This is a genomic window from Stutzerimonas chloritidismutans (assembly GCF_038562055.1).
GTDB classification, from domain to species: Bacteria; Pseudomonadota; Gammaproteobacteria; order Pseudomonadales; family Pseudomonadaceae; genus Stutzerimonas; species Stutzerimonas chloritidismutans_A.
Map to the genome: position 1 here is coordinate 1 of NZ_JBCFXD010000004.1, position 228,726 is coordinate 228,726.

The following is a 228,726-nucleotide window of genomic DNA, read 5'->3' on the forward strand; positions in this document are numbered from 1 at the left end:
CCCCCCCCCCCCCCCCCCCCGCGAGGCTTAAGCGGAGAGCTTCTGGCTGAAATTATCGGCAGGCTTGCCGATATCGAGCCGATCCACGTTCATCACCTTGTCCCAGGCTTTGACGAAGTCCTGGACGAACTTCTCGTTGCCGTCAGCCATGCCGTAGACCTCGGCCTGTGCACGCAGCTCCGATTGTGCACCGAAGATCAGGTCCACACGGGTAGCGGTCCAGGTGGGCTGGCGGGTCTTGCGGTCGAGCCCCTGGTAGCGGTTTTTGTGCTCGGTCGCGACCCACTCGCTCTGCATGCTCAACAGGTTGACGAAGAAGTCGTTCGACAAGGTGCCCACGCGCTTGGTGAAGACGCCGTCCGAGCCGCCGTCCGCGTTGGTGCCCAGCACGCGCATACCACCAACCAGCACGGTCATTTCCGGCGCGCTGAGGCGAAGCAGGTGCGCCTTGTCGACCAGCGCTTCCTCGGGCGCCATGAAGTGCGACTCGTGGTAGTAGTTGCGGAAACCATCGGCGACCGGCCGCAGCGCCTCGAAGGATTGCGCATCAGTCCATTCTTCCTCGGCATCCATCCGGCCCGGCGTGAAGGGAACGGTAACATTCACCCCGCCGTCCTGCGCCGCCTTCTCGACCGCAGCGCAACCGGCGAGAACGATCAGGTCGGCCATGGAGATCTTTTTGCCGCCGGTGGCCGAAGCGTTGAACTCGCTCTGAATCTCGGTCAGCTTTTCCAGCACGCGAGCCAGCAGCGCCGGATTGTTGGTTTCCCAATCCTTCTGCGGGGCGAAGCGGATACGTGCACCGTTGGCACCGCCACGCTTGTCCGAACCGCGATAGGTCGATGCCGAAGCCCAGGCTACCGATACCAGCTCGGAGACGGAAAAGCCTAGTCCCAAGATCTTCTGCTTCAGCGCGGCGATGTCGGCTTCATCGACCAACGGATGGTCGCACTCCGGGATCGGGTCCTGCCAGATTTGCGTCTCCTTCGGCACCAGCGGGCCGAGATAACGGCCAATAGGCCCCATGTCGCGGTGGGTCAGCTTGAACCAGGCCTTGGCAAACGCCTCGGCGAACTCGTCCGGGTTCTCCAGGAAGTGCCGGGAGATCGGTTCGTAGATCGGGTCGAATCGCAGCGCCAGATCGGAGGTAAGCATGGTCGGCTTGCGCTTCTTGTTCGGATCGAACGGATCCGGCATGACCTCTGGCGCATCCTTCGCGACCCACTGGTGCGCACCGGCCGGGCTCTTGGTCAATTCCCACTCGAAATTGAACAGGTTTTCGAAGAAGTAGTTGGACCACTGGGTCGGTGTCTGGCTCCAGATGACTTCGAGGCCGGAGGTAATGGCGTCTGCGCCCACTCCGGTCTGGAACCGGCTGCGCCAGCCCAGGCCCTGATCTTCGATCACGGCGCCTTCCGGGTCCGGACCCAGCAGCGAGGGATCGCCTGCACCGTGGGTCTTGCCGAAGGTATGGCCACCGGCGATCAGCGCCACGGTTTCGTAGTCATCCATCGCCATGCGGGCAAAGGTTTCACGAATGTCGATGGCGGAGGCTTTCGCGTCCGGGTTGCCGTTCGGGCCTTCCGGATTCACGTAGATCAGGCCCATCTGCACGGCGCCAAGGCCGGGGTGCAGCTGGCGTTCACCGCTGTAGCGCTCATCGCCCAGCCAGGTGCCTTCAGGGCCCCAGAACAGTTCTTCGGGCTCCCAGGTATCGGCGCGACCACCAGCGAAGCCGAAGGTCTTCAGGCCCATGGACTCCAGCGCCACGTTACCGGTGAGCACGTAGAGGTCGGCCCAGGAGAGATTGCGCCCGTATTTCTGCTTGATCGGCCACAGCAGGCGACGGGCCTTGTCCAGCGAGGCGTTGTCCGGCCAGCTGTTGAGCGGGGCAAAGCGCTGCTGGCCACCACCTGCGCCGCCGCGGCCATCGGTGATGCGGTAGGTCCCGGCGCTGTGCCAGGCGAGCCGGATGAACAGGCCGCCGTAGTGGCCGAAGTCGGCCGGCCACCAATCCTGAGAATCAGTCATCAGGGCATGCAGGTCGGCGATAACCGCGTCAAGATCAAGGGATTCAAACGCAGCCGCGTAGTCGAAATCACCGCCGTAGGGATTGGAACGCGGCGAGTGCTGGTTGAGTGAAGTGAGGCTCAGTGCCTCAGGCCACCAGTCTTTATTACTCGGGCGCTTGCGCGGCGCACCAGCGCCGTGGCCGAACGGGCATCCACCACCAGTGTTTTCTCCAGATTCAGCGTTCATATTCTGCTCCTTAGGGTTGTCATTGACGCGTTCACGCGCCGCTGAAAAGAACTTAGCACTCCGCTAACGACTGCCTGATCGACACATCTAGCGGTACTTTGCAGCCAAAATCCTCTAAAAACTGATAAGCCGCCGCCATCAAGCGCTTTTTTGCTCTCTAAAGTTATGCAAAGCGCTGAACAGCAAATTTGCCTATCGGCACGATAGGCTCGCCCTCTCCTACCGCGTGTAAGCGGGAAGTCTTCTTCTGCGTCACTCACGTTTAACGCCCGCTACAATGCAGCGATTGACCCACTTGGAGCCCTGCCCATGTTCACCCTCGCCCACCTGGATACCCCACCGCCGGAATCGATGGAGAGCCAGCTGCTGCAGATGGTGGTGGACTATCTCAGCGACGTCAGCTCTGTATCACTCGCGCCCAGCAACCCGCTGTATCAGCTGTATCAGTATGTCGTCGGTTTCGAAGTGCATCGCTACCTGAGCAGCATGAACGGCGCGCAGGCCGGAAAGCCGGAGCTGATCATGGCGCTGGACGCCGAAGACCCGGCTCGTATGCTCGGTTTTGCTCTATATCTGCCTTACGTGGACGATCCCGATGCCTGTGCGCTGCTCTATCTGGCGGTGCAGGCCAGCCATCGCCAGCAGGGCATCGGGCGCGCCATGGTGGAGGCGATGCTGGCGCGCTATCCGCATGGGGAAGTGGCATGCGTGGCCAGCAAGGTGCCGTATTTTCAATCGCTGGGCTTTCAGCCATTGGCGGCCCGCGGCCCCCAGGTCGGCATGAACACCCGGAGCCAGGCGTCCAATGGCCTGTTGGCGGTGCAGGACCTGGATCCGATCTTCAAATCAGAGGAAGTGCGCCAGATTCATAGCTATCTGGTCAAACAGCACGGCGCCGAAGCCATGCGCGACGCTGAGAAAAACCGCGATCAGCTACTCGATGAGCTGGCACAGCAGGCGATTCATCTAACGCAGACGTCCTCAACGGCCAACCGGTTGCATTGATTGAATCGTGCCTGAAGCCCCACGCGCGATACGACCGGCTCCTCATTACTCCAATCCGCCTGATAGACACGTCTGCCTGCGAACGAGGAGTCATTCGGCCATAGTCACTGCGCCCCATTGCCGAAGGATTGGCCGCCTATCCGGGCCCCGTGACAAAACGTGATCCACAGCACTGAATCGGTTTGAAAGCCTTGCCCGTATAAACGGCGAGGCTAAGGTGCGCGTGCTGGCAATCTAATAGCAAACCAGTTTCAGCCTTACACTCAGGAACGAGTATCTATGTTTAAGCACCTCATGATGAGCGCCGCCGCGCTGAGCTTCGCCGTATTGACCGGCTGCGCCTCGGTACCGATGGAATCCCCCGAAAAGGACCAGGCGTTCAAATCCTTCCCGGCGCCACCGACAGATCAGGCCGGTCTGTACATATTCCGCGACTCAATGCTCGGGGCTGCGCTCAAGAAGTCGGTGAAGATAGACGGGGAAGTTATCGGCGAAACAGCGGCTAACACATACTTTTACCGCCTCGTCACGCCTGGCCCACATACGCTTGCCACCGAATCGGAATTCAGTGACAACCTTCTCGAGCTGAATGCACTGGCCGGCAAAAATCACTACGTTCGCCAGTCAATCAAGATGGGCGTGTTCGTCGGTGGCGCCAAGCTGACCGAGGTATCCGAAAGCGAAGGTCAGAAAGCCGTAGCGAACACGGAACTCGCCCGCTGATAGCGGCAGGAGCGGCATGGGGGGGTCGGATTTCGACCTAACAATCGACGTCATCCCCGCAGCTGCAAAAAAGCCCCGCCATTGCGGGGCTTTTTATTGTTGCTGTTTATGTGAACCCTGTACGTCTCCAAATGGAGAAATACGGTTTTACGCTTGTACCCCAGTGCATGCGAGGCCGTTGATCTCACCCCCTAATCCGTCAGGTCCTCACACACGCAAAGATCGCATTCCCGGACGTCCCGTTCCAGGGCAGGATCTTTTCGTAATCGTGTTCAAGGATGTGGACCTCGAAGTACGGCCGCAACAGCTCGCTCAATTCGGCGAAACTAACCGCTACCATGGGATGCTCGTCGTGCCATCGCTGACTGTCCCCTCCAGTCTTTTTTTCGATCCGCAGCCTCAACAGCTGCCGCTCACCCGTGCCCGGGTAGTACCAGCCAGAGCTGAAATTGAATAAGCCATCGGGGTGGCTCGCGTCGTGCGATACGAATGAATCATTGTCGATGGCATGCTTGTCGACGGCGTTGAAGCAGAACAGCCCACCGGTCGCCAATGCGCCGCACACGTGGGCGATGCAGGCCTTTAACCGTTCGATGTCGGCGCTGTAGTGGATGGAATACAAGAAGCAGGTGATCAGATCAACCCGCTGGCCTACGGTGAAACCACACATGTCCTGCCGCGTGAAGCGGGCTTCAGGACAGCGAATAGCCGCCCTGTCGAGCATGGGTTGATTGATGTCGAGCCCACCGCTTTCAAAGCCCGCGTCGATGAAATGCCGCACGTGGGGGCCGGTGCCACAGGCCAGATCCAAGTGCCGGTTGCCGCCATTGCCGAACAGTTTCTGCAGACGATACACACAGTGGCTTTGCGCGCTGTAGTCGATGTCGGCGCACATGAGATCGTAGTAACCCGACAGGTCGGTATAGATGGCTGTGCCGGGCATAAGGGCCTGATGTTCTGGACGTGTGACGTTGGCGGGCGCGCATCATATCGCCAGTTGAAACCGGCGTCGCGCGAGACCTGAAGCTGACGATGACGGCAGCGACCACCACGCCGCGTAAGCCCAGCGACCGTCGACAGCAGGCATGCCACCCTGCGGCCCCTATAGGCATCCGAAACACAGTCGAGGCAACCGATGGGCCGGGCCTCGACTCGGGATATGCCGCCCTACGACAGATAACCCCCGCGCTGAAATAGAGATTACCGGCGGGTAGATCGAACAGTTTTTTGAGGAACTCCCCTGTCGGTCGTACGCCCAACCATGTAAGCGAGCTGAAGAGATTCAAGCGAAATGCAGTTCGTTTCCCCGAAAACGCAAACGGAGGAGACATACATGAACTTCAAGCAATCGACTTCCCTATCGGCAGCAGTATTGGCCGCATCCCTTGCCATGGGGATGCCCACCGCGGCCGTCGCCCAGCAGGCGAGCCAGACAACACAAGCAGGTCAAAAGGCCGCTCCGGGGATGCAAACCATCTCCGTTGGTCACAACGTGGTAGATGCGGTAGACGATGTCCGCGAGACCGCGGTTGATTTCGTCGGCGCGCTGCTCTCGGCCGAAGAAGGCCTAGGCCTGGGCAACTGGGAGCAGCAGGAAAAGCGCCTGTCGGAAATCGAAGAACAGCTGCAGCAGATGGAAACCGTGCTGGACGAAAAAGCGGAAGCCACGGACCAGGAATGGCTGGACTGGATGGGGGGGCCCGAGTACAGCGTGACGGTCACCCAGCAAGTCAAAAGCCTTGGCGCTCACCTCGAAGAAGTCTCCGGCATTCTGGCCGAGAACTGGCAAACCAAGGGTATTCAGGTATTGGTCGGCAGCAACGTGCTGGAGCAGCTGCGCGACCTGCGTGAAACCACCAGTGATCTGCTCAATTCCATGGAGCGAGCAGGTAATGACTATGGCTGGACGTCCGATCCAAAGCAGTTCAAGCAGGCTCGCGAGCGCCTGGACAAACTATCCAAGAACATTGATCAACCACTGATGATGTCCGATGCCGATTGGCGCAGCTATCTCGAATCCGACCGCTTTCATGTGGTCATCCACGATAACGTGTCGACCTTGGCTGACATCCTGCAGAACCTGACCACGCCAACCAAGAGCTAATCAGCCTCTCGCTCATCGGGGCCGCGGCAGTATCTTCAGGTACTGCTGCGGCTCTGATTCGACTCAAGCGTGCGTAGGCACAGCTGCTCCATGCACTCAGCCCAGGCGGTCATTCGATCCGCTTCGAGCTGCACCAGCATCGCGTAGCGACGTCCGCCCCATACCGAAAGATGAAGCGCTTCCAGGGTCGCAGCCGAGGGGCGCAGCGGCATGTCGGTCGCGGCGTCGATGACTCGATGCCAAGCGCCCAACAAGTCCTCATAAACCCGGCGCTGATGCTTGGGCTCGGCCACCAGCGTTTCCAGTTCGAGCATGTCCGGATGAAACCAGGGCAGCTGTGACTCGACCCCGGCCAGCGTACGTACCAGCCGTCGAATTCGCTCGGACCAGGCAAGCGCCATGGGCGCTACCGCTTGCACGTCGATTGTCTCGAGCAGCTGCTCGACGCAATAACGCACATAGCCCGAGTGCAGCGCGTGCTTGCTGGGGAAATAGTCGTACAGGGTGCCAATGGCCACGCCGGCCTCCAGAGCGACCGCTCGGGTCGTCAATCGAGACCAGCCATCGCGCTGCCATATCCGAACATAGCTGTCGAAAATCGCCTGAACGGTGACCTTGGCCCGCTCCTGAGTAGGCCGTTTGAGCGGCTTGGCGCTCGGCAATCGTGTGTTCATGGAATCCGAACCCGGCGGTTAAACGAAAGGGCTACAGTCAATGCCGTCTATTTACAAACCCAAGGTGCCATCGATGAGCGTCATTCGCCAGTTGCAGAACAACAAGAAAGACATGGGGCAGAGCCGCCTTCAGACCCAGCCGATGCCGGAACTGAAACCCGGCGAAGCCCTGCTGCGGATCAGCCGACTGGCGCTGACCACCAACAACGTCACCTATGCAGCCTTTGGCGAAACCCCTCACCTGCGTTACTGGGACTTCTACCCTACTGGCGATGCCGAGTGGTTCCACATGCCGGCGTGGGGCTTCGCCGAAGTTGTAGAGAGCACCGTCGATGGCCTGGCAAAGGGCGAGCGCTTCTATGGCTTCTGGCCGATCGCCAGCCATGTCGTAATGCAACCGGTGCGAGTCTCCGAGCGCGGCTTCTATGACGGCGCCGAACACCGCCTTGAACTCACATCCGCCTACAACCAGTACCAGCGCATCAGCAGCGATGACGCCTATCGCGCCGAGAGCGAGAACTACCAGATGCTGCTGCGGCCGCTGTTCATCACTTCGTTCATGCTGGCCGACTTCCTCGACGACAACGCCTTCTTCGGTGCGCGACAGATTCTGATGTCTAGCGCCTCGAGCAAGACTGCGTACGGCACCGCGTTCTGCCTGCAGGACAATCCGGCGGTGCAACTGATCGGGCTGACTTCCGCCGGCAACACGAACTTCGTGCAAGGCCTGGGTTGCTACCAGCAGGCGTTGGGTTACGATCAGCTCGCTTCGCTGGACCCTAGCGTGCCCACGCTCTACGTCGACTTCTCCGGCAGCGCCGATCTACGCCGGCAGATCCACAGCCATTTCAAGGATGCCCTGGTGTACGACTGCTTCGCCGGGTCAGCCCAGAACCACGAATACAGAAAGACGGACGCAACGCTGGCGGGACCGCAGCCTCAGCCCTACTTCGCGCCTTATCAGATCAAGAAACGCAACGCCGACTGGGGCCCCGCCGAGGTGACCCGTCGCTTCAACGAGGCACAACTGGCGTTTATCGCCCGGGTAAGCGATGCGCAGCAGCCCTGGATGCAAGTCAACGAACACACCGGTCTCGAAGCCGCACAAGCGCTGGCCGAGTCCTTGATCAAGGGCGAGATCAATCCACTGGAAGGCCACGCCGTGGTTCTCGATTGACCTTCTAACATTGCGGTTTTGTGGCATGCCAGCCGAACGTATTGAGCGTGCGGCTGGCGTCTATTGAGCAAATTGCAAGCCTGTCTATCAGAAACCGCTGTTGGCGACCAACTCTGATCGAGTGGGCCAGTCTAGCGAATCCCGGCGCACCTGATCGTCAAACGCACCGGGAGCAGGATTCAAAGCCGGTTATCGTGCAGCCCGGCGTAGAGGCGGGTCATTTCGTTGAGCTGACGGAACATCGACTCGGAATTCACTGCGACGATCGTCGGTACGAATTGCTTGGAGGTAAAGGCCTTGCTCGCGAACTTCCAACGGGCGTCGGTCTTGCGCAGGGCTTCGGCGATTTCCGGGTTGGGCGCATCGGCTGTCTGCAGCTCGGCCATGATGACGCCGAACTCTGCAACCGAAGCTGCGAACTCCTTTTCAAGATCCGGATCCTGCACGCCCCAGGCACGAGCCATGTAGAACATGGCGGTGCGCTGCGTCAGTACGCGGTTCCAGCCACTGCGGTTGATCGAATGCGATGCGGCATCACCATTGTGTTGCTCGAACAGATCGGTGACTTGCTGGGTCTGGCGAACCAGCTCTTCGGCCTTCGCCAGTACGAGCGGAGCCTGAACCTTGTCCGGCGTACTGGCCGCCAGAGCGCGGTAGTCGGCCCAGGTGCGCTCCACGTCATTCAACGCAACGCGAATGGCGTCACTCGGCGCAGCCGCCTTGAGCTGGGCATGGTGATCTTCGAACAAGGCCAGGCTGGCGGCACGTTGTTTGATGGCTTCGTCCACTTTCACGCCGGCGCCGATCATCAGGTAATCCTTGGCGACGATCTGCCCCAGACTGCGCTGCAGACCGGCCATGTTCATGATTTCCAAAGGCGCCATATCCGCCCAGCACGCCGCACTCAGCAGACTGCAACCCAATAGCAGCGCGCGCAGAGATTTCTTGATCAACACGGTAAATCCTTTCTGGCTTGAAGATACGCAGGTCGCTTCTGCGGCCAGCGTCTGAGTCCCGCCGCGAATAATCGCGTTGATGCGCCACCCAGCCCGCCATTGGATTCGGTCTACCTTTCTCTAACCTTGCAGCGAACGAAAGCGAAGGCGTTAAGTGATGGAAGTGTGAAGTCACACACCATACTGAGAGGTTATGCGAGAGCGCCTGGATAAGGCGGAGCCAGCTTTCGCCCTATCGTTCCGCAAACGCCAGCAAGGCGGCGTAAAGCTGTCCGCCGCTCAGGTCTCGGCTTCACTCACCCCGTCTGCGCGAGGTGCGCCTTGGTTGCAGTTGGTCCAGCGCGCCTGAGTTCTGCCTTGCCCAGTCGTAGATCATCTCGATGGGCTGGACCATCAGCTTGCCCAGTGGAGAGAGTGCATAACTCACCGCTGGCGGTACGGTATCGAGCGTATGCCGTTCGATCAGCCCGCTGCCCTCCAGCTCACGCAGCGTCTGGATTAGCATCTTCTTGGATATACCCGGCAGGCTTCGATGCAATGCGCCGCTGCGAGCGGTGCCGCCGTGGCGCGCATGCAGGGTGTGCAGAATCATGCTGGTCCACTTGGTCGAGAAGATCTCGAGCACGCGTCTTGGGGCGCAGTCTTCGCGCCATTGTTCTTCGTCAGAGCCGGGTTGCATGAGGGATGGTTACCATTTGGTGCCGACTTGGATCGGCATTTTCGAGTGGGTAAGGTGCAGGCCTGTTTCGTTTTGTGGGGTCTGAAGATGACAAATCAAGCACTGGTGGTCGGCGCGAGTGGAATCGTGGGTAGCGCGGTGTCTCGCCTGCTGGCCAAAGAAGGCTGGGCGGTCGCCGGGCTGGCGCGTCGGCCGAATACCGAAGCCGGTATCACACCGATCAGTGCCGACCTGCTGGACCCCGATGCGCTAGCCTCGGCGCTGGACGGTGTTTCGCCCACGCATATCTTCCTTACCACCTGGGCGCGCCAGGCCACCGAGGCGGAAAATATCCGCGTCAATGCACTGATGATTCGCAATGTGCTCGAAGCCGTTCGAGCTTCAGGCTCGGTCCGCCATGTGGCGCTGGTTACCGGCCTTAAACACTATCTCGGCCCATTCGAAGCCTACGGCAAAGGCACGCTGCCACAGACGCCGTTTCGTGAGGAACAAGGGCGGCTCGACGTCGAGAACTTCTACTACGCCCAGGAAGATGAGGTGTTTGCCGCCGCGGTGCGTGACGGCTTCAGCTGGAGCGTCCACCGGCCTCACACCATCACCGGTGTCGCGGTCGGCAATGCGATGAACATGGCCACCACGCTGGCCGTATACGCCTCGATCTGTCGTCAGACCGGTCGCCCATTCCGGTTCCCTGGATCGGAAGTCCAGTGGAACAGCCTGACCGACATGACGGATTCTGCGCAGCTTGCCAAGCAAATGCGCTGGGCCTCGACCACGCCGGCGGCCGCCAATCAGGCGTTCAACATCGTTAACGGTGATGTGTTTCGCTGGAAATGGATGTGGTCGCGCATTGCCGAGTGGTTTGGCATCGAAGCGGCACCTTTCGAAGGTCCGGCGCCGCTGGAGCAGCAGATGTCAGGCGATGCGCCGGTTTGGGCTGAGATGGCCAAACAATTCGAACTGGCCGAAGCTGACATCAACCAACTGATTTCGCCGTGGCACACTGACGCCGATCTGGGCCGCCCAATCGAGGTGGTGACTGACATGTCGAAAAGCCGGAAGCTTGGTTTTCTGGAATACCAATCCAGTGACGATGCGTTCTACGAGGTTTTTGCCAAGCTGCGTGCGAGCAAGCTGATTCCCTGAACGCGACAAGGCAACCGGCTGGCGACGAGACTGTCCCGTATACTCGCGCGTTTTCCGCGCGAGTCTTTTCCAGTGAGCAACAAACGTTACGCCTGCATCGGCCTGAGCAATCCGAAATCACCATCAAACGTTGGGGCGATCATGCGGGCGGCGGGCTGCTATGGCGCGGCGTCGGTGTTCTACACCGGCACTCGCTACGACCGAGCCAAAGACTTCATCACCGACACCAAGAAAGTCCATCAGGACATTCCGCTGATCAACATCGATGATCTGCGCAAGATCCTGCCGCTCGGCTGCGTGCCGGTCGCCGTGGAGTTGGTCGAAGGTGCGCGAGCCCTTCCTGAGTACACCCATCCGGATCGCGCGCTGTACATCTTCGGCGCGGAAGATGGCTCGCTGAGCAAAGAGATCCGTGACTGGTGCGAGGACGTGGTCTACATCCCCACCAACGGCTGCATGAATTTGGCGGCGACGGTCAACGTGGTGCTCTACGACCGCCTGGCCAAGGGCAACAACACCCGTTCCGGCCCTGGGTTTGGACGACAGGTTCAACAACCCAACTAGTCGAATGGCAGGGGCCCGGTTGAGCAACCCCTAGACGCAGCTAACAGTGGGTGACCGGCAGGCCTGTGGGATAAGCCGAGCCAGGTCACGCCGACTTCATCATCACCAGAACGAAGCCGACGACGATACCGGCCACGGCGATTACCCAGCCGATCCGATGGGCGCGGTTCTTTTCTGCTTGGCGAACAGGGTCTACTGGCTTCTTCTTTCTCACGATCTACCTGCCTTTGGGAAAACACACGACTGCCCGCTAGCACCTTTGCGCTACCGGGCACGACGCGCGTCCTTTTAAGCTGGGCGGATTGAATTGTCCAGCATCGCGCCTGGCGAAAAGCCTCTGCTGGCTTGGGAACAGGCACTGCCCATTAGCCAAGCGGGCTTTCTCCGGCGTTCGGTTCGTCCTTCGGCTCGATCTGTTCTTCTTGTTCGTTTTCACCTGACTCAGGCACGTCGCCGTATTCGTCGTAGTCCGGTGGGGTCAGGCCATCCTTGAGCGGGTCTTTAGGGTCGGTCATGTCGTTGGCTCCTTTTCTGTTGCCTGCAAGATTGAACGGCTCCCTTGTTCGAACGCACCGCCCCATCAAATGTTCGCTGGCGACCGAGGCCGATGGGAAAACAAACGTTTGCCATCGTTGACCCATAGAGGTATCGGCCCAGCAGGCCTTATTGCGCGCCGAAGAATGCGGCCCAATGGATTCCGGCATCGCTCTGCGGGTCCACTGCATACGCAGCGCCCAGCTCGCTGAACTGCGGGTTCATCAGATTGGCGCAATGCCCTGGATTCGCCAGCCAGCCTTCGACAATCTGTCGCGGTCGATCCAGCGCGGCGGCGATGTTCTGACCGACCGGCGCACCGGGATAACCGGCCAGCTCCGCCCTGTCGCCCGGCGTTCGCCCATCACGATCCAGATGGCTGAAGAAGTTACCGTTGGCCATTGCCCGGCTGTGGGCCTCGGCAAGGCTGGCAAGCGTTGCGTTCCAGGTCAGTGGAGCGGCTGCGTCGAAGGGTTTGCCTGCACATTGGCGCGCGCTCGCTCGTACCCGGTTGATCTCATCAAGCAGCGACTTCCCCTCAGTCTGGGAGTCTTTCAGGTGGCCACCGAGGATCGGCCGTGCCAGCACGATGCGCCAGTCGCGCCCTTCGCGACTTACGCCGATCTCGGCGTACTGCGGGTCGAGCACCACACCACAAAAACTTTCACGCAGCGCCTGCATCGCGGCTTGCGCATCACGCGGGCCGGACAAGCTGATGGCCTGCACATTGGCCATCGGATAACCGTTGCGGCCCAGCGAGCCCTGCAGATCCCCAGCGCCGGTTGCGGGCAACACCAGGCGCGAGTCCGGTAACAGCGCCGTCAACTCCTCGCTCGCCCGTTCTTCGCAGCGCTGCACTTCGCTGCGATAGGCGTTGATCGTCTCGATCAACTGCCCCTCCTCTCCTGTGCTGGCCGCAATCGCCATAGCGTTGCAGGTAAGCGTTACCAACAGCAGTGAGAGGGAAAGCAGGCGCATGAAGATCTCCAGATAGCACGGATGCGAACGCTGAAGATGCACCGGGCAGGCGCCGGAAGTCGAGCCCATGCGGCGAACCAACCGCTTGAACCAGGGACATGCTTGCCGTTCCGCCCCCGCCGCAATCTATAATCGTTCTTATTTGCACCGGAACCCTGCATGCCACCCTGCGCAGCTCGTCAGATACTGGCGATCGAAGACGACCCGATCCTCGGCCCTCACCTGAAAACCTCTCTGGAACATCGTGGCTTTCACGTCACCCTCGCCGCTGACGGCCCAACCGGTCTGGCGTTGGCCAGCGAAGCGACGTATGACCTGATCCTGCTGGATGTGATGTTGCCGGAACTCAGCGGCATAGAGCTCTTGACCCGGCTGCGCGAGCAACGCCGCACGCCGGTGCTGATGATGTCCGCGTTGGGTAACGAGGCGCATCGCATCCAGGGCTTCGACAGCGGCGCCGACGACTACCTGCCCAAGCCGTTCAGCATCGAGGAGCTGCAGGTGCGCATCGCGGCGATCCTGCGGCGGGTGGCCTACGAGCGCAGCGTACCGCCAGAGGTGGATCAAGATACAGTGCGCTTCGATGACCCACGCAGCGACCTGCAGTACGAGGGGCGCTGGGTCGGCCTGACGGCAACCGAATATCGACTGATGAAGGTCCTGCAAGACGCCGCTGGCGAAGTGCTGAGCAAGCCGTTTCTCTACCAGCAGGCGCTGCGCCGCGGCTATTCACAGCATGATCGCAGCCTGGACATGCATATCAGCAATATCCGCCGCAAGCTGGCGCGCGAACAGGTGGCAACCCTGCGCCTGGAGTCCGTGTGGGGCAAAGGCTACGTGCTGGAACGTCAGGCGAGCTGATGCCCAATCGTCATTCGTTGTTCTGGCGCCTGGTGGTGCTGGTTGCCGGGTTCTGTCTGTCGATGATCTGGGCCAGCGGCTATGTGGGCCGCTATATCGACAGGACCAGCTCGTTTCTGTCTGAACAGGCGCGCGACACCCTCAGTGGCTATGCGGGCGAAGCCAAGGTTGCCCTGCAAGCGGGTCCAGCGGCGATGAAGCAGTGGCTGATGGCAATGAAGGAACGTGAGCCGGGCTGGCTAGTGGTGGTGGACGAACAGCTGCAACCGCTGGGCGGGCAAACGCTGAGCGACGCCGAACGGCAAAAGCTCACCTTCGTGCGGCATTACGACTGGCCCATGAGCAGGCGCTATGACGGCCTGCCACTGGTTTCGGTACCGCTGGAGGGCAGCGCCGCCCAGTTAATCATCCAGCTGCCGGAGCGATTTCGCCCCTGGCGCAACCATGCGCTGCTAACAGCAGGCGGGGTGTATCTGCCGCTGGTGTTGCTGTCGCTGCTGTTCTGCTGGCTGCTTTATCGGATGCTGGTTTCGCCGTTGGAGCGGCTGCGCCGACAGGCCAACGCCTTGCGCGGCAACCGCCTCGACTCATTGCTCCCGCGCTCCATCGCGCGGCGCAACGATGAGCTGGGGGAACTGGGCCGCTCGCTGGAATACCTCACGCAGCGCCTGCGCGATTCCGTCGCCCAGCAGCAACAGCTGTTACGCGATCTGTCCCACGAGCTTCGCACGCCGCTGAGCAGGCTGCGGGTCGCCTGCGAGAGCGAACTGAGCGCCGAAGACATGCGCAACCGCACCGAGCGCGAAATCACCAGCATGCAACAACTGGTCGATAACACCCTGGAGTTCGCCTGGCTGGACAGTGAGCAGCCCCGCTTCGAGTGCGAGCCGGTGGACGTCGCGGCGCTCTGGGATCTGCTTTGCGAAAACGCCTGTTTCGAGGCCGGCTGGCCGCGTGGACGCATACAGGCGCAGATACCGGAAGGCTGTCAGGTGCTTGGCAACCTCAACGCACTGGCACAGGCCATGGAAAATATCCTGCGCAACGCCATTCGCTACTCTCCGGCGCACGGCGTGGTATGCCTCACCGCCAATCGAGACGGCGGTAGCTGGCAGCTGCGCATCGAGGACCAGGGCCCCGGCGTTCCAGAGGCGAAACTGCCGGTGATCTTCAGGCCTTTCGCACGGCTCAGCGCAGCCCGACCCGGTGGCGACGGTTTCGGTTTGGGACTGGCCATCGCCCGCAGCATGGTGGTGATGCAGGGCGGCGCGATCTGGGCCGAGAACGGAACGTCCGGGCTGCGCATGATCATTCGCCTGCGAAGTGTATAGATTGTAAATGCGCTTTACTCTCAAATGAGAATGCTTAGCATTGCTAGCGACTAGCGGATCGCACCGCAGCTCACATGCATGCGCCATATCGTTCATGGCCGCAGACGTAGGTTTTCTCAGGGAGATGGCAGTACATGGTGACTTTCAATCGACATCGGCTGGCTTGCGCAATCGCTGTAGCAACCTGGATGAGCACACCGGTCAGTGCCGCAGAGCCGGTCGAACTAAAGAACGTCGTCGTGACCGCGTCGGGATTCGAGCAGCAGATCAAGCAGGCCCCGGCCTCCATCTCCGTGGTCACTCGCGAGGAGCTGGAAAATAAATCCTACCGTGATGTCACCGATGCCCTGCGTGACATTCCGGGCGTCGTGGTCACCGGCGGCGCCAGTTCCAGCGATATCAGCATTCGCGGCATGGCCTCCAAGTACACGCTGATCCTCATCGACGGCAAGCGCATGGAGTCGCGCGCGACGCGCCCCAACAGCGACGGCCCGGGCATCGAGCAAGGCTGGACGCCGCCGCTGGAAGCCATCGAACGCATCGAAGTCGTGCGCGGCCCGATGTCTTCGCTTTACGGCTCCGATGCCATGGGCGGTGTGATCAATATCATCACGCGCAAGGTGGCCGATACCTGGCACGGCGGCTTACGCGCCGAAAAAACCTTCCAGGACCGCTCCGACTCCGGTGACTACCACACCCTGAACGGCTACCTCTCAGGGCCCCTGGTCGACGGTCTGCTGGGGCTGCAGGTATACGGACAGACAGCCCGCCGAGACGAGGACGACATCCCTCGCGGATTCAATGAGCAGAAGGCCGACAGCGCAACGGCCAAGTTGTCGTTCACGCCGAACGAGTCCAATGACATCGTGCTGGAAGCGGGCAAGACCGAGCAGGAACGCAACGCCAGCGTGGGCCGCTCCAGCACGGGCAACAGCGACTCGATGTCGGACTACGACCGCACGCATTATTCCATCAGCCACACCGGCCGCTGGGACTGGGGCCAGTCAGACACCTATCTGCAGCAGGAGCGGATCGAGAACCCCGGGCGTGAGATGGAGCTGGAAAACAGTGTATTCAATACGCAAAGCTCACTGTTTCTGGGGGACCACATCACCACGCTCGGTGGCCAGTACAAATACGAGGATCTTTCGGACCAAGGCAACCAGTTGGCCGGCGCCGAGGAACTCACTCGCCTGACACGCTGGTCCTGGGCGCTGTTCGCCGAAGACGAGTGGAGCCTGACCGACAGCTTCGCGCTCACCACCGGCCTGCGCATGGATCGCGATGAGAACTACGGCACCCACTGGTCGCCGCGTGTGTATGGCGTGTGGCAGGCAGCCGAGCAATGGACGGTCAAGGGTGGCGTCTCCAGCGGCTACCGCTCGCCGGACATTCGTGCGGCCGTGGATAACTGGGGGCAGATCACGGGCGGTGGCCGGGGCGACCCCGCGGTCATTGTCGGCAACTCGGCTCTCAAACCCGAACAAAGCCTGAGCCAGGAAATCGGCGTGTTGTGGGACAGCCTGAACGGTGTCTCGGCGGGCTTGACCCTGTTCAACACCGACTTCGAAGACAAGATCACCGAGCTTCGCCGCTGCACGGATACCACCGGCAATGCCTCGGGCCAATGTGTGGTCAATGGCGAGGCGTACCGCTTCATCAGTGACCGGGTGAATGTCGACGAGGCTCGCATGCGCGGTGTCGAGGCGACCTTCGACTGGGATATCACCGCGACCCTCTCACTGGGTGCCAACTACACCTACACCGAATCGGAACAGCGCAGCGGCGATTTCCGCGGCGAACCGCTCAACCAGATGCCCAAGCACATGTTCAACACCCTGCTGGATTGGCAGGCCAGCGACCATCTCGGCACCTGGGCACGGCTCAATTACCGCAGCGAAACCTCGGAATACCTGTCGCGCACCAGCATGGCGGAAAGCACTCCGGCGTACACCCTGGTCGACCTGGGCGGCACCTATGCGCTGAACCGGAACGTCAAGCTGCTGGCAGGCGTGTACAACGTCTTCAACGAGCAGATCGACTACGACCGCTACGAAACCGTGCTCGACGGGCGGCGCTACACGCTGGGGGTTAGCGCTTCGTTCTGAGACGTGATGGATGAGAGAATCGCCCTGCACTCGTAAGGCGGCTCGGTTCGCTCCCCTCTCACGCTGACCATTGCCAACGTGGGCCGAAAGCATCGGTGAATGCGCTGCTCGGTCATCACAACATCAGTGCCCGGCCGACTCTTGTGACGGTCGGGCATGTTCGTAAGACCTCCCTCGGAATCCCGTCGTGACCCGTTCTGCCACTCAATCGCGAAACGCCTGGCCTGCCCTCGCGGCCCGCACCGCACTGGCCGCTCTCGGCGGTTACGCCTTCACCTACGCCTTTACTGCCGCGCTGGCGCGCCTGTTGCCGCTCGACCCGGTGGACGCCGTCACAGCGGCGTCGCTGCTGTCGTTCGTGGTGTACCTGACGTTCCTGCTCTGGGCCTTTGCGGTTACCTCGCTGTGGCGAGTAATGACCGGAGTTGGGCTCACAATTCCCTTGGCCGTCATCGGCTTCTGGCCGCAATTGCTGGAGACCCTGAGATGAAAGGCAGCCTGACGCAGTCGATGTCCTGGCTGCACACCTGGTGCGGGCTACTGCTCGGCTGGATGCTGTTTGCCATCTTCCTCACCGGCACCCTCGCGGTGTTCGACAAGGAGATCAGCTGGTGGATGCAGCCGGAGCTGACCAATCACGCGCAGTCTCCTGCCGCGGCGGCCGATGTGGCGCAGCGCTGGTTGATGGACAACCATGCGGGCCAATCGAACTGGAACATCAGCCTGCCTACTGAGCGCTCGCCGGATCTCAGCGTATCCGTCGGTGAGCGCCGCCGGGGCGCCGTGAGCACTCAGCTGGACCCGGTTTCCGGGGCGACCGTCGAACCGCGCGAAACCATCGGCGGTAACTTCTTCTTCCATTTCCACTACACGCTGCATCTGCCGCGCACGCTGGGGGTATGGGTGGTGGGGTTCGCGGCCATGGCGATGCTGGTGGCGCTGATCAGCGGCATCATCATCCACAAGAAGATCTTCAAGGAGTTCTTCACCTTTCGCCCCGCCAAAGGGCAGCGCTCCTGGCTGGACGCGCATAACGCCAGTGCCGTCCTGCTGTTGCCGTTTCACCTGATGATCACCTACACCGGGCTGGCGATCTTTTTTCTGCTCTACATGCCGGCAGCCGTGGATGCCCTTTATGACGGCGATCGCCAGGGCTATTTCCGCGATGCGCAGTCAGGGCGCGCCGCCGAGCAGGCGCCTCGCGGCGAGGGTCGCGGCAGCAAGCCCGTCGCGGCACCGGCAGCACCTATGCTGGCATTGAGTGAAATTGTCAGCCGCGCCGAAGCGCACTATGGCAAGGGCATGATCGGCGGTTTGGCCGTCAGCAACCCGGGCAAGACCAACGCCCAGGTCACGGCGCGACCAGTACTGGGCCACCGAATCGAGCTGACCAAGGGCGAAGGCATGATCTTCAATGGCGTCACCGGCGAGCTGATCCAGGCGCCCGAGCCGTCACGCACCAGCCAGCTGACCCAACGGGTGATGGCAGGCCTGCACTTCGCGCAGTTCGGCGGGTATCCGATGCGCTGGCTGTACTTCATCTGCGGCCTGATCAGCTGCGCCATGATCGGTACGGGGCTGGTGCTCTATGCCGTCAAACAACGCAAACAGGCCAAGGCCAACCCGCATTTTCTGCGCGTGGTGGAGAGCCTCAACGTGGCGGTCATTGCCGGGCTGCTGCTGGCTTGCATCTCGCTTCTGTGGGGCAACCGCTTGCTACCAACGGAGCTGGCCGCGCGTCAGGACTGGGAGCTGCGGCTGTTCTTCGGCGTCTGGACGCTGAGCTGGCTGCACGCCTGGCTGCGCAAGCCTCTGGCTGCCTGGCGAGAACAGCTCATCACCGCTGCACTCCTGGCCATCACACTGCCGTTCCTGGACCTGTGGAGCGCCCAGGGCACGCAGGACGTCATACGATTTCCCCTGCTGGCAAACGTGGGTTCGATGGGCCTGCTGCTGGGCTGGACCGTGTGGAAAATCCCGACGGTCATCGCCGCCCGCAATGCCCGGCCGGCTCGCCTTGATCGTCCCGCTGCCGGAGCCTCCTCATGAACGTTTCCGCGCTGTTCGCCAGCGTCCTGCTCGCCTACGGCGGCATGCTTGGCTTTTGCTTGGGTAAGGAGCGTCACTGGAAGCAGTTGGTCAATCCGCACGTGCCAACCAGGCTTCGTCACCTATGTGCCCCGTTCGGCGGGCTCCTGCTCGGGCTCGCGATGTACGCGTCCTGCCAGGTCTGGCCCGGCGGCATGGCGGTGGTTGGCTGGTTCGGCCTTATCTCCCTGGCTGGCTTTGCCTTGCTGTTATTACTTCCCTACGCGACGCGTCTGGCCGTGAGCCTGCCGCTGTTGGGAGGACTGGTTTGGGCAGCCACTGCCCTCACCTGACCACCGGGCAAAATCGCCTCTCAACCAAGCACCGACAATAAAACCGGCGTTGCTGTATCGTGACTCCATTGCTGCGACAGCATTCTTCCTGCAAGCGGGGCGGCCTTTACGCCCCTCCGCTTACATGGCTCGCCGAATCTTGAGGCCTTTTCCACACCGCCATGCGGTGTGGTGTATTCACGAGGCCGTACGGCGATTTGGCAGAAACCGGCAATCGGTTTCCCGTTGTTCCGAAAGCTTGCCGCCGTGGTTCCTCTCGACAGGATCCGGCGCCTCTACGCCTGCTCCCCTATATCCGCTAGTCGGACAGGCGCACATGACCTCATTTTTCCGTCACATTCTCGGACGCCAGCCGCGCTCGCCCCTCTGGAACGACAGTGCGCCCGTGCGCGACGAGCTGTTCGGTATCGAACGGCTGGAACACCACGCCCGTAGCCTGGCCGCAGCCCAGCCCGTCACCGACAGCCCACCCGCCGTGATGCCACTGCACGCGCGGCTGAACGACAACGCGGCGGTCTTGCTGGCAGCGTACCGCGCCAGCGCCGCGGAGCTGGAAAGCGGGCGCAGCGTGGTGCCCGCCGCAGAATGGCTGCTAGACAACTATCACCTGGTCGAAGCGCAGATCCGCGAGATCCGTGACGACTTGCCACCGGGCTTCTACCGCCAGTTACCGAAGCTGGCAGAAGGCCCCTTCACCGGCTATCCCCGTGTGTTCGGCATCGCCTGGGCGTTCGTCGCCCATACCGACAGCCATTTCGATCCTGAGATGCTGCGCCGCTTCATCAACGCCTACCAGCAGGTCCAGCCGCTGAGCATCGGTGAGCTATGGGCGGTGGCAATCACCCTGCGCATCGTACTGATCGAGAATCTGCGGCGTTTGAGCGACCAGATCACCGACGGACGTGCTACCCGTGCTGCGGCCGATGACATGGCAAGCCGGTTACTGTCCGCCGTCTCTGCGAAAAAAGCGCTGGAGGCCGAAATAGCCTCGCGCGGTAGCGCGCCGATGTCCGAAGTGTTCGCGGCGGAGCTGGCCAAACGGCTACGCGACCAGGACCCGAATACCACGCCTGCGCTGGGCTGGCTGGAAGAGCTATTGGGTCAGCAGGACAGTTCCATCGATCAGGTGGTGCAGCATTCGCAGCAACGCCAGGGCGCCTCCAACGTCAGTGTGCGCAACGTGATGACCAGCATGCGGCTGATCTCGGATATCGACTGGACCGAACTGTTCGAGAGCGTCAGTCTCGTCGACGCGCGACTGCGCGCCGGCAGCGCTTTCGCCCTCATGGATTTCCCCACACGCAACCTGTACCGCAGCGCTATCGAACAACTGGCGCGTGGCTCAAGCGCGACCGAACTGGAGGTCGCCAGCGCCGCACTCAGCGCCGCAGCGGCTGCCCCCACGCACGATCTCGCGCAGGACGAGCGCGTGGACGATCCGGGCTATCACCTGATCGGCGAGGGCCGCCTGGCCCTGGAGTGCAGCATCGGTTTCAGCCCGCCGCTGGGATTGCGCCTGAGCCGATTCCATATACAGCTCGGGATCGTCGGCTATGTCGGCTCGATTCTGCTGGTGACCGCGCTGCTGCTGTCGGTCGGACTGCAAGCGCTGACCAGCGTCGGCGTTGGTGCCGGATGGCTCGCCCTGCTGGCCGTGGTTGCATTCCTGCCGATTACCGATGTGGCCACCACGCTGGTCAACCGCGTGGTGACCTGGCGCTTCGGTGCCATGACCCTGCCCGGACTGGACCTGACCACCGGCGTGCCGCAATCGCTACGCACCCTGGTCGCCGTACCCACGTTGCTGACCAACGAAGCGGACCTGCTGGAGCAGATCGAACGCATCGAGGTGCATCACCTGGCCGGCGCAGGCGGTGACCTCACCTTTGCGCTGCTGACCGATGGGCTGGATGCCGAGTCGGAAACCATGCCTGGCGATGCGCATCTGCTCGCCGTCGCCGTTGGCGCCATTGCCGCCCTGAACGAACGCTATGGCCCGGCACCTGGCGGCAGCCGGTTTCTGATCTTGCACCGTCGACGCCAGTTCAATCCCAGCGAGGGACGCTGGATGGGTTGGGAGCGCAAGCGCGGCAAGCTGCATGAGCTGAACCAGCTGCTGCGGGGCGCCACCGATACCAGCTACATGCCGTTGCCCGGTTGCACACAGCAGGTACCTACCCATGTGCGCTATGTGATCACGCTGGACGCCGACACCCGGCTGCCGCGCGATACCGCCATGCGCCTGATCGGAAAGATGGCGCACCCGCTCAATCGCCCGCGCTTCAGCGTGTCCGAACAACGGGTGGTCAACGGGTACGCGATCCTTCAACCACGGGTCACGCCATCGCTGCCGGTGGGTCGTGAAGGCTCGTTCTATCAGCGTGTGTTCTCCAGCCCTGGTGGAATGGACCCCTATGCGGCCGCCGTCTCCGATGTCTACCAAGACCTTTTCGGCGAAGGCTCCTACACCGGCAAGGGCATCTACGACATCGACGCCTTCGAGGGGGCGCTAGCCGGTCGGGTACCGGAAAACACCATGCTCAGCCACGACCTGTTCGAAGGCGTCTTTGCCCGTGCAGGGCTGGCAACTGATGTGGAGGTGGTCGAGGAGTTTCCGTCGCGCTATGACGTCTCCGGTAAGCGCCAGCACCGCTGGACCCGTGGCGACTGGCAGCTATTGCCTTGGATATTCGGCGCCCGCACCGGCACTCAGGCGCTGCCGGATATTGGCCGGTTCAAGATGCTCGACAACCTGCGCCGTTCATTGGTCGCACCGCTCACCCTGCTCGCATTGACGCTGTGCTGGCTGCTGCCTCTCCCGGCCGCGCTGGTTGGCACCTTGCTCGTACTCGTGACGATGGCCATTCCGGCCGTACTGCCAATCTGCTTTGCACTGGTGCCCGCCCGCAGCGGCATTTGCATGCAAAGCCACCTGCGAAGGCTGCGTGACGACCTGCGCCTGGCTGCCTCGCAAACAGGATTGAACCTGGCCTTTTTGCCGGACCAGGCCTGGCGCATGGTCGATGCCATCGTGCGGACGCTGTCTCGCCTATCGTCCCGCCGCAACCTGCTGGAATGGACCACCGCCGCCCAATCGGCGATCAGCCCACGCCTGAAGCTCAGCGGTTTCTATCGCGGCATGGCCGGCGGCACGGCCTTGGGCGTTGGCGCTGCGTTCTTCGCGCTGTTGATCGCTCCCGGCGCCTGGCCAGTGGTGTTGCCCTTTGCCCTGCTTTGGCTGGGTGCACCCGCGATCGCCCTGTGGGCCAGCCGCTCACCCCGCATCGCGCCCCGCCAGACGCTCGCCGAACCGGACGCCGAGGAGCTGCGCCTGATCGCTCGACGCACCTGGCGCTTCTTCGAAACCTTCGTCACGCCCGCCGACAACATGCTGCCGCCGGACAACTTCCAGGAAGACCCCAAGCCGGTCGTTGCGCGCCGCACCTCGCCCACCAACATGGGCCTTTACCTGCTCTCGGCCATCACCGCGCGTGATTTCGGCTGGGCCGGCACCCTGCAAACCCTCGACCGCCTGGAAGCGACGCTGGACAGCATGAGCCGTCTGCAGCGCCACCGCGGCCACTTCTTCAACTGGTACGCCACCGAAGACATGCGTGCACTGGAGCCGCCTTACGTGTCGGCCGTGGACAGCGGCAACCTCGCCGGCCACCTGATTGCGCTCGCCAACGCCTGCGAGGAATGGCTCGAGGTACCCACCGCCCCGAATGCACGCGCGGGGCTACAGGACACCCTGGCACTGATTCGTCAGGCGATGACCGCGTTGCCGTCCGCCAGTGGCGAGCGTGGTCGTCCTCTGTCCGAGCTGATCGACGAGATCAGCGCGCAGCTCGGCGAGGAGCAGGCACTCGATACGCTGTCCGCGACGCTCCAGCAACGCGCCGAAAAGGCCGCTCGCCTGGGCCTGGAACTCTGCCCGCCGGGTGAAGACGACGAGTCGTCCGACCTGCGATTCTGGATCGACGCATTGGGCCAGACCCTGGCCGAGCACGCTCGCGACCGCCAGCTACAAGGCGAAACGCTGAGCGATGCGCAGGCGCGCCTGCGCGAACTGTCCCGCACGACCCGGCAGATGGCACTGGAAATGGACTTCGCCTTTCTGCTCGACCCCGAACGCAAGCTGTTGTCGATCGGCTACGGACTGGCCGAAAACAGCCTCGACCCCAGTTGCTACGACTTGCTGGCATCGGAAGCGCGTCTGGCCAGCCTGTTCGCCATCGCCAAGGGTGACGTGACCACCCGTCACTGGTTCCGCCTGGGTCGCACCGCGACGCCGCTGGGCAACGGCTCGGCGCTTATTTCCTGGTCGGGTTCGATGTTCGAATACCTGATGCCCTCGCTGGTTATGCGTGCGCCGGCAGGCAGTCTGCTGGAGCAGACGAACAGTCTGGTGGTGCAGCGCCAACAGGAATACGGCAACGACCGCAACGTCCCATGGGGCGTGTCGGAGTCGGCTTATCACGCCCGCGACATGGAATTCACCTATCAGTATTCCAACTTCGGCGTGCCGGGCCTGGGCCTCAAGCGCGGGTTGGCGGAGAACCTGGTCATTGCACCCTACGCCACCGGCCTTGCCACCATGGTCGACGCGCCGGGCGCGCAAGCGAACTTCCGCCGCATGGCAGCGATGGGCGCGGTCGGCCGCTACGGTTTCTACGAGGCACTGGACTTCACCCCGGCGCGACTGCCGGATGGCCAATCGTTCGTCATCGTGCGCAACTACATGGCTCACCATCAGGGCATGACCATCGTCGCCATTGCCAACACCCTGCTGGACGGGCCGATGCGAGCCCGCTTCCATCGCGAACCGATGATCCAGGCCTGCGAACTGCTTATGCAGGAGCGCATGCCGCGTGACGTGGCCATCGCCCATCCGCGCGCCGAAGAAGTGAAGATCCGCGCTGTCGAGGGCAGCGGCGATCCGCAAGCCCTGCGCCGGCTCAACGCGGGCGCCGCCGGAGCCGCCCCTGTCACCCACCTGCTCAGCAATGGCCGCTACGCCGTGATGCTCACCGCCGCTGGCGCAGGTTACAGCCGCTGGCGCGATATCGCGGTGACCCGCTGGCGTGAAGATGCCAGCCGTGATGACTACGGCTCGTTCATCTTCCTCCGTGATACGGCAGACGGCCGCGTCTGGCCGGCGGGCGGACAGCCCATCGGCAGCGATGCGCTGAGCCATGAAGTGATATTTGGCGAGGATCGGGCCGAGTTCATTCGTCACGACAAGGACCTGTCCACCACCCTGGATGTGTTGGTGTCCGGTGAGGATGACGGCGAAGTACGCCGTGTCTCGCTCGCCAACAGCGGCCCTGAAGCTCGTGAGATCGAGCTGACCTCCTACAGCGAAGTGGTGCTTACGACGCCATCCACCGACAACGCGCACCCGGCTTTTGCCAAGCTCTTCGTGGTCACCGAATACCTGCCAGAGTTCGGCGCGCTGCTGGCCACCCGACGGCTGCGCAGCGAGGGCGAGCGCCCAATCTGGGCCGCACATTTTGCCGTGGCCGAAGGTGAAGTCGTGGCCGATCCGCAATATGAAACCGACCGGGCTCGCTTCATCGGTCAGCGGCCAAGCGTTGCGGCTGCCGCGGTGGTTGCCGAAGGGCTGCCACTGTCGAACACGGTGGGCACCGTGCTCGATCCGATCTTCGCGCTCAAATACCGGGTCAAGGTGGCGCCGGGCAAAGTCGCCCGCGTTGCCTTCTGGACCCTGGTTGCGGAATCGCGGGATGAGCTGCTCAACCTGATCGAGAAACACCACGACCGCAGCGCCTACGACCGCGCCAAAACCCTGGCCTGGACCCAGGCGCAGGTTCAGCTGCGCCATCTGGACATCAAGCCGGCTGAAGCCGCCGACTTCCAGCGCCTGGCCGCGCCAATCTTCTATGCCGATCCACAGTTTCGTGCGCCCTCGGCGGCCATTATCGAGGGCGCTGGCGCTCAGTCCGGCCTCTGGCCGCACGCGATCTCCGGTGACCTGCCCATCGTCCTGCTGCGCATCGACGATATCCAGGACATCGCCCAGGTTCGTCAGCTGCTGCGTGCCCACGAATACTGGCGCATGAAGCGTCTGGCGGTGGATCTGGTGATCCTCAACGAACACGCCAGCTCCTACCTGCAAGACCTGCAGATCGCCATCGAAACCGCCGTGCGCAGCAGTCAGTCGCGCCCGCGCTTCGGCGCTGAGCTCGCCCAGGGTTCGGTGTATATGCTGCGTGCCGACCTGCTGAGCACCGAGGCGCGTGCGTTGCTGCGCAGCGTGGCTCGCGTCTCGCTGATCGCCCGCCGCGGGCCGATCGCCAATCAGCTGACCAACCAACTGCTGGCGTCTCAGGCGCCGGTCATGCCGCCACGTCTTGCCGATCAACGATCGGCTGGCATGGCTACGTCAGCTGCCGCACGTTCCTTGGCGGCAGAGATTTCCCAGCACCTTGAGTGTTTCAACAGACTGGGCGGTTTCGACAAGGATGGCCGCGAATACGTGACGCTGCTGGAAGAGGACGCCAACACACCCGCGCCCTGGATCAACGTGATCGCCAATCCACAGTTCGGCTTTCAGGTTTCCGCGCAGGGCAGCGGCTACACCTGGGCCGAGAACAGCCGGGAAAACCAGCTCACGCCCTGGTCCAACGACCCGGTCACCGATCCCTGCGGCGAAGCCTTCTATGTGCGCGACGAGGACAGCGGTGCGCTGTTCAGCCCGACCGCACAGCCAATTCGTGATGGCGGGCTGTACGTCGCACGGCATGGCCATGGCTACAGTCGCTTCGAGCACCAGGCCGACGGCATCGCCATGGATCTGCTGGAATACGTGCCGTTGGCCGACCCCATCAAGATTTCCCGCCTGACCCTGCGCAACCTGTCGGCCGTGCCGCGCCGGTTGTCGGTCACCCGCTACAGCGAGTGGGTGCTCGGTACGGCGCGCGGCGCCAACGCGCCCTTCATCATCACTGGGCACGATGACAGCAATGGCATGCTCCTCGCCCGCAACCCCTGGAGCAGTGCGTTCCCTGGGCGCGTAGCCTTTGCCGACCTTGGCGGTAGGCATACCGGCTGGACGGCCAATCGTCGCGAGTTTCTCGGCCGCAACAGCGGGCCCGCCACGCCAGCGGCACTTCTCACGGGTGCGCCGCTATCGGGTATCACGGGCGCCGGCATGGACCCTTGCTCGGCCTTGCAGACCAATGTCGAACTGGCTGCGGGCGAAAGCATTGAAATCGTCGCCTTTATCGGTCAATGCCCGTCGGCAGAGGCAGCCCGAGCGCTGGTCGAGCGTTATCGCCATGCGGATCTGGATGCCGTGCTGCAGGAGGTCACCGAGCACTGGCGCACCGCACTGGGCGCGGTACAGGTGAAAACCCCGGACCGCACGATGGACATCATGCTCAACGGCTGGCTCTTGTATCAGACCCTGGCCTGTCGCATCTGGGCGCGCTCGGCGTTCTATCAGGCCAGCGGCGCCTACGGCTTCCGCGACCAGTTACAGGACGGCATGGCACTGACCTTCTCGCGGCCTGAGGCCACCCGCAGCCACATTCTACGCGCGGCCAGCCGCCAGTTCGCCGAGGGGGACGTGCAGCACTGGTGGCTACCGCACTCCGGTCAGGGCGTGCGTACGCGCATTTCTGATGACCGCGTCTGGCTGTCGTTCGCCACGGCGACCTATATCCAGGTCGCGGGCGATCTGGCGATTCTCGACGAGCCAGTCACCTTCCTCGAAGGGCCGCTGCTCAAACCTGGCGAGCACGACGCCTTCTTCCAGCCGATGATGGCTGGCGATGCCGCACCACTGTTCGAGCATTGCGCGCGCGGCCTTGACCAGTGCCTGGAACTGCACGGCGAACTCGGCCTGCCGCTGATTGGCGGCGGCGACTGGAACGACGGCATGAACCGCGTCGGCGAACACGGCAAGGGCGAGAGCGTCTGGCTTGGCTGGTTGCTGCTGCGCACTATCGAGCTGTTCGCGCCGCTGGCGGACGGACGAGGCACCGTGGCTGACGCGCAACGCGCCGAGCGCTGGCGTGAACACGCCGTGGCGCTCACCGATGCGCTGGAAGAAAAGGCGTGGGATGGCGAGTGGTATCGCCGCGCCACCTTCGACGACGGCACCTGGCTCGGTTCCAAGGACAGTGACGAGTGCCGCATCGACTCCATCGCCCAGTCCTGGGCCGTGCTGTCCGGCGCAGCAGACCCCGCCCGCGCGAAGCAGGCGATGGCTTCGGTGCGCAAACACCTGATCCGTGAGGACGACGAACTTGCGCTGCTGTTCACGCCACCGTTCGACAAGACCGACAAGGAGCCGGGTTACATCAAAGGCTATCCAGCGGGCCTGCGCGAAAACGGCGGGCAATACAGCCATGCCGCGATGTGGGCCATGCTCGCCTTCGCCAAGCTCGGCGACGGTGATGCCGCGTGCCGGATGTTCAAGCTACTCAACCCGATCAACCACGCGCTGACACCCGAACAAAGCCGACGCTACAAGGTGGAGCCCTACGTGGTCGCGGCGGACGTCTACGGCGTTGCGCCGCATAACGGCCGGGGCGGCTGGACCTGGTACACCGGTGCCGCCGGCTGGATGCACCGAGCTGGCGTCGAGGGCATTCTCGGTATCCGTCGTGAAGGCGAATGGTTGATCGTCGACCCTTGCATCAGCAGTCAGTGGCCAGGCTTCGAAGCTACCATCACCCTGGGCGAAACCCGCTACGCCATCCGCGTGAAAAATCCAAACCAGGCCAATAACGGCATCAAGACGGCCCTGTTGGATGAGCAGGCACTCGATTGTGCCGACGGATCCGTACGGCTCGCGTTGGATGGGCGGCGGCATCAAGTGGTGTTAACGCTGTAGAACGGAAGAATGCCTCGAACTCACCCACTCCCAGCGGTTCTCACCTCACAAGCGTGAGGACCATCGGGCAGGTTCGACCAGGCCGAAGGGATTTGGGGCCGAGCGTGGAGCATTGGGTGGGGGCGTGGCGGCTGGTCAGGTTGCGCTTCATTGGCAACGTGCAGCTTCTCGTTACCTGCAAGCTGGCTCAACCAGGAAGGTTTCAATCAGGTTTGGAAGAAATCGGCTCGAATCTAGCGATCCGGCAAGCCATTTGCACTTTGTAGTGCCCTGCTGCTCACCCAGACGGCAGGCAACAGGGTCTACGTAAATCCTGCCTGGCCGACGTAGACGCCGCCATACAGTACTCTTTTGCTTACCAGTTATAGCTAACCTTCGCCGTGACCTCGCGGCCTGGGTTGTAGTAGTCCGCGGTGCCCGAGCCGACCACGTGCTGCTCATCGAGCAGGTTGCTGATATTGATGGCCAGATCGGTGTCTTTGAGGATCTGGTAGTTGAACGCGGCGTCAAACAGGGTGGTGGCATCGCTTTTAGCGCTGTTGGCGGGATTAAAGTAATACGCGCCCGTGTAGCGCGCACCCAAACCAACGCTAATTGTCGTACCTGGCAAGTTGTAGTAGCTCCACAGTGATGCCGAGTGCTTCGGCGCCGCCTCGAACTCATTACCCTCGAGCGAAGCGCCACTGCGCAACGTTCCGCGGAGCACCTCCGATTCCATGTAGGAGTAGCCACCGATCAGGCTCAGGTTTTGGGTCAGCTCCGCCTTGGCCTCCAGATCGAGACCGCGCACACGTGACTCACCAATGGTTTCCCGTTCGATAGTGCCATTGGGCTGCACGACCGCGACGGTGATGTCTTCCTGAGTCAGATCGTAAATAGCTGCAGAGAACAGCGCGTTCATGTTCGTGGGCGAATACTTCACCCCCACTTCGTACTGCTTGCCGCGCTCTGGAGTGACGCCGATGGTTGGCGGCGCGACGGATTCCACCATGCTGACGTAGGTGGAAATTTCGTCGTTCACGATGTAGGTCAATGCCCCGCGAACAGAGTTCTCCGAGAAGCTATCCGAGGCTTTCACGTTGGTGATGTCGGTGCTGGAGAGATCCAGTGAGTCGTTGCGGATACCACCCGTAACGATAAAGCGCTCGAAGAATGACAGGTTCTGCTGCACGAAGACCGACTTGGTGGTGTAGTCCTGCTTGTTACGGCTGTAGGGGACCAGACCGACAGGGGCACCGCGGTATACGGGATTGGCGATGTCGATGGGTGAAACGCCTTGATAGACAGAACTATCCTCAGACGAGGCATCGCGATACTCCACCCCCACCATCGTGCTGCTATCAATGTTTTCAAATCGGGCATCGTACTGAAGCATCAAGTTGCCGTTGAGCTGGTCGGCTTCAGTGTCGGTACCAAAAGCATCACGATTGAGTAAGGTTCCCGTCCCCGTGCCGTTCAGGTAAACGTAGCCAAAATCATCGGTCAGCTCGCTGTAACGCAGATTGCTGCGCAGGACGAAACCATTGTCGAAATCATGAGTGAAGTTGCCGCTTAGACTAGTGCGTTCGACATCATGAAAGTTGTAATCAGGCTCGCCATAGAATTTGCTGCGGTCGTACTCCTTATATTTCGGATAACCGCCGCTGTTGGGCGTGCTGGTTGTCTTGAGGTAGTCGAGAATCACGGTCGCTGAAGTAAATGCCGTCGGCGCCCAAGTAACACCGCCCATCAAGAACTTGTTGTCGTCCTCTGAGTGGTCGTACTCACGATCGCTGTTCTGGATCTTGCCCGTGAAGCGATAGGCCAGCGTCTGATCTTCGTTCAACGAGTCTCCAACATCGATCCCGGTTTCAACATGATCATAGGATCCGTAAGTCACGTAGCCCTGGCCGAACTTGTCGAACCGCGGCTGCTTGGTAACGAAGTTCACCGAGCCACCCGGATCTGCCGGGCCAAACAAGGTGGAATTGGCACCACGGAGGATTTCGACGCGCTCATAGGCGAAGGGCTCTTCGCGGACGCCGCGCATGGAGCCCAAGGTCAAACCGTCACGGTACGTGGTGGCCTGGAAGCCGCGGATCTTGAAGTAATCGTTGCGGTCGTCAGTGCCGTAAAAGTCCGCGATGACGCCAGGCGTGTACTGCAGAACCTCTTCAGTGGTACTGGCACTGCGCTGCTCGATTTCCTTTTGGGTGACCACCGAAACCGAAGCCGGTGTGTTGAGTATGCTGGTTGGCACCTTACCGCCGACCCAAAGCTCTTGTGCAACAACCGTGCTGGCATCGTCACCGGCAGAAGCACTGGCATTTACGATGATGGGTGCAAGACGAAACGGCTCCTCACCTTTCTTTGGGTTCGCTTCCTGTGCATTCCCGCTCAAGGGAGCAGCGACCAGTGGCGCGCAGCAGAGCAATGCGGTGGTGGCACGTCGCCCAGGTGTCCATGCCTTAACAAGCCTGGCTTTGCTACCAGTCATACTTAATATCCTCAATGTCAGTGGGTGGCAGCCGCGCGCTTAATGATGGTGTTACGAGAAGGTCAAGCTTTTCGCGACAGGCGGATAGTAATCAATAGCCAATGCGATTTACACTCATTTGCGCATGAGATTATAAATTGATCCTATCCTTGCGAATTCGTACGCTGTGCTTGACAGCAAGCAAACAGGCCGATCGGCAAGTACGTTCGGCTATTCACACGCCCAGCGGCCAATCCCAAAAGCCTCTTAAGCCATTACAATGCGCGACTTTCGATTCACACCCGGTCCGCGCTCATGTCCTTGCCCCAACATCATCTCGAACTGCTCTCCCCTGCTCGGGACACGACCATTGCTCGCGAGGCCATCCTGCATGGCGCCGATGCGGTGTATATCGGCGGGCCGAGTTTCGGGGCGCGGCACAATGCAGAGAACAGCGTGGCGGACATTGCCGAGCTGGTGAAATTCGCCCACTTGTTCCATGCGCGGGTGTTCGTCACCCTCAACACCATCCTGCATGACGACGAGCTGGAAGCGGCGCGCGCGATGATCTGGCAGCTCTATGAGATCGGCGTGGATGCGTTGATCGTGCAGGACATGGGCGTGATGGAAATGGACATCCCGCCGATCGAGCTGCACGCCAGTACCCAGACCGATATCCGCACTCTGGAGCGCGCCAAGTTTCTGGATAAGGCTGGCTTCTCGCAGCTGGTACTGGCCCGCGAGCTGAACCTGCAGGAAGTCCGCACGATCAGCGACGAGACTGACGCCGCCATCGAGTTCTTCATCCACGGCGCCCTATGTGTGGCATTTTCTGGGCAGTGCAACATCTCCCACGCGCAGAACGGCCGCAGTGCCAACCGCGGCGATTGCTCCCAGGCCTGTCGCCTGCCCTACACGTTGAAGGACGACAAGGGCCAGGTGGTCGCCTTCGAAAAACACCTCTTGTCGATGAAGGACAACAACCAGAGCGCCAACCTGCGGGCGCTGGTCGATGCCGGCGTGCGTTCGTTCAAGATCGAAGGGCGTTACAAGGATGTGAGCTACGTGAAGAACATCACCGCTTACTACCGCCAGCGCCTGGACGAAATCCTCCTGGATCGCCCCGATCTGGCCCGAGCCTCCAGCGGCCGCACCGATCACTTCTTCGTGCCGGACCCGGACAAGACCTTCCACCGCGGCAGCACCGACTATTTCGTGACCGACCGCAAGATCGACATCGGCGCGTTCGACTCACCGACCTTCACCGGTCTCGCGGTGGGTGAAGTGCTCAAGGTCGGCAAGCATGATCTGACCGTGCAGACCCGCGAACCGCTGTCCAACGGCGACGGACTCAACGTGCTGGTCAAGCGCGAGGTGGTCGGCTTCCGTGCCAGCGTGGTCGAAGAGCTGAAGCAGTTCGAGGAAGACGGTCAGCAGTTCTGGCAGTACCGCGTCGAGCCCAACGAGATGCCCGTGGCGATCCGCCAGCTGCGCCCGAATCATCCGCTGAACCGCAACCTGGACCACAACTGGCAGAACGCGTTGCTCAAGACATCCGCCGAGCGACGCATCGGCGTGCGCTGGCTGGCCCAGCTGCGGGCGGACGCGCTGGAACTGCATGTGACCAGTGAGGAAGGTGCCTACGCCACGGTCTCGCTGGCCGGTCCGTTCGGCGAAGCGAAGAAGCCGGAACAAGTGCCCGGTCAGATTGCCGACCTGTTGAGCCAGCTGGGCACGACCCTCTACCACGCCGAAGAAGTTGAGGTGGACGCACCGCAGGCCTTCTTCATCCCCAACTCGCAGCTCAAGGCCCTGCGCCGTGAAGCGGTCGAGGCGCTGACCGAAGCGCGTGAATTGATTCGTCCATTGGGCAGCCGCAAGCCTGTCAGCGTGCCGCCGCCGGTTTACCCGGAAGCGCACCTGTCGTTCCTCTACAACGTCTACAACGAGAAAGCCCGCGCCTTTTACCACCGCTACGGCGTGCAGCTGATCGACGCTGCCTACGAGGCGCACGAGGAAACCGGCGAGGTGCCGGTGATGATCACCAAGCACTGCCTGCGCTTCTCCTTCAACCTGTGCCCGAAACAGGCCAAGGGGGTGACCGGGGTGCGCACCAAGGTCGCGCCGATGCAGCTGGTGCACGGCGACGAGGTGCTGACCCTGAAGTTCGACTGCAAGCCATGCGAGATGCATGTGATTGGCAAGATCAAGGGCAACATCCTCAACCTGCCGCAGCCGGGCAGCGCCAGCAGCGTGGTCGGCCACATCACCCCGGCCGACTTGATGAAGACTATCCGTAGCAAGCCGCACGCCTGAGGTAGATCATCCGAGGTTGCCAACGTGCAACCATGACAACGCTCCGCTCAGTTAAACCTTGTGAGGCCGGTCTGCAGTCCGGTACGTTCGACATGCCCGCTCCAACTGACGGGCCAGAACAATAACCGCGGCCACCCAGGCATGCCCTTGCAAGGAAACACGATGAGATCTCTGATTGCGGCTGGCATCTTGCTGGCCAGCGGCGCGGCCTTCGCCGCGCCCGCCTCCTCAGTGCTCGATGAAGCCCAACAGCGCGGTACGCTGAAGGTCTGCACGACTGGCGACTACAAGCCCTACACCTTTCTGCGCGAGGACAAGCGCTACGAGGGCATCGACATCGCCCTCGCCGAGTCACTGGCGAAGTCCTTGGGCGTCAAGATCGAGTGGGTACCAACCACATGGAAGACCTTGATGCCAGACTTCCTCGCTCAATGCGACATGGCCGTGGGCGGTGTCTCCATTTCACTAGAGCGACAAAAGAAGGCCTTCTTCAGCAATCCGATCACCGTGGATGGCAAGATCCCCTTCGTCCGCTGTAATGAGGTCGAGAAGTATCAGACCATCGAGCAACTCAACCAGCCCTCCGTGCGCCTGATCGAGCCGCCAGGCGGCACCAACGAAGCCTTCGTGCGTCGCGAGCTGCCCGAGGCGCAGCTGGAGTTGTTCCACGACAACACCGTGATCTTCAAATCCGTCGCCGATAACAAGGCCGACGTTATGATCACCGACTCGTCAGAGGCGCAGTATCAACAGCGCAACTACCCGACTCTGTGTGCGGTTAACCCCGACAAACCCCTGCAGTACAGCGAAAAGGCCTTCCTGCTCCCGCGCGGTGATGTGGCATTCAAGGCCTACGTCGATCAGTGGCTGCACCTGACCAAGGCCACTGGAGAATACCAACGCATCGCTAACGCATGGTTGGCCAAACCGAGCGAGTAAGCGTTCCGGGGCGGATTCGAGCGATCGGGTCCGCTATGCATTACACCGCTCAGCTTCCACCATCCCCGGTGCGCGAGCGCTGATCACTGAAGCACGATTGACCTCGAAAACTTACTGGCACCGATACACTCTTAATGGCACCGCGCCTTGCCGTTCCAAACGGCGCTGCCCGGATTCCTCATGACGAAGACAAGGATCGACGATGCTCATCAGGCCAGCCGTCTGGTTGTTCACTCTGCTCACGGTCGTAGCGCTTGCAGGCTGTACCACTCCACGACCGAAGCCGCCCTCGCCGCAGGAAACGCCCACCGATACGGGCGCACTGATCGGTTCAGGCAAAGCCTCGTATTACGGCAACCAGCACCACAACAAACTGACCGCCAGCGGCGAACGGTTCGACCAGAATGCGCTAACGGCGGCGCACCGCACCCTGCCCTTCGGCAAGAAGGTTCGGGTGATCAACACCCGCAACGGCAAAAGCGTGGTGGTTCGCATCAACGACCGCGGGCCGTTCGTGCGAGGACGAATCATCGACTTGTCCAAAGCGGCCTTTGAACGCATCGCCAGCCCCCGTTCCGGCGTGATCCGAGTGGACTTGGAGCGGGTCGACTGACGTCGCACAGCCAGCGATCGTCGGTCATCAAGTATGGGAATGGCCTGCCGATAGCGATGTAAGTCCACTCATCTATCGGTGCTTCCATGTTCAACGGCCAGCTCAAAAAACAACTCGAAGAACAGGCTGCAGAACTGTCTCTGCTACGACAGCTCCGCGATCAGATGGGTGCCACGATGCTGTCGATCACCCTCGATAGCGAGTTTCGGATGGTGGCGATGAATCAGAAGTTTGCCAAGACGCTCGGCTACACCGTCGAACAGCTGCAGGGCCGCCCTATGACGGACATTGTGCCGGCCTATGTAAAAAACCTGCCCTGCTTTCATAATTTTCAAGCCGCCGTGTCCAAGCTAGCGCCAGTCAGCGACGACTACCGGTTTCTGCGCACCGATGGCAGCTTGGCCTGGCTGCACATCAACTGGTATCCGATTCTGGATGCTCACGGCAAGTTGTTGCATATGAGCGGCTACGCCCGTGAAGTGACAAAAGACTTGCAGCTCGCCAAGGAGAACGAAGCGTTCATCAACGCGCTGCTGCGTTCTACCGCGGTCATTCAGTTCAATCTGGACGGCACAGTGGTCTCGGCCAACGACCAATTCCTGCAAGGCATGGGCTATTCGCTCAAGCAGATCGTGGGCAAGCACCACAGCATGTTCTGCACTCCGGAAGAAGTTTCTTCCCAGCAGTACAAAACCTTCTGGCAAACGCTAAATCGCGGCGAATTCGTTGCGAACCGCTTCAAGCGCATCGACAGCATGGGCCGGGACGTCTGGTTGGAAGCGACCTACAATCCGGTGTATGACGCCGAGGGCAAGCTTTGCAAAGTCGTCAAGTTTGCCAGTGTGGTCAGCGATCAGGTTGCCCGTGAAGAGGAGGTGCGCGAGGCCGCGAGCATCGCTTATGACGTGTCCCGCAAGACCGACACCAGCGCCGAGCGCGGCGCTGTGGTGGTCAAGGATACAGTGGCGACCATGCAGCGCATCGCCGAGGAGGTCGAGTCGGCGACTCAGGGTATCGAGGCCCTAGGTCAGCAATCGCACCTGATCAGCTCCATCGTCCAAACCATTGGCGGCATCGCTGCACAGACCAACCTGCTGGCACTCAACGCCGCCATCGAAGCGGCGCGCGCCGGTGAACAGGGACGCGGTTTTGCCGTAGTCGCCGACGAAGTTCGCCAGCTGGCCGGCCGCACCAGCGCCGCCACCGAGGAAATTGTCAGCGTGGTGCAAAAGAATCAGGCACTGGTAGATGAAGCGGTACGGGAAATGGCCAACAGCCGTGAGCAGGCAGCACAAGGTCTGTCCCTGGCCAACCAGGCCGGCGCCGTGATCGTCGAGATTCAGGACGGGGCCAAGCAGGTCGTCAGCGCAGTCGGGCGCTTTGCCAACGAATTGAATTAATCGCTTTGGGTAGAAGACCGGGTTGCGCGGCGTGGTCCCTGCGCAACCCAGTCATTCGTTTGAGTACTGCCCCGTCTCGCATCGAGTTCATGACATCCGGTGGGAGAAGCGGACCCACGGCACCTCACGTCTCTTTCTGGCCAGAGGCCATCTCGATGGGCGTTATCACTGAGCGAAGTAGGCCTGCGCCCGCTCTGCTTCGGCGGCTGTTGGCTTGTAGCTGGTCCACTGGTCACGCTCGTTCTTCTTGTAACGCACCACACCTTGCGCCACATCGAACTCGTAGAACGGATAGACCTCGCGCAGGTTGTAAAACGCAGCCGGTGCAAAGAACAGGATATCCGCGACGAGATAGCCACTGTTGAAATTGAGCGGGACGATCCCATACATCGGCGCCATACCCTCCTGGGTGGCACGGAAGCGGTACTGACCAAAGCTGGTCGCTTTATAGGTCTTGCTCACCGGGTTCTTCAGTACCAACGGCGCATCGTCGTTGATCTTGACGGCGAGGCTCGGATCGCTGGAGCGCAGCGATGTGGTTGCGGTGCAGGCGCAGAGCAATGCCGCGAGGAGCGGAAGTGCCAGGAGTTGCTTAGTATTCATCATCATTCCCTTGTAGGTGGTTGGCGCGAACGGCCTTGCCCACCCTACGCTGGGGTGTGGCGACCGTCCTTGGCGGCGCGCACTATAGGCCCGCGACGCCCGATGGCCAAGAGCCATCTACTGGGATAGAGCCTTTCCCGATCACCGGTCGCCTCGAAACACCGCTCGGCAATCCGCCGAAACTTTCAGGCCAGGCATCAGCCGTACTTACAGACCCACATTTTCACGTCTGGAGCATGTATGGCTTATCCGAAAATTCACGCGCAGAAACAAGACCGTTTGCCGGGGCTGGAAAGCGAGATGCAACCACCGGCGGAGTTCATCCGCGACAGCTACAAGGGCAGCGGGAAGCTGGCCGGCAAGGTCGCCTTGGTCAGCGGTGGCGACAGTGGCATCGGTCGTGCGGCGGCGGTGCATTTCGCCCGTGAAGGTGCCGATGTGGCAATCATGTACCTCGACGAACATGAAGACGCCCAAGATGCCAAGCGCATGATCGAAGCCGAAGGTCAGCGTTGCCTACTGCTGCCCGGCGACATCCGCGACAGCAGCCACTGCACTGATGCGGTCGAACAGACGGTGAAAAAATTCGGCCATTTGGACGTGCTGGTGAACAATGCCGGTCGCCAGGAAGTGCAGACGCGACTTGAAGACATCACCGATGAGCAGTGGGAAAAGACTTTTGCCACCAACATCCACAGCTACTTCTATCTAACCCGTGCTGCACTGGCGCATCTGAAAGCCGGTGCGGCGATCATCAATACCACCTCGATCAACTCCTTTATCGGCAACCCGATGCTGGTGGACTACACCTCGACCAAGGGCGCCATCGACGGCTTCACCCGCGCCCTGTCGCAGCAACTGATCGAGCGCGACATCCGCGTGAACCAGATCGCGCCCGGCCCGATCTGGACGCCACTGCAACCCGCCACCCTTGGCAGGCACGACCCCGAGTTGCTTGAGGACTTCGGCAGTCAGATGCCCATGGGTCGCTGCGGCCAACCCTCTGAGCTGGGTCCGGCGTACGTGTACCTGGCGTGCGAAGACTCGTCCTATGTCAGTGGCCAGACCATCCACATCAATGGTGGCAAGGTGCTGAACGGCTGAGCTGATTCTCGACCTGACCATCGTGCCGCGCCGTGCTGTCATCGCGGCCGGCACAGGCTACAACGATCCGAAGCATCGGGTAATGACCTGCTACGGAACCATCCCTCCGTCTCGCCCGCCCAATGCAGGACGGGAGCCGGTCACCGATCCGATCGAACCGCTTGCCACAATCATGAACCGCAGCCAGAGCTGCACATAAAGGTGAAGTCATGCCCCAGATTCTTCTCGCGGCGTTCGACCGCTACACCGAAGCCGAGCACGTCAAGACCGAACTCCTGAGCAAAGGTATCGCCGGGGACGCCATCCAGATTTCAGCCTCCATCAATGCCGATACCGTCGACAGCAGCCGCGTGGAAGTGGTGGGCGAGGAGCCGGCCGATGACGCCACGGCCGCCGAGAAAATGGGAAATTTCTTCCACAAGATCTTTGGTGATGAGGCCAGCAAGCACGCGGGCCGCTATCCAGAGGCCGCTCGACGGGGCTCCACCATCGTGACCGTCACGCTGGACACCGACGACGAGGTTGCGATGGTTGAGGAGCTGATGGAGCGAAACGGTGCCATCGATATCGACGAGCGCAGCGCCAACTGGGGCGAAGACGAAGCGACTCCGGTCACTGCCAGCACTGAAACACTGACCACAGGCTACCCCGACGCCACGTCCCTCAGTGTCGACGAACGCGAAGTGGACGGAACGGCCAGCGGAGATCGTGGCGCCGCAAACGGCTCGATCCCCGGCCGGGCGGAAAACGACAAGGCCGGACGGCGCGACAACACGGCTGGGCGTGTGCGGATCGTTCCGCGCTAAGGTCACTTGCCGGCTGGCGCAGGTCAGCCCCCATCTTCTTGAATAGCGGCTGACCTGACGCAACCGACCGCAACCTCCGGTCGCGTCACGGCGAGACAAACACCTCGTCGAGCAGACTGTTCATGGCCTGAAATGCCCGTTCGGCCACTTCCGGATTGAACTCGTTGCGCCCAGGCACGTTGGCGTAAGGGTCCGTGAAGGAATGCACGGCGTTGCCATAGATGTTCATCTGCCAATCCACATCGGTGGCTTTCATCTCGGCGATGAACGCATCGACCTGTTCTTTCGGCACAGCCGGGTCGTCGGCACCGTGCAGCACCAGCACGGGCGCCTTGATCTGTTTGGCGTCGTCCGGATTCGGCGTATCCAGGTTGCCGTGGAACGAGACAAAGGCGTCCAGATCGGAACCGGACCGGGCCAACTCAAGAACTGCACCGCCGCCAAAGCAGAAACCGATCGCCGCCATCTTGCCGGTATCCAGCGCCACCACCTGCTGCGACCTGAACGCCTCGACCGCAGCCTGGGCCCGTTTGCGCATCAGCGGACGATCGCCACGCACCGATGTGGCAGCCGCCTTGGCTTCATCCGGATTGGATGGCCGCACCGCCTTGCCATACAGGTCAGCCATGAACACGACGTACTTATCCCCCGCCGCGCGCGCCGCCTTTTCAGCGGAGCGCTCGGTGACGCCCAACCAGTTGGGCACCATCAGCAAGCCGGGCCGCGGCGTGGTGACCGAATCGTCATAGACGAGCAGTCCCTCATAGGTTTCACCGGCGATCTGATAGGCATGTGGCTTGACCACCACCGCCGCTTCGGCGGCACCGACCATCCCGGCCAGCGCCAGGGCAATACACGTCTTGTTCATGGAGGCGTTCCTGCTCAGTGAGACGACTGTTCAACGGTAGCGGAAAACCCAGACCGTACCGGCTGGCCTTGCCTTAAGACCATTTCGGTTTGTGTCGCCACCTTGCGAGCAGGGTCAGATCTGCTTGAGGCGATGCTGCAGTGCTAGCGCATTAGCGGTCGCCGCCCCGCTGGCGGTGTTGTCGAAAATGCACCAGCTGGCTGTGTCCGCTGGTTGCGTAGCGCTTCGCTCTGCCAGCCTCTCGGTCAAGCGGTCGAGCCAATCATCACCATACGAGGAGGAGTAGATGCGCGGCGATCCATGCAGACGGTGATAATTGAAGCCATCCCAACCGCCCGGCTCGGCCGCCGCCGGAAAAGGCGCTGGGTCAGCCGCGACCCGTGCGATTCGAGCGCTCTGAAGCACTGGCTTGGCATCAAGCCAACTCGGATGGCGAGGCTCGATCGCCACCCGCCCGTCATAACGTGCTCTCAACGAGTCGATGAATGCACGGGCGACGCTCGGCTCGTAAACCAGCGAAGGGGGCAGCTGCACCAACAGGCAGCCTAGCTTGTCGCCCAAATGGCCACACTCCTGCAGAAACTGTTCGATCAATTGATCGCAGCCATCCAGCCGCCGTTCATGGGTGATCTGCTTGGGTACCTTGACGCTGAAACGAAAACTGACCGGCACGCTTTCCGCCCACTTGGCGTAAGTCGCGGGCCGATGGGCACGGTAAAACGAGCTGTTGATCTCGACCGCGGGTAAACGAGCCGCGTACCGCTGCAGGTGCGTGCCCTCCGCTGGAAACGCCGGCCATTGCTCGCGCGGCAAGCTCCAACCGGCGGTGCCGAGCAGAACGGAGAATTTTTCGCTGGCGATACTCACCGGACCGCTCCCGTTACGTTTCGCATTCCAGCCGTCTACTGACTGAACACAGCGGCGCAGGCAGCGGGCAGGCGGCGACTTGGGCTGGCCATTGCTACGGGACGCGGGGTCGGGAGAATTGCTTTACAGTCTTCGCCCGGTGGCGGCGGTGGCTGATCGACACATTCTGGCGAACCCTCCGGACAGCGCAGACGAACATGCAAGTGTTCGTCATGAAACGGCCACGGGCGGATGCGCTGCAGCCAGGAGCGGTCGTCCCACTCACGCTCGCAGAGGTCTCGTTTGACCGCAGCGTCGACGAAGATGCGCGTCACCCGCGGATCCTGCGCGGCAAGGCGGATCAGCTCGGCGTGCTGATCGGTCCATCGTTTGCCGTCCAGTACCCCGGTGGTTTCGTCGACCAAGATGGGTTGTTCGAGGTCCTCGCGCTCGCTGCGGGCCAGCGGCGGTAGATCTAGACGGAACCAGATGTCGACGTCCAGACCGCTCTGGTGGCTAACGTGCCCATAGGACATCGGGCCGCCGCGCGGCTGCGCCATATCGCCGACGAGCATGGGCCCGATGCCAGCCCCATCCAGCCGGTGGCCAAGGTCCTGGATGTAATCAAGCAGGGCGGGATGCCCGTAGTGACGGTTACGCTGCATATCGACCGTCTGATAACCAACACCTTCGGGCGGCAGCTGTACCGCGCCGGCCAGACACGCCGCGCCGTGCTTACCGATGATTCGCGGCTCGCCGGGTAGCGGCTCGGTGACGCTGGACCAGTCTTGGTCCGCCGCGTTGACCGCGGAAACCATCCATCCGACCAGACCGCAGGCCGCCAGTACCCGCCTGCAAAGGTGACTCGACATGCTGAGGTGTTGATTGGTCATAGCGACTTCGGAGTCCTTGTATCGATCTGAATCTTGCATCACCGCTGCTGACGAGAAAGCCATTCCAGCCCAGGCCGGTAAAGCATGTCGTGCTCGCCTTCGAACAGCACCAGCTCGGTAGGCCCCGACTTCAGGTACAGCAACACATCAGCGTCCGCCTCGGCGAATTGCGGGAATTCATCGCTGCCCTTGGCCGATCGTTGGCGCAATGCATCTGGGACCTGGCGAGTCTCCATCAGCTGATCGATCTGCTCCTGAGGGATTCGATCCTCTTCCTTAGTCAGGTCGTTGAAGGCATGAAGCGCCTGCTCAGGCGGGACGGTGGTGTCGTCGATGCCATGGGCGATGAGCACGCGAACATCGCCCGCCACCTCCGGTACATAGCGACTCGGGCTGCGCTTGCGGCATTCATCGAAGGCGTTGGAGCCCTGGGTCGGCTCGCCGCCGCAGGCCTGCTCGATTTCGCCCGCATATTTTTCGCCGCGCGCCTTGTTCCACTGGTGCCAGGTCACCAGGTCATAAACCGGCACCCAAGCCGCAACGCCAGCAAACACATCGGAATGACGACTCGCCAGGTGCAGTGCATTCATCGCACCGCCCGAATAGCCAAGCAGGTAAATCCGCGACTCGTCGATTTCAGCCTGTTCTCGCGCATATTCGAGCGCGTCCTGCATGTCGGAAATGGCCAGATCGGAGGCGGTCGATTCGGGACGACCATCGTTTTGACCCCGGAAGTTCGGGTGAATGAACACCCAGTCGTTCGCAATCGCGAACTGGCCCAGCGGAATGTCGATGTTCTGCAGGTAGTCGGTGCTCCAGCTGTGCAGCACCATGAGCAGCGGCTTTTCCTTGGCTGAACCGGAGTCGTAGAACAGCGCCGCCTGCTCACTGTCGTCGGCACTGGATGGAATCTTGATGTCTTTTATCTCCGGCGTTGCTTCACGCCAGCGGGAAAGTTCGGCTATCGCCAGGCCGCCAGGATAGTTGGTAACCCGCAGGAGATTGCTGGGGTGCTTCAGATCCTCAGCCTGAACGCTTCCGACACCGACCAGCATCAGCATTCCGAGCATTAAGATGCGATTGAGCAGGTCGTCAACGCGCCATGACAGCCCCACATCTACTGGAACAGCTTGTACTGAGCAGCTGCTTTCTCCGTTGCGAAGCACCATAGCCGTTGTCTCCCGCGAGTCGGTTTCGGGGGTATAGGATTTGCGACTCCGAGCAGCCCCATACGTTCGTCTGCGAGCCGACGCATGGACGCCTGCCGTACCGCTCGTATTGCGCGGCTCGATTGTCCAAACTTGCAGCACATCTGATCAGAGAGGCGTCGATCATGCGCAAGGCCGAAGCCAAACACCGCCAAAGTTCCAGCCTTGAAAGGCTACAACGCTTCCTGAGCTGGGCGACAGAACGTCACCCCGACTTCACACCAAAGAAAAATCATCAGGAGAAGTGGTTCAGCACTTATCTCGGCCACCAACCGCCGGCGATTGGCCGCGCGGCGCGGTTGTATTGGCTCGGGCTGGACCAGGCAACCGTCGAGGCGAACCTCGAGAATGCCGAACCTGCCAGCCTGATAGGCCGCCTGCTGAACCGGGATGTGAACGACTTCAGTTGCACAGTGGATATCTTTGGTGTCGAAAAATCGCTGAATTGCGGCCCGGTGCAGAACCTGCTCGAGCCCGAGTTTGCACTGCGCATCGACGCAAGCCGCTCTGTCGATGAGTTTGAACGCCACGTGTGCGCGGCGGTGCAGACCTTGGTCCGCGACCGCCTGCATGTGCTGGAGAAGCCCTTCGCGAGCCTCAGCGATGAACAGAAAGCCCAATGTCTAGAGCGCCTGCCCGTCCGGCTGGCACGCATTGATGACTTCGCGGCGCGCGCCGTCGATATCGTCAACGAGGTCAAGCACGACCTGCGCTATGTCGTAGAGCTGCGCCATGGCGAGGTAGCGCTGGACATGCAGCGGCGCATTCCGGGCGGTCAGGGCCATGTGCTCAGCGATCAGGAAGTCGCCGAACTCAAGCGCGAAGATCGCGAAGCCATGCACGCCAAGTTCGAGATGATGATCGAGGAAGCGCAGGATTTCGACCTGCAGCTACTCGGTGAGAAGCGCCTGACCGAAGTCTTCATGATGGAGCCGAAAAAGCTGCGCCGGACCATTCGCTTCGCCCGCGAAGACAACCGCGAGAAAATGGCCTTCGCCGTGTTGCTGGAGAACAACCCGCGCTTCGTCCATTACCACAAGCTCTACGCTGCCAGGCGCATCACCCGCACCTGGACCGCCCTGCTCGGTCCGACCAACAGCGGCAAGACCTACCAGGCGATCCAGGCCATGACCGGCGTGACCCACGCCATCTACCTGTCACCACTGCGGCTGATGGCGTTGGAAAACCAGGAGCGTATCGAATCCATGGGCGTGCCCTGCTCGCTGGTCACTGGCGAGGAAGAGATCATCCGCGAGGGCGCCACCCACTACTGCTGCACCGTCGAGGAATTCGCGCGCTTCCGGCGCGAGTCATGGGACGTGGTGGTGATCGACGAAGTGCAGATGATGGCCGACTCACAGCGCGGCTGGGCCTGGGTCGATGCGCTGGTCAGTGCCTATACCCAGGACCTGATCATGACCGGCCCGGAGCTGATCCAGCCGTCGCTGAAAACCCTGTGCGACCTGTGCGAAGACCAGCTGGTAATCAAGCGCACCAAACGCCTGTCGCCAGTCGATGTGGCCCGCCGCGCGACCAACCTCAAGCAGCTGGACGCCGGCTCGATGCTGGTCGCCTTCAGCCGCAGGACGGTACTGGAACTCAAGGCGATGCTGGAGATGACCGGCAAAAGCGTCTCAGTGGTCTACGGTGCGTTGTCGCCTGAAGTGCGCCGCGAGCAGGCGCGCCGCTTTCGCGAAGGCGAGGCGGACATCATGGTCGCGACCGATGCCGTGGGCATGGGCCTGAACATGCCAGCACATACGCTGTGTTTCTACACCGATGAAAAGTACGACGGCGTCCAGAATCGTCAGCTCAAGGTCCAGGAGGTCAAGCAGATCGGCGGCCGCGCCGGACGCTTCGGCCATCACGCCAGCGGGGTCATCACCGCCCTCGACGGGCAAACGCTGCAGTCGATCAAGCAGCTGTTCCACAGCGCCGACCAACCGGTCGACCTCTCTCAATTCCAGGTGCGGCCGTCCATCGAACACTTGCAGGCCATCGCCGAGCTGATGAACGAACCTAGCCTGCTCCGGGCCTGGCTGACCTTCAACCGCAACATCAACTACGGTGACGAATTCATTTCGATCCTGCCCGACGAGCTGGCGGAGTGGATCAAGCTGATCGACGACCCCACTATCGATCTGCCGTTGCGCTGGATATTTGCCTGCACGCCAATCCGCGGAGGTCTCGACAGCCCGGCCGCCGTTTTCGCCCAGCAATGGCTGAAAAAGGTCGCGCAGGACAAAGAGATTCCATTGCCACGGCTGATCATCGATGCAGACCTGGCGACGCTGGAAAGCTCGCTGCACGTCATCGAAACCTACCTGCACCTGGCGCGCACGCTGCCGGCGCACTTTCCGGCGCTGGAGCAGGCCGAAGAGCATCGCAGTCTGCTCAATGGCGCCATCACCCGCGAGTTGTCACGACAGCGCAAGCCACGCAGTTCGGAGCGCCGCCGCGTGTCGGGCGACAACCGCAATTGCAAGGGCTGTGGCAAAGCCATGCCGATGGCTGCCCGTAAATTCAGGCTGTGTCAGAGCTGTTTTCGCGAGCAGCGCTAGACAGTTCGCAGAACCTGCCGGCCCTGCGGCTCAGCGTCCTGTTCGGGCCTGATGACTGCCCATCGCGGGTATCGAGGCTGGCCAGCAGCGGCCTCGGCCCTTAGGATGCCGCAGTCTATAGCGTGACCGGGCTCTACAGCGCCTCGTTACGGCAGCGATCACCGCAAGCCATGGAGTCAGGGCCGATGTCGATCATCCTTCAGTTGCGTAGGCAACTGGCCGCGGCTACCAGCAAATTTGGCTGGGCCGCACTATTAGTTGCACTCGTGGTGCACGCGGGCGTGTCCTATCTCGGCCTGCGCCTGTTCGCCGAAGCGCCGCTCACCGAGTTGAAGACCTTTGTCTATTTCTATCTCACCACGGCACTGACCGTCGGTTACGGTGACTTTTCGCCGCAAACCGCTGGCGGACGCATATTTGTTTCCACCTGGTTGATGATCGGCGGCATCGCATTGCTGACCGCCATCATCGGCAAAACCACCAATTCCATAATCGCAGTCTGGAGGAAAGGCATGAAAGGCAAAGGGACGTTCGCCACCTGCACGGGCCATACCGTGGTGATCGGTTGGGAAGGCGAAATCAGCGAGCGCGTCGTCGAGCTGCTGCACGAGGACGAAACCTCCAATGATCACCTGATCGTCATCTGCGACACGCTGCTCGAAGAAAACCCGATGCCAGGCAAAACCGAGTTCATCCATGGCGAGAGTCTGTCGTCCCTGGCGTTGTTGCAGCGCGCCGGAGTGAAAGGCGCCGAACGCACACTGGTGCGCACCGGCTCGGACGACCTGACGCTGGCCGTGGTGCTGACCATCAATCAGCTCAACCCGGTCGGCCATGTGGTTGCGCACTTCAGCAGCAGCGAGACGGCCCGACTTGCCCGCAGCTACGCACCGAAACTGGAGTGCACTTCCAGCATGGCCATCGAAATGCTGGTGCGTTCGTCTCAGGACCCAGGCTCCTCGGTGATCATCAACGAACTGCTCAGCGTCGGCCAGGGCGCGACACAGTATCGGCTGCTGCTACCCGAGAGCTTCGAAAGCACGGTGGGCTCGCTCTACAAGCAGTTGAAAGACCGTCACAACGCGACGCTCATCGGCTACCGCGCCAAGGACCAGACCCAACCAATCATCAACCCCGCCAATGACGTCTCAGTGCGCGGCGGCGAGCTGTTCTATATCGCCGATGCTCGACTCGCAGGCTTGGGCGACGCCAGCTGAGCATGGCATAGCGCTGAAAAGGCTTGCTCCGCCGTGCTCATTCTTCTCGGGAATCAACCGCGCCATCCCGGCTCTGATTCATACAGTCTGAACAATCGGGAGGCACCATGAGCGACCCGCACGATCTGCAACGATTCGTCGACGCCCAGCAATCGGTTTACGACCGGGCGCTGGCGGAGCTCAAAGCAGGTCACAAACAAAGCCACTGGATGTGGTTCATCTTTCCGCAGATCGCAGGTCTCGGTCACAGCGACATGGCGCGTCGCTACGCCATCAAGGATGTGGACGAGGCGGCGGCCTATGCACAACACCCGCTGCTCGGGTCTCGCCTGGAAGCGTGTGCGCAAGCGCTGCTCGCCCATGCCGAGCGGCCGGCGCGGCAGATTCTCGGCTCGCCTGACGATATGAAGCTGCGCTCGAGCATGACGCTGTTCGCCGCTGTCGCGCCTGAGCAAACCATATTCCAGGCGGTGCTCGACGCGTTCTTCGCGGCCAAGCCCGACCCCGCCACGCTGTCGCGCCTGCACCATTGAGCAGGCGCGAAGTTCAAGCGTCCTTAAATGGAGCGCAGCCAGCGCGGTAGGCTCCCTCCTTTCCGGCGAGTCCGCCGCCCTCACACCGGTGCCCAGATGAATCTCTCGCTGTTCAGCCGTTACGCTTTTCTTGTCCTGTGCATCGCCACTGCCGTGTTTTGCCTGCCCTTTCTGAATCACCCCTGGGTGTGGCCATTGTTCATCGTCACCGCACTGCTCTCACTGATTGGTGTCCGTGATCTGCGCCAATGCGAACATGCGGTGCGTCGCAACTACCCGATCCTCGGCAACATCCGCTACATGGTCGAAGGCATCCGTCCAGAGATTCGTCAGTACCTGCTCGAGAGCGATCAGGAACGTGTACCGTTTTCCCGCGCACAGCGCTCGCTGGTCTATGCGCGCGCAAAGAATCAGGTGGATGACAAACCCTTCGGCACGCTAATCGATGTCTACGAAACAGGCTATGAGTGCATCGGTCACTCGATCAGCACTGCGAGAGTCAGTGATCCCGAGACGTTTCGCGTGTCAATCGGCAGCCCTCAGTGCACGCAGCCCTACTCAGCATCGGTGTTCAACATCTCAGCAATGAGCTTCGGCTCGCTCAGTGGCAATGCTATTCAGGCGCTGAACCGAGGCGCCAAGCTCGGCGGCTTCTATCACGACACCGGCGAAGGCAGCATCAGCACCTACCACCGACAGCACGGTGGTGATCTGGTCTGGGAGCTGGGCAGCGGTTATTTCGGTTGCCGCACCGAGACAGGTGCATTCGATCCGGATCGCTTTGCCGTTCAGGCACGGGACCCGCAGGTCAAGATGATCGAGATCAAGCTTTCACAAGGCGCCAAACCCGGGCACGGTGGCATCCTGCCAGGGCGCAAGGTCAATGCAGAAATCGCTGCCACCCGCGGCGTGCCGGAAGGCATTGATTGCATCTCCCCCGCAAGCCATAGCGCCTTCAGCACACCCTTGGAGCTGATGGATTTCATCTCCCGCCTGCGCGAGCTTTCCGGTGGCAAGCCAGTCGGTTTCAAGCTGTGCATCGGTCATCCCTGGGAGTTCGTGGGTATCGTCAAGGCAATGCTGCAGAGCGGTATCTATCCGGATTTCATCGTGGTCGACGGCAAGGAAGGCGGTACAGGCGCGGCACCTGTGGAGTTCACCAACCACATCGGTATGCCTCTGCGCGAAAGCCTGTTGTTCGTGCACAACGTGCTGGTCGGCTGCAACTTGCGCGAGCACATTCGCATCGGTGCCAGTGGCAAGATCGTCAGTGCATTCGACATCACCAGCGTCCTGGCCATGGGCGCCGACTGGGTCAACTCGGCCCGCGGGTTCATGTTCGCGGTTGGCTGCATCCAGTCACAGCATTGCCACACCAATCGGTGCCCCACCGGTGTCGCCACTCAGGACCCGCTGCGCCAACGCGCGCTTGTCGTACCCGACAAGGCTGAACGGGTGTTCAGTTTTCACCGCAACACCGTGCACGCGCTGGCCGAACTGCTGGCAGCGGCCGGTCTCTCGCACCCGGCTGAACTGGGCCCGCACCACCTGATCCGGCGAGTCAGCTCGACAGAAATCAAGCTGTTCTCGCAGCTCTACTATTTCGTTCAGCCCGGTGCGCTGCTGGCGAAAAAGATCGACAGCGAATTCTTCGCCAGAATCTGGAGCATGGCCCAGGCGGACAGCTTCGAGGCCATGCCGCAAAAAACCGAGCGTGGCGCTGCGCAGGTCGAGGAGCCACTGATCAGCTAACCCCTCCTACCGGTTTCTCCGCCAGCCTCCCCAGCGTTGCGGGCCGACAGCATCGATGACCGCGCGAGGATTGGCCGGGAGGCTACAGCAGCCAGCGCGCGTTCTAATCGGCCAAGGCCCGCCAAGCCCATCATCGACCCGCCAGAATCCTGCCACTCTTTAAAGGCAGGCGTGCTTTCGTCAGTTTTCCGCTGAAATGTTCAGCTTTTTACTTTGACAGCCCGAGATTTTGACTTTAAGTTTTCGATTCCGAACATTTCCGAACCCTCGCAGTATTCGGATCATAAAAACAACAGCCCTACAAAGAGGTTCTGTGCATGAGTAACCCGTCCACCCCGACGCTTCGGGGGCAATGCATTGCCGAGTTTCTTGGCACCGCTCTGTTGATCTTCTTCGGTACCGGCTGTGTAGCCGCACTCAAGCTCGGCGGCGCAGACCTAGGCCTCTGGGAAATAAGCATTATTTGGGGTGTCGGTGTCAGCATGGGTGTGTACCTTGCCGCCGGTGTATCAGGCGCGCATCTGAACCCCGCAGTCTCCATTGCGCTCTGGCTGTTCGGCACATTCGAACGTAACAAGGTCCCTGCCTACATCCTCGCCCAGACCGCAGGCGCCTTCTGCGCCGCTGCGTTGGTTTATGGTCTTTACAGCAGCCTGTTTTTCGATTTCGAACAGGCGCAGCAAATAACCCGCGGCAGCGTCGCCAGCCTGCAGCTCGCATCGGTATTTTCCACCTACCCGCACCCGTCGCTGTCCATCGGCCAGGCGTTTCTGGTGGAAGTGGTGATTACCGCTATCCTGCTGGGGATGATCATGGCGCTGACCGATGACGGTAACGGCCTGCCTCGCGGCCCACTGGCGCCCCTGCTGATCGGCCTGCTGATTGCCGTGATTGGCGGCGCGATGGGTCCGCTGACCGGTTTTGCGATGAATCCGGCGCGGGATTTTGGGCCAAAGCTGATGACATTTTTTGCCGGTTGGGGCGAAGTCGCGTTCACGGGCGGACGCGACATTCCGTATTTCCTAGTCCCGCTGCTCGCTCCGGTGCTGGGTGCCTGCATTGGCGCAGCCGGTTACAAGGCGCTGATCTGCAAGCATCTGCCGGGCCTGGGAGGCGCTGCGTGCGCCGTCCCCGAGCCTGAGCCCGAGGCCGCCCCCTTCACCAAACACGATGTCACTGCCCACGAAGCTCGTTAAGGAATCGACACCATGAGCAATCAGAACAACAAGCAATTCATCGTCGCCCTTGACCAGGGCACCACCAGCTCCCGCGCCATCGTGCTCGACCGTAATGCCAACGTGGTGACTATCGCCCAGCGTGAATTTGCGCAGATCTATCCGCAACCGAGCTGGGTCGAGCACGACCCCATGGAAATCTGGGCGACCCAGAGCGGCGTGTTCGTCGAGGCGCTGGCGCAAGCCGGGATCACCAATGAACAAGTTGCCGCCATCGGCATCACTAACCAGCGCGAAACCACCATCGTCTGGGACAAGGTCACAGGCCGGCCGATCTACAACGCCATCGTCTGGCAGAGCCGCCAGAGCACGCCGATCTGCGACCAGCTCAAGCGTGACGGTATGCAGGATCACATCCGCAAGACCACCGGCCTGGTCATCGACCCTTACTTCTCCGGCACCAAGATCAAGTGGATACTCGACCACGTCGAGGGCAGCCGTGAGCGCGCCCGTCGTGGCGAACTCTTGTTCGGCACCGTGGACTGCTGGCTGATCTGGAAGATGACCCAGGGCAAGGCGCACGTGACCGATTACACCAACGCTTCGCGCACCATGCTTTACGACATCCACAAGCTGGACTGGGACCCAGTGATGCTGGAGACGCTGGATATCCCGCGTGAAATGCTGCCGGAGGTGCGGTCCTCGTCCGAGGTCTATGGCCACGCCTATCTCGGTTCCGGCCAAAGCACTGGCATCCCCATTGCCGGCATCGCAGGCGACCAGCAAGCGGCGCTGTTCGGCCAGATGTGCGTCGAGCCAGGCCAGGCGAAGAACACGTACGGCACCGGTTGCTTCTTATTGATGAACACCGGAACCAAGGCCGTGCAGTCCGAACATGGCTTGCTCACCACCATCGCCTGCGGGCCGAAAGGTGAGGTGAACTATGCACTGGAAGGCGCCATTTTCAACGGCGGCTCCACGGTGCAGTGGCTGCGCGACGAGCTCAAAGTGATCAACGATTCACTCGATTCTGAATACTTCGCCACCAAGGTTCAGGACAGCAACGGCGTCTACCTCGTACCGGCATTCACCGGCCTTGGCGCGCCCTACTGGGACCCACGTGCCCGTGGCGCCTTGTTCGGTCTGACGCGGGGTGTAAAGGTCGACCACATCATCCGCGCCGCGCTCGAATCCATCGCCTATCAGACCCGCGACGTACTCGATGCCATGCAGCAGGATGCCGGCGAGCGCCTGCGTTCACTGCGTGTGGATGGCGGCGCAGTGGCGAACAATTTCCTCATGCAGTTCCAGGCCGACCTGCTCGGCACCCAGGTCGAGCGCCCGGAAATGAAGGAAACCACCGCTCTCGGTGCTGCCTACCTGGCGGGTCTGGCAACTGGCTTCTGGAGCAGCCTGGATGAGTTGCGCAGCAAGGCCACAATCGAGCGCGTATTCGAACCTGCCTGCGACGACGAGAAGCGTGAGGCCCTTTATAAAGGCTGGAAGAAGGCGGTGGGACGCACCCGCGACTGGGAAGAGGAATAACCCCAGCGCACAAGCGCCCCATGCATCGCGCCCGGCCCGGTCCTGAACCGCGCCGGGCGCGCCTATTCGCAAACGAACAATTCTTTAATCAAACCCCAGACTGCGGCATCCTTCACGGCATATCGACAAGAAGGAAGCCTCCATGAGTCTGGCCCCACGACAGCAGAGCATTCTCGACCTGGTCCGCGAGCGCGGCTACGTCAGCATCGAAGAGCTGGCGCAACAGTTTGCGGTGACGCCCCAGACCATCCGCCGTGACATCAACCAGCTCGGCGAGGCCGGCCTGCTGCGCCGCTACCACGGTGGCGCCGCCCACGATTCCAGCGTACAGAACACCGCTTATACCCAGCGCGCCCGGCAGATGCGTGACGAGAAACGGCGCATCGCCGACGCCATGGCCGCACACATCCCTGACCAGGCGTCGCTGTTTATCAACATCGGCACCACCACCGAAGCCATTGCGCACGCCCTGCTCAACCACCGCGACCTCAAGGTGATCACCAACAACCTGCACGTGGCGAGCATCCTCAGCCCCAAGGAGGATTTCGATGTACTGATCGCTGGCGGCAACGTGCGAAGCGACGGCGGCGTGGTCGGTCAGGCCACCGCGGATTTCATTGGGCAGTTCAAGGTCGATTATGCGCTGATCGGCATCAGCGGGATCGATGAAGACGGCACCCTGCTGGACTTCGATTACCAGGAGGTTCGGGTCTCACAAGCCATCATTCACAACGCGCGGAAGGTCTTTCTTGCTGCAGATTCGAGCAAGTTCGGCCGCAGCGCCATGACCCGCCTCGGCTCGCTTGAACAGATCGATATGCTGTTTACCGAGGCCCAACCACCGGAAGCCTTTCTGGCCTTGCTGGCGCAGCATGATGTGAAGCTGGAAGTCACTGACTGAGCCACTCTCTAAGGGCGGGCCGGCGCAATGCCGATACCCGCCGCGCCCGCGGCTAGGAATGTTCACGCCTCGCCTGCACCACGCAGCCCCAAGCCCGAACCCAATCCCGACGCCAATTTCCCCTAGCGCTGGGCATTAGCCAATACCTGCAAACAGCGCCTCCGTCACGGTGGGCTAAAGCCCACCCTACCTTTGTGAATCAAAATCACCTCCTGCAGTCGTTGCCGTTAAAAAGGGCGCAGGCCAGCTGAAACTGTTGGCCAAATGATGGAATGCCAGTACCAATCGGCAGTTCGTATAGGTTCGATTATTTTCTTTTGATATAAGAAATGAACATTCACCGTAGAGCGACAAGCTCTTCTGCGCTAGGATGTTCATATTCGAAAATAAATGTTCGTTCCTGAGGAGGATGCCGTGAGCGAGACCGTCTCCGAGCTGTACGACATTGCCGTGATAGGCGGTGGGATCAATGGTGTGGGTATCGCTGCTGATGCAGCCGGTCGCGGCCTGTCGGTGTACCTGTGCGAGCGCGATGACCTGGCCAGCCATACCTCCTCTGCGAGCAGCAAGCTGATCCACGGCGGCCTGCGCTACCTTGAGCATTATGAATTTCGCCTGGTACGGGAGGCTCTCGCCGAACGCGAAGTGCTCTTGGCCAAAGCGCCCCACATCGTCAAGCCGATGCGCTTCGTACTGCCGCATCGTCCGCACCTGCGTCCGGCCTGGATGATCCGCGCTGGCCTGTTCCTGTACGACAACCTGGGTAAGCGCGAAAAGCTCCCAGCGTCGCGGGGGTTGCGCTTTGGCTCGGAGAGCCCGCTCAAAGCCGAGATCAAGCGCGGTTTCGAATATTCCGATTGCTGGGTCGACGATGCGCGGCTGGTGGTGCTCAACGCCATGGCCGCGCGCGAGAAAGGCGCGCACATCCACACCCGGACCCAGTGCCTGAGCGCCAAGCGCGCCGCCGGCATTTGGCACGTCGAGTTGCAGCGACAGGACGGCACTCGGTTTTCCTTGCGCGCCAAGGCACTGGTCAATGCGGCAGGGCCCTGGGTAGCGCAGTTCATCAGTGACAAGCTGCAGCAGCGTTCGCCCTACGGCATTCGGCTGATTCAGGGCAGCCACATCATCGTGCCCAAACTGTACGAAGGCGAGCAGGCGTACATCATGCAGAACGAGGATCGGCGCATCGTCTTTGCCATTCCCTATCTCGACCGTTACACCATGATTGGCACGACCGATCGGGAGTACCGGGGCGACCCGGCCACAGTCAGCATCAGCGAAGAAGAAGTCGCCTACTTGCTGGGTGTCGCCAATACGCACTTTCGCAAGCAGCTCAAGGCCAAGGACATCCTGCACAGCTTTGCAGGGGTCAGGCCCCTGTGTGATGACGAATCGGATAACCCCTCCGCCGTCACCCGTGACTACACACTGTCGCTGTCGGCAGAAGAAAAGCAGGCGCCGCTGCTTTCCGTTTTCGGCGGCAAACTGACCACCTACCGCAAGCTGGCCGAGTCGGCGATGGCTCAACTCAAGCCCTACTTTCCCCGCATGGGCGAGAGTTGGACAGCCAGTGCCCCGTTGCCGGGCGGCGAAGGCATGAGCACGGCCGAGGCGCTCGCTGACGAGCTGATGACCGAGATCACAGGCATTGATCGACCGCTCGCCAAACGCTGGGCGACCCTTTACGGCAATCGGGTTTGGCGCATGCTCGGCGATGCCCGCTCGCTCGATGCGCTGGGAGAGAACTTCGGCCAGCATCTATATGCACAGGAAGTTGATTATTTGCGTCGTGAAGAGTGGGCCACTCAGGTCGACGACATCCTGTGGCGCCGCAGCAAACTTGGCCTGGCATTCACTGCGGATGAACTGACCCGCCTGCAGCACTATCTGCAAGCACAGATGAGCAGGGCGACCGACGTAAACGCTGCCTGATGGCTACGACGTTTCGAATCGCCTCCGATTGCGGTAGGCTCAGCGACTTCTCAAGACGGAGTAACTCCCCATGGCCCGAGCCACTGCCCGCCACATCCTGGTTCCCACTGAAGAAAAGTGCAACGAGCTGAAAGCTGCCATCGAAGGCGGCGCCGATTTCGCTCAGGTTGCCAAGGACAATTCCACCTGCCCCTCGAGCCGCCAGGGCGGTGACCTGGGTTCGTTCGGTCCTGGCCAGATGGTCAAGGAATTCGACACTGTTGTGTTCAGCGCCCCGCTGAACCAGGTGCAAGGTCCGGTGAAGACCCAGTTCGGTTATCACCTGCTGGAAGTGACCAGCCGCCAAGACTGATCCTGCTGTCCCCGCGCATCTTGAGCGGGGGCACCCAGGCCGCTCAGCCATCGATGCGTCGAGCGGCTCTCTTCCAAACCGTACCTCCCCGCTTCAACGTGAGTCCGATCACGCCTCCAGACGGAAACGCCCAGTCAGAGCTTTGAGTCCGTTCATGCTCTGCATGATGGTGTTGCCTGATGCCGCGGTGTCGTGGGTGGCGCTGGCCGCCTGATCGGCTACCTGAGCGATACGGGTCAGCGACTGGTTCATGTCCTCGGCAACCTGCGACTGCTCCTCAGCCGCCGTCGCGATCTGGTTGGTCATGCCGCGAATGGTCTGCACCGCACCAACGATCTCGCCCAAGGCATGTTGCGCCGCTTCGATCTGGGTAAGCGTCGTCGAGCTGCTCTGGCGTGAAGCATCCATGGCATCGCCAGCACGGGTGGCCTGGCTCTGCAGGCGCTCGACCAACACACTGACCTCCTTGGCCGAGTCCTGAGTGCGACTGGCCAGGCTGCGTACCTCGTCTGCAACCACGGCAAAGCCGCGGCCCTGCTCACCTGCTCGTGCAGCTTCGATGGCAGCGTTGAGCGCCAACAGGTTGGTCTGCTCGGCGATGCCGCTGATCACGTTGAGCACCTTGCCTATCTCATGGCTGTCCTGCACCAACTGCTGCATCACACCGGCCAACCCATCGACATGGCCAGTCAAGGCGCGGATGGCAGTGACCGATTCATTCATCACCGCATTTCCTGCGCTGGTTTCCTGTTCGGCGAGATCCGCCGCACTGGCCGCTTCGACGGTGCTCCGCGCCACTTCCTGCGAGGTGGCGAGCATCTCGTTCATGGCGGTGGCGACCTGGTCAATCTCGGCCTGCTGCGCCTCGACGTTGCGCGCACTGTCGCCTGCCAGATTCGCCATGCGTACGCACTGTCCATCAGCTTCATCCGCGGCCTGACGCACGCCACTAATCATCTCGCCGACCTGCACCAGCAAGCGGTTGTAGGCAAGGGTGATCATGCCGATTTCGTCGTCAGCATGGCGTACCTGCAGCGGCGCGGAGAAGTCACCCTGACTGACCTTTTCCAGCCGGCGACGGAGCTCATCTACTTGCAGCATCAGCCAGTTCATGCCGGCGACCCTTCCGAGAATCACCAGAAACAGGATGCACAGCGTCGAGGCCATAGCGACCCAGAGTTGCTGTGAAGCACTGCGATTGGCCTCGGCAGAAATCAGCGACACCACTTCGTTAGTAGCAGCAAGCAGCTCATTTGCATCGGCCGCAACCGTGTTCAGGTCAATTGTCCGACCTGCTGCCAACGCCTGCACCTCGGAGCGATAGCGTTGCCAGATCTGGTCGACGCGTGCCAGAGCCTGCTTGCCGCTGGCCAGCTCCACTGGGGCGATGCCCTGGCTGCCGTCACCATTGAGCAGCAGACGGTGCGACTGTTCGAAGCGCTGAATGGTCTTTTCCACCTCCGCAGGCCCACCGATGCCTTGGGATGCCAACAGCGCCTCTTTCATCATCTTCTGGCTAAGCATGCGCTGGGCGCCGGCCATGTCGATCTGGCTGGCGTCCTTGCTGGACATGAACAGGACCCCAGCGGTCAGTGCCGCGCAGAGAAAGATCAGGCTGTAGGAAAAGAAGAATTGCTGGTTGATGGTACGCAGACCCAATCCGCGTAATACAGACTGGATGACGTTCGCCAAGGTGCTGGTCATAGGTGTATCCAACTACAGAGAAGGTAAAGCGCTGCCATCACTCGACGGCGTCGCAGTTACCCACTTCTCGGCTGTAACAGGAGCAACTTGATAGCCATCGATCATCTTTCTGAAAGTCCCGTCATACGGGCGTTTGATCCATTCACGAACGCTCATGAGTCGAGCCGACATGCACTGACCCAGATCAATTAAATAGCGTCGAATTGACACATATTTGGCCAACCGAACGCCGCATAACGACTATGGTCAGGTAATGGCAGGGCTACTTGTCTGGCACCCATTTTTTCATCGAGGACTCGTCATGTTTCATGTAACCCGCATTGGTGACAACCGCATCGACGTGGATTTCTCCGGCAAACTCGACAGCAGCGAGATGCGCTTCGCACTCGACGAACTGATGCGAAAATCAGAGGGCATCAGCCACGGCCAGATGCTCTATCGCATCGGCGATTTCGATATACCGACCCTGGGCGCGATGGGTGTCGAACTGGCGCGAATCCCCCAGCTGTTCCGCTTCATCCGCCGCTTCGATCGCTGCGCGGTAGTGTCCAACAAGGACTGGCTGCGCAGGGCCAGCGAGATCGAGGGTGCGCTGTTCCCCGGCCTGGCCATCAAGGCCTTCGACGAGAACCAGAACACCGAAGCGCATAACTGGCTGGAGAGCCAGAACTGACCACGCTTTCTCGACAGCCCGCTAGCGGGGCGTACCGAACACCTGGGTCCAGTAGCTACCGGCGGCGCTGGACTTGTCGATGGCGTAGGCCGCGCCCATCTCGGTGAAATCCGGATTCATGATGTTGCTGCAATGCCCGGGGCTGGCCAACCAACCCGCCATGACCTGATCCGCCGACCCCTGCCCCGCCGCGATGTTCTCGCCGATACGCTGCCAGCTGTACCCGGCGCGTTTGGCGCGGTCACTGACCAGGCTGCCATCCGGCGCCCGATGGCTGAAGAAGTCTTGCTTGGCCATGTCGCGGCTGTGCGCCAGAGCAGCATCAGCCAGTTCGCCGTTCCAGCTCAATGCAGGTGCCGCCTCGAAGGCCTGACGACCACATTTGCGGGGTTGTGTTCTCGCTTCATTGACGCGCCGCAGAATGCTCTTGCCAACCTGCTGCCAGTCGCCAAGGTCCGGAGATAGCAGTGGCTTGGCCAGCAGCACCTGCCAGGTATTGCCCTGACGGGACACCCCGATTTCGGCGAACTCATGGCTGCGCAGGGGTGCGCAATATCGCTGCTTGAGGGCTTGCATGGCGCTTTGCGCATCGGCCGGCCCCGAGACAGAGATGGCTTGCAGTTTGGATGGCCGATAACCGGCTTCCTGCAACGCCTGCTGCAACTGCACCCCGCTGGTGGCGGGTGCCACTGCCAGCGCAGCATTAGGCGCCAGTGGCCCGACCGCCTGGGCTTCGCCGCTTCCGCAGGCTTCCTCGGCCTCACGAAATTCATTGATCAAGCCGATCAAGGGATCGGATTCCTGCGCATGCGCCAGGCACGCCAGGCTCGTTGCCAGGATCAGCAGAGCACCAGCCACCACACGGGTTGGCGCACCGCCTGCTGAGGATGCGGCTGGAGTCGGGATAAGCGGGGTCATGGGTCACCTGTCTGTTTGCGATTAAAGATGCTGACCACGAACCGCGGTGGGCGATCCACTCCGGCGCTCTGCCAAAACTGTAAGGTTGTCTAAGACCACTAAGATTGCCAGCGAAGATGCGATGATGCACAGCGCAGCCGAACTCCGACCCGCACCCCTGACTATCTCATGACCCTTTCTGATTTCCTGCTGTTTGCCCTGCCGGCGATCTTCCTCACCGGCCTGTCCAAAGGCGGTTTCGGTGGCGCCCTGGGCGGTATCGCCGTACCGCTGCTGGCGCTTGCGATATCGCCGAAACAGGCCGCCGCAGTAATGCTGCCGATTCTTTGTCTGGCCGATGCCGTGGGCCTCAAGGCCTATGTTGGGCACTGGGACAAGGCGAATCTTAAGGTGATGATGCCGGGCGCGTTGATCGGCATTGCGCTGGGCTCGCTGACCTTCGGCATGCTCGACGAACGCATGATCGGCCTGATGATGGGCGCAATCGCTGTTGGCTTCGTACTGCTGGGGCTGATCACCAACAACGACAAGCCGCGACCGCTGCAACGCGGTCGCGGCACCCTGCTCTCCTCGCTTGCCGGCTTCACCAGTTTTGTCGCACACGCCGGCGGCCCGCCGATCATGATGCACCTGCTGCCGCAGCAGCTGGACAAGCTGCGCTACGTGGCGACCATCAACTTGTTCTTCCTGATGACCAATGCGATCAAGCTGATTCCCTACGCCGCACTCGGCCAGTTCAGCCGCGAAAACCTGCTGCTCAGCCTGACGCTGGCGCCGGTGGTGCCGTTCGGCGTCTGGGCCGGACTCTGGCTGCACAAGCGCATTGACCACAAGCTGTTCTACCGGATCGCCCGCCTTGGGATGCTCCTGGCCGGGTTGCAGCTGATCTACAAAAGCCTCTGACACGCGTACCGGGCACGACCGGCCGCCGGGTTTTCTGAACGTTCGCCACCCTGCCCAGTCGGATTTAGTGAACCCATTGCAAAGGAGTCATCCTCATGCTGAAGTTTCTGGGCAGCACAGTAGGCATCATCTTTCTGATCGGTCTGTTGGTCGTGATCGGCTTGTTCGCGCTGATTTTCTAACGCCAACGAAAGACGATTGCATTGCAACCACGGTGCCTCGGTACGCACAACGGCACGTTGCAAGATTCATGAACAGGCCGCCGCCACCCGGCGGCTTGTTCGTTTCCGGCCCCTGCCCATCGAATGTTGATGATCACCATGTCTTCTCGCCTCGCCAACCCGCTTCCTGCCCTGCTACGTCCGCTCGCCCTGCTGGCGCTGCTTTGCATGTCGATGCTGCCAACAATGCATGTGTGGGCTCAGGAGGGCGTGGCAACCGTGCGCTTGGATGGCCGCGCGCTGTTCCGTATCGGCCCCAGCCAAGAACTCGAAGCGCGGCCACGGGCACGGCAGATCGAACGGCAATTGGCGGCCGTATTGGAGACGCCAAAGGGCATCACCCGGGCGCGCATTGAGCCAACCGAGTCGGAGGAAGATGAAGGGCTGCAGATCAGCGTGGCCGGCCGCCCGCTGATGGTGGTCTCGCCGGCCGATGCCGAAGCCAACGGCCTGCCGCTCGACCGGCTGGCCCGCGACTGGGCCGCGATACTCGACCGGGCTCTGGTAACGGCTGCCAAACGCCGGGATTCAGACCGTGGACGGTTCTTGACCTCGGTGCAGTCCAGCGTCGAAAACGCCTTTGCGCGCCTGGTCGAATCAGCGGTCAATATCATTCCGCGCGTACTGGCCGCCCTGCTGGTCCTGCTGTTGTTCTGGGGGCTGGCCACCGGCGTTCGTGCTCTGATGAAAAAGATCGTGGGTCACCTGGCGAATGATCTGACTGTCGAGAATCTGGTCCGGCAGGTGAGCTACTACGCGGTCTGGGTGCTCGGCATCATCGTCGCGGCGAGTGCTTTTGGCCTGGAGCCCAGCACCCTGGCCACCGGCCTTGGCCTGACCAGTCTGGCGCTGGGCTTTGCCCTGAAGGACATCCTCTCCAACTTCGTCAGCGGTCTATTGATCCTGACGCTGCGACCGTTCCAGCTCGGCGACCAGATCATCATCGGGGAAACCGAGGGCAGCGTGGAGCGCATCGAGCTGCGCGCGACCCAGATCCGCACCTACGACGGGCGCCGCGTATTGGTCCCTAACGCCGAGACCTTCACTTCGCGCGTCACCAACAACACGGCGGCGCCGATCCGCCGCGGCAAGGTGGTCTGCAAGCTGTACTACGGCATCGACATCGAGGCCATCAGTGCCGTGATGCGTGACGCCGCCCAACAGACGCCCGGTGTGCTGGCCACTCCGCACGCCGAGGTCCTGCTAAACGATCTAGGCGAAAGCCAGCTGGTCTTCGACGTGCTGTTCTGGTGCGACTCGCGCCGCTCGGATTTCGTCACCACCGCCTCGGAAGTACGCAAGGCGCTGGTCACCGCGCTGCGCTCGGCCGGCATCGCGCTGCCGGATCAGGCGCAGCAACACATTGTGGTACATACGCCGAAAAGCTGATCGCCGCTCCTCGTGTCATCGAGCGCTGCTGCATAAGCGCGTGAAGACAGAGCCGATCCCATCCCAGCCGCGCGCTCCTGAGCGCCGCCACGCCCTGATTTCGTTCCGACCACGAACCGAAACGGGCGATGAACCGGAACCGCACCAAGGTAACCGCGGTCGAGTGTAGGTCGGCGCGCTATACCGCGGCGCAGACGGTGCACGAGCCAAAAGGTCAAACTGAATGAGGCAGTTCCTACAAAACGCGGTGCTGGTGGGCGCCCTGTCGCCTCTACTGGTGGCCTGCTCCGATGACGATCAAGGCCAACAACCGGCCCCACCACCGCCCGAGGTGGAAGTCATAACGGTCGACCCTCGGCCGATCCCCAACATCATCGAGCTTCCAGGACGTGTCCAGGCTGTGCGCATTGCCGAGATTCGCGCTCGGGTCAACGGCATCATCCAGAAGCGGTTGTATGAGGAAGGCACCGACGTCGAGGTTGGAACGCCGCTGTTCCAGATCGATCCGCGAGAAATGCGCGCCAACCTGAAGGCCGCCAAAGCCGCATTGGAACGCGCAGAGGCAACAGCCTTGAACGCCGCACAGGATGTCAGGCGCTACAAAGGCCTGGTCGCCAAACAGGCCATCAGCCAGCAGGAATACGATACCGCGCAGGCGACTTTGCGCACGGCCAAGGCGGACGTATCGCAAGCCGAGGCTAACGTCCAGTCGGCTGAGCTGGATCTGGAATACACCACCGTCGAGTCCCCCATCGAAGGCCGGGCAGGCCGCGCTCAGGTCACCGAAGGTGCGCTGGTCAGCGCCAGCGAGGGCACCCTGCTGACCACCGTGGAGCAATTCGATCCGGTGTATGTGAACTTTGCTCAGTCCAGCTCCGATCTGTTGCGGATTCGTGCACAGCTCGCCTCCGGCGCACTGAAGCTACCGGAGGACGGCCGGGTCGAGGTCGAGCTGATCCTTGAAAACGGTGCCAAATACCCACAGTCCGGGTACGTCAACTTCTACGCCATGAGCATCGATGAGACCACTGGCACAGTGGCTGTACGTGCCGAATTCCCTAACCCGGACCGCCTGCTCCTGCCCGGTCAGTTCGTGAGGGCCAGGATGAATGCCGGCACCCGCGCGAATGGCGTGCTGATTCCGCAGCGAGCCGTCATGGTCAACGACCAGGCGGCGCGGGTCCTGCTGGTCGGCAACGACGACAAGGTGGCCTCGCGAGAAGTCGAGCTGGGTGAATTGCAGGGCAGCGACTGGGTCATTCGTGATGGCCTCGAGGCCGGCGACATAGTTATCGTCGAAGGCGGCGGCAGCGTCCGCAACGGCGCACCCGTGAGAACCGTCCCCTTCGAACGTGAAGAGCCGCCAGAGCCAACCGAGCCGTCGGCCTCTTCCGAGTCCGCACGATGACCCCTGCGTTCTTTATTCGTCGTCCGGTATTCGCCTGGGTCATCGCGCTGGGCATCTTGCTCGGCGGTGTCTTGGCCCTGCGTTCACTGCCGGTCGAGCAATACCCGAGCATCGCCCCACCTGCGCTGCGCATCGCGGTTACCTATCCCGGCGCTGACGCGTCGGTGCTGGAAACCAACGTGACCCAGGTGATCGAACAGGAGCTGAACGGCGTCGAAGGCTTCCTCTACATGGATTCCTCGAGCCGCTCCAACGGTAGCGCCTCGATCGAGCTGACCTTCGAGGCCGGTACCGACATCGACATCGCCCAGATGGAAGTGCAGAACCGCCTGAGCCGGGTCGAGCAGCGCTTGCCGGAGGAGGTTCGTCGCCAAGGCATCCAGGTTTTCCAGGCTTCGCGGGACTTTCTGCTGATTATCTCGCTGTTCTCCGAGAACGGCACCATGAGCACGCTGGAGCTGGGTCACTTTGCCACCACCCGCGTACTTGATGAGTTGCGCCGCGTGCAGGGCGTCGGCGATATCCGCGAGTTCTATACCGCCTATGCCATGCGCATCTGGCTCAATCCGGACCGACTGGCGAGCTTCGGCCTGTCCGCCGCCGACGTGCTGGCTGCAGTGCAGGAGCAAAACAGCCAGTCGGCCGGCGGAGCCCTCGGCGACCTGCCACTGGCGGAAGGCATCGAGATCAACGCACCGCTGGAAACCCGTGGTCGCTTCAGTACGCCTGAAGAGTTTGCCTCGATCATCCTGCGGGCGACGCCGGACGGCTCGGCGATACGGCTGCGCGATGTCGCGCGGGTCGAACTCGGCGCACAGAACTACACCTCGCGTAGTGAGCTCAATGGTCAGCTGGCCGCGGGGCTCGCCGTCCAGCTGTCCCCGGGGGCGAACGCACTGGATACAGCCGCAGCGGTCAAGCAACGGATGCGCGAACTGGCCGAAGGCTTTCCCGAGGACGTCGCCTGGACGGTGCCATTCGACTCAACGCCGTTCATCTCATCATCGATCCAGCAGGTGGTGGTGACTTTGCTCCAGGCGATGGCCTTGGTCGTGCTGGTGATGCTGTTGTTCCTGCAGAACTGGCGCACCACGGTGATTCCCACCATCGTGATCCCGATCACCTTGGCGGGCACCTGCCTCGGGCTCTGGATCGCTGGATTCTCCATCAACCTGCTGAGCCTGTTTGGCATGGTGTTGGCGATCGGCACCCTGGTGGACGATGCCATCGTGGTGGTGGAAAACGTTAAACGGATCATGGACGAAGAACAGCTGCCGCCCTATCAGGCGACAGTCAAGGCCATGGAGCAGGTCACCGCACCGATCATCGGCACGACCCTGGCGCTGATCGCCGTGTTCGTGCCGCTGGCATTCTTTCCGGGCTCAACCGGCGGCATCTATCGACAGTTCGCCGTGACGCTGTCGATTGCCGTGGCCACCTCGACGGTGCTGGCGCTGGTGCTGACCCCTGCGCTCTGCGCCGCGTTGCTCAAACCAAGCCAACCGGACGACGGCAAACCCGGTTTGAGTCAGCGGATCTTTGGGCCTTTCAACCGCTGGATGGAGCGCACCACCGACCGTTACCACCATGCGGTCGGCGGCATGCTCGCCCGGCCCCTCTGGTTTCTGCTGGCGTTTGTCGGCTTGCTGGCACTGACAGCCTTCCTGTACCTGCGGATGCCCAGCGCTTTCTTGCCCGATGAAGACCAAGGGTCTTTGATGACGGTGATCCAGGCGCCCGCCGGTGCAACGATCGAACGCACCGAGGAAGCCGTCGAACAGGTCAAGGCGTTCTATGCCGATCATCCATTGGTCGAGGACGCTATCACGGTCTACGGCTTCAGCTTTTTCGGCCAGGGCCAGGCGCATGCCATGTCCTTTGTAAGGCTGATTCCATGGGATCAGCGCACCGAAGACGGCAGCTCCGCCCAGGCACTGGTGCGCGAAGCCATGGGACGCTTCTCGCAAATCAAGGAAGCCCGCGTGTTCGCCTTGAATCCGCCCTCGATTCCTGGGCTGGGTGTCGCCGGAGGCTTTACCTTCAAGCTTGAAGACCGTGGCGGCGCGGGCTACGAGGCCTTACTCAATGCTCGCAATCAGTTGCTGGGCAAGGCCAGCGAAAGCCCTGTGCTACAAAACGTGCGACCAGAAGGCGCCGATGACGCTCCGCGCCTGCGGGTCAACATCGACCGCATCAAGGCACGTGCGCTGGGGCTTTCGATCAATGAGGTCAATGCAACGCTGGCGATCGCCTTCGGCAGTGCTTACGCCAACGACTTCAACCGTGATGGACGTGTCCTGCAGGTGCTGTTGCAGGCCGAGGCGCCGTATCGCATGACGCCGCAGGATGTGCTCGATCTGAAAGTGATCAACGACCAGGGCGAAAGCGTGCCATTTGGCGCCTTCACCACCGTGGATTGGACCGAAGGGCCGACCCAGTTGCAGCGTTACAACGGCTACCCGGCGCTGACCTTGTCCGGCAGCGCCGCACCTGGCTCGACCACTGGTGAAGCGATGACGGAGATGGAGCGGTTGGCATCCGAGCTGCCAGGCAGCTTCAGCTATGAGTGGACCGGCGCCTCGCTGGAGGAGCAGCAGGCCTCCGGACAAGTCGGTCTGTTGCTGGGGCTGTCGCTGCTGGTGGTGCTGATGGTCCTGGCCGCGCTCTATGAAAGCTGGACGGTGCCCATCGCGGTCCTGTTGGTGGTGCCATTCGGCGCGCTGGGCGCGGTGCTGTTTGCGATGATTCGCGACCTGCCGGCGGATGTCTACTTCAACGTCGGCCTGGTGACCATCATCGGCCTGTCGGCGAAAAACGCGATTCTCATCGTGGAATTTGCCATCGAGGAAGAAGGCCACGGCAAAAACCTGACCGACGCGGTAATGAACGCAGTGCGTCTGCGCTTTCGGCCGATCCTGATGACCTCACTGACTTTCATTCTCGGCATGCTGCCGCTGGTGCTCTCGACCGGTGCCGGCGCGGCTGGCCGGGTTGCGGTGGGCACTGGCGTCATGGGGGGCATGATTGTCGCCACCCTGCTCGGGTTGTTCTACATCCCGCTCTTCTATCTCTCTGTGCGTCGCTGGTTGACCAAGCGTCGACCACCGACCGCCGAAGACAAGGCGCACCCAGCCGAGGAAAAGGAGGCGCAGGACAATGCCTAGGTTTGCGCCCTTGCTGCTGATCAGCGTCCTGACGGGCTGCCAGCTCGCGCCGTCCCATGAGCAACCGCCCTCGCCCACCGCTGCGCAGTATCCGACTGAGTATCGCCCAATGGACGGCGAGGTGCTGGCCACCGAGATCGACTGGCGCGAGTTTCTTGAAGACCCAAGACTTGAGCTCTACATCGAGACGGCGCTGCGGCGGAATCGCGACCTGCAGATCGCCGTAGCCCGAATCGAAGAAGCCCGTGGTCAGTTCGGCGTGCAGGGTGCCGAGCGCTACCCGACGCTGGCTGCTTCGACCGACGCCAGCCGCGGTCGCTTTCCGGTCGGCAGTGCGGGTGCGGCTGGCGGCGCTTCCTCGAGAGCAGCCGGGGGGGCGAGCAGCCAGATCACCGAGCAATTCTCGGTAGGGCTGGGCATTTCCGCGTTCGAACTCGACTTCTGGGGTCGGGTGCGCAACCTCACCGAGGCTGCGCGCACGCAATACCTCTCGACAGTCGAGGCGCAACGCGCCTTCCGATTGTCGTTGATCGCGGATGTGGCCTCGACCTACCTTGCCGTGCGCGGCGCTGAGGCACGTATCGATCTGGCCGAAGCGACGCTGCAAAGCCGCCGCGACGGCCTGCGTATCGCTCGCGTGCGCTTCGAAGCGGGGATCACCTCGGCGCTGGATCTGAATCAGGCGCAGGCACTGCTGACCCAGGCCAAGACCGAGCTGGCCAGCCTGCACCTGATTCGTGCCGAGCAGAGCAACTATCTCACCCAGCTGCTAGGAGGGCCGCTGGAGCAGCCGTTGCCGGCGCCGCTACCGCTGACCAAGCAGATCGAACCGCTGCGGCTGGATGCAGGCCTGCCATCGGAACTGCTGCTGGTACGCCCCGATATCCTCGGTGCGGAGCTGAACCTGCGTGCGGCGCGCGCCAACATTGGCGTGGCGAGGGCTGCGTTTTTCCCGCAGATCTCGCTGACCGGCAGCTTCGGCTATATTTCCAACGAGTTGGACAATCTGGTTAGCCGTGACAACCGCACCTGGAGCATCGGGCCAAGCCTCTACCTGCCGCTGTTCGACTTCGGCCGCAACCGCGGCAACCTGACCGTCGCCGAGGCCCGTGAGAACGTCGCTGTAGCCGAATACGAAAGCGCTATCGAAACCGCCTTTCGGGAAGTGGCCGATGCCCTCGCCGGTCGCCGCTATCTGGCCGAGCAGGTCGCCGCGCAAGAAGAAAATGTCGCCACGCTGCGACGCATCGCCGACCTCGCGCGGGAACGCTACGCCGAAGGCGTAGTGAACTACCTGCAGGTGCTTGACGCCGAGCGCAACCTGTTCGATGCCGAGCAGGCGTTCATCGAGGTCAAGCGTGCTCAGGTGCAGAATCTGGTAAGCCTGTACATCGCTTTGGGCGGTGGCACCAACACTTCGTCAGCACCAACGGGCACAACCCAGCGCGCCGCGACCTCAAATCGCTAGCCCCTGTCGCTGCGCCTTTCCCGACCTGCGGCGGCGAATCCTCAACAGGCCTCAGTGGTCCAAAAATCACCACATCACGACCTGAGGAAATGAAATGGGCCTGTTCGACAAAATCAAAGACAAACTCGGCATGGGCGGCGTGAGCAACGAAGCGCACAAGCCGGTCGACCGGAACAACACGCCGAACCAGCATGCGCCGGATACGGTTGTTGATTCGGAGCGGCCTACCGCCGCGCACAATGCCACCACCACGCCACCCGGTGTGGCGCCCAGTCCTGAAGGGGTAGCTCACTCAACGGGTTCTTCAACCAGTGCCGTGGATGTTCCAGCAAAGCTCGACGCCATGGCAGCCAACCATCCAGAACAACTGAACTGGCGCACCTCCATCGTCGATCTGCTCAAGTTGTTGGGTCTGGACAGCAGTCTGGAATCGCGCAAAGAACTCGCTACCGAACTGGGCTGCCCGGAGGACAAGATGGGCGACTCAGCCCAGATGAACACCTGGCTGCACCGCAACGTGATGCACAAGCTCGCCGAACATGGCGGCACTGTTCCGCCTGAACTGCGGACCTGATAAAACTTTGATCCTTGCCGGGCGCTGGATACCCGGCAAGAGCCGTCTTACAGCAGGCTGGCGCCTACAAATTCGGTGCACACGCCCTGTAGGAGCGAGCTTGCTCGCGATCCACCTCAAGCGCCTCCTTCTACCGACGATCATGCAGATCCTGAAGCACCCCACTGGCTAGCCGAGACCAGCTAATGCCACCTATCAGTCGTCCAGCGAGGGTCCGATCATCTCGGCCAGCTGCGGATACACCCCAGGACAGGCGACAAGATAAGGATTGCCGAGCAGCAGTCCGTCATTACGAAAGAAGTCGTTGACCTGCCCGCCCGCCTCTTTCACGAGCACCAGCCCGGCCATGCAGTCCCAACTTTTCAGCTCCGTTTCGTAGTAGCCGAGCAGCCGCCCGGCGGCCACGTAGGCGGTCATCAGCGCGCCTGAGCCGTTTCGGAAGAACATGCCACCTTCGGCCAGCAGTTGTTCCATGAACGGAATGAAGTGTTCTTTGCCACGCGGATGGAACGTGCCGGTGGCGGTCACACCTTGCCCGACGTGTGTCGCCGTGCTGACCTTCAGCGGCGTGTCATTGACGAATGCGCCTCTACCCAGGCAACCATGAAACAGCTCGTTGTGGTTGGGGTCGGCGATAGCACCCAGGTGCGGCTCGCCGTCGATCAGAAGGCCAATCGACACGCACCAGTTGTGCAGACCATTGACGAAGCAGGCGGTGCCATCGATCGGATCGATGACCCAGACGCAGCGTGCACCGAGATCAGCCGAGCCACTTTCTTCACCAAGAAAACCATCCTCAGGAAAGAGCTGAGTCAACCGCTCTCGGATAAAGGCTTCGATCTGCTTGTCAGCAATGCTGACGACGTCCTGCAGATCGTCGCCCTTGTGTTCGACCGTCAGTGCCTCACGCTTGCGGTAGAAGTCCATGCCCAGCTGTGCGGCCTCGAGGGCAAGGGATTTGGCGCTGGCATAGCGCGCGTCGATATCGAGGAATTGCTCGGAAGTCATGACCGTCCTGTGAATCGGGTGCGCGGGTGCCGCGCGGAAGGCAGATTCTAGAGAATTGGTGGCAACGGTCATACCGGACGATGCCGCTTGCGCGCATTAACGCGCCGATAAACGTCCACCTTGAGCGGCTGACCAGGCGGAGCCGCTCATAATAGTCAATGCTATTCGTCGCCCTGCTCGTGCAGGCGCACATTGAGCTCATCGACCACCGGCGCCCATTCAGCGTCGTCCATCAACTGTTCCTTGAGAAACGAGCCTTGGGCGTCGCTCCAGAACGGCGCTTCGGAAACCTTCATATGGTTGGGGATCGGACGGTGGCTGGCGATGAAGGCGTCGATACTGGCCGGGTCGGAAGGCAGGCCAAGTTGCTCGAAAAGTGTACCGAGGTCTTTATTGGGTAATTCCATGTAAGGGCTCCGTCAGGCTATGCAGAAAAACTGGACCGCCTCGCTGGCAATCCTCTACTAGATAGAGGTGATGGAGCGCCGCACAGTTCAACCGGAAACAGGCACGGGACCCATAGAGGTCCATTTTCGTACCGAGCAGAAATAAAAAAACCCGCCGCAGCCAAAAGGCCGCGACAGGTTGGAAAAGGTCAAGCGGCCTTGTCGAAAAGCTGCCGCCCCTGATCGAGACATTGGTCGACCAGCCACTTGCCATGGGCGATGGATGCCCGCTGTGCCTGTTCGAGCTCCGCCATGAAGGCGTGCCCAACCGGAAGCGCCATGCGTCGGGTCGTCTGCCCCTGGGGATTTCTGATACGGCATCCGCCAGCCCAGGGCGTCGGCGTGCCTGGATGTTCCATTACCTCTGCGGTAATGACGTGGTCACGGTATTCACACTGCATCATGGTCATGGTGTCACCTCGCCTGCTGGTGGCACGGGTTGGCCGGAGCTCGCCCACGTGCCTGATGGCCCCCCTTTCCGTCCGTTAAGTTGCCGCAGAGTCTCGAGCGCACGATAGCCCGGCGTCCAATGCAGCTCCTCCATTGTGTATAGCACAGACACCAAGGCTCGCAGGCCCGGTCATCGGATCGACTGGGCCATGTGAGAACGGGCTATGGAAGGTCTTTAGCGGGAGGCAGGCTTCGCGGGTGAAGCCTGCCGTGTGCAGGGGACGACAGCAGTCAGGAGCTGCGCAGTTGCTCGTCGGCAAGAAAGTCTTCTTCAAGCAAGGCGTCACGGCCTTCGACTTCCAGGGTTTCGCCTTCCAGAGGCGTCGGGGCTGAGGCACGCTTGCTGCGCAGCTTGCCAAACTGATGATTCAAGGCATTGTTGAGCTTGTCGATGGCGCCATCGACCGCCAGTTCCAGCGAGGCCGCCTTGTGCGTGACCGATACCGGTTGCAGGCCTTTGGGTCGAGCCTCGATTTGGCAGCGCTTGTCCTGCGCGCCAGCCTTGACGCCGTTCTCGTCGTTCAGGTGCACCACGACGCGGGTGACTTCGTCGTCGAATCGATCCAGCTTGTCGGCAACACTGCCACTGACCCACTCAACGAGACGGGCGCTGCCTTCGATGTGGTTATCGCTATGAACTTGGATCTGCATATGCTCTTCCTTCTACGCGATCAGGTAACCACCGTTCAGCCACAAACGGCCTGATCTAGGAATGCCACTATTGTGCAGAATAAGCAAGACCAAGAAAGCCGCGTTTCGCTTGTGGTAAATGGCCGGGGTCTGGCGGTGTGATATCGAGAAATGGAATCAGCTGTCAGCGGACAGTTTCTTCTTCGGATAGATGTCGTAACGGCTGGACTTGCCCTCGAGGCTGTAGCCCGGCTTGGGTCCCACGATGGTGGGCGCTTTGCGTGGCCGCTTCACCACTACCCGATGGCTGGCCAGCGCCAAAGCCTGTTCGAGCAAGGCGCCCGCATCCAGATCGTCCCCGACAAAAGGCCGGAACAGGCGCATTTCCTTTTTCACCAGGGCGCTTTTTTCCCGGTGCGGAAACATCGGATCGAGATAGATGACCTGCGGCGGCTCGCCCTGCCACTGGCGCATCAACTCAATGGCATTGCCCTGCCGCAAACGCATACGTTCGACAATAGCGCGCACCTCGGCATCCTCACTACCGCGCCGCAAACCATCCTCCAGCAGCGCGGCAATCAAAGGCTGGCGCTCGAACAGCACCATTTCGCAGCCCAGCGTCGCCAGCACGAAAGCATCTCGGCCGAGGCCCGCGGTGGCGTCGAGCACACGGGGACGGATGCCGGGCTGGATGCCTACCGCCTTGGCGATCATCTGACCGCTGCCACCGCCGAACTGACGACGATGTGCAGCGCCGCCTTCGACGAAGTCGACCCGCACCGGCCCTGGCGCGTGAGGGCCGAGCAGCTGCAGTTGCAGGCCGGCCTCCCCGAGCTGCAGGGCGAACTCCGCCTCGTCCGCCTGCACCGGCAACCCCAGCCGCGACGCCCAGGCGCCGACCAGCTCCGCAAATTGCGGTGCGAGGGCTTCGATACGGACCAACGGGCATGAGGCGGTCATAGGGGAAACTCAGGGTCGGAAAAACGCCACATTTTGCCAGAGGCAACGCCCGGATGCCTCAGCGGCACATGCCGAAACCGCCCATATCCACATGGAAATGATCGTGATGAGCCGCGTTGTACTCAGGGCTCAGGGTGATCTTGAAAACATTGCAGGCAGCCGCCTTTACGTCGCGCAGGAAGTGCGCTTTGTCGTCATCGCCGTTCCAGTCGCGCGCAACGGTAATGCGCGTGCCGTCCTCCAGCCTGAAGCCGGCCAGGTCCAGCGCGTTTGCCGAAGCGTGCTGGCTTCGCCTGTTGCTTCGCGCGATATTGCGGCAGGCAAAGCTGCCGAAATGATCGACCCGAACCACAGGCTGACCGAAGACCCGCTGTGCGGCAGGCTGCAGACCATGCCTTTCGAACAGCGCATAAGCCGCGGCCAATGGACAGGTCGCCAGAAAAGCGCCGTTGAACCGCACGCCCGAGTCGCTGACGCGTACGGCATTTTCGACCGGGCAACCGGGCTGCGGGGTGCTGTCAGGCACAGCCACGTAGTTCAAGCCGGAGGTCTTCAAGGCTTGTTCACACAGTGCGCGATCCTGCTGCAACCGTTGCAGTTTGAACGAGGTCAGCAGGTTCGGCGCCTCGCGGATATCCAGTGGCGCCCAGGGGTTCCACTCCGCCGGGACGTCGACATGCCCACGCCAGACGGCGTAGGCGAACCCAGCCAGCGCGACGAGCAGCAACAGGAAGAAACGGCCGAAGGTCATAGGCGTTTCGGCAACGCCGAGACTTGAAGGTTGCAGCGCAGCCGCTAGCGCTCTGGACTTTCAGCGCTGCCCAGGCGGGCCGAGCAGTGAGAGCTGCGAATCGGTTTGCATGGGCGGCGCGGTCAACGGTGGCAAGCCTGGGAGCCGTGCGCTGAGCAGGTCATGGAAGCGCATGGCCAGGTCCGGCGCCAGCTGATTGTCAGGGGTATGCAGGTAAACATGCGGGCGCTTGCCCGCCTCTATCCACTCAACGACCTTGCTTAGCCAAGGGGCCAGAAAGCGATCGTTCGCTTCCAATTCGGGATGCCCGACGAATCTGAGCTGCGGAGATTCGCTGAACGCCGCAGGCCGCACCGGTAACCGTGGTTTCTTGCGCTGGGCGTGCAGCAACGCAGGATCGCTGGACCGGCAGCTGAACAGCGCACGAGTATCCATGCAGATCCGCTCGACGCCTCGCTCACGCAGCATCCGGTTCAACGCCCGCTCCTCTTCGCCTCTGGCGAAGAACGCGGCATGCCGCACCTCCACGGCAAGCGGGCGATCCAGCGTCTCGATCAGCTGCGCCAGCTCGTCAAGACGCGCCGGGCCGAACGACGCCGGCAGCTGCAACCAGAACGGAGTCACCCGTGATCCAAGGGGCGCCAGGAGGGTGCGGAACGAGCGGATCAGATCCTCGACTTCACGTAGATCAGGCGCCTGACTGATATCACGCGGCAGCTTGGCGCAGAAGCGGAAGCCTTCCGGCATCAGGGCTGCCCAGCGCTTGATTTTCTGCTCAGAAGGCCAGGCGTAAAGCGTGGTGTTGCCCTCGACCGTGTTGAACACCGAGCAATAGCGCGCCAGGTAATCGCTTGCGGGCAGCCCAGACGGATAGAGCGAACCGCGCCATCCGGCGTCGTTCCACGAGGGGCAACCGAGAAAATAGGGAAGGTTCAAACGCGTTCAATACGCCTCAGGCGTAGAGATCAAGGCCGAGCACTTCATGGGCGTCAAGGTCGGCCGTGAAGCTGGCGGTAGTGCCATAGCTCTGCAGCGCCTGGGTGGCACGGCTGGTGAGCGGACGTTCCATCATGGCTTCAAAGCGCGCCGGCATGAAGTCGCCGGAGATAACCGAACCGTAGTCGGCCGACTGGCTCTTACCGCCTCGGGCGAGGTGTTCGTAGGTGGAATCGGCCTGGCTGGCCGGCGTGACGATGGACTCGCGCGCCTGTTCCGCAGCCCTTTCGCTTTCGCGATAAGGGACCGGCGCACTGCCAGGATGGGCAGGACGTTCGATGGGATAGGCTGAGGGGGCGAGACCGTTGAGGCGCATCATTCACCTGTTCAAGTTCGTCGACTCTAGCGAGCCGATCCGCAATTGGCAATGCCGCTGGTCATCGCGGGACCTTAGGCGTAGCGACATTGTCACGCAGGTAGATCGGCTGGGCCTGATCGGCCTCTACCGCTTCCCCGCGCGCCCAGGCAAAGCCGGCCAGCGTGAGCAGATCCAACGCATGCGGCAGCAGGGTAGCGTCGCTTGCGGAGGTCTGAACGGCGAGCCGCGCGCCATAACCCCAGCCGGTGCCCGCACCGAACCATTGGCCATCGCTTGCGCGAGGCAAGCTGACCTGCTCCGGCGGCAACACCGCCTCGCTGCCAGCCAGCTGCATCTCACCCTGCTGAACCCGGTAGCACCCCCAGTAGACCTCGTCCATACGGGCATCAATCGCCACCGCAACCTGCTCAGTTCCCTGCTCTCGGTGCGCCCGCTGGGCAATGGTCGCCAGGGTCGAGACAGGCAGTACTGGCCGCTCCAGCGCGAACGCCAGGCCCTGCACCACACCAACCGCGATACGCACTCCGGTAAAAGCACCGGGACCACGGCCAAACGCCAGCGCATCGACTGCCGATAGGGCAATGCCTGCGTCGCTCAGCAGCGTCTGGATCATGGGTAGAAGACGCTGGGCATGCAGCCGCGGAATCACCTCGTAATGGCTCAACACTCGACCGTCATGCAACAGCGCGACGGAGCAGGCTTCGGTGGCGGTATCCAGGGCCAGCAGCGTGGTCATCAGATGTTCCGGTCGGCAGGGAAAAGGGGCGCGATTGTAGCAGTTGCGCTTGCGTCGATTGAATATCGAACTCCTTCGACGCAGATACCCAGAAAACAAAAACGGCCCGCAAGCGGGCCGTTTTGGACATCCAGAAGTGTCAGCTGAGCGCTGCCATCACCTTGGCGGTAATCTCTTCCACAGTGCCGACGCCTTCGACGCGGCTGCACTTGGGCGTGCCCTGCACCGCTTCCAGGTTCTGGTAGAAGGCGACCAGCGGCTTGGTCTGGGAATGATAAAGGCTCAGACGGTGACGGATGGTTTCCTCAAGATCGTCCTTGCGCTGAATCAGCTCTTCGCCTGTCAGATCATCGACTCCAGCCACCTTCGGCGGGTTGTGCTCGGTGTGATAAACGCGGCCTGAAGCCGGGTGCACACGACGACCCGACAGGCGACCGACGATCTCCTCGTCGTCTACCGCAATCTCCAGCACGTGGTCCAGGTGAACGCCCGCATCACGCAGCGCTTCGGCCTGGGGAATGGTGCGAGGGAAGCCATCAAAGAGGAAACCGTTAGCGCAATCAGGCTGCTGCAGGCGCTCTTGGATCAACGCAATGATGATCTCGTCGGAGACCAGACCACCACTGTCCATGACGTCCTTGACCTGCAGGCCCAGCGGCGATTCAGCCTTGACCGCTGCACGCAACATGTCGCCCGTGGAGATTTGCGGAACGGTGAACTTCTCGGTGATGAAGCGGGCCTGTGTGCCTTTCCCGGCACCCGGCGCTCCCAGCAGAATGATGCGCATGGAGTAAGTCCTCAAGTTTGCAAATGGATGCCGCCAGGATCAATGCAACGCACTTTCAGCCCTGGCGAATCAAAAAATCTGGTCTGCCGCCATGCGACAAAAGGTTGAACACGATACACAGCGCACAGAATGCAGACAAGCGGCGCCCGGGGCGCCGCAGCAAGCTGATCAAGACGGGCCTGATAGGACGAAAAAATGCCACAGACTGCTCATGAAAGCGTTTCCCAGACGCGACCTGAGCAGCCCCTGTGAGCGTCAGCCGGTGTTGCGCAATCCGGCTGCAATGCCTGCCACGCTGACCAGCAAGGCTTGCTCCAGAGGGCTTTCCGCCGGGCTTTGCTGTTGCCGTGAACGTGCCAGCAGTTCGGTCTGCATTAGATGCAACGGATCGAGATAGGTATTGCGCAGGCTGAACGCTTCAAGGCTGGTAGGGTTGTGCGCCAGCAGCACTGACTGCCCGGTCAACTCGAGCACCGCCGCAACCGCCTGCGACAATCTGTCACGCAGATCGCACCCTAACGGCAGCAGCTCTGCGCTGACCAGACGCGCATCGTAGCGTTCGGCGATCTCCGCGTCGGCTTTGGCCAGGACCATCTCAAGCATGTCGATGCGGGTGCTGAAAAACGGCCAGTGCTCGCGCATCGTCTTGAGCCGTTCACGTTCGCCTCGTTCTAACGCGCCGCGTAGGGCCTGCTCCCAGCCCAGCCAGGCGGGCAGCATCAGTCGCGTCTGGGTCCAGGCGAATATCCAGGGAATCGCGCGCAGGCTTTCGACACCGCCTTCGCGGCGCTTCGATGGGCGGCTGCCCAACGGCAGCCGTCCAAGCTCCTGTTCCGGCGTCGCCTGGCGGAAATATTCGACGAACTGCGGATGGTCGCGCACCACGCTGCGGTAGGTCGACACGCCGTCTGCCGCGAGCTTTTCCATGGTTTCACGCCAGTCCGGCTCAGGCATCGGCGGTGGTAGCAAGGTCGCTTCGAGCACAGCTGCCAGGTAAAGGCTGAGATTTTGCTCGGCGATATCCGGCAGGCCAAACTTGAAACGGATCATTTCCCCCTGCTCGGTGGTCCGGAATCGACCCGCCACCGATCCCGGGGGTTGGGAAAGAATGGCCGCGTGCGCCGGTCCGCCACCACGTCCAACCGTGCCGCCACGGCCATGGAATAGAAGCAGTTCGACCTGATGATCACGGCAGATCTCGACCAGGTTTTCCTGCGCACGGTACTGCGCCCAGGCCGCCGCGGTGGTGCCGGCATCCTTGGCAGAATCCGAATAGCCGATCATCACTTCCTGCGGGCCTTGCAGACGCTGCCGATAGCCGGGCAACCCGAGCAATTTGTCGATGGCCGGGCCGGCATTGTCGAGATCGGCCAGTGTCTCGAACAGCGGCACGACCCGCATCGGGCGTTGCAGCCCTGCCTCCTTGAGCAGCAGCTGTACGGCCAGCACATCCGAGGCACCCTTGGCCATGGAAATGACATAGGAGCCAAGCGAGGCGCCGGGAGCCTGCGCCACCACGCGGCAGGTATCAAGCACTTCGGCCGTTTCGGCCGAGGGTTGGAAGTTAGGCGGTAGCAACGGCCGGCGGTTATTCAATTCCGACTGCAGGAAATCCAGACGCTGCTGCTCATCCCACTGATCGTAATGGCCGATACCCAGGTAATCGGTAATTTCCGCCAGCGCGGCAACATGCCGGGACGAGTCCTGGCGGACATCCAGACGCACCAGAAATAGACCGAACGCAGCGGCCCGACGCAGGGTGTCGAGTAAGTCGCCGTCGGCAATCATGCCCATCCCGCAGGCGTGCAGCGAGTGGTAACAGAGCTCCAGCGGTTCGCATAGATCGCGGTTGTTCAGCAACATGTCTGCTGGTGCAGGCTGGTCATGCTCGAGCGCCACGCTGACCCAGTCGCGCGTGGCCTGCAGACGTTCGCGCAGGGTCTTGAGCAGGGCCCGGTAAGGCTCGGCCGACTGCCCGCTGCGTTTTAGCAGTTCATCGCTGGCGGTTTGCATCGACAGCGCCGTGATCAAACCGTCGATATCTCGCAGGAACAGGTCTGAAGCAACCCCGCGCGCCAGCAGCAGGACTTCTCGGGTGACCTTCGCCGTCACATTGGGGTTGCCGTCACGGTCGCCGCCCATCCAGGATGCAAAACGGATCGGCGCGACGTCCAGCGGCAGATGCAGGCTGGTGCTGCGTTTGAGCGCCTGATCGGTCTGTCGCAGAACGTTCGGAAGCGCTTGCCACAACGAATTCTCGATCACGGCAAACCCCCACTTCGCCTCCTCTACTGGCGTTGGCCGGCTGCGACGAATCTCTTCGGTATGCCAGGCCTCGGCCACAAGCCGCTGCAGACGCAGCTCGATCTTGGCCAGTTCGCCCGGGCCAAGGTCAGTGTGATCCCGCGCCGCCAGCTGCGCGGCAATGGCGTCGTATTTCTGGATCAAGGTGCGCCGTGAGACTTCGGTCGGGTGTGCGGTCAGCACCAGCTCGATATCGAGCCGGCCAACCTGACGTGCCAGGAACTCCTGGCCGAATCCTTCGCCTTTAAGGCGTTCGAGCAGGCCATCCAATGCGCCGGCTTCGGACGGGGCCGGCTCGTCGGGGCGCCGCCTGCGCACCTGGTGATATTGCTCAGCAATATTGGCCAGGTTGAGAAACTGACTGAAGGCGCGGGTCATCGGCAGCATCTCGTCATCGCCCAACCCGTCGAGCGTTTCCTGCAGCAGCCGCGCACCGTCAGCCGAGCCACGGCGCGCGCCCTTGGCGCCCTTGCGGATACGCTCGATCTTGTCGAAGAAGGCATCGCCGTGTTGCTCGCGAATTGCATTGCCTAGCAGCTCGCCGAGCAGATGAACGTTTTCGCGCAAACGCGCGTCAATCTTCGCCATGTTCGCCTCTCTTTTACAGGCCGCCGCATCGGAAGTTCGTAACTGAATGCCCGCGATGCTGAACGGCTACGCTGTAGGAACCGTCCAAACAGAGTGCACAGCGTCTACGACTAAGACAAGGCATAGCAGAGCAAGCCTGTCGATGCTGGGTCGTAATACCCGCCAATATTGCTCGCGAGGCGAGCTAAGGATGGAGCTAGATGAAGATTTCAGAATTGGTCCGTGAATGGGAAAGCAGTGCCAAGGGCCGCATGAGCGCCGCCCAGTACACCATCCCATTGGATGTCGAAAGCGCGGCAAGGCTGGCTGCTCTGGGCGAAATGTATCCGAAGCGCAGCACCGAAGAGCTGCTGGGCGAACTGGTCGGCGCAGCCCTCGAAGGGATCGAGACCAGCCTTCCCTACGAGCAGGGTTCCAAGGTGATTTCGACGGACGAGCAAGGCGACCCGATCTACGAAGACATCGGACCAACGCCGCGATTCCTGGCGCTCTCGCGCAAGCATCTCGAGCGTTTACTTGCCGAACGGGCTGAGAAATCCTGATCGAATCCGAACGCTGAAAACAGCCGTCCATGCGTACGAGGTAGCCCGTGCGCGCCACCTCGTGCCTTGTCCAATGGCTCTAGATCGCCGTCCTCTCGTCGTTTCGTTTGTTTTTCACTGGAACGATTACAGCCAGCCGGCCTCACAAAAACATGCCCGTTCTGATCGCAGGCCCTGTTTAACGACATAAAGGCGCAGCGTGACGGGCACTGTTTTCGATATCCCATCCGATATCCCAATGGAGACTGGCCATGAAAATGAACACCGTCAAAAGCCCGCTATCGCGATTCCAGCTACCCAAGCTGGCAGCCGTTGCACTTGGGGGCCTGTTGCTGGTTGGTTGTGCCGGCAATCCCCCGAACGAGCAGTTCGCTGTAACCGAATCGGCCGTACGTAGCGCCGTCAGCGCGGGGGCTACCCAGTACGCACCCGTGGACATGCGTGCCGCTCAGGAGAAGTGGAAGCAAGCTGAGCTCGCCATGCAGAAGGAAAACTATGACGAAGCCCGTCGACTTGCTCAGCAGGCCGAGTGGGACGCCAGGGTTGCAGAACGCAAAGCGCAAGCGGCCAAGGCCCAGAAAGCCGTTGAGGACGCCCAGAAGGGGATTCAGGAGCTGCGCGAAGAAAGTATGCGCGGCCTTCAACAGCAGTAACCCTTTCCCTTCCGCACTCCGTTTAGCAGAGGATGAATCGTCATGCATAAGCTAGTAGCCATCCCCACAGCGATCGCCATGAGCATCGGCCTTGCTGCCTGCTCGTCGCAGCCGAACCAGAACTTGGAAACGGCACGCAGCGAGTTCGCATCACTGCAGAGCAATCCGCTGTCACAGAAATACGCCGCGCTGGAAACCCAGGACGCCTCCAAGCAACTCGACGAAGCCAATAAGGCCTATCTGAGCGACGCGGATGAAGAGCGCGTCGACCAGCTTGCCTATCTGGCCAACCGTCGGATTGACTTGGCCGAGCAGACCATCGAATTGCGCAAGGCTGAGCAAGAGATCGAGCAGGCCTCAACCAAGCGGGCGCAGGCGCGGCTGGAATCTCGTGAGGCGATGCTCAAGCGTCAGCAAGATGAGATCCGCCAGCTGCAGCAAGATTTGCAGGCCAAGCAGACCGAACGCGGAACGCTGGTGACCTTCGGCGACGTGTTGTTCGATCTGAACAAGGCTGAGCTCAAGGCAGCTGGCATGCGCGACGTGCAGAAACTGGCGGAGTTTCTGAATGAAAATCCGGAGCGCAAGGTCATGGTCGAAGGCTATACCGATAGCACAGGCTCCGACTCGTATAACCAGCAGCTGTCTGAGCGTCGAGCAGAATCGGTGCGCCGTGCCCTCGTCCGTTCCGGTGTGGAAATCGATCGAATCCAGACTGTTGGCTACGGTGAAGCGTATCCGGTCGCAAGCAACGACTCTCCAGCCAGCCGGGCGAGGAACCGTCGCGTCGAAGTGACGATTTCCAACGATAACCAGCGTGTAGCACCGCGTTCTTCGATGCAGCAATAACCGCTCGAAAACGCGTCAGCAGTACCGAAGCCCGCCTTACGGCGGGCTTCTTGGTTTCATCTATTGAACGAACGGTGCAACGCTACGGCTTGGCTGCAGGGGCGCGCTCGGTCGGCACCTGCTGACCCATGCAGCGGATCGCGCGCTTGCGGTTATCCACCAGCACGCCGGTCAGGCCTTTCTGCTCTGTATCGAATAGCACCAACACACCGTCGATGCACTCTGCGACCTGGGGGGCGGGCTTGAGCGAGACCCGATAGTCTTCACCGGGAATGGTCTTGAGCATCGTGTAGTCGGCCAGCAACAAGGCGTCCTCCGGCTTGGCGATGTGCACGTAACCATAATAGGACAGCACCGCAACGGTGCCGATGACGCTGCCGATGGCGGTGAGAATCAGCGGAATGGGGTTGCGTTCGGACATGACGGGTTCGCCTGATCAAAGGGCCGCTATTGTCGCAAAAATAAAGGCTTGAGCGCGAAACTCGCTCGCTGCCACGCCACCCTTAGTCGCCGTAAATGGGCGACCGCCAGCGCTGGCTTGCAGTGAAAGTGCCAGCAAACTTGCTTGGCAGTAATCGTCCGCCATTGCCAAGACGAATAGCGCTTCCCGCACACACGCTAACCACCGAAGGTTGTTCGACTGCTGCGCTGCCATGCTTGCTGTTGCACGCAAGCGTCCACCTGCTTTCGATAGAACGAGCCCGACATGGACCTATCCGCCAGCCTCGATGCCCCAGACCTGAACCAAGCCTTTGCTGCGGTCCCAGACCTGATCGCCTATTGGGCCAAGCATCGGCCCGACCATCCGGCGCTGCATCAGGATGGGCGCCACCTGAGTTATGCCGAACTCGACACCTTGATGAGTAGCGTGACCGCCGCGCTGCAGCGTGACGGTATGCAGCCTGGCGATTCGCTGGCGATCTGCGCCTACAACTCGATTGAATACGCCGTCGTGTTGCTCGGGGCGTTGCGCGCTGGCGTAGCCGTAGCACCGCTGGCGCCTTCGGCCAGTGCCGAAAGCCTGCTGACCATGCTGGCAGACGCCGCGCCCCACCTTCTGTTCATTGACGCCCATGCGGCACAGCACCTGGAGTCGGTGGAGGCACGCTTGCCCTGCCCAACTCTGCGCTTGGATCAGACGGCGGAGAATGGACTGTCCAACTGGCTGAGCGATGCCGCCCCGGAGCCTGTTGCGATCCAGCCGGAATGGGCGTTCAACATCATCTATTCGTCCGGCACCACGGGCGAGCCCAAGGGCATCGTGCAATCGCACGCCATGCGTTGGGCCCATGTGCGCCGCAGTGCAGCCTACGGATATGGCGATCAGGCCACCACACTCATCTCCACGCCGCTCTACTCCAACACCACACTGGTGGCGTTTCTCCCAACCCTAGCCCTGGGCAGCACGGTGGTGCTGATGAGCAAATTCGACGCTGGCGAATACCTGCGTCTCGCCCAGCGGCACGCGGTGACCCATACGATGCTGGTGCCGGTGCAGTACCAGCGGCTCATGGCGCGCGAGGACTTCGAGCAATACGATCTCAGCCACTTCCGCTACAAGATGTGCACCAGCGCGCCGTTCGGTGCCGCACTGAAAGCCGAAGTCCTGGCGCGCTGGCCCGGCGGGCTGATCGACACCTACGGCATGTCCGAAGGCGGCGGCACCTGCATTCTGGCTGCGCACGAGTACCCGGATAAATTGCACACGGTCGGCCGTCCGGCCGAGGGGCATGACATTCGGGTGATTGACGATGAAGGCCACGAGTTGCCTGTCGGCTCGATTGGAGAAATCGTCGGACATTCCCCCGCCATGATGACCGGCTACCTGAACAAACCCGAGAAAACGGCCGAAGCCGAATGGTTCGACCCCAGCGGTAAACGATTCATCCGTACCGGCGACATTGGTCGCTTCGATGCGGACGGCTTCCTGACGCTGGTCGACCGGAAAAAAGACATGATCATTTCCGGCGGCTTCAATCTCTACCCAAGTGATCTCGAGGCGATTCTGCGTGAGCACCCAGCAATCGACGATGTCGCCGTGGTCGGCGTGCCCTCGACGCGCTGGGGTGAAACGCCGGTCGCCTTCGTGGTGCTCGCCGAGGGCCAGATGGTCGCCTCCGAGGCGCTGCTGGACGGGTTCAACAGCCGCGTGGGCAAGACGCAACGCCTGGCGCAACTGGTGCTGACGGACGAGCTGCCGCGCAGTGCCATCGGCAAAGTGCTCAAGCGTGAACTACGCGATCAATACCAGGCTGAGCACGGCGCAGCTGACTGAAGAGAACCAGCCAGCGCCCCCGGGCGCTGCCGCTGCGGCCCGGGCCGTGATTCGACCGCAGCGGCCGGCCGCAACGTGCCTGGCGCGGATCAATAACCGCGCTGGATATCAATCACGCCGCTGATGGAACGGCCGTCTTCCAGTGCGAGGATCTTCTCGGCGATCTGAACGATGGTCGCCTCGCGCAGCGTTCGCGCCGAGACATGCGGGGTGAGCGTCACCTGCGGCATCTGCCAGAACGGATGCGAAGACGGCAGCGGTTCCTCACGGAACACGTCCAGCACAGCGCGAGTGACCTTGCCCTCTTCGATTGCACGGCAGAGATCCTCATCGACCAGATGCTCGCCGCGGCCCACGTTTACGACTACCGCGTCAGGCCGCAGCCGTGACAGCAGCGAGTAGTCGATCAGATCGCGGGTGCTGTCGGTCAAGGGCAGCGTATTGACCAGCACGCGGGTTTCACCGAGAAAATCATTCAGTGCTGACTCGCCAGCAAAGCTGTGCACCCCGTCGAGGCGGTGCTCGGAGCGCGACCATCCCATCACCGGGTATTCCAACATCGCTAATGCTTTGGCGACACGCTGGCCGATATGCCCAAGCCCAAGCACGCCAACCGGCCACTCGCTGCGTTCGATGGGACGCCGCAGCTTCCATTGACCGGCCGCCTGCTGTTCACGATAGGCGTCCATGTCGCGGCTGATACCGATCACGTGATAGGCCACGTATTCGGCCATTTGTACCGCCATGCCCGCGTCTTCCAAGCGAACAATTGGAATGTCGCGTGGCAGGTTCGGCATGCGTACCAGCGCATCCACGCCGGCGCCGAGGTTGAACACGGCCTTCAGCTGCGGCTCTTTATCGAACAGCGCAGCGGGTGGATGCCAGACGATCGCGTAATCCGCACCGCAACCCGGATTGCCCGGCTGCCAGACCTGGACATCGGCGTCAGGCAACTGCTGCTGGATCAGGCGGGTCCAGCGTTCGGGTTTGGGATCGGCGGCGACAAAGAGGATTTTCATGCTCACTCAGCTTTATTCCTTGGAAGGCATCCGGAACGCGCTAGCGTAGCGCTATATCGCATACACATGCCCATTGGCTTCCAGCAGACGCAACAATGCGGGCCAGGTCAGCTTGGCAGCGCTGCCCAGCTCGGCCGATTGCTGGCGAGTCGTCTCGATGGCAGCCGCTGAAGGCATATGGGTCGGGCCACAGGCCTGTGCGCGAACCTGGATCTCGCAGGCCTTCATTAGGAAATACAGGTAGGTGAAGGCTTCGGCGACCGTGCCGCCCGCCGTCAGCACGCCATGGTTGCGCAGCATCATCATGCGCTTGTCGCCGAGGTCGCGGATGAGTCGCTCACGTTCGCTCAGGTCCAGCGCCACGCCTTCGTATTCGTGATAGCAGAGGTGATCGAGACAGAGCATCGCCGTCTGGCTCAGGGGCAGCAGCCCATCGCGATGCGCCGACACCGCCACGCCGTCGGGCGCGTGCAGGTGCATCACCGCACCGGCATCCTCACGCCCCATGTGCACGGCACTGTGAATGGTGAAACCGGCCGGATTCACGCGGTGCAGACTGCCGCTCTGGACGATCTGCCCTTCCTGATCGACCTTGACCAGCGACGAGGCGGTGATTTCCTGGAACAACAGCCCGTAGGGGTTGATCAGGAAATGGTGTTCAGGCCCCGGCACCCGTGCAGAGAGGTGGGTAAAAACCAGATCATCCCAGCCGAAGTGCGCCACCAGTCGATAGGCGGCCGCCAGGTCCTTGCGCACCTGCCATTCAGCTTCCCGGTTCGTAGCGGTTGAATCGTGCATCGCATCTGCTCCGTTGGTTTGGGCGGCGCCAGCCGGCGCGGGGAATTGCTTTTCGCCCGTCAGGCCTGTTCGGCACTGACGGCGTGTTTGCGGTTTTCTTCTTCCTGCAGCGCACGCCACATCAGCTTGCCCGTTGAGGAACGTGGCAACGAGGTGACGAACTCCACGTACACAGGCGCCTTGTAGGCGGCCATCTCAGCCTTGCACCAGTCGATGATGTCCTGCTCGCTGACCTGCCCGGCCTCACCGTCACGCAGCACCACGCACGCCTTTACGGTCTCGCCACGCTTGGGATCGGGCCGCGAGATGACGCAGCACTCCTGAATCGCCGGGTGGCGGTACATCAGGCTTTCCACCTCCGACGGCCAGACCTTGAATCCGGAGGCATTGATCATCCGTTTGACCCGGTCGACCAGGAAGAAATAGCCCTCTTCATCGTAGTAGCCCATATCACCTGTGCGGAAAAACCTATGCCCGTCCAGTTCGATGAACGCGCGCTCGGTCTCTTCCGGACGATTCCAGTACCCCTGGAACAGCTGCGGCCCACGGCTGACGATCTCGCCCACCTCATCCGGGCCAAGCTCCTGCCCGGTGTTCAGGTCGATGACGCGGCTGTCGACGTCGAAGACCGGAATCCCGAGGCACTGCGCCTTGGGTCGCGGTACCGGGTTAATGTGGGTGGCGGCAATGGTCTCGGAAAGCCCATAGCCTTCGATGTAACGCAGGCCGGTAAGCCGATGCAGCTTTTCCTCCACCGCTTTGGGCATCGCCGCGCCACCGCCGCCAACGCTGACCAGGCTGGACAGGTCGTAGCGTTCCAGATCCGGATCGGAGAGAAAGTCGATGGCCATGGTGGCGATATTGACCCAACCGGTGACCTTGTGCCGCTCGATCAGCTGCGCAGCAACCTTGCGGTCCCAGCGGGTCATGATCACGGCGGTGCCGCCGTTGTAGATCGGCCCGCTCATGGCGCCCTGCATGCCGGTCACATGGAAATACGGCAGCGTCGCGAGGATTACCGATTCGCTGGTGCTGTTGGTCCAGACCACACGATGAATGATGGTCGCCATCGCCGAACGGTGGGTGTGCATGCAGCCCTTGGGCGCGCCGGTGGTGCCGGAGCTGTAGGGGAACACGCAAAGGTCGTCCGGGCCGGCCGTGTGCGGGCCGGGTCTGTAGCCTGCATTGAGGGCCTCACGCCAGCCGATGCCTCCCGTGAAACTCGGGGTGACCGCCGCAGCCTGCACTTCAGCCGGCAGCGCCAGGTCGGTGGGCGCTCGCACGTAATCCGAATACACGGCGACCACGACATGGCGTAGGTTCGCCGTTCCCACGAGCGGGGCAATGAACCCGGTCAGCTCCTGCCCACAGAGGCACACGGCGGCGCCGGTGTCGTGCAGATAGTGCTCGAGCTCGGCGCTGTGGTTCATCGGGTTGACCGGGATCACCACCGCATCGGCACGCAGAATCGCGTAATAGGCGACGGTGAATTGCGGGGAGTTCTGCATGTAGAGCAGCACCCGATCGCCTTTTGCCACGCCCAGATGCTGAAGGTAACCGGCCAACGCCTCCACCTCTCGCAGCAGCTTGGTGTAGGTGATCAGGCTGTCGTAATAGACGATGGCGGGCTTGTCCGGAAAACGTCGCGCCGAAATCTCGAGATTGGTGAACAGGCTGGTTTCCGGCACGCTCAAATGCTTGGGCAGATCGTCAGGCCAGACCGCATGATGACGAGTGAACATTACAGAACTCCTGAATCACAATTGATGGCCAGATCGGCCACAGCCCATTCTTCGCCCCACTCGAGCCACGCACGGGTATCGCGCAGCGGGGTAATGGCGATGCGCTTCTCGCGTAACGCTGCGACGTCGAGTTCAGGGTCTGTGAGGTGAGCCGATGAGTGCTCGAAGCCAAGCCACCAATACGGCAGCCCGCGCCCGTCATGACCGGCCTGCAACCGCGGCCGAGTGATTGAGCCCTGTGATTGGCGGGTCATTCGCAGATGGCTTACCAGGTCAGCCGAGCACGCCGGGAAATTCACATTCCAGCAACAGCCGTTCTCTTCGCGACGAGCCCACAGCGCACGGATAGTGGCAGCGGCGTAGCGCTCGACGCCCGACCAGTCGATGGCGGTGCGATCAAGGAAGGCCTGGCTCAGTCCGATCGCCGGAACGCCCAGCAGATCAGCACTGAGCACCGCGCCGAGGGTGCCGGAATAAGGCACCGAATCGCCGATGTTCGCCCCGCTGTTGACGCCGGATAGCACCAGATCGGGCGGCGCATCCTGCAGCCATTCGGCCATGGCAAACATCACGCAGTCTGACGGCGTGCCAGACACAGCGAAGCGCCGCTCGCCATGGTGATAGACCCGTAACGGCGCGTGGACCGAGATGCCCTGACCGGTACCACTCTGGTCGTGCTCGGGTGCCACCACCCAGACCTCTTCCGCCAGCTGCGCAGCAATTCGCTCCAGCAGTGCCAAGCCCGGCGCGGCGATACCGTCGTCATTCGTCAGAAGAACGCGCCGTAATAATGCTTTGCTCATGCCACCACCCCGCTGTTGCCACGCTGGGCGATCCGCCAGCCCGCCTCAGCCAGGAGACCGGCGCGCTGGCCAACCTGCAACGCATCGGCATTGCTCGCATTGCCCTGCAGGGCTCGCGCATACACGCCCTGCAGAATCGCGGCAAGCCGGAACAGTGAAAACGCCACGAACACATGCCAATCGTCGATACCGTCACGCCCGCTCTTCAGGCAATAGCGTTGCAGCACCTCGTGCTCGGACGGAATGCCCTGCGCCCGCAGGTCGATGCCGACCAGACCACGCAGGCCGTCGACGCCAGCCGGCAGGTGATACGGCAGGCAGAAGTAGGCGAGATCCGCCAGCGGATGGCCGAGGGTGGACAGCTCCCAATCCAGAATTGCCACGACCTTCGCCTCGCCCGGGGCGAAGATCAGATTGCCAAGGCGGTAGTCACCATGGGCAATGGCGCATTCGTCGCGCTGCGGGACCTGCTCCGGCAGCCATTGCATCAGATTTTCCATCGCCGGCATGTCGCCGGTCCGTGACGCCTGATACTGGCCGGACCAGCGTTTCACCTGACGGGCGAAATAGCCCTGGGCCTTGCCGTAATCGCTCAACCCCGCGGCCTCGACGTCGACCTGATGCAGCGCAGCCAGCGTATCGATAGCCGCCAGGTGGATCGGTTTGCGTTCGGCGGCCGGCATTTCGTCCAACGCCGGATGGCTGAAAATTCGTCCTTCGACATGGTCCATCAGATAGAACGCCGTGCCGATTATGCTTTCGTCTTCGCACAGCAGGTACACCGAGGGCACCGGCACGCTGCTGTGTTCGGCCAACGCACGGATTACCTTGTATTCGCGTTCGACCATATGCGCCGAGGGCAGCACTTTGCCCGGCGGCTTCTTGCGCAGCACGTAACGGCGCCCGGCGCTTTCCAGAAGGTAGGTGGGGTTGGACTGGCCGCCCTGGAACTGCCGAACCTTTAGCTCGGGGCCCAATTCGGGGAGCTGCTGCCGAAGGTATTGAGCCAGCGCCGCCTCATCAAAACGATGCGCCGGCAGAACGTCGATCAACTCGGGTTCATTCATCGACGAGTCCTCAGCATGCAGTTTCGCCACCATCGGCGACGATCACCTGCCCGGTGATGTAGGCACTGGCGGGCACCGCCAGGAAAACCGCGAGACCGGCGATATCCACCGGCTCCCCGATACGGCGCAGCGGCGTGTTTTCGGCGGCGTGGCGGACCCGCTCCGGATCATCGAGCAACGCCTTGGCGAAGTCGGTACGCACCAACCCCGGCGCGATGGCGTTGACGCGGATGCCCTTCGGCCCCCACTCCGCCGCGAGATTGCGCGCCAGAGCCGCTTCGGCAGCCTTGGACACACCATAGGTGCCAATCACCGTGTTGCCACGCAACCCAGCGATGCTGGAAAGCATGATCACCGCCCCTTCGCCGCGCTCGGCCATTTGCGGCAGCACCATGTTGGACAGCCAGAAAGTGCCCTTGACGTTGGTGTCCATGATCTTGTCCCAGGCGTCGTCGGTCAGCTCGCTGGTGGGTCCGTAAACCGGGTTGGTGGCCGCATTGCAGACCAACACATCAATGCGCCCCCAGGTCTGCATGGTGGTGTCCACCAGCCGTTGCAGGTCTTCCTTGCGACCGACATGGCACGGCACGGCGATGGCCTCGAAGCCAGCCGCGTTCAGCTCGTCAGCCACCGCTTCGCAGGCGTCGGCCTTGCGGCTGGAAATCACCACCCGCGCGCCGCAACGAGCCATTTCTTCAGCGATGGAGCGACCGATCCCGCGGGTAGAACCCGTGATCAGCGCCACTTTTCCAGACAGGTCGAATAATGGATTGGTCATCGGACGGCATCCTTCTTGTTGTTTTGGTGGGGCTCAGCGCTTGCTGGCGTAGTTCTTCAGTTCCAGCTTGGCGATGGTGTCCAGGTGCACCTCGTCCGGGCCATCGGCCAGCCGCAGGGTCCGCTGGTGCGCCCAGGCCGCCGCGAGGAAGCTGTCCTGGCTGACACCCTTGGCGCCATGAACCTGAATCGCGCGGTCCAGCACCCGCAGCGCCATGCTTGGTGCAGCGGCCTTGATCATCGCGATCTCCTGACGTGCCACCTTGTTGCCAACGGTGTCCATCATGCGTGCAGCCTTCAGCGTCAGCAGACGGGTTTGCTCGATCTCGATACGCGATCGGGCGATGTCCTTGCGTATCGAATCGTAGTCAGCCAGCGGCTTGCCAAACGCGACACGCGAATGCACCCGCTCACACATGGCCTGCAAGGCCCGCTCGGCCACGCCGATGGTCCGCATGCAATGGTGGATGCGGCCTGGACCGAGCCGCCCCTGGGCTATTTCGAAGCCGCGACCTTCACCGAGCAGCATGTTGCTGGCCGGCACACGGACATTGTTGTAATGAATTTCGGCATGGCCATGAGGCGCATGGTCGTAACCAAAGACGTTCAGCGCGCGGACGATCTCGACGCCAGGGGTGTCCAGCGGCACGAGTATCATCGACTGTTGCCGATGCCGCTCGGCCGACGGATCGGTCTTGCCCATGACGATGGCGATCTTGCAGGTGGTGGTCATTGCGCCCGACGACCACCACTTCTGCCCGTTGATCACATACTCGTCGCCTTCGCGACGGATCTCGCACGCAATGTTGGTCGCGTCGGATGACGCCACCTCGGGTTCGGTCATGGAGAAGCAGGAGCGAATCTCGCCGTTGAGCAGCGGCTTGAGCCACTGTTCCTGCTGCTCTGGCGTGCCGTAGCGCGCCAGCACTTCCATGTTGCCGGTATCCGGCGCCGAGCAGTTGAACACTTCGGCGGCGACATGGGAGCGACCCATGATTTCGCAGAGGTGCGCGTACTCGAAATTGGTCAGTCCGGCGCCATGTTCGCTTTCCGGCAGGAACAGATTCCACAAGCCTTGCGCTCGGGCCTTGAGCTTCAATTCCTCGAGGATCGGCGGTGGTGCCCAGCGGTTGCTGGCGGTGGCGACCTGCTCGTGAAAGACGTGTTCGTTCGGGTAGATATGTTCATCCATGAACGCCGTGAGTTGCTGCTGGAGTTCCAGCGCCTTGCCGGTCAGTTCATACATCGCCGTCTTCCTTCTTGTTGTTGGGCACGAGGAAATCCATAGGCACGCCTTGCGCCTGCTCGCTGCCAGAGCGTAGCCGGAAGGTCGCCTCGCCAATCGCCAACAAGCGATCGTCTGCGTCGCGCACCTCACCCGAGCTGTTGAAAATGCGTGTTCCACCGGCGCGTCGCCGACCAATGGCGCGTACCACACCACCCGCGCATTGGCCGGTAAAGGTGGTGTTGAGCACCAGGGTGATGGCCTTGCGAACACGTCCCGGATAAGGGCAATAGGTGCCAGCCTCCGCGAGCACCACGTCCAACAGCGACGTGATCACGCCGCCATGAAGCACGCCGGCCATATTCAGATGACAGGCCTGCACATCGAGCTCGATCACGGCTTCGTCTTCGGTCCAGGACACCTGACGATAGCCAAGCACCTGATGAAAGCCAGGCAGGTCGCTGCCTCCATTGATGGGCAAATGGTTGGTCCGGCTGTCATCGACCGGCAGCTCCGTTTCCTGCCCGTTCATCGTGTCACTACCGCATAGCCACCGGCAGCTGCAGAACCGGAGCGTGGACCTTGCGTCTGGATGTCTCTTGCGTCGAGGCGCATGACGAGTCCTCTCGATTGTTTTTGTGGGGAGTCCTCTTCTTTTGAAGCTGGCATGCAGGAAACGCTGAGTCAATTCGGAATCCAGTTCCATCAGGCAGAATTATGATGTCCCACAAACAGAACCGTCTAAGCTCAACCTTTGCTGGACAGACCGCGATCAATCAGTCGCTGCACACCGGACCTGTTATCGAGAAAGGCAGCGATAGCCTTCTGCTAGCGCTTGAAAAAGCGCCGCGCTATGTTAGCTTTCGATCAGCTTTGCAAAAGCCAGTTCTGCTGTGCGAAACAAGCATGCGACGCACGTGATACAAAGATGGCCTCAGCCAGACAATTACAACAAGAGGACGCGTTATGAAATCCATGCTCAAAAAGCTACTCGTTCCCGCCGGTTTGTTAGCGATGGCGGTCTCTGCCATGGCTCCGCAGATGGCTGCCGCACAGGACGTCACCAAATGGCGCGTGCAATCGCATTGGCCGAGCGCCAGCAGCTCCTACCAAGACAGCCTTGTCAGACTCAAGAATGAAATCGAGCGGCGCACCGACGGGCGTCTGCAGTTGCAGTTGTTCGAATCCGGCGCGCTGTTCAAACCCCAGGAAACCTTCAATGCCGTCAGCCGCGGCATCGTCCAGATGGGCACCATCTCTCCCGGCTACGCGCAGGACAAGATGACCCTCGCCGGGATCGCCTCCGGCCTGCCCTTCGCCTTCCAGAATGTCTGGGAGGCCGCGTACTTCCATAAACAGATGGGCTTCGAAGACATGCTCCGTGAGGAAGCCGCGCAACACGGCGTCTATTGGTCGACCGATAAGGTCTACCCAACCGAGATGGTGGTGAAGAAGCCAATCAACAGCTGGGAAGACTTCACCAAGCTGAAGATCCGCTCATCCGGTGCGCTGCAGAAGTTTCTCGACGAGGCTGGCGCTTCGACCACCTATCTGCCTGGCGGTGAACTCTACCCGGCGCTCGATACGGGCGTGGTTGATGGTGCCCATTGGGGTGCGGTCCAGGGCGCTGCAAGCATGAGCTTCTACGAAGTGGCAAAGAATCATGTGCGACCCGCACTGAACATCGCCGGCACCGATGTGATCATCATCAGCCAGAAAGCGCTGGACAAGCTTTCCGAGCGCGACCAGGAAATCGTCAAGCAGATTCTCGATGAGCAGTTCTGGTATCGCACCAACGAGTACCTGTACCAGGAACAGATCGCCTTGCAGAAGGCCATCAAGGAGCAGGGCGTAACGGTCAACGTACTGCCGGATGACGTCCAGGCGCGGCTTCGTGAAGTCGCGAAAAAGACCTGGGAAGAAGAAGGCAAGCGTAGCGACAAGTCGGCTGAAGCCTTGCAAAAGCTAAAGACCTTCCTCAGTGACCTCGGTTACCAGTAACCCCCTCGCCTGACCCACCCCCGACGCGGTCACGCGCCGGGGGTGCGATTCGCTCAATCCTTGCTCGTGGGGCCCGTCATGCGCCTGATCCATGCCTACATAAACGGCATCACCCGGCTCAACGAATTCATCGGCCGCTGGGTGGCCTACCTGATCTTTCTTATCTTCGCGCTGCTGCTGCTCGAAGTGTTCATGCGCTACCTGTTCTCGAGCCCGACCTCCTGGACCAACGAATTCGGACAGATGTTGTTCGGCGCTTATGTGGTGCTGTCCGGCGGTTACGTAATGGCGCACCGTGACCACGTCAACGTGGACCTGCTCTACGCCTCATTCAGTCCTCGCACACGCGCTTGGGTCGATATCTTCACCTCCAGTATGTTTTTTCTGTTTATGGCCGCGCTGCTGTATTTCGGCAGCTCCATGGCCTGGGAGTCGGTTCAAGGCATGGAAACCTCCTACTCCGCCTGGAATCCGCCGATCTGGCCGATCAAGGCGATGATTCCGCTCGGCACCTTGCTGTTGTTGCTGCAGGGCATTGCCAAGCTCTTGCAGGACATTCTGATTGCCTTGGGCCGTGAATCGGCCAGCGATACCGGCCACGCGGGGGATGCGCCATGAGCATCGAAATCACCACGTTGCTGTTCTTTCTGACGCTGGTCTTCTTTCTCGTACTTGGGCTGCCGCTGGCCTTCGTGCTGGGCGGTGTCTCGGTGCTGTTCCTTTATTTCACCTGGGGCGTCGACGCCTTCTACATGGTCGCTTCGCAGATGTGGGGCACCATGGAAAGCTTCACCCTGGTGGCCATCCCGCTGTTCGTGTTCATGGCCATGCTGCTCGAACGAACCGGGGTGGCGCGCGACCTCTATCGCATGATGCACCTGTGGTGTGGCGGCATGCGGGGCGGGCTGGCAATCGGCACGCTGGGGATCTGCGCGGTGTTCGGTGCCATGGTCGGCATCAGCGGCGCGGCGGTCGTGGCGATGGGCACCATTGCCCTGCCGGCCATGCTCGAACGCGGCTATGACAAGCGCATGGTACTCGGCTGCATCAACACCGGCGGCGGCTGGGGCATTCTGATTCCGCCAAGCATCATGATGATTCTCTACGCCATGATCAGCGGTCAGTCGGTCGGCAAGATGTTCGCCGCCGGCGTCCTGCCGGGCCTGTTGCTGGTGGGGCTGACGGTCACCTACGTGTTGGTGCGCTCGTTCCTGCAGCCCCATCTGGCACCTGCACTACCCAAGGAAGAGCGAGGCAGTTGGGGCGACAAGCTACGCGCGATACGTGCCGTGCTGCTTCCGATCGGCATCGTTGTCATGGTGCTCGGATCGATCATCGGTGGTTTGACGACCCCGACCGAGGCGGCCGCGATGGGCGTGTTCGGTGCGCTGATCTCCGCGGCGGTCTATCGCAAGCTGAACTGGCCGGTCCTGCAGGAAGCCGCTATCCGCACGTTCAAGCTGACCGGCATGATCGCCTGGATCCTGTTCGCGGCTCACGCATTCAGCTCGGCCTATCAGGGCATGGGCGCGCAGTCGCTGATAGAAGGCCTGATGATGGACCTGCCGGGTGGCCGCTGGGCCATCATCATCGTCATGATGGCGATCGTCTTCGTCATGGGCATGTTGCTCGATCCCGTCGGCATCATGCTGATCACTCTGCCGGTGTTCCTGCCGATCGTCGCTTCACTCGGCTTCGATCCGATCTGGTTCGGCGTGCTGTTCGTGATCAACATGGAGATCGGTTACATGACGCCGCCGTTCGGGTTCAACCTCTTCTACCTGAAAGGCATCGTCCCGCCCGGCATCACCATGAAGGACATCTACTGGTCGGTAATTCCCTTCGTGATCGTCAACATCATCGGCATGGGCATCATCATGCTGTTCCCCGAGATCGCGACCTATCTGCCGAACACGCTGTTCTGATCGAACCGCGCCGAAATAAAAAAGCCGGAGCAGATGCTCCGGCCTTTTTTTTGCGTGTCCATCAAATGATATTGGCGTAATCCGCCTCGATGCGGTCCAGGCTCAGGTGATTGAGGAAGTTAGAGAAGCACATCCATGCAGACAGCGCGTTCAGGTCCTGGAACTGCTGCGGCAGGTACTTCGGCGGCGCCACCATGCCCTCCTCGACCAGTTGGCGCAGGGTCCGCATGTCTTCCAGCGTGGTCTTGCCGCAGAACAACAGCGGGATCTGTTCCAGCTTGCCCTTACGCACCGCCAGCTGGATGTAGTTGTAGATCATGATGAAACCCTTCAGGTAGGACAGGTCCTTGGTGAAGGGCAAGCCATCGGGAGACGAGCCGCGGAACACGCGACTGGCATTGCCGTAGCTATCGTCGTCGGAATAGCCCTGCTCGCGGAAAAAACCGAACACATCAAGAAAATCCGCGCCCTCTTCCGCCATGTGGATAGCACGGGTACGGTTGGTGAGCTTGCGCAGGCGCGTCGGGTAGGAGGCGAAAGCGATGACCTCCATCAGGATTGCCAGGCCTTCCTGAGTCACGGTTGAGGACGGCGGGCCCTTGGCCAGGAAGGTGCAGATCGGCTGGTTCTGCCCGTTAAGCGTGGTGCCGACATGGACCAGCCCCTCGTGGACCTCCAGCGCACGAACGTCGCGCTCGTTGAACATCGCATCGCTGCGGATCTTGATGTAATCAGCGCCGGCGGCGGCATCGGCAAGAATGCCATCTGATTCGAATACGCGAATCACGCCTTCACCCTCGCCAAACACCAGATCCAGCCGGCGTTGCAGCAAGTCCACCGCCTGAGGTGCGCTAAGGACTTTGGCTTCGTCCTTCAGGTCCCCGCGGTCAGCGATGTTGTTCAGGTAGTCGGACAGCATCAGACCGAGGTCGGCGAGCGTCGGGTCACCAGCATGAAAGGCGTCAGAAGCGGCGCCGTAAAGCTCCTGGGAAATCAGGCCGAAATCTGCAGTGCCGCGTGCTTCGAGCATGCGGATCACCATCCGGTATTCCTTGCACATGCGCCGCATGATCTGCCCGACCGGGTTGAACTGGCCCAGTTGACGGGTGATGTCGCGTTCGATGTTCTGGAACTCTTCCTTCTTGGCGCTGGAATCAAAGCCAAGCGGACGGCCTTCGTAGTAAGCACGGTCGACTTGAGGCAGCTCACGGGCGCCAGCGGCAAAAAAACCTTGGCGAATGCTGTCGTCCCATTTCACTGCATCAAGCACGCGCAGCGGGGTTTGCGCTTCGACGATACGTTCGGACAGACCGCGCACCGTAAGCTGGTATTCATCCAGGTTGTTACGGGTATTCATCCGTACCTCGTCAGTGATGAGCCATAGCCTTCAACTTATACACCAGCGGACCCTGGCATTCCGTGCCCGGTTCGCGAACAGCCTGCTGGACGTATGGAGTGTGTCGGCCGACCTCAAGCAATCTGAACCAGCCGAAACCGCGATCTGGCTTACCCACGCCTTGCCATATCAGGCTGGGCATGACCACGGCGGGGTCCTCCGCCTACCCTTCGCCGCAGTCAGATCGCAGCTCAGGGATGACAGCCGCCCGACCCATTCGCCGGGCGGCTGAGTGCGCTGATCAGATCTCGGGACGCATGTGCGGGAACAGGATCACGTCGCGGATCGATGGTGAGTTGGTCAGCAGCATGACCAGACGGTCGATGCCGATACCTTCACCTGCTGTCGGCGGCATGCCGTATTCCAGGGCGCGGACGAAGTCGGCATCGAAATGCATGGCTTCGTCGTCACCGGCGTCCTTGTCACGGACCTGCGCGTGGAAGCGCTCGGCCTGATCCTCGGCATCGTTCAACTCGGAATAGGCGTTGGCGATCTCGCGGCCGCCAATGAACAACTCGAAGCGATCAGTGACGTTCGGATCGTCGTTGCTACGACGCGCCAGCGGCGAGACTTCGAACGGATAACGGGTGATGAAGGTTGGCTGCTCCAGCTTGTGCTCGACCAGCTCCTCGAAAATCATCACCTGCAGCTTGCCCAGCCCTTCGAAACCGAGCACCTTGGCGCCGGCTTTCTTGGCGATGGCGCGGGCGGTGTCGACATCCTGCAGGTCGGCAGCGCTGATCTCGGGATTGAATTTCAGGATCGCGTCGAACACGGACAGCCGTGCAAAGGGCTCGCCGAAGTGGAACAGCTTGTCGCCGTACGGCACGTCGGTGCTACCCAGGACCAGCTGCGCCAGTTCACGGAACAGCTCTTCGGTGAGGTCCATGTTGTCTTCGTAATCGGCATAGGCCTGGTAGAACTCGAGCATGGTGAACTCGGGGTTGTGCCGGGTCGAAACGCCTTCGTTACGGAAGTTGCGGTTGATCTCGAAGACTCGCTCGAAGCCACCGACCACCAGGCGCTTGAGGTAGAGCTCAGGGGCGATGCGCAGGAACATCGGCAGGTCCAGCGCGTTGTGGTGGGTCTCGAACGGTTTGGCCGCGGCGCCACCGGGGATGGTCTGCAGCATCGGCGTTTCCACTTCGAGGAAGTCGCGCTCGTTGAGGAACTTGCGGATGTGGCCGATCACCTGCGAACGCACACGGAAGGTGTGGCGGGTTTCTTCGTTGACGATCAGGTCGACGTAGCGCTGGCGATAGCGTTGCTCGGTATCGGTCAGGCCGTGGTGCTTGTCCGGCAGCGGACGCAACGATTTGGTCAGCAGCCGTACGTCGGTCATCTCGACATAGAGGTCACCCTTGCCGGAACGCGCCAGCGTGCCTTCGGCGGCAATGATGTCGCCCAGATCCCAATGCTTGATGGCTTCCAGCGTCTCGGCCGGCAACGTCTTGCGGTTGACGTAGACCTGGATGCGCCCGGTCATATCCTGCAGCACCATGAACGCGCCACGGTTAAGCATGATGCGTCCGGCCACCTTCACCGGGATCGCCGCTTCGGCCAGCTCTTCCTTGGTCTTGTCGACGTACTTCAGCTGCAGGTCGTTGCAGTAGCTGTCGCGACGGAAGTCATTGGGGAAAACGTCGCCCTTGGCGCGTTCGGCAGCCAGTTTTTCCTTGCGCTGAAGGATCAGGCTGTTTTCTTCCTCGTGGATGGCATGCTGGTTCAGCGGTTGTTCGCTCATGGTTTAAAAATGCCTGGATCGAATGAATGAATCCCGGGAAGGGTGTGTTGGAGGGCGTTTCACGTCAGCCCACCATGGCCTGCCCCTATTTTGGTGGGCTGACGCCCACCCTACAGCTGGACACTTGGAACTCGAGTTGGGTGGGCTGGGCGGCGTTCCGCACCAGCCCAACCGCGTTGGCCCAACTCAGTAGCGTTAAAGCCCTTGCTTGAGGCTGGCTTCGAGGTACTGGTCGATGTCGCCGTCCAGCACCTTGTGGCAATCGCTACGTTCCACGCCAGTACGCAGATCCTTGATGCGCGAATCGTCTAGCACATAGGAACGGATCTGATGACCCCAGCCGATATCGGACTTGGTGTCTTCAAGGGCCTGAGAGGCCGCATTGCGCTTCTGCATCTCCTGCTCGTACAACCGGGCCCGCAGCATTTTCATGGCAGTGTCCTTGTTGGCGTGCTGGGAACGCTCGTTCTGACAAGCCACCACGGTGTTCGTCGGTACGTGGGTGATACGTACTGCCGAGTCGGTGGTGTTGACGTGCTGACCACCGGCACCGGAGGAGCGGTAGGTGTCGATGCGCAGGTCGGCCGGATTGATCTCGATCTCAACCCTGTCGTCGATCTCAGGGGAGACGAACACTGCCGAAAACGAGGTGTGGCGGCGCGCTCCAGAGTCGAATGGACTCTTACGCACCAGGCGGTGCACACCGATCTCGGTGCGCAACCAGCCAAAGGCGTATTCGCCCTTGATGTGGACGGTAGCGCCCTTGATGCCGGCGACTTCACCTTCGGAGAGTTCGACGATCTCGGCACTGAAACCGCGCTTGTCGGCCCAGCGCAGGTACATGCGCAGAAGTATGTTGGCCCAGTCCTGCGCCTCGGTGCCGCCGGAACCGGCCTGGATATCCAGGTAGCAGTTGTTCGGGTCCATTTCGCCGCTGAACATGCGGCGGAATTCCAGCCCCTCCAGGATGCCACGCAGACGCTCCAGCTCGGCCGCGACGTCGTCTACGGCGCTCTGGTCGTCTTCTTCGACAGCCATGTCGAGCAGGTCGCGGGAGTCGGCCAGTCCACCTTCGAGATCGTCGATGGTTTCGACGATCTGCGCCAGGGTGGCGCGCTCGCGGCCCAGGTTCTGGGCGTACTCAGGTTTGTTCCAGACGTTCGGGTCTTCGAGTTCGCGGTTTACTTCAACAAGACGATCATGCTTCTGATCGTAGTCAAAGATACCCCCGAATTGACTGGGTGCGGTCGGACAGGTCCTTGATGCTGTTGAGGATCGGGTTGATTTCCATAGGTCGGCAGCTCTCAATCGGACGTTGCGAAAAGCCGGCGATTATAGCGCAGCAGGCTGCTGCTGACAGCCCAAACGGGACCGCCGGAGCGGCAAAAGTCAAGCGGGCTTAGTTTAGGAACGAGCGGAGGCGGCCCAGTAACCGCCCCGCATGCAGTCATGCGGAAACGCCGCGCACTTGGCTTTCCAGCTCGGCCTTCAGCCCCGCATCGAGTTTCAACTGGCGGGCCAGTTCGTCCAGGTAGGCACGCTCCATGAACTGCTCTTCATCGACCATCAGCACGCTGGCGATGTACATCTCCGACGCCATTTCGGGCGTGGTAGCAGCAGCGGCGACGTCTACCGGATCGAGTGGTTTGTTCAGCTCGGCTTCAAGCCAATGCTGCAAAGCTGGGTCATCAGTGAGCTGGGCCAGTTCAGCCTCGATCATCTTGCGTTCCTGCTCGTCGACGTGTCCGTCGGCTTTAGCCGCAGCGACCAGCGCCTTGAGGATGCCCCGGCTGTGCTCTTCCACTTGCTCGGGTGGCAGCCGGTCGACTGTCTTTGGCTCAGTCTGAACAGGGTTCGGCTGATTCACCCTGGCCCCACCCTGCTGCGCCTGTTGTGCCTGCCAGTTGCCGTAGGCTTTGTAGGCCAGCATGCCGAGCGCGGCCAAGCCGCCATAAGTGACCGCCTTGCCACCCATGCGACGCCCCCGTCGGCTACCGAGCAACATGCCAAGCGCGCCGGTGGTCAGCGCGCCTTTTCCACCGCCGCCCGCACCTCCGAGCAAGCTGCCAAATGGTCCGCCTGCGCCGGAAAGCAGGTCACCGAGCGAGCCGCTGCTGCTGCCCTTGGGAGCGCCTGGAGGCGTAACGGAGTTCTGCTGTTTTTGTAGAAGGTCCTGCCCAGACTTGAGCAGCTGATCGAGCAAACCGGAGGCTTTCATGGTGTTTCCTGCTTACGAATGGAGAGGTTAATCGAGCGAATCGGGAACCTGCCGGATCGGCGTGTTGCGGTGGGCCGCACGCACATACTGGGCAGGCCAAGGCACCGAGCTGTCACGCAGATCTTCGGCGGCATGCAGCGGCCAGTACGGATCACGCAGCAGCTCACGGGCCAGCAGGATCAGGTCGGCTTGGCCGGTGCGCAGAATGTGTTCGGCTTGGACCGCCTCGGTGATCATGCCGACGGTGCCGGTGGCGATACCCGCTTCACGGCGGACCTGCTCGGCGAACTGGGTCTGGTAGCCCGGCCCAACCGGGATTTCCGCGTTGACTGCCGTGCCGCCGGACGATACGTCGATCATGTCGACGCCCAGCGTCTTCAGCCGGCGCGCCAGCTCAACGGTTTCTTCCGAGTTCCATCCATCCTGGACCCAGTCGGTTGCGGACAGGCGAACGAACAGCGGCAACTCTTCCGGCCATACCGACCTTACCGCCTCGGTTACTTCCAGTAGCAGCCGGATGCGGTTTTCAAACGAGCCGCCATAGGCATCCTGGCGCTGATTGGACAGCGGTGAAAGGAACTGATGCAGCAAGTAGCCGTGGGCCGCGTGTATTTCGGCAATCTTGAAGCCAGCCGCGAGTGAACGCTCGGCGGCACGAATAAACGCCTGAATGACATCCCGAATCCCCGCCTCGTCGAGCGCGGTTGGCACTGCATGTTCCGGGTCGAAGGCAATGGTCGACGGACCTACCGGCGTCCAGCCTCCGGCGGCGATGGGGACGCTGCCATGCCGCCCAAGCCAGGGCTGCCAGGTGCTGGCCTTGCGGCCGGCATGAGCCAGCTGAATCCCTGCGACCGAGCCCTGAGCCTCGATGAAGCGTGTGATTCGCCGCAGCGGCTCAATGTGCTCATCCGACCATATGCCTAGATCCTCGGGTGAAATCCGTCCATTGGCCGAAACAGCAGTCGCCTCGATGATCACCAGCCCTGCCCCACCCACAGCGCGGCTACCCAGGTGGACCAGATGCCAATCGTTGGCCATCCCGGCCTTGGCCGAGTACTGACACATGGGCGATACGGCAATACGATTGGGCAGGGTCAGCTGGCGCAAGGTCAGCGGCTGGAAGAGCTGGGTCATGGAAACCTCGACTGCAGGGGATGCGTTTTTGGACATCCTTCAGTACAGACTGTTTCGGTGACTTTGCTCTGCTTGGGTGGTGTTTACCGAGAATTCGGTGACCGGGTGTTGCACACCGGTGTGAGCCAACATTGATCGACCGCCGGCATGACCTTCTGCGTACAAGGAGCGTCCACGCGAATCGCGGGTCGCTACCAGCTCAGGCTGTTCAAAATGTTGGCTTGGAGGATGGCAAACCACTCGCCATCCCCAATAACTGCAGTTACGCCGCCTCTACCTCCACCGGTACGCCGTTAAGTGCTGCGTTTCCAGACAAGGCATCGAGCTGACGCTCGTCGGTGAGGTCGTTGGCACTGGCACCCGGCTGGCGATTGGCAATCTCCAGCTGCGCACCGGGACGACCATGGCCCCAGCCATGGGGCAGGCTGACCACACCGGGCATCATCTCGTCGCTGACAGCCACTTCAACTTCGATCATGCCGACCCGCGAGCGTACCCGCACGCGCTGACCGTCAAGCAGCCCCAGCCGGCTCAGATCAGCCGGATTCATCAGCAGCTGATGGCGCGGCTTGCCCTTCACCAACCGGTGGTAGTTGTGCATCCAGGAGTTATTGCTGCGCACATGACGCCGGCCTATCAGGACGAGCTTATCGGCCGGCACGGCGATCGACGCAGCAAAACGCTGCAGATCACCGAGGAACAGCGGGGGCGCCGCCTGAACGCGCTGGCCATCGGTTTTCAGTCGCCCGGCCAGATTGGGCTTCAGTGGACCGAGATCAAGCCCGTGCGGATAGTCGCGCAGCCGGGAAAGACTCAAGTCCAGTTCGCTTTTCTCGCCATAAGGGCCGGCACGCAGGCCACGATCGATCATCTGTTCTGGCGCGACGGTGGGTTTGAGATCGCCACCGGTACGCGACGCGAACGCCTTGGCAAGGCCGATGAAAATTTCCCAGTCATGCAGCGCACCCTCCGGCTTGCTGAGGACCGGCTCGTTGAAGCGAGTAACGTTACGCACGGCGAACGTGTTGAAAGTGGTGTCGTAATGATCATGCTCCAACGGCGCGGTCGGCGGCAGGATCAGATCGGCGTAGCGGGTGGTTTCATTGATGTAGAAATCCACGCTGAGCATGAACTCCAGGCCGTCGAGCGCCTGCTCCAGCTTGCGCCCGTTGGGTGTTGAAAGCACCGGATTGCCGGCTACCGTCACCAGCACGCGAATCTGCCCATCCCCTTCGGTCAGCATCTCCTCGGCCAGCGCTGAAACAGGCAGCTCGCCGCCGTATTCCGGCAGTCCCGACACCCGGCTCTGCCAGCGGTTGAAATGTCCGCCCGAGGTGTTTGCCACGAGATCCACCGCCGGCTCCGTGCACAACGCGCCGCCAACCCGATCCAGGTTGCCGGTGACTAGGTTGATCGACTGCACCAACCACTGGCATAGCGTGCCGAACGCCTGGGTCGAGACGCCCATCCGGCCGTAGCAGACCGCTTTGTCCGCCGCAGCGAAATCCCGCGCCAGTTGCCGGATCTGAGCAGCCGGCACGCCGCAGCGTGGCCCCATCGCTTCGGCAGTGAACGGCTTCACCGCCGCCCTGAGCTCATCCAGGCCCGCCACGGGAAGATGGGTGGCACGCGTCAGGTCTTCGTCGAAAAGCGTACTGAGCACACCAAAAAGCAGCGCCGCATCTTCACCTGGACGGACGAATACGTGTTGATCGGCAATGGCAGCGGTTTCGCTACGACGCGGATCGACCACCACCAGCTTGCCGCCGCGCGCCTGCAATGCCTTCAGACGTTTTTCCACATCCGGGACGGTCATGATGCTCCCATTGGATGCTAGCGGGTTACCGCCCAGTATCAGCATGAAATCGGTGTGATCGATGTCTGGAATCGGGATCAGCAGGCCGTGGCCATACATCATCAGACTGGTCAGATGGTGAGGCAGCTGATCGACCGAGGTGGCTGAGAAGCGATTGCGGGTTTTCAGCTGGCCCAGAAAATAGTTGCTGTGCGTCATCAGCCCGTAGTTGTGCACGCTGGGGTTGCCCTGATAAACCGCCACCGCATTGTTGCCGTGGCGCTCGCGAATCCCGGCGAATCGTTCGGCTACCAGCGAAAAGGCTTCATCCCACTCAATTGCCTGCCACTCGTTGCCCACTCGTCGCATCGGGTGGCGCAGGCGATCAGGATCGTTCTGGATGTCCTGCAATGCGACGGCCTTGGGGCAGATGTGGCCACGACTGAAACTGTCCTGAGGATCTCCCTTGATGGAGACGATCTGCTCATCACGGGTTTCGATGGTCAGGCCGCAGATGGCCTCGCACAGATGACAGGCACGGTGGTGCTGGGTCGTTTCGCTCATCGCGGGCTCCAGAGGATTGTTCTTGTAATCAGATCACTCTAGGCCGGAGTCGGGCCTGCGCCAATCATGCACGCCCTGACAAATAGCGCCCGATTCAGATAACCGATCTTGCTCAAGCAGCCCGTTCTGGAACGGCATCAGGCGATGAACGCCTCAGTGGGCCGCAACCTGACATCTGCAACCGCTTAGCATTGGAGACAAACGCTGCGGTTGCCGCAGCGAATCGAGCGACGGCCTTACTGCGAGTGCAGCCCCATCGGTCATCGCGCAGCGATATGCGCCACCAGCAACTGCACGCTTTCACGCCCACGGAATTCATTGACGTCCAGCTTGTACGCCAGATCGGCCCAGCGCACCGTCGGGTTGGGCCAGAGTTCGCGATCAATGTTGAATGCAATTGCATCGAGGGTTAGCGAACCGCATTCGCTCTTGAGCACCATTTTCAGGTGTTTCTCCCCCACCAATCGCTGCTGCACCAGTTGGAAAACGCCGTGAAAAACCGGCTCTGGAAAGTGCTGCCCCCATGGCCCGGCATTGCGCAGCGCCTTGGCCAGTTCAAGATGGAATTCCTCGACGCTCAACTGGCCATCGGTCAGTAAACGCCCGGTGAGGTCGTCCTCGCAGAGCTGACGACGCACCTCGGCATCGAATGCGGCCGCGAAGGCACCGAAATTGCCCTCGGGCAACGACAAGCCCGCAGCCATTGCGTGTCCGCCAAACTTGCTGATTAAACCCGGATGGCGCGCCGCAACCGCATCCAGCGCATCACGGATATGAAACCCCGGCACCGAGCGCGCCGACCCTTTGAGCACGCCTTCCCCGGCATCGGCGAAGGCGATGGTCGGCCGGTGATAACGCTCCTTGAGTCGTGAAGCGAGGATCCCGATGACGCCCTGGTGCCAGTCCGGCTCGAACAAGCACAGGCCGAACGGCATGTCTTCAAGCGGTAGGTCTTTCAGCTGGGCCAGCGCTTCGCGTTGCATGCCCTGCTCGATGCCCTTGCGGTCCTGGTTGAGCTGGTCGAGCTGAACAGCCATGTCGCGCGCGAGCGCTTCGTCTTCACAGAGCAGACACTCGATGCCCAGCGCCATGTCGTCGAGGCGACCTGCCGCGTTCAAGCGTGGGCCGAGAATGAAGCCCAGATCGGTCGAGGTGATGCGGCGATGGTCACGTGCGGCGACGTCCAGAATTGCACGTAAACCAGGCCGTGCCCGACCTGCACGGATTCGCGCCAACCCCTGATGAACAAGGATGCGATTGTTCGCGTCCAGCGGCACCACATCGGCGACGCTGCCCAGCGCCACCAGATCCAGTAACTCGGCCAGGTTCGGTTCCGCCCAACCATTGCGGCTGAACCAGCCCCTGTCACGCAGGGCCGCACGCAAGGCCAGCAACACGTAGAAAATAACCCCGACGCCGGCAATGCACTTGCTTGGAAAAGCGCATTCAGGCTGATTGGGGTTGACGATGGCATCGGCCGCCGGCAACTCGGGACCCGGCAGATGATGATCGGTCACTAGGACCTTGAGGCCTGCCGCCTTGGCTGCCGCTACGCCGTCGACACTGGAAATGCCGTTATCCACTGTCACCAGCAAATCAGGCTGACGCTCGAGCACCACGGCAACGATCTCTGGCGTCAGGCCGTAGCCGTACTCGAAGCGATTGGGCACCAGATAGTCGACGTGAGCGGCACCCAGCTGGCGCAGGCCCAGCACACCCACCGTGCTGGCAGTGGCGCCGTCGGCATCGAAATCGCCGACGAACAAGATGCGTTGGCGACGTTCCAGCGCCTCGACCAGCAGCGCCACAGCGGCGTCGATGCCCTTGAGTTGACCGTAAGGGATCAAGCGCGCCAAGCCCTTGTCCAGCTCGCTAATCGACTGCACGCCACGGGCGGCGTAGAGACGCGTCAACAGGGGCGGCAGGTCGCCCAGGTCGGGAAGCCGTTCGGGAAGGGGGCGGGGTTCGATGCGCATCTGTTGATTATCCGGTGCAGCGTGAAGTGGGTGGCAGCGATAAGCGGTGCGCGCGGGCTGGCCATAGCGGCGACCATGGCAGACGCAACGGCGCAGGGCGATTTTTCAAGTAGAGGGCCAGGCAGCCTTGGCGGCAAGTACCGGCGCAGCAGGTGCCGCTTGAGCTGGCCGCCAGCATACAGCAATGAATTGCTGCGGGGCGCGCCGCCGACCGGGTGCCTGTTGATCAGCAATCGCAGATCAATGCTTTATCATCGCGGCGACACCTTTGCCCGATACCAACCCCGATTTATTCCGGAGACCGGCATGAAGCGCCTGCTACTTAATTGCGATATCGGCGAGAGTTTCGGGGCCTGGACCATGGGCCTGGACGCCGAGGTCATGCCTTTCATCGATTGCGCCAACGTGGCCTGCGGCTTCCATGCGTCGGACCCGCAGATCATGCGCCGCACAGTGGCTCTGGCAACCCAGCATCAGGTCATGATCGGCGCGCACCCGGCCTACCCCGACCTGACCGGTTTCGGACGCCGCTCCATGGCTTGCAGCCCGGACGAAGTGGAGAACATGCTGCTCTATCAGCTCGGTGCGCTCGAAGGCATCTGCCGCGCGGAGGGCACCGAGGTCAGCTATGTCAAACCGCACGGGGCGCTCTACAACGACATGATGCGCAAGCCCGAACTGCTCCGCGCGGTCATGAACGCCGTCATCGGCTACTCGCCCACACTGCCCTTGATGCTGATGGCGACCCGCGACAACAGCGCTGCTCAGTCGCTGGCTGATGAGCTGGGCGTAATGCTGTGGTTCGAGGTGTTTGCTGACCGCGCCTACGACCCGGACGGCAGGCTGGTCTCCCGCGACCAGCCCGGCGCTGTTCATCACGACACCGAGAAGGTCGCCGCTCAGGCTCTAAGCCTCGCCAGAGGCGAAGCGATCGGCGCCAACGACGGCAGCCTGCTGAGGCTGCATGCCGACACCCTCTGCGTACACGGCGACAACGCCGGCGCTGTCGCCGCCGTTCAGCGGATACGCCAGGCACTTGAGCATTTGGCGGAATGAAGCCTCGTATAGAGGTGGTCGGCATCGATTGCCTGATGCTGCGCCTGTTCGACGAGATCGACGAAACCCACATGCCATGGCTGCTTGCCGCAACCCGACGGCTGCGCGAAGCCTTCGGTGAGGCGTTATTGGACCTGGTGCCCTCCTACACCACCGTGCTGGTGCACTACGACCTGCAGCAACTGGATGACGATCAGGCGCGTCAGCGAGTGGCTGAAGCGCTGCACAACCTGCAGCCAGACGCCGGCGGACAGACGCGTGAATTGAACATTCCAGTGTGGTACGACCCAAGCGTCGGCCCCGAACTAGAGGCATTGGGCCAACGCAGTGGGCTCGGCATGGCAGGCGTGATCGAACGGCACAGCGCCCGCACCTACCAGGTTTTCGCGCTGGGATTTGCACCGGGCTTCGCCTTCATGGGGCTGGTCGACGAATGCCTCGCCAGCCCGCGCCTGCAAACGCCGCGTAAGCGAGTCCCGGCCGGCAGCCTGGGTATCGCTGATCGCCAGACGGCCATCTATCCGCTGGTTTCTCCCGGCGGCTGGAACCTTATCGGGCGCAGCCCCACCCGTCTGTTTGACCAGGCGCTGGAGGGCTACAGCATCTGGCAACCCGGTGACAGGGTGCGCTTTCAGCCCATCGATCACGCCGAATTTGTCCGGCTTGGGGGAGATGACATGCCTTACGAGGGGACGCCATGACACTGTTGATAGAGCGCAGCGGCGCCCTGGCCAGCCTCCAGGACGGCGGTCGATTCGGCGTCCGTCATATTGGCGTGACCCAGGGTGGTGCTGCTGATTGGGTGTCGCACGCCTGGGCCAATTGGCTGCTGGGTAATCCCCTTCAGGCCACCACGGTGGAAATCACCTTGGGTAACCTGACTCTGCTCGCGGAGGCAGATGGCTGCCTGGCGCTGAGTGGCGCCGATCTCGCGGCGACCGTGGAAGAACAGCCCATCGCCGCGGGACGCAGTTTCACCATCCGCAAAGGCCAACGTCTGCGCTTCGGCACGCCGCTACGGGGCGTGCGGGCCTATCTCGCCGCACCAGGCGGGTTCGCGGCGCCGCTTCTCCTGAGAAGCTGCGCCACGGTACGCCGAGAGCAACTCGGCGGCCTGCACGGCGATGGCCAACCCCTGACCGAGGGGGACCGCCTCACCTACAGTGGCGGCTCTGCTCGCGCACGCGAATTGTGCCCTGAACAGAACCCTCCACTGTTTACCGATACGCCATTAGAGGTCGTGCTAGGCGCGCAGATCGGAGATTTCAGCGGCCAGAGCCTGTTTGACGTATTCAATCGCCCCTGGACCGTCGATCAACGTGCCGACCGTATGGGCGTTCGTCTGCTGGGGCCGGTACTGCGTAGTTCAAGGCTGTCGATGATTTCAGAAGGCGTGCCGCTGGGTGCTATCCAGGTGCCACCGGATGGCCAGCCCATCGTCCTGCTCAATGACCGGCAAACCATTGGCGGCTACCCGAGGCTGGGTGCCCTGACACCACTTGCCGTGGCGCGGCTGGCGCAGTGCCAGCCAGGCACCGAGGTCCATTTAAAGCCAATAGCCCTGCAGGCTGCGCAACGAGAGCAACGTCGCTTGCTCGCCCAGTGGCTATAGGTGCGCGCGGCCGAAATCAAGGAAGAAAGGAAAGCGCCGCCTACAAAGGGGCGCTCGGAACACGCGAACAAGTCCTGTCAGAGGCGGATGATGGGGCCGTCGGTCCCGCCTCAGCCGCGCTCTCCAATCAGCCACTCAAGCGGCACTTCATGCTGACCGCGCTCATCGGTGATGAACAGTGAACCCTCACTGACCATTACGCTCCAGCTGATTGCTCGGGGCAAATCGCGCGCCACTGATTCCAGTGCCTCCTGCCCCACCGCTACGACGTTGACTTTCTTCAGGCTGCGCACACTGTCGAGCACCTTCGTCTGCCATACCCGCAGATTTCCGTACGCGACCAGGCTGAAGCGCTCGGCGCGTCTGGAGCACCAGGTGATCCGCTCGGCATCCGGCTGACCAACTTCAATCCAGTGCAGCACGCGATCATCAAGGCTTTTCTCCCAAAGCGCCGGTTCATCGACGTCTGAAAGCCCACGACCGAAAGCGAGCTTTTCGTCGTACCAGAGCACGTAAGCGATCAGCCGTGCGACCAGGCGCTCCTCTGTCTCCGAGGGATGCCGAGCAACGGTAAAGCGCAGATCCTGATACACGTGGCGATCAAGGTCGGTGAGATTGATCTCGACCTTATACGGTGTGGCTTGCAGCGCCATGACAGCTCCGGGCGGATAAAAAGGACACGCAGTTTAACGTATCGACACACGTTCAGAGGCACTCCTAGCGTGGCTCGCTACCGCACCGCGAACTAAAAATCCGACGAGCGTTCTTTGACAATCGTTCTCATTATATTTAGCATCCAATCATTCGCTGACCCAACGGGTAGTTCATATGTACGTGTGTCTTTGCCAGGGCGTTACCGACGGCCAGATTCGTGAAGCCATCTATGAAGGTTGCTGCAGTTATCGTGACGTGCGAGACGCCACTGGCGTGGCGACCCAATGCGGTAAATGCGCCTGCGTCGCCAAGCAAGTCGTCCGCGAAACCTTGAGCGATCTACAGAACGCCAGCGCCTCCCTGGCTTACCCAGCCGGGTTCTCACCCGCCTGAATCCACATCGAATTATCCCAGCCGGGCACATGCCCGGCTTTTTTCTGCCCGAGAATCAAGGCCTTGGCTGACAGTCGCGGAACAGACTTATTCTTATTTCGCTTTACCCTTTATCATTCAAGGACTTAGGTTTGACAGCACCCAGGTTCGTGGCCAGACTGCGCTCACTAACGAACCCGATCGACGCAGGGCACCGACATGAAAGGCGACAAGCTGGTCATTCAGCATCTGAACAAGATCCTTGGCAACGAACTGGTCGCAATCAACCAGTACTTCCTGCATGCACGCATGTACGAGGATTGGGGCCTCGGCAAGCTCGGCAAGCATGAGTACGAAGAATCCATCGACGAGATGAAGCATGCCGACAAGCTGATCAAGCGCATCCTCTTCCTTGAAGGCCTGCCCAATCTTCAGGATTTGGGAAAGCTGCTGATCGGCGAAAACACTCGGGAGATGCTCGAGTGCGACCTCAAGCTCGAGCAAGGCGGCATCCAGGACCTGAAGGTCGCCATTGCCTATTGTGAAAGCGTCGGCGACTACGGCACCCGCGAGCTGCTCGAAGACATTCTTGAATCCGAAGAAGAACATATCGACTGGCTGGAGACCCAACTGAGCCTGATCGGCAAGGTTGGCATGGAGAACTACCTGCAGTCGCAGATGGACGAGTAGACCGTCGCTTTTCAACGAAAACGGGAGCCTAGGCTCCCGTTTTCGTTAATGCCTGACGCAACTGAACGTCACTTCACGTTGAAATATCGAAGCCTGCCTAAATGCAGGCATAAAAAAACCCGCTCTTTAGCGGGTTTTTTCGGAGTAGCTATCAAGCGCCAGCTTTTTCAACGGCTTGCTTGATCAGCGGTTGCAACTCGCCCTTTTCGAACATCTCCAGGATGATGTCGCTGCCACCGACCAACTCGCCATCCACCCACAACTGGGGAAAGGTCGGCCAGTTGGCATATTTCGGTAGGTTGGTACGAATTTCAGGGTTTTGCAGGATGTCGACGTAGGCGAACTTCTCACCACACCCCATCACAGCCTGGGTCGCACGGGCGGAAAAACCGCACTGCGGTGCATTAGGCGAGCCTTTCATGTAAAGCAGCACCGGGTTCTTTTCGATCTGCTCTTTGATGGTTTCGATGATATCCATGGGGCACCTCGGCTAGTCTCGGTTGCCGCGCATTGTACAGAACAGCAGCCTAAAAGCCGAGTCACGGACTCGGCTTTTATTAACGCACATGCAGCACAACTTCCCTGAAGCGCACGATTTTGGCGCGCTGAGGCCGATTTGCGCCGGCTGAGGCTTTCTGGATAAGATCGCGCCTTTCCCGTTTCGTCGCCATCTATGCGACCCCTGTCGTAGGCCCTTCTATTTCGTCGAAATCCCCGGCCTCGACTGCGGCAATGAAAGGTAGTTGATATGAGCGCAAGGCATTTTCTCTCACTGATGGATTGCACGCCCCAGGAGCTGTTAGGCCTGGTCCGTCGCGGCATCGAGCTGAAGGATCTGCGCGAGCGCGGCATTCTGTTCGAGCCGCTGAAAAACCGCGTTCTGGGCATGATTTTCGAAAAAGCCTCGACCCGCACGAGATTGTCTTTCGAAGCGGGAATGATTCAGCTCGGTGGCCAAGCCATATTCCTTTCGCCGCGCGACACGCAACTGGGTCGCGGCGAACCGATCAGCGATTCCGCCATCGTCATGTCGAGCATGCTCGACGCCATCATGATCCGCACCTTCGCTCATTCAACACTGACCGAATTTGCGGCGAACTCCTCGGTACCGGTAATCAACGGACTGTCTGACGATCTCCACCCTTGCCAGTTGATGGCCGACATGCAGACGTTTCATGAGTTGCGCGGCAGTATCGCGGGCAAAACCGCAGCGTGGATCGGAGACGGCAATAACATGTGCAATTCTTATATGGAGGCTGCGCTTCAGTTCGATTTCCAGCTGCGTATCGCTTGCCCTGAAGGCTACGAGCCCAACAGCGAGCTGCTCGCGCAGGCCGGTGACAGAGTGAAGGTATTCCGCGACCCACGCGAGGCAGTGGCTGGCGCACACCTGGTCAGCACAGACGTTTGGGCTTCCATGGGCCAGGAAGATGAAGTCGCCGCGCGCATGGCCACCTTCCGTCCGTATCAGGTCGACCGGGCCTTGCTCGACGCGGCCGCTGAAGACGTTCTGTTCATGCATTGCCTGCCGGCACATCGCGGCGAAGAAATCAGCCACGACGTGCTCGACGACAAGCGTGCAGTCGCCTGGCAACAGGCCGAAAACCGCCTGCATGTGCAGAAAGCCCTGCTTGAGTTCCTGGTCGAGCCGGCTTACCACCACGCATGAGCCATGAGCCGCTGCTGCACCTGCGCGACCTCGCCTGCGGTTATGGCGAACAGAGCATTGTGCAGAACCTCAATTTGCACCTGAATCGTGGTGATATTGGGTGCCTTCTCGGGCCATCCGGTTGCGGCAAGACCACTACGTTGCGGGCAATTGCCGGATTCGAGCACGTCAACGATGGTGAGATCCAACTGGGCGGCGCCGTGCTTTCAAGGCGAGGTTTCACCCTGGCACCCGAAAAGCGCCGGGTCGGCATGGTGTTCCAGGACTATGCGCTGTTCCCGCATCTGACGGTGACCGAAAATATCGCCTTCGGGATTCGCAAGCATCCGCAATCACAACGCATCGTGCGCGAAATGCTAGAGCTGGTGCATCTCTCCCCGCTCGGCAAGCGCTATCCGCACGAACTTTCCGGCGGCCAGCAGCAACGTGTTGCGCTCGCCCGTGCACTTGCACCCGAGCCGGAACTGCTCCTGCTAGACGAACCGTTCTCCAATCTCGACGGCGACCTGCGCCGGCGCTTGAGCCATGAGGTCCGCGAGATTCTGAAGGCCCGTGGTACCAGCGCCATCCTCGTCACCCACGATCAGGAAGAAGCCTTCGCTGTCAGTGACCAGGTCGGCGTATTCAAGGATGGTCGGCTGGAACAGTGGGACACGCCGTTCAACCTCTACCATGAGCCGCTTACACCTTTCGTGGCGAGCTTCATCGGCCAAGGCTATTTCATTCGTGGCCAGCTGATAGACCCGGAGACGGTGCAGACCGAACTGGGCGTCATTCGCGGCAACCGCGCCTACACGATGCCGGCCGGCAGCTCGGTGGATGTTCTGCTGCGTCCGGATGACATCGTCTATTCACCGGAGAGCAGGCTCAAGGCACTCATCGTCGGCAAGACTTTCCTTGGTGCCTCGACCTTGTATCGACTGCAGTTACCCACCGGCAATCAGCTCGAGGGAATATTTCCCAGCCACGCGGACTACCCGACAGGCCAGGAAGTGGGCATTGCCATCGCTGCCGACCACCTGGTGGTGTTCCCTGCACAAGGCAGCGTTGCTGCCTATGAAAAACTGCCAGAAGCGGGCGTGCGGCGTTACAGCAGCAACGTTTGAGCTTAGTTCCCGCCGTCACTCCTCCGACCGAGCTTCCATCGCCTCGCCGCTGCGTGACTTGAGGCGTCGCGCCCTGAAGAACTCACTCAGTATCTCGCTGCAACGCTCCGCAGCGACACCGCCCTCGATCAACACACAGTGATTGAGAAAATCCTGCGAGAAGAACTGCCCCCGACTGACCGCAACCCCCGCCTTGGGCTCCGTTGCGCCGTACACGACCCGTTGCACACGTGAATGAACAATCAACCCGGCGCACATGCTGCAGGGTTCCAGCGTCACGTACAGCGTGCTCCCCGGTAAGCGATAGTTTTCCAACTTCGACGCCGCGTCGCGAATAGCGACCATCTCAGCGTGGGCGCTGGGGTCGTGGCTCGAGATCGGGCGATTGAAACCTCGGCCAATTATATGGCCGTTGTGTACCACCACCGCACCGACCGGGACTTCCCCGAGCCTTGCCCCTTCGGCGGCAAGGGCCAACGCCTCGCGCATGAATTCATCATCACGTGAACGATCGATGATCTTCGGTCTTTTCATTTAAGCCGTCCGGCTACTGCCGCCCTCAAACCACTTGAATCGCTGCCATCAATCCAGTTTCCATGTGATCGATGACGTGGCAGTGGAACATCCACACCCCGGGATTATCCGCTACCAACGCGATTCTTGCCGTCTCGTTCTTCCCGAGCAGATAGGTATCGGTATACCAGGGGTCGATGCGCTTGCGATTGGACGAAATGACCTTGAATGTCAGCCCGTGCAGATGGATTGGGTGCTGATACTGACTGAGGTTGCGCAGTTCGAATATGTAATGACCGTCTTTTTTCAATGTTGCAATGGGGCGGTCGGCACAGGTCTTATCGTTGATGTCCCAGGCCTGGCCGTTGATCTGCCAAAAGGTGAAGGCCTCGCCCTGCCCCGAATCGCTGGACAGCGTGCCAGCCCACTCGAAATTGAAGCGCAGGGTTTGCGCTTGCTGCAGGTCCGGCTCGGCAACCGGATTGGCCGGCAGCGGTGCAGGCCAATCGCCTTCGGTCTCAGCCGTAGCCACGGAGGCGAGCGTCGCCAGCCGCAGCGGGCCGTTACGTAAGGAAAGCATTTCCCCTACAGGCGGGACTTTCACCGCTAGGTCAATGCGCATACCCGGCCCTAGCCAATAGACTTTTCCTAGCGGGCGCGGCGCGACCGGGTTGCCATCGATCGCGTAAATACGCGCATCGCCGCCTGGCAGTTTCACTCGGTAGGTCACGGTGTTGGTGAGATTGATGAGGCGCAAGCGCACTACTTGGCCGGCCGGCAGCTCAAGGGTTGGCGCGTGCTCCCCGTTTACGGTCGACAGCACACCAGGGGTCCCTCCCCGCGCGGCCTCGCGGGGCACGCTGAAATCGGTGAATGCGCCTTGCTTGTCGACATGCCAGTTTTTCAGGCTCAGCGTTCGCTCATGACGAAAGCCGCTCGGCTCGCGCTCTTCGACAATCAAGGGCCCCACCAGCCCACGCCCCAACTGCTCGGCGCTCGACGTGTGCGGGTGATACCAGAAACTACCCGCATCCGGGACCTGAAACAGGTAATCGAACGATTCCCCAGGCAAGACGGGTAATTGCGAAACATACGGCACCCCGTCCATGTTCAGCGGCAGGCGGATGCCATGCCAATGAATCGTAGTGGGCTCCGGTAGGTGATTGATGAAGCGCACTCGCAGCCATTCGCCCTGTCTGGCGCGCAGTTCCAAGCCAGGCGCTTGTCCACCGTAGCACCATGCTGGGGTCTTGGTGCCGGCGATAAGCTCGATATCGGCCGGAGCTGCGATCAGCTCGTAATCGTGAGTCACAGGATCGGCGGGGCGCCCGATCCAGTACCGTGCTCCGCCACCGACAACGCCCAACGTAGCGAGCCCAGCCAACCCAACCAGCATCTTTCTTCGGGTAAAAGTCATTTCTTTCTCATCAAAAACTGCACGAGCCGTTACACCAGTAACTAGATTGGAATCGCTCGCATTTGCGACATGCTACAGCTTCGCGGGCCAACTCGCAGCCGGGCCAGACGCACAGCGAACCCGTTGATCAATAGAAGCGAACCCTTGCGCCTGATCCCGCGTCTACTGCGGAGACACTCATCCCAATTGAGGAGGCGCCATGCACCCCACAGCAGCCCAAGCCAAGGGTGAAGTCAGCAGAGGCATAACCTGGCTCGCTCGTAGCGGCTACGCCGCCAGAGGCGTTGTCTATCTGATCATCGGCATATTCGCCTTCATGGCCGGCATCGGTAGCGGTAAAACTGTTGGTACCAAAGGTGCCATTCAGCAATTGTTGGGGCAGCCCTTTGGGCAGACCTTGCTCTGGATCATGGTTGTCGGCCTCGTAGCCTACGTGGCGTGGCGACTGACGCAGGCAATAACCGATCCGGAAGGTCATGGCACCGACGGCAAGGGATTGCTGATTCGCGCTGGTCTCGTCGGCAGCGCCGTGACCTACACCTTGCTTGCGCTCTTTACCCTTGGGCTGCTTGGCAGCTCCATTGGAAGCTCCGGGAGCGGTGGTGGCTCAAGTGGCGGCGACTTCCTGTCTGGCGTACTTGGATGGAAGTACTCGAACTATCTGATTTACCTGGTTGCGCTTGTGCCGCTTGGCGTCGGCATCGCCCACATCATCAAGGGGTGGAAAGCCAAGTTCGAAAAGTATTTCTACGCCTCCGAACACGTCATGAAATGGGTTCGCCCGATTTCTCGGGCCGGCCTCATTGCCCGGGGTGTTGCCTTTCTGGTCGTTGCCGGCATGCTTTTCACAGGTGGTAGCCGCTACGAGCCAACCGACCCGCCGGGACTGGAGGACGCCCTGAATGCCCTGCAGAATCTGCCGTTTGGGGCATTCTGGCTTTCGCTCGTTGGCCTTGGGCTGGTTGCATTTTCGATTTACAGTTTTTCCGAAGCTATCTGGCGCCGTATCGATACGCCAGCCGTCATGCACTGATTGAACACTGCACAGTAGAAGCCTGGGCACTTCGGGGGCTTCTACTTTGCAGCTGGCTCATGACTATGCGCCAAGCGTCAGTCTAATTGGACCGTGGTGTTAAAAGGAGTGCTGCATTCAGCTGCCCAACTGGGCTGCTTTACCCATTCTCCCGGCCTCTGCTGTCCCCCGATGATCGCGGCAGTGCCCATATGCGTAAGCTCAACATCTGTCGTTTTCAACGCCCCCCGGCTCCGTGAGGCACGTGTTGTTTGACCGCCTTCCGACTTCGGATCTAGTCAGGGCGAACTGTCGCTCCCCGTTCACTTGGGCCCCACAATCCCATGCCCGAGATGCTAAAGCTAAAAAATGACCCGCAGCGCACGTTAAGAAACCAGGACTGAACCAAACGGGGAGCAGCACTTTCGAACTCGTGTATGGCCTTGGAGGCGTCCCATGCAAGCATCCTCACCACAGAACTGCGGTGCAACGGCTTCGGCGCTGAACGAAGCCTGTTTTTGCATCAGCCTGGATCAATCGGCACTCGCTGATACGATGAGCGACCAGCTAGGCAATCCCGAGCTCAAAGAGCTGCTGAACGCGCGCTGTCCACGTATTCGCCGCACGACCGGTCTTTGTCTCCCCCCTCCGACTGAATCAGGTGGCAGAGGTTATCCGGGCTATCGAACAAACTGTCATGCTGCCGACCTGGCAGGCGCATGCACTCGCTTCAGCGCCGGCGATTACACAGCACCCGCCTCGAGGCGCGCGCGGCGTGTTCCTTGGCTACGACTTTCACCTTGACGATGAAAAGCTAGGCCTTATCGAAATCAATACAAACGCTGGTGGCGCGATGCTCAACCTGTTGCTCGCCCGTGCGCAACGGCGTTGCTGCAGCGGCGTAGTAGCGCTGTCGCCGGGCGACGAAGGCGCCGACCGATTTGAGCGAGCGATTCTGAACATGTTTGCCCACGAGTGGGCAGCAAGTGGCGAACAGAAGCCTTTGAAGCACCTGGTCATCGTCGACGAAAGCCCCGAACGTCAGTACCTCTACCCTGAGTTTCTGCTCTTTCAGCAGTTGTTCGAATCGGCCGGTATTGATTGCACCATCGCTGACCCAACCGATATGACATTCACCGAAGGCCGCCTGGTGGTGAACGGCAAGCCAGTCGACCTGATCTACAACCGGCTCACCGATTTCTACCTAGAGGGCGCCGCGTGCAACGCGCTGCGGGAAGCCTACCTCGCGGATGCCGTGACGGTGACACCCCATCCCCAGGCCTATGCCCTGTACGCAGACAAGCGCAGGCTGGTCGACTTGACCGATGCGGCGCTACTCGAGCAGATGGGCGTCGATCCGCAAACCCAAGCACGACTCGCCCCGTACGTCCCGCTGACCAGGCTTGTCGAGCCCGCCGATGCTGAACTGCTCTGACAGGACCGACGCAATTTGTTCTTCAAGCCAGTGAGCGGTTTTGGCAGTCGCGGCGCGTACCGCGGGGAGAAACTCACCAAGCGTGTGTGGGCCGACATTCTGGCCTCCCAATACGTTGCCCAAGCCATGGTCCGGCCAAGTAGAACCTTTGCCGCACCCGCTTTACGTGGCGTTGATCAGAGCACAAAGCGCTATCACGTCACTCGCCGGCAAGCGTTTTCGGTTGGCGGACTGGTATGTCCGCCATGGACGCAGGAAAGCCCGCCAAGGTGGCCCGGGAATGGTAAGGCTGGGTGACCTTCGACGCGGACGGCAATTTTCGGCCAGAGAGCGATTCGCAGCACTCGGAAGCGAGCGGTACCCAAAACGTAGACGCGGCCGCGCTGCCGTCACCGCTCGAACACGACCGAATCAACAAACTCCTGTTCGAAAGCGAGTGAAACGGATCTTCAACGTCTACAAAGACTCTCCAAGCCCGCAGCGCGACGTTTCCTATAACTTCCGCTGCTTAGTGATCCACTGAGCCGCCCTGCGCTCTCGAGCATTGCGGCCAATCGAGTACCAGCTCGAGCATGGAAGAACGTCCCACGTTGATTCACGCCCCTCGGAGTTGGTGAAAAACAGGTACGGCATTTGCACCTAGCGCCGTGCCTGCTGCGAGTGGATCGTAAGCCTTTTGCGACATATGGCTATCGAAGGCACAGGGCGAGTGACCACTAGACAGCCGCCCTCCAGCCTCGTAACGTGCTTCAGATGCCCTGCGAACTGCTCTCGCCCCTTCCCTCTTTTGCTGGGTTTCAAGGCACTCATCTCAAAAAGCCGGCGCGATAGAACCGGAGTTCAAGGAATAGCATCGATGCAAGGAACACAACCGGAACACCTTCGCCAGCGCGACGCCCGCCCGGAGTTCTGGCAGCTCTCGATGCGTTGCTGTCAGTTGGCGGGTAGCGTCGATGTAGCCTTTTTATTCATATTCCTCATGCTTGGTTCACCGATTCTGGCCTGGATAAACGTGGTCAGCGTGGCCATGTATATCTATGCCTATCGCGCATTCCAACAGCGAAGAAATCAGCTTGCGGTCATGCTGATACGCGTTGAAGTGCTTGTTCATGCCGGACTGGGAACGGTGCTTATTGGTTGGGAAAGCGGCTTCCACTATTACCTGCTGATGTTTATTCCGGCCCTGTTCGTCAGCATGCCCACACGCACCGCCTGGATTTACGCGGGGTGGCTATGGGCTTACTACGTCGGACTCGACGTATTGATGTGGTTCATTGAACCGCTGCAACCCATCTCCTCCAACGCGCTGCTGGGCGTGCACGTGTTCAACCTTACCGTCGTGTTCTGCATGTTCAGTTATCTCGCGCTGTTCTATGTGGCCACGGTGACCCGGGCACACAAGAAGCTGGCCTCGATGGCAACCACCGATTCACTGACCGGCCTATTCAATCGTCGACACATGATCGAACTCACCGAAAAGGTCCTGGCGAGACACCAGCGCCATCCCACCAACCTCACCTTGATGCTGATGGACATCGATCACTTCAAGCAGGTCAATGACCAGTACGGTCACGATATGGGCGACCGCGTCCTCCAGGCGGTGAGCGATCTGCTCAAACAATCAATGCGCGAACAGGATTTCATCGGCCGTTGGGGCGGCGAAGAGTTTCTGGCCATTCTGCCGGATACGAATTTCAACCATGCAGGCGAAAGCGCCGAGCGTATACGCAAGCGTGTCGAGGAGCTCGAACTCTACAGTGATGGCATACGTGTCTGCGTTACGTTGTCGATCGGCATCACCCAATATCGTGCAGACGAGTTGCTCAGTGATGCGATTGCACGAGCTGACGTTGCGCTCTACGAAAGTAAATCGGCGGGGCGTAACAGGGTAGAAGTCGCTGAGGTATAGCGCCAAATAACCAAAAGCCCGCAGTTACGCGGGCTTCAGGCTTTCTGCTAATCGATGTCGGCCAGTGCCGGACGTCCGATCATTCCCACTCGATGGTTGCTGGCGGCTTGCTTGACACGTCGTAAGTGACGCGCGAGATGCCTTCGATTTCGTTAATGATGCGGTTGGAGACCTTCTCCAGCAGCTCATACGGCAGATGCGCCCAGCGCGCGGTCATGAAGTCGATGGTTTCCACCGCACGCAGCGCGACGACCCAAGCGTAGCGACGGCCATCGCCAACGACGCCGACCGATTTAACCGGCTGGAAGACCACGAAGGCCTGGCTGGTCTTGTGGTACCAATCGAAGTTGCGCAATTCCTGGATGAAGATGTGGTCAGCGCGACGCAGCAGGTCGGCGTATTCCTTCTTCACTTCGCCAAGAATCCGCACGCCGAGCCCCGGGCCCGGGAACGGATGGCGATAGACCATATCGTAAGGCAGGCCGAGTTCGAGACCGATCTTACGGACCTCGTCCTTGAACAGCTCACGCAGCGGCTCGACCAGCTTGAGGTTCATTTCCTCCGGCAGGCCACCGACGTTGTGGTGCGACTTAATCACGTGCGCCTTGCCGCTCTTGGCACCAGCGGACTCGATCACGTCCGGGTAGATAGTGCCTTGGGCAAGGTACTGAATGTTGTCGAGCTTGCTGGCCTGGGCATCGAAGACGTCGATGAAGGTGCGCCCTATGATCTTGCGCTTCTTCTCCGGATCGGCTTCGCCCGCCAGATTTTCAAGGAACTGCGCTTCAGCGTCAGCGCGGATCACCTTGACGCCCATGTTCTCGGCGAACATCGCCATGACCTGATCGCCTTCGTGCAGGCGCAGCAGGCCGTTATCGACGAAGACGCAGGTCAGCTGATCACCAATAGCCTTGTGCAGCAGCGCCGCGACTACCGAGGAATCCACTCCGCCGGACAGGCCCAGCAGCACGTTGGCCGAGCCGACCTGGCTGCGAACTTGTTCGACCAGGTCGTCGACGATGTTGGACGGCGTCCACAGCGCTTCGCAGCCACAGATTTCCAGCAGGAAGCGTGACAGGATGCGCCCACCCTGGCGGGTGTGGGTGACTTCCGGGTGGAACTGCACGCCGTAGTAGCGGCGGTCATCGTCACCCATCGCGGCGATCGCGCAGCTCGGGGTGCTGGCCAGGATACGGAAGCCCGCCGGCAGGTCGGTCACCTTGTCGCCGTGACTCATCCAGACGTCGAGGCCGAATACACCGTCGTCGTCCATATGGTCTTCGATGCCGTCGAACAGCTTGGACTTGCCAACCAGATCGACGCGCGCATAGCCGAACTCACGCTCATCCGAACCCTGGACCTTGCCGCCGAGCTGCTCGGACATGGTCTGCATGCCGTAGCAGATGCCGAACAGCGGTACGCCAAGATCGAACACTGCCTGCGGTGCGCGCGGGCTGCCTTCGGCATGCACCGATTCCGGGCCGCCGGCCAGGATGATGCCGCGCGGCGCGAAGGCGCGGATGTCCTCATCCGGCATATCAAACGGATGCAGTTCGCAGTAAACGCCGAGTTCACGCACGCGACGGGCGATCAGCTGGGTGTATTGCGAGCCGAAATCCAGGATCAGGATGCGGTGGGCATGAATGTCTTGATGGGCCATTTTTTTCCCCTGGGAAAAACGGCTGAAGGCCGAACGCAAGCGGCTGAACGAGGCAGTGCTCATCCAGCCGCTCGGCGATCAGCCTCCAGCGACAGAAATATCAACCAACCCGGTAGTTGGGTGCTTCCTTGGTGATCTGCACGTCGTGCACGTGGGACTCGGCCATGCCAGCGCCAGTGATGCGCACAAACTGCGGATGGGTACGCATGTGATCGATGGTCGCGCTGCCGGTGTAGCCCATAGAGGCACGCAGCCCGCCCATCAGCTGATGGATGATCGCAGCCAGCGAGCCCTTGTAGGGCACACGCCCTTCGATGCCTTCCGGCACCAGCTTCTCTGCACCAGCAGAGGAGTCCTGGAAGTAACGATCTGAGGAGCCCTGCGCCTGGGACATGGCGCCCAGCGAGCCCATGCCGCGATAGGCCTTGTAGGAACGGCCCTGGAACAATTCGATCTCGCCCGGGGCTTCTTCAGTACCGGCAAACATCGAGCCCATCATCACGGCATTGGCGCCGGCGACGATGGCTTTGGACAGGTCACCGGAGAAACGGATGCCGCCGTCCGCGATCATCGGCACGCCGGTGCCTTCGAGCGCGGCGGAGACGTTGGCGATGGCAGAAATCTGCGGCACACCCACGCCGGCGACGATGCGCGTGGTGCAGATAGAACCTGGGCCGATACCGACCTTGACTGCATCGGCGCCCGCCTTGACCAGATCCAGCGCGGCTTCAGCCGTGGCAATGTTGCCGCCGATGACCTGCACCTGCGGGAAGTTGTCCTTCACCCAGCGCACGCGATCAAGCACGCCGCGGGAATGGCCATGCGCGGTGTCGACCACGATCACATCAACGCCGGCGGCTGCCAAGGCCTCGACGCGCTCGGCCGTGTCAGCGCCGGTGCCGACCGCAGCACCGACACGTAAGCGACCCTGGTCGTCCTTGGATGCCAGCGGGTAGGTCTTGGCCTTCTCGATATCACGGAAGGTCACCAGGCCGCGCAGGTGGAAGTTGCCATCGACCACCAGCATCTTTTCGATGCGGTGCTCGTAGAGTTTGGTTTTGATTTCCTCGAGGCCGGTGCCTTCCTGAACGGTCACCAACTCTTCCTTTGGCGTCATGATCGCGGCGACCGAATCACCAGCATTCGGCGTGAAGCGCAGGTCGCGGCCGGTAACGATGCCTACCAGCTCCTTGCCCGACACCACCGGAAAACCTGAGAAGCCCAGCTCGCGCGCTTTGCGCAGCAGTTCGCTGATCTTGGTTTCAGGCGTAACAGTGACCGGATCGTGAACGATGGCTGTTTCGTGGCGCTTGACCTTGCGCACTTCTGCGGCCTGCTGCTCGACATTCATGTTCTTGTGAATAATGCCGATGCCGCCTTCCTGCGCCATGGCGATGGCCAGGCGGGCTTCGGTGACGGTGTCCATTGCCGCCGAAACAAGGGGAATGTTCAGCTCGATATCGCGGGTCAGGCGGGTCTTGAGGCTGACATCCTTCGGCAGGACCTCGGAATATCCCGGGATCAGGAGAACATCATCGAAAGTCAGGGCTTCTTGGCTGATACGCAGCATGGCGGGGGCTCCCAGGCGGGAAAAAGGAAGCGCGGCATTATACCCACGCACGCCATTACGCTCAATGCGGTTGTGCGGTCTGTCGCGTGCAACCCACTTCGCCCCGCCCAACAAATGACTGCCTGGTCACACCTCTACATCCACTACCGCAACCTTGAATCCCAAGCGTGCAGCGAACTCGTCAAGAAATGGTTGGCTGAATACTGCCTCTCCCCAACCGTTGAAGATGAAGCCGAGGTTGGAGAAGCCGCAGGCTGGAATGAACAGAAAGCCGTTGATGTCGTCTTCGAAGCCGCATTCCGGACAGGTGAAGGTATCGGTCTGCGCCGGCATCCATTCGTCGAGACTTTCAAACAGTGCTTCACCGATCTCACGACGGCACTCAGGGCATCCCGCCTCCTCGGCGAACCCCCGGGTCGGTGTATAGATGCAACGCTTGGTTACCACCTCCAATCCGTTGATCGCGTGACCGAACGGCAATCGATCCGGGTGCAGCACGACGTGCCGTGCGCCCGGTCCGATCGCATACCCCATACCGCCAACGCCACGACCACAGGTGGTGGGCAACGCTTCGATGACCCTTCGCTCGGCAAGCCAGCGCAGAATCATCCGCGCCTTGGCTTCATGGCCGGGAAACATGGAGATGCGCGGCACGACGATAGCTTGGCTGTGAATCATGGTGAGCTCGAAAGGAGGCGGCGAAAGCGGCGCAGCTTAATCTGTACGCCGCTCAGGTCAACGACGCGACGTCGGCGGCTGTCTGTTCGGTCGTAGACTACAGCGCCCGAAGCGTACTTTTCCCTTATCATCCCCGGCATGCTTAAAGATCCTTTCCAACGCCTGAACCTCGACCGCGAAGTGCTGACCGTCAGCCAGCTCAACAGTCGTGCGCGGCTGCTGCTCGAAGATGTCTTCGCCCAGGTCTGGGTAGAAGGCGAGATATCCAACCTGGCCAAGCCAGCGTCCGGCCACATCTACTTCACGCTGAAAGACAAGACCGCACAGGTCCGTTGCGCGTTGTTCCGACAGAACGCTCTGCGTGTGCGCCAGGCGTTGCGCGACGGCCTGGCGGTCAAGGTGCGCGGGCGGGTCTCCTTATTCGAGGGCCGCGGCGACTACCAGCTGATCCTCGACAACGTCGAACCGGCCGGTGACGGCTCGCTTCGCCTGGCCTTCGAGGCGCTGAAAGAAAAGCTCGATGCCGAGGGCCTGTTCGACGCCGCCGGCAAGCGCGCCCTGCCCGCTCACCCACGGCGTATCGGCATTGTCAGCTCGCCCACCGGTGCGGTGATCCGCGACATCATTTCCGTGTTCCGCCGACGGGCCCCGCATGTCGCCCTGACGCTGGTGCCGACCCCTGTCCAGGGTCGCGAGGCGACAGCGCAGATCGTCCGCGCGCTTGAACTGGCCGACCGTGGCGGCTTCGACGCACTGATCCTGGCGCGCGGCGGCGGCTCGCTGGAGGATCTCTGGTGCTTCAACGAAGAAGTGGTTGCGCGCGCCGTGGCGGCATGCGAGACGCCAATCGTCTCCGCCGTCGGCCATGAAACCGATGTCTCCATTGCCGACTTTGTCGCCGATGTGCGTGCACCCACGCCTTCTGCCGCTGCCGAACTCCTGGCGCCCAGCAGCGCTGACGTGCGCCAGCGACTCGAAGGGCTGCGCCAGCGTCTATTGCTGCGCATGCGCGACCGATTGCACCGCGATGCCACGCGCCTGGAAGGGCTGACGCGTCGCCTGCGCCACCCGGGCGAGCGCCTGCAACAGCAGGCCCAACGCATCGACGATCTGGAGCAGCGGCTGTTGCGCGGTATCGACCGTCGCCTCTGCGCCGGGCAGGAACGCCTCGCCCGCCTCGAGACTCGCCTGGCCGGACAACACCCTGGGCGAAACCTGACCCTGCTGCGCCAACGTCTCGATCACCTGTCCAGTCGGCTGCCGCGCTCAATGCAGGATACCCTCAAGGGCCATCGCCAACAGCTACAGGGGCTGGCGCAGACCTTGAATGTGGTCAGCCCGCTCGCCACGCTGTCACGTGGCTATAGCATCCTGCTCGACGAGCGCGGCCAGGCGATTCGACGCGCGGATCAGACCCAGCCCGGCCAACGGCTCAAGGCACGGCTCGGCGAGGGCGAACTGGACGTCAGAGTCGAAGACAACCATCAGACGCCGGTCACCTTGTCACTGCTGGACTAACCCACTTCTGCTCAGGACTCCCATGCGCTTTGCCCTCACCTTGCTGCTCTGCCTCACGCTTCCCGCCCACGCCGAAGGTTTTCTCACCCGCCTGCTCAACAAGCCCGTACCCGGCGGCGTAGCGGTCGTCGATCTGGGCAACGACGCCAGCGCCCCGACAGCACGCTACGACGGCAAACCGGTGCTGGTGCTGCGTGAAGACGATCAGCGCTGGATCGCTGTCGTCGGCATCCCGCTGACGGTCAAGGCGGGCCAGCAAACGCTGGAGGTCAACAGCCAGGCACAGAGCTTTCGGGTCGAGCCACGCAATTACCGCGAGCAGCACATCACGCTGAAAAACCAGCGCCAGGTCAATCCGAATCCAGATGACCTCAAGCGCATCGAACGCGAGCTGGCCGAGCAAACCCGAGCCTACCGGCAGTTCAGTCCGCGCCAACCCAGCAACCTGTTGTTCGACAAGCCAGTCAACGGCCCGCTGTCCTCGCCTTTCGGCCTGCGCCGTTTCTTCAACGGAGAAGAGCGCAATCCGCATTCGGGCCTGGATTTCGCCGCCAAGGCCGGCACGCCGATCAAGACTCCTGCCGCCGGCAAGGTGATTCTGACCGGCCATTACTTCTTCAATGGCAAGACAGTATTCGTCGATCACGGACAGGGACTGATCAGCATGTTCTGTCACCTGTCACAGATTGACGTAACGGTCGGCGACGAACTGTCCCGCGGCGCCGTGCTCGGCAAGGTCGGTTCCACCGGCCGGGCCACCGGACCGCATCTACACTGGAACGTCAGCCTCAACGATGCACGGGTCGATCCGTCGATCTTCATCGGTGCGTTCAAACCCTGAATCAACAAGGATCCTCCCTATGCTCATCAATGTGCAGGACTCGACGCTCGTCATCATCGACATTCAGGAACGGCTATTCCCCTCCATCGACGGCCACACCGCGTTGGCGGAGCACAGCGCCTGGCTGATCCAGGTGGCCCAGCGCGTCGGCGTGCCGGTACTGATCACCGAGCAATACAGCAAGGGCCTCGGCCCGACGATCGCAGCCTTGCGCGACGGTGTGAGTGACGATGCGATCATCGAGAAGCTGCACTTTTCCGCCGCCCGCGACGGTGAACTGTTCAACCGTCCCGGTGGCGAGCGCAAGCAGTTCATCATCAGCGGCATCGAAACCCATATCTGCGTGCTGCAGACAGTGCTCGACCTGCTGGCACGCGGTCATCAAGTGTTCGTCGTCGAAGAAGCGGTCGGTTCGCGTCGCGCCAGTGACAAGGCGCTTGGCCTGGCACGCATGCAACAAACCGGTGCCAGCATCGTTTCGCGGGAAATGGTAGCGTTCGAATGGATGGAACAGGCCGGGACCGATCTCTTCCGCTCAATCAGCCGCGAATTCATTCGCTGATAGCCCCCTGGCAGGCGGTTGTGGTCCGACACCAACTGACGGAGCGGTACGATGCAGGAAGAAATGAAAGTCTGGCTGGAATGGCTGGGCGAGCATGCAGAACTGGAGACGCTGGTCGCCAGCGCGGCGCTGGTATTTGCGGCCTGGCTGGCCAACTGGGTGGTCAAGCGCATCCTGGTGAGCGGTCTGTACAAGGTATTGCGCAGCACACGCGAAACTCAGCTGCAGGACTTCGGCATCATTCGTCGGCTGTCCAACATCGTGCCGGCACTGGTGCTGTCGATTGGAGTAAATGCCGTTCCGGGCCTTCCGGAAGCAGCCGTCACCGTTGTACGCAATGTCTGCGGTGGTTTCATCGTGCTGACCATTGCCCTCGCTTTGGGTGCGTTGCTGGACATCATCAACATGATGTATCAGCGACGGGCCGATGCGCATGTGCACCCCATCAAGGGCTATCTGCAGGTGATCAAGATCGTGCTGTACGCGGTCGCCACCATCCTCATCATCGCCACCCTGATTGACCGCTCACCGCTGATCCTGCTGTCCGGCCTCGGGGCCATGGCGGCGGTCCTGATGCTGATTTTTCAAGACACCATTCTTTCATTAGTGGCCAGTGTGCAGATCACCTCCAACGACCTGATCCGAGTGGGCGACTGGGTGGAAATGCCGCAGCTCAACGTAGACGGCGATGTCATTGATATTGCCCTGCATACGGTGAAGGTGCAGAACTGGGACAAGACCGTAAGCAACATCCCGACCAAGCGTTTTATCAGCGATTCGTTCAAGAACTGGCGAGGCATGCAGGAAAGCGGCGGGCGGCGAGTCAAGCGCAGCCTGTTTCTGGATCAGCAAAGCGTGCACTTTCTGAGTAGCGAAGAATGTGAGCATCTGCATCGATTCAATCTGCTGGATGAGTACCTCACCGAGAAACGCCGTGAGATCGATGCGTGGAATGCCAAGCTCGAGGAGCGCGGGAAGGAGCCGGTGAATACTCGACGAATCACCAATATCGGCAGTTTCAGAGCGTACGTGGAACGCTATCTGCGCAGCCATGGCGGTATCCATCAGAGTATGACGCTGATGGTGCGCCAGCTCAGCCCCACCGCCGACGGCTTGCCGCTGGAAATCTACTGTTTCACCAACACCGTGGCCTGGACTCAATACGAGGCAATCCAGTCAGACATCTTCGACCACCTGCTGGCGATCCTGCCCGAGTTCGGTCTGCGCGTGTTCCAGCACCTGAGCGGTGCGGATATGCGCGAGGGCTATGGCTCGGTCAGCCAGTTATTCAGCCGACCGATACCCGAGCCGCTCCAACCCGGCGACAATCGCAACCAAAGCCAGTCCCGGCACGGTTGATCGTCCGGGCAGTGAAGCATCAGGCCGTGATGTTCACTGCCCAGACGAGGGCCGTCAGAAGCTCATGTCGACCCGCGCCCAGTAAATACGGCCCGGTTCGTTGACGCGGCGGGTAGGCTCGAGGCCGTAGTCGGAGAAGCCCGCACTGCCAGCCAGATTGAGGTGCTCGCTGTAGGCCTTGTCCAACAGATTGTCGACACCGGCACTGAGCTTGAAGTGCCGGTCGAAACGATAGGCGCCGTTGACCGCCAGCACACCGAAGCCGGCACTCTCGCCGAAGTCCTTGCCAACCACAGTGCCCTGATTTTCAGCAACCCGTCGCTGTGAAGCCACTACTCGCCAGAGCCCACTGGTGCTCCAATTTTCACGCTCATAGGTCAGCCCAAGGCGCCCTTCCAGCGGAGGGATTTGCGGCATGGCGCGGTCATCGCTGCGGTTCTCGCCCCAGGCGTAGGCCAGACTGGCATCACCTTTCCAGCTGCGGTTGAAGCGGTAGCTTGCGCCCATCTCGCCACCGGCGATGGCGGCGTCAATGTTACTTACCTCCGCGCGAAGCATGCCGGGCATCACGCCGGGCACATAGCTGAACAGGATGTAATCTTCGACTAAACCTGCGTACGCGGAGATCCAGGCTTGCAGCGGGCCATCGGCATACTGCAGGCCGATATCCAGCTGCGTGGTCTTCTCCGGCCGAACAGAGTCGAACGGCTGTACCGTGCCGACCGGCCCAGGGTTGGAGACGAACAGTTCCCAGTAATCGGGGAACCGCTCGGCATGGCCGAGGCCGGCATATCCGGTCACCGGCATCCCGGATAGTTCTTTTTCGTAGCGCATGAAGCCGCTGTAAAGCGTGTCACGCCGAGTGTCTCCGGCGCTGGGATTGGTCCAATCCTGACTGACCGGCATGCCCATCATGTTTTTCAGCGTCGGGTGATGGCTGTTGAAAAATGCTCGCTCATCGGTCGCCTCGTGCAGATCCAGCCGCAGACCGCTGATGACTTTGTTGCGCTCGCTGAGCTGCCAGGTCAGCTCGCCGAACAGGCCGTAACTGTGCAGGACGGCATCCGGCACCCAGGGCAGCGCGTCGCTACCCGCCGCCACCACCATCTGATTGACCGCACCGGTCGGGTTCATGACCTTGCGATGCTCGCTGCGTTGCGCATCCATGCCCGCCTTCACCTCGACATCGGACCATTGCCAGGTGCCGACCAGTCGGCCACCGAGCGTGCGCCTATCGACCCGCGACAGGGTCGGCTGGGTCATCATCATTGTCGGAACGAAGTCTCGCAGGCTGTAGTTGTCCATGACATGGTCGGCGTAGTTGTAATAGACCTGCGCCTCCAGCCCATAGAAGGTCTCTCCGATACTGGTCTTCTCGAGGCGCAGCCCGAGGCTTTCACGTTGGAACTGGCTGCCATCCATGCCCCGTCCGGCATAGCGGGCGAAGCCGTCTCCACGGCCTGCAGTCAGCTCGAGCAAGGTATCGGCATCCGGCATCCAGCCTAGCGCGACATCGGTGTTCCACTTGTCATAGCGCGACGGTACTGTGTCTCCATTGCCGTCCGCATAGTCGTCAGCCTGCGAGCTGTTGGCCATCAGCCGCGCGTAGCCCTGTGCGCTCCCCACAGCGGCGTCCAGGTTGCGGTCGAAGCGGCCGCTAGAGCCGGTCAGCAGACTGGCGTTGAGGCGGTAATCCGGCTCGGTGAACTGCTCCGGTTCACGCTCGAAGAGCACAGTAGCGGCCGAAGCGCCTGGTCCCCAGAGCACAGTCTGCGGCCCTTTGATGACCGTCAGCTTGTCGAAGGTGTCCGGGCTGATATAGGAACTCGGCGAATCCATGCGATTCGGGCACGCACCCAGCATTTCACCGCCATTGCTGAGCAGCTTCAACCGCGAGCCAAACATCCCCCGGAAAACAGGATCACCGTTCACTCCGCCGTTGCGCACCGCCGAGAACCCCGGAATGGTTTTCAGGTAATCGGCACCGTCGCTGGCCGGCATCGGCTGGCGAGGAATCTTCGTATCGGTGACCACCGTCAGTGGAGACTGCTGCGCCACCCCGGTGACGATCATGGGAGTGAGCTGGATCGGCCACCTAGGATCCGCATCGGCGGCCATGCTGTGGGCTGCGACAGCGCTGAGCAGAGCGACGTGCGCCAAGTGCCAGCGCGATTGCAACGGACGCAGGGAAAAGTTGCCGGGCAGGCGTGAGGCTACCGCCCGTGCAGGGGTGATTCTGGACATAAGGATCTTCCACTTCTGAAATGCAGGAGAAACCGCGCGCTGGCGGCTCGGAAATCAGCCGTGAAGTAAGGGCGGTGCTCGTGCATGGCCGCCAGTGAGGCGCGGCATGGCCGGCAGGGGCGATTGCGGGATAAGCCGTACGAGAGAAGGCGAGTAATAAGGCAGGGTTGGCGCGAAGGACAGCACCAGCGGCGGACTCAGCGTCAGCAGCTCGCAGTAACCACAGAGGTCAAGCGAGGCGAGCCAGGCCGGCTGGCCAACCGAGCGCGAGGTTGTATGCGCCGTTGGCGCGTGACCCTGTGCCTGGTGATGATGCTGATGGGCGACTGGCGCCGCTGTGCCGGACTGGGCTGCCCCAAGCTGCGAAGCCGAATAGAGCGGCCCCACATGAATCATCAGCATGGCAAAAAGGCCAAGCCAGAGACCCGCTGTGAAATGTCCTCTACGTCTCACGAAAATCCTGCCGTGGCGCGGCTACTGCACGTCGTGGCCGGATGATCGCATGCTGAAAGGCCAAGGGTGACTGCGACACGGGGCCGCAATTCCGCGGAGCAATCGACCGTCGATTACCTTGGCCATTCGAAATATATTTCCTGCAAACAACCTTTTATTAGTGGTTTTCACCATTTTTTCCAAGACAGTTGCAATCCAATACGCATGAGCCCTAAATTCGAAACCATAAAACCGCATCGACCTGCTCTGCCCTCCCTGATTTGCGCCGCGCTTTGGGGAGTTGCTCAAGGAAAACGCCATGACAATGCTCAAAGATCCTTCAAACAAATATCGCGCCTTTCCGGTGATCAACCTGCCTGACCGTACCTGGCCATCGCAGACCATTACCCAGGCGCCGATCTGGCTGAGCTCCGATCTGCGCGACGGCAACCAGTCGCTGATCGAGCCGATGGATGCAGCGAAGAAGATGCGTTTCTTCAAAACCCTGGTTCAGATCGGCCTGAAGGAAATCGAAGTTGGCTTTCCCTCCGCATCACAGACCGACTTCGATTTCGTTCGCGAGCTGATCCAGGGGGGGCACATTCCAGATGACGTCACTATCCAGGTGCTGACTCAGGCCCGCGAAGACCTCATCACTCGCACTTTCGAGTCGCTCAAGGGCGCCAAGCAGGCCATCGTCCACTACTACAACGCGACCGCGCCGAGCTTCCGCCGCATCGTCTTCAACCAGGACAAGGCCGGTGTAGTCAACATCGCCGTCAACGCCGCGCAGGTGGTCAAGCGCCTGGCCGATGCCGCGCCGGAAACCGACTGGCGCTTCGAATATTCGCCGGAGGTGTTCAGTTCCACCGAGACCGACTTCGCCGTTGAAGTATGCAACGCAGTCATAGAGGTGTTTCAGCCGACGCCAACGAAGAAGCTGATCCTCAACCTGCCCGCCACGGTAGAGGCCGCCACGCCGAATATCTATGCTGACCAGATCGAATATTTTGGCCGCAAGATCAACAAGCGCGACAGCGTGCTGATCAGCCTGCACACCCACAACGACCGCGGCACGGGCGTAGCCGCCACCGAACTGGGCCTGATGGCCGGTGCGGATCGCGTCGAGGGCTGCCTGTTCGGCAACGGCGAGCGCACCGGAAACGTCGATCTGGTGACCGTTGCGTTGAACATGTACAGCCAGGGTGTCGATCCGCAGCTGGACTTCTCCGACATCGATGCCGTGCGCAAGGTGGTCGAGGAATGCAACCAACTGCCGGTCCATCCTCGCCATCCCTATGTCGGCGATCTGGTCCATACGGCCTTCTCCGGCTCGCATCAGGATGCGATCCGCAAGGGCTTCAGCCAGCAGGATCCGAACGGGGTCTGGGAAGTGCCCTACCTGCCGATCGACCCGGCCGACATCGGCCGCAGTTACGAGGCGGTGATTCGCGTCAACAGCCAGTCCGGCAAGGGCGGCATCACCTACTTGCTGGAACAGGAGTACGGCATCAGTCTGCCGCGCCGCATGCAGATCGAGTTCAGCCAGGTGGTGCAGCGCGAAACTGATCGTCTCGGGCTGGAAATGAGCGCCAAGCAGATCTACGCGCTACTCGAAAGCGAGTACCTGCAGGCTACGGCGCCGTATGCGCTGAAGAGCCACCGCTTGCAGGAAGAGAACGGCACCAGCGCCGTCGACGTGGAGGTCGCCAGCGAAGGCGAGATCATGCACTGGCGCGGCATTGGCAAGGGCCCGCTGGAGGCACTGGTGGCCGGCTTGCCGGTCAAGCTGGAGATCATGGACTACCATGAGCACTCGATCGGCGCCGGCAGCAACGCACGCGCAGCAGCTTATATCGAGGTTCGTCTGGACGGCGAACGCCCGCTGCACGGCATTGGGATTGACGAGAACATCACCACCGCAAGCATCCGTGCGCTGTTCAGTGCCCTGAACAGAGCCTTGCGCGAAGCAACATCCAAAGCCGCCTGAGGCCAGACGGCGCGCCCCGACCGGGCGCGCCGGCCCCGCCCCCCCCCCCCCCCCCCCCCCCCCTCCCCGCACCACCCGCGGAAGCATTGAGCACACCCCCCCCTGGGCGCCGCTCCCGTCACTCCATGGCTTCTCGCCCCCCTGCTTCCTGCAGTAACGCATCATTCATCAGCAGAATCGTGCAACCGCTTCACGGCCTCTGGCACTAGGATGGGTGTTCACCCAGAACATCAGCCTCAGGAGTCGCCATGAGCAATGCCGTCGGTTATGCCGCCCAAGATCCGAGCACGCCGCTCGCACCCTATTCCTTCACCCGCCGCGACGTCGGACCGAACGATATAAAGATCGACATTCTCTACTGCGGCGTCTGCCACTCGGACCTGCATACCGCACGCAACGAATGGAACAACACGCTCTATCCATCCGTCCCAGGCCACGAGATCGTCGGGCGGGTAACGGCCGTCGGTGAGGGGGTTAGCCGCTTCAAAGTCGGCGATATGGCCGGCGTCGGCTGCCTGGTCGACAGTTGCCGGACGTGCTCGTCCTGCGGCGAAGGACTGGAGCAATACTGCGAGAACGGCTTCACCGGCACCTACAACGGCCCGGCGTTCGGTGGTGGCGAGAACACCCTGGGCGGCTATTCGGACAACATTGTGGTGGACCAGCATTTCGTCCTGCGCATCTCGCACGACGAAGCCAGCCTGGCGGCCGTCGCGCCGCTGCTGTGCGCCGGGATCACCACCTATTCGCCGCTACGCCAGTGGAAGGTAGGGCCCGGCCAGAAGGTCGGCGTGGTCGGCCTCGGCGGCCTTGGTCACATGGCAGTGAAGATCGCCAATGCCATGGGGGCGCACGTGGTCCTGTTCACCACCTCGCCGGACAAGAAGGAAGACGCGCTGCGCCTCGGTGCCAGCGAAGTGGTGGTGTCGAAGAACCGGGACGAGATGGCCGCGCACCTGAACAGCTTCGACTTCATCCTCAACACGGTCGCCGCGCCGCACAACCTCGACGCCTTCGTTGCGCTGCTCAAGCGTGACGCGACCATGACCCTGGTGGGTGCGCCTGCCTCGCCACATCCCTCACCCAGCGTGTTCGGCCTGATCTTCAAGCGTCGCCGCATCGCCGGCTCGCTGATCGGCGGCATTGCCGAGACCCAGGAGATGCTCGATTTCTGCGCCAAACACAACATCGTGTCGGACATCGAGATGATCGATATTCAGACTATCAACGAAGCTTACGAGCGCATGCTCAAGAGCGATGTGAAGTACCGTTTCGTCATCGACATGGCCTCGCTCAAGTCGGCATAAGCCACAGCATGGGCACGCTGGTCTAGGCGTGCTCATGCGCAGCGCGCGGCAAACCGGGCCTTCCCTCTTTGCCGTCGAGCCGCTAAGGTCGCCGACCTTCTGAGGAGTCGGCATGCGCTACCTGATTTTTGTCACCCTGCTCTGGGCGTTTTCCTTCAACCTGATCGGTGCCTACCTCGCTGGCCAGGTGGACAGCTATTTCGCCGTGCTGACCCGGGTACTGCTGGCTGGCATAGTATTCCTGCCGCTGACCCGCTGGCGAGGCGTGGCACCGGGCTTCATTGGCGGCGTCACCCTGGTCGGCGCGTTGCAGTTCGGCGTTACTTACCTGTGCCTGTATCTGAGTTTCAACGTGTTGACGGTCGCCGAAGTGCTGCTGTTCACGGTACTGACACCGCTCCACGTGACATTGATCGACGATGCGCTGAACCGTCGCTTCAACCCCTGGGCGCTGGTCGCCGCAGCCGTAGCGGTATTGGGTGCCGGACTGATTCGCTATGACGGCGTCTCCAACGACTTCCTCGGCGGCTTCCTGCTGATGCAGTTGGCCAACTTCACCTTTGCCGCCGGCCAGGTCGGCTACAAGCATCTGGCGCAGCGTTATCCGTCCGATATCCCTCTCCATCGTCGCTTCGGCTACTTCTTCATTGGCGCGCTGGTCGTCGTGCTGCCGGCCTGGCTGCTGTTCGGCAACCCGGACAAGCTGCCCACCACCACTGCGCAGTGGGGCGTACTGGTGTGGATGGGCGTGCTGGCGACGGCGCTGGGGCAATTCTGCTGGAACAAGGGCGCCACCCTGGTCGATGCGGGCACTCTCGCGGTGATGAACAACATGGCGGTGCCGGTGGGGCTGGTACTCAATCTGTTGTTCTGGGGCACGCAGACCAACCTTGTATTGCTGACGGTTGGAGGGCTGATCATTCTGGCCTCGCTGCAGATCAACCGCCTGGGTCGTAAGCAGGCTTAATGACATTATGTAAGTTATTGTTATATATGGATTTATATATCTGACAGGTAAGATAGCGCGCCCCGCATGGATGCGATTCTCAGTTAGTCGTCGAGAACCCCCATGCGCCGATACAGCCTGCTTCTGCTCGCCCTGCTTTTCTCTGTTCAGCTCCAAGCCGACGCGCCAAGCACCTTTCGCGAAGCAAAGAAAATTGCCTGGCAGATGTACGCCGAGCGACCGGTGGATTTCTATTGCGGCTGCGCCTTCAAGGGCAAGCAGATAGACATGGCCAGCTGTGGCTATGTACCGCGCAAGCAACCCAAGCGCGCCGCCAGGGTGGAGTGGGAACATATCGTGCCGGCCTGGGTGATCGGCCATCAACGCCAATGCTGGCAGGACGGCGGGCGCAAGCACTGTACGTCCAGCGACCCGGTATTCAGCCAGGCGGAAGCCGATCTGCACAATCTGGTGCCAGTCGTCGGTGAAGTGAACGGTGACCGCAGCAACTACGGCTTCGGCATGCTCAGCGAAAAGCCCAGTCAGTATGGCGCCTGCCCTTTCGTGGTGAACTTCAAGCAGCGCACCGCCATGCCGCCGACCTACGCACGCGGCGTCATTGCCCGCACCTACCTCTACATGAGCGAGCGTTACAGCCTGCGGTTGTCGAAGCAGGATCGCCGCCTGTATGACATATGGAATCGCCAGTACCCGGTCAACGAGTGGGAGCAATGGCGTAACCGCAACGTAGCCTGTGTGCAGGGCAATGCCAATCGCTTCGTCGGCGCGGTTGACCTGCGACGCTGCAGCAGATCGATATCCCGTTCAACCACCTCGTTGCGACGGCCAGGCTAGACCAGCACCCGCAGAAGGCGCTTTGCCGGCGTTGTCGCCGACGCAGTTGCGCCTGCCCGACCCCACACTGCATGCTGTTGGCCCGACTCGTAACCATGGCGACACCGATGCAGGACCGGACACTCTATGCGACGCTCGGATTGGTCGTGCTGGCGGCACTCGTCTGCTCCGGCGTGGCTCCGTACGATCGAGCGACTTGGCTGCTGGAAGTCGCCCCCGTGCTGATCGCCGCCCCATTGCTGCTCTGGAGCTATCCGCGCTTTCCGCTAACGCGCTTGATGTATGGGGTCATCGCCTTCCATGCGTTGGTGTTGATTCTTGGTGGCGCCTATACCTATGCACGTGTTCCCGCGGGTTTCTGGGTACAGGAGTGGTTCGACCTCAGCCGTAATCCGTACGACAAACTTGGCCATCTCATCCAGGGCGTCACGCCAGCCCTGCTCACGCGGGAGATTCTGCTGCGCCGCCGTATAGTCGCAGCCGGGAGAATGCTGGGCTTTCTCGCCGTTTGCGTCGCCCTGGCGTTCAGCGCCTTTTACGAGCTGATCGAGTGGTGGGTGGCACTTCTTGCCGGCCAGGGCGCGGACGACTTCCTTGGTACGCAGGGCGATCCCTGGGATACCCAGTCAGACATGTTCATGGCACTGCTGGGAGCGGTGCTCTCGGTCATCCTCCTGGCGCGGCCGCAAAACCGGCAGATCCGCCGGCTGGGCGGGGCCGGCGCAGCGGTGTAGCGCGGTGCTTTACCGACTTGGAGCCGATGCAGTTCTGCTGCTGCATCTCGCCTTCATCATCTTCGTGTTGCTGGGCGGCCTGCTGGTTGCCTGGAAACGCGGATTCTTGCTGTTGCACCTACCAGCGATCGCCTGGGGTCTCTTCGTTGAGCTGAGCGGACGACCCTGCCCCCTCACCTACTGGGAAAACCTGCTGCGCCGCCTGGCCGGCACTCAGGGGTACGAGGCCGGCTTCATCGAACATTACCTGCTGCCACTGATCTACCCCGCCTGGCTGAGCGTGCCAGTGCAATATCTGCTGGCCGCCATAGTGGTGGTGATAAACGCACTCATCTATGGCGGCCTGGTGTGGCGTCACCGGCACAGATCAGCAGCGCGCTGATCTCCAGTCCGGGTTAAAGCTTCAGCTCGAAAGCGTCGCCATCGTGGTAAGCGGGAAATTTGCTGCGGAACTTGGCCAGATGAGCCGCGCGAAGCGTCGTGCGAAACACCCCTTCTGCATCACCGGCTTCGAGCAGCGGATCGCCGAGATAGTCCAGTACCTGGCTGTCGCCGCTGTAGGGATAACCCTTACCGTCTTCACCCACCCGATTCACAGCGGCGACGTAGCAGAGATTCTCGATCGCACGCGCGGGTAATAGGCGATTCCAGGCGTTACGCCGTGCCGCCGGCCAGTTGGCGGTATAGAGGAGCAGGTCGGTGTCGTGCGGATCGCGGCTCCACACCGGGAAGCGCAAGTCGTAGCAGATCAGCGGGCGCACGTGCCAGCCGTTGAGTTTGAAAACGGCCTGCTTCTCGCCCGCTGTGTAGTGCTTGTGCTCACCGGCCATGCGGAACAGGTGACGCTTGTCGTAATGCAAGATTTCGCCGTTCGGCTGAGCCCAGAGCAGCCGGTTACGATGGCTGCCATCGGCGGCCTCGATGATCACGCTACCGGTGATCACCGCGTCCGTGCGCGCTGCCTGCTCACGCAACCATGAGTAGGTCGGGCCCTCCTCGGGCTCGGCGAGCTCTGCGGAATTCATCGAAAAGGCTGTCGTGAACATTTCCGGCAGGACGATCAGGTCCGCGCCGCGGGCGTCATCCAGCAGCCCGATGAAACGCTCACGATTGGCGTAAGCATCCTGCCAGACAAGCGTCGTCTGGATCAGAGCCAGTTCAAGATCGGGTAGGTCGTTCAGATCGCGCATAGTCGTTCTGCTGCTTGGCGCAGCGTCTCCTCTCGTTTGGCGAAGCAGAAGCGGACAAGCCGCGACTCTGCAGGAGGCGTTTGGTAGAACACCGAAATCGGAATACTGGCAACACCGTGTTCACGGGTCAGCCATTCAGCCATGGCGACATCGCCGAGATCCGGGCGGATCGCAGAATAGTCCGCCAACTGAAAGTAGGTCCCCGAGGCGCGCGTGAAGCTGAAGCGCGAACCTGCCAGCAGATCGCAGAACAGATCACGCTTGGCCTGGTAGAAGGCTGGCAGCTCTGCAACATGCTCGGGATGCGCAGCCATGAAGTCGGCCAGCGCCCATTGCAACGGTGTGACGCCGGCAAAGCTCACGTATTGGTGCACCTTGCGCAGCTCACTGCTGAGCGCGGTTGGCGCCACCACGTATCCGGTCTTCCAGCCGGTCACATGGTAGGTCTTGCCAAAGGAACTGACGACGAAGGCACGCTGATACAGTTCATCGTGCCGCAATACACTGGCGTGCTCACGACCGTCGAATATCAGGTGCTCGTAGACCTCATCACTGAGCAGGTAGATATCGCGGTCGCGGATCAAGGCCGCCAGACGATCCAGGTCAGCCCTCTCGATCAATGCGCCGCTGGGGTTATGCGGCGTGTTCAACACGATCATTCGAGTGCGTGGGGTAATTGCATCGGCTAGCTTCTGCCAATCGATGGAAAAGCCCGGCAAGCTCAGCGACTGATGAACGCACACCCCGCCGGCGAGTTCGACGGCTGGCTCGTAGCTGTCGTAGCAGGGGTCGAAAACGATTACTTCATCCCCTGGCCGGACAACCGCATGAATCGCACAAAAAATGGCCTGCGTCGCCCCGGGGGTGATCGTGACCTCGGCCTCGGCGCTGACCTGGCGCTCATATAACGAGCCGACCTTGATCGCCACCTGCTCGCGCAACGCCGGCAGGCCGGTCATCGGTGCGTATTGGTTGTGTCCAGTCATCACATGCCGGGCAACTGCCTCACGCAACGCATCGGGGCCATCGAAATCGGGAAAGCCCTGCGACAGATTCAAGGCGCCGGTCTGCGCCGCCAGTTGCGACATGGTGGTGAAAATGGTGGTGCCGACATTGGGCAATTTACTGATCAACATGACAGCCTTCCAACAGGCCCGCCGTAAGGGGCTTCGGCAGGGGAAAACAGAATAGCCGATCAATGCGCCAGGATACGAGGGCGCCGGACATGCCGCGCCGGCTGCTACAGTGATGCAAACACGCCTGTGCGGCACCTCAATCCGATACTCAGGAATTCCAGCATGTCACCTGCAGACTCCCCATGGCACATCTTGCGTACCCAGGCAGAACGAGCAGTGCAGGCAGAGCCGGTCTTGAGCGGCACTTTTCGTGAAGCCATTCTCGATCAGCCTGATTTCGCTTTCGCCTTGGCCCACCGAGTCAGCCAAGCCCTAGCTGACAGCGAGGAGCAGCAAGCGGCCTTGTTTGATCGGTTCTCCAGCATTCACCAGCAGTTCCCGGCATTGGCCGAGTCGGCCTGGTGCGACTTGCAGGCCATCGTCAGCCGAGACCCGGCCTTTGGCACCGGGCTGGAAGTGCTATTGTTCTCCAAGGGATTTCTGGCCCTGCAGGCCTACCGCATAGGCCATCAGCTGCTGCTGCAGGATGAGCGCCTGCTGGCGATGTTCATCCAGGCTCGCTGCAACGAACGTCTAGCCGTCGACATAAACCCGGCCAGCCAGATCGGCAGCGGCATCATGCTCGACCATGCGACCGGCATCGTCATCGGCGAAACCGCCGCAGTGGGCGATGATGTCTCGATTCTGCAAGGTGTAACGCTGGGCGGGACCGGCAAGGAAAGCGGAGACCGCCACCCCAAGGTGCGCAGCGGCGTGATGATCGGCGCAGGGGCAAAGATTCTCGGCAATATTGAAATCGGCGAAGGCGCCAAGGTCGGCGCTGGCAGTGTGGTTCTGCAAGCCGTGGCGCCTCACACAACCGTGGTCGGTAACCCGGCCCGCCAAGTCGGCAAGCCGAGGCATGCACGACCGGCCCTGGATATGGACCAGTCGTTCGACGAAGGCTGAACGCTAGCGCTTGTCGCGACGCTTTTTCTCGGCCTTTTTGTGGTGGGACATGAGGCGACGCTTCTTGTTGACCTGGCGGTCGGTCAGGGTGTTCTTCTTGCCCTCAAAGGGGTTTTCGCCACCCTTGTATTCGATACGAATCGGCGTACCGACCAGCTTCAGCACACGCCGGTAAGTGTTTTCCAGGTAACGGGTGTAGGACTTGGGAATCGAGTCGACCTGGTTGCCATGGATGACGATCAGCGGTGGGTTAGCTCCGCCCAGGTGTGCGTAACGAAGCTTGATTCGGCGGCTGGCCACCATCGGCGGCGCATGCTCGCGAACCGCGTCTTCAAGGATCTGCGTCAGACGGCTGGTGGGCCAACGAGTCACGGCTGAAGTGAACGAAGCCTGCACCGACTTGTACAGGTTGCCAACGCCGGTGCCGTGCTTGGCGGAGATGAAGTGGATGTCGGCAAACTCGACAAAGAACAACCGGCGCTCCAGTTCGGTCTTCACATAATCCCGCTCACTCGGCTCCATGCCGTCCCACTTGTTCAGCGCGATGACAAGCGCTCTGCCGCTTTCCAGCACGAAACCAAGCAGATTCAGATCGTGTTCGACCACGCCTTCGCGTGCATCCATGACGAAGATGACAACGTTCGAGTCCTGGATCGCCTGCAGCGTCTTGACCACCGAGAACTTTTCCACGGCCTCGAAGATCTTGCCGCGGCGACGCACACCAGCGGTATCGATCAGGGTGTACTTTTCGTCGTCGCGTTCGAACGGGATGTAGATGCTGTCGCGGGTGGTGCCGGCCTGGTCATAAACGATGACCCGCTCTTCGCCAAGCATGCGGTTGACCAATGTCGACTTGCCCACGTTGGGCCGGCCGATGATTGCGATCTTGATACCGTCCTTTTCACTCGGCCCCGGGATGCGTTTCAGCTCCTCGCCTTCAGCGACCGCTTCGCCTTCTTCACCCTGGTCTTCAGCCACCTCGGCGTCGTCCTTGGGGAACACACCAAGTGCCTGCTGAAGCATATGGCTGATGCCACGACCATGAGCGGCGGCAATCGGCAGGGCATCACCGAGACCTAGTGGACTGAATTCCGCGCGGGCGATATCGGGATCAATGCTGTCAACCTTGTTCGCCACCAGAAAGTGGCGCTTGTTCATCTTGCGCAGGTGCTCGGCAATCATCTGATCGCCAGGCGTCATGCCAGCACGCGCATCGACCATGAACATGACTGCATCGGCCTCCTGCATGGCTTGCAGGGACTGCTCGGCCATCTTGGCGTCGATGCCTTCCTCATCCCCTGTCAGACCACCGGTATCGATGACGATGTAGGTGCGACCTTGCCATTTGGCCTCGCCATACTGGCGATCACGGGTCAGACCGGCATATTCCGCCACGATGGCGTCACGGCTCTTGGTCAAACGGTTAAACAGGGTGGACTTGCCAACGTTCGGGCGGCCCACCAGGGCGATTACGGGAACCATACGGCTCTCCACTGCGATATTTCAGAAAACACGAAGGCCGCTGCAAGGCAGCGGCCAGATATTTATTGCTCCGCCTGAACGGAGCAAGGTACACGACGTGAGGCTGTCAATCCGCTTGGCGAATGGTCAGCGCGACAAGCTTTCCGTCGTTACCGTAGGCATACAGCCAGTCGCCTTCGACCACAGGTCTGGCTCGCACCCCGGCGCTGTCGATACGGGTGCGCGCGACGAAACGCCCATCGACCTGGCTGAGGAAGTGTAGATACCCCTCCTTGTCACCCACCACGACATAGCTGGAGAAAACCGCCGGAGCGGACAGCTGCCGACGCAACAGCGAATCGTTGCTCCAGAGTACGGTTGTCGATCGCTCATCGATGCCAAGGACCGTGCCATCGGCCTGGCTTACGTAGACACTGCCATACCCCATTGCAAGGCCGGTTGCCGTCGAGGCATCGCGTTGCCAGAGAATCCGACCACTCTCCAGATCCAGCGCAGCTGCGCGACCCTGGAAGGAAGCGACATAGAGGGTGCCGCCTGAAAGCAGCAGCCCGCCATCGATATCGACGACGCGCTCAAGTTCGGAACGACCTTGTGGGATGGCGACCCGTTGCTCCCAGATTGGCAATCCGCGGCGGGTGTCCAGTGCTACTACCTTGCCACTGGAAAGGCCGGCGATCGCCAGCTCGTTGGTAAGCAACGGTGAGCCGGTACCGCGCAGGGTCAGGACCGCTGGCGAGCTTTCGTAGCTCCAACGCTGTTCGCCCGTGTCAATCTCAAGCGCGATAACGCGGTCGTCCTGGGTCTGAACAACAACTACGTCGCCATTGACGGCGGGGGGGGCGAGCACCTCGCTGCTCACCTGGCTACGCCAGCGCTCTTCACCAGTGGAGACATCCAGAGCCAGCACTTCACCACGCAGGGTACCGACAAGAACCAGGCCATAGCCGGCGCCCACGGCACCCGAAACCGGCACTTCGAGATCGTTCTTCCAGTTGACCTTGCCGGTCGTACGGTCCATGGCCACGACCAACCCTTCGACATCGGCTGCAAATATCTCGTTACCGTAGACGACAGGGGCCAGTAGATTATAGGTTTCTCCCTGGCCATCCCCGATGGACCGACTCCACTGTTCCTTTAGCTGGATTTCAGCGTCAAATTTGACCAGTTCGGCGGGTTCGGGCTCTTTCTTGTCATTGCTGCTGCAACCTGCCGCAAGAACGGCCAGGGTCAGCAATGCTGCAGTTTTCCAACGCATCAATTCACGCCTCTCCACGAGCCAGATCGTCAAGTTTCAGCTGCAGGCCACCGATTGCGGCGTCCTGAGACAGCAGTTCTTTTGCTTTGGAATAGGCAGCGTGGGCTTCTTCAGGGCGCTGCAACTGAACCAGCAGATCACCCCGTAACTCTTCACGACTGGCGGCAAACGCATCAACAGCTTCGTCATCGAGCAGCGCGAGTCCATCCTCAGCCTTATCCTGCGCCGCAAGAACACGGGCCATACGCTGCCGAGCGAGCTCTTCCAGCGTTTTGTCGGCAGGCTTGTCCAGCACCGCCTGCAGCTCGGTTGCAGCCTCGTCAAGACGGCCGGACTCCACCGCCACCTTGGCAACGAAGAGGCTGCCGTACTGGGCGTAGTGAGAACCAGCAAACTCTTTCTGCAGCAAATTGCCCAGGCGAGAGACCTCGGCGGTATCGGCTCCACCCTCTTCCAGCGCGGCATTCAGCAATTGCTGATAGACCGTCGAGGCGTTATGCGCCTGATTGAGCTGGTGCTTCTGCCAGAACTGCCATCCGAACACCAGCACCAGAGCAAGCGCCCCACCAAACAGCAAGGGTTTGCCGTTTTGCTGCCACCATTCCTTGATTTGCGCCAGTTGTTCTTCTTCGGTACCCGAGGTCACACTGTCACTCCTTACATTCGCTTAAATCGGACCTGTCCACTCACGCTAGACAGGCAGCCAGACACTCGGGTAGAGCATCCCAGGCAATGCTTTTTTGTTCACTGTCGTCGCGCAGCGGCTTGCAACCTACCACGCGCCCGGCCAGTTCGTCGTCACCCAGAATCAGCGCGAAACGGGCGCCGCTCTTGTCGGCTTTCTTGAACTGACTCTTGAAACTCCCGCCGCCCGCATTGACCAGCAGGCGCAGGCCGGGCAAGGCGTCCCGCAATCGCTCCGCCAGGCCCAGCGCCGCCAGTTCGGCCGCCTCGCCAAAAGCACAGATGAATGCGTGTGCCGGCTGATTGAGTTCCTCGGGCACCAATTCGAGTGTCTCGAGTAGCAGTACCAGCCGCTCAATGCCCATGGCGAAGCCAACGCTGGGGGTAGGCTTGCCGCCAAATTGACTGACCAGCCCGTCATAGCGACCACCCGCGCAAACGGTACCTTGCGATCCCAGTTTGTCGGTCACCCACTCAAACACGGTCCGGCCGTAATAATCGAGGCCGCGAACCAGCTTGGGATTGATCTGAAAGTCTATACCAGCCACTTCGAGACGGGCTTTCAGGCCTTCGAAATGCGCACGCGATTCTTCATCCAGATAGTCATGTAGCGTCGGCGCGTCAACCAGTAGCGCTTGGGTCTGGACATTCTTGCTGTCGAGAATGCGCAAAGGGTTACTGGTCAGGCGGCGCTGGCTGTCTTCGTCAAGCTGCTCGAAATGCTGCTGCAGGTAAGCTACTAACGCATCGCGATAGGCTGCCCTTGCCTCGCTAGAGCCGAGGCTGTTCAGCTGCAGGGTAACCGAATCGGACAGGCCGAGCTTCTTCCACAGCCGGGCGGTCAGTACGATCAGCTCGGCATCGATATCCGGACCCGGCTGATTGAACACTTCGACACCAATCTGATGAAACTGGCGATAGCGGCCCTTCTGTGGCTTCTCGTAGCGGAACATCGGACCTGCATACCAAAGCTTCTGTACCTGCCCGCCGCCCGTCATGCCATGTTCAAGCACAGCGCGCACGCAACCGGCAGTGCCCTCGGGCCGCAGCGTCAATGACTCCTCGTTACGGTCAAGGAAGGTGTACATCTCCTTGTCGACCACGTCGGTCCCCTCGCCGATTCCGCGAGCGAACAGATCGGTGAACTCAAGGATCGGCAGACGAATCTCGCTGTAGCCATAGCTATCGAGCAACTGTGCGAAGGTCGTTTCGAGGTAACGCCAAACCGGCGTCTGGGCCGGAAGAATATCGTTCATGCCACGGATGGCTTGCAGGGACTTGCTCAATTCGGTTCCTTAATTCAGCTGCGTAGAATCAGCGCAGCGTCAGACTCGGCCTTCTCGCTGGCCTTGCGGCGAATCAGCTGCTCCAGCTCATCGACCAGATTTTCGTTGTTCAGCTTTTGCGCCGGCTTGCCGTCGATATAGATCAGGTTGTTCGGCGTTCCACCTGTCAGGCCAATGTGTGCTTCCTTGGCCTCCCCTGGCCCGTTCACAACGCAACCAATCACCGCAACATCCAGAGGCACCAGCAAGTCATCAAGCCGCCCCTCAAGTTCGTTCATGGTTTTGACCACGTCGAAGTTCTGCCGGGAGCAACTTGGGCAAGCGATGAAATTGATTCCGCGCGAACGCAGACGCAGCGACTTGAGAATATCGAAACCGACCTTGATCTCTTCCACCGGGTCAGCAGCCAGCGATATACGAATGGTGTCGCCGATTCCTTCGGCGAGCAGCATGCCCAACCCGACTGCCGATTTCACGGTACCCGAGCGCAATCCACCGGCTTCGGTAATGCCAAGGTGCAGAGGCTGCTCGATTTTGTCTGCCAACAGACGGTAGGCCGCCACAGCCATGAAGACATCGGAGGCTTTAACACTTACTTTGAAATCCGGGAAGTTTAGACGGTCGAGATGCTCCACATGGCGCAACGCAGACTCAACCAGCGCCTCGGGTGTCGGCTCGCCGTACTTCTTTTGCAGATCCTTTTCCAACGAGCCGGCATTGACGCCTATGCGAATTGGGATGCCGCGATCCCGCGCAGCTTCGACAACGGCCCGGACACGGTCTTCGCGACCGATATTGCCAGGATTGATACGCAGGCAGTCGACACCCAGTTCGGCGACGCGCAAAGCAATCTGATAATCGAAATGAATGTCCGCCACCAACGGCAAACTGACGCGCTGCTTGATCTTGCCGAACGCCTCGGCCGCCTCCATCGAAGGTACCGACACACGCACGATGTCAGCTCCGGCATTCTTCAGCCGCTCGATTTGCGCAACCGTGGCATCCACATCGCAGGTTTCGGTATTGGTCATGCTTTGAACGGCGATAGGCGCATCGCCGCCGACCGGTACGTTGCCTACCCAGATTTTTCGAGTAGGGCGACGCTTGATAGGAGACTCACTGTGCATGATTACTGTCCGAGCTTGAGACGCGCGGTTTCACCGCGGGTTTTTCCGGAAAGACTGACGGGCTCGCCGTTGTAGCTGACCTGCACGCCCGAGGCAAAGCCCAGATGCAGGTCCAGCGGGGTTGCGCCAACCAGGGTACGGCTGCTGCCCGCTTTGGCCAGCCCGCTGTAGAGTACTTCGCCTTTCGCATCAGTAACCCGCGTCCAGCAATCAGCCGTGTAGTTCAAGGTCAGACGACCTTCCCCAGGCGCTACAGGCTCCGCTTCAGCTACATCAGCCACTGGCGCAGGCGTGGCATCGGCCTGCGCAGCGGCAGGCGCCTCACTGGAAGGCTCGCCCTCGGCCTGCTGCACCGGCATTCCATCTTCCGTTTCGACTGCCGGCTGTTCAGCTAACGGCAACGGCTCGGTGTTCGGGACCTGGAGCTCGTTGGCAGTTGATGGCGTCGAGCTGACAGGCTCCTCTATCGCGAGTTCGACTGGCTCTTCAGCCCGGTCGAGCAAATGAATCTCGGTGGTCCCGTCGGCAGCCTCAACCTCTATGCGCTCAAGCGCGGAGACCGACGGACCCGACTCGGTACGAGCCGAGCGATCTTGCCACCACAGGAACGCTCCTACGCCAATAACCAGCGTCAGGATGAAGGTAAAAAAGCGCACCATGCTGCGAGACAGGCGCACGGGCTGATCGATGTGACCAAGGCTATTGACGCTGCTGCCGGTTGCATCTGTACCGGTATGCTGGTCGAACTGCTGTACCAGACGATTCTGGTCCAACCCCAGCAGCTTGGCATACGCGCGAACGTAGCCTCGGGCGAACGTATGACCCGGCAGCTGACTGAAGTCACCCGCCTCTATCTGGGTAAGGGATCGCTCCGAGAGGTTAAGCTGCTTGGCCACCGCAGGCAGGGACCAGTTCTTACTCTCGCGTGCGGCCCGCAACGTTTCGCCAGGATTGCCAAGGGCCGTCGGGGCGGCGGCTTCAGAATGCGGCGCTATCATCGTTGCTCCGAAAGAAACTGTTGATATTCAGGCGTGCCCGGATACAGGCGCTTGAGCTGTAACCCCAGGCTCGCCGCCTGATCGCGGTCCTGATGAATGTTCGCCAAACGAATGCCCAGCAGCAGACTGCGGGCAGTCTGCTCGGAAAGACTGCTGAAACCTTCGTAGTAACGTTTTGCCGGGACGTACTGCTTGTCTTCGTACGCCATCATGGCCAATTCGAGTAATGCGCGCGGCTGCCGGCTGTCGAGGCGCAAGGCACGAGTGAAATAGGTTTCGGCCTGCTCCCGCTGACCCAGCATCAGAGCAGTCATGCCCATATTCTGAAAGACGTGGGATCGCCCGGAATACAGGTTATCTTCCGCGGCCTTTGAGAAACGCTCCATCGCCTCCGGATAGCGCTTTTGCTCAAAAAGAAAGCTGCCGTAGTTATTGAGGATACGGGCGTCATTGTGACTCGACAGCGCCTTGCGGTAATGCTCGTCGGCGAGCTGGTTTTCCATCTCGTTCTGGAAGACCAAAGCCAACGCCGCATGGGCATCTGCGCTGCTGGGGTCCAGCTCAAGCGCCTTGCGTAGCGGCGATTTCGCCCGAGAGGTCTCACCCTGCTGCAGATAGCCAATGCCAAGCTGAATATAGGCATCTCTGGCTTCGTCGCGACCTTCCGAGGTGCGCATCGGGTTCACCGACCCGGAAGACACACAGCCAGCCATTAGACTGGCGAGCACAAACAGCAGCGCGACGCGCAAGGTCATCAGCATCCCCCTCAGGAACGGTTCGTAGCAACGGGCGTCGTCACTGGCTCAGATTGCAGCTGGCGCACTGCGATGTATCGCTCGCTTCGACGCGTTCTATCCAGCACCTGCCCGACCAGCTGGCCGCAGGCAGCGTCGATATCCTCACCGCGAGTGGTGCGCACTGTCACATTGTGCCCAGCTTTGTGGAGGATGTCCTGAAAACGTCGGATTGCATTGTTGCTCGGCCGCTCATATCCGGAGTGCGGAAAGGGATTGAACGGGATCAGATTGATCTTGCACGGAATCTTCGCCAGCAGGACGACCATCTGTTCGGCGTGCTCAGGCTGATCGTTCACGTCCTGTAACAACGTGTATTCGATAGTCAGGACGCGCTTTTCGCCGAGATTGGAGATGTAGCGTTGGCAAGCCGCCAACAGCATTTCCAATGGGTATTTCTTGTTGATCGGAACCAGCTGATCACGTAATTCATCATTCGGCGCGTGCAGCGAAAGGGCCAGCGATACATCGATGACCTTGGACAGCTCCTCGATCATCGGTACTACACCCGATGTTGAGAGTGTCACCTTACGCTTGGATATACCGTAGCCGAGGTCGTCCATCATGATCTGCATGGCGGCGACGACATTGTCGAAGTTGAGCAGGGGTTCGCCCATGCCCATCATCACCACGTTGGTGATAGCGCGATCTACCTTCGCCGGTATGGTGCCGAACGACTTGTTGGCAATCCACACCTGACCGATCACTTCGGCAGCGGTGAGGTTGCTATTAAAACCTTGCTTGCCAGTCGAGCAGAAGCTGCAGTCCAGCGCACAGCCAGCCTGGGAAGAAACACAGAGCGTGCCTCGCCCACCCTGGGGAATATAGACGGTCTCCACGCAGCTCCCCGAAGCCACACGCACAACCCATTTGCGGGTGCCGTCGGTGGAAATGTCTTCGCTAACGATTTCGGGGCCGCGGATCTCAGCAGAGGCCTTGAGCTTTTCGCGCAAGGCCTTGCCGATATTACTCATGGCATCGAAGTCATCGACGCCAAAGTGGTGAATCCATTTCATGACCTGACCGGCACGAAAGCGCTTCTCCCCTATGGAATCGAAGAAGCTTTCCAGCTGAGGCTGGGTCAGCCCCAGCAGATTTACTTTACCGGTAGTCACAGTCATCAGGATTCACCTTCGCCTGATCAGCGAATGCGGGCACACACTTCGGTGGCAGAGAAGAAGTAGGCGATTTCGCGAGCGGCGGACGCCTCGGAGTCGGAACCATGAACAGCGTTCTCATCGATAGAGACAGCGAAATCGGCGCGAATAGTGCCTGGAGCTGCTTCCTTCGGGTTGGTAGCGCCCATCAGCTCACGGTTTTTGGCAATGGCGTCTTCGCCTTCCAGAACCTGGACGATTACCGGACCGGACACCATGAACGCGACCAGGTCCTTGAAGAAACCGCGCTCGCTGTGTTCGGCATAGAAACCGCCCGCTTCACGTTCGGACAACTGAACCATCTTCGAAGCGACGACACGCAGACCAGCCTTCTCGAAACGAGAGGTGATTTCACCAATAACATTCTTGGCGACGGCGTCAGGCTTGATGATGGAGAAAGTGCGTTGCAGGGCCATTTGAAACTCCAGAAAACGATAGGTTAAAGCAAACGAGTAAACCCGCGAATTATACGCGGGTCAGGACGAAAAATATAAGGGTAGCCAGAAGCCAGAAGCTAATCAGCAGGAGCCATCAATTCCAGATCGCCCGCCTACAGCCCCCGGCTGGCAGGGGCGCCTCTATGCCTCTTCGATCCAGGCTGCCTGTATGGCTTCCAACACCTTTTCACCACCGCGAGTCGGATCGTCGGAAAAGCCGGGCAACTCGACAACCCAACGATGTAGTTCGACAAAATTTACGTAGCGGGGATCAACGTCAGGCTTACGCTCACTCAGCTCAATTGCAATATCCAATACATCGGACCATTTAAGCGCCATGATTCACCTCGCCTTAATGACCTTCGGACACTTGATTGATGGTGTATTTCGGTATCTCGACAACCAGATCGACGTCGGCAATCGCAGCCTGGCAGGACAGCCTGGAGGTAGGCTCTAGCCCCCACGCCTTATCCAGCATGTCATCCTCCAACTCGTCGGATGCCTCCAGCGAAGCGAAGCCCTCGCGGATCACCACGTGGCAAGTGGTACACGCACAGGACTTTTCACAGGCATGTTCAATATCGATGCCATTTCGCAGCGCAGCGTCAAGCACCGTCTCACCGGGCTGAGCATCCACTACCGCCCCTTCCGGACAATGGTCGGCATGAGGCAGGAAAACAATCTGCGGCATCTAGTTCAATCCTCGATATCGTTAAGCCGCCGCCCGGCCAGGGCGGCCTTGACGGTGGAATCTAGTCGTCGTGCTGCAAAGGCATCGGTAATCTGGCTGAGGCGCTTCACCTGCCGTTCGATGGCAAGGCCATCCTGACTTTCAAGCAGCTCACGCAATTCATGCACCTGTGACTCGATCGCTTCGCGTTCGTCTTGGTCGAGCAGACGCTCGCCATCGACCGCCAAGGCCCCTTCAACCGCCTCCAGCAATCGCTGCGCATCGACCAACTGCTCACGCAGCGCTCGGGCCGTTTTGTCTTCGCTGGCCTTATGAAAAGAGTCTTCCAACATGCGAGCAATCTCGCCATCGGTGAGCCCATAAGATGGCTTTACCTGAATACTCGACTCGACGCCCGACGCCAGCTCACGCGCCGAAACACTGAGTAGCCCGTCCGCATCAACCTGGAAAGTGACACGAATCTTCGCCGCCCCGGCCACCATTGGCGGGATGCCCCGCAGCTCGAAGCGAGCCAGAGATCTACAATCGGCAATAAGCTCCCGCTCACCCTGCAGTACATGGATCATCATGGCCGTCTGGCCGTCCTTGTACGTGGTGAACTCTTGGGCCCGAGCGACCGGGATGGTGGTGTTGCGCGGAATGATCTTTTCCATCAAACCACCCATCGTTTCCAACCCAAGCGACAGCGGAATTACATCGAGGAGCAACAGCTCCTCGCCATCGCGATTATTGCCGGCCAGCGTCTCTGCCTGGATTGCAGCGCCGATCGCAACGACCTGATCGGGATCGATATCGGTCAACGGATCCCGACCGAACATTTCCCCTACCCGCTCGCGAACCTGAGGGACCCGCGTGGAACCGCCGACCATGACCACCGCTTGGACTTCGTCCAGCTCGACGGACGAATCGCGTAGCGCGCGCCTGCACGACTTGAGGCTACGGGCGATCATCGGATCGATGAGTTCGTTGAATATGGCCCGCGTTAGAACGCCCTGCCATCCGGCATATCGCACTTCGACAGCATCGGTTTCGCTGAGCTGTTCCTTGGCATCGCAGGCAATTTTCAGCACTTCACGCTGGGCTCCCGGATCGAGATTCTGGGAGGCGCCGGCCTTAGCCAGAATCCAGCCGGCAACTGCATGATCGAAGTCATCACCGCCAAGCGCGGTATCACCACCTGTAGCCAGTACCTCGAACACGCCTTTGGTCAGGCGTAAGATGGAGATATCGAAGGTCCCACCGCCCAGGTCATAAATCGCCACGACACCTTCGGCTTCGCGGTCCAGACCGTAGGCAACAGCGGCGGCGGTAGGCTCATTAAGCAGACGCAACACGTTGAGATTAGCCAGGCGCGCGGCGTCTTTGGTCGCTTGCCGTTGCGCATCATCGAAATATGCCGGAACTGTAATCACCGCACCGACCAGCTCGCCAGCCAGTACCGCTTCCGCACGTTCGCGCAAGACGCGCAGAATTTCGGCAGAGACCTCAACAGGACTTTTCGCCCCCTGCACCGTTTCAATGAAGGGCATCTGCGACTGCCCCTCGCTGAATCGATACGGCAACTGCCCACCCAGTTGCTTCACATCACCGATACCTCTACCCATCAAGCGCTTGACGGACACAATGGTATTTAGCGGATCGCTGGCAGCGGCGGCCTTCGCCGCTCGCCCCACTTCAACGTGATCGCTGTGATAACGCACCGCGGATGGCAGAATCACCTCTCCATCGGCATCGGCCAGTGGCGCCGTAACGCCACTACGCAGGGCTGCAACGAGAGAATTGGTAGTGCCAAGATCGATGCCAACCGCCAGTCGACGCTGGTGCGGTTGCGGGCTTTGTCCGGGTTCAGCTATCTGAAGTAAGGCCATGTCTGTCTGATATCGGGCGCAGCGTCTGGCGCTACGCGGGGTTAATCGTCGAGGCGCTCTTCTAACTGGCGCACTTCCTGGGACAGCTTGTCGAGAAACTGCATACGACGCACCAGCCGTTCCGCCTCCGCCCGTTGCGAATCATCCCGCCAGATGCCGGCGAAAGAGTCATTGAGACCTTGCTGAGCCGCTTTAAGGCGAGCCTTGAAGGAAGCTACACCTGCGATATCCGCATCACTCTGCAACTCCTCCAGCTCTTCGCGCCACTGCATCTGCTGCATAAGGAAAGCGGGATCCTGGACGGTCGCCTCCAACGGCATCTCGCGACCCTCAAGCGTGAGCAGATAGCGCGCTCGACGCGACGGACTTTTCAGCGTCTGATAGGCCTCGTTGAGATTCGTCGAGCGCTCGATTGCGTAGCGCTGCTCGGTCTCGCCAGCGTCAGCAAACCGATCCGGATGAACTTTGCGCGCCAGCTCGCGGTAACGAGACGACAGCAGCTCCGGATCGATATCGAAAGTTGGCTGCAACTCGAACAGCGCATAGTGACAGGGAGTTCCCACAGCGTCCTCAGATATTGAAGCTTTCGCCGCAGCCGCATTCGCCACGTACGTTAGGGTTGTTGAACTTGAAGCCTTCGTTCAGCCCCTCTCGAACAAAGTCGAGCTCCGTCCCGTCGAGGTACACGAGGCTCTTGGGATCGATGATCACCTTCACGCCATGACTGTCGAAGACCGAGTCTTCTGTAGCTGCTTCGTCCACGAACTCGAGCACATAAGCCAGGCCGGAACAGCCCGTGGTTCGTACGCCCAACCGGACCCCAAGCCCCTTGCCGCGCCCTTCCAGAGAACGGCGCACGTGATCGGCAGCGGCGGTTGTCATGCTGATAGCCATCGATACCCCCTTAGGCCTGCGGCAACCCTTTTTTCTCGCGGTAATCGCGAACGGCTGCCTTGATGGCATCCTCCGCCAATACCGAGCAATGGATTTTCACCGGCGGCAGTGCTAGCTCTTCAGCGAGCTGAGTGTTCTTGATGGTTTCCGCTTCTTCCAGCGTCTTGCCCTTCATCCACTCGGTGGCGAGGGAGCTGGAAGCAATGGCCGAACCGCAACCGTAGGTCTTGAACTTGGCATCTTCGATCACGCCTTGCTCGTTGACCTTGATCTGCAGTCGCATTACATCGCCGCACGCCGGCGCGCCAACCATGCCGGTACCGATGGAAGGATCCTCAGCGTCGAACTTGCCGACGTTGCGGGGATTTTCGTAATGGTCAATGACCTTATCACTGTATGCCATGGTGCAATCCTCTTTGAATCAGGCTATGCGGAACTCGACGTTTCAAATCAGTGGGCAGCCCACTCGACCTGAGAAATATCGACGCCATCCTTGAACATGTCCCACAAGGGTGAAAGCTCACGCAATTTCGTGACCGCCTCGCTGACCTTCTGCGCGGCGTAATCAACTTCCTCTTCGGTGGTGAAACGACCGAAGGTAAAACGGATCGAGCTATGTGCCAGTTCGTCATTACGACCTAGTGCCCGGAGCACATAGGACGGTTCCAGCGAAGCAGAGGTACAGGCCGAACCAGAGGAAACCGCCAGATCCTTGAGCGCCATGATCAGCGACTCGCCTTCAACATAGTTGAAACTCAGGTTGAGGTTGTGTGGCACCCGCGCAGTCATACTGCCATTCACATAAAGCTCTTCCAGATGCTCAACCTGCTTGAAGAAGCGGTCGCGTAGCTGAGTGATACGCTCGTTTTCTGTAGCCATTTTTTCTTTGGCAATGCGGAACGCCTCACCCATGCCCACTGACTGGTGCGCTGCCAGCGTCCCAGAGCGCATGCCACGCTCATGTCCACCGCCATGCATCTGCGCTTCAAGACGCACACGCGGCTTGCGCCGCACATACAGAGCACCGACACCTTTGGGACCGTATGTCTTGTGAGCAGAGAAGGACATCAGATCGACCTTCATTTTTTCCAGATCGATCTCAACCTTTCCTGTCGACTGCGCAGCATCGACGTGGAACAGCACACCACGCGAACGGGTGAGCTCACCAATAGCGGCGATATCGTTGATCGTTCCGATCTCGTTGTTCACGTGCATGATGGAAACCAGCACTGTGTCGTCGCGTAGCGCCGCCTCAACCATCGCTGGCGTGATCACACCATCTTCGCCAGGCTCGATGTAGGTTACTTCGAACCCCTCGCGCTCAAGCTGGCGAGTCGTATCAAGAACAGCCTTATGCTCGATCTTGCTGGTTACGATGTGCTTGCCCTTGGACGCGTAGAAATGCGCCGCGCCCTTGATCGCCAGATTATCCGACTCGGTCGCACCCGAGGTCCAAACGATCTCACGAGGATCAGCATTGACCAGCTCGGCGACTTGTCGACGTGCATTCTCCACTGCTTCCTCGGCTTTCCAGCCGAAGGCATGGGAGCGCGACGCCGGGTTACCAAAGTTACCTTCGGCAGTCAGGCATTCGACCATCTTCTCGGCGACGCGAGGATCAACCGGTGTGGTAGCGGAATAATCCAGGTAAATTGGCAACTTCATCAGGTATCTCCTATCAGGCTGTCGTCCTGCTCATTCAATGGCGGACGCTTCAATCTTATCCAGTTGCGGAGTCTGGCCATTGGCGCGGCGCATATCCTGACGCAGAGCCACTTCCTGAACCTCGCGGCGCATCACCAGATCCGCCAGACTGATGCCAGTCAGAAACTCATGGATCTGCTGACTCAAGTCGCACCACAGATGGTGGGTCAGACACGTATCCCCCGAGTGGCAGTCACCCAAGCCTTGGCATCGCGTGGCATCTACCGACTCGTTCACCGCATCGATGACCTGCGCAACCTGAATGCCCGCCATTTCGCGAGAAAGCTGATAGCCACCCCCTGGCCCACGAACACTCGTCACCAGGCTACCGCGACGCAGCTTGGCAAACAGCTGTTCAAGATAGGAAAGCGAGATGCCTTGCCGCTCGGAAATATCCGCGAGAGATACCGGACCGTGTTGCGCATGCAGCGCAAGGTCGAGCATCGCAGTGACGGCGTAACGGCCTTTGGTAGTCAATCGCATCGGTTCGCACCAAGCATCATGGTTTGAGGCAAGTATGCAATACCCGACTATTTAGATCAACTATAAGTCCCATTAAATCACTCGGACTTTAGCCGCACGGGAAAGATGCCAGAAGCGCGAGCCACACAGACTCGACCGCAGGCGAACCTGCATGATAACAGCTCGCCCACCCTGTCGCATTTCAGGAGCGAGGCTCTTCGCCGGCGCGCTTGACCTCAGCGAAATCCTCCTCACGCAATTCCGGCATCTGCTTTGCGCAATAATCGCTGCCAAGCGCGGTTAATGCCTGACACATGCCATCCATACGCTCCTCGACCGCCTGGACGTGATCGAGCAGCTGGCCGATAGCGCGCGCCACCGGATCAGGCATGTCCTCGGTAACACCGTAGGCATCGAAACCGATCTTCTCAGCGATCGCTTTGCGCTTGGCCTCTTGCTCGTCATCGGCCTTGGCAATCACCCGACCCGGGATACCAACGGCGGTCGCCCCGGCCGGTACCGCACGCGTCACCACCGCGTTAGACCCGATCTTCGCGCCCGCGCCCACAGTGAACGGGCCAAGAATCTTCGCGCCGGCACCCACGATTACCCCATCTTCAAGCGTGGGGTGACGCTTACCCTTATTCCAGCTGGTACCGCCCAGGGTCACCCCATGGTAGAGCGTTACGTCATCGCCTATCTGGGCCGTCTCGCCGATGACGATCCCCATACCATGATCAATAAAGAAACGCCGCCCTATTTGCGCGCCCGGATGGATTTCGATGCCAGTCAGCCAACGGGCCAGATTTGAGTTCATCCGTGCCAGCCATTTGCAATTGTTGACCCAAAGCCAGTGAGATACCCGATGAAACCAGACAGCGTGCAGACCCGGGTAACAGGTGATCACTTCGAATGCGTTACGCGCTGCCGGATCGCGATGGAAAACGCTCTGGATATCTTCGCGCATGCCTTCGAACATCAATCACCTCTCCGCTTGTGGGGTTCGCCGCGCACGGTCTTTTGGGTCTCGGTAAGGATTCCGCGCAAGATATTCATTTCAAGTTTGCTGATACCGCAACGACCGTAAAGCCGGCGCAGCCGCGGCATCAGATGCCTGGGTTTCTGAGGATCAAGGAAGCCAATTTCGACCAAGGTTTGCTCAAGATGACCGTAATAATGTTCGAGCTCATCGGCTGTAACCGGCTGAGTGTCGAGCATCGACGTTGTTTCGAGTTTTTCTTGCTTGCTAGGCTGATCGTTTGCCGCCAGCCAGGCCATGCGCACCTCATAGGCAAGCACTTGCACCGCAGCAGCCAGGTTCAGCGAACTGAAGGCAGGATCTGAAGGGATATGCACATGGTACTGGCAGCGCTGGAGCTCTTCATTGGTGAGCCCTGCATATTCGCGCCCAAATACCAACGCCACCTCACCGCCCCGCTCGACCTGCTCAAGGCAGACCGTACCGGTTTCGCGCGGATCCAGAAGCGGCCAAGGAATGCGACGATCTCGCGCACTCGTGCCCAACACCAGGCTGCAGCCAACCAAGGCCTCCTCAAGCGTCGCTACGATCTGCGCTGAATCCAGAATATCAGTTGCGCCCGAGGCTCGAGCGACGGCGTTCGGACTCGGAAAATCCTCTGGATCCACCAACACCAGGCGCGTTAAACCCATATTTTTCATGGCGCGGGCTGCCCCCCCGATATTCCCAGCGTGACTGGTGTTGACCAACACTACGCGAATGCTCTGAAGCGACACTGTTTTTTCTCAATCAGAAAGCAGACGGAGAGCTTACAGCAAGGATCCGCATATTCGCTATTAACCACCTGACCGTGCGCTTGGCGAGCAACATGCAGCGCCGGTTTCTGATAGAATTGCCGGCTTTCTTTAAACGACCAGGTATTTGATCGATGCAGCCCATGCTGAATATCGCGCTGCGCGCCGCCCGTAGCGCTGGCGAAATGATTGTTCGTTCCACCGAGCGCCTGGACGTGATCTCGGTTAGCGAAAAGGACGCGCGCGATTACGTCTCGGAAATCGACCGCACAGCCGAACAACTGATCGTTACGGCGCTGCGCAAAGCCTATCCAAACCACGGAATCCTTGGCGAGGAAGGCGGACTACTGGAAGGTAGCGGGGACGGCAAGGATTACCTCTGGGTGATTGACCCACTAGACGGGACCACCAACTTTCTACGCGGCGTACCTCACTTCGCAGTCAGCATCGCTTGCAAATATCGTGGCCGCCTCGAACACGCCGTGGTGATCGATCCGGTTCGCCAGGAAGAGTTTACTGCCAGCCGGGGTCGCGGCGCGGCACTCAACGGACGCCGCCTGCGCGTCAGTGCACGCAAGAGCCTGGAAGGCGCACTTCTCGGCACGGGATTCCCGTTCCGCGACAGCCAGTTGGACAATCTCGATAGCTACCTCAATATGTTCCGAAGCCTGGTTGGGCAAACCGCAGGGATTCGCCGCGCCGGGGCTGCCAGCCTAGATCTGGCCTATGTCGCGGCCGGTCGCTATGACGCGTTTTGGGAGTTTGGCCTGTCCGAATGGGACATGGCCGCAGGCGCCCTGCTGATTCAAGAAGCCGGCGGCCTGGTCAGTGACTTCACTGGCAGCCATGAATACCTTGAAAAGGGCCAAATCGTTGCGGGCAACACCAAGTGCTTCAAGGCAGTCCTTACCGCCATCCAGCCCCATCTGACTCCAGCACTGAAACGGTAACCATACGCCGCAAAAAAAAACGCCCATCTGGGCGTTTTTTTATATCGACTTACTGCTGTGTCAGCACCAAACGCCCGTCATGGACCGGAATTTTCTGACCAGGATCGCGATCCATCCGAACCTGCCCGACCGTGCCGTCGAGGTCGTACTTCACCTCATAGCCAATGATCTTCTGATGAGTATCGGTGACTGTACTGCAACGGGTTTCCGTTGTGCTATAGGTGTCATTCGCCTGCATGCGGCCTTGCACCTGATTCCCGGCATAACCACCGCCCACCGCACCGGCTACCGTGGCAATCTTTTTGCCGTTGCCGCCGCCAATCTGGTTTCCGAGCAGCCCACCGACCACCGCACCCACGGCCGTACCGGCAATACGATTGCTGTCCTGTACAGGCCTCTGGCGACTGACCGTCACGTCCTTGCATACCTCACGAGGCGTCTTGACGGTCTCCTTGACGGGATTAACGGCTAGAACGCTGGCGAATTCAGGCCCTCGATCAACCAGCGCATAAGTTGCAAAAGCACCACCAGCGCTCACCACAACAGCGCCCAGTACGATACCGACCAACATTGACTTGTTCACTGCATCTTCCTTCATCTGACGAGCCAGGCTCGCGGCGGCGCCTTTGACTCATCAGACTGCCGGAAGTTCGAATCAGGGAAGTTCGTCCACCTCTTCGACAACCGGTGGAATCAGATCTTCGCGGGTCAGATTCAGCCACACCAGCAGCATCCCCGCCACATAGACCGATGAGTAGGTACCCGCACCAACCCCGATCAAAAGCGCCAGGGAGAAACCCCACAGATTCTCGCCACCGAAGTACATCAGCGCGCCCACCGCAAGTAGCGTGGACACCGAAGTAGCCAGGGTCCGCAGTAGCGTTTGGGTGGTGGAGATGTTGATGTTCTCGAGCAGCTCCGCCTTGCGCAGCATGCGGAAGTTTTCACGGATTCGGTCGAAGATCACGATGGTGTCGTTCAATGAATAACCGATCACCGCCAATACCGCCGCCAGCACCGTCAGATCAAAGGAGATCTGGAACAGCGAGAAGATCCCAAGCACAAGAATCACGTCGTGGAACAATGACAACACCGCGCCCAAGCCGAACTTCCACTGAAAGCGGAACGCGACATACACCAGAATGCCGCCCAGGGCGAGCAACATGCCTAGACCGCCCTGGTCCCGCAACTCCTCACCCACGGCAGGACCAACAAACTCCACACGCTTGACGGTCACTGCACTGCCCGCCTCGCCACTGCGCAGGGCTTCGGCAATACGCTCGCCAAGCAGTGGATCATCGCCTGGCATGCGCACAAGAACATCCGTGGTGGCACCAAAGCTCTGAACCACAGCTTCATTGAAACCGGAGCCGGCAAGCTGAGAGCGCACCTGATCCAGAGCAACCGGCTGTTCGTAAGAGAGCTCGATTAGCGTGCCGCCGGTGAAGTCGAGACCGAAGTTAAGCCCCTTCACCGCCAAACTAGCCAGCGAGACCAGCGTGAGCACCACGGTCAGGGCAAACGCCACATGACGAACGCCCATAAAGTTGATTACGCGTTTCATCGTGCTAGCCCCTTAAATCCACAACTTCTTGAGATCACGGCCACCGTAGATCAGGTTGACCATGGCTCGAGTCACGATGACGGCGGTGAACATGGACGTCATGATCCCGAGTGAGAGCGTAACGGCGAAACCCTTGATCGGCCCGGTTCCCATGGCGAAGAGAATGCCGCCCACCAGCAGGGTCGTAAGGTTGCCGTCAACAATCGCCGAAAACGCGCGATCGAAGCCTTCATGGATGGCGCGTTGAATTGACATGCCGTTGGCAATCTCCTCGCGAATTCGCGAGAAAATCAGCACGTTGGCATCAACCGCCATGCCCATCGTCAACACGATACCGGCGATACCCGGCAGCGTCAGCGTAGCGCCCAGCATCGACATCAAAGCCGTCAACACAATCATGTTGAACAGCAGCGCGACGGTAGCCAGTATCCCGAAGAACTTGTAGATCAGCACCATGAACACGGCGACGAACAGGAAGCCCCACATCGCCGCCTCGACACCGAGCTGAATGTTTTCAGCGCCCAAGCTTGGGCCGATGGTGCGCTCTTCGGCAAAGTACATCGGTGCGGCCAGCCCCCCCGCACGAAGGAGCAATGCCAGCTCGGATGACTCACCCTGACCGTCAAGACCAGTGATACGGAACTGACTGCCCAACGGAGATTGGATAGTTGCCAGGCTGATGACTTTTTTCTCTTCCTGGAAGGTCTCGACGCGCACTTCCTGCTCAACGCCGTCGACCATCTGCTTGACGTAGCGCGTTGTCGGCCGCTGCTCGATGAACACAACCGCCATGCTGCGCCCAACGTTGTTGCGAGTGGCGCGGTTCATCAGATCGCCGCCGTGGCCATCCAGACGGATGTTCACCTGAGGCCGGCCGTTCTCGTCATAGCTGGCCTGAGCGTCGGTGACCTGGTCGCCAGTAATGATCAGATTGCGCTCAAGCTGGACAGGTGGACGCCCCTCCTCACGGAACTCGAAGGTCTCGGTTGTCGCTCGGGCGGCGTCAGCTTCGGCCGCCAGCCGGAACTCGAGGTTCGCAGTCTTGCCCAGGATACGTTTGGCTTCAGCCGTATCCTGAACCCCCGGAAGCTCAACCACGATGCGGTTGGCACCCTGACGCTGAACCAACGGCTCGGAGACTCCCAACTCATTGACCCGGTTACGGACGGTGGTCAGGTTCTGCTTGATCGAATACTCGCGGATCTCCGCCAGCTTGGCCTCGGTAATGGCCAGACGCAGCACCTGCTGGCCGTTGCGCTCGGTGGACGTCAGCTCAAAATCGTTGAAGTTCTTGCGGATCAGCGACTGAGCAGCCGAAAGCGTGGCCTCGTCGGCGAAACCTAGCTGCACAGCATTTTCAGCCAGAGGAAGGCTGCGATAACGAACGCGCTCCTTGCGCAACAGGCTCTTGACCTCACCCTCGTAAACGTTGAGGCGCGTTTCGATGGCTTTTTCCATGTCGACTTCGAGCAGGAAATGCACACCACCGGACAAATCCAGGCCCAGCTTCATCGGGCTTGCAGCCAAGTCACGCAGCCACTCTGGCGTCGTGGGCGCAAGATTGAGCGCAACCACATAGGCATCGCCCAGCGCACGACGCACCACATCCTTGGCAGGCAGCTGATCGTCCTGATCAGTCAATCGCAACAGGCCGCCCCGCCCCTGCTCGTCAAGGCTTGCAGCCTTGACTTCGATACCGGCCTCGGCAAGCGCTTTGCTCGCCTGGTCGAGATCGGCTTCAGTGACATTTAGCGAGGTGGCAGCGCCGGTGATCTGAACTGCCGGATCATCCGGATAGAGATTGGGCGCCGAATAAATGATGGCAATGCCGAGCACTACCACTATCAGCAAATATTTCCAGAGGGGGAATCTATTGAGCATGACGCAGCCCGTCTAATGACGCGGGGCGCCTTGCGCGCCCCGTCGTTGGTGTTGAGTAGAAGTCAGCTCAGATGGCCTTCAGCGTGCCCTTGGGCAGCGTTGCGGCGATCGCCACCTTCTGGAACTTCAGCTCCACCGAGTCGGAGACTTCGATCACAACGAAGTCATCAGAAACCTTGGTGACCTTGCCAGCGATACCGCCGGAAGTTACCACTTCGTCGCCCTTCTGCAGGCCGCCGATCAGGTTCTTATGCTCTTTTGCACGCTTGGCCTGCGGGCGCCAGATCATTAGATAGAAGATGACCAGAAAGCCGACCAGAAACAACCACTCGAAACCACTACCAGCGGGACCAGCGGCAGCCTCTTGAGCGTAGGCGGCGGGAATCAGAAAGCTCATGTAGCACTCCTGTTGCAGAGATCAGTTAAGTTATGGATTCGTCACGCAAGCGGCGGCGTTGGCAGGCCGCGCTTGGCATAGAAGGCGTCGACAAAGGCCGCCAATGTACCCTGTTGAATAGCTTCGCGTAAACCAGCCATCAGGCGCTGATAGTGCCGCAAGTTGTGGATCGTATTGAGCATGCTGCCTAACATTTCGCCGCATTTATCCAGATGATGCAGGTAGGCTCGAGAGAAGTGTCTGCAGGTGTAACAATCACAGTCCGGATCCAGCGGCGAATTATCGTAGCGGTGCGAGGCGTTGCGGATCTTGACCACCCCGACATCGGTAAACAAGTGCCCGTTTCGCGCATTACGGGTCGGCATCACGCAATCGAACATATCCACCCCACGACGCACACCTTCGACGAGGTCTTCCGGCTTGCCAACGCCCATCAAGTAGCGGGGCTTATCGGCCGGCATCCGTGATGGCAGAAAATCAAGCACACGAATCATCTCTTCTTTTGGCTCTCCAACGGAAAGCCCGCCGATCGCCAGACCGTCAAAACCGATCTCGCATAAGCCTTCCAGTGAGCGCATGCGCAGCGACTCGTGCATGCCGCCCTGCACGATGCCGAACAGTGCCGCCGGACTATCGCCGTGGGCGTCTTTTGAACGCTTGGCCCACCGCAGCGACAACTCCATGGAGCGACGCGCAACGTCCTCGTCCGCCGGGTAAGGCGTGCACTCATCGAAGATCATTACGATGTCGGAGCCAAGATCACGCTGAACCTGCATCGACTCTTCAGGGCCCATGAAGACTTTGGCCCCGTCGACTGGCGAGGCGAAATAAACGCCCTCCTCCTTGATTTTGCGCATCGCCCCCAAGCTGAACACCTGAAAGCCACCGGAGTCCGTCAGGATCGGCCCCTGCCACTGCATGAAGTCATGCAGATCTCCGTGCGCCTTGATCACTTCGGTACCGGGCCGCAGCCACAGATGGAACGTATTGCCGAGGATAATCTGCGCTCCGATCCCCTCAATATCGCGCGGCAGCATGCCTTTCACCGTGCCGTAGGTACCCACCGGCATGAAGGCCGGGGTTTCCACGGTACCGCGCGGAAAGGTCAGACGGCCGCGGCGCGCTCGCCCCTCGGTCGCCAGCAGCTCGAAGGACATGTGACAGGTACGACTCATTGGGAATCCTCGGGGCCGCATGGGGCTGGATTGCGTGTGATAAACATGGCATCGCCGTAACTGAAGAAGCGATAACCCTCGGCGATGGCCTCGGCATAGGCAGCCATGGTTTCTGGATAGCCCGCAAACGCAGACACCAGCATCAGCAGGGTTGATTCAGGCAAATGAAAGTTGGTGACGAGCGCGTCGACCACGTGAAATGGCTTGCCCGGATAGAGAAAAATGTCGGTATCGCCACTAAAAGGCTTCAGCACACCGTCGCGCGCCGCACTCTCCAGCGAACGCACACTGGTAGTACCCACAGCCACTACGCGGCCGCCTCGGGCACGGCAAGCTGCCACCGCATCGACAACGGCCTGATCAACTTCGAGCCATTCACTGTGCATATGGTGCTCTTCGATGCGCTCGACACGCACGGGCTGAAAGGTGCCCGCACCTACATGCAGGGTGACAAACGAACTCTCAACGCCTTTGTCACGAAGGGCATCCAGCAACTCGGCATCGAAATGCAATCCGGCAGTCGGTGCAGCCACTGCGCCCGCCCGCTGGGCATAGACCGTCTGATAGCGCTCACGGTCCGCGGCATCGTCAGGCCGATCGATATAGGGGGGTAACGGCATATGACCGACGCGCTCCAGCAAGGGCAACACGTCCTGATCGAACGCCAATTCGAACAGTGCATCATGCCGTGCCAGCATCAGCGCCTCGCCGCCGCCGTCGATGTGAATTCCACTCCCTGGCTTGGGCGATTTGCTGGATCGGATATGCGCCAGCACCCGGCGACCATCGAGCACACGTTCGATCAGCACTTCGACTTTGCCGCCAGACGCTTTCTGGCCGAACAGACGCGCCGGAATCACCCTTGTGTTATTGAAAACCATCAGGTCGCCGGCGCGCACGTAATCGAGCAACTCAACGAAACGGTGGTGACCAAGCGTACCGGTCGAACCGTCGAGCGTCAGCAACCGACTGGCACGACGCTCGGCCAATGGATGTCGAGCGATCAGCGAATCAGGGAGATCGAAGGAAAAAGCGGAGACTTGCATTGAAAAGATCAGCACGGAACAACAGGGGGCGCAAAGCTTAGCGGAAACACCTCATTCTTACTACGCCAGACGATTGACCGCTCCGCAATGCATCCCTATACTGCGCCGCCACTGAGCCTCGATGGCGGAATCGGTAGACGCAGCGGATTCAAAATCCGCCGTTGGTAACAACGTGAGAGTTCGAGTCTCTCTCGAGGCACCATACTTCAGTGACCAGAAGCAGCTATCGCTTCTGATGGGGGGACCCGCAGCGAGAAGCGGTTTCACCGACCTGCGACAGGCCAACAGCGCCCTGCTGAAGCAAGCCTTACGCTTCATGGAAAAAGTTTCGTACTGGCGGCGCGCCATACAGCACCGTCTGAACCAAACTGCGATAAGTCGAATTTCCGCAGCACCAAATAGCACTGTAAGCACCGCTTGCGGTGGGCATAATCTATGGCTCCAAGGGCTTGGCATCGCCCAGCGAGTTATCGTAGAGTGTGCCCACTGTGTTTGCATGGGTCGCTGTTGAATCGTGGCCTGGTGCAGTAGATCTCAAGATCCGCTACATCCGTTCGACTCTTTACTCCTTGCAACCAGTTTCCGCTTTCTGCATTTGCAGAGGCGCTTCCACTATTGAGTTTCAAGGATACAAAGCTATGTCGAATCGTCAGAACGGTACCGTCAAGTGGTTTAACGACGAAAAAGGTTTTGGTTTCATCACTCCCGAGAGCGGTCCGGATCTGTTCGTGCATTTCCGCGCGATCGAAGGCAATGGCTTCAAGAGCCTTAAAGAAGGCCAGAAAGTCAGCTTTGTAGCTGTACAAGGTCAAAAGGGCATGCAGGCTGACCAGGTACAAATCCAGGAATAAGCCCCGCTCCGAAAGCCCCTGATGGCAACATCAGGGGCTTTTTTATGCGCGCGCTTCCGTAGAATGCGCCACTGCCTTTCCTAGCGAGACAATATGCATGCGCAACCACCCACTCAGCCCGCAAGGCCCGTTTCCTGCCGCCGGCCTGGTTCGTCGACTCGCCGCCATCTTCTATGATGCTTTCCTGTCGATCGCACTGATGATGGTGGTTACGCTGTTCTACCAGCAGGTGCTCTTGCGTTTTTTTTATGGAAACGAAGGCCTCAAAGCAGTGGCGGAATCCGGCGGACTCGATATAGATCCGATCCTCTCGACGCTACTGCTGTTCACCCTGTTCGCCTTCTTTGCCAAGTTCTGGACACATAACGGCCAGACTCTTGGAATGCAAGTATGGGGCGTGCGCATACAGAATGCCGATGGCAGCGCCATCGACCTGTGGCAGGCCCTGCTGCGCTTCCTGATTGCGATCATGTCCTGGCTTGCCCTGGGGCTGGGCTATTGGTGGATGCTGATCGACAAGAAGCGGAGAACCTGGCATGACATCTACTCGGAGAGCCAGGTCGTGCAGCTACCAAAGAACATCCATAAAAAATAGCGCCAGACGGCGAGTCATTCTTGCTCGACTGATCAAACCCCGCAGGCCCAGATTTCGAGCCTGCGGAACTGCGATCACCCCGCCCGCCGCAATAGCCAGACACCTGCCAGCGCGCAGACAGTCGCCGGCACCGCCACTGCCAGCAGCGGCGAGAAGCCGAACACCTGGCTTGCCGGACCCAACAGGTCCTGCAAAATGCGGAACACGAAACCAACAATGACACCGGTGAAGATACGCTGACCGAGCGTTACGGAGCGCAACGGTCCAAAAATGAAAGAGATTGCCAGCAACACCAGCGCCACTGTCACCGCTGGCTGCAATACCTTGCTCCAGAATGCCAGCCAGTAGCGACCATTGTTCAGTCCCTGTTCACCCAAATAGTGGATATAGCGCCACAACCCGGTGATCGACAACGCATCTGGCTCCATCACGACAGTACCGACCAGCTGAGGCGTGAGCTGAACATCCCAACGCTCCTCGGCGACTTTCGTTACTTCAGTGTGATCGCCTCGGAAATGCGTCGTAGCAACATCGCTGAGCAACCACTGCTCGTCCTCGTAGCGTGCGCGGCGGGCAAAACTTGCGGACAACAACTGACGCTTTTCGTCAAATCGGTAGCGGGTGACTCCGAGCAGCAGACCACTCGGCTGCACCGCATTGATATGCACAAATTCGTCACCCTGGCGATGCCAGAGCCCGCGCTTGCTGCTCTGCGCTTCGCCAGCGCCCTGTGCCGAAGAGCGAGTGGCCTGTGCGATGTTTTCGCTCCAAGGCGATAGATATTCACCTATCAGCACACCGACCAGAAGCAGTAGCAGCATCGGTTTCATCACAGCCAGCACGATGCGCCCGAGAGACACGCCGGCAGCCCGCATGATGGTCAGCTCGCTACTGCTCGCCAGTGTGCCAAGCCCGATAAGGCAGCCGATCAAGGCGGCCATCGGCAACATTTCGTAGATCCGGGACGGCGTGGTGAGCAGTACGTAAACGGCGGCGTTCAACGTGCCGTAGCTACCTTTCACATCACCCAGTTCGTCGATAAACGCGAACAGCAATGCAAGGCCGACAATAATGCCGAGTACCGTCAGAATCGCCAGCAGAACGTGGCTGCCAATGTAGCGATCAAGCTTACGCATGGGCAGCCCTCGACAGACTGCGGCGCTTGCTGATTGCAAGCCTCAGCGGTTCCCAATAAAGCATCAGCATCCCTATCGCGAAGAAGATTCCGTGCACCCACCAGAGCCCCAACGCCGGAGGGATTCGACCCTTGTCCAGCGAACCCCGGGCAGCGATGAGCAACGCGAGGTAGGCCATATACAGAAGGATTGCGGGCAGCAGCTTCAAGAAACGCCCCTGCCTCGGATTCACTTTCGACAGCGGGACCGCGAGCAACGTGACGATGAACACCAGCAGTGGCAGCGACAGACGCCACTGCAGCTCGGACTGCAGACGAATGTCGTCACTCCCAAGCAGATCGAGCGTCGGCATTGATTCACGCTCGCTCAACTCGACGCTGACCTCCGGCCGGGGCAACAGCACGCCATAAGTGTCGTACTGGATTGCCCGATAATCGGCCTGTCCCGGGTTGCCGTCATAGCGGTAGCCGTTTTCCAGAATCAGATAACGGCTGCCGTCAGGCTGGATCTCCTGACGTCCGCTTTCGGCTACCAGAACGGAGAGCCCGCGCTTTTCGCCGGTCGCGCTGGAGAGGTTGGTTTCGGAGATAAACACGCCGGCCAACTCGGTACGATCAGCAGTCAGCTCGCGGGTATAGGTCACGCGTGTGCCATCGCGCAGGGTCTGAAAGCGACCCGGCACCAGCGTGTCGAACTCAGTCAGTGAATCCTGTTCATTAAGGATACGATCAACCTCTGCTACACCCTGAGGCGCCAGCCCTAGACTCAGCCAGCCGACCAGCCCGGCGACCAGCGCAGCCGGCGCCAAGCTATAGGTCAGCAGACGGCGCTGACTCATGCCGGTAGCTGAAAGCACGGTCATTTCACTGTCGAGATAGAGCCGCCCGTAGGCCAGCAGAATACCGAGAAACAGGCCTAGCGGCAGAATCAGCTGGAGGAACCCCGGCAGGCGGAACCCCATGATCATCAGCAGCACACCGGGATCGAGCAGCCCCTGTGCGGCCTGCGCCAGGTATTTGATGAAACGCCCGCTCATGATGATGACCAGCAGCACGGCACTTACCGCGCTAAGGGTGACCAGAAGCTCACGGGACAGGTAACGAAAGACGATCAAACCGGACACTCCAGGGTTGTCAGGCTCCGGCGGCTACGCTCAAACTAGCCACCAAGCAGCCGGCCCGTACGTAACAGAGCGTTGGAGTCACTCAGCATTTTCCAACGCCCCGGTAGACGAACCACCGGAAAATAAGCCCGGCATTATCCTGCAAACCCGACTCTTTGTCTTGGGGACTCGACGCCATGGAATTCGTTGTAAAGAACACCAAAGCCGCTGCCGCAAAAACAGCCACCCTGGTTCTGCCCGTTGGCGAAGAGGGTCTGCTCGGTGCAACAGCCCAAACCGTCGACCAGGCCACCGGCGGCGCGATCAGTACAGTGCTCAAGCGCGGCGACCTGAAAGGCAAAGCGGGACAGACGCTGTTGCTGCACGGTCTGCCAAACATCAAGGCCGATCGCGTTCTACTGGTTGGCACCGGCAAGGACGACGAGCGCGACGGGCGCCAGTGGCGAAAGATCGCCGCAGCCGTCCTCGGAGTACTCAAAGGCCTTGCCGGAAGCGATGCGACCTTTGCCCTACAAGATGTGCAGGTCAAGGACCGTGATACCTATGCACGTGCTCGCATGCTGGTCGAGGTATTGGCCGATGGCCAGTACGTGTTTGACCAGTTCAAGAGCAAGAAGAACGACGAACCCAAGCTCGGCAAGATCACCCTATTAACTGACAAAGCGGATCAGGAACGCGTCGAGCAGGCTGCTCGTCACGCCGCCGCGATTGCCGCCGGCATGAGCTTCGCCCGTGACCTTGGCAACCTGCCGCCGAATATCTGCCATCCCAACTACGTGGCCGATCAGGCCAAGCAGCTCGGCAAGACCTTCAAAGGCCTGAAAGTCGAGATTCTGGACGAAAAGAAGCTGCGTGAACTTGGCGCGGGCTCGTTTCTCGCTGTATCCCAAGGCAGTGATCAACCCGGTTGCATCGTGGTCATGCAATACAACGGCGGCAAAAAAGGCGAACAGCCCTACGCACTGGTCGGCAAAGGCATCACGTTCGACACCGGAGGCATCAGCCTCAAACCCGGCCAGGGCATGGACGAAATGAAGTACGACATGTGCGGTGCCGCCAGTGTGCTCGGCACCTTCCGCGCTGCCTTGGAGCTTGAACTGCCGATCAATCTTGTCGGCCTACTCGCCTGCGCGGAAAACATGCCGAGCGGCAACGCCACCCGCCCCGGCGACATAGTCACCACCATGAGCGGCCAGACCGTTGAGATCCTCAACACCGACGCCGAAGGCCGTTTGGTGCTCTGCGACACCCTGACCTATGCCGAGCGTTTCAAGCCACGCGCGGTGATCGACGTGGCCACCCTGACCGGCGCCTGCATCGTAGCGCTGGGCAGCAACACGTCCGGCCTGCTAGGCAACAACGACGAACTGCTGCAGCAAGTACTGGGCGCCGGTCAGAAAGCCGACGACCGCGCCTGGCAATTGCCGCTGTTTGACGAGTATCAAGAACAGCTCGACAGCCCCTTCGCCGACATCGCCAACATCGGCGGCCCCAAGGCCGGCACCATCACCGCGGCCTGTTTCCTTTCACGCTTCACCAAGGCCTACCCCTGGGCGCACCTGGACGTCGCCGGTACTGCGTGGATCAGTGGCGGCAAGGAAAAAGGCGCAACGGGACGTCCGGTTCCCCTGCTGACCCAGTACCTGCTGGACCGAGCCGAGCAGGCATGAACGACACGAGCGTAACGAGCGTAAACCCGGCATGACTCGGATCGAGTTCTACGTATTGCCTGACAGCGAGCAGGCGGGCCGCGCGAGAGCGGCCTGCCAGTTGGCAAGCAAAGGCTGGCAGCACGGCCTGTCGGTGTTCATTCGGTGCCAGGACGACCAGCAGTGCAATGAACTCGACGAGCTTCTGTGGACCTTTCGTGCAGAACGTTTCATCCCGCATGAACTGCATGGGGTCGATCCACTTGCCCCTGTGGTGATTGGTACAGAGCAGCCACCCGCCTCGGTACAGGGCTTGCTGATCAACCTTTCAACGACGCTATCGCCGCATACCGACCAGTTCAGCCGGGTGATCGAGATCGTCAATCAGCAGCCTGAGCTACTGACCGTCTGCCGGGACAACTTTCGCCTCTATCGGCAGCGTGGCTATGATCCAAAGAGAGTCGAACTGTAACGCACGATGGCTGCAAGCGAAGGAGTCGCCAAGCCTGCCACCGATGGACATCAATAGCTTCTGGGCCAATGCCCGATCAGGATCGCCTTAACACGCCTGGACGCTCAATTCCGGATGCCCCGTACATGACGCAATCGCGCCCCCCTAAAGCCCACCTTCTAGATGACCTGGAATCCATTCGCACGCTGCTGGGCGACCAGGACGCTCCACTGCTGAGTGAAACGCTGGATCCAGACAGCATTCCGCTGCTTTCGGACATCGTCGAACAGGCACCAGCAGCCGAACCGGAGATCGAACCACGCGAGCCTGCCGTGCGTACAGCCTTCCGAACGCTTGCCGAGCGTCATCTCGACCACGAGCTGAGAAATGCCGCGCAACTCATCCTGCAAGAGGTCATCGATGATTTCGTGCCCCAGATCGAAGCCGAACTGCGGGTTCGCCTGGAGGCACGCGCCGCGCAGCTGATCAAGTCCCATCGCTCCTGACTCGCTGACGACAAAGGCACACGCTGCGCCGGAAAAGGCATTCACGCGCCCTCAGCTGTGCCAGCAGGACAAAAGCGGCATCGCAACCCTGCCGATCATCCACTTTGCCTTTATACTTGCCCGCTTTTCCGATCAGCCGTTCTAAGGGTCCCGCCGCATGGACAAGACCTACCAGCCGCACGCCATCGAAACCTCCTGGTACCAGACCTGGGAATCGAACAATTATTTCGCGCCCCAAGGTTCAGGCGAGCCCTACACCATCATGATCCCGCCGCCGAACGTCACCGGCAGCCTGCATATGGGTCATGGTTTCAACAATGCCATCATGGATGCACTGATTCGTTTCCGGCGGATGCAGGGTCGCAACACCTTGTGGCAGCCCGGCACCGATCATGCCGGCATCGCCACTCAGATGGTGGTGGAGCGTCAACTGGGCGCTCAGGGCGTCAACCGTCACGACCTGGGCCGCGAGAAGTTTCTCGACAAGGTCTGGGAGTGGAAGGAAGAATCCGGCGGCAACATCACCCGTCAGATCCGCCGTCTAGGTTCTTCGGTGGACTGGTCGCGTGAGCGCTTCACCATGGACGCAGGGCTATCCAACGCCGTAAAGGAAGCCTTTGTCCGCCTGCACGAAGATGGCCTCATCTACCGCGGCAAGCGCCTGGTCAACTGGGACACCAAGCTGCACACCGCGATCTCCGATCTTGAAGTCGAGAACCATGATGAGAAAGGTCACCTCTGGCATCTGCGCTATCCGTTGGCCGATGGTTGCAAGACGGCCGATGGCGAGAATTATCTGGTCGTAGCGACCACCCGGCCCGAAACCATGCTGGGCGACGCTGCGGTCGCGGTGCACCCTGAGGACGAGCGCTACAAGAACCTCATCGGCCGCCACATCATGCTGCCGCTGGTGAACCGCCTGATCCCGATCATCGCCGACGATTACGTCGACCTCGAATTCGGCACCGGCTGCGTGAAAATCACCCCGGCACATGACTTCAACGACTACGAGGTGGGCAAGCGTCATCACCTGCCGCTGATCAACATCTTCGATCAAAACGCCTGCATCCTGGCGCGTGCCCAGGTGTTCAACATCGACGGCTCGCTGAACGACAAGATCGACGGCAGTCTGCCGGACGGCTACGCCCACATGGACCGCTTCGATGCGCGCAAGGCCATCGTCGCCGAATTCGACGCCATGAGCCTGCTGGAAAAGATCGACGACCACGGGCTGAAAGTACCCCGCGGCGACCGCTCCGGCACCATCATCGAGCCGTGGCTGACCGACCAGTGGTACGTTTCTACCAAGCCGCTGGCCGAGAAGGCCATCGCCGCCGTCGAAAGCGGCGACATCCAGTTCGTGCCCAAGCAGTACGAGAACATGTACTTCAGCTGGATGCGCGACATCCAGGACTGGTGCATCAGCCGTCAGCTGTGGTGGGGCCACCGTATTCCGGCCTGGTACGACGAAGCGGGCAATGTCTACGTCGGCCGCGACGAAGTGGAGGTACGCAGCAAGTACAACCTGTGCAACAACGTTGAACTGCGTCAGGACGAGGACGTGCTGGATACCTGGTTCAGCTCCGGACTGTGGACTTTCTCCACTCTCGGCTGGCCCGAGCAGACCGATTTCCTCAAGACCTTCCACCCTACCGACGTATTGGTCACCGGCTTCGACATCATCTTCTTCTGGGTAGCCCGGATGATCATGCTGTCGACCCATCTGACCGGGCAGATTCCGTTCAAGACCGTATACGTGCACGGGCTCGTTCGTGATGGCCAAGGTCAGAAGATGTCCAAATCCAAGGGCAACGTCCTTGACCCACTGGATATCGTCGACGGCATTACACTCGACGAGCTGCTGCAGAAACGTACCAGCGGCATGATGCAGCCCAAGCTGGCCGAGAAGATCGCCAAGCAGACCCGCACCGAGTTTCCTGAGGGCATTGCCAGCTACGGCACCGACGCCCTGCGTTTCACCTTCTGCTCGCTGGCCTCTACCGGTCGCGACGTGAAGTTCGACATGGGTCGCGTCGAGGGTTATCGCAACTTCTGCAACAAGATCTGGAACGCCGCCAACTTCGTCTTCGAGAACACCGAGGACAAGGACACGGGGATCAATGACGAACCCGTTGAGCTGTCGTCGGTGGATCGCTGGATCATTTCCTCGCTGCAGCGCACCGAAGCCGAGGTCACCCGTCAGCTCGAGGCCTTCCGCTTCGACCTGGCCGCTCAAGCCCTGTATGAGTTCATCTGGGACGAGTATTGCGCCTGGTACCTGGAACTGGTCAAACCGGTCCTGTGGGACGAAGCGGCCAGCGTCGAACGCCAGCGCGGCACGCGGCGCACGCTGGTTCGGGTACTGGAAACGGCGCTGCGCCTGGCACATCCGTTCATGCCTTTCATCACCGAAGAAATCTGGCAGCGCGTCGCACCGCTGGCCGGCAAGTCCGGGCCGACACTGATGCTGCAATCCTGGCCGGAATTCAACCCGGAGCGCATCGACGAAGCTGCTGAAGGTGATGTCGAGTGGGTCAAGGCCCTCATGCTGGGTATCCGCCAGATCCGCGGCGAGATGAATATCTCAATGGCCAAGCGCATCGATGTAGTGCTGGCCGACGCCTCGGCCGAAGACCAGCGTCGCCTCGCCGATAACGAACCGCTACTGAAGAAACTGGCCAAGCTGGAAAGCGTTCGCGTCCTCGCCCAAGGCGAAGAACCGCCGCTGTCGGCCACGGCGCTGGTCGGTGACATGCAGGTGCTGGTGCCCATGGCCGGCCTGATCGACAAGGACGCCGAACTTGCCCGGCTCGACAAGGAGATAGGTCGACTGGACGGCGAAGTGAAGCGCGTAGGCGGCAAGCTCGGCAACGCCGGCTTTGTCGACAAGGCGCCCGCCGAAGTCATCGACAAGGAGCGCGCCAAACTGGCGGAGGCTGAACAAGCCAAAGCCAGACTGCTCGAGCAGCGCGAGCGCATCGCCAGCCTGTAAACAAGCGAAAGGCCAGCACTTGTTGTGCTGGCCTTTTTGCTTAGATAACTGCGCTTGATTGATGACAAGTCGCCTTCAGCGCCGCTAGTACACTATGCCGCATCCGACAATAACGAATTGCAACTGACAGGCCTGAACCCACGCGGAAAGCTCCACGACATGAAGTAAGTCAGCAGCGAAGCAAACCCGAGGCGGTTTGCCCTACGCGCAACCGTTCACGACGCAGGTAAAACCTTCCGTACCGCGGTTACTTAATTCTCTCGCACCGCCAGTCGCCCATTTTTTTTAGCCTGTCAGCCCCGAGCCAGAACAACAACCCGAATGGCCCGGCACGGTTTATAAAAAATGGAGCCCCTCCGATGTATGTACTCATGGCTGTTCTATTTGTTCTGGGCTATCTATGCATAGCCTTCGAGCATCCGCTGAAAATTGACAAGGCCGCCGCTGCAATCCTCACAGCCGTGCTGTGCTGGACCGCATTGATACTCGGTGCGGAATCCATCGTGCCGCTGTTGCCATCTGCCGCGCATAACCCAGGCGAACCTTCAGCCTTTGTAGTCGAATCGCTGAGACATCATCTGGGCGAAATCTCAGAGATTTTGTTCTTCCTGCTCGGCGCCATGACCATCGTCGAACTCATCGATTCCCACGAAGGTTTCAAGGTCATCACTGACCGGATCCAGACGCGCAAGCGCGTGCACCTGTTGTGGATCATCGGCTTCCTGACCTTCTTCCTGTCCGCCGCGCTGGACAACCTGACCACCACCATCGTCATGGTCTCGCTGCTGCGCAAACTGATCCGCGGCCGCCCCGAACGCTGGCTGTTCGTCGGCGTCGTGGTGATCGCCGCCAACGCGGGCGGCGCCTGGTCGCCGATTGGCGACGTCACCACCACCATGCTCTGGATTGGTAACCAGATCACCGCCTCAGGGGTGATTGTCGGATTGTTTATCCCGAGCCTGGTCTGCCTGCTTGTTCCGCTGCTGATCCTCAGCTTCAGCATGCGCGGCGAAGTGCCCCGCCCGGGTGCTCGAGCGCACTTGGCCGAGAGTAATCCGCCAGCCACGACGGCATTCGAACGCAACCTGGTATTGGCACTCGGCATTGGTGCGTTGGTATTCGTGCCGGTCTTCAAGACCGTGACCCACCTGCCACCCTATATGGGCATCCTGTTCGGGCTCGGCGTGCTCTGGGTCACAACCGAGTTCCTGCATCGTCACAAGGAAGACGATCACAAGCACCCGCTTTCGGTCGTGGGTGTCCTGCGCAAGGTTGATACCCCAAGCGTGCTGTTCTTCCTTGGTATCTTGCTGGCCGTTGCGGCACTTGCTACAGCCGGTCATTTGACCCAGGTCGCGACGGCGCTGCGCGACTCGCTCGGTCACATCTATCCGATCAATTACAGCATTGGCCTGCTCTCGGCGGTGGTGGACAACGTGCCATTGGTCGCCGGCTCGATGAAAATGTACCCGCTGATAAGTCCGGAAACCCTTGATGCTGCGCCAGCCGCTGAAGCCGCTTGGCTGTCGCAGTTCGTCGTCGACGGCAACTTCTGGGAGATGCTCGCCTATTGCGCCGGGACGGGTGGCAGCACGCTGATCATTGGCTCGGCCGCAGGCGTTGCAGCCATGGGCATGGAAAAGATCAGCTTCACTTGGTACGTAAAGCGCGTCAGCCTGCTGGCTTTCCTCGGCTATACAGCCGGCGCCGTGACCTATATAGGCATGCTCGCGCTGCGTTGAGCCACTCAGGCGGGCCTGTCGAAGCCGCACGCGCGGCGGTCAACGGGCCCAGCCCTCACTGTTATGGAGCCGTGATGACAGTCAGCAAAACCAAAAGCAGTTTCTATCGCCGTCTGTATGTTGCCTGGCTGATTGATAGCGGTGTCGCCACCAGCGTGCCCGCCCTGGTAGACGCAACCGGAATGCCGCGCAGAACGGCGCAGGATACGTTGGCGGCGCTTGTCGATCTGGACATCGACTGCCGCTTTACGCAGGACGACGGCGAGCGGCATAACGCCGGGCACTATCGAATCCACGACTGGGGCGCGATCGACCCACAATGGATCAAGCGCAACCTGGAGCAGATCAAGTCCGTTCTCGGTTATCCGTGACCGCGAGCCGTAACCATCCACTCAGGTGCCGCTCGGCGGCACCAAACCTGGGCGCGGGTGTAGCCATCATTCGCGTACCCGCAACGCACACCTCAACCATCAGTAGCGTGGTCCTTTGCCTGGCGCGCCGTTAAGCTGTTCGGCCTCTTCGCCCGCATGGTTAGTCGTCAATGTCTCAACGCCCCGCCCTGTTCCCGGCTCTGCTCGCTGGTGCCACCCTGTTGCTGGTTGTCCACGGCCTCGGGCGATTCGTCTACACGCCGCTGCTGCCGTGGCTGGTGGAGGACGGCGCGCTCACCGTGCAGCAGGGCGCGAACGTCGCCAGCTGGAATTATCTGGGCTACCTGATTGGCGCGCTGCTCGCTCTGCGCTGGCACCAGGTTGGTCAGATTCGCAGGAGCCTTCCTTGGGCACTGGTACTGCATGTCGGGACCACACTGGCGCAGACCCAAGCCGAATCGGTAGAGGTGCTTTCAGCACTGCGCCTGCTCAATGGCATCAGCAATGGACTGGTTTTTGTGCAGGCTCCCTCGCTGCTGCTGGAATGGCTGGCGCGTCATCGCCGCGTCTCCTCCAGTGGCCTGGTCTATCTTGGCGCTTGCGTTGGGCTGATCGTGTCCAGTTTGATGGTCAGCTTAAGCAACGGTGTGCTCGAGGGTGCTGATCGTTGGTGGCCTGCGGCGATTCTGTCTATCCCGCTCTCATGGTGGGGCTGGCGCAAACTGGCGAGCCTCGACCTGCCTCCCGAAGAACCCCAAAGCACTGCCACAAAGCCCCGGAGCGCGCGCCTGCTGGACCGCGCCAGTACACCGCTGTTTCTCTCGTATGCAGGCGCCGGTATGGGTTATATCTTGCCGATGACCTTCTTGCCGATGGTTGCGCGGTTGCAGGTCGAACCGGGAGACATGCTGGTGGAGAGCAGCTGGTTGGTGGTCGCACTGGCTACCCTGCCCTCACCCTGGCTCTGGAACCGCCTCGGCGCTCTGCTCGGCGATACGCTGGCACTGCGCTTCAGTTATGTCACGCAACTGGTCGGTGTGCTGGCTGCGCTGTTGCTGCCCGGCGCACCGGGGATCCTGATATGTGCCGTCCTGGTCGGCGGCACCTTTCTTGGCACCGTGTTGCTGACCCAGCGCCTGGCACGCGCCCTTCATCCGCACCAGGGACCGCGACTGTCAGCAGCGCTGATTGCACTCTACAGCCTGACCCAACTGGCCGGCCCCTGGCTTACTGGCGTCTGGCTAAGCATGGGCGGTTCCCTGCACAGCGCCTTCTGGCTCGGTGCCGGCGCATTGCTATGGGGACTGGTATGGATGCTGCTGGTGCCACGTCGGGCGTGAAAGCTGTGGGACAATACGGACTTTTACCGCTAGCGGCAGCCGACCATGACATCCAGACCCGCCACACCGCCACCGCGCAAGGCCAAGCCAGCGGTCGAGAAGGCCGTGCTGCACCCTCGTAACCGCCATACCGGGCGCTATGACTTTCCGGCGCTGATAGCGGGCAGCCCCGAGTTGGCGAGGTTCGTCGTCGTCAATCCCTACGGCAAGCAAAGCATCAATTTTGCCGATCCGGAGGCAGTCCGCGTCTTCAATCGCGCACTGCTCAAACAGTTCTACGGAATCGTGCACTGGGATATACCGCCGGGTTACCTGTGCCCGCCGATACCAGGCCGGGCCGACTATCTGCACGGTCTGGCCGACTTGCTGGCTGACGAAAACGCTGGTGAGATTCCGCGCGGCGCAAGCATTCACGCACTGGACATCGGCACCGGCGCCAACTGCATTTACCCGTTGATCGGTCTGCGCGAATACGGCTGGCGTTTTACCGGGTCCGATATCGACGCAACGGCGCTGGCGTCGGCCCGTACCATCGTCACCGCGAACAAGCTCGGCAAGAGCATTGAACTGCGCGCGCAGCAGCACCCTCGCCACGTATTTGAGATTCTGCTGCAGGCCGACGATCGCTTCGACGTCACACTCTGCAATCCACCCTTCCATGCCTCGCAAGCAGAAGCCAGCAGTGGCAGCCAGCGAAAGTGGCGCAACCTTGGCAAGCTCGACCCCAAGCGCAAACTGCCCGCGCTTAACTTCGGCGGTCAGGCAGCGGAACTCTGGTGTGAAGGTGGAGAGGCAGCATTTATCGCGCTGCTGGCGGAAGAAAGTCGTGGCGTGAGCCAACAAGTCTGCTGGTTCAGCACGCTGGTTTCGAAAGCGAGCAACGTGCAGGCTCTACAGGCTCGGCTCAAGAAGCTTGGCGCCCAACAAGTACGCGTATGCGAAATGTCCCAGGGGCAAAAGCGCAGCCGCTTCGTGGCCTGGACCTACCTCGATAATGAACAGCGCGCGAAGTGGCGGAGTGATCACTGGTGAGTCGCCAGTAGGGCTGATCGCTTTCCGAAGGATCAGCTGAGCAACTTACTTCAGACGGCAATATCCCAGCGCTGGCGATCTTTCAGGGCCAGCGTCTGGATATACCTCGGCTCCCCGTTGATTTCTTCCAGCTCGGTCATCCCGGCGAGTTCGCCGACGACGCGATAGCGCTTGCCGACGCGTTTGTCCTGCAGCGGATAGAGCTGGGCAATCTGTTGGGCGAGTTCGGTAAGAGTGGACATGGTTCGGTAGCTCCAGATAACTGCATGCCGCAGCTTTTTACAGGCCTTAGGTTACGATTCAACGACAACCTTCCTTCGTCTCGCCTGTTGGAGCCATCCGTTGCGCAATTGATTCCCTGACAGAAGCAAAAACTACCCGAACGATTGATCAACAGATCCCTACACCCAGCTGCAACAGTGCCAGGCCACCCTGCTGCCAGCCCCACCAGGCCGCGACCAAAAGCAGCGAAGCCAACAGGGCGCCGCCAGCCCATAACCAGCCGCGGCGCATCAGGTCATACCTGCCGCCAAGCGCACACGCTCGACGGGCTGCTCACGAATCGGCCAATTGAGTGCTGCAGCCATCAGGCTCAGCGCGATGGAAATTTGCCAGACCAGGTCATAACTACCAGTCGTGTCATACACCCAACCGCCCAGCCAGCCGCCAAAGAACGAGCCGATCTGGTGGAACAGAAACACGATGCCGCCCAACATCGACAAATTGCGCACGCCAAACAGCGTAGCGACCGTGCCGTTGGTCAAGGGCACGGTAGAGAGCCACAACAGCCCCATAGCGATGCCGAAGGCATAGGCGGTCCACAGCGTCAGCGGTGCAAAGAAAAACGCGCTGATTACTACGGCCCGGGCCAGGTAAAGCGCCGTCAGCAATTTCGGCTTCGAATAACAACCGCCCAGCCAGCCCGCCGTGTAGGTGCCGATAATGTTGAACAGGCCAACCAGTGCCAGAACGGTCGTGCCGGCCATCGCAGGCAACTGCTTGTCGACCAGATAGGCCGGCAAGTGAATACCGATGAACACCACCTGAAACCCGCAGACAAAGAAACCCAGCGCCAGCAGCCGGAAGCCAGAGTGGCTGACCGCTTCACGCAGCGCCTCCATCAGCGTTTGCTGCGGGCCGGTCACCGGCGCTGCTGGTCCGCTGCGCAGCATCAGCGCCAGCGGCATGATCAGCGCCACCAGCAAACCCAGCGCAAGCAAGGCCGACGACCAGCCCAACCAGCCAATCAGACCAAGCGTGCCAGGCAGCATGGCAAACTGCCCGAACGAACCCGCTGCGCTGGCAATACCCATCGCCATGCTGCGTTTTTCGACCGGAACCGCGCGCCCGACTGCACCAAGGATCACGGAAAAGGAGGTGCCGGAAAGCCCCAGCCCGATCAGCAGGCCAGCGCTGAGTGACAACGAAACCGGCGAATCCGCGCCCGCCATCAGCAACAGGCCGACCGCGTAGAGCACACCACCGAGCAGCACTGCACGGGCCACACCAAAACGGTCCGCCAGCGCGCCGGTGACCGGCTGCGCCAGGCCCCAGATCAGATTCTGCAAGGCAATGGCAAACGCAAAGGTTTCACGCCCCCAGCCGAATTCGGCGCTCATCGGTGGCAGAAAAAGGCCGAACCCATGCCGGATACCCAGGGAAAGAGCAAGGATCAAGGAGCCGCCCAGCAGGATCCAGGTACTGTTGCGCCAAATCGCATTCATCGCTGACACACTTTGCAAAAATCGAGGGGGATCCATCTTACTCGCAACCACCTCGTCATCCACCTCCCCTTTTTATTCCTTGGACGACGAGCGACGGGGCTGCTCGGGTAAACTGCCGCCTGTCTGCCTTTCCCGACGCGAGTACCCCATGCCGATTCGCCACTGCATCGTTCACCTGATCGAAAAAAAGCCGGACGGCACGCCTGCCGTTCTCCATGCCCGGGACTCGGAGCTGGGTGATTCCCAGGCCATCGAGAACCTGCTGGCCGATCTCAACGAGAGCTACAACGCCAAGCAGGGCAAAGCCTGGGGCTTCTTCCATGAGGAATCCGGCGCCTACCCCTTCAGCGGCTGGCTCGCGCAGTACATTGAAGGCAATCAGGACTTCACCGCGTTCAGCCGCCAGGCGGTCGAGCATCTGCAGAAGCTGATGGAAGAGTCCAACCTGTCAACCGGCGGCCACGTGCTGTTCGCTCACTACCAGCAAGGTATGACCGATTACCTGGCGATCGCCCTGCTGCATCACAGCAATGGCGTGACCGTGACCGACGCACTGGATGTGGCCGAAGCCAGACACCTCGACCTGGGCCAACTGCATCTGGCGACACGCATCAACATCTCCGAGTGGAAGAACAACAAGCAGTCCAGGCAGTACATCTCATTCATCAAGGGCAAGAACGGCAAGAAGGTGTCCGAGTACTTCCGCGACTTCATCGGTTGCCAGGAAGGCGTCGACGGCCCGGGCGAAACGCGCACGCTGCTCAAGGCCTTCAGCGATTACGTCGAGAGCGAAGACCTGCCCGACGAAAAGGCACGTGAGAAAACCAGCGCACTGGTGGGTTACGCCAGCAGTCAGTCCAAGATCGGCGAACCGATGTCACTGGAGGAATTGTCCGGCGTTATCGACGAGGAGCGGCCACGCGCCTTCTACGACCACATCCGCAACAAGGACTATGGCCTTTCGCCGGAGATTCCCGCTGACAAGCGCACCCTGAACCAGTTTCAGCGGTTCACCGGGCGTGCCGAGGGGCTGTCGATCAGCTTCGAATCACATCTGCTGGGCTCGAAAGTCGAGTACGACGAAGCCCGCGACATGTTGATCATTCGCAACCTGCCGACGCAGCTGACCGATCAACTCAAGCGCCGCAAGGGATAAGGCGCCGGGCAGCGACGCCTGTTCAGGTCGGAGGCTGCTGAGGCTCTGGGCCAAACCCGCGCAAGGCACTCTCGCTACGAAAATCTGCCTTCCCGCTGGAATGAAACGGCCATCTGCCAGTCAGATGGCTGCTTATCGCTGCCGCAACCCCCCGCTCTATCCGTAACGGCTAAGGAATCACAATGGATTGGCTTCACCTGATTATTCTGTCCCTGGTGCAGGGCATTACCGAATTTCTCCCGATTTCCTCTTCCGCCCACCTGATCCTTCCTTCGCAAGTGCTTGGATGGCCCGACCAGGGCCAGGCATTCGACGTTGCGGTGCACGTCGGCACATTGCTCGCCGTATTGATCTGCTTCCGTCACGAAGTGATCGCGACCACCCGCGGCTGGCTGGCGCATGTGTTCCGTCGGCAGGTCAGTGCCGAAAGCCGTCTGGGTTGGGCGATTATCATTGGCACCCTGCCAGCCGGAATCATCGGCTTGCTGCTGGAAGACTATATCGAGCAGTACACCCGTTCGATGCTGTTCATTGCGGCAACGACCATCATCTTTGGCCTGCTGCTGTGGTACGCCGACGTCAAAGGCCGACGTGTCGCCGAAATGGACCAGCTGACCTGGAAAAGCGCACTGATCATCGGCTTTGCCCAGGCGCTAGCACTGATTCCCGGTACATCGCGCTCGGGTATCACCATGACTGCGGCCCTGTTGCTCGGCTTCACCCGGCAGACTGCTGCACGCTTCTCCTTTCTGCTGTCGATACCGCTGATTCTCGCCGCAGGCGGCCTGAAAGCGGTCGAACTGGCTCAGTCAGGTGAAGCTGCGCCGTGGAATGACATTTTCATCGGGGCAGCACTGTCGTTCATAGCCGCTTTCCTTTGCATCAAGCTGTTCCTCAAGGCGCTCGACGCGCTGGGCATGCTGCCTTTCGTGATCTATCGCCTGCTGCTGGGCGTGACACTGCTGTTCATCGCGCTCTGACGAGCGTCGATGGAGGCCCGCGCAACACATGTGCGCGGGCCCGATACATCAACGCGCGTCGATGCGATAACCCATACGCGGGAAGTGCACATGCACGACGCCAGCACGCTCATCCTCACGTCGCAGAATCAACTCTTCCACGCCAGCGAAGACCAGCTCACCCTCGACAGGATCGGTGCCGTAGTCCACTGCGGAGATGGTCACGGCCTGGCCCGCTTCGAACCCGTTGGGTTCAGAGAATGGCTCATCCGGAAGATCGGCCGGCGTTGCCTCGCGGGCGATAGCGACGGCGTCCTCGGCTGACAGCTCGGACAGTGAGCCATGCCCCACGGCCAGCACTTTACCCAGCCAGGCTGCTACGTCCGGATAGGCGTCAATCAGCGGCGCCGTCACCGGTGTGCCCTTGAGGAACCAGAGGCAATGGGCGACGGAGAAATCAGCCACGCAGGGTGCGCTGCCAAGCAGAAACTCTCCGTTACCACGCGCCAGTTGCTGTTGTAGGCGCGCCATCAGGACCGGCCAATGGTTCTTCGCCTGCTCCAGCGGAACCCGAGCCGCCGAGCCGCTGCTGAACAACGCAGCGCGGTCCTTGCTGAACACCTCGATGAACGCCTTGGGCACTTGAGCGAAACGCATCGCCATAGACTCAGGCTGGAACACCAAGCTCACAGCATGCAGAAACAGCACCGAGTCAGCCCACTGCGCCAGCGTAGCCGCGACGAACTCCTGTCCTTCCGGAAACAGCGCCGGTGTGGCTTTCTCGGCCTCCAGACGACGCGCAATCAATGCGGTGTCGCAATAGATGTCCGCGCCAATCTGCAGCACCGGCGTCCGCCGATAGCCACCTGTCAGCGCGGTCAGATCCGGTTTTGGCATCACCGGAGGAATTTGCACCGAGCGCCAGGAAAGCTGCTTGAAACCCAGCATCAGCCGCGCTTTTTCGGCAAAGGGCGAGGTTGGATAGTGGTGCAGGATCACTTCGTGCATTGCAGGCTCCGCCAGTCGTTAGGTAGACCGGCAGCTTACTCGCGCCAACGGAGGCAGCCTACCCGTTCAGCTGATTGCCTGGACATTCACCGGATCGCTACCGGACTGAGCACAGACCAGTGCCTCTTTCGCAGACTTCTTCATTTGTTTGATGGCGCGCTCACGCCGAAGCGCGTCGCCCTTGCTGCCAAGCCTCTCGACATAGACCAGCGCCACCGCTGGACTGGAGTGAAAGAACCGCGCCCCGCGCCCACCCTGATGAGCCGCGAAGCGGCGCTGTGCGTCATCACTTATCCCGCAATAGAGCGAGCCGTTGGCGGCGCGTACAAGATAGACGAACCAAGGTTTGATAGCAGCGGTGCTCATGCAGCGGGCTCTTGAAAAGACGTTTGGATTCTCCTGCGCCAAACCCGTCAGGACAAGGCCGCTCTAGCGAAACGAACATCCGCAAGCGCACCGCTTGTCGTCTCGACTTCATCGCGCTTGAACGCTGCAGCAATGTTCCGACACAGTTTTGGTCTGCGTGCGACCAGCAGCCAAGCCGCTAATGGCACTGGCTTCGAGGAGTGTCGCTTCGCTTAGCAAAGTCCGTCGATCCTGTCGAGATATGGTGGCGGTTCGCCTTTGCGTATACTGCGACGATGTTTGCCCACACTGCATTCCGCAAACGCTGCGCCTCTTGGTTGCTGGCGGCCGGACTCTTCCTGATGCTCAGCAGCTGCGCTGAACCGCCCAGCGCACTCGAGCGAATTAAGGAGGAAGGCGTCCTGCGCGTGATCACCCGCAACAGTCCTTCCACCTATTTCCAGGATCGCAACGGCGAAGCCGGCTTCGAGTATGAGCTGGTCAAGCGCTTCGCCAGCCATCTCGGCGTCAAATTGCAGATCGAAACCGCCGACAGCATCGAAGAAATCTTCACCCGCCTCAACCGCCCTGGCGGCCCAACCCTGGCAGCCGCCGGCCTGGTGGCCAGCGAAGGGCGCAAGGACCTGGCGCGCTTCACCCAACCCTACCTGGACGTCACCACTCAGGTGGTCTATCGCCGAGGGCAGCGTCGTCCGACCCAACCCGAAGACCTGGTTGGCAAACGTATTCTGGTGCTCAAGGGCAGCAGTCAGGCGGAAAAGCTCAAGGCTTTGCAGAGCGAACTCCCCGATCTGCGCTACGAAGAATCGGATGCTGTGGAAGTGGTCGACCTGCTGCGCATGGTCGATGAGGGCCAGGTGGACCTGACGCTGGTCGAGTCCAATGAACTGGCACTGAATCAGGTCTACTTCACCAATGCACGAGCGGCATTCGATCTCGGTGAGCAAAGCAGCCTGGCTTGGATCGTGGGCAAGGGCGAAGACAACAGCGTGCTTGAAGCTGCCAACCAGTTCCTCACCCAGGCCCAGGAGAACGGAACCCTGCAACGCTTGCGGGAACGCTATTACGGTCACGTCGACGTGCTCGGCTATGTTGGCGCCTATGCCTTTGCCAAGCACCTGCAGCAGCGCCTGCCTCGCTATGAAAAGGTATTCCGCGAAACGGCCAAGGAGCACGGCGTCGACTGGCGCCTGCTTGCCGCCATCGGTTATCAGGAATCCCACTGGCAGCCCGAAGCCACCTCCAAGACCGGCGTGCGCGGCTTGATGATGCTGACGCTCAACACGGCCAAGGCCATGGGCGTAAACAATCGGCTCGACCCGGTTCAAAGCATCCAGGGCGGTGGCAAATACATCGCCCGGGTTCATGCCAATCTGCCTGACAGCATCAAGGAGCCGGACCGCACCTGGTTCGCGCTTGCCGCTTATAACGTCGGCGGCGGCCATCTGGAAGATGCGCGCAAACTGGCTGAAAGCGAAGGTCTGGACCCAAACAAGTGGCTGGACGTGAAGCAGATGCTGCCTCGGCTGGCGCAGAAACAGTGGTACACCAAAACGCGCTACGGCTACGCGCGCGGGGGCGAGCCGGTGCATTTCGTGGCCAATATCCGCCGCTACTACGACATCCTGACCTGGGTGACTCAGCCGCAGATGGAAGGCCAGCAACTGGTCAACAACGAAATTCACGTCCCAGGCATCAACTCCACCGATCTCGGTGAAATTCTTCCGCCGCTCTGATCCTTCCTGCCCTCAGCCTCTTCCGATTGGGGCGAAGCAGCCTGCGGTATGCTCGGCCAGCACCTCAGCCGCCAACTCCACCTCCAGCCCTCGCCGCCCGGCGCTGACATAGATGCTCGGTTGCGCCTGCGCCGACACGTCAATAAACGTGCGTAGCCGCTTCTTCTGCCCCAGCGGACTGATCCCGCCGACCAGATAGCCGGTGGCACGTTGCGCCGCCATGGGATCGGCCATGTCGACCTTCTTCACCTTGGCCGCCTGCGCCAGCGCCTTGAGATCAAGCGAACCGGCAACCGGCACGACAGCCACCAAAAGTTCATTCTTTTCGCTGCAGGCGAGCAGTGTCTTGAACACTCGTGCCGCCTCAAGGCCAAGCTTCTCAGCGGCTTCGAGTCCATAGGATGCCGATTTGGGATCGTGTTCGTAGCTGTGGATGCGGTGCTCGGCCTTGGCCTTTTTCAGCAGATCGATAGCGGGCGTCATGGCGAAAGGAATCGTCGAGGAAAGGCCACTACATTAGCCAAAACCCAACGGCCCGCACAGCGTGCGGGCCGAAGCTACTGCAGCACTGACCGGCCGTTAGGCCGGTCCGGCCTACCCTCAAACCAGCGGTCAGGCCACCTTGGCCCGGTTCGCGGTCCGCAACTGGCGAGCCGCCGCGACCATGTTGACCAGCGCCGCTTCGGTTTCCGCCCACCCGCGGGTTTTCAGGCCGCAGTCGGGATTGACCCAGAGCCGCTCTGCCGGGATTCGCTCGCTGGCCTTCTGAAGCAGTTGCACCATCTCTGCTGTGTCTGGCACCCGTGGCGAGTGGATGTCGTACACGCCAGGACCGATGTCGTTGGGGTAGTCGAAGGCGCGGAACGCTTCCAGCAACTCCATGTGCGAGCGCGAGGTCTCGATGGTGATGACGTCGGCGTCCATGGCGGCGATCGCCTCGATCACATCGTTGAACTCGCTGTAGCACATGTGCGTGTGGATCTGCGTCTCGTCGCGCACGCCGCTGGCACACAGTCGGAACGCATCGACTGCCCAGTCCAGGTAGTGCCCCCATTGGGAACGGCGCAACGGCAAGCCTTCGCGAAAGGCCGCTTCGTCGATCTGGACGATCTTGATGCCCGCAGCCTCCAGGTCACAGACCTCGTCACGGATCGCCAGCGCCAGCTGCCGGGCCTGCTGCTCGCGGGTGAGATCCTCGCGAGTGAAGGACCACATCAGCATGGTCACCGGGCCTGTCAGCATGCCTTTCATGACCTTGCTGGTCTGCTGCTGAGCGTAGCGAATCCATTCCACCGTCATCGCTGTCGGGCGGCTCAGGTCGCCGTAGATCACGGCTGGTTTCACACAGCGCGAGCCGTAGCTCTGCACCCAGCCGAAACGGGTGAAGGCATAGCCATCCAGTTGCTCGGCGAAGTACTCGACCATGTCGTTGCGCTCGGCCTCGCCATGCACCAGCACGTCCAGTCCCAATTGCTCCTGGACGGCGACCGCGTGGCGAATCTCGGCATGCATCGCCTCGGTGTAGTCGGTCAGCGCCAGCTTGCCCTGCTTGAAGGCCTGACGCGCCAGGCGGATCGCCGGAGTTTGCGGGAACGAGCCTATGGTGGTCGTGGGGAATGCCGGCAGGTTCAGCCGGGCGCGCTGCTTTTCGATACGGCTTTCAAAGCCTGACTGCCGCTGGCTGTGTCTGGGCTTGATCGCGGCCAACCGCGCTTGTACCTCGGGTTTATGGATCCGGCTGGACAGTGCGCGGCTCGCCTGCACCTCGCGGCTTTGCTGCAGCGCTGACTGTACCAGGGCGTCATCAGGCTGATTGACCGCACGCGCCAGCACCGCGACCTCGGCACATTTCTGCACGGCGAACGCCAGCCAGCTCTTCAGTTCGGCGTCCAGTTGGTCTTCGCGCCCAAGGTCCACCGGCGCGTGCAGCAGCGAGCAGGACGGCGCGACCCAGAGCCGCTCACCCAGCCGTTCTGCAGCGTGGCGGAGCACGTTCAAGGCTTTATCCAGATCGCAACGCCATACGTTTCGTCCATTGACCAGGCCGAGAGACAAGATTTTGTAGGCGGGCAGTCGATCCAGAATGACCGGGTACTGGTCCGGTGCCCGCACCAGATCGATATGCAGGCCATCGACCGGCAACGCTGCGGCCAAGCCGAGGTTGTCCTCCAGCCCACCAAAATAGGTCGCGACCAGTTTCTTCAACGGCGCGCGCTGCAACTGGTTGTAGGCTCGTTCGAAGGCGTTCTTCCAGTCCTGAGGCAAGTCGAGCACCAGGATCGGTTCGTCGATCTGCACCCACTCGACACCCAGCGCGGCGAGTCGCTCCAGCACTTCTCCATAGACTGGAAGCAGGCGTTCGAGCAGCGCCAGCTTGTCGAACGCCTCACCCTTGGCCTTGCCCAGCCAGAGATACGTCAGCGGCCCAATCAGCACCGGCTTGACCGCATGCCCCAGCGCTTTGGCCTCTTCGACTTCTTCGAACAGCTGTTCCCAGGACAACTGGAAGGTCTGATCGACGCTGAATTCGGGGACCAGGTAGTGATAGTTGGTATCAAACCACTTGGTCATCTCTTGCGCTTGCCCACCGCCGCAGCACTGGTGAGTTACGCCGCGCGCCATGGCGAACAAGGTCTCCAGGGTCGGCTGACCGTCGGCCGGACGGAAGCGGTCAGGCACAACGCCAAACATCAGCGAATGGGTCAGCACTTGGTCATACCAGGCAAAATCGCCAGCCGGTAGCAGTTCGATGCCGGCATTGGCCTGCAGCTGCCAATGGGCGGCTCGCAATTCCCTGCCAACCTGGCGCAGTTCGGCCTCGCTGAGATCACCCTTCCAATACGCTTCAAGCGCCTTCTTCAATTCTCGGTCGGCACCAACACGTGGGAAGCCCAGGGAATGCGCAACAGCCATTACGATCTCCAATTCGTTCGTTTTCGATGAGCGGATTGTGATGTCCGGGCAGCGATGAAACAAACTCACGCATTTCTTGATCATCAGTAGATATTTTCATGTTATTTGCTAGTGCGGCTCTTTCCAGGGCGTACAGCCCGCCCTCTGCATTCGGTACGTCGCGGCATCCAAGATTTCAACGAAAGAAACTTGAGATTGATTTGATAGCGACGCCGCTTTGCACACTCATCCGTGCGCACCCTTCAAACGCCAACGATCGACATGCCGGCTCGACAAAGGTCGGCGCGCTGGGACACACTTCGCCGCCACGATGAGAACGGCTCAAGTCACCCGTCCTCAGCACCGAGTTAAAACCCCGGCTCGCCAACGAAACAGCAGGAAGACCCCAGCATGCTGGAAATCCGCCACCTGAAGACCCTTCATGCACTGCGCGAAACCGACAGTTTGGTAGAGGCCGCCGAGCGGCTGCATCTGACCCAGTCGGCCCTGTCCCATCAGTTCAAGGAACTGGAGGAACGGTTGGGTTTGCAGCTGTTTGTCCGTAAAACGCGGCCGGTGCGTTTTACCAGCGCCGGGTTACGTCTGTTGCAGCTGGCCGACAGCCTGCTGCCACAGCTGCGCAGCGCCGAGCGCGACCTGGCCCGGTTGGCTGGGGGCACTGCGGGCCGTTTGCATATGGCGATCGAATGCCACAGCTGCTTCCAGTGGCTGATGCCAACCATCGACCAGTTCCGCGATGCCTGGCCGGAAGTCGAGCTGGACCTGGCCTCGGGGTTTTCCTTCGCGCCGCTTCCGGCGTTGGCGCGCGGTGATCTGGATCTGGTGGTGACGTCCGATCCGGTCGACCTGCCGGGCATCACCTATGTGCCGTTGTTCACCTACGAAGCGCTGCTCGCCGTCGCTAACCAGCACGGGCTCGCGCCCCGCCCGTTCGTACGCGCCGAAGACCTGGCCAGCGAAACCCTGATCACTTATCCGGTGGAGCGAGATCGTCTGGACATCTTCACCCGCTTTCTGGAGCCGACCGATGTCGAACCGGCGCAGGTGCGGACGTCCGAACTCACCGTGATGATGATGCAGCTGGTGGCCTCCGGTCGCGGCGTATGCTGCGTACCGAACTGGGCATTGCATGAATACAGCACGCGCGGCTATGTCACGGCCAAACGCCTGGGTGAAAAAGGCTTGTTTGCCACCCTTTATGCGGGCATCCGCGCTGACATGCTGGACTCGCCGTTCATGCGCGATTTCCTTTTGACCGCCAAGGACACATCCTTCTCGACCCTGGAAGGGGTCAGCGCCGCGTCGAAGACCAGATAGATTATTCCTGCCGATACGGCAGCGCATCGCGCGCTGTCTCGGCATAGCGCATCACGCCCAGCCGCTCCTGCTGCAGGAACTCGCTGACCGCAGCACGCAGCCCCGGATGCTCCAGGTAGTGCCAGGAACGCGTGATCACCGGCTCGAAGCCGCGTATCAGCTTGTGCTCGCCCTGTGCTCCGGCATCGAAGCGTGACAGACCGGCGGCAATCGCCTGATCGATCCCCTGGTAAAAACAGGTTTCGAAATGCAGGCGGTCGAAGTCCGCAAGGCTGCCCCAATAGCGACCATACAGCTCGCCAGCGCTGATCAGGCTAAACGCCATGGCCACCGGCCGGCCGCTCTGGCAGGCAAGCACCACCCGGATCGCCTCGGGCATCCGCTCTGCCAGCAGGCTGAAGAAGCTGCGAGTCAGATACGGTGCCTGGCCGCGCACATGATAGGTATTGGCGTAACAGGCATAGACGAAATCCCACTCCTGTTCGCTGACCTGGTGACCCTCGCGCCACTCGAACTCGATCCCCTGCCCCGCCACCTGCTCGCGCTCCTTGCGCAGCTGCTTACGCTTGCGCGAAGTGAGACCGTCCAAGAAATCCTGAAAGTCGCGGTAGCCGCGGTTGTGCCAGTGAAACTGGCAGCCGATGCGCTCGAGCCAGCCATCACGGCCCTGGAAAATCGCATCGGCGTCCGGCTCGGTGAAGTTCACGTGCAGGCTCGAATAGCCCCCTTCGGCCAAGCCGGTGGTGAGCTGGTCGAGCAATTGGCTCGCCGCCTCGCGGTTACCCAACAGCCTCGCGCCGGTCACTGGCGAGAACGGCACCGCGCAGAGCAGTTTGGGGTAGTACTCGATACCCGCACGGTGGCAGGCGTCAGCCCAGGCCCAATCGAATACATACTCACCGCTGGAGTTGGTCTTGCTGTACAGCGGCAAGGCCGCAATCGCTCCCCGCTGGTCGTCGCTCAGCACTTGATGCTGTGCACGCCAGCCCCTGCGCGCATCGACGCTGCCGCTGTCTTCCAGCGAAGACAGAAAGGCGTGCCGGAGAAAGGGCTGCGGGTGTTCGCCGAGCAGCGCGTCCCAGCGAGAGGAGTCGTAGTCGGCGAGGTGGGAAAGCGTCTGTATGGGCATATGCCTAGTCTGGCGGCTAAGCAACCGGAACTGAAGCAGTTGTTGGTCGAGGTACGACCGCGGGGCTCTTTACGGCAATCAAAGCTATAGCAAGAAGAAGATCTCACCCCTTCACCGTCATCAAATCGTCGTCAAATTAGCAAAAAGCTGTAACCACACCCCCTCATTCTGCCGACAGCCGCTTGGGGGGTTAGGACCCGGAGGCGGCGTAGCTACCAATCCGCGAACGCACAGAAAGGAAATATCATGCCACGCAAGCTTCTCCCCCTGACCCTCGCCATTGCCGCTGCAGTTGCGTTGCCGACCACCGCCAACGCCTATGAAATCATCGGCAAGCAGCTGGAGATCTACGGCAAAGCCCACGTGTCGGCGGATTTCGTGGACAACGATACCGACAGCGAACTGGCCATCGCCAGCAACTCCTCGCGTCTGGGCTTCAAAGGTGTCACCGAAATCAACCCGGATCTGAACGCTGTTTACCAGATCGAATCGAAGATCATCATTGACGAAGGCGGAGACAGCTTCGCTGGACGCAACACTTACGTTGGTCTCACCGGCGACTTCGGCCAGGTGCTGGTGGGCAACCAGGACACCCCCCTGAAGAACGTCCGCAACGCCTTTGACCTGTTCGGCGACACCGTGGGCGATGCGCGTAACATTGCCGACGAAGCCAACCGTCGCGCCAAGAACAGCATCCAGTATGTCAGCCCGAGCATGGGTGGTCTGGTTGCCAGCGCCATGTACGCCACGTCTTTCGAAGACTGGGAGACCGAAGACGGCGATATCGAAGATAACGATTACTCGCTGGCCAGCGTCGCGCTGGGTTACAGCATCGGCGACCTCGCCTTTAGCGCCGGTTACGAGAAGGCCGACGGTGATGATGAAGACACTGTTGACGCTGACGTTGTTGCGTACGAAAGCGATGCGTTCCGCCTTGCTGCCAGCTACGCCTTCGGACCTGTCAGCGTGGGCGCGATGTTCGACCGCTACGAAGAAGCCGACGCCGAGCGTGACGCCTGGGGCCTGAACACTGCATACAAGTTCGGCGCCAACACCTTGAAGCTGCAGTACATGACTGCTGATGACTGGAGCGACACCGACGACACCGGCGCCAGCCAGGTGAGCCTCGGCCTGGACCACAAGCTGTCCAAGCAACTGACTGTTTACGGCGTTTACAACATGCTGAAGAACGATGACAACACCGCCGCCTATCGCATCAAGGGCGGCCACGACACGGATGTCTACCAGGTTGCTGCGGCTGGTGATGACATCAACGTGTTCTCGCTGGGCATGGTTTACAGCTTCTGATCGAGCTCCTCAATCGCTCTGCTCCACCTTCGCCCCGGCTATGCCGGGGCTTTTTATTGGAGGAGACAAGGGCTTCAAGCGAAGTCGTGCTTAACGTGTTTGCAAGCGGCTCGCTCCTTACAAACCGTGCGATCCGTTTGCAAGAACCCGCTTGCTAGCGAAGCAGCCGTCTGACGGCGAGAGGATGCGCTGCGGTGACAGTTGCGAAAGAAGCTGCTACCGGAATGCTGGCTGGCTTTGCGATCAGCGCTTGCGCAGGATCACGCTGCCAATCGAGTAACCTGCGCCAAACGAGCTGAGCACACCGAGGCTGCCCGCTGGCAGATCATCCTGATGCTTGTGGAAGGCAATCACCGAGCCTGCAGAGCTGGTGTTGGCATAGGTGTCGAGAATGACGGGCGCCTCTTCCGGGCTGGCATCGCGACCGAGCAGCTTGCGCACGATCAGGTGGTTCATGTTGAGGTTGGCCTGGTGCAGCCAGAAGCGCTTGACCTCGCCGACCTCGATTTCGTTTTCCTTCAGGTGCTCGCCGACCAGCTCAGCCACCATCGGGCAGACTTCCTTGAATACCTTGCGACCTTCCTGAACGAATAGCTTGTCCGGGTTGGTCATGTATTCCTCGGCAGTGCGATTGAGGAAGCCGAAGTTGTTGCGGATGTTGTTGGAGTATTCGGTCGCCAGCTTGGTGCTGACCACGTCCCACTGATACTGCGAAGTGGCCTGATCGGCGCGCTCGACGATAACGGCCGTGCAGGCATCGCCGAAGATGAAATGGCTGTCCCGGTCACGGAAGTTCATGTGCCCGGTGCAGATCTCCGGGTTGACCATCAGCACCGCGCGCGCCTGCCCCAGCTGAACTGAGTTGGCGGCATTCTGGATACCGAAAGTCGCTGAAGAACAGGCCACGTTCATGTCGAAGCCGAACCCCTTGATCCCCAGCGCCGCCTGCACTTCGATGGCCACGGCCGGATAGGCGCGCTGCAGGTTGGAACAGGCAACGATCACACCATCAATGTCGGCTGCGGTTTTGCCTGCGCGCTCAAGCGCCTGCTGGGCGGCCTTGACCGACATCTCGCAGAGGATGGACCACTCGTCGTTGCTGCGCTCGGGAATGCGTGGAACCATCCGATCCGGATCGAGAATGCCGGCCTTGTCAGTGACGAAGCGGCTCTTGATGCCCGACGCCTTCTCGATGAATGCCGAGCTGGATTCCGGCATCGGCTGTACTTCACCCGCTTCGATTGCCGCGGCGTTCTCATCGTTGAAACGGCGCGAGTAGGTGTTGAAAGACTCAACCAGCTCGTCGTTGGAAATGCTCTGGGCAGGGGTGTAAAGGCCGGTACCGCTGATGACGACGTTATGCACAGTCGTTCCTCTCGAATATTGGCTGATCATAGTCGGGCGCCGGAACAGGAGCGAAGCCGGCCAGCGCCGATGCGATCGTTCATGCCGCGTCTGTTTATATGGCGGCTATTGTGCACGAAAACCGAACAGAATCTGCAGCTCAGCGCGTAAAAGCAGACAAAGGTTGACGATGTGCAGCGAGGGTAGCCACACAGTGGCAATGTCCACCGTGGCCCGCTGGCTCCAGGCTTTCGGGTATCCTTGCCGGCCCTCATTCCAGGACTGCGCCCCGATGAAAGAGCCACTCGCCGAACTGATACGTCTGATCAGCTCAGGCTGCATGAGCGAAGAAGAGATCAACAGGCTCGCCGACGAAGCGGCTCAGGCCTATGCCGATCCCCTAGCCTTTCTGCAGGCGAACTCGGACATCATCTACGACGATGACTTTCCCATTCCGCTGGGCGAATGGATGATCGTCGGCAGCCTGCCGGACACCGTATTGTTCCAGGCCGACGATTATCAGGCGTTGTTCGAGCAGATCGTCGGGTCATTCGGGCCGGATGTGAATTTCGTGCTCAAGTCAAAGCAGCTGGCGAAAACCGAGCCGCTCAAGGCACTCAACCGTATCCAGACCCAACTCAGCAGTCTCTACCCGGAAAAAGGCGGCTATGTGCTGGTGGATTTCAGCGAGCCACTGGACGACGAACTGCAAGCGGTGCTCGTCTACACCTGCGATATCGAGCGAGTCATGGCGCTGGCGGTGGAGGTGGGCATCTATGCAGCCCCGGCACTCGCGGCCCTGCAAGCAGAAAGCGAAGGCTGACTCAGCGCCGGCGCAGCGGCTCGAGCAAGCCGGACAGGCCGTTGTGGTCGATCTCCTGCATCAGCGCCAACAGCTGGCCGAGATCCCCGGGCGGAAAACCGACCCGGGCGAACCAGTTCAGGTAGTTGCCCGGCAGATCCGCAATCAGCCGTCCCTTGTATTTGCCGTACGGCATCGTCTGGGTCACCAGGCGTTCCAGGTCTTCAGGTTTCATTGCAGCGCTACCGGCGGATGGGCCGCAGATACTGCCATAGCCATTGTGGCCGTGCAGCTTTCGGCCCGTTCCGCACATTTGCGCAGCCTGTCGGTCGGATAGAAACGCAGCCCTCCCGCACCGCCCAATCGCTTGCGAAATGACGCGTCCCGCGCCGCTGCGCCAAAACCATAAAGCCGAGGAGATCAAGATGACGGAACAACCGAGCCCCAAGCCCGAACTGGACGAGGCCGCACTGGCGTTCGCCGAACAGGTTTTCGAAAGCGCCCGTACCGGCGACGCTCAGCGTCTGGCTGATCTGCTCGGTCGCGGCTTGCCGGCCAACATTCGCAACCACAACGGCGACAGCCTGTTGATGCTCACCAGCTACCACGGCCATCTGGACGCCTCCCGCGTGCTGCTGGAAAACGGTGGCGATCCCCAGCTACGCAACGACAAGGGCCAGAGCCCGCTGGCCGGCGCCGCCTTCAAGGGCAACCTGGAGATGACCCGCCTGCTGCTCGACCACGGCGCCGACGTCGACAGTGCCTCGGCTGATGGCAAGACCGCGCTGATGATGGCCGCCATGTTCAATCGCGACCGGATTGTCGAATTGCTGCTGGCGCGCGGTGCAGATCCGAGCCGCGCCGACTTGAACGGCGTTACGGCCCTGACCGCTGCGCAATCCATGGGGGCGCAGGACACGCCCCATCTGTTGACCGAAGCCCTTGCTGGCTGCAAATGACTTTCAGCGGCGCCGCCTCTGGATGGCGGCCCGCTCGACGCAACGCACGTCGCGGTGTGGCCGCTGCCAGTTGCCGTGACCTGGCCATCCGCAGCACTGGCCGTCCTGATCAAGCAGAGGAGCACTCATGACCATCGAAACGTTAATGATAGAAGGCATCGCCACGCCCGTATCGCGCATCGGGCTAGGCACCTGGGCCATCGGCGGCTGGATGTGGGGAGGCGCGGATGACGACCGATCCGTTACCACCATTCGCAGCGCTTTGGAGCGCGGCATCAACCTCATCGACACCGCGCCGGTCTACGGCTTCGGTCATTCTGAAGAGATCGTCGGCAAGGCGCTTGAAGGCGTAAGAGACCAGGCCGTGATCGCCACCAAGGTCGCGTTGGACTGGAGCGAAGGCGGCCCGCGTCGCAACTCGACACCGGCGCGCATCCGTCAGGAAGTCGAGGACTCGTTGCGCCGGCTGCGCACCGACCGGATTGATCTGTACCAGGTGCATTGGCCGGATCCGCTGGTCCCGATTGAGGAAACCGCAGCCGAGCTGGAAACGCTACGCCAGGAAGGCAAGATCCTCGCGATCGGAGTGAGCAACTATTCCACTGAGCAGATGGATACCTTTCGCAAAGCGGCGCCCCTGGCCTCGGTGCAACCGCCGTACAACCTGTTCGAGCGCGCCATCGAAGCCGATGTGTTGCCCTATGCGCGGGATAACGGATTGGTCGTGCTCGGCTATGGCGCTCTTTGTCGCGGCCTACTTTCCGGCCGGATGAACAGCGGCACCACCTTCGATGGCGACGACCTACGTAGATCGGACCCTAAATTCAAGGCCCCGAGATTCGATCAGTACCTCTCCGCGGTCGAGGCATTGAAAGCGCTGGCTCAGGAACGTCACGGCAAGTCGGTACTGGCGCTTGCCATCCGCTGGGTTCTTGATCAGGGGCCGACGATTGCGCTCTGGGGCGCACGCGGCCCGGAGCAGCTGGATGGCATTGAAGATGCCTTCGGATGGACACTAAGTCCGCAAGACCTGAAGGATATCGACGCCTTGCTCGCCGAGCACATCACTGACCCGGTAGGGCCGGAATTCATGGCGCCGCCTACCCGTAAGGCGTAACGAACTGGGTTTCCTGCCTGAAGCCGTACGGCGGACACGAGCCGAAGCTGCGACGATCCTCTACGCATTATTCATGCGACAAATGGACATAAACGGAACGATATCGCGATAATCCGTGCCTTCACGAACATGGACCAACCGCTACAGGTCGGTCACTGATGAAGGATCGCTGCTACCTTGCGCGCACTGATCATTGCCGTGTCCCTTCTGCTCTATCCTGCCTGGGCGCAGGCAGCTGATCCGCCGTTGCGGTTTTCGGTCAGCGACAGCTCGACCATGCCGATGATTGATCTGCAGAACGGGCAGCCGGTCGACGGCATTCTTCACGACCTTCACAGGCGCATCGCCGAACGCGTCGGACGTAAAGCCGAGGAGCTGGTGATGTCGCGGGCGCGCATCCAACCGCTACTGGCCGAGGGCGCGGTCGATGTCAGCTGCTACATGAACCCGGCCTGGCTGGCGGAAACCCACGCGAGTTACCGGTGGAGCGTTCCGTTCATGAACCAGCGCAGCATTCTGGTGGCTCGTCCTGGAACTTCTCCAGCCAAACTGTGGAGCCTACGCGGCCGACGAATAGGCACGGTACTCGGCTTCTACTACCCGGAGACGGACGTGGCGTTTCGAGACGGTACCTTGATCCGCGACGATGCCCGAACGGAGCACCAGGTGCTGGAAAAACTCGCCGCCGGACGCAATCAGTACGCACTCAGCACCCAGGTGGCACTGGACTGGTTCCATCGAAACAGACCGGCTGGACGCGAGCTGCAGATCGTCGACCGGCTTTCGGAGTATTCCATCCACTGCATTGTGCGTGATGAACCAGACGTCCCGGCCCGCGAGATACTCGACGTCATGAAGCAGATGCAGCACGACGGCGAGTTCGGTGCGATTCTGGCCAACTACCGATAACCGCTCACCTGAACGCCATCGGTCGCGCGCTGAGCGCAATCTGCCTTCGATGCGGCGCCGAACTTCACCCGGTGATCGCTGCCTAGTATTCGCGTCCCGCCGCAGCCCCAGCGCTGCTCGACCCGGCGGTGCGTGTCCGTTATTCGAATCACCCCGTTGAGGCACTGATGACTCAAGTGAACGCAACAGGCAAGCCGAAGCTCTCGGTACGCGCCGTATTGCTGATCGAACTGGCGCTGGCCATGGGTGGCTTTGCCATCGGCACCGGCGAGTTCGCCATCATGGGGCTGATGCCCAACGTCGCGCACGGCCTCGGAATCAGCGAGCCCCAAGTGGGCCATGTGATCAGCAGCTATGCCTTGGGCGTGGTGGTGGGCGCACCGCTGCTGGCAATCCTCGGCTCCCGAATGTTTCGGCGGCATCTGCTGTTGCTGCTGATGACCTTCTTCGCCATAGGCAACTTCGCCAGCGCGATGGCGCCGGATTACCACACGCTGATGGTCTTTCGCTTCATCGCAGGACTGCCCCACGGCGCCTATTTCGGCGTAGCCATGCTGGTCGCCGCCTCGATGGTGGCTCCCGACCAGCGGGCCAAGGCGGTTAGCCGCGTGCTGGCGGGCCTGACCATCGCCATGTTGATTGGTAACCCCACCGCTACCTGGCTGGGGCAATGGCTCAGCTGGCGCTGGGCGTTTGGTCTGGTAGCGCTGATCGCGCTGCTGACCGTGTTGCTCGTGGCGATCTTCCTGCCGCTCGACCGCAGCGAGCCGCGCAACAACCCCATGCGCGAACTGCGCGACTTCAATCGCAAACCGGTGTGGCTGGCACTGGCTATCAGCTCGATTGGCTTTGCGGGCATGTTCTGCGTGTTCAGCTATCTCGCCCCCACCATGCTTGAGGTCACCGGGGTCAGCGAGCAGTGGATCCCGGTGGGCCTGGCCGCGCTTGGCGCGGGCGGCATCGTCGGTAACATCTTTGGCGGCTGGCTGTTCGACAGGTTGGGCTTCAAGGCAATCGCCTGGTTGCTGCTATGGAGCATTCTGGTCCTGCTGGTGTTCCCGCTCGCGGCGCACTCGCTGTGGACGATCCTTCCCGCAGCCTTTGCGGTCGGCACCATGGTGTCGCTCGGCCCGCCCCTGCAGACCCACCTGATGGATGTGGCCGGAGAAGCCCAGACCCTGGCAGCCGCGTCCAACCATTCGGCCTTCAACGTAGCCAACGCTCTCGGGCCCTGGCTCGGCGGGCTGGCCATCAGTGCAGGCCTCGGCTGGACCTCTACCGGCTATATCGGCGCCGCTACCGCCGTCGTCGGCTTGCTGGTGTTCTGGTGGGCCTGGACCGCAAACAGTCCCAGCGAAGAACGAGGAGCCGCCACCGCCTGCGATTGAGCGAATGCCCCTATCGAGTCGTGGCGGCCAAACCGAAACGCCTGCTGATCGGCCAGCCGTCAAAACTACAAGAGCTCCCTCCTCGAGGCAGGCCGCGCCTCCCGCCACCTGAGGTCAAGCCGTATGCAACCGCGACGGGCCTCTAAAGGACGTACCAGCGAAGAGGGCGTTACTACAGCGCGTATTCGAATGTGCTGACCACGCGCAGGCGCTTGCCGGGCGACCCAGCGTCCAGACGGCGAAATCACTCGAGACGTCTTGCTCCGCAAGCCCTTTGACCGTCACCGAGCGATCTGCCATGCGAAAGCGCTCCACGCCCTGCCCTACAGACCAACCAGCAAAAGCCACCGCGGCGGCGATCGATAGGGCGGGCAGCAAACCGATATGCGCGGTAGTCACGATGAACCTCCATTACCAGTAAGAACGGTGATGCTACTCCCCTTGGAAGTCAGTGGTCGCGGGTCACGCGCGCCGCGCTGCAACCTGGAGTAACGACTTGTCGTCGCCAGCCGCTTGCGTGCCTCTCCAACTGGTCGCTCAATGTCGGCTCCACAAGGAGACGTCCCCGCCGCATGTCGAAGCTGCCGATCTTCCGCACCAAGCCCAGCACGCTCGCTTGGCTGGTCCTTGCTGCAGCGCTCGCCGGGCTGCCGGTGGGCTGTTCGATGCTCGAACAGAAAGAGCGTGAACTGGTGTTTCGTATCGAGCCTGGTACCGCCAGCTGGTATCGCGGCTTGCCCAGCGGGGTGGAAGAACTGGCGCTGAGGCCGCCGGCGTTCGGCGACAACCAGAACATCCATGCGTGGTGGTGGCCGGCCGAACAGGCGGATGCGCCCGCGATACTCTATCTTCATGGGTCGCGCTGGAACCTCACTGGACACCTGTTCAGGCTGGAGCAGATTCGGTCGCTGGGTTTCTCCGTGCTGGCCATCGACTACCGAGGCTTTGGGCAGAGTCTCGGCGAGCTGCCATCCGAGGCCACCGTCTACGAAGATGCACGCATCGCCTGGGAGCACTTGAAAACACTTCAACCTGACGCCGACAAGCGCCTGATCTATGGCCATTCCCTAGGCGGCGCTGTCGCGGTGGACCTGGCGGCCGAACTGGGCCGCGATGCCAAACGCCGCGACGAAGCGCCGGAAGCACGGGCATTGATCGTCGAATCGACCTTTACCAACTTGGGCGATATCGCGACGGAAGTGGCCGACACCGCCTGGCCGATCCGCTGGCTGGTCTCGCAGAAATTCGACTCGCTGGACAAGATCGACCAGGTTGGCATGCCGCTCTTGCTGGTCCACGGAACGGATGACCAATACGTGCCGGCGCGATTCAGCGAAGCACTCTACGCCGCAGCAAGATATCCCAAACAGCTACTGCTGGTTGAAGGTGGCAACCACAACAACGCCATGCGCGTGGGTCGACGCGCCTATGCCGAGGCCATCCGTGAACTGCTGGCGACGCCAGTGGAACACGCCGCCAACCCACAATGGCCGCGCGGTACCAAGAGCAACCGCAGCTGACGTGCTGCAGCGCTGGCGCTCAACAGGCTTCGCACGCAGCGGGTTGCGCCTCATCAGACCAGGGGTTCCTGCCGTGCTGGACCCAACCCAGACTAGCTTTCCAGAATCCGTCTCGGTGGTGTTCACGGAACAGATCGAAGTGACCAACCTGCTCCATGCCCAATGCCGCCGGGCTGAGCTGCACCTGCTGAATCTGAGCGTTGCGGTAATAGGCCAGCCCGCGCGCAATGGCCGCCGGCGTGCCGTACTCATCGTCGCTGACGCTGACCGCAAGCATGGGCGCATTGACCGCAGCAAAGCGCTGAAGCACCTCGGCCCGCTCATGCGCCGGGTAGCTCTGCTCCAGCCGAGCCCGACGAAACGCCCATTCCCGCGCGACGCCCGCGGGCAGGTCTTCCAACCAGCCCAAGCGGCGGCCGGGAAAGTAGCCGAACAGCGCCGTCATCGCAGGCATGCACAGGTGCCATTTGGCGAACATTTGCAGGCGTTGCGAGGCTGCATAATCGCGCCAGTAAGCGTATTGCGCCCCGACGCTGAGAAAGCGGTCCACCTCGGTCGCGGCCACAGCGAAACCCGGCAGGAAGCCGCCGATGCTGTGACCGATCGCAACCAGCGGACGCTCAGGATCACGCTGGCGCATCCAGCGCACCGCGGCGTCGAAATCCAGATCACCCCAATCGCGCCAGCGGATCGTCACGCCGCGCAGGCTGGCCGGCCGTGATCCACCGATGCCACGATAGTCGTAGGTCAATACCGCGTACCCGCGCTCGCGCAGAAATCCGGCGTATTTCGCGTAGTACCTGGACTGCACCCCGGTGGCGCTGCTGACGATGACCGAGCCTAGCGGCTGCCCCGCCGGCAACCAAAGCTGTCCGGCAAGCGGGTAGCCATCGCGGCAGTGCAGGAATAACGGTTTGGGCATGGGCTAACTCTGATTAGGCGTCCGCTACAGACTTGCCCACCGGAGCGGGTATCGCCAGTGACCGGGCTGAAAAACTTCGGGTTGGCCTGCTCTGCACCCCGGACGCCCGAGCACCTGCGCCCCTCGCCGGCTCCGAAAGCATGAATGTCGAACGCAGCGCTGGCTCAGCAACCGCTCTAAGGCTAGTGTATGGCCGCCCTGGCGCTTCGCTTCGGCGCCAAACCCTTACAGCCTTCCACTCAGCTCTCTATTTTTAGCCGCTCAGAGCGGCCACGCCTTCGATCGGAGTTATCCATGCAAAGCGATCAGCTGATCGTATTCGCCGTGCTTGCCGCCACCCTCGGATTGTTCGTGTGGAATCGCTGGCGTTACGACATCGTCGCAGTGGGTGCCTTGTTGGTAGTAACCCTGGTCGGCATCGTGCCACCGCAGGAGGCGTTCATGGGGCTCGGGCATCCGGCCGTGATCACCGTTGCGGCGGTTCTGGTGCTCAGCCGCGGGCTACTCAACGGCGGTGTGGTGGATTCGCTGGCACGCCACCTGACCAAAGTCGGTGACCGCCCCTGGATTCAGGTACTGACACTGACCGGTATCGTCGCGTTGTGCTCGGGGTTCATGAACAACGTTGGCGCACTGGCGCTGTTCATGCCGGTGGCCGTGTGGATGTCCCGTCAAAGCGGACGTTCGCCCTCCTACCTGTTGATGCCGCTGGCCTTCGGCTCGTTGCTTGGCGGCACCCTGACGCTGATAGGTACACCACCAAACATCATCATTGCAGGCTATCGGCGTGAGGTCGCCGACGAGGCGTTCGGCATGTTCGACTTTTTGCCGGTGGGCCTTGCGATCACGCTAGCAGGCGTACTGTTCATCGGCCTTATCTGGCGCCTGACCCCTCGCCGTGAAGATCCAAGTGGCGACAAGGAGCTGTTCGAAATCAGCGCCTACATGACTGAGCTGCAAATTCCGGCAGACAGCAAGTATGTCGGTCGCTCGCTGCATGATCTGATCGTTGCAGGCGGTGACGAGGCGGATGTCATGGTCATCGCCCTGATACGAGACGGACAGTATCAGCGCATGCCGTCAACCTACGACGTGCTGCGCGGAGAAGACATCCTCATGGTCGAAGCGGACTCCGACAGCCTGAAGCGCTTTCTTGACGTCACCCACCTGCAACTCGCCGCCGAAGCCGACAGCAAGGCGGAAGCCCGGGAGAAAGCCGAGCAGGAAAAGCGCGCGGAAAAGAATGGCGACGCGGGCAAGCAGCCCGATACCACCGAGTCCAACGGGGATCGCCGTGCCGAGCGAGCGCTGGCAGAGGCCATCGTGACGGCGAACTCGTCACTGGTCGGCACGAGCGCGACCGGTCTTTCGCTGCGCGAGCGATACGGTGTGAACATCCTGGCCGTGGCTCGCCAAGGTCAGCGGTTGCAGCAGCGACTTGGCAAGATCCGCTTTGCCGCCGGCGACATTCTGCTGCTGCAGGCGCGTGAGGACCAGCTGCAAACCGCCCTCAACAGCCTCGGTTGCCTGCCCCTGGCCTCGCGCGGCTTACGCATCACCGCACCGCAAAAAGTGTTGCTGTCCAGCGGTATATTCGCCGCCGCACTGGCGCTCATCGCACTGGGCATCGTTCCATCGGCTGTGGCACTGGTGGCCGGTGCGCTGGTGATGATCCTCGTCGGGCTGGTGCCTACCGGCGACATCTACAAAAGCATCGACATGTCGATCATCGTCCTGATTGCAGCGATGCTGCCTATTGGCGAAGCGCTGGAAAGCACTGGGGGCTCGCGCCTGATCGCCGATGCCCTGCTGGACGTTGGCCAGGCCGCCCCGCCCGCAGCCACCCTGGCGATTCTGATGGTGGGTGTCATGCTGCTGTCGAACGTGGTCAACAACGCCGCCGCCGCGGTGCTCGCGGCGCCCGTGGCGATCGCCCTCGCACGGGGTATGGAAGCCTCCGCCGACCCGCTCTTGATGGCGGTAGCGATTGGTGCGTCTTGCGCCTTTCTGACCCCCATCGGGCATCAGTCGAACACCCTGGTAATGGCGCCGGGCGGCTACCGTTTCGGTGATTACTGGCGACTCGGGCTGCCGCTGTCGATCATGGTGGTACTGGTGGCGGTGCCGACCATTCTCTGGGTCTGGCCACTGTAGCGACGTTCAGACCACCAGCGTGCCCGTCAATGCTGCTTGAGGTTGTTCAGCAAAGCCTCATGAAACACGTCCGGCGCCTCGACCTGGGGTGAATGGCCAAGCTCCGGGAAAGGCACCAGCTTGGCGTTGGGGATCATCGCCGTAGCCTGCCGGCCTAGCTCCGGATAGTTGCCCAGGCCTTGTGCGACCTCTTGCGGGGCGCGGTTCGCACCCGGTGCGGTGCGATCCTTGCCGCCAATCAGCAACAGGGTCGGCACGCTTAGCGTGTCGAATTCGTGAATGACGGGCTGAGTGAAGACCATGTCGGACGTCAGCGCCTGGTTCCAGGCGACTATTTCCTTGCCGTCGCCGGCATACATCCCGGCTGCCATATTCACCCATCGGTCATAACGCGGCTTCCAGTTGCCGTTGTAATAGAACTTCTGCTGGTAGGCTTTGATCTTCTCGAAGTCGGTTTTCAGCTGACTTTGATACAGCTGTTCGATCGGCGCATAAGGCACGCCTTTGGCTTGCCAGTCCTCAAGGCCAATTGGATTGACCAAGACCAGTTGCTCGACCATTTGCGGATAGTTGAGGGCGAACCGTGACGCCAGCATGCCGCCCATCGAATGTCCGATGATGGTGACCTTCTCCAGATCCAGCGACCGCAGCAGCGCCCGAGTGTTGTGCGCCAGTTGCGCGAAACTGAACTGGTATCGCTCGGGTTTGCTGGAGCTGCAGAAGCCAATCTGGTCCGGCGCAATCACCCGATAACCCTGCTGTGAAAGCACCGCGATGCTCTCTTCCCAGGTCGCCGCGCAGAAATTCTTGCCATGCATCAGCACGACCGCTCGCCCATTGGCCTTGCCCGCTGGGGCTACGTCCATGTAGCCCATCTCTAACGGCTGACGCTGCGACGAAAACTCGAAGCGCCTGATCGCGTGCGGATAGTCGAACCCCTCGAGATGCGGCCCATAGCTCGGACTCTGTTCAGCGTGCACCGCGGGAACCAGGGCAAGCCCGGCGACGAACATCAGGGAGGATATGGCTCGTTTCACGCATCGACTCCTGGTGGGCGGCCACTAGGGCAGCATGGCGTATGGGTCGTTGTGCGGAGAAGACGCTGGGGATGCCAGATAGACGCCCGAGGGCTCAAGCACAACAGTTTGCCTATCTGGGAGCACGAAAGCGCAGTGAGGGTTCGGCGTTGCCGACAGAAGAATGTTTCGTCTTTATACCGGTGGGTAATCGTGACTGAGCGGCCACCCCCCACTACCCATCTTCGGCAGAGCGCGATGCGAAGGTCTACTCGGTGTCGACCTGATTGATATCAAAGCCGATGCGGTTATCACTGCTGATGCGAAACTGCAGCGTCTCGCCCGGCTCGACCCGCGCAGCCTTTTCGCGCAGCAGATTGCCCATGCCGCACAGCGTGTCGTCTTCGGGGTCGGACTCAATGCTGACAATGCGCATCCCGGCCGGCACCTGCAAACGCACCCGCTCGCCGACGTGGATCCGCGCCGCAAGCTTCCGGTCGACCATCACCGCCACGTAGCACCCGCCGCCGCGAATACCGAAGTCACGCGTCACCACCAGCTCGCCGCCATTGGCAACCGGCGTCTGATAGCCACGCAGCCGCTCCTCGGGTACCGGCGTGATGTCCTCCGGATCCGCCTGCCAGGACGAGCAACCGGCCAAGGCCAGCACAGGGATCAGGGCGAGGATCAAGCGCATAGGGGACTCTCCGGTCTGGTAAGCGAAGCGGTGATAGTACGACAGCTTTATTCGCTCACCGTGCGGAAAGTAGTGGCTTAACGAGTCGACACCGGATGGCTACTGCCGGGATAGGGCCGCTCTTCTTCAAGCGCTCCATGGCGATCGTAGACCTCGACCGATGCGGTCTTGCCTTCCATCAAGCTATCCAGGCCGGTGAACATTTCGTCTTTAGTCAGGGTACGCAACACCGTTTCCTGAGACTGCTGATCGGTCAGTTCCCAGCCCATTGGGGTGGGGTTGACGTGGTATTTGTCCATGCTGTGCTCCTTCTATGAATCTGCTTGGCCCGCTTTCTTAACAAAAAGGCAACGAGTGATTGCGCCTTGACGTACCGACTGGCTTGCAGCCGGTGCGGCAAACGAACGTTGGCGGGCTAGCCCCGGTCGTCGTCGCCTTCGATTTCGTCGAAATCCGGGTCCTCGCCCGCTTCCTTCTCGCCGGCGTCGGTCATGGTGACGTCCGGCAGGTCGTCGGCTGGCTTGTTCTGCTCAGGCTGAGTCTGGTCGCTCTGATTCATGGCTACCTCGTTGGCTTGGTTCAAAGGGTCTACCCGATTGGAGCAACAGGCGCCCCGCAGCGTTCGCCTGTCCGGGCACCGGCGGTCCGATCAGTGCTCTGCAGCCAAAAGAATCCATCGCCCTTTCCAACTTGCGATTGCAGCGACCCCAGTACTCCACCACACTGCCGTCAATCCAAACTTTGACCGGAGCTGCCTGCCATGCCTGCCACCCAAACCCCTTCGCGCGACAGTATTCTGGCCGACCCAGATGCACTCAACTGCACGATCTACCGCGCTCACGAAACGGACCCAGACGGCGAAGAACGCGACATGGGCGATGCCCGCGTGATCATCACCGGGCAGTTCGAGCCGCCGCGCGAGTGGGACGCCAAGGCGCGGGCCGACTACTTCGACGGCATGCCAGAAGACGCTTTCTTTACCGCCGTGTTTGCCAGTGAGCACGGCTCAGACTCCAAGGGTTTCTTCACTGTCGAGGCGGACGACTACGCGGCCGTGACCGAGCAGGACGGCACCATCTCCATGTTTTATGTCTGCGAGCGCCTGGAAGACGACAGCTACGTATTGCTGCGCGAGGAAGACGACGAGGTATAAGCCGCACGGCTGCTGATGCCGAACCCCTACCGCGCCAACCGGGTCTGTGCTGTATAAGGCGGACCCGTCGGCACATCCCGATCCGATAGGCCTGCGTACCACCCGCACATACCATTCGCCGCAAAAGAGGAATCGCATGAGCCCTCTGCACCGCCGCTGGCATTCCCCCGTCACGCGCATGAAGCTGGTCGCCAGCCTGCTGCTGCTACTCGCTGCGTTGCTCTATGTCATCGCAACCGCCATGGAACCGCGGCACCTGGCCTGGGGCTATCTGGCCTCCTTCGCTGAAGCGGCGATGGTCGGTGCAATTGCCGACTGGTTCGCTGTGACGGCCCTGTTCCGCCACCCGCTCGGCCTGCCGATCCCCCATACGGCGATCATTCCCCGCAGCAAAGCGCGCATCGGTCAAAACCTGTCGAGCTTCATCACCACTCACTTCCTCTCCACACCCATGGTGCTGGCCAAGCTCGAGGCACTCGATATCGGCGGCCGACTGGCCAACTGGTTACGCCATCCCACCAACGCCGAAGCGGTGGGCGGTCAGCTCACCAACATGGCGAGGTTCGGCGTCGAGTCGCTGCACGACGAGCGCGTGCAGGCCTTCATCCAGGCCAAGCTGATCAACCGCACGCGCAAGGTCGACCTCGCACCGATCTGTGGGCAGGTGCTGGAAATGCTTACGCGACAGGGCAAGCACCAGGCGATGCTCGATGAAGTGCTGATCAAGGTCGATGCACTGCTGCAGGACGACGACACTCGCGCGCTGGTGGCCGATGCCATCACGGCTGAAGTCAGGACGCTGCGCTACCTGGGGCTTGGCAAGGCCGTCGGCGGCTGGTCGGCCAACAAGTTCGTCGACGGCGTATCAGCGGTGATCGCCGAGATTGCCGGTGACCCCCAGCATCCTCTGCGCGAGCGTTTCGACGAACACGTTAGCGAATACATTGATCGACTCAAGCATGATCCGGCCTATCGGCTGGAGGTAGAGCGCATCGTCGCCCAATTACTTGAGCACCCCGCGACTACCGACTACCTGCGGACCCTCTGGCGTGAGCTGACCGAGTGGCTGGAGGACGATCTGGAAAGCCCTGATTCGCGCATCGGAAAACGGATCGTCCGCCTGACCCAAGGTCTAGGCGACTCGCTGGCGGCCGACACCGCCATGCGCAACTGGATCAACGAACAGTTGATGGCAGCCGCGCCGAGCCTGCTCGAGCGTTACCGCGGACAGATCGGCAAGTACATTGCCCAGCGCGTGGAAAACTGGGAAAGCCGCGAACTGGTCGAGCAGATGGAGCAGAGTGTCGGCAAGGACCTACAGTACATCCGCATCAACGGCACGCTGGTCGGCGGTTTGGTGGGGCTGGTGCTGCATGCACTGACGCAGCTGGCGGCTGGCTGAGCGAACGCTGCCGGTGTAGCGCGGCCAGCAAACCTTTCAGACCTGGAGCGAGCGCAACTGCTCACTAATCTGACTGGTGCTGTCACCCGCCATCAGGGGACGATCCCAGCGCAGGGTGGCAGGCTGGCCGCCCAAGTACCACAGGCGATTGGCCAGTTGATCGGCATCGTGGGGATCATGGGTTACGCAGATCAACGCCATCTGCGGCCGTCCATCGAGCAGGCGAACGATCAGCTCGCGCAGTTCAGCGGCGCGATCCGAGTCAAGCGAAGCAAAGGGCTCATCAAGCAAGAGCAGGTCCGGTCTGATTGCCAGGCTACGGGCCAGCGCCGCGCGACGCGCCATACCCAGCGAGAGCTGATCCGGCAGCCGATCACCCGCATCACTCAAGCCAACATCAGCCAGCAGTTGATCGATATCGCCTGCGGTTGCGCCGACCAGCTTGAGATTCTGCCGCACCGTGTACCACGGCAGCAGGCGGTGTTCCTGAAACAGGTAGCCGACGCGCAGGCCCGGTTGTAGCCGGACCATCGGCGCCAGACGCGGATCAAGCCCGGCGATGGCATTGAGCAAGGTGGTCTTGCCAACACCGGAGGGGCCCAGCAAGCAAATTCGCTCCCCGGCCCGCACCTTTACGTCGATCAGGCCGAGCACCGGATGGCCTGCCGCTACGCCATCGATGCGTAGCTCAAGCATGCCTAACCCCGGCGTTGCGCCAGCTTGATGCGCGGCGCTCCAGCGGCTGCAGCAGCGCCAGCTCGATCAGTTGTACGACTGCAATGAAGGCCAGGCTGTAGGCCAATATGCTCGCCACATCGAACACCTGAAAGGCCATGTGCAGCTGGAAGCCGACGCCATCGGAGCGCCCCAACAGTTCGACCACCAGGACGATTTTCCAGATCAGCGCCAAACCGCCGCGGGTCGCCGCCATCAGATAGGGAAACAGCTGCGGCAGCCAGACGTTCACCACCCGCTGCCAGCGGTTGAAGCCGTAGACCTGCGCCATCTGCTCCAGCTTGGGATCGAGACTGCGCGCGCCTTCGCGTACGGTCACCGCCACGTTGGGTACCTTGTTGATCACCACTGCCAGCACCGCCGCCGCTTCTACCAGACCAAACCAGACATAGAGCAGGATGATGGTGACCAGCGCTGGCAGGTTGAGAAACAGCACCAGCAGCGGATCGAGCACCGCGTTGGCGAACCGCGAGCGCCCCATCCAGACGCCCAGCAGCGCACCCAGCGCCATCGCCAGTGCAAAGCTGATCAGCACCCGACGTAACGTGACCACTAGGTGATGGGGCAGCTCGCCGCTGTCAACTGCCAGCCAGAAGGTCCGCAGCACCTCTGCCGGGCTCGGCAGCAGGGGCGTATTCGTACTCGCCGCTACGACAGCCCAGATCGCCACCAACAGCGGCAGCGCAACCCAGCAGGCATAGCGCGAGCCACTCATGACCCACTCTGGAACAGCGCCGCAGGCATCAGTTGGCTCTGCTTGGCCCCCGTCAGGGCCAACAGCCGCTGCAACGCCGCAATACGCGCTTCGTCCAGCGGCTGTGGGATGCCTTCGACGAAGCTGTCACGCAGCGCGGCGAACACCGCGTCGCTCTCGGCACGCATCAAGGGCCGGATTGTTTGCCAGTGATCCGGTTGAATCGCCAGCTCGTTCTTGGTCTGTCGCAGCGCGCTGGCGAAGCGTTCTAACAGGTCGCCGTGCGCGTTGGCCCAGGCTTGCGGAAACAGATAACCCAGCACGGGCAGATCCGGATCGAGACCCAGTGTTCCGAGCAGCTGCTCCAGGCCGAACGCTGCATGCACGCCGCCTTCGCCGCGCAGGCGCGCCGAGAAGTGCCAAAAGGTCAGCAACGCATCCACCTGACCGCGCCGCAGCGCCTGACTGAGCAGCGGGGGTGCGGCGTATTGCACTGTCGCCTCGCGCGCCAGATCGATTCCCTGCCTTGCCGCCACCTGCTGCAACAATTGCCAGCCGAGCCCGTCCGGCCCGCCGGCCACACCGATGCGTTTGCCGCGCAAATCGGCCAGGGTGCGAATGTCGCTGCCATCATTGACCAATACTTCGCCGATCTGCGAGGAAAACGGCAGGTAGCGATATGCTGTGCCGGCCTCGTAGCGCGCCTGGGCCCAGAGCAAATCGCTGACCGCGCCGTCCACGCTGCCGCTGCTAAGCGCCAGCCGCGAGGCGGGCAGGTCAGCCACCAGACGCACCTTCAACTCGAAGCCATTGGCCCGATCAAGGTTGTGACGCTTGAGATGATCGAGTTCCCAATGCGGCGTGCCGAACTGCAGCACGCTGAGCGTCAGGACCGGCAGTGGTTGTGTCTCGCCCTGCGCCTGGACAAACAACGGCAACATCGCGAGCAGAACCAAACGCCCACATCGAAGTGCGGCGAGGCATGCGCGAGCGAAATAGAGGATGAGGAACCACGGAGCAGGCTTCATGCCAGCAGGGTACGAAGCCTCACATCAGCCACGAATAGTACTTTGGTGTCTCTTCGCTGCTGCGTTGGTCGCGACTGTAACGGTGGCGGCAGCGTTGCCGGTTCAGCTCTAACCCAGCACTAGATTTCGGCCAACTTGCCGACCAGTCGCGCCTGCAGCTTTTCCAGCTCCGCTGGATCGGCCTTGCCTGCGGCATGAATACCGAGCCCCTCGCCCGAATAGCGCGGCACGATGTGAACATGGATATGAAACACCGTCTGCCCCGCCGGCGCCCCGTTGAACTGCGCGACCTGCACGCCGTCAGGCTGCAGTTCATCGACAATCACACGCGCCAGCTTTTGCGCCACCGCCATCACCTTGCACAGTGCCTCTGTATCCACATCGAGGATGTTGCATGCCGCAGAGCGCTTCGGAATGACCAACGTATGCCCGTAGGACTGCGGAAACAGATCGAGAAAGGCCAGGACATCATCATCTTCGTACAGCTTGTAGCAAGGCGCATCGCCACGAATGATCTGAGCAAAGATGTTTTGTGGATCGTAAGGGGTGGTCAGGGACACGTGCGGGGCTCCATGGCGGATTTGGTATCTGAACCATAGCGGGCGCCCTTGCCCATGCAAAGTGTCGGATCGGACAACGTGATTCTGCCAGCCTCCCTAACCGGCTGCCTGCGCCCCTGATGCAAGATCCACCAGCCTCATCGAATAGCGCAACGTGAGAAGCCTGCTGCTGTCCGAGTTGAATCTAGCCAAGGCGCAGCCTGGCCACATGGCGCGCTACTCTCTTCCTCAGGAGGCACCATGCACGACCTGTCCACCTTCGCCATCACCCAGAAATGGCCCGCCAGCTATCCGGATCGCCTGCAGCTGTATTCGCTGCCCACACCCAACGGGGTAAAGGTGTCGATCATGCTAGAAGAGGTTGGCCTGCCCTACGAGGCACATCTGGTCAGCTTTGAAAGTAACGATCAGCGCTCCGAGGAATTTCTTTCGCTGAACCCGAACAACAAGATTCCGGCGATTCTCGACCCGAACGGCCCGGATGGCGAGCCGCTGGCGCTGTTCGAATCCGGTGCGATTCTGCTGTACCTGGCAGACAAGACCGGTCAGTTCATGCCCGAAGACGCTGCAGCCCGCTACGAGACGATTCAGTGGTTGATGTTCCAGATGGGCGGCGTCGGGCCTATGTTTGGTCAGCTGGGCTTCTTCCACAAGTTCGCCGGCAAGGACTACGAGGACAAGCGCCCTCGCGACCGTTACGTCGCCGAAGCCCAACGTCTGTTGGGCGTGCTGGACAGGCGCCTGCAGGGCCGCGATTGGCTGATGGGCGGTCGTTACAGCATCGCCGACATCGCGACCTTCCCCTGGGTGCGCGGCCTCGTTGAATTCTATGAAGCGCGCGAACTGGTGGAGTTCGAACGCTTCGTCAACGTACAGCGGGTATTGGATGCCTTCGTCGCGCGACCCGCAGTGGCCAAGGGGCTGAACATTCCAGCTCGCGGCTGACCCGTCAGATCACCTTCGCCGCACGCCCGATGAACTGGATCGGCCCGGTCGGCAGCCCGGTTGGTGAGCCGGTCGGCTGTTCCAGCGTCAATTCGAACAGCTGATTGGGCTGCAACGGTGGCAAATCGTCGAGGCGAATCCTGATCGGTTCACCCGGCTTGACCAAGCCAAGGGACACCGGCGCCTGCCAGCCTTCAGCCTTGGTCCAGAGCTGCAGTGCTTTATCCGGCGGCAGCTCGGTGACGCCCAGCGGAATCAGTTCTATCTCTTGCGTCCGATTGCTGGCCTGCACGACCCAACCCGGTGACAGGTCCTGCGGCGCAGCGAGCACAACGAGCCAGGTCGGCGAAGGTTCGGGTGCAAGACGCATCAGCAACAAGGCGCCGAGCACCAGCGTGGCGGTCATGCCGGCGGCAGAAAACCCGCGCCACAGTGACAGGCTGTCCCACCAGCTGCTCTGCCGGGTTGGCGCCACCGGAACAGCCTGCCGATTCGCCTCGTCCAGCGTGCGTTGGATGCGACTCCACAAACGCAGCGAAGGTGTTTGCGGTTCGACCAGGTCGGTCAGGTGCAGCAGCCGCGCTTCCCAGTAATCGACCGCTGCTCGCAGCTCAGGCTCGACGGCCAGACGCCTTTCGACCGCCTCCCGGTCTACCGCATCCAGGGTGCCGAGCACATATTCCCCGGCGAGTTCGTGCAGGGTCTCGTGCTGATCCTTGGGTTCGTTGTTCATCCGATGCACTCGCGAAGGGCAGTCAGGCTGCGGCGAATCCAGGCTTTTACCGTACCCAGTGGCGCGCCGAGGCGCTGGGCGATTTCCTGATGCGAATAGCCGTCGACGTAGGCGTGAAACACGCAGTTGCGGCGCACCGGTTCGAGTTGTTCCAGACAGGCTTCGATCCTGCCGGGATTTACCCGCCAATCGAAGGCGTCGGTCTGTTCCTGCCAGCCGTCGATGGCGGCGTGCTCCATGTTGCCCTCCTCTTCCGGTTCCATCTGGGCGTGGCGGGCGTAGTTACGTACAGCATTGAGGGCCAGGTGGCGGGTCAGGCTGAAAATCCAGCCGCGGGCCGAGCCACGCGTCTGATCATAGGTCCCGGCCTTGTTCCAGATACGGATGAAGGCGTCATGGACGATGTCTTCGGCCAGCGCCAGATCGCGCACGATGCGCTGCACCACGCCAAGCAGGCGCGGACTTTCCTGCTCGTAAAGTTGCTGCAGCGCTGAGCGCTCGCCACGCGCGCAGGCGCGCAATGCCGCTTCGTAATCGAACAAGGGGGGTTGCGACACGGTATCTGCCATTGGCTGGTTATCGACACCCCCGGCGCATGCGCGCCGGGGAGTCAGAGCATAGAGGCGATCAGCGCTCATATCGAGCGGCTTTTCACCCGCTGCGCTTTACTCACTTGCTGGCCCAGAACAGATAGTCAGCCTGGTAATCGACAATCTGCTGCTCGCCTTCGTTGGCCGTTGCGCACGCCTTGGCCGGCGCCACGCCGCCTTTGGTCGCGACACGCTGGATGTAGGTAACGCCGGTCATCGCGCCCTTGCCTTCAGCTGGGTTGGCCTTGACCAACTGGTGCGAGATGTTGCGCTCGCCAGCCGGCGCGATGGCAACCTGAGTGCCGGTCACCTTGGAGCCGTCCATCGATTCCCAGGTTGCAGGCGGGCCGTAGTATTTGCCGACCTGCTTGCCGCTGCGGTCGTTGAGCGCTGCCTTCGGCCCCATGAAGACCCAGGCCATCTGGCCGGGCATCTCGGTCTTGGCCTGGCATTCGTAGGTGATCTGGCCGACGCCGACCGTTTCCATGGCGACCTTGTGGCCATCCGGTACGCGCACGGCTTCAGGTACATCCATCTGGGCAAAAGCGCTGGTAGAGCAGCCGAGGGCCAGTGTCAGACCGGTCAGGCAGAGGATCTTTTTTGCGTCCATTTTTGGTATCTCCGGGTAGTGATCGGATTGCGCGGCCATGCGGCCACTACCTGTACTACCCAGCAGGCAGACGATCGGATGCAGTAAGTTTGAAAAATAATGTGCTTAGCTTTTCGCATGACCAGATGTGCCGATCCCAACCAACCTCTTCAGATCATTGAGACCCCGCGATGCCCTATCTGACGGCCGTGGAATTCCAAACTATCGATCAGCAACGCTATGACACGCTCAACGCAACGCTCGCATCAGGCGGTCCGCCTCCCGGCATCCTGTTACGCATGCGCTGCAGTGCCAGGCGGCTGGCGCATCACCGATCTATGGGAGAGCAAAACAGCGTTCGACCGGTTCATCGACGCATCGCTCCTGCCTGCCACCCGCGCGCTGGGATGGCCAGAACCGTCACGCAGGGAATGTATCGCCACGTATCACGCGGGCATGGTCGAGCGCTGAATCGCTCGCTGGAAAAAAATCGCCCTGGCTGTCGATTTCTCTGAGCACGAAACGACTAGAGACCAGTGCCAGCGGATGCATTGGCGCCGACTTGGCCCTCCTTGATTTATAGAGGAACCGAAGCGATGCGATTCATGGTGATGATCAAGGCCAACGCGCAAACCGAAGCGGGCGAGATGCCCAGCGGGGATGTTCTCGCAGCCATGGGCCGTTACAACGAAACCCTGGCCAATGCGGGCGTGCTGCTTGGTGGTGAAGGCTTGCACCCCAGTAGCCGAGGCGCTCGGGTGCGTTTTGACGGTGGTCAGTGCTTAGTCGTGGATGGTCCCTTCCTCGAAACCCGCGAACTGGTGGCGGGTTTCTGGCTATTGCAGACGGACTCGCTGCAGGAGGCGATCGAGTGGGTCAAACGCTGCCCAGCGTCTGCAATCGGCGACGCAGAAATCGAAATTCGCCAGATTTTCGAGGCCGATGACTTCGGTACGGAATTCACCCCAGAGCTGCGAGAGCAGGAAGCGCGTCTGCGCGACCAGATCAGGCATTAACCCCAACAGGAGATCGCTATGAAAATCACCCCCTACCTCACGTTCGATGGCCAGGCGCGCGACGCCTTCACCCGGTATCACCAGCTACTGGGTGGCGAACTCGAGATGATGACCTTTGCGCAGGCGCCCGAGGCGGAGCACTTCCCTGCGGAGCATCGTGAACGGATCATGCACGTCTGCCTGAGCCTCGGCGACTTCCAGCTCATGGCCTCCGATACCATGCCCGGGGACCCAGCTTGCGGCGGCGGAACATACGAAGGCATCAAGGGCTGCTCGATCTCGCTACATCCCGGCAGCATTGAAGAAAGCCAGCGCTTGTTCGACGGGCTGGCAGAAGGTGGACAGGTCGTGATGCCGCTGGAGAAAACCTTCTGGGCCGAGCGCTTCGGCATGCTCACCGACCGCTTTGGCGTGTCCTGGATGATCAACTGCGAGCAGGCCTGACGGTCCGTACCGTTTCGGCCGCCTGGCAGCTCAGCGCTGGCCGCGGAACGTGCCGCGGTACTGCCGGGGGGAAACGCCCAACGCCTTGCTGAAATGCTGGCGCAGCGAGGCCGGTGAACCGAAACCGGCCAGCGCTGCGATCCGGTCGACGGGTTGGTCTGTGGTTTCCAACAGCCGTTGCGTCAGTGCGACCCGCTCGGCCAGCAGCCAGCGCCCGACCGTCATGCCGGTGTGCTGGCGAAAATGTCGGGTGAAGGTCCGTCGGCTCATCACTACCCGGTCAGCCAGGCTGTCGAGGCTGTGCGGCAGGTGCAGGCTGCCGCGCGCCCAATCCAGCAACTCGCCGAGGCGGGTGTCCAGAGGCCGCACTGGCATGGGCTGCTCGATGTACTGAGCCTGACCGCCCTGGCGATGCGGCGACATCACCAGCCGGCGTGCGACCCGATTGGCCACATCGGCGCCCCACTGCTTGCGCAACAGATACAGGCAACAATCGAGCGCGGCGGCAGTCCCGGCTGAGGTCAGCAGATTGTCGTCGTCCAGATAGAGCACATCGGCATCGACGCTCACGGCCGGGTGGCGTTCCTTGAAATGCGTAACCCAGGCCCAGTGAGTCGTGGCGCAACGCCCATCCAGCAAGCCTGTCGCGGCCAGCACGTAAGCGCCAAGACAGAGGCCGACCAGCGTGGCACCGCGGGCATGCGCCACGCGCAACGCCTCGAGCAACTCGGCCGGTGGCGCGTCGTCAGCGTGGCGCCAGCTCGGCACGATGACCGTGTCGGCGCGCGCCAGCGCCTCCAGACCATGGACGACCTGCAATTCGAAGCCCGCGGTGGTGCGCAGGCTGCCGCGCTCGACCGCACATACCTCGACGAGATAGCCCTGCTCGCGCGCGCCCTCGTCGCCAAATACGACACAGGGCACCGACAGGTGGAATGGGCTGATCGCGTCGAAGGCAACCACGGCAATTCGGTGCACAGGCGACATCGGCAGACTCCAGCGACATGAAAACTGGCCCGATCTTAGCGCAAGCTGTCTTCCGGGCCACTCGTCGGTGCACCTTTGGCCGCGAGACAATCGCTGTCACACCGGGTGTCCAGTCAGACGCCCGCCACGGTTAGCCCAACCAGAGGAAGCACCATGAGCCCAAAGCGTGCCCTGATCGTTATTGACGTTCAAAACGAATATGTCACCGGCAACCTGCGTATCGAATACCCCGACGTGCAGCTGTCGCTGCGCAACATCGCTCGCGCCATGGACGCTGCACATGACGCGGGAATTCCGGTTGTCGTGATACAGCACCTGGCACCGGCGAGTTCACCGCTGTTCGCCCGCGGCAGTCAGCAGGCCGAGCTGCACCCGACGGTCGTCGAGCGACCATTCGATCTACACGTGGAAAAATCCCTGGCCAGTGCACTGGCGCAGACCGACCTTGGCGCCTGGTTGCGCGAGCTGCAAATCGACACCCTGACGGTGGTCGGCTACATGACCCACAATTGCGACGTCTCGACCGTGCTTCAGGCACATCATGAAGGCTGGAAGGTGGAGCTGCTGCACGACGCCAGTGGCTCGCTGCCCTACGAGAATGCGGCTGGCAAGGCCAGTGCCGAGGAAATTCATCGGGCTTTCACTGTGGTGATGAACACCGGTTTCGCGGCAGTGGTGACCACTGACGAGTGGCTACAGGCCGTGCGGGATGAGCAAGCGCTTTCACCCGACGCTATCTACCTGTCCAATCAACGCGCCGTGCAGCGCTGAAGGATTGAGCAGAGCTCCGCCGAGCCGGTCAGCCGGCCCGACGGCGGAGGCCCAGCCATAAAAGCACGCCACCTGTCGCCATGAAACCGGGCGCCATCCAGAGAAAGGTCTCAGCCTCCGAGGCAAGTCCAATCGCCAGGCAGGCAACTCCTGAAACAAGCAGTGGGATGGCGGGCGTGAGATAGGACATCTTGTGGGGTTGCATGGGCGCGGCTCCAGAGACTGAGACGACATTAACTGATACGAACCGCTAGTCAACGAGCGTCAGCGATTCGAGCAAGGCGCGCATGTCTTGCCAGTGCGTGCCCTCCCAGAAGATCTTGTCGCACTCACTGCAGCCCAGGAAGCGCTCATGGCGCGCCTGTACGCGCGGCGGGACGCGGTCGAGTATCGCCTGCCTGTCCACTTCATGCAGTCGCACATTGCAGCTCAAACACAAGCTGAAGGGTCGGGCATGGCTGGCCAGCTCGAGCCGAAGATAGAGTTCGCGCAGCTGACCTTGTGGTTTGAGCGCATGCACATAGCAGCCGTGCAGCACCACCCGGTGCATCAGCAGTGCGCGGTCACGGGTCAACAGCACTCGGCGCTCACGGTTGGCCAGCTCTGCCATGGCCGCATCTTCGAAGTGGTTGTCGTACAGCGTGTCGAACCCGGCCATACGCAGCAGCCGTGCCAGACCGCCGAGGTGGGCATCCGCCACAAAACGCGGCGGGCCGGGCGGCAAAGGCTGAGCGGTGGCTAAAGCACTGACGTCCAGCTGTTCGAACCTGGGATATACGGCAATGCGGTCACCCGCCTCGATGGGCCAGTCAAGACCAGCTTGCGCGCCGTTCACCAGGATCAGCGCCACTTCGGTATGCGGTACGCCGAGGGCTTCAATCATGTGTTTGGTGGTGGCGGATTTGGCGCAGGTACAGCGGAACGCCTGCCCACGGCGCTCGACCGGTAGGAAGGCATTCAACCTGGCATAGAAGCGAAACGTTGCAGTGGTCATGCTGTTCTGACGCCGCCCGGCGAGCCTGCTTAGCTACGCATCGCGGGGGCGCGCTCCACTCCCGAAGAAAGCGATAAGTCAGATCAGCTTATACCCGATCATCGCCAACATGACTGCCAGGCAAGGCCGCAATACCGCTTCAGGCACGCGACCGGCCAGGTTGCTTCCCAGGTAGATGCCCGGCAACGACCCCATCAGCAAGTAGGTCAGGATGGTCCAGTCCATGTTGCCCATGCTGGCGTGGCCCAGCCCGGCCACCAAGGTCAAAGGCACCGCGTGGGCGATCTCAGTGCCCACCAGTCGGCGGGTAGCGAGCAACGGGTAAAGGAAGAACAGCGCCACGGTGCCCAACGCGCCAGCGCCAATAGAGGTCAGCGTCACCATTGCGCCGAGCACCACGCCCACCACCACCGTCAGGATGTTGAGGCCCCGTGGTGAGAGCCGTGGGGTCGGACCTGAAAGGCGGGCAGCAAAGGCCACCAGGCGCTTTTTGAACAACACGGCCAGCGCCGTGAGCACCAGGACCACGCCCAACGACTGCTTGATCACAGCGTTGAGGCCTTCCTGATCACCGTGCAGGCCCTTGAGCAGCCATAGCATCAGTGCGGCTGCCGGCACGCTACCCAATGCCAGCCAGCCGATCAGGCGCCAGTCGATATTTCGCTGCTTCTGATGAACCCAGACGCCTCCCGCCTTGGTGACCGCGGCATAAAGCAAATCCGTACCAACAGCCGCAGCCGGATTGACACCGAACCACAACAGGATCGGCGTCATAAGCGAGCCGCCGCCAACGCCGGTCATGCCAACGATAAAGCCAACCAGCAGGCCGGCCACAATGAAGCCGATTACACCGAATTCCATCACGTGCTGTCCGATCGAGGCCCGCGGGGGCCGTGTCAAAGGCCAGCAGCATAACGGTCCTGACTAGCAATCCTTAATATAAGTTGGTGCTTTCTTAGTAGCTAAAAGATATATGCAAGACACCGCTGCGGTTGGCGCTGGTTTATCCAGCAGCACTCAGCCGCCATACTGACGCTACCACTATGCACGAGCATCTCCATGGATCTGATCTTCCTCGGTACCTCTTCCGGCACACCGACCAAGGCCCGCAATGTCAGCGGTGTAGCCCTACTGGAAGATCAGGGCAAGGGCTGGTATCTGGTCGACTGTGGCGAGGGCACGCAGCATCAATTGCTGCACACACCACTGACCCTTCACGGCCTGCGCGCGGTGTTTATCACCCATGTGCATGGCGATCACTGCTACGGTTTACCGGGCCTGCTCGCCAGTGCCGGAATGGCGCGGCGGCAGGAACCGCTGGAGATCATCGCCCCGAAGGCGATCGAAGGCTGGATCAGGGCCACGCTGGAAATGAGCCAGAGCTGGTTGCCCTATGAACTGCAATTTCATGCCACCGAGGCGCTCGATGGCTGGTCCAGTTCCCAGATGCGGGTCGAGGCTACCGCTCTTTCACATCGCGTCCCGAGCTGGGGATACAGCTTTACCGAAACCCGCCCGGACCCGAGCCTCGATATCGACAAGCTCGACCGCGACGGCATCCCGCGCGGCCCACTCTGGGGCGAGCTGATGCATGGCCGCGATGTTGCGTTCGAAGGCCGTACTCTGCTCAGCGAGGACTATCTCCTGTTCAACCGCGCACCGCGTCGTGTGGTGATCGCAGGCGATAACGACCGACCCGAACTGCTCCGCGACGCCTGCCAAGGCGCCCAATTACTGGTTCACGAAGCCACCTATACTCAGGCGATTGCCGAAGCCGGGAAAGCTGATTTCGGCCATAGCACAGCCGCGCAGGTCGCCACTTTCGCAGCGTCGGTCAAGCTGCCGCATCTGGTGCTGACGCACTTCAGTGCGCGGTATCAAGGCGCTTCGAGTCGAGGCTTATCGATTGAGGACATTCGAGAGGAAGCTGCAGGGCATTTTGGCGCGAACCTGATTTTGGCTGAGGATCTGCTGCGTATCAGCCTGGACAAGCATGGGCAGCTGCAACGGGTGGAAGGTATGAACAGCACGCGTGCGAAGCACCACTGAACCAGCCACCTGCGTTTAGTCTGGAATTACCGCCACCGAGTAAAGCAGAAGCACTACTACTGAATGATAAACCTTATCATTTACATTCAGTTTACATATCGCTATTGTCGCCTCCTCTTCCACTGGAGATGACACCGTGCCATCAAACGCAACCCGTCTATTGCCATTGCTCAGCCTGCTCGCCGCTCCGGCTTTGTATGCACAATCCGCCTCCCCGCTTGAACTTCCCGCTACCGCGGTGACCGGTGCCCGCGAAGAAGCCAGCTATAAGCCGGAAGCGAGCACGACTGCTCTGAAGATCGACGCCCCGCTGCGCGACATTCCGCAGTCGATCAACGTGGTGCCCCAAAGCGTGCTCAGGGATCAGGGTGCCGATTCTCTGGAAGACGCGCTTAAAAATGTTCCGGGCATCGGCCTGAGCAACGGCGACGGGCAACGCGATCAGGTCACTATCCGAGGCTTCAGCGCGATTGGCGACCAATACATCGATGGCATCCGCGATGACGCCCTTTACTACCGGGACATGTCGAATATCGAACGCGTGGAAGTGCTCAAGGGGCCTGCTGCTGTGCTCTACGGTCGCGGCTCCTCCGGCGGCCTGATCAACAGCGTGACGAAGAAGCCGACCTTCTCGCCAGAGCAGGAAGTGGGCGTCAGCTTCGACAGTGAAGGAAAGCGGCGCACACAATTCGATGCAGGCTGGGCGGATCAAGAACAGCAAAACAAGGCATTCCGGGTAACCGGCGCGCTGGAAGACAGCGACACTTTCCGCGAGGATGCCTTTCTGGAACGCAAGGCCCTGGCGCCGTCGGCCTATTTCCGCCTTTCCGACGACCTCGAAATCAACCTCGGCGCGTCGTATCTGTATGACAAACGTCTGATCGACTTCGGTATTCCCGCACTCAATGGCCGCCCCGTAGAGGTGGACCGTGACAAGCGCTTCGGTTCTGCCGATGCGAGTCAGGACTACACCCGCAGCGAGGTCTTCTCGCTGACAGCGGGCATTGATTACCGCATCAATGACGCCTTCACGCTGAGCAATACCAGCCGCTACTACCACTACGATCTGGACCGCAACAACACTCTGGCACACACCGACGCCAACCGCTTCGTTACCGCTCCGGACGGCAGCCTGCTGGTCAAGCTCAAGCGTGGCAACGTCCAGCGTAAGGAAGATGGCTGGTTCAACCAGACCGAGCTCAAGCAAAACGCGGTCTTTGCCGGCATGAACCATCAATTGCTCTACGGCGTTGAGTTTGGCCGCCAGGAAAAGGATCAGCAGTTCTACAACCAGAACGACGTCGCGCGGGTGCCCGTGTATGGCGATACGCTGCTGCCGGTGCCTTCCCAGGCCAATCAGAAGACGGGGGACGGCCTCAATACTCAGGAAACCACGGGCCTCTACGTCCAGGACCTGATCGAACTGTCGCCACACTGGAAAGCGCTGCTGGGCGTGCGCTACGACGAGTTCGACCAGTCCTTCCGCAATGACCTCGATAACAAGGCCGAACTGGAACGTACCGATTACACCCTCAGCCCGCGCGCGGGTCTGGTCTGGCAGCCGGATGACATGCAGTCCTACTACCTGTCGGTCAGCCGTTCCTATCAGCCGTCGGGCGAGATGTTCCAGGTCAGCACGACCAACGTTGAGCTGGACCCGGAAGAAACCACGAATTACGAGATCGGCGCCAAATGGAACCTGTTGCAGGACCGGCTCACGCTGACCGCAGCGGTATTCCGTCTAGAGCGTACCCAGATCAAAACTACCGATCCGGTCAACCCGGCCAAGCTGGTACTGGCGGGTGAGCAGCGCACCGACGGCTTCGAAGCCACCTTCATGGGTCAGGTCTCGGACAAGTGGCAGCTGTATGGTGGCTACGCCTTCCTGGATGCCGAAATCACCAAGTCGAACAGCAAGACCAACGGTGTCGACAACGAAGGTCAGGTCCCGACGCTCACGCCACGCCACAGCGCCAACCTGTGGGCGGTGCGCTCACTCGACACCAACTGGCGCGTCGGCATGGGCGCCAACTACGTCGGCAGCCGATACACCGCGCTGGACAACGATACCGAGCTACCCGGCTACACCACCGTCGACGCGGCGCTGTTCTATGAGCAACCCAAGTGGGATGCGGCACTGCGCCTGTTCAACGTGTTCGACAAGGAGTACTACGCCTCGGCCCACGGCTCGGTCGACCTGATCACCCCAGGCGCACCGCGCACGCTCGAGCTGAGCGCCAACTACCGTTTCTAAGAGGACTCAGTGGCTGAGATTAACGAGGCGCTTACCGATAAGCGCCTCGTTTCATTTTGTCGCCTGTATGACCGGCTGCCCTACCAGCCAGCTCAAGACGGCGATTCTGAAGAACAACTGAAGCTGTAACACTCAACAGTCAAGCCTCCACCTGACTCCACTGCTTGTTCAATCGTTTGTCCGACACCGCCATCTTCGTCCCCAGCTGCTGCGCCCAGAGCGATACGCGGTATTCCTCGAGCATCCAGCGGTAAGCCGTCAGTTCGGGGTCGCGTTTGCCTTCCTGCTGGTGCTTCTTCAGTCGCGCCTGGTACTGCTCCCAGTAACCGGCCAACTCGCCGGACCACACGCGGTCACGCTGAAGCTGAGCGCCGATCTTCTCGAAGCGTTGCTCGACAGCCTTGAGGTAGCGTGGATATTCCTTCAACCACTCACCCGGTGTTTCGCGCACGAAGCCCGGATAGACCAGATTGGCCAGCTGCGCCTTGATGTCGTTCAACGCCACCGCCTGAGCCAGGTCGATCTTGCCTTTGAAGCGTTTCTGCAGCCCGTGCCAGAGCTTGAGAATGTCCAGCGTCAGGCGCGCCAGCCGTTCGGCGTGCGCCGCCCAGTCGCCGCGTTTGCGCTCGGCCAGTGACGCCAGCGCCGCGCCGTCGCGGGGCAGCGGGGTTTCGCCGTCGAGGATGCAGCTGTCGAGGCTGGCCAGCAGGATGTCCTCGACCAGTGCATCGACCTTGCCCATATCGCGGTACAGCAGCGCCAGCTCGGTGAGGCCCGGCAGTTTGTTGCGCAGGTATTTCGCCGGCTCGGCCAGTTGTTGTAGCAGCAAGCGCTGCAAGGCGCGGCGATGTTGGAAGTCGGCCTCGGCCTGGGTCGGGAAACGTCCCTCCTTGACCACCCCAGCCTCCTCGACCAGTGCGGGATAGACCGTCATCGACAAGCCGGCCATCTTCGCCTGAGCCTTCTCGGCCACCTGAGCGAACCCTTTGGCCTCGACCGGTTTCTGTTCGGCCTTCTGCTGCGGCGGCACCAATGCGGCCTGGCTGGCTTCGCTGAAGCGTGCCGTCAGTTCGGCCAGATCACGGCCTTCACCGAGGAATTTCCCACGGGCGTCGACCACCTCGATGTTCATCTTCAGATGGCTTTCGAGCCCCACGGCCGCTTCCGACCAGGCATCGTCCGACACCCGGGCACCGGTCATGCGCAGCAGCTCACGGCCCAGCGCATCCGGCAGCGCGCCGTCAGCGAAGGTGATTTTCGAGAGCGCGGCCTTTACGAAGTCCGGCACCGGGACGAAGTTCTTGCGGATTGCCTTGGGCAGGTTGCGCACCAGTGCCACGGCCTTGGCCTCGATCAAGCCCGGCACCAGCCAGTCGAGCCGTTCGGCCCGCAGTTGCGGCAGCAGCGGCGCCGGTACTCGCAGCGTCACACCATCGCGCGGGTGGTTGGGCTCGAAGTGGTATTCAAGCGGCAGCTGCAGTTCGCCAATGCGCAGATGGTCTGGGTACTGCGCCGCGGTGACTTCGCTGGCGTCACGCGCCAGGACATCCTCATCGCGCATGACCAAGAGCTGCGGGTTCTTCTGACTTTCACGCTTGTACCAGGTCTCGAAGCTCGCGGTCTGGTAGATGTCCTGCGGCACACGCGCGTCGTAATACGCGAACAGCGTGTCCTCGTCGGCAATGATGTCGCGGCGACGGGCCTTGGCTTCCAGCTCGTCAAACAGCTCCAGCAGCTCGCGATTGGCGGTGAGCGCCTTGGCGCGACTGTGCATCTCGCCGCGCACTAGGCCCTCGCGTATAAACAGTTCACGCGCAGCGGCCTGATCGATGGGACCGAAGTGCACCGGCCGCCGCGCCACGACGATCATGCCGTACAGGGTGACCTGTTCAAAGGCGACCACCTGCCCGCGCTTCTTCTCCCAGTGCGGCTCGAAGTGGTTGGTCTTGGTCAGGTGCTTGGCCAGTGGCTCGATCCAGTCAGGCTCGATCTTCGCGACCATGCGCGCGAACAGCTTCGTAGTTTCGACAAGCTCCGCCGCCATGATCCAGTTGGGCTTCTTACGGCCGATGACACTGGACGGATGCACCCAGAAACGTCGCTGGCGCGCGCCGAGAAAGTCGCCCTCCTCGGTCTTGTGCCCGACCTGGCTGAGCAGCCCGGACAGAATCGCCTTGTGCACCGCCGCGTAGCTTTTGGCTTTCTGCGCGGCCTCGCTGGCTTCGGCTTGCTGGGCCAGTTTGACGTTGACCTTCTTGTCCTTCGTCAGAGCGGGTCTGTCCGTGGAAGAGGCTTCGCCTTCTTCCACCCTACTGAGATCCGCAGCTTGAGCGGACTTCGCATTGCGAGACTCGGCGTGCTGGCGATCCTGACGCTGCGATACCCGCTCATCCGCAGGCTGGCTGCCACGGTTCTGCGCGCTATCGTTGAGCTTCAGCTCCCGAACGATCAGCGTCAGCTGGCGATGCGCATCCCGCCACTCGCGAAGCCGCAGATAGTTGAGGAAGTTCTTCCGACACCAGGTGCGCAACGGGTTGGAACCGAGCGCCTGGCGCTGCTCCTCGAAACCGCGCCAAAGATTGATCAGCGCAGCGAAATCCGAGTCCGGATCCTTCCACTGCGCGTGGGCCTGGTCGGCCTGTTGCTGACGATCAGCCGGGCGCTCGCGCACATCCTGTACCGACAGCGCGCTGGCGACGATCAGCACTTCGGCTATGCTGCCCATCTTCGCCGCTTCCAGCAGCATGCGCCCGAGCCGTGGGTCGATGGGCAGGCGCGCCAGCTGTCGACCCAAGGGTGTCAGCTGGTTCTCGCGATTGACCGCAGACAGCTCCTGCAACAGGTTGAAGCCATCGCTGATGGCCTTGCCGTCCGGCGGCTCGATAAAGGGGAAGTCCTTGATCTGGCCGAGCCGCAGATGAAGCATCTGGAGAATGACGGCTGCAAGGTTGGTGCGCAGGATCTCCGGATCGGTAAATTCCGGTCGGCTTAGGAAATCCTCCTCGCTGTACAGTCTGATGCAGATCCCCGGCTCGACCCGCCCGCATCGCCCCTTGCGCTGGTTGGCGCTGGCCTGGGACACCGCCTCGATGGGCAGCCGCTGGACCTTGGCCCGGTAGCTGTAGCGACTGATACGCGCCGTACCCGAATCGATCACGTAGCGGATGCCTGGAACGGTCAACGAAGTTTCCGCGACGTTAGTGGCGAGCACGATCTTGCGGCCCGGTCGGGGCTGGAAGATCTTCTGCTGCTCGGCGGGCGTCAGCCGTGCGTACAGCGGCAGAACCTCGGTGAACTTCAGGTTGGCCTTGCGCAGCATCTCTGCGGCATCGCGAATCTCCCGTTCGCCTGGCAGGAAAACCAGCACGTCGCCGGGGCGCTTGCCGATGCTGCGCTCGTGGGCATCGATTTCGTCCAGCGCCGCCAGAATACCTTGATCGACGGTGAGATCATCCTCGACCCGGTTGCCGTCCTCATCGGTTTCCGCGGCCAGCGGGCGATACCAAGTCTCGACCGGAAAGGTACGACCCGAAACTTCGACGATCGGGGCGCCGTTGAAATGCTCGGAGAAGCGCTCCAGGTCGATGGTCGCCGAGGTGATGATGACCTTCAGGTCCGGCCGGCGCGGCAACAGCGTCTTGAGGTAGCCGAGCAGGAAGTCGATATTGAGGCTGCGTTCATGGGCCTCGTCGACAATGATGGTGTCGTAACGCTCGAGGAAACGGTCGTGCTGGGTTTCGGCCAGCAGAATGCCGTCGGTCATCAGCTTGATCAGCGAGCTGTCCTTGCTCTGGTCTTCGAAGCGCACCTGATAGCCCACCAGCTCACCCAGGGGCGTGCCAATCTCTTCGGCCACCCGTGTGGCGACGCTGCGTGCAGCCAACCGGCGCGGTTGGGTATGACCGATCAGCCCGTGCACGCCGCGGCCGATTTCCAGACAGATCTTCGGCAGCTGGGTGGTCTTGCCTGACCCGGTTTCGCCCGCAATCACCAGTACCTGGTGCTTTTCCAACGCCGCCTTGATTTCGTCGCGCTTGGCCGCAATCGGCAGGCTGTCGTCGTAGCGCATAACCGGCACACTCCGGCGCCGCGCTTCGACCTTGGCCGCTGAAGCCTGAAAGCGCTCAAGCCACTGAGCGAGGCGTTCTTCGTCAATCGCCGCGGCACCGGCCTTCTTGCGCAGGTCGTGCAGCTGACGACGCAAGCGATGGCGGTCGGCGTAGATGGCCTGATCGAGGTTTTTCAGCAGTTGTTCAGAGGTGGGCGTTGCGTCGGTCATGGACAGCCGTAAGCGATTTCGTGAAGGACGCGATTGTCGCAGATTTGCCCGGCTGGCCGTAAGGAAAGGGATTGGAGGAAGAACCGCGCCGGTGAACCGGCGCGGTGGTAGACGATCAACGGATCCAATGACCCCAGCGTGACTTCTCCTGTACCTGCTGGATGCGCATCGCACCGATGCTCTGCTCGGCCGCCGCCGCTATCTCGTCGTCGATCATCTTGGTCGACAGGGACAGCCAGCTGGTCGCGAAGGCCAACGCATCGCCGTGCAGCTCCAGCGCCTCGGTCGAGAGGTTGCTGAGGTCGTCGCATTCGTTGTGGTAACACGGATCGTACGCTTGTCCGGTCGCACCTCCGTAACGCTGCGCCTGCTCCTCGGTCTTGATGTCTTCAGCGCCGGTAAACAACCCGCCAAAAGCGATGCCGTCGTCAAAGAACTGCGCATAGTCCGAGCGGAAGTCGATTTCGGTGCCTTCGGATGGCGCGTTGCGCAGCTGGAAGTACGAGCGGAACAGACGTTCGATGGCACCTGAGCCGGGCGGGCCCTGCAGACCGAAATCGGAGCCGTCGCCGTCATAGATGAAGTTCGCGTAATTCGGCGAACCGATCATGTCGACGTTCAGGTAGGCCTTGATCTGCTGCTTTTCCTCCTCCGGCAACTGGTTGACGTAGTAGGTGGAGCCGACCAGGCCCGACTCCTCGGCCCCCCACCAGGCGAAGCGAACCTTGTTCAGCGGGTAGGCTCTGCTCATCAGCGTTGCCATTTCCAGCAGCGCCGCGCTGCCGGAACCGTTGTCATTGATGCCGGGCCCTTCAAATACCGAATCCAGGTGCGCGCCGACCATCACGACATTGTCAGGATCACCCCGCCGGGTCTCGGCCAGCACGTTGTAGGTTTCAGTCCGTTCGCGGACCACGTCGACGTCCATGCTTAGCTGCAACCCATTTGTCTGAGCCCAGGTCACGCCATTTTCATAGGTCGAGAACAGCACCGGGATGCCGCCCTCATAGTCCTCACCCAGTGTGGCAACCAAAAGCCCCTTACGGTCCTCGGTATCGCCTTGATTGAAGATGATCGCACCCGCTGCCCCTGCCGCAGCCGCGTTGGTGGCTTTCTGGCCGAACGCGCAAGCGCCGCGTTGCATCAGTGCAATGGCGCCAGCTGGAAAGCCTGCAAAATCTTCCGGTTCACATCCGCTGGTAGAGGTATTGCCGAGGCCGAGGGAAAGATCCACCGGAGCGACCGGCGCGGTTACGGTCCCGGGGTCAGTCTGATCGGCATAGGTGAAGTCTTCCTCCCAGGTGTACCGCACAGCCTGTGGCGCCACTGCAGCGAGTGAACCTGGCCCTTCCGGGTAGAACGCGAGGAAAGGGAAGGTCTGCACCCGTACTCGGTAACCGGCGCGCTCGAGCGTGGTGCGTACGTAATCAACCGATGCCTGATAACCAGGCTGACCGGACGCGCGATTGCCATTGTTCAGGGAGGCGATGTCCTGCAGCTTCTGCAGGTGCGTCATGATGTTACTCGCCTGCATACAGCGCGGCAGCCCGAGCGGCGTTCCTACCAGCAGCGGCGAGCGGCAGACCCGTGAGTCGGGCTTGCCAGGGCTCCAGTAATCATCAAACGCAGCGATGTCCGAGGTGGGCGCGGCGAGTGCTGCGGTGGAAGCCAGTAAAGCGAAAGAAGCAACTACCCGACGTGCATTGTTTTTCTTTTGCATGGGTAACTCATCCTTGCAACGAGATTGATGGGCAGGCCGCAAAATGGCGTGCGCCATCGTCCCCTACGGCATTAAGTGGACGCGGCCATAGGGGACTAGACCGGAACGCTTATATCCCGGTTCTTACTCTCGCGCCGGACGGCGCTACCTTCTGTCGCCTCGCTTGAACCTGTCTCGTCCGGGCCATGCGCAGGCCATGTCTAGGGGTGTGGAGTGCAGCAGCGCAGCAACGCAGCAGGCACGGAATCATTTGCTTGTTGCTCTTAAACCCGGAACTGTCCAACCAGTCCCTGCAGGCGTCCGCCTAGGCCATCGAGCTCACGTGCGGTCTGAGCACCTTCGGCCGCATCGCTGGCCACACCGTCCACCGCATCGGCGATGTGGTGCACGCTGCGGTTGATCTCTTCAGCCACAGCGGTCTGTTCTTCAGCTGCGCTGGCGATCTGGGCGTTCATCGAGTTGATGGTACCAATCAGCGCGGCGATGGCGTCCAGTGATTCGCCGGCCTGGTTGGCTTGCACCTGCGTTGCCTCGCCCTTCTCACTGGCGCGCCGCATGGTGCCTATAGTGTGCGAAGTTGCGCTCTGCAGACGGTCGATCATGTTTTGAATTTCACCGGTGCTCTGCTGGGTGCGGCTGGCGAGGGCCCGCACTTCGTCTGCTACTACGGCGAAGCCTCGCCCGGCTTCCCCGGCGCGGGCCGCTTCGATCGCCGCGTTCAGCGCCAGCAGGTTGGTTTGTTCGGCAATCGCACGGATCACATCCAGAACGCCGACGATACCCTCGACGTCCCGCTGGAGTCCTTCCAGCGAAGAACCACTGTCCCGTAGTTCGCCCACCAGCTCGTGAATCTGTTCAATGCTGCGGTCGACTATCTGCTTGGCAGCCAGGCCTTGCTGGTCGGTCTCCTGCGCGGCTTCTGCCGCCCGCTGCGCGCTCATGGCCACTTCGTGTGCAGCAGCCGACATTTCGTTGATCGCCGTGGCTACCTGGTCAGTCTCATGCCGCTGATCAGCCATGGCTTGTTCCGAGCGCTGCGCCTGGCTGGCCACCGCGCCTACCAGTCCGGTCAGCTGAGTGGTGGTGCCTGCAACCTGCTGCACCAGCGTATGGATCTTCTCAACGAAACGATTGAAGGATCCGGCCAGCTCGCCCAGCTCGTCCTTACTGGTCACCGGCAAACGATGGGTTAGATCGCCGTCCCCGGCGGCCATATCATCCAGATTGCGCTTGACCAACAGCAGTGGCCTCAGGATCGCATTGCTCATGAACAGCGCCAGCCCGGCAATCAGCACCAGCAGTGCGACAGCTGAGCCCAGCATGATCGTCGTCATGCGATCGATCCGTTGTTGAAAAGCCACACGCGCCGCCTGCACGTCACGTTCTACACCGTCGAGATTCAAAGAGGTACCGAACGCCAGGTTCCATTTCGGCAGGTATTCGGCATAGCCGATCTTTGGCACTACGGCTTTGCTATCCGGCATCTCGAAGCTGTAGTCGACCAAATGAGAGCCACCCTGGCCAGCCTTGACCAGCTCACGAATCGCAAATACGCCGTTGGGATCCTTGTAATCCGAAAAGCTCTGTCCGATCTTTTCGCGAGTATCGCCCTGAAAAACCCTCACTGACTGATCGTCATAGCCCCAGAAATAACCATCGGTGCCATATGAAAGTCGCTCGAGGAGGCTGACTGCTTCGGCTCTCGCTGTCATGTCCCCGTCGGCGGAACGCTCGTAGAGGGCACCAATTGCGTTGCGCGCCACTTCGACATAATGCTGGAGTTCGGCGCGACGATCTCGGGTCAGGCTTTCACGGACGTTGCTTTCCTGCTGCTGTGCCAGGTCGCGTAATTCGTAGACTGCGATGCCACTTAGCATCACGGCCAGCACCAGTGTCGGCACCACCCCCAACAGCAGCAGCTTCACTCGTAATCGAAGACTAGCAATCATGCTCTTTGACCCTACTTTTCACATGGATTAATACCACCATCGTGACAAGTAGAACGCACTCCAGACAGCAGCCAAAGGTCGCATGTAAAGGAGTTAACAAAACCGATTGTTACGTTGAGCGGTAGTCATGTAGAAATGCAAAAGCCCCGACAGAGCGGGGCTTTTGCATACCAGTAATGGTTATTTCTTTCCGAGTTTTCTGAGCTCTTCGTCGCGGAGTTCACGACGCAGGATCTTGCCAACATTGGTGGTCGGCAAGCTGTCGCGGAACTCGACGGTCTTGGGTCGTTTGTAACCGGTGACGTTGTCGTGCATGTGCTGCATGACCTGTTCCTTGGTCAGGCTTTCGCCCGGCTTGACCACAACAAAGAGCTTGATCGCCTCGCCCGACTTCTCATCCGGCACCCCTATGGCGGCGCACTGCAGCACGCCTGGTAGGGTTGCGAGCACGTCTTCCAGTTCATTGGGATAGACGTTGAAACCTGAGACCAGAATCATGTCTTTCTTGCGATCGACAATACGCATGTAGCCATCGTCCTGGATGATGCCGATGTCGCCCGTCTTCAACCAACCTTCAGCATCCAGGATTTCATCGGTGGCTTCCTGACGCTGCCAGTAGCCCTTCATGACCTGAGGGCCTTTGACGCAGAGTTCGCCGATAGCGCCCATGGGCAGGTCGTTGCCCTCGTCGTCGATGACTTTGCACAATGTCGACGGCATCGGAATGCCGATGGTGCCGATCTGAATGCCACCGAACGGGTTGACCGAGACCACTGGACTGGTTTCGGTCATACCGAACCCTTCACAGATTTCGCACCCGGTAACCTGCTGCCAACGCTCAGCCGCTGCTAATTGCAGTGCCATACCGCCGGAGAAGGTAGCTTTCAGTGAAGAGAAATCGAGCTTGCGGAAGTCTTCGTTGTTGCACAGCGCCACAAACAGGGTATTGAGGCCGACAAAACCAGTGAAACGGTATTTGCCGAGGTCCTTGACGAAAGTCGGCAGGTCGCGCGGGTTGGTGATCAGTACGTTGTGCGCACCGATCAGCATCATGGTCATGCAGTGAAAGGTAAACGCGTATATGTGGTAAAGCGGCAGCGGCGCGACCATCGTTTCGCAGCCGTTGCCCAGCTCCGAGCCCATGAGGGCGCGACACTGCAGCATGTTGGCGACGATGTTGCGGTGGGTCAGCATTGCACCCTTGGCCACGCCTGTCGTACCGCCGGTATATTGCAGAACCGCCACATCTTCACTGGCCGGATTGGCTTCGCGCGCCACCTTGCCACGGCCCAGCGCCATGGCATCGGTGAACTTGACCGCTTTCGGCAAGTTGTAAGCCGGCACCATTTTCTTCACATGCTTGACCACGGCGTTAACCAGCATGCGCTTGACGGTTGGCAGCATATCGCCAACCTCAGTCACTACGACGTGCCGGATGCCTGTCTTCGGCAGCACTTCTTCTGCCAGATGAGCCATATTGGCCAGGCAGACCAGCCCCTTGGCGCCGGAATCGTTGAACTGGTGCTCCATCTCCCGCGCCGTATAGAGCGGGTTGGTATTGACCACCACAAGCCCAGCGCGCATGGCGCCAAATACGACGATGGGATACTGGAGCACGTTGGGGAGCTGGACCGCAATGCGATCGCCGGGCTGCAGATCGGTGTTTTGCTGGAGATAAGCTGCAAATTCACCAGACAGTTTGTACAGCTCACCGTAGGTTAGGGTCTTGCCGAGGTTGCTGAAGGCAGGCTTGTCTGCGAATTGCTCACAGGACTGTTTGAGCACAGCCTGAATGTTCTGGTACTCACCGGGATTAATCTCGCTGTTGACCCCGACAGGATACTTATCCTTCCAGAAGTTATCGGTCATGTAACCCCACTCCTAAGCGACAGCTTTACTGCATATAGCAGCTGTTTTGTTGTGTTTTGTTAATTTTTGTACGGAACTTCCGCCCAAAAAGTGGATTCGAGGTTAGCAGTTTTGGAACTGGCCGAACAGTGTCCATCCTGAGCAAAAAGGGCACAAAGTGACCGATCACTATTAATCGGTCACTTCGAGAGCAATGTCAGATATCGCTCGGATCAGGCCTGATCGCGCAATTCCCGCCGCAGAATTTTGCCCACCGGAGTCATTGGCAGCGAATCGCGGAATACGATTTGGCGAGGCACCTTGTAGCCAGTGAAATTCTCTCTGCAATAAGCCTTCAGCTCATCGATGGTCAGGCTGGCATCGCTGCGCACGGCGAACAGCTTCACGGCTTCACCGGACTTCTCGTCGGTCACGCCAATCACTGCGCAGGCCGCCACCTTCGGATGCGCCATGACCACATCTTCGATCTCGTTGGGGTAGACGTTGAAGCCGGACACGATGATCAGGTCCTTCTTGCGATCGACGATGCGAACAAAGCCATCCGCATCGATCACCGCGACGTCACCGGTCTTGAGCCAGCCTTCGGTATCCAGCACTTCGGCGGTGGCGTCGGGACGCTGCCAGTAGCCCTTCATGACCTGAGGACCTTTGACGCACAGCTCACCGCGCTCACCGAGCGGGAGTTCGCTGCCGTCATCGTCGATTACTTTCAACGTCGTGCCGGGCACTGGCAAGCCGACAGTCCCCAACCGCGAACCGTCACCGTGGGGATTGGCGCAGACCACGGGTGAGGTTTCGGTCAAGCCATAGCCTTCAGTCACAGTGACGCCAGTCATGCTTTTCCAGCGCTCGGCCACCGCGGAAACCAGCGCCGTACCACCTGAGTTGGTGCCCTTCAGCGAGGTGAAATTGATTTTCTTGAATTCAGGGTGCGACATGAGCGCGACGAACAGCGTGTTCAGGCCGAGGAAAGCGGTGAACTGCCACTTCTGCAGTTCCTTGACGAAACCATCGATGTCGCGAGGGTTGGTGATCAACACGTTATGGTTGCCGGTCACCATCATGCACATGCAGTTAACTGTGAAGGCATAGATGTGATACAGCGGCAGCGGCGCGATCATGATCTCCTGCCCTTCCTTGATGATCGTGTGCCCCTGCTCGTCCAGCTGCTGCATGTTGGCGTGGACCTGCTGCATATTGGCGACCAGATTGCCGTGCGTTAGCATGGCGCCTTTAGCCACGCCAGTCGTCCCGCCGGTGTATTGCAGGACCGCAACATCGTCCAGCGTCAGCGAGACCGGTTTGAGCCCGTGTCGCGCGCCATCACGCAGCACCTGCTTGAACGACACGGACTGCGGCAGGCTGTACGCCGGCACCATCTTTTTCACATGCTTGACCGCAGCGTTGACCAGCAGCCCCTTGAGC

The 228,726-nt window shown here is 60.9% G+C and carries 207 protein-coding genes, 1 tRNA gene and 1 pseudogene (1 of these 209 only partly in view); 96 read left to right on the plus strand and 113 right to left on the minus strand.

Annotation, left to right across the window (positions count from 1 at the left end; translation table 11 throughout):
- Positions 1–27: 27 nt before the first annotated feature.
- Positions 28–2,259 (minus strand): catalase/peroxidase HPI, encoded by a 2,232-nt coding sequence (katG, locus tag AAGW23_RS08160; protein ID WP_342405962.1) that lies wholly within the window; start codon positions 2,257–2,259, stop codon positions 28–30.
- Positions 2,260–2,568: 309 nt separating this feature from the next.
- Between katG and AAGW23_RS08165 the strand changes: the two genes are divergently transcribed.
- Together AAGW23_RS08165 and AAGW23_RS08170 are read left to right on the plus strand one after the other, a co-directional pair.
- Positions 2,569–3,264: a GNAT family N-acetyltransferase gene (locus tag AAGW23_RS08165; RefSeq protein ID WP_342405963.1), complete on the plus strand. Its 696-nt coding sequence runs from the start codon at positions 2,569–2,571 to the stop codon at positions 3,262–3,264.
- Positions 3,265–3,543: 279 nt separating this feature from the next.
- Positions 3,544–3,987: a DUF2846 domain-containing protein gene (locus AAGW23_RS08170; RefSeq protein ID WP_342405964.1), complete on the plus strand. Its 444-nt coding sequence runs from the start codon at positions 3,544–3,546 to the stop codon at positions 3,985–3,987.
- Positions 3,988–4,186: 199 nt separating this feature from the next.
- Here AAGW23_RS08170 and AAGW23_RS08175 read toward each other — a convergent pair whose 3' ends face one another.
- Positions 4,187–4,930: a class I SAM-dependent methyltransferase gene (locus tag AAGW23_RS08175; protein WP_342405965.1), complete on the minus strand. Its 744-nt coding sequence runs from the start codon at positions 4,928–4,930 to the stop codon at positions 4,187–4,189.
- Between the two features lie 390 nt (positions 4,931–5,320).
- Here AAGW23_RS08175 and AAGW23_RS08180 point away from each other — a divergent pair, with 390 nt between their 5' ends.
- Positions 5,321–6,091 (plus strand): hypothetical protein, encoded by a 771-nt coding sequence (locus tag AAGW23_RS08180; protein ID WP_342405966.1) that lies wholly within the window; start codon positions 5,321–5,323, stop codon positions 6,089–6,091.
- A 35-nt stretch (positions 6,092–6,126) separates the two neighbouring features.
- On the opposite strand, the gene AAGW23_RS08185 is transcribed toward AAGW23_RS08180, so the two are convergent.
- Positions 6,127–6,765 carry a TetR/AcrR family transcriptional regulator gene (locus AAGW23_RS08185; RefSeq protein WP_342405967.1) on the minus strand — a complete coding sequence of 213 codons (639 nt, stop codon included), beginning with the start codon at positions 6,763–6,765 and terminating at the stop codon, positions 6,127–6,129.
- A 73-nt stretch (positions 6,766–6,838) separates the two neighbouring features.
- Between AAGW23_RS08185 and AAGW23_RS08190 the strand changes: the two genes are divergently transcribed.
- Positions 6,839–7,942: a DUF2855 family protein gene (locus AAGW23_RS08190; RefSeq protein ID WP_342405968.1), complete on the plus strand. Its 1,104-nt coding sequence runs from the start codon at positions 6,839–6,841 to the stop codon at positions 7,940–7,942.
- Positions 7,943–8,121: 179 nt separating this feature from the next.
- Here the strand turns inward: AAGW23_RS08190 and AAGW23_RS08195 are convergent, their stop codons facing one another.
- Together AAGW23_RS08195 and AAGW23_RS08200 are read right to left on the minus strand one after the other, a co-directional pair.
- Positions 8,122–8,895 (minus strand): hypothetical protein, encoded by a 774-nt coding sequence (locus AAGW23_RS08195; protein ID WP_342405969.1) that lies wholly within the window; start codon positions 8,893–8,895, stop codon positions 8,122–8,124.
- 295 nt (positions 8,896–9,190) lie between these two features.
- Positions 9,191–9,577, minus strand: coding sequence for a helix-turn-helix domain-containing protein (locus tag AAGW23_RS08200; protein WP_342405970.1), 387 nt, complete (start codon positions 9,575–9,577; stop codon positions 9,191–9,193).
- Positions 9,578–9,664: 87 nt separating this feature from the next.
- On the opposite strand from AAGW23_RS08200, the gene AAGW23_RS08205 reads away from it, so the two are divergent.
- Positions 9,665–10,723 carry an SDR family oxidoreductase gene (locus AAGW23_RS08205; RefSeq protein WP_342405972.1) on the plus strand — a complete coding sequence of 353 codons (1,059 nt, stop codon included), beginning with the start codon at positions 9,665–9,667 and terminating at the stop codon, positions 10,721–10,723.
- A gap of 72 nt (positions 10,724–10,795) precedes the next feature.
- Positions 10,796–11,287 carry an RNA methyltransferase gene (locus tag AAGW23_RS08210; RefSeq protein ID WP_319298251.1) on the plus strand — a complete coding sequence of 164 codons (492 nt, stop codon included), beginning with the start codon at positions 10,796–10,798 and terminating at the stop codon, positions 11,285–11,287.
- Positions 11,288–11,372: 85 nt separating this feature from the next.
- Here the strand turns inward: AAGW23_RS08210 and AAGW23_RS08215 are convergent, their stop codons facing one another.
- The 3 genes from AAGW23_RS08215 to AAGW23_RS08225 all read right to left on the minus strand — a co-directional run bounded on the left by AAGW23_RS08215 (position 11,373) and on the right by AAGW23_RS08225 (position 12,799).
- Positions 11,373–11,501, minus strand: coding sequence for a hypothetical protein (locus tag AAGW23_RS08215; protein WP_019340225.1), 129 nt, complete (start codon positions 11,499–11,501; stop codon positions 11,373–11,375).
- A 151-nt stretch (positions 11,502–11,652) separates the two neighbouring features.
- Positions 11,653–11,802 carry a hypothetical protein gene (locus AAGW23_RS08220; protein ID WP_342405975.1) on the minus strand — a complete coding sequence of 50 codons (150 nt, stop codon included), beginning with the start codon at positions 11,800–11,802 and terminating at the stop codon, positions 11,653–11,655.
- A gap of 148 nt (positions 11,803–11,950) precedes the next feature.
- Positions 11,951–12,799, minus strand: coding sequence for a CAP domain-containing protein (locus tag AAGW23_RS08225; protein WP_342405977.1), 849 nt, complete (start codon positions 12,797–12,799; stop codon positions 11,951–11,953).
- Positions 12,800–12,958: 159 nt separating this feature from the next.
- Between AAGW23_RS08225 and AAGW23_RS08230 the strand changes: the two genes are divergently transcribed.
- The 7 genes from AAGW23_RS08230 (at position 12,959) to AAGW23_RS08260 (ending at position 28,343) form a co-directional block, all read left to right on the plus strand.
- Positions 12,959–13,660 carry a response regulator transcription factor gene (locus AAGW23_RS08230; protein WP_342405978.1) on the plus strand — a complete coding sequence of 234 codons (702 nt, stop codon included), beginning with the start codon at positions 12,959–12,961 and terminating at the stop codon, positions 13,658–13,660.
- Positions 13,660–14,991, plus strand: a complete 1,332-nt coding sequence (locus tag AAGW23_RS08235) for a HAMP domain-containing sensor histidine kinase (protein ID WP_342405980.1) — start codon at positions 13,660–13,662, stop codon at positions 14,989–14,991. The genes AAGW23_RS08230 and AAGW23_RS08235 overlap by 1 nt, the downstream gene beginning before the upstream one ends.
- Before the next feature lie 134 nt (positions 14,992–15,125).
- Positions 15,126–17,099, plus strand: a complete 1,974-nt coding sequence (locus AAGW23_RS08240; RefSeq protein WP_342405981.1) for a ligand-gated channel protein — start codon at positions 15,126–15,128, stop codon at positions 17,097–17,099.
- A 187-nt stretch (positions 17,100–17,286) separates the two neighbouring features.
- A complete protein-coding gene (locus AAGW23_RS08245) occupies positions 17,287–17,589 on the plus strand; it encodes an iron transporter (protein WP_342405983.1) in 303 nt (100 codons plus the stop codon).
- Entirely contained in the window at positions 17,586–19,148 is a 1,563-nt protein-coding gene (locus AAGW23_RS08250) for a PepSY-associated TM helix domain-containing protein (protein WP_342405984.1), read from the plus strand. The genes AAGW23_RS08245 and AAGW23_RS08250 overlap by 4 nt, the downstream gene beginning before the upstream one ends.
- Positions 19,145–19,480: a DUF3325 domain-containing protein gene (locus tag AAGW23_RS08255; RefSeq protein ID WP_342405985.1), complete on the plus strand. Its 336-nt coding sequence runs from the start codon at positions 19,145–19,147 to the stop codon at positions 19,478–19,480. Before AAGW23_RS08250 ends, AAGW23_RS08255 begins: the two co-directional genes overlap by 4 nt.
- A gap of 316 nt (positions 19,481–19,796) precedes the next feature.
- Complete coding sequence (locus AAGW23_RS08260; RefSeq protein ID WP_342405986.1) at positions 19,797–28,343, plus strand: GH36-type glycosyl hydrolase domain-containing protein; 8,547 nt, start codon at positions 19,797–19,799, stop codon at positions 28,341–28,343.
- A gap of 355 nt (positions 28,344–28,698) precedes the next feature.
- Here the strand turns inward: AAGW23_RS08260 and AAGW23_RS08265 are convergent, their stop codons facing one another.
- Positions 28,699–30,819, minus strand: coding sequence for a TonB-dependent siderophore receptor (locus AAGW23_RS08265; protein ID WP_425540818.1), 2,121 nt, complete (start codon positions 30,817–30,819; stop codon positions 28,699–28,701).
- Between the two features lie 294 nt (positions 30,820–31,113).
- Between AAGW23_RS08265 and AAGW23_RS08270 the strand changes: the two genes are divergently transcribed.
- From AAGW23_RS08270 to AAGW23_RS08285, 4 genes are all read left to right on the plus strand, one after another.
- On the plus strand, positions 31,114–33,114 hold the full coding sequence (locus AAGW23_RS08270) for a U32 family peptidase (RefSeq protein ID WP_342405989.1): 2,001 nt from the start codon (positions 31,114–31,116) through the stop codon (positions 33,112–33,114).
- Between the two features lie 162 nt (positions 33,115–33,276).
- Complete coding sequence (locus tag AAGW23_RS08275) at positions 33,277–34,053, plus strand: transporter substrate-binding domain-containing protein (protein ID WP_342405990.1); 777 nt, start codon at positions 33,277–33,279, stop codon at positions 34,051–34,053.
- Between the two features lie 202 nt (positions 34,054–34,255).
- Positions 34,256–34,666: a septal ring lytic transglycosylase RlpA family protein gene (locus AAGW23_RS08280; RefSeq protein WP_342405991.1), complete on the plus strand. Its 411-nt coding sequence runs from the start codon at positions 34,256–34,258 to the stop codon at positions 34,664–34,666.
- A gap of 86 nt (positions 34,667–34,752) precedes the next feature.
- The gene (locus AAGW23_RS08285; RefSeq protein ID WP_342405992.1) at positions 34,753–36,066 is read left to right on the plus strand and encodes a methyl-accepting chemotaxis protein; all 1,314 of its coding nucleotides are present in this window, start codon (positions 34,753–34,755) and stop codon (positions 36,064–36,066) included.
- Positions 36,067–36,231: 165 nt separating this feature from the next.
- On the opposite strand, the gene AAGW23_RS08290 is transcribed toward AAGW23_RS08285, so the two are convergent.
- Positions 36,232–36,669, minus strand: a complete 438-nt coding sequence (locus AAGW23_RS08290) for a hypothetical protein (protein ID WP_342405994.1) — start codon at positions 36,667–36,669, stop codon at positions 36,232–36,234.
- A gap of 240 nt (positions 36,670–36,909) precedes the next feature.
- Between AAGW23_RS08290 and AAGW23_RS08295 the strand changes: the two genes are divergently transcribed.
- A complete protein-coding gene (locus AAGW23_RS08295) occupies positions 36,910–37,773 on the plus strand; it encodes an SDR family oxidoreductase (protein ID WP_342405995.1) in 864 nt (287 codons plus the stop codon).
- Between the two features lie 209 nt (positions 37,774–37,982).
- Positions 37,983–38,579: a hypothetical protein gene (locus AAGW23_RS08300; protein WP_342405996.1), complete on the plus strand. Its 597-nt coding sequence runs from the start codon at positions 37,983–37,985 to the stop codon at positions 38,577–38,579.
- A gap of 85 nt (positions 38,580–38,664) precedes the next feature.
- Here the strand turns inward: AAGW23_RS08300 and AAGW23_RS08305 are convergent, their stop codons facing one another.
- The 4 genes from AAGW23_RS08305 to AAGW23_RS08320 form a co-directional block, all read right to left on the minus strand.
- A complete protein-coding gene (locus AAGW23_RS08305) occupies positions 38,665–39,411 on the minus strand; it encodes a dienelactone hydrolase family protein (RefSeq protein WP_425540819.1) in 747 nt (248 codons plus the stop codon).
- Positions 39,412–39,561: 150 nt separating this feature from the next.
- A complete protein-coding gene (locus AAGW23_RS08310) occupies positions 39,562–40,314 on the minus strand; it encodes a DUF72 domain-containing protein (RefSeq protein WP_342405999.1) in 753 nt (250 codons plus the stop codon).
- Between the two features lie 35 nt (positions 40,315–40,349).
- Positions 40,350–41,186: a penicillin-insensitive murein endopeptidase gene (gene mepA, locus AAGW23_RS08315; protein WP_342406001.1), complete on the minus strand. Its 837-nt coding sequence runs from the start codon at positions 41,184–41,186 to the stop codon at positions 40,350–40,352.
- 38 nt (positions 41,187–41,224) lie between these two features.
- The gene (locus tag AAGW23_RS08320; protein ID WP_342406003.1) at positions 41,225–42,355 is read right to left on the minus strand and encodes an alpha/beta hydrolase family protein; all 1,131 of its coding nucleotides are present in this window, start codon (positions 42,353–42,355) and stop codon (positions 41,225–41,227) included.
- 164 nt (positions 42,356–42,519) lie between these two features.
- Here AAGW23_RS08320 and AAGW23_RS08325 point away from each other — a divergent pair, with 164 nt between their 5' ends.
- The 9 genes from AAGW23_RS08325 to AAGW23_RS08365 all read left to right on the plus strand — a co-directional run bounded on the left by AAGW23_RS08325 (position 42,520) and on the right by AAGW23_RS08365 (position 54,365).
- Positions 42,520–44,955: a helicase-related protein gene (locus tag AAGW23_RS08325; protein ID WP_342406004.1), complete on the plus strand. Its 2,436-nt coding sequence runs from the start codon at positions 42,520–42,522 to the stop codon at positions 44,953–44,955.
- Positions 44,956–45,140: 185 nt separating this feature from the next.
- Positions 45,141–46,172, plus strand: coding sequence for an ion channel (locus AAGW23_RS08330; protein WP_342406005.1), 1,032 nt, complete (start codon positions 45,141–45,143; stop codon positions 46,170–46,172).
- A gap of 107 nt (positions 46,173–46,279) precedes the next feature.
- Complete coding sequence (locus AAGW23_RS08335; protein ID WP_342406007.1) at positions 46,280–46,705, plus strand: DUF1810 domain-containing protein; 426 nt, start codon at positions 46,280–46,282, stop codon at positions 46,703–46,705.
- 96 nt (positions 46,706–46,801) lie between these two features.
- Positions 46,802–48,457, plus strand: coding sequence for an FMN-binding glutamate synthase family protein (locus AAGW23_RS08340; RefSeq protein WP_342406008.1), 1,656 nt, complete (start codon positions 46,802–46,804; stop codon positions 48,455–48,457).
- 317 nt (positions 48,458–48,774) lie between these two features.
- Entirely contained in the window at positions 48,775–49,653 is an 879-nt protein-coding gene (locus AAGW23_RS08345; protein ID WP_342406009.1) for an MIP/aquaporin family protein, read from the plus strand.
- Positions 49,654–49,665: 12 nt separating this feature from the next.
- Positions 49,666–51,177, plus strand: coding sequence for a glycerol kinase GlpK (gene glpK, locus AAGW23_RS08350; protein WP_342406010.1), 1,512 nt, complete (start codon positions 49,666–49,668; stop codon positions 51,175–51,177).
- A gap of 142 nt (positions 51,178–51,319) precedes the next feature.
- A complete protein-coding gene (locus AAGW23_RS08355; protein ID WP_342406011.1) occupies positions 51,320–52,078 on the plus strand; it encodes a DeoR/GlpR family transcriptional regulator in 759 nt (252 codons plus the stop codon).
- 390 nt (positions 52,079–52,468) lie between these two features.
- Positions 52,469–54,013, plus strand: a complete 1,545-nt coding sequence (gene glpD, locus AAGW23_RS08360) for a glycerol-3-phosphate dehydrogenase (RefSeq protein ID WP_342406012.1) — start codon at positions 52,469–52,471, stop codon at positions 54,011–54,013.
- 70 nt (positions 54,014–54,083) lie between these two features.
- Positions 54,084–54,365, plus strand: a complete 282-nt coding sequence (locus AAGW23_RS08365; protein WP_019340980.1) for a peptidylprolyl isomerase — start codon at positions 54,084–54,086, stop codon at positions 54,363–54,365.
- A gap of 108 nt (positions 54,366–54,473) precedes the next feature.
- Here the strand turns inward: AAGW23_RS08365 and AAGW23_RS08370 are convergent, their stop codons facing one another.
- Positions 54,474–56,069 carry a methyl-accepting chemotaxis protein gene (locus tag AAGW23_RS08370; protein ID WP_342406015.1) on the minus strand — a complete coding sequence of 532 codons (1,596 nt, stop codon included), beginning with the start codon at positions 56,067–56,069 and terminating at the stop codon, positions 54,474–54,476.
- 301 nt (positions 56,070–56,370) lie between these two features.
- Here AAGW23_RS08370 and AAGW23_RS08375 point away from each other — a divergent pair, with 301 nt between their 5' ends.
- The gene (locus AAGW23_RS08375; RefSeq protein ID WP_019340982.1) at positions 56,371–56,742 is read left to right on the plus strand and encodes an STAS/SEC14 domain-containing protein; all 372 of its coding nucleotides are present in this window, start codon (positions 56,371–56,373) and stop codon (positions 56,740–56,742) included.
- Between the two features lie 21 nt (positions 56,743–56,763).
- On the opposite strand, the gene AAGW23_RS08380 is transcribed toward AAGW23_RS08375, so the two are convergent.
- Complete coding sequence (locus AAGW23_RS08380) at positions 56,764–57,660, minus strand: CAP domain-containing protein (protein WP_342406017.1); 897 nt, start codon at positions 57,658–57,660, stop codon at positions 56,764–56,766.
- Positions 57,661–57,828: 168 nt separating this feature from the next.
- Between AAGW23_RS08380 and AAGW23_RS08385 the strand changes: the two genes are divergently transcribed.
- From AAGW23_RS08385 to AAGW23_RS08410, 6 genes are all read left to right on the plus strand, one after another.
- Positions 57,829–58,563 carry a sulfite exporter TauE/SafE family protein gene (locus AAGW23_RS08385; protein ID WP_342406018.1) on the plus strand — a complete coding sequence of 245 codons (735 nt, stop codon included), beginning with the start codon at positions 57,829–57,831 and terminating at the stop codon, positions 58,561–58,563.
- A 320-nt stretch (positions 58,564–58,883) separates the two neighbouring features.
- Positions 58,884–60,173: a mechanosensitive ion channel family protein gene (locus AAGW23_RS08390; protein WP_342406019.1), complete on the plus strand. Its 1,290-nt coding sequence runs from the start codon at positions 58,884–58,886 to the stop codon at positions 60,171–60,173.
- A 223-nt stretch (positions 60,174–60,396) separates the two neighbouring features.
- Complete coding sequence (locus AAGW23_RS08395) at positions 60,397–61,581, plus strand: efflux RND transporter periplasmic adaptor subunit (RefSeq protein ID WP_342406020.1); 1,185 nt, start codon at positions 60,397–60,399, stop codon at positions 61,579–61,581.
- Positions 61,578–64,745 carry a multidrug efflux RND transporter permease subunit gene (locus AAGW23_RS08400; RefSeq protein WP_342406021.1) on the plus strand — a complete coding sequence of 1,056 codons (3,168 nt, stop codon included), beginning with the start codon at positions 61,578–61,580 and terminating at the stop codon, positions 64,743–64,745. The genes AAGW23_RS08395 and AAGW23_RS08400 overlap by 4 nt, the downstream gene beginning before the upstream one ends.
- Complete coding sequence (locus AAGW23_RS08405) at positions 64,738–66,213, plus strand: efflux transporter outer membrane subunit (protein WP_342406022.1); 1,476 nt, start codon at positions 64,738–64,740, stop codon at positions 66,211–66,213. Before AAGW23_RS08400 ends, AAGW23_RS08405 begins: the two co-directional genes overlap by 8 nt.
- Before the next feature lie 94 nt (positions 66,214–66,307).
- On the plus strand, positions 66,308–66,787 hold the full coding sequence (locus tag AAGW23_RS08410) for a DUF3597 domain-containing protein (RefSeq protein WP_342406023.1): 480 nt from the start codon (positions 66,308–66,310) through the stop codon (positions 66,785–66,787).
- Between the two features lie 195 nt (positions 66,788–66,982).
- Here AAGW23_RS08410 and AAGW23_RS08415 read toward each other — a convergent pair whose 3' ends face one another.
- From AAGW23_RS08415 to ppc, 11 genes are all read right to left on the minus strand, one after another.
- Positions 66,983–67,795: an inositol monophosphatase gene (locus AAGW23_RS08415; protein ID WP_342406024.1), complete on the minus strand. Its 813-nt coding sequence runs from the start codon at positions 67,793–67,795 to the stop codon at positions 66,983–66,985.
- Positions 67,796–67,956: 161 nt separating this feature from the next.
- Positions 67,957–68,202: a DUF2789 domain-containing protein gene (locus AAGW23_RS08420; protein ID WP_200639074.1), complete on the minus strand. Its 246-nt coding sequence runs from the start codon at positions 68,200–68,202 to the stop codon at positions 67,957–67,959.
- A 188-nt stretch (positions 68,203–68,390) separates the two neighbouring features.
- Entirely contained in the window at positions 68,391–68,651 is a 261-nt protein-coding gene (locus AAGW23_RS08425; RefSeq protein WP_342406025.1) for a hypothetical protein, read from the minus strand.
- Between the two features lie 271 nt (positions 68,652–68,922).
- Positions 68,923–69,342 carry an HPF/RaiA family ribosome-associated protein gene (locus AAGW23_RS08430; protein ID WP_102835970.1) on the minus strand — a complete coding sequence of 140 codons (420 nt, stop codon included), beginning with the start codon at positions 69,340–69,342 and terminating at the stop codon, positions 68,923–68,925.
- A 156-nt stretch (positions 69,343–69,498) separates the two neighbouring features.
- Positions 69,499–70,281: a class I SAM-dependent methyltransferase gene (locus tag AAGW23_RS08435; protein ID WP_200639072.1), complete on the minus strand. Its 783-nt coding sequence runs from the start codon at positions 70,279–70,281 to the stop codon at positions 69,499–69,501.
- A 58-nt stretch (positions 70,282–70,339) separates the two neighbouring features.
- Complete coding sequence (locus tag AAGW23_RS08440) at positions 70,340–71,032, minus strand: extensin family protein (RefSeq protein WP_342406026.1); 693 nt, start codon at positions 71,030–71,032, stop codon at positions 70,340–70,342.
- A 60-nt stretch (positions 71,033–71,092) separates the two neighbouring features.
- On the minus strand, positions 71,093–71,968 hold the full coding sequence (locus AAGW23_RS08445) for a DUF72 domain-containing protein (protein WP_342406027.1): 876 nt from the start codon (positions 71,966–71,968) through the stop codon (positions 71,093–71,095).
- Between the two features lie 16 nt (positions 71,969–71,984).
- Entirely contained in the window at positions 71,985–72,347 is a 363-nt protein-coding gene (locus AAGW23_RS08450; RefSeq protein WP_262366687.1) for a hypothetical protein, read from the minus strand.
- A gap of 58 nt (positions 72,348–72,405) precedes the next feature.
- A complete protein-coding gene (gene tsaB, locus AAGW23_RS08455) occupies positions 72,406–73,083 on the minus strand; it encodes a tRNA (adenosine(37)-N6)-threonylcarbamoyltransferase complex dimerization subunit type 1 TsaB (protein WP_342406029.1) in 678 nt (225 codons plus the stop codon).
- 139 nt (positions 73,084–73,222) lie between these two features.
- Positions 73,223–73,870, minus strand: coding sequence for an adenylate kinase (gene adk / locus AAGW23_RS08460; protein ID WP_102835965.1), 648 nt, complete (start codon positions 73,868–73,870; stop codon positions 73,223–73,225).
- 255 nt (positions 73,871–74,125) lie between these two features.
- Entirely contained in the window at positions 74,126–76,762 is a 2,637-nt protein-coding gene (gene ppc, locus AAGW23_RS08465) for a phosphoenolpyruvate carboxylase (protein ID WP_342406030.1), read from the minus strand.
- Positions 76,763–76,962: 200 nt separating this feature from the next.
- Here ppc and AAGW23_RS08470 point away from each other — a divergent pair, with 200 nt between their 5' ends.
- The 3 genes from AAGW23_RS08470 to AAGW23_RS08480 all read left to right on the plus strand — a co-directional run bounded on the left by AAGW23_RS08470 (position 76,963) and on the right by AAGW23_RS08480 (position 78,806).
- Positions 76,963–77,304: a pilin assembly protein gene (locus tag AAGW23_RS08470; RefSeq protein ID WP_200639065.1), complete on the plus strand. Its 342-nt coding sequence runs from the start codon at positions 76,963–76,965 to the stop codon at positions 77,302–77,304.
- A gap of 251 nt (positions 77,305–77,555) precedes the next feature.
- Positions 77,556–77,957: a DUF4398 domain-containing protein gene (locus AAGW23_RS08475; protein WP_342406031.1), complete on the plus strand. Its 402-nt coding sequence runs from the start codon at positions 77,556–77,558 to the stop codon at positions 77,955–77,957.
- Positions 77,958–77,999: 42 nt separating this feature from the next.
- Positions 78,000–78,806: an OmpA family protein gene (locus tag AAGW23_RS08480; RefSeq protein ID WP_342406032.1), complete on the plus strand. Its 807-nt coding sequence runs from the start codon at positions 78,000–78,002 to the stop codon at positions 78,804–78,806.
- Positions 78,807–78,888: 82 nt separating this feature from the next.
- Here AAGW23_RS08480 and AAGW23_RS08485 read toward each other — a convergent pair whose 3' ends face one another.
- Positions 78,889–79,227: a hypothetical protein gene (locus tag AAGW23_RS08485; protein WP_342406033.1), complete on the minus strand. Its 339-nt coding sequence runs from the start codon at positions 79,225–79,227 to the stop codon at positions 78,889–78,891.
- A 285-nt stretch (positions 79,228–79,512) separates the two neighbouring features.
- Here AAGW23_RS08485 and AAGW23_RS08490 point away from each other — a divergent pair, with 285 nt between their 5' ends.
- Positions 79,513–81,081 carry a class I adenylate-forming enzyme family protein gene (locus AAGW23_RS08490; RefSeq protein WP_342406034.1) on the plus strand — a complete coding sequence of 523 codons (1,569 nt, stop codon included), beginning with the start codon at positions 79,513–79,515 and terminating at the stop codon, positions 81,079–81,081.
- An 89-nt stretch (positions 81,082–81,170) separates the two neighbouring features.
- Here AAGW23_RS08490 and AAGW23_RS08495 read toward each other — a convergent pair whose 3' ends face one another.
- The 8 genes from AAGW23_RS08495 to AAGW23_RS08530 are packed head-to-tail and all read right to left on the minus strand — an operon-like array spanning position 81,171 to position 89,044.
- Positions 81,171–82,100, minus strand: coding sequence for a glyoxylate/hydroxypyruvate reductase A (locus AAGW23_RS08495; protein ID WP_342406232.1), 930 nt, complete (start codon positions 82,098–82,100; stop codon positions 81,171–81,173).
- A 51-nt stretch (positions 82,101–82,151) separates the two neighbouring features.
- Positions 82,152–82,898 carry a class II aldolase/adducin family protein gene (locus tag AAGW23_RS08500; RefSeq protein ID WP_342406035.1) on the minus strand — a complete coding sequence of 249 codons (747 nt, stop codon included), beginning with the start codon at positions 82,896–82,898 and terminating at the stop codon, positions 82,152–82,154.
- Between the two features lie 59 nt (positions 82,899–82,957).
- Positions 82,958–84,640 (minus strand): long-chain fatty acid--CoA ligase, encoded by a 1,683-nt coding sequence (locus tag AAGW23_RS08505; RefSeq protein ID WP_342406036.1) that lies wholly within the window; start codon positions 84,638–84,640, stop codon positions 82,958–82,960.
- Positions 84,640–85,443 (minus strand): 5'/3'-nucleotidase SurE, encoded by an 804-nt coding sequence (surE, locus tag AAGW23_RS08510; RefSeq protein WP_342406037.1) that lies wholly within the window; start codon positions 85,441–85,443, stop codon positions 84,640–84,642. The genes AAGW23_RS08505 and surE overlap by 1 nt, the downstream gene beginning before the upstream one ends.
- Positions 85,440–86,510 (minus strand): phosphotransferase, encoded by a 1,071-nt coding sequence (locus AAGW23_RS08515; protein ID WP_342406038.1) that lies wholly within the window; start codon positions 86,508–86,510, stop codon positions 85,440–85,442. Before AAGW23_RS08515 ends, surE begins: the two co-directional genes overlap by 4 nt.
- A 10-nt stretch (positions 86,511–86,520) precedes the next feature.
- Positions 86,521–87,288, minus strand: a complete 768-nt coding sequence (locus AAGW23_RS08520) for an SDR family oxidoreductase (RefSeq protein ID WP_342406039.1) — start codon at positions 87,286–87,288, stop codon at positions 86,521–86,523.
- A gap of 33 nt (positions 87,289–87,321) precedes the next feature.
- Positions 87,322–88,533 carry an acyl-CoA dehydrogenase family protein gene (locus AAGW23_RS08525; RefSeq protein ID WP_342406041.1) on the minus strand — a complete coding sequence of 404 codons (1,212 nt, stop codon included), beginning with the start codon at positions 88,531–88,533 and terminating at the stop codon, positions 87,322–87,324.
- Positions 88,526–89,044 carry a PaaI family thioesterase gene (locus tag AAGW23_RS08530; RefSeq protein ID WP_342406042.1) on the minus strand — a complete coding sequence of 173 codons (519 nt, stop codon included), beginning with the start codon at positions 89,042–89,044 and terminating at the stop codon, positions 88,526–88,528. The genes AAGW23_RS08525 and AAGW23_RS08530 overlap by 8 nt, the downstream gene beginning before the upstream one ends.
- Before the next feature lie 434 nt (positions 89,045–89,478).
- On the opposite strand from AAGW23_RS08530, the gene dctP reads away from it, so the two are divergent.
- From dctP to AAGW23_RS08545, 3 genes are all read left to right on the plus strand, one after another.
- Positions 89,479–90,513, plus strand: coding sequence for a TRAP transporter substrate-binding protein DctP (dctP, locus tag AAGW23_RS08535; protein WP_342406043.1), 1,035 nt, complete (start codon positions 89,479–89,481; stop codon positions 90,511–90,513).
- A gap of 78 nt (positions 90,514–90,591) precedes the next feature.
- On the plus strand, positions 90,592–91,131 hold the full coding sequence (locus tag AAGW23_RS08540; RefSeq protein ID WP_342406044.1) for a TRAP transporter small permease subunit: 540 nt from the start codon (positions 90,592–90,594) through the stop codon (positions 91,129–91,131).
- Positions 91,128–92,438 (plus strand): TRAP transporter large permease subunit, encoded by a 1,311-nt coding sequence (locus AAGW23_RS08545; protein WP_319298346.1) that lies wholly within the window; start codon positions 91,128–91,130, stop codon positions 92,436–92,438. Before AAGW23_RS08540 ends, AAGW23_RS08545 begins: the two co-directional genes overlap by 4 nt.
- Before the next feature lie 61 nt (positions 92,439–92,499).
- Here AAGW23_RS08545 and AAGW23_RS08550 read toward each other — a convergent pair whose 3' ends face one another.
- Together AAGW23_RS08550 and lysS are read right to left on the minus strand one after the other, a co-directional pair.
- The gene (locus AAGW23_RS08550) at positions 92,500–93,795 is read right to left on the minus strand and encodes a flavohemoglobin expression-modulating QEGLA motif protein (RefSeq protein ID WP_342406045.1); all 1,296 of its coding nucleotides are present in this window, start codon (positions 93,793–93,795) and stop codon (positions 92,500–92,502) included.
- Between the two features lie 280 nt (positions 93,796–94,075).
- Positions 94,076–95,578: a lysine--tRNA ligase gene (lysS, locus tag AAGW23_RS08555; RefSeq protein ID WP_102835949.1), complete on the minus strand. Its 1,503-nt coding sequence runs from the start codon at positions 95,576–95,578 to the stop codon at positions 94,076–94,078.
- A 26-nt stretch (positions 95,579–95,604) separates the two neighbouring features.
- Between lysS and AAGW23_RS08560 the strand changes: the two genes are divergently transcribed.
- Positions 95,605–95,790 (plus strand): hypothetical protein, encoded by a 186-nt coding sequence (locus AAGW23_RS08560; protein WP_342406046.1) that lies wholly within the window; start codon positions 95,605–95,607, stop codon positions 95,788–95,790.
- On the opposite strand, the gene prfB is transcribed toward AAGW23_RS08560, so the two are convergent.
- From prfB to recJ, 5 genes are all read right to left on the minus strand, one after another.
- A protein-coding gene (gene prfB / locus AAGW23_RS08565; protein WP_342406047.1) for a peptide chain release factor 2 occupies positions 95,774–96,869 on the minus strand; the annotation gives its coding sequence in 2 pieces (ribosomal slippage) (positions 95,774–96,796 and positions 96,798–96,869; 1,095 coding nt in all). The genes AAGW23_RS08560 and prfB overlap by 17 nt on opposite strands.
- A 156-nt stretch (positions 96,870–97,025) precedes the next feature.
- Entirely contained in the window at positions 97,026–97,796 is a 771-nt protein-coding gene (locus tag AAGW23_RS08570; RefSeq protein WP_342406048.1) for a tellurite resistance TerB family protein, read from the minus strand.
- 27 nt (positions 97,797–97,823) lie between these two features.
- A complete protein-coding gene (locus AAGW23_RS08575; RefSeq protein ID WP_342406049.1) occupies positions 97,824–98,933 on the minus strand; it encodes an NADH:flavin oxidoreductase/NADH oxidase in 1,110 nt (369 codons plus the stop codon).
- Between the two features lie 262 nt (positions 98,934–99,195).
- Positions 99,196–101,292 carry a molybdopterin oxidoreductase family protein gene (locus AAGW23_RS08580; protein WP_342406050.1) on the minus strand — a complete coding sequence of 699 codons (2,097 nt, stop codon included), beginning with the start codon at positions 101,290–101,292 and terminating at the stop codon, positions 99,196–99,198.
- A gap of 260 nt (positions 101,293–101,552) precedes the next feature.
- On the minus strand, positions 101,553–103,268 hold the full coding sequence (recJ, locus tag AAGW23_RS08585) for a single-stranded-DNA-specific exonuclease RecJ (RefSeq protein ID WP_342406051.1): 1,716 nt from the start codon (positions 103,266–103,268) through the stop codon (positions 101,553–101,555).
- A gap of 306 nt (positions 103,269–103,574) precedes the next feature.
- Here recJ and AAGW23_RS08590 point away from each other — a divergent pair, with 306 nt between their 5' ends.
- The 3 genes from AAGW23_RS08590 to AAGW23_RS08600 are packed head-to-tail and all read left to right on the plus strand — an operon-like array spanning position 103,575 to position 105,936.
- The gene (locus AAGW23_RS08590) at positions 103,575–104,324 is read left to right on the plus strand and encodes a 5-oxoprolinase subunit PxpA (RefSeq protein WP_342406052.1); all 750 of its coding nucleotides are present in this window, start codon (positions 103,575–103,577) and stop codon (positions 104,322–104,324) included.
- Positions 104,321–105,025 carry a 5-oxoprolinase subunit PxpB gene (gene pxpB, locus AAGW23_RS08595; RefSeq protein ID WP_342406053.1) on the plus strand — a complete coding sequence of 235 codons (705 nt, stop codon included), beginning with the start codon at positions 104,321–104,323 and terminating at the stop codon, positions 105,023–105,025. Before AAGW23_RS08590 ends, pxpB begins: the two co-directional genes overlap by 4 nt.
- Complete coding sequence (locus tag AAGW23_RS08600; protein WP_342406055.1) at positions 105,022–105,936, plus strand: biotin-dependent carboxyltransferase family protein; 915 nt, start codon at positions 105,022–105,024, stop codon at positions 105,934–105,936. Before pxpB ends, AAGW23_RS08600 begins: the two co-directional genes overlap by 4 nt.
- A gap of 110 nt (positions 105,937–106,046) precedes the next feature.
- On the opposite strand, the gene AAGW23_RS08605 is transcribed toward AAGW23_RS08600, so the two are convergent.
- Positions 106,047–106,589, minus strand: a complete 543-nt coding sequence (locus AAGW23_RS08605) for a YaeQ family protein (RefSeq protein ID WP_342406057.1) — start codon at positions 106,587–106,589, stop codon at positions 106,047–106,049.
- A gap of 175 nt (positions 106,590–106,764) precedes the next feature.
- Between AAGW23_RS08605 and AAGW23_RS08610 the strand changes: the two genes are divergently transcribed.
- Both AAGW23_RS08610 and bfr read left to right on the plus strand, forming a co-directional pair.
- Complete coding sequence (locus tag AAGW23_RS08610) at positions 106,765–106,983, plus strand: bacterioferritin-associated ferredoxin (RefSeq protein ID WP_342406058.1); 219 nt, start codon at positions 106,765–106,767, stop codon at positions 106,981–106,983.
- A 198-nt stretch (positions 106,984–107,181) separates the two neighbouring features.
- Entirely contained in the window at positions 107,182–107,652 is a 471-nt protein-coding gene (bfr, locus tag AAGW23_RS08615; RefSeq protein WP_342406059.1) for a bacterioferritin, read from the plus strand.
- A gap of 151 nt (positions 107,653–107,803) precedes the next feature.
- Here bfr and grxD read toward each other — a convergent pair whose 3' ends face one another.
- Positions 107,804–108,130 carry a Grx4 family monothiol glutaredoxin gene (grxD, locus tag AAGW23_RS08620; RefSeq protein WP_019341028.1) on the minus strand — a complete coding sequence of 109 codons (327 nt, stop codon included), beginning with the start codon at positions 108,128–108,130 and terminating at the stop codon, positions 107,804–107,806.
- Positions 108,131–108,400: 270 nt separating this feature from the next.
- Here grxD and argF point away from each other — a divergent pair, with 270 nt between their 5' ends.
- The gene (argF, locus tag AAGW23_RS08625) at positions 108,401–109,321 is read left to right on the plus strand and encodes an ornithine carbamoyltransferase (protein ID WP_342406060.1); all 921 of its coding nucleotides are present in this window, start codon (positions 108,401–108,403) and stop codon (positions 109,319–109,321) included.
- Positions 109,318–110,427 (plus strand): ABC transporter ATP-binding protein, encoded by a 1,110-nt coding sequence (locus AAGW23_RS08630; protein WP_342406062.1) that lies wholly within the window; start codon positions 109,318–109,320, stop codon positions 110,425–110,427. The genes argF and AAGW23_RS08630 overlap by 4 nt, the downstream gene beginning before the upstream one ends.
- 15 nt (positions 110,428–110,442) lie before the next feature.
- Here the strand turns inward: AAGW23_RS08630 and tadA are convergent, their stop codons facing one another.
- Entirely contained in the window at positions 110,443–110,961 is a 519-nt protein-coding gene (tadA, locus tag AAGW23_RS08635; RefSeq protein ID WP_342406063.1) for a tRNA adenosine(34) deaminase TadA, read from the minus strand.
- Positions 110,962–110,986: 25 nt separating this feature from the next.
- Positions 110,987–112,357, minus strand: a complete 1,371-nt coding sequence (locus tag AAGW23_RS08640) for a multicopper oxidase family protein (protein ID WP_342406064.1) — start codon at positions 112,355–112,357, stop codon at positions 110,987–110,989.
- 199 nt (positions 112,358–112,556) lie between these two features.
- Between AAGW23_RS08640 and AAGW23_RS08645 the strand changes: the two genes are divergently transcribed.
- The 3 genes from AAGW23_RS08645 to AAGW23_RS08655 all read left to right on the plus strand — a co-directional run bounded on the left by AAGW23_RS08645 (position 112,557) and on the right by AAGW23_RS08655 (position 116,713).
- Positions 112,557–113,390 carry a DUF1206 domain-containing protein gene (locus AAGW23_RS08645; protein WP_342406065.1) on the plus strand — a complete coding sequence of 278 codons (834 nt, stop codon included), beginning with the start codon at positions 112,557–112,559 and terminating at the stop codon, positions 113,388–113,390.
- A 676-nt stretch (positions 113,391–114,066) separates the two neighbouring features.
- Positions 114,067–114,804 (plus strand): hypothetical protein, encoded by a 738-nt coding sequence (locus tag AAGW23_RS08650; RefSeq protein ID WP_342406066.1) that lies wholly within the window; start codon positions 114,067–114,069, stop codon positions 114,802–114,804.
- Positions 114,805–115,660: 856 nt separating this feature from the next.
- Positions 115,661–116,713 (plus strand): diguanylate cyclase, encoded by a 1,053-nt coding sequence (locus AAGW23_RS08655; RefSeq protein ID WP_342406067.1) that lies wholly within the window; start codon positions 115,661–115,663, stop codon positions 116,711–116,713.
- A gap of 79 nt (positions 116,714–116,792) precedes the next feature.
- Here AAGW23_RS08655 and guaA read toward each other — a convergent pair whose 3' ends face one another.
- The 3 genes from guaA to AAGW23_RS08670 form a co-directional block, all read right to left on the minus strand.
- Positions 116,793–118,373 carry a glutamine-hydrolyzing GMP synthase gene (gene guaA / locus AAGW23_RS08660; protein WP_342406068.1) on the minus strand — a complete coding sequence of 527 codons (1,581 nt, stop codon included), beginning with the start codon at positions 118,371–118,373 and terminating at the stop codon, positions 116,793–116,795.
- A gap of 100 nt (positions 118,374–118,473) precedes the next feature.
- Complete coding sequence (guaB, locus tag AAGW23_RS08665; RefSeq protein WP_342406069.1) at positions 118,474–119,943, minus strand: IMP dehydrogenase; 1,470 nt, start codon at positions 119,941–119,943, stop codon at positions 118,474–118,476.
- Positions 119,944–120,069: 126 nt separating this feature from the next.
- Positions 120,070–120,621 (minus strand): sugar ABC transporter ATPase, encoded by a 552-nt coding sequence (locus AAGW23_RS08670; RefSeq protein ID WP_342406070.1) that lies wholly within the window; start codon positions 120,619–120,621, stop codon positions 120,070–120,072.
- 138 nt (positions 120,622–120,759) lie between these two features.
- On the opposite strand from AAGW23_RS08670, the gene xseA reads away from it, so the two are divergent.
- The 4 genes from xseA to AAGW23_RS08690 are packed head-to-tail and all read left to right on the plus strand — an operon-like array spanning position 120,760 to position 124,901.
- Positions 120,760–122,139, plus strand: coding sequence for an exodeoxyribonuclease VII large subunit (gene xseA / locus AAGW23_RS08675; protein ID WP_342406071.1), 1,380 nt, complete (start codon positions 120,760–120,762; stop codon positions 122,137–122,139).
- Positions 122,140–122,161: 22 nt separating this feature from the next.
- Positions 122,162–122,980, plus strand: coding sequence for a peptidoglycan DD-metalloendopeptidase family protein (locus AAGW23_RS08680; RefSeq protein WP_342406072.1), 819 nt, complete (start codon positions 122,162–122,164; stop codon positions 122,978–122,980).
- Between the two features lie 19 nt (positions 122,981–122,999).
- Positions 123,000–123,542 (plus strand): hydrolase, encoded by a 543-nt coding sequence (locus AAGW23_RS08685; RefSeq protein ID WP_342406073.1) that lies wholly within the window; start codon positions 123,000–123,002, stop codon positions 123,540–123,542.
- A gap of 51 nt (positions 123,543–123,593) precedes the next feature.
- Complete coding sequence (locus AAGW23_RS08690; protein ID WP_342406074.1) at positions 123,594–124,901, plus strand: mechanosensitive ion channel family protein; 1,308 nt, start codon at positions 123,594–123,596, stop codon at positions 124,899–124,901.
- Positions 124,902–124,955: 54 nt separating this feature from the next.
- On the opposite strand, the gene AAGW23_RS08695 is transcribed toward AAGW23_RS08690, so the two are convergent.
- Together AAGW23_RS08695 and AAGW23_RS08700 are read right to left on the minus strand one after the other, a co-directional pair.
- Positions 124,956–127,145 carry a TonB-dependent copper receptor gene (locus AAGW23_RS08695; protein WP_342406075.1) on the minus strand — a complete coding sequence of 730 codons (2,190 nt, stop codon included), beginning with the start codon at positions 127,143–127,145 and terminating at the stop codon, positions 124,956–124,958.
- Between the two features lie 54 nt (positions 127,146–127,199).
- A complete protein-coding gene (locus AAGW23_RS08700) occupies positions 127,200–127,598 on the minus strand; it encodes a DUF2946 family protein (protein WP_342406077.1) in 399 nt (132 codons plus the stop codon).
- Positions 127,599–127,896: 298 nt separating this feature from the next.
- Here AAGW23_RS08700 and leuA point away from each other — a divergent pair, with 298 nt between their 5' ends.
- The 6 genes from leuA (at position 127,897) to AAGW23_RS08730 (ending at position 133,791) form a co-directional block, all read left to right on the plus strand.
- On the plus strand, positions 127,897–129,567 hold the full coding sequence (gene leuA / locus AAGW23_RS08705) for a 2-isopropylmalate synthase (protein WP_342406079.1): 1,671 nt from the start codon (positions 127,897–127,899) through the stop codon (positions 129,565–129,567).
- Between the two features lie 248 nt (positions 129,568–129,815).
- The gene (locus AAGW23_RS08710; RefSeq protein WP_342406080.1) at positions 129,816–130,874 is read left to right on the plus strand and encodes an NAD(P)-dependent alcohol dehydrogenase; all 1,059 of its coding nucleotides are present in this window, start codon (positions 129,816–129,818) and stop codon (positions 130,872–130,874) included.
- A gap of 112 nt (positions 130,875–130,986) precedes the next feature.
- Positions 130,987–131,841, plus strand: coding sequence for a carboxylate/amino acid/amine transporter (locus tag AAGW23_RS08715; RefSeq protein WP_342406081.1), 855 nt, complete (start codon positions 130,987–130,989; stop codon positions 131,839–131,841).
- Between the two features lie 102 nt (positions 131,842–131,943).
- On the plus strand, positions 131,944–132,675 hold the full coding sequence (locus AAGW23_RS08720) for an endonuclease (RefSeq protein ID WP_342406082.1): 732 nt from the start codon (positions 131,944–131,946) through the stop codon (positions 132,673–132,675).
- Between the two features lie 107 nt (positions 132,676–132,782).
- Positions 132,783–133,409: a DUF2238 domain-containing protein gene (locus AAGW23_RS08725; protein ID WP_342406083.1), complete on the plus strand. Its 627-nt coding sequence runs from the start codon at positions 132,783–132,785 to the stop codon at positions 133,407–133,409.
- 4 nt (positions 133,410–133,413) lie between these two features.
- Positions 133,414–133,791: a DUF2784 domain-containing protein gene (locus AAGW23_RS08730; RefSeq protein ID WP_342406084.1), complete on the plus strand. Its 378-nt coding sequence runs from the start codon at positions 133,414–133,416 to the stop codon at positions 133,789–133,791.
- A 13-nt stretch (positions 133,792–133,804) separates the two neighbouring features.
- Here AAGW23_RS08730 and AAGW23_RS08735 read toward each other — a convergent pair whose 3' ends face one another.
- The gene (locus AAGW23_RS08735; RefSeq protein ID WP_342406085.1) at positions 133,805–134,599 is read right to left on the minus strand and encodes an amidohydrolase; all 795 of its coding nucleotides are present in this window, start codon (positions 134,597–134,599) and stop codon (positions 133,805–133,807) included.
- The gene (locus AAGW23_RS08740; protein ID WP_342406086.1) at positions 134,587–135,735 is read right to left on the minus strand and encodes a pyridoxal phosphate-dependent aminotransferase; all 1,149 of its coding nucleotides are present in this window, start codon (positions 135,733–135,735) and stop codon (positions 134,587–134,589) included. The genes AAGW23_RS08735 and AAGW23_RS08740 overlap by 13 nt, the downstream gene beginning before the upstream one ends.
- Positions 135,736–135,897: 162 nt before the next feature.
- On the opposite strand from AAGW23_RS08740, the gene cysE (AAGW23_RS08745) reads away from it, so the two are divergent.
- Positions 135,898–136,683: a serine O-acetyltransferase gene (gene cysE / locus AAGW23_RS08745; protein WP_342406088.1), complete on the plus strand. Its 786-nt coding sequence runs from the start codon at positions 135,898–135,900 to the stop codon at positions 136,681–136,683.
- A gap of 3 nt (positions 136,684–136,686) precedes the next feature.
- Here the strand turns inward: cysE (AAGW23_RS08745) and der are convergent, their stop codons facing one another.
- The 19 genes from der to trmJ all read right to left on the minus strand — a co-directional run bounded on the left by der (position 136,687) and on the right by trmJ (position 153,277).
- Entirely contained in the window at positions 136,687–138,165 is a 1,479-nt protein-coding gene (gene der, locus AAGW23_RS08750) for a ribosome biogenesis GTPase Der (protein WP_342406090.1), read from the minus strand.
- Between the two features lie 106 nt (positions 138,166–138,271).
- Positions 138,272–139,420: an outer membrane protein assembly factor BamB gene (gene bamB, locus AAGW23_RS08755; RefSeq protein ID WP_342406091.1), complete on the minus strand. Its 1,149-nt coding sequence runs from the start codon at positions 139,418–139,420 to the stop codon at positions 138,272–138,274.
- 4 nt (positions 139,421–139,424) lie between these two features.
- Positions 139,425–140,066 (minus strand): tetratricopeptide repeat protein, encoded by a 642-nt coding sequence (locus AAGW23_RS08760; RefSeq protein WP_342406093.1) that lies wholly within the window; start codon positions 140,064–140,066, stop codon positions 139,425–139,427.
- 40 nt (positions 140,067–140,106) lie between these two features.
- Positions 140,107–141,390 (minus strand): histidine--tRNA ligase, encoded by a 1,284-nt coding sequence (gene hisS / locus AAGW23_RS08765; RefSeq protein ID WP_342406094.1) that lies wholly within the window; start codon positions 141,388–141,390, stop codon positions 140,107–140,109.
- A gap of 14 nt (positions 141,391–141,404) precedes the next feature.
- Positions 141,405–142,517: a flavodoxin-dependent (E)-4-hydroxy-3-methylbut-2-enyl-diphosphate synthase gene (gene ispG / locus AAGW23_RS08770; protein ID WP_102835913.1), complete on the minus strand. Its 1,113-nt coding sequence runs from the start codon at positions 142,515–142,517 to the stop codon at positions 141,405–141,407.
- Between the two features lie 2 nt (positions 142,518–142,519).
- A complete protein-coding gene (locus AAGW23_RS08775; protein ID WP_342406095.1) occupies positions 142,520–143,515 on the minus strand; it encodes a RodZ family helix-turn-helix domain-containing protein in 996 nt (331 codons plus the stop codon).
- Positions 143,512–144,270, minus strand: coding sequence for a type IV pilus biogenesis/stability protein PilW (pilW, locus tag AAGW23_RS08780; protein ID WP_342406096.1), 759 nt, complete (start codon positions 144,268–144,270; stop codon positions 143,512–143,514). Before pilW ends, AAGW23_RS08775 begins: the two co-directional genes overlap by 4 nt.
- Positions 144,271–144,281: 11 nt before the next feature.
- On the minus strand, positions 144,282–145,433 hold the full coding sequence (gene rlmN, locus AAGW23_RS08785; protein ID WP_342406233.1) for a 23S rRNA (adenine(2503)-C(2))-methyltransferase RlmN: 1,152 nt from the start codon (positions 145,431–145,433) through the stop codon (positions 144,282–144,284).
- Between the two features lie 17 nt (positions 145,434–145,450).
- On the minus strand, positions 145,451–145,882 hold the full coding sequence (ndk, locus tag AAGW23_RS08790; RefSeq protein WP_021209485.1) for a nucleoside-diphosphate kinase: 432 nt from the start codon (positions 145,880–145,882) through the stop codon (positions 145,451–145,453).
- Between the two features lie 162 nt (positions 145,883–146,044).
- Entirely contained in the window at positions 146,045–146,242 is a 198-nt protein-coding gene (gene iscX, locus AAGW23_RS08795; RefSeq protein WP_342406099.1) for a Fe-S cluster assembly protein IscX, read from the minus strand.
- Between the two features lie 13 nt (positions 146,243–146,255).
- Complete coding sequence (fdx, locus tag AAGW23_RS08800; protein ID WP_102835909.1) at positions 146,256–146,594, minus strand: ISC system 2Fe-2S type ferredoxin; 339 nt, start codon at positions 146,592–146,594, stop codon at positions 146,256–146,258.
- A 5-nt stretch (positions 146,595–146,599) separates the two neighbouring features.
- Positions 146,600–148,462 (minus strand): Fe-S protein assembly chaperone HscA, encoded by a 1,863-nt coding sequence (hscA, locus tag AAGW23_RS08805; protein WP_342406100.1) that lies wholly within the window; start codon positions 148,460–148,462, stop codon positions 146,600–146,602.
- A 41-nt stretch (positions 148,463–148,503) separates the two neighbouring features.
- Positions 148,504–149,025: a co-chaperone HscB gene (hscB, locus tag AAGW23_RS08810; protein WP_342406101.1), complete on the minus strand. Its 522-nt coding sequence runs from the start codon at positions 149,023–149,025 to the stop codon at positions 148,504–148,506.
- Positions 149,026–149,032: 7 nt separating this feature from the next.
- Entirely contained in the window at positions 149,033–149,356 is a 324-nt protein-coding gene (gene iscA, locus AAGW23_RS08815; RefSeq protein WP_102835906.1) for an iron-sulfur cluster assembly protein IscA, read from the minus strand.
- Positions 149,357–149,366: 10 nt separating this feature from the next.
- Positions 149,367–149,759 carry a Fe-S cluster assembly scaffold IscU gene (iscU, locus tag AAGW23_RS08820; protein ID WP_045425243.1) on the minus strand — a complete coding sequence of 131 codons (393 nt, stop codon included), beginning with the start codon at positions 149,757–149,759 and terminating at the stop codon, positions 149,367–149,369.
- A gap of 47 nt (positions 149,760–149,806) precedes the next feature.
- A complete protein-coding gene (locus AAGW23_RS08825) occupies positions 149,807–151,021 on the minus strand; it encodes an IscS subfamily cysteine desulfurase (RefSeq protein WP_342406102.1) in 1,215 nt (404 codons plus the stop codon).
- Between the two features lie 30 nt (positions 151,022–151,051).
- On the minus strand, positions 151,052–151,543 hold the full coding sequence (iscR, locus tag AAGW23_RS08830; protein ID WP_102835904.1) for a Fe-S cluster assembly transcriptional regulator IscR: 492 nt from the start codon (positions 151,541–151,543) through the stop codon (positions 151,052–151,054).
- 181 nt (positions 151,544–151,724) lie between these two features.
- Positions 151,725–152,501: a serine O-acetyltransferase gene (gene cysE, locus AAGW23_RS08835; protein WP_102835903.1), complete on the minus strand. Its 777-nt coding sequence runs from the start codon at positions 152,499–152,501 to the stop codon at positions 151,725–151,727.
- Entirely contained in the window at positions 152,501–153,277 is a 777-nt protein-coding gene (gene trmJ / locus AAGW23_RS08840) for a tRNA (cytosine(32)/uridine(32)-2'-O)-methyltransferase TrmJ (protein WP_342406103.1), read from the minus strand. Before trmJ ends, cysE (AAGW23_RS08835) begins: the two co-directional genes overlap by 1 nt.
- 152 nt (positions 153,278–153,429) lie before the next feature.
- Here trmJ and suhB point away from each other — a divergent pair, with 152 nt between their 5' ends.
- The gene (gene suhB / locus AAGW23_RS08845) at positions 153,430–154,245 is read left to right on the plus strand and encodes an inositol-phosphate phosphatase (protein ID WP_342406104.1); all 816 of its coding nucleotides are present in this window, start codon (positions 153,430–153,432) and stop codon (positions 154,243–154,245) included.
- A gap of 49 nt (positions 154,246–154,294) precedes the next feature.
- On the opposite strand, the gene AAGW23_RS08850 is transcribed toward suhB, so the two are convergent.
- The 6 genes from AAGW23_RS08850 to queA form a co-directional block, all read right to left on the minus strand.
- A complete protein-coding gene (locus tag AAGW23_RS08850; protein ID WP_342406105.1) occupies positions 154,295–154,828 on the minus strand; it encodes a glycine zipper 2TM domain-containing protein in 534 nt (177 codons plus the stop codon).
- A 72-nt stretch (positions 154,829–154,900) separates the two neighbouring features.
- A complete protein-coding gene (gene secF / locus AAGW23_RS08855; RefSeq protein WP_342406106.1) occupies positions 154,901–155,809 on the minus strand; it encodes a protein translocase subunit SecF in 909 nt (302 codons plus the stop codon).
- Positions 155,810–155,821: 12 nt separating this feature from the next.
- Complete coding sequence (gene secD / locus AAGW23_RS08860) at positions 155,822–157,690, minus strand: protein translocase subunit SecD (protein ID WP_102835899.1); 1,869 nt, start codon at positions 157,688–157,690, stop codon at positions 155,822–155,824.
- A gap of 67 nt (positions 157,691–157,757) precedes the next feature.
- A complete protein-coding gene (yajC, locus tag AAGW23_RS08865) occupies positions 157,758–158,087 on the minus strand; it encodes a preprotein translocase subunit YajC (RefSeq protein ID WP_021209500.1) in 330 nt (109 codons plus the stop codon).
- 41 nt (positions 158,088–158,128) lie between these two features.
- Positions 158,129–159,244, minus strand: a complete 1,116-nt coding sequence (gene tgt, locus AAGW23_RS08870) for a tRNA guanosine(34) transglycosylase Tgt (protein WP_342406234.1) — start codon at positions 159,242–159,244, stop codon at positions 158,129–158,131.
- 14 nt (positions 159,245–159,258) lie between these two features.
- Complete coding sequence (gene queA / locus AAGW23_RS08875; RefSeq protein ID WP_342406108.1) at positions 159,259–160,308, minus strand: tRNA preQ1(34) S-adenosylmethionine ribosyltransferase-isomerase QueA; 1,050 nt, start codon at positions 160,306–160,308, stop codon at positions 159,259–159,261.
- Positions 160,309–160,423: 115 nt separating this feature from the next.
- Here queA and AAGW23_RS08880 point away from each other — a divergent pair.
- The 3 genes from AAGW23_RS08880 to AAGW23_RS08890 all read left to right on the plus strand — a co-directional run bounded on the left by AAGW23_RS08880 (position 160,424) and on the right by AAGW23_RS08890 (position 161,754).
- Positions 160,424–160,510 (plus strand) — tRNA-Leu (locus AAGW23_RS08880).
- A gap of 436 nt (positions 160,511–160,946) precedes the next feature.
- The gene (locus AAGW23_RS08885) at positions 160,947–161,159 is read left to right on the plus strand and encodes a cold-shock protein (RefSeq protein WP_003284681.1); all 213 of its coding nucleotides are present in this window, start codon (positions 160,947–160,949) and stop codon (positions 161,157–161,159) included.
- 97 nt (positions 161,160–161,256) lie between these two features.
- The gene (locus tag AAGW23_RS08890; protein WP_342406111.1) at positions 161,257–161,754 is read left to right on the plus strand and encodes an RDD family protein; all 498 of its coding nucleotides are present in this window, start codon (positions 161,257–161,259) and stop codon (positions 161,752–161,754) included.
- Positions 161,755–161,828: 74 nt separating this feature from the next.
- On the opposite strand, the gene lptG is transcribed toward AAGW23_RS08890, so the two are convergent.
- Positions 161,829–162,890: an LPS export ABC transporter permease LptG gene (gene lptG / locus AAGW23_RS08895; protein ID WP_342406112.1), complete on the minus strand. Its 1,062-nt coding sequence runs from the start codon at positions 162,888–162,890 to the stop codon at positions 161,829–161,831.
- The gene (gene lptF, locus AAGW23_RS08900) at positions 162,883–164,004 is read right to left on the minus strand and encodes an LPS export ABC transporter permease LptF (RefSeq protein ID WP_342406113.1); all 1,122 of its coding nucleotides are present in this window, start codon (positions 164,002–164,004) and stop codon (positions 162,883–162,885) included. Before lptF ends, lptG begins: the two co-directional genes overlap by 8 nt.
- Positions 164,005–164,189: 185 nt before the next feature.
- On the opposite strand from lptF, the gene AAGW23_RS08905 reads away from it, so the two are divergent.
- The 8 genes from AAGW23_RS08905 to rlmF all read left to right on the plus strand — a co-directional run bounded on the left by AAGW23_RS08905 (position 164,190) and on the right by rlmF (position 174,096).
- On the plus strand, positions 164,190–165,683 hold the full coding sequence (locus AAGW23_RS08905) for a leucyl aminopeptidase (RefSeq protein WP_342406114.1): 1,494 nt from the start codon (positions 164,190–164,192) through the stop codon (positions 165,681–165,683).
- A gap of 31 nt (positions 165,684–165,714) precedes the next feature.
- A complete protein-coding gene (locus tag AAGW23_RS08910) occupies positions 165,715–166,134 on the plus strand; it encodes a DNA polymerase III subunit chi (RefSeq protein ID WP_342406115.1) in 420 nt (139 codons plus the stop codon).
- Positions 166,135–166,259: 125 nt separating this feature from the next.
- Positions 166,260–166,619 carry a DNA polymerase III subunit chi gene (locus AAGW23_RS08915; RefSeq protein WP_342406116.1) on the plus strand — a complete coding sequence of 120 codons (360 nt, stop codon included), beginning with the start codon at positions 166,260–166,262 and terminating at the stop codon, positions 166,617–166,619.
- A gap of 157 nt (positions 166,620–166,776) precedes the next feature.
- Positions 166,777–169,611: a valine--tRNA ligase gene (locus AAGW23_RS08920; RefSeq protein WP_342406118.1), complete on the plus strand. Its 2,835-nt coding sequence runs from the start codon at positions 166,777–166,779 to the stop codon at positions 169,609–169,611.
- A gap of 359 nt (positions 169,612–169,970) precedes the next feature.
- Positions 169,971–171,353, plus strand: coding sequence for a sodium:proton antiporter NhaD (gene nhaD, locus AAGW23_RS08925; RefSeq protein WP_342406119.1), 1,383 nt, complete (start codon positions 169,971–169,973; stop codon positions 171,351–171,353).
- A 74-nt stretch (positions 171,354–171,427) separates the two neighbouring features.
- Positions 171,428–171,724: a winged helix-turn-helix domain-containing protein gene (locus tag AAGW23_RS08930; RefSeq protein ID WP_342406120.1), complete on the plus strand. Its 297-nt coding sequence runs from the start codon at positions 171,428–171,430 to the stop codon at positions 171,722–171,724.
- Between the two features lie 170 nt (positions 171,725–171,894).
- A complete protein-coding gene (locus tag AAGW23_RS08935) occupies positions 171,895–173,064 on the plus strand; it encodes a YbfB/YjiJ family MFS transporter (protein WP_342406121.1) in 1,170 nt (389 codons plus the stop codon).
- Positions 173,065–173,109: 45 nt separating this feature from the next.
- Positions 173,110–174,096 carry a 23S rRNA (adenine(1618)-N(6))-methyltransferase RlmF gene (rlmF, locus tag AAGW23_RS08940; protein WP_342406122.1) on the plus strand — a complete coding sequence of 329 codons (987 nt, stop codon included), beginning with the start codon at positions 173,110–173,112 and terminating at the stop codon, positions 174,094–174,096.
- Between the two features lie 50 nt (positions 174,097–174,146).
- Here rlmF and AAGW23_RS08945 read toward each other — a convergent pair whose 3' ends face one another.
- The 3 genes from AAGW23_RS08945 to AAGW23_RS08955 all read right to left on the minus strand — a co-directional run bounded on the left by AAGW23_RS08945 (position 174,147) and on the right by AAGW23_RS08955 (position 175,820).
- Positions 174,147–174,338 carry a hypothetical protein gene (locus tag AAGW23_RS08945; RefSeq protein WP_045425197.1) on the minus strand — a complete coding sequence of 64 codons (192 nt, stop codon included), beginning with the start codon at positions 174,336–174,338 and terminating at the stop codon, positions 174,147–174,149.
- A gap of 148 nt (positions 174,339–174,486) precedes the next feature.
- Positions 174,487–174,609, minus strand: a complete 123-nt coding sequence (locus AAGW23_RS08950) for a hypothetical protein (protein ID WP_342406125.1) — start codon at positions 174,607–174,609, stop codon at positions 174,487–174,489.
- Complete coding sequence (locus AAGW23_RS08955) at positions 174,609–175,820, minus strand: MFS transporter (RefSeq protein ID WP_342406126.1); 1,212 nt, start codon at positions 175,818–175,820, stop codon at positions 174,609–174,611. Before AAGW23_RS08955 ends, AAGW23_RS08950 begins: the two co-directional genes overlap by 1 nt.
- 148 nt (positions 175,821–175,968) lie before the next feature.
- Here AAGW23_RS08955 and yejK point away from each other — a divergent pair, with 148 nt between their 5' ends.
- Both yejK and AAGW23_RS08965 read left to right on the plus strand, forming a co-directional pair.
- On the plus strand, positions 175,969–176,976 hold the full coding sequence (gene yejK / locus AAGW23_RS08960) for a nucleoid-associated protein YejK (RefSeq protein ID WP_342406127.1): 1,008 nt from the start codon (positions 175,969–175,971) through the stop codon (positions 176,974–176,976).
- Between the two features lie 182 nt (positions 176,977–177,158).
- On the plus strand, positions 177,159–177,956 hold the full coding sequence (locus tag AAGW23_RS08965; RefSeq protein WP_102835884.1) for an undecaprenyl-diphosphate phosphatase: 798 nt from the start codon (positions 177,159–177,161) through the stop codon (positions 177,954–177,956).
- A 48-nt stretch (positions 177,957–178,004) separates the two neighbouring features.
- Here the strand turns inward: AAGW23_RS08965 and AAGW23_RS08970 are convergent, their stop codons facing one another.
- Together AAGW23_RS08970 and AAGW23_RS08975 are read right to left on the minus strand one after the other, a co-directional pair.
- Entirely contained in the window at positions 178,005–178,943 is a 939-nt protein-coding gene (locus AAGW23_RS08970) for a glutathione S-transferase family protein (RefSeq protein WP_148926516.1), read from the minus strand.
- A gap of 66 nt (positions 178,944–179,009) precedes the next feature.
- Positions 179,010–179,309 (minus strand): GIY-YIG nuclease family protein, encoded by a 300-nt coding sequence (locus AAGW23_RS08975; RefSeq protein WP_342406128.1) that lies wholly within the window; start codon positions 179,307–179,309, stop codon positions 179,010–179,012.
- A 275-nt stretch (positions 179,310–179,584) separates the two neighbouring features.
- On the opposite strand from AAGW23_RS08975, the gene mltF reads away from it, so the two are divergent.
- Positions 179,585–181,045, plus strand: coding sequence for a membrane-bound lytic murein transglycosylase MltF (gene mltF, locus AAGW23_RS08980; protein WP_319298849.1), 1,461 nt, complete (start codon positions 179,585–179,587; stop codon positions 181,043–181,045).
- Positions 181,046–181,057: 12 nt separating this feature from the next.
- On the opposite strand, the gene ybaK is transcribed toward mltF, so the two are convergent.
- Positions 181,058–181,528, minus strand: a complete 471-nt coding sequence (gene ybaK, locus AAGW23_RS08985; RefSeq protein WP_342406129.1) for a Cys-tRNA(Pro) deacylase — start codon at positions 181,526–181,528, stop codon at positions 181,058–181,060.
- Between the two features lie 129 nt (positions 181,529–181,657).
- The gene (gene metE / locus AAGW23_RS08990; RefSeq protein ID WP_342406130.1) at positions 181,658–183,958 is read right to left on the minus strand and encodes a 5-methyltetrahydropteroyltriglutamate--homocysteine S-methyltransferase; all 2,301 of its coding nucleotides are present in this window, start codon (positions 183,956–183,958) and stop codon (positions 181,658–181,660) included.
- Between the two features lie 390 nt (positions 183,959–184,348).
- Between metE and metR the strand changes: the two genes are divergently transcribed.
- A complete protein-coding gene (gene metR, locus AAGW23_RS08995; protein WP_148926520.1) occupies positions 184,349–185,275 on the plus strand; it encodes a transcriptional regulator MetR in 927 nt (308 codons plus the stop codon).
- 1 nt (position 185,276) lies between these two features.
- On the opposite strand, the gene AAGW23_RS09000 is transcribed toward metR, so the two are convergent.
- Positions 185,277–186,404 carry a GNAT family N-acetyltransferase gene (locus AAGW23_RS09000; RefSeq protein WP_148926521.1) on the minus strand — a complete coding sequence of 376 codons (1,128 nt, stop codon included), beginning with the start codon at positions 186,402–186,404 and terminating at the stop codon, positions 185,277–185,279.
- Positions 186,405–186,650: 246 nt separating this feature from the next.
- Between AAGW23_RS09000 and AAGW23_RS09005 the strand changes: the two genes are divergently transcribed.
- A complete protein-coding gene (locus tag AAGW23_RS09005) occupies positions 186,651–187,712 on the plus strand; it encodes a porin (protein WP_128118822.1) in 1,062 nt (353 codons plus the stop codon).
- 243 nt (positions 187,713–187,955) lie between these two features.
- Here the strand turns inward: AAGW23_RS09005 and AAGW23_RS09010 are convergent, their stop codons facing one another.
- Positions 187,956–189,077: a beta-ketoacyl-ACP synthase III gene (locus tag AAGW23_RS09010; protein WP_342406131.1), complete on the minus strand. Its 1,122-nt coding sequence runs from the start codon at positions 189,075–189,077 to the stop codon at positions 187,956–187,958.
- Positions 189,078–189,348: 271 nt separating this feature from the next.
- Here AAGW23_RS09010 and AAGW23_RS09015 point away from each other — a divergent pair, with 271 nt between their 5' ends.
- Positions 189,349–189,879 (plus strand): hypothetical protein, encoded by a 531-nt coding sequence (locus AAGW23_RS09015; RefSeq protein ID WP_342406132.1) that lies wholly within the window; start codon positions 189,349–189,351, stop codon positions 189,877–189,879.
- A gap of 1 nt (position 189,880) precedes the next feature.
- Here AAGW23_RS09015 and AAGW23_RS09020 read toward each other — a convergent pair whose 3' ends face one another.
- Positions 189,881–190,093, minus strand: coding sequence for a DUF3820 family protein (locus tag AAGW23_RS09020; protein ID WP_102835996.1), 213 nt, complete (start codon positions 190,091–190,093; stop codon positions 189,881–189,883).
- A gap of 190 nt (positions 190,094–190,283) precedes the next feature.
- Between AAGW23_RS09020 and AAGW23_RS09025 the strand changes: the two genes are divergently transcribed.
- From AAGW23_RS09025 to AAGW23_RS09040, 4 genes are all read left to right on the plus strand, one after another.
- Positions 190,284–190,817: an ankyrin repeat domain-containing protein gene (locus AAGW23_RS09025; protein WP_342406133.1), complete on the plus strand. Its 534-nt coding sequence runs from the start codon at positions 190,284–190,286 to the stop codon at positions 190,815–190,817.
- Between the two features lie 127 nt (positions 190,818–190,944).
- Complete coding sequence (locus AAGW23_RS09030; RefSeq protein ID WP_342406134.1) at positions 190,945–191,934, plus strand: aldo/keto reductase; 990 nt, start codon at positions 190,945–190,947, stop codon at positions 191,932–191,934.
- A 177-nt stretch (positions 191,935–192,111) separates the two neighbouring features.
- Positions 192,112–192,843, plus strand: coding sequence for a transporter substrate-binding domain-containing protein (locus tag AAGW23_RS09035; RefSeq protein ID WP_342406135.1), 732 nt, complete (start codon positions 192,112–192,114; stop codon positions 192,841–192,843).
- 167 nt (positions 192,844–193,010) lie between these two features.
- Positions 193,011–194,231 (plus strand): MFS transporter, encoded by a 1,221-nt coding sequence (locus tag AAGW23_RS09040; protein ID WP_342406136.1) that lies wholly within the window; start codon positions 193,011–193,013, stop codon positions 194,229–194,231.
- A 222-nt stretch (positions 194,232–194,453) separates the two neighbouring features.
- Here AAGW23_RS09040 and AAGW23_RS09045 read toward each other — a convergent pair.
- Positions 194,454–194,630, minus strand: a pseudogene (locus tag AAGW23_RS09045) (SIMPL domain-containing protein); the annotation flags it as partial.
- A gap of 173 nt (positions 194,631–194,803) precedes the next feature.
- Here AAGW23_RS09045 and AAGW23_RS09050 point away from each other — a divergent pair.
- Positions 194,804–195,751 (plus strand): alpha/beta hydrolase, encoded by a 948-nt coding sequence (locus AAGW23_RS09050; protein ID WP_342406137.1) that lies wholly within the window; start codon positions 194,804–194,806, stop codon positions 195,749–195,751.
- A gap of 19 nt (positions 195,752–195,770) precedes the next feature.
- Here the strand turns inward: AAGW23_RS09050 and AAGW23_RS09055 are convergent, their stop codons facing one another.
- Positions 195,771–196,673: an alpha/beta hydrolase family protein gene (locus tag AAGW23_RS09055; protein WP_342406139.1), complete on the minus strand. Its 903-nt coding sequence runs from the start codon at positions 196,671–196,673 to the stop codon at positions 195,771–195,773.
- Between the two features lie 294 nt (positions 196,674–196,967).
- On the opposite strand from AAGW23_RS09055, the gene AAGW23_RS09060 reads away from it, so the two are divergent.
- Complete coding sequence (locus AAGW23_RS09060; protein ID WP_342406140.1) at positions 196,968–198,827, plus strand: SLC13 family permease; 1,860 nt, start codon at positions 196,968–196,970, stop codon at positions 198,825–198,827.
- Between the two features lie 26 nt (positions 198,828–198,853).
- On the opposite strand, the gene AAGW23_RS09065 is transcribed toward AAGW23_RS09060, so the two are convergent.
- The 4 genes from AAGW23_RS09065 to AAGW23_RS09080 form a co-directional block, all read right to left on the minus strand.
- Positions 198,854–199,864: an alpha/beta hydrolase gene (locus AAGW23_RS09065; RefSeq protein ID WP_342406142.1), complete on the minus strand. Its 1,011-nt coding sequence runs from the start codon at positions 199,862–199,864 to the stop codon at positions 198,854–198,856.
- 247 nt (positions 199,865–200,111) lie between these two features.
- A complete protein-coding gene (locus tag AAGW23_RS09070) occupies positions 200,112–200,540 on the minus strand; it encodes a 3-isopropylmalate dehydratase (RefSeq protein ID WP_342406143.1) in 429 nt (142 codons plus the stop codon).
- A 77-nt stretch (positions 200,541–200,617) separates the two neighbouring features.
- The gene (locus AAGW23_RS09075; RefSeq protein WP_159967442.1) at positions 200,618–200,839 is read right to left on the minus strand and encodes a hypothetical protein; all 222 of its coding nucleotides are present in this window, start codon (positions 200,837–200,839) and stop codon (positions 200,618–200,620) included.
- A 116-nt stretch (positions 200,840–200,955) separates the two neighbouring features.
- Complete coding sequence (locus AAGW23_RS09080) at positions 200,956–201,099, minus strand: hypothetical protein (RefSeq protein ID WP_342406144.1); 144 nt, start codon at positions 201,097–201,099, stop codon at positions 200,956–200,958.
- 201 nt (positions 201,100–201,300) lie between these two features.
- Here AAGW23_RS09080 and AAGW23_RS09085 point away from each other — a divergent pair, with 201 nt between their 5' ends.
- Both AAGW23_RS09085 and AAGW23_RS09090 read left to right on the plus strand, forming a co-directional pair.
- The gene (locus tag AAGW23_RS09085) at positions 201,301–201,693 is read left to right on the plus strand and encodes a hypothetical protein (RefSeq protein WP_342406145.1); all 393 of its coding nucleotides are present in this window, start codon (positions 201,301–201,303) and stop codon (positions 201,691–201,693) included.
- Between the two features lie 136 nt (positions 201,694–201,829).
- Positions 201,830–203,095: a DUF445 domain-containing protein gene (locus AAGW23_RS09090; protein ID WP_342406146.1), complete on the plus strand. Its 1,266-nt coding sequence runs from the start codon at positions 201,830–201,832 to the stop codon at positions 203,093–203,095.
- Between the two features lie 36 nt (positions 203,096–203,131).
- On the opposite strand, the gene AAGW23_RS09095 is transcribed toward AAGW23_RS09090, so the two are convergent.
- The 4 genes from AAGW23_RS09095 to AAGW23_RS09110 form a co-directional block, all read right to left on the minus strand.
- Positions 203,132–203,791 carry an ABC transporter ATP-binding protein gene (locus AAGW23_RS09095; protein ID WP_342406147.1) on the minus strand — a complete coding sequence of 220 codons (660 nt, stop codon included), beginning with the start codon at positions 203,789–203,791 and terminating at the stop codon, positions 203,132–203,134.
- Positions 203,784–204,545: an ABC transporter permease gene (locus AAGW23_RS09100; RefSeq protein WP_342406148.1), complete on the minus strand. Its 762-nt coding sequence runs from the start codon at positions 204,543–204,545 to the stop codon at positions 203,784–203,786. Before AAGW23_RS09100 ends, AAGW23_RS09095 begins: the two co-directional genes overlap by 8 nt.
- Positions 204,542–205,465 carry an ABC transporter substrate-binding protein gene (locus AAGW23_RS09105; RefSeq protein ID WP_342406149.1) on the minus strand — a complete coding sequence of 308 codons (924 nt, stop codon included), beginning with the start codon at positions 205,463–205,465 and terminating at the stop codon, positions 204,542–204,544. Before AAGW23_RS09105 ends, AAGW23_RS09100 begins: the two co-directional genes overlap by 4 nt.
- Before the next feature lie 206 nt (positions 205,466–205,671).
- Positions 205,672–206,112, minus strand: a complete 441-nt coding sequence (locus AAGW23_RS09110; RefSeq protein ID WP_342406150.1) for an HIT family protein — start codon at positions 206,110–206,112, stop codon at positions 205,672–205,674.
- Positions 206,113–206,352: 240 nt separating this feature from the next.
- On the opposite strand from AAGW23_RS09110, the gene AAGW23_RS09115 reads away from it, so the two are divergent.
- Positions 206,353–207,057 carry a glutathione S-transferase N-terminal domain-containing protein gene (locus tag AAGW23_RS09115; RefSeq protein ID WP_342406151.1) on the plus strand — a complete coding sequence of 235 codons (705 nt, stop codon included), beginning with the start codon at positions 206,353–206,355 and terminating at the stop codon, positions 207,055–207,057.
- A gap of 4 nt (positions 207,058–207,061) precedes the next feature.
- On the opposite strand, the gene AAGW23_RS09120 is transcribed toward AAGW23_RS09115, so the two are convergent.
- The 3 genes from AAGW23_RS09120 to AAGW23_RS09130 all read right to left on the minus strand — a co-directional run bounded on the left by AAGW23_RS09120 (position 207,062) and on the right by AAGW23_RS09130 (position 208,990).
- Positions 207,062–207,790, minus strand: a complete 729-nt coding sequence (locus tag AAGW23_RS09120; protein ID WP_342406152.1) for an anti-sigma factor — start codon at positions 207,788–207,790, stop codon at positions 207,062–207,064.
- Positions 207,787–208,347, minus strand: coding sequence for a sigma-70 family RNA polymerase sigma factor (locus AAGW23_RS09125; RefSeq protein WP_342406153.1), 561 nt, complete (start codon positions 208,345–208,347; stop codon positions 207,787–207,789). Before AAGW23_RS09125 ends, AAGW23_RS09120 begins: the two co-directional genes overlap by 4 nt.
- Positions 208,348–208,459: 112 nt before the next feature.
- Positions 208,460–208,990 carry a DUF3455 domain-containing protein gene (locus tag AAGW23_RS09130; RefSeq protein WP_342406235.1) on the minus strand — a complete coding sequence of 177 codons (531 nt, stop codon included), beginning with the start codon at positions 208,988–208,990 and terminating at the stop codon, positions 208,460–208,462.
- A gap of 575 nt (positions 208,991–209,565) precedes the next feature.
- Here AAGW23_RS09130 and AAGW23_RS09135 point away from each other — a divergent pair.
- Positions 209,566–209,985 (plus strand): YciI family protein, encoded by a 420-nt coding sequence (locus tag AAGW23_RS09135; RefSeq protein WP_342406154.1) that lies wholly within the window; start codon positions 209,566–209,568, stop codon positions 209,983–209,985.
- An 18-nt stretch (positions 209,986–210,003) separates the two neighbouring features.
- Positions 210,004–210,429, plus strand: a complete 426-nt coding sequence (locus AAGW23_RS09140) for a VOC family protein (protein WP_342406155.1) — start codon at positions 210,004–210,006, stop codon at positions 210,427–210,429.
- A gap of 30 nt (positions 210,430–210,459) precedes the next feature.
- Here AAGW23_RS09140 and AAGW23_RS09145 read toward each other — a convergent pair whose 3' ends face one another.
- Positions 210,460–211,416: a helix-turn-helix domain-containing protein gene (locus tag AAGW23_RS09145; RefSeq protein ID WP_342406156.1), complete on the minus strand. Its 957-nt coding sequence runs from the start codon at positions 211,414–211,416 to the stop codon at positions 210,460–210,462.
- Positions 211,417–211,569: 153 nt separating this feature from the next.
- Between AAGW23_RS09145 and AAGW23_RS09150 the strand changes: the two genes are divergently transcribed.
- Complete coding sequence (locus tag AAGW23_RS09150; RefSeq protein WP_342406157.1) at positions 211,570–212,187, plus strand: cysteine hydrolase family protein; 618 nt, start codon at positions 211,570–211,572, stop codon at positions 212,185–212,187.
- Positions 212,188–212,215: 28 nt separating this feature from the next.
- Here AAGW23_RS09150 and AAGW23_RS09155 read toward each other — a convergent pair whose 3' ends face one another.
- The 3 genes from AAGW23_RS09155 to AAGW23_RS09165 all read right to left on the minus strand — a co-directional run bounded on the left by AAGW23_RS09155 (position 212,216) and on the right by AAGW23_RS09165 (position 214,042).
- A complete protein-coding gene (locus tag AAGW23_RS09155; protein WP_342406159.1) occupies positions 212,216–212,392 on the minus strand; it encodes a hypothetical protein in 177 nt (58 codons plus the stop codon).
- A gap of 45 nt (positions 212,393–212,437) precedes the next feature.
- Positions 212,438–213,181 carry a Mut7-C RNAse domain-containing protein gene (locus AAGW23_RS09160; protein WP_342406161.1) on the minus strand — a complete coding sequence of 248 codons (744 nt, stop codon included), beginning with the start codon at positions 213,179–213,181 and terminating at the stop codon, positions 212,438–212,440.
- Between the two features lie 78 nt (positions 213,182–213,259).
- Entirely contained in the window at positions 213,260–214,042 is a 783-nt protein-coding gene (locus AAGW23_RS09165) for a sulfite exporter TauE/SafE family protein (protein ID WP_342406162.1), read from the minus strand.
- Positions 214,043–214,240: 198 nt separating this feature from the next.
- Here AAGW23_RS09165 and AAGW23_RS09170 point away from each other — a divergent pair, with 198 nt between their 5' ends.
- Complete coding sequence (locus tag AAGW23_RS09170) at positions 214,241–215,230, plus strand: ribonuclease Z (RefSeq protein ID WP_342406163.1); 990 nt, start codon at positions 214,241–214,243, stop codon at positions 215,228–215,230.
- Between the two features lie 136 nt (positions 215,231–215,366).
- Positions 215,367–217,484 (plus strand): TonB-dependent siderophore receptor, encoded by a 2,118-nt coding sequence (locus tag AAGW23_RS09175; RefSeq protein WP_342406164.1) that lies wholly within the window; start codon positions 215,367–215,369, stop codon positions 217,482–217,484.
- 139 nt (positions 217,485–217,623) lie between these two features.
- Here AAGW23_RS09175 and hrpA read toward each other — a convergent pair whose 3' ends face one another.
- The 5 genes from hrpA to fadD2 all read right to left on the minus strand — a co-directional run.
- Entirely contained in the window at positions 217,624–221,763 is a 4,140-nt protein-coding gene (gene hrpA / locus AAGW23_RS09180) for an ATP-dependent RNA helicase HrpA (protein ID WP_342406165.1), read from the minus strand.
- Between the two features lie 115 nt (positions 221,764–221,878).
- Positions 221,879–223,483: a M28 family metallopeptidase gene (locus tag AAGW23_RS09185; RefSeq protein WP_342406167.1), complete on the minus strand. Its 1,605-nt coding sequence runs from the start codon at positions 223,481–223,483 to the stop codon at positions 221,879–221,881.
- A gap of 263 nt (positions 223,484–223,746) precedes the next feature.
- Entirely contained in the window at positions 223,747–225,432 is a 1,686-nt protein-coding gene (locus AAGW23_RS09190; protein WP_342406168.1) for a methyl-accepting chemotaxis protein, read from the minus strand.
- A gap of 180 nt (positions 225,433–225,612) precedes the next feature.
- Positions 225,613–227,301 carry a long-chain-fatty-acid--CoA ligase FadD1 gene (gene fadD1, locus AAGW23_RS09195; protein ID WP_342406169.1) on the minus strand — a complete coding sequence of 563 codons (1,689 nt, stop codon included), beginning with the start codon at positions 227,299–227,301 and terminating at the stop codon, positions 225,613–225,615.
- A 212-nt stretch (positions 227,302–227,513) separates the two neighbouring features.
- Positions 227,514–228,726: the 3' portion of a long-chain-fatty-acid--CoA ligase FadD2 gene (fadD2, locus tag AAGW23_RS09200; protein WP_342406170.1), read on the minus strand. It continues 476 nt past the right edge of the window; the window shows 1,213 of its 1,689 coding nt (coding positions 477–1,689); its start codon lies off the right edge, out of view; its stop codon occupies positions 227,514–227,516.

What these genes read in the sequence shown, in the direction of transcription:
- AAGW23_RS08910 (WP_342406115.1), top strand. Translation starts at nt 165,715, where the DNA reads ATGACTCGGATCGAGTTCTACGTATTGCCTGACAGCGAGCAGGCGGGC.
- AAGW23_RS08525 (WP_342406041.1), bottom strand. Translation starts at nt 88,533, where the DNA reads ATGTATGAACTGACCGGCAAGGCGCTGGAACTCCAGCAGCAACTCACG.
- AAGW23_RS08955 (WP_342406126.1), bottom strand. Translation starts at nt 175,820, where the DNA reads ATGAATGCGATTTGGCGCAACAGTACCTGGATCCTGCTGGGCGGCTCC.
- lysS (WP_102835949.1), bottom strand. Translation starts at nt 95,578, where the DNA reads ATGAGCGAACAACCGCTGAACCAGCATGCCATCCACGAGGAAGAAAAC.
- AAGW23_RS08225 (WP_342405977.1), bottom strand. Translation starts at nt 12,799, where the DNA reads ATGCGCCTGCTTTCCCTCTCACTGCTGTTGGTAACGCTTACCTGCAAC.
- AAGW23_RS09150 (WP_342406157.1), top strand. Translation starts at nt 211,570, where the DNA reads ATGAGCCCAAAGCGTGCCCTGATCGTTATTGACGTTCAAAACGAATAT.
- AAGW23_RS08380 (WP_342406017.1), bottom strand. Translation starts at nt 57,660, where the DNA reads ATGACCCCGCTTATCCCGACTCCAGCCGCATCCTCAGCAGGCGGTGCG.
- AAGW23_RS08430 (WP_102835970.1), bottom strand. Translation starts at nt 69,342, where the DNA reads ATGCAGATCCAAGTTCATAGCGATAACCACATCGAAGGCAGCGCCCGT.
- mltF (WP_319298849.1), top strand. Translation starts at nt 179,585, where the DNA reads ATGTTTGCCCACACTGCATTCCGCAAACGCTGCGCCTCTTGGTTGCTG.
- glpK (WP_342406010.1), top strand. Translation starts at nt 49,666, where the DNA reads ATGAGCAATCAGAACAACAAGCAATTCATCGTCGCCCTTGACCAGGGC.
- recJ (WP_342406051.1), bottom strand. Translation starts at nt 103,268, where the DNA reads ATGCGCATCGAACCCCGCCCCCTTCCCGAACGGCTTCCCGACCTGGGC.
- AAGW23_RS08975 (WP_342406128.1), bottom strand. Translation starts at nt 179,309, where the DNA reads ATGAGCACCGCTGCTATCAAACCTTGGTTCGTCTATCTTGTACGCGCC.
- AAGW23_RS08270 (WP_342405989.1), top strand. Translation starts at nt 31,114, where the DNA reads ATGTCCTTGCCCCAACATCATCTCGAACTGCTCTCCCCTGCTCGGGAC.
- AAGW23_RS08280 (WP_342405991.1), top strand. Translation starts at nt 34,256, where the DNA reads ATGCTCATCAGGCCAGCCGTCTGGTTGTTCACTCTGCTCACGGTCGTA.
- AAGW23_RS09105 (WP_342406149.1), bottom strand. Translation starts at nt 205,465, where the DNA reads ATGTTGCCGTTGTTTGTCCAGGCGCAGGGCGAGACACAACCACTGCCG.
- AAGW23_RS09145 (WP_342406156.1), bottom strand. Translation starts at nt 211,416, where the DNA reads ATGTCGCCTGTGCACCGAATTGCCGTGGTTGCCTTCGACGCGATCAGC.
- AAGW23_RS08320 (WP_342406003.1), bottom strand. Translation starts at nt 42,355, where the DNA reads ATGGTGCTTCGCAACGGAGAAAGCAGCTGCTCAGTACAAGCTGTTCCA.
- AAGW23_RS08545 (WP_319298346.1), top strand. Translation starts at nt 91,128, where the DNA reads ATGAGCATCGAAATCACCACGTTGCTGTTCTTTCTGACGCTGGTCTTC.
- AAGW23_RS09165 (WP_342406162.1), bottom strand. Translation starts at nt 214,042, where the DNA reads ATGGAATTCGGTGTAATCGGCTTCATTGTGGCCGGCCTGCTGGTTGGC.
- AAGW23_RS09155 (WP_342406159.1), bottom strand. Translation starts at nt 212,392, where the DNA reads ATGCAACCCCACAAGATGTCCTATCTCACGCCCGCCATCCCACTGCTT.
- dctP (WP_342406043.1), top strand. Translation starts at nt 89,479, where the DNA reads ATGAAATCCATGCTCAAAAAGCTACTCGTTCCCGCCGGTTTGTTAGCG.
- tsaB (WP_342406029.1), bottom strand. Translation starts at nt 73,083, where the DNA reads ATGACCACGCTGCTGGCCCTGGATACCGCCACCGAAGCCTGCTCCGTC.
- AAGW23_RS08690 (WP_342406074.1), top strand. Translation starts at nt 123,594, where the DNA reads ATGCAGGAAGAAATGAAAGTCTGGCTGGAATGGCTGGGCGAGCATGCA.
- AAGW23_RS08435 (WP_200639072.1), bottom strand. Translation starts at nt 70,281, where the DNA reads ATGACCGCCTCATGCCCGTTGGTCCGTATCGAAGCCCTCGCACCGCAA.
- AAGW23_RS08580 (WP_342406050.1), bottom strand. Translation starts at nt 101,292, where the DNA reads ATGAGCGAAACGACCCAGCACCACCGTGCCTGTCATCTGTGCGAGGCC.
- AAGW23_RS08630 (WP_342406062.1), top strand. Translation starts at nt 109,318, where the DNA reads ATGAGCCATGAGCCGCTGCTGCACCTGCGCGACCTCGCCTGCGGTTAT.
- AAGW23_RS08480 (WP_342406032.1), top strand. Translation starts at nt 78,000, where the DNA reads ATGCATAAGCTAGTAGCCATCCCCACAGCGATCGCCATGAGCATCGGC.
- AAGW23_RS08425 (WP_342406025.1), bottom strand. Translation starts at nt 68,651, where the DNA reads ATGACCATGATGCAGTGTGAATACCGTGACCACGTCATTACCGCAGAG.
- AAGW23_RS09120 (WP_342406152.1), bottom strand. Translation starts at nt 207,790, where the DNA reads ATGAACAACGAACCCAAGGATCAGCACGAGACCCTGCACGAACTCGCC.
- AAGW23_RS08530 (WP_342406042.1), bottom strand. Translation starts at nt 89,044, where the DNA reads ATGAACGGGCAGGAAACGGAGCTGCCGGTCGATGACAGCCGGACCAAC.
- fdx (WP_102835909.1), bottom strand. Translation starts at nt 146,594, where the DNA reads ATGCCGCAGATTGTTTTCCTGCCTCATGCCGACCATTGTCCGGAAGGG.
- AAGW23_RS08540 (WP_342406044.1), top strand. Translation starts at nt 90,592, where the DNA reads ATGCGCCTGATCCATGCCTACATAAACGGCATCACCCGGCTCAACGAA.
- AAGW23_RS08450 (WP_262366687.1), bottom strand. Translation starts at nt 72,347, where the DNA reads ATGATGCGCCTCAACGGTCTCGCCCCCTCAGCCTATCCCATCGAACGT.
- AAGW23_RS08470 (WP_200639065.1), top strand. Translation starts at nt 76,963, where the DNA reads ATGAAGATTTCAGAATTGGTCCGTGAATGGGAAAGCAGTGCCAAGGGC.
- guaB (WP_342406069.1), bottom strand. Translation starts at nt 119,943, where the DNA reads ATGCTGCGTATCAGCCAAGAAGCCCTGACTTTCGATGATGTTCTCCTG.
- AAGW23_RS08945 (WP_045425197.1), bottom strand. Translation starts at nt 174,338, where the DNA reads ATGTCCACTCTTACCGAACTCGCCCAACAGATTGCCCAGCTCTATCCG.
- hrpA (WP_342406165.1), bottom strand. Translation starts at nt 221,763, where the DNA reads ATGACCGACGCAACGCCCACCTCTGAACAACTGCTGAAAAACCTCGAT.
- AAGW23_RS08295 (WP_342405995.1), top strand. Translation starts at nt 36,910, where the DNA reads ATGGCTTATCCGAAAATTCACGCGCAGAAACAAGACCGTTTGCCGGGG.
- pxpB (WP_342406053.1), top strand. Translation starts at nt 104,321, where the DNA reads ATGAAGCCTCGTATAGAGGTGGTCGGCATCGATTGCCTGATGCTGCGC.
- AAGW23_RS08340 (WP_342406008.1), top strand. Translation starts at nt 46,802, where the DNA reads ATGAATCTCTCGCTGTTCAGCCGTTACGCTTTTCTTGTCCTGTGCATC.
- iscU (WP_045425243.1), bottom strand. Translation starts at nt 149,759, where the DNA reads ATGGCATACAGTGATAAGGTCATTGACCATTACGAAAATCCCCGCAAC.
- AAGW23_RS09115 (WP_342406151.1), top strand. Translation starts at nt 206,353, where the DNA reads ATGCACGACCTGTCCACCTTCGCCATCACCCAGAAATGGCCCGCCAGC.
- bfr (WP_342406059.1), top strand. Translation starts at nt 107,182, where the DNA reads ATGAAAGGCGACAAGCTGGTCATTCAGCATCTGAACAAGATCCTTGGC.
- AAGW23_RS08670 (WP_342406070.1), bottom strand. Translation starts at nt 120,621, where the DNA reads ATGATTCACAGCCAAGCTATCGTCGTGCCGCGCATCTCCATGTTTCCC.
- guaA (WP_342406068.1), bottom strand. Translation starts at nt 118,373, where the DNA reads ATGGCCCATCAAGACATTCATGCCCACCGCATCCTGATCCTGGATTTC.
- adk (WP_102835965.1), bottom strand. Translation starts at nt 73,870, where the DNA reads ATGCGCATCATTCTGCTGGGAGCGCCGGGTGCCGGGAAAGGCACACAG.
- AAGW23_RS08920 (WP_342406118.1), top strand. Translation starts at nt 166,777, where the DNA reads ATGGACAAGACCTACCAGCCGCACGCCATCGAAACCTCCTGGTACCAG.
- leuA (WP_342406079.1), top strand. Translation starts at nt 127,897, where the DNA reads ATGACAATGCTCAAAGATCCTTCAAACAAATATCGCGCCTTTCCGGTG.
- AAGW23_RS08415 (WP_342406024.1), bottom strand. Translation starts at nt 67,795, where the DNA reads ATGACTTCCGAGCAATTCCTCGATATCGACGCGCGCTATGCCAGCGCC.
- AAGW23_RS08200 (WP_342405970.1), bottom strand. Translation starts at nt 9,577, where the DNA reads ATGCAACCCGGCTCTGACGAAGAACAATGGCGCGAAGACTGCGCCCCA.
- AAGW23_RS08230 (WP_342405978.1), top strand. Translation starts at nt 12,959, where the DNA reads ATGCCACCCTGCGCAGCTCGTCAGATACTGGCGATCGAAGACGACCCG.
- lptG (WP_342406112.1), bottom strand. Translation starts at nt 162,890, where the DNA reads ATGCGTAAGCTTGATCGCTACATTGGCAGCCACGTTCTGCTGGCGATT.
- AAGW23_RS08680 (WP_342406072.1), top strand. Translation starts at nt 122,162, where the DNA reads ATGCGCTTTGCCCTCACCTTGCTGCTCTGCCTCACGCTTCCCGCCCAC.
- bamB (WP_342406091.1), bottom strand. Translation starts at nt 139,420, where the DNA reads ATGCGTTGGAAAACTGCAGCATTGCTGACCCTGGCCGTTCTTGCGGCA.
- cysE (WP_102835903.1), bottom strand. Translation starts at nt 152,501, where the DNA reads ATGTTCGAAGGCATGCGCGAAGATATCCAGAGCGTTTTCCATCGCGAT.
- AAGW23_RS08950 (WP_342406125.1), bottom strand. Translation starts at nt 174,609, where the DNA reads ATGCGCCGCGGCTGGTTATGGGCTGGCGGCGCCCTGTTGGCTTCGCTG.
- AAGW23_RS09040 (WP_342406136.1), top strand. Translation starts at nt 193,011, where the DNA reads ATGACTCAAGTGAACGCAACAGGCAAGCCGAAGCTCTCGGTACGCGCC.
- AAGW23_RS08375 (WP_019340982.1), top strand. Translation starts at nt 56,371, where the DNA reads ATGTTTCATGTAACCCGCATTGGTGACAACCGCATCGACGTGGATTTC.
- hscA (WP_342406100.1), bottom strand. Translation starts at nt 148,462, where the DNA reads ATGGCCTTACTTCAGATAGCTGAACCCGGACAAAGCCCGCAACCGCAC.
- nhaD (WP_342406119.1), top strand. Translation starts at nt 169,971, where the DNA reads ATGTATGTACTCATGGCTGTTCTATTTGTTCTGGGCTATCTATGCATA.
- AAGW23_RS08275 (WP_342405990.1), top strand. Translation starts at nt 33,277, where the DNA reads ATGAGATCTCTGATTGCGGCTGGCATCTTGCTGGCCAGCGGCGCGGCC.
- AAGW23_RS09140 (WP_342406155.1), top strand. Translation starts at nt 210,004, where the DNA reads ATGAAAATCACCCCCTACCTCACGTTCGATGGCCAGGCGCGCGACGCC.
- AAGW23_RS08715 (WP_342406081.1), top strand. Translation starts at nt 130,987, where the DNA reads ATGCGCTACCTGATTTTTGTCACCCTGCTCTGGGCGTTTTCCTTCAAC.
- AAGW23_RS08390 (WP_342406019.1), top strand. Translation starts at nt 58,884, where the DNA reads ATGTCTTCTCGCCTCGCCAACCCGCTTCCTGCCCTGCTACGTCCGCTC.
- AAGW23_RS08265 (WP_425540818.1), bottom strand. Translation starts at nt 30,819, where the DNA reads ATGACTGGTAGCAAAGCCAGGCTTGTTAAGGCATGGACACCTGGGCGA.
- AAGW23_RS08400 (WP_342406021.1), top strand. Translation starts at nt 61,578, where the DNA reads ATGACCCCTGCGTTCTTTATTCGTCGTCCGGTATTCGCCTGGGTCATC.
- AAGW23_RS08505 (WP_342406036.1), bottom strand. Translation starts at nt 84,640, where the DNA reads ATGTTCACTCGTCATCATGCGGTCTGGCCTGACGATCTGCCCAAGCAT.
- ybaK (WP_342406129.1), bottom strand. Translation starts at nt 181,528, where the DNA reads ATGACGCCCGCTATCGATCTGCTGAAAAAGGCCAAGGCCGAGCACCGC.
- AAGW23_RS09095 (WP_342406147.1), bottom strand. Translation starts at nt 203,791, where the DNA reads ATGCTTGAGCTACGCATCGATGGCGTAGCGGCAGGCCATCCGGTGCTC.
- AAGW23_RS09185 (WP_342406167.1), bottom strand. Translation starts at nt 223,483, where the DNA reads ATGCAAAAGAAAAACAATGCACGTCGGGTAGTTGCTTCTTTCGCTTTA.
- AAGW23_RS08890 (WP_342406111.1), top strand. Translation starts at nt 161,257, where the DNA reads ATGCGCAACCACCCACTCAGCCCGCAAGGCCCGTTTCCTGCCGCCGGC.
- AAGW23_RS08600 (WP_342406055.1), top strand. Translation starts at nt 105,022, where the DNA reads ATGACACTGTTGATAGAGCGCAGCGGCGCCCTGGCCAGCCTCCAGGAC.
- AAGW23_RS08300 (WP_342405996.1), top strand. Translation starts at nt 37,983, where the DNA reads ATGCCCCAGATTCTTCTCGCGGCGTTCGACCGCTACACCGAAGCCGAG.
- AAGW23_RS08725 (WP_342406083.1), top strand. Translation starts at nt 132,783, where the DNA reads ATGCAGGACCGGACACTCTATGCGACGCTCGGATTGGTCGTGCTGGCG.
- AAGW23_RS09190 (WP_342406168.1), bottom strand. Translation starts at nt 225,432, where the DNA reads ATGATTGCTAGTCTTCGATTACGAGTGAAGCTGCTGCTGTTGGGGGTG.
- AAGW23_RS08255 (WP_342405985.1), top strand. Translation starts at nt 19,145, where the DNA reads ATGAACGTTTCCGCGCTGTTCGCCAGCGTCCTGCTCGCCTACGGCGGC.
- AAGW23_RS08395 (WP_342406020.1), top strand. Translation starts at nt 60,397, where the DNA reads ATGAGGCAGTTCCTACAAAACGCGGTGCTGGTGGGCGCCCTGTCGCCT.
- AAGW23_RS09020 (WP_102835996.1), bottom strand. Translation starts at nt 190,093, where the DNA reads ATGAAACCTGAAGACCTGGAACGCCTGGTGACCCAGACGATGCCGTAC.
- AAGW23_RS08605 (WP_342406057.1), bottom strand. Translation starts at nt 106,589, where the DNA reads ATGGCGCTGCAAGCCACACCGTATAAGGTCGAGATCAATCTCACCGAC.
- queA (WP_342406108.1), bottom strand. Translation starts at nt 160,308, where the DNA reads ATGCAAGTCTCCGCTTTTTCCTTCGATCTCCCTGATTCGCTGATCGCT.
- ppc (WP_342406030.1), bottom strand. Translation starts at nt 76,762, where the DNA reads ATGGCGAAGATTGACGCGCGTTTGCGCGAAAACGTTCATCTGCTCGGC.
- AAGW23_RS09025 (WP_342406133.1), top strand. Translation starts at nt 190,284, where the DNA reads ATGACGGAACAACCGAGCCCCAAGCCCGAACTGGACGAGGCCGCACTG.
- AAGW23_RS08325 (WP_342406004.1), top strand. Translation starts at nt 42,520, where the DNA reads ATGCGCAAGGCCGAAGCCAAACACCGCCAAAGTTCCAGCCTTGAAAGG.
- fadD1 (WP_342406169.1), bottom strand. Translation starts at nt 227,301, where the DNA reads ATGACCGATAACTTCTGGAAGGATAAGTATCCTGTCGGGGTCAACAGC.
- AAGW23_RS08500 (WP_342406035.1), bottom strand. Translation starts at nt 82,898, where the DNA reads ATGCACGATTCAACCGCTACGAACCGGGAAGCTGAATGGCAGGTGCGC.
- AAGW23_RS08965 (WP_102835884.1), top strand. Translation starts at nt 177,159, where the DNA reads ATGGATTGGCTTCACCTGATTATTCTGTCCCTGGTGCAGGGCATTACC.
- rlmF (WP_342406122.1), top strand. Translation starts at nt 173,110, where the DNA reads ATGACATCCAGACCCGCCACACCGCCACCGCGCAAGGCCAAGCCAGCG.
- grxD (WP_019341028.1), bottom strand. Translation starts at nt 108,130, where the DNA reads ATGGATATCATCGAAACCATCAAAGAGCAGATCGAAAAGAACCCGGTG.
- AAGW23_RS08405 (WP_342406022.1), top strand. Translation starts at nt 64,738, where the DNA reads ATGCCTAGGTTTGCGCCCTTGCTGCTGATCAGCGTCCTGACGGGCTGC.
- AAGW23_RS09050 (WP_342406137.1), top strand. Translation starts at nt 194,804, where the DNA reads ATGTCGAAGCTGCCGATCTTCCGCACCAAGCCCAGCACGCTCGCTTGG.
- AAGW23_RS08710 (WP_342406080.1), top strand. Translation starts at nt 129,816, where the DNA reads ATGAGCAATGCCGTCGGTTATGCCGCCCAAGATCCGAGCACGCCGCTC.
- AAGW23_RS08930 (WP_342406120.1), top strand. Translation starts at nt 171,428, where the DNA reads ATGACAGTCAGCAAAACCAAAAGCAGTTTCTATCGCCGTCTGTATGTT.
- AAGW23_RS08520 (WP_342406039.1), bottom strand. Translation starts at nt 87,288, where the DNA reads ATGACCAATCCATTATTCGACCTGTCTGGAAAAGTGGCGCTGATCACG.
- katG (WP_342405962.1), bottom strand. Translation starts at nt 2,259, where the DNA reads ATGAACGCTGAATCTGGAGAAAACACTGGTGGTGGATGCCCGTTCGGC.
- AAGW23_RS08370 (WP_342406015.1), bottom strand. Translation starts at nt 56,069, where the DNA reads ATGACCAGCACCTTGGCGAACGTCATCCAGTCTGTATTACGCGGATTG.
- AAGW23_RS08655 (WP_342406067.1), top strand. Translation starts at nt 115,661, where the DNA reads ATGCAAGGAACACAACCGGAACACCTTCGCCAGCGCGACGCCCGCCCG.
- AAGW23_RS08330 (WP_342406005.1), top strand. Translation starts at nt 45,141, where the DNA reads ATGTCGATCATCCTTCAGTTGCGTAGGCAACTGGCCGCGGCTACCAGC.
- AAGW23_RS08495 (WP_342406232.1), bottom strand. Translation starts at nt 82,100, where the DNA reads ATGAAAATCCTCTTTGTCGCCGCCGATCCCAAACCCGAACGCTGGACC.
- AAGW23_RS09005 (WP_128118822.1), top strand. Translation starts at nt 186,651, where the DNA reads ATGCCACGCAAGCTTCTCCCCCTGACCCTCGCCATTGCCGCTGCAGTT.
- AAGW23_RS08305 (WP_425540819.1), bottom strand. Translation starts at nt 39,411, where the DNA reads ATGGTCGGTGCCGCCGAAGCGGCGGTGGTGGTCAAGCCACATGCCTAT.
- tadA (WP_342406063.1), bottom strand. Translation starts at nt 110,961, where the DNA reads ATGAAAAGACCGAAGATCATCGATCGTTCACGTGATGATGAATTCATG.
- suhB (WP_342406104.1), top strand. Translation starts at nt 153,430, where the DNA reads ATGCAGCCCATGCTGAATATCGCGCTGCGCGCCGCCCGTAGCGCTGGC.
- AAGW23_RS08260 (WP_342405986.1), top strand. Translation starts at nt 19,797, where the DNA reads ATGACCTCATTTTTCCGTCACATTCTCGGACGCCAGCCGCGCTCGCCC.
- AAGW23_RS08475 (WP_342406031.1), top strand. Translation starts at nt 77,556, where the DNA reads ATGAAAATGAACACCGTCAAAAGCCCGCTATCGCGATTCCAGCTACCC.
- metR (WP_148926520.1), top strand. Translation starts at nt 184,349, where the DNA reads ATGCTGGAAATCCGCCACCTGAAGACCCTTCATGCACTGCGCGAAACC.
- AAGW23_RS08970 (WP_148926516.1), bottom strand. Translation starts at nt 178,943, where the DNA reads ATGCACGAAGTGATCCTGCACCACTATCCAACCTCGCCCTTTGCCGAA.
- AAGW23_RS08575 (WP_342406049.1), bottom strand. Translation starts at nt 98,933, where the DNA reads ATGACCCAGCTCTTCCAGCCGCTGACCTTGCGCCAGCTGACCCTGCCC.
- AAGW23_RS09000 (WP_148926521.1), bottom strand. Translation starts at nt 186,404, where the DNA reads ATGCCCATACAGACGCTTTCCCACCTCGCCGACTACGACTCCTCTCGC.
- AAGW23_RS08290 (WP_342405994.1), bottom strand. Translation starts at nt 36,669, where the DNA reads ATGAATACTAAGCAACTCCTGGCACTTCCGCTCCTCGCGGCATTGCTC.
- AAGW23_RS08240 (WP_342405981.1), top strand. Translation starts at nt 15,126, where the DNA reads ATGGTGACTTTCAATCGACATCGGCTGGCTTGCGCAATCGCTGTAGCA.
- AAGW23_RS08490 (WP_342406034.1), top strand. Translation starts at nt 79,513, where the DNA reads ATGGACCTATCCGCCAGCCTCGATGCCCCAGACCTGAACCAAGCCTTT.
- AAGW23_RS08735 (WP_342406085.1), bottom strand. Translation starts at nt 134,599, where the DNA reads ATGCGCGATCTGAACGACCTACCCGATCTTGAACTGGCTCTGATCCAG.
- AAGW23_RS08190 (WP_342405968.1), top strand. Translation starts at nt 6,839, where the DNA reads ATGAGCGTCATTCGCCAGTTGCAGAACAACAAGAAAGACATGGGGCAG.
- AAGW23_RS09100 (WP_342406148.1), bottom strand. Translation starts at nt 204,545, where the DNA reads ATGAGTGGCTCGCGCTATGCCTGCTGGGTTGCGCTGCCGCTGTTGGTG.
- AAGW23_RS08775 (WP_342406095.1), bottom strand. Translation starts at nt 143,515, where the DNA reads ATGATAGCGCCGCATTCTGAAGCCGCCGCCCCGACGGCCCTTGGCAAT.
- AAGW23_RS08410 (WP_342406023.1), top strand. Translation starts at nt 66,308, where the DNA reads ATGGGCCTGTTCGACAAAATCAAAGACAAACTCGGCATGGGCGGCGTG.
- AAGW23_RS08610 (WP_342406058.1), top strand. Translation starts at nt 106,765, where the DNA reads ATGTACGTGTGTCTTTGCCAGGGCGTTACCGACGGCCAGATTCGTGAA.
- AAGW23_RS08170 (WP_342405964.1), top strand. Translation starts at nt 3,544, where the DNA reads ATGTTTAAGCACCTCATGATGAGCGCCGCCGCGCTGAGCTTCGCCGTA.
- surE (WP_342406037.1), bottom strand. Translation starts at nt 85,443, where the DNA reads ATGAGCAAAGCATTATTACGGCGCGTTCTTCTGACGAATGACGACGGT.
- AAGW23_RS08885 (WP_003284681.1), top strand. Translation starts at nt 160,947, where the DNA reads ATGTCGAATCGTCAGAACGGTACCGTCAAGTGGTTTAACGACGAAAAA.
- argF (WP_342406060.1), top strand. Translation starts at nt 108,401, where the DNA reads ATGAGCGCAAGGCATTTTCTCTCACTGATGGATTGCACGCCCCAGGAG.
- pilW (WP_342406096.1), bottom strand. Translation starts at nt 144,270, where the DNA reads ATGACCTTGCGCGTCGCGCTGCTGTTTGTGCTCGCCAGTCTAATGGCT.
- AAGW23_RS08365 (WP_019340980.1), top strand. Translation starts at nt 54,084, where the DNA reads ATGGCCCGAGCCACTGCCCGCCACATCCTGGTTCCCACTGAAGAAAAG.
- AAGW23_RS08250 (WP_342405984.1), top strand. Translation starts at nt 17,586, where the DNA reads ATGAAAGGCAGCCTGACGCAGTCGATGTCCTGGCTGCACACCTGGTGC.
- AAGW23_RS08355 (WP_342406011.1), top strand. Translation starts at nt 51,320, where the DNA reads ATGAGTCTGGCCCCACGACAGCAGAGCATTCTCGACCTGGTCCGCGAG.
- AAGW23_RS08175 (WP_342405965.1), bottom strand. Translation starts at nt 4,930, where the DNA reads ATGCCCGGCACAGCCATCTATACCGACCTGTCGGGTTACTACGATCTC.
- AAGW23_RS08560 (WP_342406046.1), top strand. Translation starts at nt 95,605, where the DNA reads ATGAATCCCGGGAAGGGTGTGTTGGAGGGCGTTTCACGTCAGCCCACC.
- AAGW23_RS08185 (WP_342405967.1), bottom strand. Translation starts at nt 6,765, where the DNA reads ATGAACACACGATTGCCGAGCGCCAAGCCGCTCAAACGGCCTACTCAG.
- AAGW23_RS08205 (WP_342405972.1), top strand. Translation starts at nt 9,665, where the DNA reads ATGACAAATCAAGCACTGGTGGTCGGCGCGAGTGGAATCGTGGGTAGC.
- AAGW23_RS08740 (WP_342406086.1), bottom strand. Translation starts at nt 135,735, where the DNA reads ATGTTGATCAGTAAATTGCCCAATGTCGGCACCACCATTTTCACCACC.
- cysE (WP_342406088.1), top strand. Translation starts at nt 135,898, where the DNA reads ATGTCACCTGCAGACTCCCCATGGCACATCTTGCGTACCCAGGCAGAA.
- AAGW23_RS08485 (WP_342406033.1), bottom strand. Translation starts at nt 79,227, where the DNA reads ATGTCCGAACGCAACCCCATTCCGCTGATTCTCACCGCCATCGGCAGC.
- AAGW23_RS08570 (WP_342406048.1), bottom strand. Translation starts at nt 97,796, where the DNA reads ATGAAAGCCTCCGGTTTGCTCGATCAGCTGCTCAAGTCTGGGCAGGAC.
- iscR (WP_102835904.1), bottom strand. Translation starts at nt 151,543, where the DNA reads ATGCGATTGACTACCAAAGGCCGTTACGCCGTCACTGCGATGCTCGAC.
- AAGW23_RS08695 (WP_342406075.1), bottom strand. Translation starts at nt 127,145, where the DNA reads ATGTCCAGAATCACCCCTGCACGGGCGGTAGCCTCACGCCTGCCCGGC.
- AAGW23_RS08165 (WP_342405963.1), top strand. Translation starts at nt 2,569, where the DNA reads ATGTTCACCCTCGCCCACCTGGATACCCCACCGCCGGAATCGATGGAG.
- iscA (WP_102835906.1), bottom strand. Translation starts at nt 149,356, where the DNA reads ATGGCTATCAGCATGACAACCGCCGCTGCCGATCACGTGCGCCGTTCT.
- AAGW23_RS09030 (WP_342406134.1), top strand. Translation starts at nt 190,945, where the DNA reads ATGACCATCGAAACGTTAATGATAGAAGGCATCGCCACGCCCGTATCG.
- yajC (WP_021209500.1), bottom strand. Translation starts at nt 158,087, where the DNA reads ATGAGCTTTCTGATTCCCGCCGCCTACGCTCAAGAGGCTGCCGCTGGT.
- AAGW23_RS08335 (WP_342406007.1), top strand. Translation starts at nt 46,280, where the DNA reads ATGAGCGACCCGCACGATCTGCAACGATTCGTCGACGCCCAGCAATCG.
- AAGW23_RS08285 (WP_342405992.1), top strand. Translation starts at nt 34,753, where the DNA reads ATGTTCAACGGCCAGCTCAAAAAACAACTCGAAGAACAGGCTGCAGAA.
- AAGW23_RS09075 (WP_159967442.1), bottom strand. Translation starts at nt 200,839, where the DNA reads ATGGACAAATACCACGTCAACCCCACCCCAATGGGCTGGGAACTGACC.
- AAGW23_RS08645 (WP_342406065.1), top strand. Translation starts at nt 112,557, where the DNA reads ATGCACCCCACAGCAGCCCAAGCCAAGGGTGAAGTCAGCAGAGGCATA.
- AAGW23_RS08935 (WP_342406121.1), top strand. Translation starts at nt 171,895, where the DNA reads ATGTCTCAACGCCCCGCCCTGTTCCCGGCTCTGCTCGCTGGTGCCACC.
- ndk (WP_021209485.1), bottom strand. Translation starts at nt 145,882, where the DNA reads ATGGCCCTGCAACGCACTTTCTCCATCATCAAGCCTGACGCCGTCGCC.
- iscX (WP_342406099.1), bottom strand. Translation starts at nt 146,242, where the DNA reads ATGGCGCTTAAATGGTCCGATGTATTGGATATTGCAATTGAGCTGAGT.
- secF (WP_342406106.1), bottom strand. Translation starts at nt 155,809, where the DNA reads ATGAAACGCGTAATCAACTTTATGGGCGTTCGTCATGTGGCGTTTGCC.
- xseA (WP_342406071.1), top strand. Translation starts at nt 120,760, where the DNA reads ATGCTTAAAGATCCTTTCCAACGCCTGAACCTCGACCGCGAAGTGCTG.
- AAGW23_RS08515 (WP_342406038.1), bottom strand. Translation starts at nt 86,510, where the DNA reads ATGAATGAACCCGAGTTGATCGACGTTCTGCCGGCGCATCGTTTTGAT.
- metE (WP_342406130.1), bottom strand. Translation starts at nt 183,958, where the DNA reads ATGGCTGTTGCGCATTCCCTGGGCTTCCCACGTGTTGGTGCCGACCGA.
- AAGW23_RS08905 (WP_342406114.1), top strand. Translation starts at nt 164,190, where the DNA reads ATGGAATTCGTTGTAAAGAACACCAAAGCCGCTGCCGCAAAAACAGCC.
- AAGW23_RS08825 (WP_342406102.1), bottom strand. Translation starts at nt 151,021, where the DNA reads ATGAAGTTGCCAATTTACCTGGATTATTCCGCTACCACACCGGTTGAT.
- AAGW23_RS09090 (WP_342406146.1), top strand. Translation starts at nt 201,830, where the DNA reads ATGAGCCCTCTGCACCGCCGCTGGCATTCCCCCGTCACGCGCATGAAG.
- glpD (WP_342406012.1), top strand. Translation starts at nt 52,469, where the DNA reads ATGTTCGTTCCTGAGGAGGATGCCGTGAGCGAGACCGTCTCCGAGCTG.
- AAGW23_RS09070 (WP_342406143.1), bottom strand. Translation starts at nt 200,540, where the DNA reads ATGCGCTTGATCCTCGCCCTGATCCCTGTGCTGGCCTTGGCCGGTTGC.
- AAGW23_RS08590 (WP_342406052.1), top strand. Translation starts at nt 103,575, where the DNA reads ATGAAGCGCCTGCTACTTAATTGCGATATCGGCGAGAGTTTCGGGGCC.
- ispG (WP_102835913.1), bottom strand. Translation starts at nt 142,517, where the DNA reads ATGCACAGTGAGTCTCCTATCAAGCGTCGCCCTACTCGAAAAATCTGG.
- AAGW23_RS09055 (WP_342406139.1), bottom strand. Translation starts at nt 196,673, where the DNA reads ATGCCCAAACCGTTATTCCTGCACTGCCGCGATGGCTACCCGCTTGCC.
- AAGW23_RS08220 (WP_342405975.1), bottom strand. Translation starts at nt 11,802, where the DNA reads ATGACCGACCCTAAAGACCCGCTCAAGGATGGCCTGACCCCACCGGAC.
- AAGW23_RS08550 (WP_342406045.1), bottom strand. Translation starts at nt 93,795, where the DNA reads ATGAATACCCGTAACAACCTGGATGAATACCAGCTTACGGTGCGCGGT.
- tgt (WP_342406234.1), bottom strand. Translation starts at nt 159,244, where the DNA reads ATGTCCTTCGAGCTGCTGGCGACCGAGGGGCGAGCGCGCCGCGGCCGT.
- secD (WP_102835899.1), bottom strand. Translation starts at nt 157,690, where the DNA reads ATGCTCAATAGATTCCCCCTCTGGAAATATTTGCTGATAGTGGTAGTG.
- AAGW23_RS09135 (WP_342406154.1), top strand. Translation starts at nt 209,566, where the DNA reads ATGCGATTCATGGTGATGATCAAGGCCAACGCGCAAACCGAAGCGGGC.
- AAGW23_RS09080 (WP_342406144.1), bottom strand. Translation starts at nt 201,099, where the DNA reads ATGAATCAGAGCGACCAGACTCAGCCTGAGCAGAACAAGCCAGCCGAC.
- AAGW23_RS08385 (WP_342406018.1), top strand. Translation starts at nt 57,829, where the DNA reads ATGACCCTTTCTGATTTCCTGCTGTTTGCCCTGCCGGCGATCTTCCTC.
- AAGW23_RS08345 (WP_342406009.1), top strand. Translation starts at nt 48,775, where the DNA reads ATGAGTAACCCGTCCACCCCGACGCTTCGGGGGCAATGCATTGCCGAG.
- AAGW23_RS09160 (WP_342406161.1), bottom strand. Translation starts at nt 213,181, where the DNA reads ATGACCACTGCAACGTTTCGCTTCTATGCCAGGTTGAATGCCTTCCTA.
- AAGW23_RS08685 (WP_342406073.1), top strand. Translation starts at nt 123,000, where the DNA reads ATGCTCATCAATGTGCAGGACTCGACGCTCGTCATCATCGACATTCAG.
- AAGW23_RS08720 (WP_342406082.1), top strand. Translation starts at nt 131,944, where the DNA reads ATGCGCCGATACAGCCTGCTTCTGCTCGCCCTGCTTTTCTCTGTTCAG.
- AAGW23_RS09085 (WP_342406145.1), top strand. Translation starts at nt 201,301, where the DNA reads ATGCCTGCCACCCAAACCCCTTCGCGCGACAGTATTCTGGCCGACCCA.
- AAGW23_RS08420 (WP_200639074.1), bottom strand. Translation starts at nt 68,202, where the DNA reads ATGGAATTACCCAATAAAGACCTCGGTACACTTTTCGAGCAACTTGGC.
- AAGW23_RS09130 (WP_342406235.1), bottom strand. Translation starts at nt 208,990, where the DNA reads ATGGACGCAAAAAAGATCCTCTGCCTGACCGGTCTGACACTGGCCCTC.
- AAGW23_RS09170 (WP_342406163.1), top strand. Translation starts at nt 214,241, where the DNA reads ATGGATCTGATCTTCCTCGGTACCTCTTCCGGCACACCGACCAAGGCC.
- AAGW23_RS08235 (WP_342405980.1), top strand. Translation starts at nt 13,660, where the DNA reads ATGCCCAATCGTCATTCGTTGTTCTGGCGCCTGGTGGTGCTGGTTGCC.
- AAGW23_RS09015 (WP_342406132.1), top strand. Translation starts at nt 189,349, where the DNA reads ATGAAAGAGCCACTCGCCGAACTGATACGTCTGATCAGCTCAGGCTGC.
- AAGW23_RS08650 (WP_342406066.1), top strand. Translation starts at nt 114,067, where the DNA reads ATGCTGCCGACCTGGCAGGCGCATGCACTCGCTTCAGCGCCGGCGATT.
- yejK (WP_342406127.1), top strand. Translation starts at nt 175,969, where the DNA reads ATGCCGATTCGCCACTGCATCGTTCACCTGATCGAAAAAAAGCCGGAC.
- AAGW23_RS08440 (WP_342406026.1), bottom strand. Translation starts at nt 71,032, where the DNA reads ATGACCTTCGGCCGTTTCTTCCTGTTGCTGCTCGTCGCGCTGGCTGGG.
- der (WP_342406090.1), bottom strand. Translation starts at nt 138,165, where the DNA reads ATGGTTCCCGTAATCGCCCTGGTGGGCCGCCCGAACGTTGGCAAGTCC.
- AAGW23_RS08640 (WP_342406064.1), bottom strand. Translation starts at nt 112,357, where the DNA reads ATGACTTTTACCCGAAGAAAGATGCTGGTTGGGTTGGCTGGGCTCGCT.
- AAGW23_RS08915 (WP_342406116.1), top strand. Translation starts at nt 166,260, where the DNA reads ATGACGCAATCGCGCCCCCCTAAAGCCCACCTTCTAGATGACCTGGAA.
- mepA (WP_342406001.1), bottom strand. Translation starts at nt 41,186, where the DNA reads ATGACCAATCAACACCTCAGCATGTCGAGTCACCTTTGCAGGCGGGTA.
- AAGW23_RS09060 (WP_342406140.1), top strand. Translation starts at nt 196,968, where the DNA reads ATGCAAAGCGATCAGCTGATCGTATTCGCCGTGCTTGCCGCCACCCTC.
- AAGW23_RS08180 (WP_342405966.1), top strand. Translation starts at nt 5,321, where the DNA reads ATGAACTTCAAGCAATCGACTTCCCTATCGGCAGCAGTATTGGCCGCA.